Source organism: Acinetobacter sp. B-6 (genome assembly GCF_056930735.1).
On sequence record NZ_JBXPBY010000005.1, the window covers coordinates 1 to 230686 of the forward strand.

Sequence of the window (230686 nt, forward strand, 5' to 3'; positions counted from 1 at the left end):
AAAAGATATGACCCAGACCAGTGCTGTAACCAATGATGAGCCTTCTTTAGAAAAAGGTGTGCGTTCAACAGCTTGGTTGGTATATCTCGGTCAGCCGTGGCTTGAAAAACTCGATAAAGTACAAGCCATTCAACAACAAGACCCGAATACGCCGTTACGTTTAGAGCCGATCAATGGAGGAGTGTTTTTTAGAGCAGATGAATCACCACAATTGGCAAGAATAGGTTTACCACGCCCACAAGGTTATCAAGCGTTAAATAATATTCTTAAACCAATTCGAGAGAAAATGCTTCCGTTAACGCAATATGCCGATTCATTGGCAGATTGGGAACCTGTATTTTTTCAGCCAGAACAATGTGATTGGTGGCTTGAACGTTGGGATCGTGAAGATGATGCTGAATTATTGAAAAAATATCCTGTTCCTGACTTTTACGATCAATTTTCTAATTCAAAGTAGTATTAAGAATGTTTAAAAATTTTCTAGTTTCTCTTTTAACAATATTAATCGCATTTTTAGTGTGCTCATGTGATCAAAAAACAAATGCCAATAAAAAAGAAAGTGCCGTCTCTTCAACCTCAAGTGAAGAAAAAATACCAACATCAAAAGAGATAATGGAACAATTCATTAAAACTTTTCCTGAACTAAAGCCTTCAGATTTTCCACCTTTGGACTCAGAAGAAAGTGCATTTTGGTGGTTAATGCTTTGGGAGTCTGATTATGAAATTTCAAGCAAATATATTGCTAGGTCAGACTATAAAGATTGGTGGTCATTGATAGAAAAATCTATAAATGGACTTCATATTGTCCAAGGTAAAAAAATAGTGCTTGAACCTAGTTTAACAAAAATGTATGCGAAAATCGAAAAACTGGAAAATGATGAAGATAATTCGTTAGCTTTAGACGACATTTATACTGCATATTATGAAAATGTTGTAAATGAAGTTTTAAAACAGAATTATGATGTAATTGGTTTGGATATTGGAGAAGGCGCGAATTTTATTTTAACAAAACCTAACAATCCTGAATTGCAGAAATTGGCAAAAATGCTACAGCTCACATATCCAGAAAGTCAAGTTACTGCATATCAAACAATTTTTTATCCTGATAAATATAATTTTGAATTTACAGCAGATAAATTAGGTAAATGAATCACCGCTTAAATTACAGTAATGTTGATTCATTGAGGGAGGATTAATCCTCAGTTATCAGAGATACAAGGATTTTAAAACAATCAATAGAGGTCAAAAGACCTCTATTTTTGTATCTTAAAAACACAATGAATGGACAGAAAAAAGAGTGAGATTAAATGCTAAATATTGCTCCATTTTTTCTTCATATTTCAATGCTATAAAAATATATAGTCAGTGCTATTTTAATCGCTTATAGATTTGTAATAGTGTGATTTTAAACACAATTTAAAGACATTGTTGTTTATTAATTGATCAATGTTTAACAATCCTCTACAATACTTTTGTCCTAAAAGTGTTTAAATGATGCAAATAAATAATTCTGCTCAGAGTTATTTTTTAAGATTCGTTTCAGTTTTATTCTTTTAAATCATCGCTGTAAAACGTCTGTTTTAATTCGCCTTAAAAAAGGATTTTAGTGTTTCAGAAATGAAGTGCTATAGGCGGGTTCAGATTTAAAACAATGATGATCGAGTATTTAAATATATGCTAAGCCGTTACTTTTCTCCTTCAGCGATGATATGCGTAACACTATTGTTTTCATCCTTTTATAATAGTGCTATGGCAGAAGTAGACCAAGTTGCTACTGAAACTCCTATTGAGCATGAACTACCTAAGATTGATTTAAATACGCTGACAATTATTGGTTATCATGAAATTACGCCAAATCATGATGCCGTCATTCCTGATTATGCGGTTACCACAAAGCAGTTTGAATTGCATTTAGACTGGTTACAGAAAAACGGCTATCACTTTGTCAATGTTGACCAAATTATTAAAGCCAATGAAGGTAAGTTTAAATTACCGACCAAACCCGTTTTATTGACTGTCGATGATGGTTATCAGTCTTTTTATCAATATGGCTTTCCAGTAATTAAACAACGCAAGATTCCAGTTGTATTGGCTGTTGTGGGTTCTTGGCTAGAACCAAAAGCCAATGAAATGGTTCAATTTGGTGATGATAAATTACCACGTAAAAAACTTTTGTCTTGGGATGAACTGAAAACCATGCAAAAGAGCGGATATGTGGAAATTGGTAGCCATAGCTATAACTTACACCGGGGTATTTTAGGCAATCCTCAAGGGAATTCTGAGCCTGCTGCGGTAACACGTGAATATTATCCAAAAAGTAAAACCTATGAATCGGATAAAGTCTATGCAGATCGTATTTTCAATGATTTGAAAAAGAACAATAAAGTATTGCAATCACATGGTTTAAAAGCACCACGCGTCATGGTGTGGCCATATGGTCGCTATAATATGGAAACAGTCGCATTGGCTAAAAAAGTGGGCATGCCAATAACAATTAGCTTGGACGATGGTCCTGATCATATTGAAAAGTCATTAGGTCATTTAAACCGCATTTTGGTCGAAGGTAATATGACCACTGACGCTTTGGCACAAGAAATCCAAAGTCGTCAAATGAATTTTACTGACAATAATCGCCCGCAAAAAGTGATGCATGTCGACCTTGATTATATTTATGATCCAGACGAAGCACAGCAAGAGAAGAATTTAGGACATTTGTTAGATCGTATTCGTGAAATGAATGTGACCACAGTATTCTTACAAGCCTTTGCTGATCCAGATGCAAACGGTTCTGCTGACATGGTGTATTTCCCGAACCGTTATCTTCCAATGCGTGCAGATTTATTTAACCGTGTTGCTTGGCAAATTCAAACCCGGACGCATGTGAGTCGTTTATATGCCTGGATGCCGTTGTTGGCTTGGGATTTACCTGCATCAAATCCAGCCTCTAAAGATGTTGTGGTAACTCAACAAGCCAAAGACAGTGATCATCTCAACATGGGTTATCACCGTTTGAGCCCATACTCTCCTGAAGCACGTAAAGTGATCGAAGGTATATATCAGGATTTAGCAAAGTCGACGACTTTTGATGGAATTTTATTCCATGATGATGCAACCTTATCCGATTATGAAGATGCAAGCCCTCAAGCGATCCAAGCCTATCAAAAAATTGGCTTACCTGCGGATTTAGAAGAAATTCGTAATGATGATGCGAAACTGCAAAAATGGACTGATTTTAAAACCAAGACAATCGACAGTTTTGCAATGGATTTGGCGCAGAAAGCACGTTATTACCAACCATTTTTACTCACAGCTCGTAACTTGTATGCGCAGGTGGCACTGTCTGCATATTCTGAAAACTGGTATGCGCAGTCTTTAGAGCAGTCACTTAAAAATTATGACTTCACTGCAATCATGGCAATGCCTTATATGGAGCAAGCCCCTGACGCAACTAAATTCTATAAAGATTTAGTGCAACGTGTGAAGAAGCAGCCCAATGGGATCAAAAAGACAATTTTTGAGTTACAGGCAGTAAACTGGCGTAATAATCAGAAAATTCCGACTTCTGAAATTACTCAAACAATTCAGTCCTTGTACCAACAAGGGGTGATGCATGTGGGTTATTATCCAGATGATCCGATTGAAGATCATCCAAATACTGCCGAGATGCGTAAAGTATTTGATTCTAAACCACAACGATTGGTTCCTTAAGGTGTGATATGAGCGCAATCCAGCACCTGTGGCAGTCCTTATTAAATTTTATCTTCTATTATCCATTATTTATGTCATATCTATGGATGATTGGTGCTTTAATTTTCTATTGGAAAGAGCGTAAAGAGCCTCCATATACTCAGCCAGCAGCTTTAGAAGAATATCCTTTAGTTGCAGTGCTTGTTCCTTGTTTTAATGAGCAGGATAATGCTGACGAAACCATCAGCCATGCATTAAAGTTGAATTATCCCAATTTTGAAGTTATTGCAATCAATGATGGAAGCTCTGACAATACAGCCGAGATTCTCAATCAATTGGCATTGAAGTACGACAAACTGCGTGTTGTACATTTGGCAGAGAACCAAGGTAAAGCGATGGCTTTACAAGCGGGGAGTTTGCTTACTGAGGCTGAGTTCTTGATCGGGATTGATGGTGATGCTTTGCTTGATCCACATGCTGCACAATGGATGATTCGTCATTTCTTAAATAATCCAACCGTTGCAGCGGTTACAGGTAACCCTCGTATTCGTACACGTTCAACTTTGCTTGGGCGCATTCAAGTCGGTGAATTTTCTTCGATTGTCGGAATGATTAAGCGTGCGCAAAGAACCTTTGGACGTCTATTTACTGTATCAGGTGTGATCACGGCTTTTCGAAAAAGTGCTGTACATGAAGTAGGGTATTGGTCACCCAATATGCTGACTGAAGATATTGATGTCACTTGGAAGCTGCATCGTGCAGGTTGGGATGTCAAATTTGAACCTAATGCATTGGTGTGGATTTTGATGCCTGAAACCTTTAATGGTTTATGGAAACAACGTTTACGTTGGGCAATGGGTGGTGCGCAAGTTTTAATTAAGAATATAGATGTATTATTCAAACCGAAACTGAATTTTTTATGGCCTTTGATTATTGAGTTGATTCTAACGCTGGTCTGGTCATATTTAATGTTGATTATGGTGATTTTCTGGATATTACATTTGGTTCTTCCTTATGCTGGATTCCCAGCAATGAGTTCTCCATTATTACCGATGGGAACAGGAATCTTACTCGGTACGACTTGTTTATTACAGTTTGCAATCAGCAAATGGATGGACAGTCGTTATGAATCAAGTTTGGCAAAAAACTATTATTGGATGATTTGGTATCCTTTTGTATTTTGGTTGATTACCGTAACGGCAAGTATTGTGGCATTTCCTAAAGTTCTTTTACGTGGTGACAGTAAACGAGCTCGTTGGGTAAGTCCTGACCGTGGGATGCGACAAGATGACTAAAAGGTTAAATAACTTAAGCCAATATCGTGCTTTTGAGATATGAAAATGAAAACTGAGTCTTTGATTATTGATGTACGCAAGCAGTTACCTTGGCATCGTCGTTACTTTTCGACAACCATCACTGCAATGTTGTGGGCATTTTGGTTGTTGCTTTGGAGACCGATTGTTATTTTGATTGGCTATCTGTCTTTAGAAAAGCCACAATTGGTACACTACTTTTTTAATGCTTTTGCAAAAGCTCTAGAAAGTGGTTTGTTTGCTTTAATTGCTTGTGCGATTTCGTTGTGGTTGTGGAGTAACTTTGTGCCTGCTAAAACTAAAAAAGAAGCAGAAGCAAAATCTACTCAGGAATATGCTGATTATTTTAATCTGAATGCTGATGCATTGGTGCAATCTCGTCAGCAAAAAGTGGCGACAGTACACCATGATGCAGATGGTCGTATTACTTACATTGACTAAGGGTTGAGTCAATAAAAGTCCCACAGGTTGGGGCTTTTGTTTTCATAGGGAATAATAGATGTCCGCAAAAATAAATTCGGCAGAAAGTATCCGAGGCTTAGCCTGTTTAGCTGTCGTATTTTCTCATCTTGCCATGAGTTTTTTTCCATATTTACATCACTTTGATCCTCATGAAACCACGGATCTTAAATGGGTGTATCACGTACATCATTCGCCGTTTGGTTTTTTTTACTCAGGCGATGCAGCTGTTTTTGTTTTTTTTGTATTGAGTGGCTATGTACTGAGCTATGCCATCTTAAAAAGCCCGCAGCAATTTCATTCTAAAATCAAGAATATGATGATTAAGCGTTATCCACGCTTAATGATTCCTGCACTCGCATCATGTTTGCTGATCTGGTCAGTCTTTAAAATCATTCATATCGATAGCCAGCATGTGGGGGCTTGGTTACAAGCATTTGCAGTACAAAATTACAGTTTTAGTCATGCACTTTATGAAGGCACGATAGGTGCTTTTCTATTTTCTGAAAGTGATATCAATTGGGTCTTGTGGACCATGACCATTGAGTTGATGGGTTCATTTGTCTTATTTTTCTTACTTTATCTTTATCATTATAAAAAGATAGCATTTTGGTTCGCATCACTACTGATTCCCTGTCTTGCATTTATATGGCGCGGACAAGGGTTTAGCTTTGGTATTTCGAGTTTTATTATTGGAATCTATATTTATCTCTATGCGAAAACATTGCCCAATTTGATTGCGATTCTCATGTTGTTCACAGGTTTGTATTTTGCAGGAGCGCACAATACCAGTACATCATATGCGGGTCTTTACCATATCTTAGGTGAAAACACCTATGATTATGGCAATTTTATTGCAGGAATCTTGATTGTTTATAGTGTATTGATGAACCCATTATTATCGCGACATTTGGATCATCCTATTTTGGTGTGGCTCGGTAAATTATCTTTTTCCATTTACTTACTGCATTTGTTGATGTTGTATTTGGTGTGTATTCCACTGTTTAATTTATTTTTAACTTGGCATTGGGCATATTCGTGGGCTGTTCTTGTTTCCGGTCTAAGTGCAATTGCTGTGACTTTAATCGTTGCAAATTTTTATAGCCAATATGTTGATCAATTTGCGATAGATACCAGTAATCGTATTGCAAACAAAGTGCTTAAGCTCAGAAATAAGCCATAAGTTATAGTTGAAAAAGTTTTTTACAATTACAGCTGTATTTAGCTGTTTTTTAGACAGTTAAAGTTTGAAAAATATCAGGATTTGAGAAAATATAGCGGCTCTTTGTCAGCATGGATCGCTTATATGCGCCTGATCAAATCTATCGTTGTTTCGTTAATGGCAATGAGTATTCAATTTTCACAAGCTGCAGCCTTAAACTCTCAACAAGCATTGACTGAAGCTCCACCGATGAGTCTGTTTGAGCTGTGGAATGCACCGATTGAGCCTTTTAAAATTTTCAACCATGTTTATTATGTCGGTACTGAAAATCTTTCTTCAGTCTTATTTGATACAGGTGCAGGTTTGGTTCTCATTGATAGTGGAATTGATCAATCTGCGGTGCAGATCAAAAGTAATATTGAGAAATTGGGTTTTAAAATCACCGATGTTAAATATCTGTTAAATAGTCATGCACGTTTGGATCAAGCAGGTGGTTTTGCCAAATTAAAACAATGGAGTGGGGCAAAACTGATTGCCAGTGCAGAGAATGCTGAGATGCTCGCCAATGGCGCCAGCACGGACTTTGCTTTGGGAAATCAATTGCCATTTCCTCCTGTAAAAGCGGATCTGATTTTTAAAGATGGCGAGCAGTTAAAGTTGGGTCAACAAGTCTTTACAGCTCATGCTACGCCTGGGCATTTACCGGGTGCGACTTCATGGACAACCGAAGTACAGTATCACTTTAAACATTATCAAATTATTTATGCTGATAGTTTGTTTACAGGGGGCTATCATTTATTAAATAACAAAAATTACCCTCATATCGTGACGGATATGCAAAAAACATTTCAAACGTTAAATGCGATTCATGCTGATATCTTTTTGGCAAATAAAGCTGATCGTTTCAATATGAAGCAGAAATTGGTCAGACTGAAAGCAGGTGATCAAAATGCATTTATTGATCCAGATGGATTGCAAAATTATGTGGCAAAAGGTAAAGCAGAATTTGAGCAACAATTACAACAACAGCAAAGCTTGGCACAGTTAAAGACCTTACAATAATCATTTTTAAATGTTCTATACGTACGGATAGGGTGTTGTATCATTTAAATATTGATACAATGATGCTTGAATCGATCATTTCTTTGCTAAAGTATTGAAGTGATCATCCTTTATTCTAAAAATATAGAAAATCGACATGAAAATACGATCATTCCCATCCGTTTTATTGATTTGTGGTTTAGTGGCAACAGCACAAATCTATGCCAAACCATTTGAACAATTAACTGTTCAAACGAAGCTTTCTAATGAATGCACACAAGATGATAGCGACATATTTACAGCACAAACTTACCAGTTAGGTTCAACAAAAGTCGGGTTAAAGAGCTATTCATGCCAAACCAAGAAGCAAAATAAAGAACAATATTATTCAGCATATGGATTGCAGTTTAATGGCAAAAAAACTGTCTATTTTGTTGATCATAGTGTTGATGCTATTGGTTATGTTGCAGTAAAAGCAGAAAAAATCGATGCAGATACTGTTTATTTTGATGGTATGTATGAACGAGGTGGTGATTTAATTATTGTATGGGTAGAAGACTTACAACATATTCATCATCTAAAAGTTCATTATATGGCATCAGATGAAGGAGGTGTAAAGCTCTATACACGGAATAATCAGATCTACATTCAAAAAATTGATTTAAAAGAACTTGATGGTGACAAGCCGATTTATAAAAATGTAGGAAAACCCATAACTTTAAAGAAGATACCAAACAAAGGGCTTGTATTTTCAGGTGGGAATTTAAAGCTATTTCAAACAACTGCTGATTAGGTATTGTAAAGAAAGAAATTGTTACGTTTAAAGCTGATCAGTTGATTTTGATCGTTATACAATTCAATCAGTATATCACTAAAAAAACAATCAAAATATCTAGCTTTAAACTTGGCAAATACGTCTGAACTAAGCTGTATTTTATGTTTGAGATGAGTCTATGTTGAAATTAATCATTGTTTTACTCATTTTGATTGCACTCTATGTGTTATGGCGTTTGTTCGCTAAACATAAAATTAATGCAGCCGTTGAACAGCAAAGGCAAGACCTTTCCAAATGGATAAAAAATTCACCCGAAGATCATGAATTGCCTGAAAAAACCAAGCTGATTAAACAGATGATTGATCAAGAACGGCAAAAAAACACCATAGAAATATCCTCAACACAAGATCCTATAGATCAAGTTGAACAGCAAGTTATGACCGAACCAGAAACTGCCAATGAGTTTCAGGTCACTGATGAAGATCAACGTTTATTTGATGCTGCAGCACAATTGTTTTTTCAGCAGGCGCTACAAACCAAAGATTTTTCTCAAGCGGGGCATATTCAGCATGATATGTTGAGTAAGATGCCAATGAATACACAAAGTCAAGTTGGCTCATTTGACTTTGGTGAATGGTCTATTTTTTGGAATTATCATGACCAATCGCTTGAATATTATGTTGGGCGTTATGGCGTGTTCTACGCCCATGTCGATCATCAGGGGGTAGAACATAAAGCTGAGTTTAAAGACTGTTATTGACCTTCCAGTAAACTGGTTAATTCTTTGAGTCGAAATTGTGTCGCATTCATTTCACAGTCTAAATGTGCAAAGCCTGAAGCTAAGCCCATTGCACCATAATATAAGCTTCCCGTAAGTTCTGTACATTGCGCATCACGATAGCTCAGCCAAGCTTTTTGTGCTTTTTCCAGCAATGCTTTATTTTTAGCATCATATTGTTGGTAGATTCGTTGATAGATCTTATTCATTTTTACCTTATCTGTTTTGAGCTGCTGCTCCATACAGCTATAGGTCTGCAGTTGATCTGTCTGATTGCATTTGGCATATGCAATGCTACAGATACTGGTTGAAAGGAAGGCATAAAAAATTAAATTTGTTAAATATTTCATCATTTAAATCACTGAAGTTATGTATGGGTTAAAGTTGAATAAAATTATTTTATAGTAGTTGCAGCACACGTTTTTTGACTTGATCCAAATAGAATATATCTTGATAAAGTCGATACATTAAAATTGCTCCTTCATAATCTGCTACAGTTATTTTGGCTGCATTTTGAGCATCTTGCTCGTTGAGTGTTTGTTTAAAGAGTTGATATAAAACATGCTGCCAATCCTGAAAAATGGTGCGAATCTTTTGCAACACTGTGTAAGATATATCATTGGCTTCTAATGAAAGAATACCCATGAGACAGCCTTTTATTTCATAACTAAAAAAAAGTACTGCTTTTTCATGTATGGTTTGAAACTGGGTAGATGTATCAATGACAGTAAAGTCTTCAAGCTTAAACAAAGATCGATTTAGATATTGATGAGTATGTTCTAAAACTTGCATCAATAAAGCTTCTTTATTTGGGTAATAATAATAAAAAGAGGCTTTACTCAGTCCGCATGCTTTTGCCAACATATCCATACTTGTCCCAGCATAACCATGTGCTTTAAATTGTAAAGCACAGCTATTGAGCATCTGTTCAGTAGAAAGTTTTTGTGGACGCATAGCTTACCTAGAAAATCTACAAATTTATATTGCGCTGTATTTATGAACAAGATGGTATTAAACTCTCAAAAGTAGCTAACATTTTATCCCAAATCTGTTCCGAACCTTTTCGAAAATATCCCATATGTCCAATCTGTTGAAGTCCGAAATCTTCTGCTGAAATATTGATAAAATGCATAGGCGCATTTTTATAATGTTGCATAAATGCATAACGAGAGTTCGGTAAAGCCCAATCATCATCCAAAGCTGCGACAGCATAAATCGGCGTTTTGACTTGAGCATATTGGTCATGCAATGTCTGTTGTTCAGGATCAGCAAAAAAATAAGTTGGATTTTTACACCATTTACGCCACTGTTGATATACGCCTTTTGGAAGATCAGCCCCCATATTGAGTTTACTCCAAGGTAAATAACCCGTGATGGCGACCATCGGGGGAAACACGATATTCCAAATCACCTGGACTTTAAGTTTTTCTTTCAAAGGCATATAGCCGTGCCATCCAGCACCTGTACCGAAACAATACATTGCTGTGACTTTATCGTGATTGGGGGTTAGTCCAAGTGCCTGACCACCATAAGAATGTCCCACAACAAATAAAGCAGTGTCATCTTCAAAAAAGTAGTCAATCGCACCTGCAAGATCTAATTTGCCCCAGTCCAGATAAGACATTTTAAAGCCTTTTAGTTGCCGTGGTGCAGACTTGTCTACACCACGGTAATCAAAGCAAAGCACTTGATAGCCCATTTGCGAAGCATATTCAGAGAATCGTCGATAGAATGCCTGTGGTACACCTGTTGCACTGGAAACCAGTAAATTGGCTTTAAATGGATGGGTGGTTGGTGTATATCGAGTTCCAACGAGTGTATAACCATCCAAAGCTTGAAATGTGACCGATTCACATTTAAAACCATTTTCTTTCGAGGGTTGTATTTGTGCGAGGTGGTTTATATTTGGCATCATCTTATCTCTAATTTTTTGGCATTGCTAAATCTTAAAATAATGATTTATTGACCCTTGAACTGTGGAGCACGACGTTCAATCATGGCTCTTACACCTTCCTGTGCATCTTCAGAGTTGAGCAACGGCGTCAATAAATTTTGCAAATTACCAAACGCAACTTCAGGGCTGTGTAAAAATGCTTGATGGGCAGAATGCAGCGCTGCTTTAACTGCAAGTGGTGCCGCACTTGCAATACGTTCAGCTAATTCCAATGCACGAATCAACTGATTATTGCCTTCAACGACTTCGGTAACCAAATTCATTTCATAGGCTGTTTGTGCATTGAACAAATCACCTGTGAGTACATATTTCATGGCTTTTGCCCAGCCTGCGGCTTGTACGAAACGTACTGTTGCGCCACCGAAAGGCAAGATACCACGTTGTACCTCGATCTGCGTAAACTGGGTATTTTGATTGGCAATGACAAGATCTGAATTCAACATCAGTTCAATCCCTGCGGTATAACAATAGCCTTGGACTGCTGTAATCAATGGTTTTGTTCTTTGGCGCCCTACAGTCCCCCAAGGATTAACCATATCATCAGTAAAACTAAAAACGCCGTCAGCTAATTTGGGTTGTAACTCAACCAAATCTAAACCCGCAGTAAAATGTTCACCATGCGCAAAAACTACTGCGCAGCGAAGTTCAGGATTGTTTTCATATTCCGTGAGCGCAAGTGATAGGTCATGGATCATATGGCTATCAAAAGCATTCCGCTTATCTGCACGATCCAAGCCGATTAAGAAAATATGACCTCGGATTTCTCGGCTTACTTTTCCTTGTGAATTTAACATATTGTTGTTCTCGCTTTAGTTGTTTTATCTATTTTTAAACGATCGTTAGAAAACTGTCAATTGTATAAAAATGACGCGATCGTTTAACTGTGTATAACATATTTTTTTAAACATTCAATTGATCAAATTTATTCAACTTAAGTGAGTTTAAGTGGTAAATAACATGATGCTGTAATCAACACTTTGAACAGTGAAATATTTTTATATTTAAAAGAAATGCCCATTTATCATAAATAAATGGGCATTACCTGATCAACTTTTTAAAATTGAACAATTATTTTTTGGTTTTTCCTAAAATCTTCTGAATAGGAAGCTTATCCGTTGCAAAGCCATAAATCGCTGCAAAAGGAAGTGCTGTACGGGCAAGATAGGCAACACGCCATAAACCACCATGATTCGCACCTTCCATCATCAACTCTAATGGATGTTCCATTTGTGTTGCTGGGTTGGCAACCGAGTTTGGGTTTTTGAGATCATGAATCCACAATGCCGCCATGATCGAATTGGTGGTTTCAGGGCTAAATGCTTCAACATCAAATAAACTTGCACCATTAAACGCAGCTTTAAGTAATGGATTTTTAGTGACAGAGTGAGTTGTGGTTGATGGGGCAATATTGATACTGACATGTTGTCCTTGATGTCTTGCTAAAGTCGCACGCCATTGTTGAATGCGTTTTGCTAAAGCATAGTTCGGACCTTGCTCAACCACTAAACAGTCAGCAATGCCATAAGCTTTGCCATTTTCAGAGTGTATTAGCTGCTGATTGTTATTCTTGAAAAATTGTTTTAAAGAGAGTGCTGAGATACTTTTGCTGAGTATTGTTTCAAATTTTGATCGTTGTTTAAACTTTTCTGTAGCACCTTCAATTACTTCTTTTGGCACTGCATAGACATCCGTTGGCGTACACATATACATCAATGATGAGTCAGTTTTTTGTTCACTGACATTGCTCATGATACTGTCCATTGCGATTGAAACACGCACATGCTTTTCACCATCTAGATATGCAATAGATGCCAAGTCTAGTTTGTGTGGGTTCTCGCATAACCATTGCGTAATTTCAGGAATTTGGGTGAGTAAATTTGCTCCAAGTTTGGTTTTTAGTTCATTCAAATCATTGCTGTCATTGATTTGTTGTAAGCTTGGTGCATAGAGGGTGGCATTACCATTTTGAATAGTGTCGAGAATTTTCCCCCAAACACGCTCATTGGGTAAATCTACTGCAACAATATTGGCTTTCCATTGAGCTAACCATGTCAAAGGACCTGCTTCTGAGGCTGCGCCGAATAAAACCAAAGTACGGTCAGATAAATCAAACCATTCTGGATGGGCAACCACTTCTCTTAAGGCATCCGCATGGCTGGTTTCAATGATGCCTGCTTCTTGCCATGTCTGAATTTGTTTGAGTAAGGCTTCACCTGAAAGTTTTTGTCCATGATAAGGAACAAACCATTCGGGTTGTGCATCCGATTGTCCTTTAATCGTGATGGTTTGAATTTTGTCTAAGAGGGGAACTGACATCACGTCTTTTAAGGAATAACGCTGCCCATCTCTGAAAAAGTCAAAGCTGTGTTGAGCTTTATGTAAGCCTTGTTTTGCAATCGTGATCGCGTTATGCGTAGATTGAATGCCGTTTTCTACCAATGCTTTAAAATAAATGGGATAATTTTTACGCCAGTTTTTTTCATCCAACACCTTTTGAGCATTGATATTGTCAACCAATGACAGTGCCTCAGCAATAATTTCCTTGCCTACTTGGGAGCTGCTGCTTTTTTGGGTTTCAGGATGAACCGTGAATTGTAAACCTTCATTTGAACTGGACATGCAAAATATCTCGTTTTACTTCATCATTAATATACAGATGTATACATTATCCATGCCAAATTCAGGAATCGAGTGGCATAATCTGACAAAATGCAGCTCAATTGGTTGTGCGATTGTAATGTCACATCAAACGAAATGTTGAGATGAGATTGGGTTGTTAAAAATACTTTAGCTGAGTCAGTGTATTTCACATATTTCAGTCATGTATTGCTTTGGAATTGATGGATTACACTTGATCTTACTGGTAAAAATTTAGCGATTGAAAAGCTTTTTTTTGATGTGAATGAGGATAATTTTTGTCTCGAATTTTGAATATCTTATGTTTTTACATCTTTTTAATTTAATTCCGACAATTTTAGTTGATTTTTGGTCATTCAGCCTCATCTTCAGTTAAAATACCGACTTCAGCTTGAGGATAGAGTTATGTCGACTGAGAACACCAATACTGCAGTTGCAGAAGAAATTCCAAATTTATTGATTACTCCAAATGCGCAGGAGTATTTAAAAGATCTTTTGGAGAAGCAAAATACTCCAGGAATTGGCGTTCGTGTATTCGTTGAAAATCCAGGGACTCCACGTGCAGAATGTTGTATGGCGTACAGTGCGCCTGATGAAGTTGCTCCAACAGATTACAAGCAAGATTATCCTGATTTTCCAGCATTTATTGATACACCATCTATTCCATATCTGAAAGATGCGGTAATTGACTACAATAAAGACCGTTTTGGTGGTCAATTAACATTTCGTGCGCCAAACTCGAAAGTACCACGTGTTGGTCCAGATGCGTCAATGGAAGAAAGAATTACCTATATTCTTCAAGCGGAAATTAATCCAGGACTTGCAGGGCATGGTGGTAACTGTGCTTTGGTTGAAGTTATTGAAGATGAAGAGCATGGTTTAACGGCTGTATTGAAATTTGGTGGTGGTTGTCAGGGTTGTTCAGCAATCGATGTCACATTGAAGCAAGGCGTTGAAACTACCTTAAAACAGCACATTCCAGAGTTAGGTCGTGTGGTAGATCAAACTGATCATAGCCAAGCCGAAGGTGCATACTTCAAATAATTTGTCTCATCAATATACTGATTCAAAGTGATTCAAAAAAGCCTTCGAAAATTCGGAGGTTTTTTTTGACAATTTAATTTTTTGAATTTTAGCAACCTTAAATGAAACTTAAAAAAATAGGAAAATCTTAAATATAAGCGCAAAAGCGCATAAAAAATAATCAAACAAATAATAAAAATGAGAATAATTCTTAATATTGTTTATAATGCTGTGGTGTTTTTATTACACATTGTATCTCAATCTTCATTGTCTATTCATTCTTAGCCTCTTTGGAATACCTTATGTTGACTCGCCGTATCATCCAATCTGCGTTATCTCTCTCCATTGTTACTGTTATGGTGGGCACTGCATATGCAGCTAACTCACAAGAAACTTCAAATAAAGCAGAAAATCAGTCAACAGAAGCGACAAAACTAGACACAATAGTTGTGACCGCAAGTGGTTTTGAACAAGAAGTTAAACAAGCTGCTGCATCTATCTCAGTATTAAGCCAAGAAGATATTAATAAAAAAGCATATCGTGATATCACCGATGCATTAAAAGATGTGCCAGGTGTTGTGGTCACTGGTGGGGGAAGTTCAAGTGATATTAGTATCCGCGGTATGGGAAGTGCTTATACGGTTATCCTGATTGATGGTAAAAAAGTAAATACGCGTTCAGTTCGTCCGAATAGTGATAACTCAGGTATTGAGCAAGGGTGGATGCCGAGTATTGAAAGTATTGAACGTATTGAAGTCATTCGTGGTCCAATGTCTGGCTTATATGGTTCAGATGCTATGGGTGGTGTTATTAATATTATTACCAAAAAGGTTTCAGATACTTGGACCAGTTCGGTTAAATTAGACACGACACTCCAAGAAAATAGGGATTCTGGAGATATACATCAAGCAAACCTATATGTTTCTGGTCCATTGATTCGTAATTTATTAGGTCTAAAAGCCAATGGAACGTTTTCACAGCGTAATGAAGATGACATCATTGGCGGCTACAACAAGCAACGTATACGAGCAGGCGGTGCGACACTGAGTTTGACGCCAAATGCTGAACATACCATTGATTTAGAATATCAGCGATCGATTCAGAATCGTGATCAAACAGTGGGTAAAACTATTGCTAATGTGCCAGGACGAAATGGCAAGCTTCCGACCGATTCATATACAGATTACTACCGCACTGAGTATAGTTTGACTCACCGTGGTGAAATTGGTGATTTAAAAACCCATTCTTATGTTCAACGTGAAGAAAATGATAATCCTTCACGTAGCATGGAAGCCATCAATACAACTTTTAATACCTTGAACCAAATCAATTTAGGTTCCCATGCTTTAAGCTTTGGAGGAAGTTATTTAAAAGAAGAGCTTGAAGATTTTGGAAACCAATTGAGTGTTGGGGGAACAAAATTAACAAACCTAGATCGTTATAGTTGGGCTTTATTCGCTGAAGATGCATGGAATATTGTAGATCCATTCACGATCACTGCATCATTACGCTACGACAAAGATGAAAAGTTCGGTGATCATTTCAGTCCGAAAGTCTATGGTGTATGGACATTGAATGATAACTGGATTATCAAAGGTGGTGTGTCAACTGGTTATAAAACACCAGCATTACGTGCCACTGTTGCAGGATGGGGACAAGCCACAGGTGGTGGTCAGTCAAGTGGTATGATTGTGGGTAACCCTGACTTAAAACCAGAAACCAGCGTGAACTATGAAGCATCAATCAATTGGGACAATAATGAGGATTTAGATGCAGGCTTCACGGTATTCAATAGTGAATTCAAAGATAAAATTACAGAAATCCGTACTTGCCAAGGAGACTCTGGAAGTATGAATTGTCCTTGGTTGGGGCAAAATTTTGACTTTGTTAGTCAACGTATCAACGTAGATAAAGCAAATATGCGAGGTATTGAGGCAACTTTTGGTTGGGCAATTACCCCCGATGTTCGATGGGCTACAAACTATACCTTTACGGATACTGAACAGAAGAGTGGGGTATTCAAAGGGAAACCATTAAACGAAATGCCAAAACATATGTTCAATACCACTTTAGATTGGCAAACCAATGATCAAGTGGGAATGTGGAGCCGTTTAAACGTCAGAAGTAAAACATCTGAGTATTTAAGCCGTACATCAATGAGTAATGGTAAACCTGCCTATGCAATGGTAGATATTGGATTAAACTATAAACCTTCAAAAGTATTGCAGTTCAATGCAGGTATTTATAATTTATTTGATAAAACCATAGAAACTACGACTTATAATTACGTGTTGGATGGTCGTCGTTATAATCTAGGTTTAATTTATAAGTTTTAATTTCTAAATTAAAGTGAGGAAGAAAAGGCGCTTTATGCGCCTTTTTCTAATTTTAAAATATTTAAAGTTTCATCAGAATAATAGAACTGCTCTAAATAGACCCGTGCACGATTTTTTAAATGTGTAGATGAAATCATTCTTTGGATCACAGGTTCAAGCAAAGCCTGTAATTCATGTTGAATCAATGCTTCATCAATATTGATGTCAGATAAAATCAAATCAAACTGACGCTCTTGGTTTCGTGCATACCAAGTAAGTATGCCATCATGAACTTGTTTCTTTAAATAGTCTGTTTGACGGATATGTTCCCAAATCTCATGACCCATCTCTACTGTTTTTGGTAAGTCATTAATTTCTACATACTGACGAAGTACACCAATCGGGATTTTTTTAATTTTGTGCCATAGATTGGCTTGAAAATGATACAGCTTGTTGTCATCAAATTGTTGATTAATGACTTGTTCACTAAGTTGGCTGATTTTGATAATATTTTTTTGCAAATAATGCTTAACAGTATCATCCAAATTCGTGTCTGTGACAGATTCCAAGACGGATTTTCCCATCTTCATGAAACGTCCAACACCAGGAACTTTTTTATTCATGACTGAATTATCGATATAATCTTGAATAGAATGGTGAATCAGCTGAGTCAACATACTCGAAAATGCAGGATTATTAACAATACGTTTGATCAAAGCTTGGCGATGTCCTGATTTGCTTGCAACATATTGGGCGATTTTATCAATCGTCGTAACAGGGATAATATCTTCAATTAGGGTTTCATCATTGCTTGGATGAATTAAAGCAAAACGAATATGTTCAGCAATCTGTTCAATCAGAAAATCACTCGCAGGCGTTGCTAAAACCTGCTTATATAATAAGTCATTAATTTGCGAAAATGACCAGATTTCTTTTAAAGGTTGTTTTCTAAACCAATGATAAAACTCTGTAAATTCAGCTTTAATAGTCTCAGGCTGAGAAAAAGTTTGATCTAAAAATACCAATTGAGCGTCGATTAATTGTTCAATGAGAGGATGTTTCATTTTTTGAACTCGATTTGTGTATGCCTAGGCTCAGACAGTGGATTTTGCAGGGGTTGTACTTTATTTAAAAAACTTAAATAGTAATCCGCAACTCGTTCTGGTGCTTCTAATAATGGCATATGACCAACACGAGGTAAAAGCACAGGTGTTTCAGGTCGTTTTAATACGGATTTTAATTCATTGGCAACATCAGCATTGATGATCTGATCTTGTTGACCCCATAAAATTAATGTGGGGGCTTCAATGTTTTTTAACATGGTGGTGAATGTTGTAGGGGTGTACAGTCGATTGAGGGCGTCAATTTGATTGATGATTTTTGCTGTATCTTGTGATTTAGCGATAAATAATTTTTCCTGTTCTTCCTTAATTACACTGGCTGTAAATGGAGGATTGAACATAACTTTTTTCATGACAAAATCTAAATCACCTTTCTGAGTGATGAGCAACTGCCTCAAGTAGATTGGATTTTTTAAATAATTGGTATTGGTCGATTTAAAAATACCTCCAGTACTCATCAAAAATAAACTTTTGGTGTCAAATGGGTACTGAGATGCGTAAAACATGGCGATGGTGCCACCCAAAGAGTGTCCGGCTATGTTTAAATTATCTTGGATATGTGCTGCTTCAATAAAGCGCCGAAGTTGTTCCGTGACATTGGGTACAGATAAATCAAAATTTGCTGGAACCTGGGTACTTCCTGCAGATGGTAAATCAGGGATAATTACGTGATAGAAAGGGGTTAATAATCGCGCAGTCTCATTCCACGTATCCCGACTACTGGCGAGACCATGAATCAATAAAACCGTCGGTTTATCTTTTGAGCCACCTTCGCTGTAAGACCAGACTACATCACCCACACGTAATGTTTTAGAACTTAGCCCTGCCCAAGCACGTTCTTCTTGCACGATTTTTAAATAGTCGACATATTCTGGTGTATTGGAAGCTGCATAAGTCTGGCTTGCCAAAAGAATGCTACTGACTGCGGTCAAACTTAATAACATGTTATTCAAAAAACGAAGAATTTTCTTTAGGGGCAGATCAAACATGCATAGAGTTCCTAACAAAAGACTTGGCATTATATAAAGTAAAAATATTATTCATGATCATAATTTTTTCAGCATTTGCTCGGAAAGTAATATTTGTCATTTTTTTGCCAAAAGAATAGACAAGAAATGAGCAAATTAAATAACTATTTTGTAATGTAGTTAAATAATTTAAATAAAATTGTGAATTATATCTATATATTTTTGTGATTCTAAGGGGAGTCTCATCAATAACAAAAATTGTAACAGAGTTTATTTTTAGTCAGTGACATTCAAATTTTACAGCATTAAAATAGTCCAAATCTCCGCACAATGGAACATAGGATATGCTAACTGCTCAAGAAGCTTTAGAACGATTAAAACAAGGTAATGAACGTTTTGCTCATGGTGAAACCAATCTGACTAAATTTTTGACGCATCAGCAACGATCTGAAATGGTAGATAGTCAGGAACCTTTTGCCATCATTCTAGGTTGTTCAGATTCACGTGTTCCAGCAGAAATGGTATTTGACCAAGGATTTGGTGATTTATTTGTGATTCGTGTGGCAGGGAACATCGTTGCGCCTTCACAAGTAGGTAGTGTTGAGTTTGCTGCAGATAGTTTTGGTTGCCCATTAGTTGTGGTTTTGGGACATAGTCATTGTGGTGCAATACACTCCACCATCGAGGCGCTCAAAAATCCAAATACGCCGCCATCTGCAAATCTCATGTCAATTGTCAATCGTGTCCGTCCGTCCGTTGAAATTCTGATGCAAACAGAATTAAAAGATGATTTAGAAAAATTATCGATGCATGCTGTGAAATCAAATGTTTTTGCATCTGTAAATCAATTACGTCATGGTTCAGCCGTTTTAGAGAGTTTAATTGCGCAAGGTAAACTGAAAGTTGTCGGGGCTGAATATTCTTTAGAAACTGGTGAAGTTTCGTTTTATGATTTTTAGTCCTATCATTTTATAGAAGACATAAAAAAATCCCACGTTAGGTGGGATTTTTTATGTCTATAGATTGCTTAGAATCTATAACCCATTTTTAAACCATATGCGATTGCATTGTTGTCTTTAAATTCAGCAACATAATCATTACCGCCAGCTTGAGCACCAGTTTGTGCTTTAGCATCGCCTAACCAGAAGTATTTCACACCACCAGCAATAAATGTTGATGGAGTAGGGCTATACTGAACACCTAAACCAAGGTTCCAATAACCTTCAGTTGGACCAAGAGTTGTAATAGGGTTACCCGCACCTGAGTCCCAACCAACAGATACATTTCCAGCCCATTGTTCATTCAGTTTACGACCAACACCAACAGTTGCAGAGAATTGATCTTTAGAATATTCAACGAGGTTAAAGCCATTTGGACGTGCATTGTTCGGATTTGCTAAACCTAATAATGGACCAACTGCAGTTGAAACATTACCAAACTTGTAAGGGCGGATAGAGAAGCTAGACCAATCTACCCAGCGCAAGTTTGCAAATGCAACTGTATTTTCCATAATCCCTGTTTGGAAATCTAAATTTACAGATTGTGGCGTTGTAATTTTAGTTTTCCCAGACTCTTTGTTGGCAGCTAATGCTTTCAATAATGCTGGTGTCATTGCTGCACCAGTGTTGCCTAAGCTTGCAAGTAAGCCTTGTAATTGTGATGCAGGCATTGCACCTAATGCATCAGCAATAGCAATAGTTTCTGTAGCATCTGCATCATGATCAATTTCAGAGCGATAAGTTACAGATGCTTTTAAAGCGATATCTGGAATCTGGAATGCCGCACCTGCTAACCAACCTGCACCACTTGTTTCTTTAATTTTTGCATCATAGCCATTATATAAGCTATATGCTTTACCACGAAGACTTACATTGCCTTTAACTGTTTGGTAAACACCACCACCATAGAAATTAAAGTTTTCATTTGGTTGGAAACCAAAAATCATTGAAATATTTTGCGTATCAACTTTTACTTTAGTGTTTCCAGTCACGCCACCAAGTTGAGTGGTCGTAATTGGCAAACCAGTCAATACTGGATCAGTTGGAGCCGCAACAAATTCATTAGTTCCATTGTAGGCTGCATCTGCACCAAATGGTTGGTCATAGAGTAAACCAAATGAAAAATTATCTGTAAGTTGAAGCTTTAATGCAGCAGATGGGAAATAATAATCATCGCCCATATCATTAATGTTACGTCCACCCATTGCTGCAGTTTCTTTTCCTTCAACAGTTGGGTCTAGAACAGAAATTCCTGCTTCAAAATAATTGCCTGGCTGTAAAAAAGCAGAAATGGATTGACCTGAACGATCTAAGGCTGCGGCAAAAACGCCAGTTGCTGGCAAAGTTGCAACAATTAACGCGACCGATAGATTTTTTAATTTCATTTTAATTTTTCCCTAATATAATAAAATGAATACTTTGAATTACTTAAGTTTTGAGTGAGAAATAATTTTGATACCTAAATAACAACTCAAAGTTACTCCTAGTTACAAAATAACATATAAAAAATAAGAGTAAATACTCTAGGACACTAATTCTCGAAAAAAAAATGAACTATATAGTTTAATTAATAAGCATAAAGTTTTGTGCTAAATTAAAAATCATTATTATTTAAATAGATATGTTTAGTTTTGTCATTAAAAGTTTTGGTTTTTCCCTATATTATTGATCGCGTAATTGTGTGAAATATGATCAGGTGAAAAAATGAGACTTTAGTTTGATTGAAAACCAATTATTAGAATAAGACCTGAAGAAATATCCATTATTGTCAATAAGGTCATGTTTTTATCAATAAATTTATTTATGCGCCCTGAGGGACTCGAACTGTTAGGTTATCTCATTGAATTTTAATTTTATAATTTATGAATTAAATTGATTTTACCGCAAACTATACCGTAAAAAATAAAAGTACTCTATTTATAATTGAGTATTGATCTGATAGCAAGTATTGCGCCCACCACCTTCCAATTTGATTATACACTCTTTTTCCAGCAAGTCAGATAAGTGCCGTGTAGCTGTTGCTTTACTCACTTTAGCAACCTTTTGATATTGTGAGGCACTGATACCATGTTCAAAGCCATTTTCACCACCATCTAATAGACGATTTAATACTTTACGTTGTCCTTCATGGAGATCTAAGTTTGAATACTTATGCCAAAACCTACTTTTAAATAATGTTCGATGAATTTGCTTTAACGTCGTTTCAAGGCTGTCACTTAAGGTGTCTAAAAACCAAACAAGCCAATTTGTGATATTGGAATCACTTTTTTGGGTTTGTTCTAAAATTTCATAGTAACTTTTGCGTTTATTTAATATCACGGGGGACATCGCATACAAACGTATGCTCTGTTCATCCATTTGTGCTAATGCAAGGTCTGTGAGGGTACGTGTAATACGACCATTACCATCATCAAAAGGGTGGAGTGTGATAAACCATAAGTGTGTGATACCCGCACGGAGTAGGGGGTCAAGCAAAGCATTATTTAGACTATGATTAAACCAATTGATAAAGGCTTCTAAACGTTCTTCTAGTCCCTCTCTCGGAGGTGCTTCGAAGTGAACTGTTGGGTGATCCAATCGACCGGAGACAACCTGCATTGGTTCTGAACCTCTGAGTTGACCAATACGTAAGCGCTGCATTGTCCAATCAGGGTCATTAAAAAGCCATTGGTGCCATTGCATAAGACGTTTAACAGTAAGTGGTTGTTTTACGTTGTTAAGCGCATCCAGCATGATGTTGGCTAAGCCTTCAGATCGGTCTGAACTTGGGTAAGGTTGTTCAAGGGTAACACCTAAACGTCGGGCAAGAGAGGAGCGTAATGAATACACATTTAAGGTCTCATCTTCAATCGCTGACGATGCTACAAGATTGGCAAGTAGAATATCTAAGGTAAATTGTTCTTTGGCTAAATCATACTGACTTTGCCCAAGTAAAATTCCAATTTTTTGATGAATTTGTCTAGTTTTGGGTAAGATGGTTTCATCTTCCCATGTGAAGTTTATCCAGTTGTCACTTTGCCAAATCCAATCTTGCATTTTAATCTCCACCTTGAACCTTTCCAAGGTGAGCTAAATATAACATATATTTGGCTCAATAAATGAGCTGAATGTGATGCTTATTTGGTTCATTTATACTCATGTACTTCTATTATTGACTATGAGGTACATTATTGCTGAATAACTTTCTTTAATTAGATGTCTCATATTTCAAATTCATCAGACCTGTTATCGTTATAAAGCTCAATTAGATGGGCAAAATAAGATGATTGTAGCCTGGTTGCTGGTGCTCACCACCGAGAATAAAACTTGAGGCTTTTAGCTTTACTTCTTGTACCTAGGTAATGTCAAAGTTTACCTATGGCATCACAAATGTGTTTACCGAATTTATTGTGTTTAATTAATTATTGTATCAGTGACATGTGGGAGTGTTTGGGGTTAATGATTTGGTGCGCCCTGCGGGACTCGAACCCACGTCGGTCGCTTAGGAGGCAACTGCTCTATCCAATTAAGCTAAGGGCGCGATAAGTCAATAATTTACCGTATATGCCTATGAAAAAAAAGCTATTATCGAGATAATAGCTTTATGTTCGTTCTATTTTTCTTCTGGTTTTATTTCATTCGGATTCAAAATATCAAATAAAATTAGCATTAACGTGATCCATACAGGAATCATCAATACCGATTCTTTAAAACCTTGATCCCACATGATATATAAAACCACACCAATAAAGATAATCACCACAAAGTTACTCATTGGAGCCCATAGAGCAGGGTATTTACTGGTTTGATTGGTTAAGCGTAATGCACGTTTAAATTTTAAGTGGGTCAAAGTGATCATTAACCAGTTGAGTACTAAGGCGCCTACAACCACATACATCAAATGACTTAATGCGTCTTCTGGCAAATAGTAATTTAACGGCACACAACCTAAAATCAAGAACGCAGAAAGTAGGACTGATGGAATAGGTACGCCGTGTTTATTGGTTTTGGTAAAGATTTTAGGTGCATTTCCTTGCTTGGCTAAGCCATAAAGCATACGGCTATTGGCATACATACCACTGTTATATACAGAAAGTGCTGCGGTCAAGATAATGAAATTCACCAAGTGGGCTGCCCATGCGATCCCAATCATACTGAAAACCATGACGAATGGACTTTTGTCTAAACCACCAAAATTTAACTGATTCCAAGGCACCAATGATAAAAGAATGATCATTGAACCCACATAAAAAATCAAAATACGAGGCACAACTTGATTGATTGCTTTCGGAATGGTTTTTTCAGGATCTTTTGCTTCAGCCGCAGCCATACCAACTAATTCGATTCCGCCAAATCCAAACATGAGGAAAGCCAGCATGAAGAATAACCCTTCAAATCCATTGGGGAAGAAGCCACCATGCGACCATAGATTTGAAAAAGCGATACCGGATGTAACATCTGCGGTAAGTATCAGATAAATACCGAAAACAATCATGGCAATAATTGCAGTGACTTTAACAATAGATAACCAAAACTCTGATTCACCGTAGAATTTAACATTTCCTAAGTTGATGAGTGTAATCAGCACAAAGAAAAACAGTACCGAAATCCAATTGGGGATTTCAGGCCACCAATAGTTGATATATTTACCTACAGCCGTGAGTTCTGTCATTGCGACCAGAACATAAAGCATCCAGTAATTCCAGCCCGTCAAAAATCCTGGAAATTTCCCCCAGTATTTATTGGCAAAATGACTAAAAGAACCCGCAACAGGTTCATGAACAATCATTTCCCCCAGTTGACGCATAATTAAAAAAACGATCAAACCGCCTATTGCATAACCCAAAATAATGGATGGCCCAGCTTTTTCGATGACATGTGCTGAACCCAAAAACAGTCCTGTTCCAATAGCGCCACCCATGGCAATCAATTGAATATGACGATTTTTAAGTCCACGTTGTAACTGTGTAGACTCGTTGCTCAATGTATATAGCTCTATTTATACGAATTTAAATATTGTAATAGATTGGTTACTTTTAGCCTAGTATCGGATTGATTTATAAAGGAGAACTGCAAAGTCAAAAAACAGTATCTTCAAGTTTTTGTTTAATTTTCAATGCAATAAGTTTTATTTTAGCTTTTTAAATTTATATTTAATCTGGTGGATATTTATTCAATTTTCATTTTTTTATTTCATACTTAAGTCAATCAATCCGTGTTTTTTCAAAAAAAAAGGGTAATATAAAACTGAATAATGATTCATTATTTTAGACAACAAAGATAATTGAAAGGAATGCGATAAAATGAGTTTTGCACCGCAAATCAAAATCCCTGCAACCTATATGCGTGGGGGGACCAGTAAAGGTGTGTTCTTTAGGTTGGAGGACTTGCCAGAACGCGCGCAAACAGCTGGACAAGCACGTGATCAATTATTACTTCGAGTGATCGGTAGTCCAGATCCTTATGGAAAGCAAATTGATGGCATGGGTGGTGCAACATCAAGTACCAGTAAAACGGTGATTTTGTCAAAGAGTTCACAACCTGAGCATGATGTAGATTATCTTTTTGGACAAGTTTCAATTGATAAAGCATTTGTGGATTGGAGCGGTAACTGCGGAAATCTCACTGCTGCGGTAGGTTCCTTTGCAATAAGTAATGGTTTGGTCGCAGCAGATCGAATTCCTGAAAATGGTATTTGTACTGTTCGTATATGGCAGGCGAATATTCACAAAACGATTATTGCACATGTTCCTGTAAGTCATGGTCAAGTTCAAGAAACCGGAGACTTTGAGCTAGATGGTGTAACCTTTCCTGCGGCAGAGGTACAAATTGAATTTTTAGATCCTGCGGACGATGGCGAAGATGGCGGAGCAATGTTTCCAACAGGCAATGTGGTTGATACTTTAGATGTGCCAGAAATTGGTACATTCCAAGCCACTTTAATCAATGCAGGAATTCCAACAATTTTCTTAAATGCAGAAGAGATTGGTTATACAGGCACAGAACTACAAGATGATATTAATGCTGATAGTGCCGCTTTAGCACGTTTTGAAAAAATTCGTGCTTATGGTGCATTGAAAATGGGCTTGATTCAGGACATTAGTGAAGCTGCAAATCGTCAACATACTCCGAAAGTGGCATTTGTGTCTAAGCCTAAAAGTTATACTTCTTCAAGTGGTAAACAAGTGACACAATCAGATACAGATTTACTGGTTCGTGCACTGTCAATGGGTAAACTTCATCATGCAATGATGGGAACAGCAGCGGTAGCAATTGGTACGGCGGCAGCTATTCCACAAACCTTGGTGAATTTGGCTGCTGGAGGTGGTGAGCGCGAGGCAGTACGCTTTGGTCATCCGTCAGGAACGCTTCGAGTGGGCGCACAAGCTTTAAATGAAAATGGTCAATGGGTTGTAAAAAAAGCCATCATGAGTCGTAGTGCACGAGTGCTTATGGAAGGTTGGGTACGTATTCCTGCGGATAGTTTCTAATCTCTTTTAAGATTTAAAGCTTTATCGATTGGTCTAATTCATTTCGACAAAAAACCTTGCTTATGCAAGGTTTTGTTATTTTGTGACGTTTGTCGTCAATTGCATTATTTTTGAGTGGTGTATTGCATAATATTAATTATATTATATAGAAACTTATTTTATTGAATGCTTTTTCTACGTATTCAATCTTGTATTTAGAGGTGAATTCAACGCTGATTTCACTTTATTCAAAAATAAATCAGCTTTGAGGTGGTGTATGGAACAAGAGCTTATAAAACTACAAGCTAGCCTTGAAAGTTTGAAAGTTTTTGAATATTTACAAGATATAGATAAATTGCATTTGGTTTCGTTTATCTCGCAGATTCCTTTACCGATCGCTTTGCTTGATCAAGAAGCACGCTTTTTAGGTGTGAATCAAAAGTTTGCGGACATTTATGAAAGTGATGCACTGTATTTGTTTGATAAGTTGCTAAATACATTTTCCACAGTGGTTTTTGCCCATTTTAATGAAGCAATGCGCCATTTTGCAAAAAATCAAAATGATTTTGAGCAGGAATTTTATGTCAAAGGAAAATTCTATCTCTCTTATTTTAAAGCAATTCGTAATCAAGATAATGAAATTGAAAGGGTTGTGGTGGTTTGCTCTGATATCACGCGGTTAAAACGACGTGAAAATGTTTTATTAAATAATAATCGAAAGTTACATAATCACCTTTATTTGGATTTGGTGACAGGCTTACAAAATGCTTTTGCTTTTGATCATTACCTAAGTGAAAAATGGAAAAAGAATCAGCAAACAACAATTTCGTTCATTAAAATTGATTTAGATGACTTTAAGCGTTTTAACCAACTCAACAGTTATACTGCTGGAGATGATATTTTAATTCGGTTGGGCGCTGTACTTAGCGAAGCCATCAGTCAAACTGAAGCACAGATTTTTCGTTTAAATTCAGCAAGTTTTGTGGTTGCGATAGCGCAGTTGACTGAGTGGGCAGTCATGACACTTGCTGAAAGATTTAGATTTGCCATTACCGAAGAAAAAATATTTTTTGGAAAAAACGATGAATATCTAACGGCATCTATTGGGATTGTGCATTTAGATCCAGAACATCAAAATGTAGAAGTTGATGTTAAAAAAGAACTCGATTTCGCTGTTCGTTACGCAAAGAAAAAAGGCAAAAACTCCTTATTTTTATTTAAAAATTTAGGTTTGGATTAAATAAAGCTTTAGTTCTGTATTTCGCATATATGTATGCCAATAAATGGGTGAGAATTATAATCACTCATAGTAGAATGTCTCTGACTCATCCAATATATCCATTTTTTTGAAACTTGATTTCTAGTTTTAAAAAATTGTGCAAAACGAGGCAGATGTGACTTCAATTCCCCATGTAAATGCAGAAATTTTACAACAGGCACAAGTGCAAATTCAGCAAGATTTACAAACAGCTTTAGATGCTTTTTCTTTGCCTGAACCATTAAAATCAGCTGTGCATCATACTGTGATGTTAGGGGGAAAACGGGTTAGACCTGCTTTAAGTTATGCAACATTTCAATTAAAAGCTGATAATCCAAACTTTGCAGCGGTGCGACGAGCAGCAGTGGCAATTGAATTTATACATTGCTATTCATTGGCACATGATGACTTACCTTGCATGGACAATGATTTATTACGTCGTGGACAACCGACATGTCACATCGCTTTTGGTGAGGACACTGCATTATTGGCAGGTGATATATTGCAATCCATGGCATTCGAGGTTTTAGGGAGTCGGCTTTTCGATCAAGGACAAACAGTAGATCAAGCCATTATTCTCAAGCAAATGCAGATTTTGGCAACAGCCAGTTCAAAAATGGTGTGTGGGCAGGTTTTAGATTTACAGGCTGAAGGCAAACATGTTGATCAGGAACATCTGGAAAATATTCATCGTAATAAGACAGGTGCACTTATTCAGGCAGCAATTATGATGGCTGCTGTGACCATTTTTTCAGGAACGGATCAGGCGATTCCGCAACTGCGTCAGTATGGTCAAGCGATCGGTTTAGCCTTTCAAGTACAAGACGATATCTTAGACGTTATTTCGGATACTGAATCTTTAGGAAAAACGGCAGGCAAAGATGAGCAAGTGGATAAATCAACTTATCCTGCGTTAATGGGTTTGGAAAATGCTCAAATTTATGCGCAACAATTACATGATCAAGCATTTAAAGCACTCGCTTATTTTGGAGAAGATGCCAAAGAACTCAACCAAATTTCACAATTCCTGCTGGCTCGAAAAAGCTAACGGAAATATTTAAAGAGCAAGATCCATCAATACTATAGTTGTGATAATTCAGCGCAGATAAAGCATTAAAATTCCCCCTTTATGAAAAGGGGGGCAATAGGCTTAAACAGATTCTTTGTAAATTGCATCCGCTTTTTCAAAACGTTCAATCATATCTGTTGAAGGTGCTTCGCTGATCAAGCTAAATAAAATAATGGTGATAAAAGAACAAATAAAGCCTGGAATAATTTCATAAATACCAGTTGTTGCAAATACTGGAATATTTTTCCAAAGGATCACTACAAGCGCACCCACAATCATACCTGTAAGAGCGCCAGATAAAGTCATCCGTTTCCAGAAAACAGAAAGAATAATCAATGGACCAAATGCAGCACCAAAACCAGCCCAAGCATAAGCGACTAAACCTAAAACCTTTGCTTCAGGATTACTGGCAAGAACAATAGCAAGAACAGCAATCAGTAAAACCATTAAACGACCTATCCAGACCAGTTCTTTTTGAGATGCAGTCTTACGAATAAATGCTTTGTAAAAATCTTCTGTCAAAGTGCTTGAACACACCAATAACTGGCAACTCAGGGTACTCATGACAGCAGCAAGAATAGCCGCTAAAACGATACCTGCAATCCATGGGTTAAATAGAATTTTAGTTAATTCCATAAATACCGTTTCAGGATTGGCATTGACCGTTGCCGCTAATTCAGGATGCATTTGGAAGTAGGCAATCCCAAAGAAACCGGCAGCAACTGCACCGCCTAGACAAAGTGTCATCCAAGTCATACCAATACGACGTGCGTTTGGGATTGATTTCACCGAATCTGCTGCCATAAAGCGAACCAGAATATGAGGTTGCCCAAAATAGCCTAAGCCCCATGCTAAAAGTGAGATGACAGCAATCCCACTCAAATCTGCAAATAAACTATAGGCTTGAGGGCGTGCTGCGTCTAATGCTGCATTTACTGTAGTCATATCACCTAAACTGAGTATGGTGACAATCGGAGTAAGTAATAATGCAAAAATCATCAATCCTGCTTGAATGGTATCTGTCCAACTGACAGCAAGAAATCCCCCAATAAATACGTAACTGATTGTCGCAATGGCACTGATCCAAAGTGCCGTACTGTAAGACATGTTGAACATGCTTTCGAATAAACGCGCACCTGCCACCATGCCAGAAGCACAATAGATGGCAAAGAAAATAAGAATCACAACAGCAGACACAACCCTTAAAATCTTTTTATGATCATTAAAGCGATTTGAAAAATAATCGGGAAGTGTAAGTGAGTTATTTTGAATTTCAGTGTGGACACGCAAACGACCTGCAACCAGTAACCAGTTCAGCCAAGCACCCATGATTAAACCAATGGCGATCCAGATTTCAGATAGACCTGATAAATAAATTGCACCAGGTAAACCCATCAGCAACCAACCGCTCATATCAGATGCACCTGCAGACAATGCAGTAACAAAACTGCCTAAACGACGTCCACCTAAAATATAATCATCAAAACTGGTTGTGGCGCGATAAGCGACTAAGCCAATCATGACCATTGCAACTATATAAAATAGAAAGGTAATTAACGTGGGGTTAAGGGAGCTCATACGATATCCATATACGTGGAAAGATTCAGATTCAAGGTGGAATCTAAAATAACGTGAAATTTAACCACAAATTACAAAAAAATGCTGATCATTTCTTAAACGTTAAAACAGAGTGCTAAATTTCAAAGGCAAAAAAAATAGGTAACCTTAAGATTACCTATTTTGACCTTGGGGATGAGGGAGTTAATTATTTCTGCCCATAACACCACGAATGGTATTCATAATGTCGGCTGGCAACACAACTGTTTTAGCATTATTAGATTTCGCCATATCTTGCATCGCTTTTACATATTGCTCACCAAGTAGATAGGCAACAGGAACTTCTTTGTCACCAACGGCAGAGGTGACCATTTCAATCGCACGTTGAGATGATTCAGCAAGAACAACTTGTGCTTCTGCATCACGACGAGATGCTTCTAAACGACCATCTGCTTCTAAAATAGCAGCTTGTTTTTCACCATCTGCTTTAGTCACTGTTGCTCGACGTTGACGTTCAGCAGCAGCTTGAGCCTCCATGGCAGCTTGCATGGTATGAGAGGGTTGAATATCCTGAATTTCTACAGTTTTGAGGGTAATTCCCCAATCTGAAATATCATCTGAAATCGCTGCTTTTAATTTTGCTTTGATGTGATCACGCGAAGACAAAGCATCATCTAAATCCATTTCACCAACGATTGATCGAAGTGAAGTTTGTACAAGATTTTGAATTGCCCATGTATAGTTTTCAATACCATAGACTGCTTTCTCAGGTGTCGTCAGGTTGATATATGCAACAGCATTCATCACCAAAACAGCATTATCACGAGTAATAACTTCTTGTGATGGGATATCTAAAACGATATCTTTGGTTGTGACTTTATAAGCAACTTCATCGACATAAGGGATGACGAAGTTTAAGCCAGGGCTTAAAGTAGAATGATATTTACCTAAACGTTGTACAATCCATTTGTAACCTTGAGGGACAATACGAACCCCCTTAAAAATGGTTACAGCAACGAATACAAATAAGACTAAAACAACAATAGAACCAAAACCCATTTAATTTTCCTCTTTATTCTTCATTATTGAGATGATGAATGTAGCTGTACAACTAAATCATTACCTAAAATATCTGTCACACGTACACGGTCACCCACTTGTACAGGTGATAGGGTACGGCAGTTCCATTCATCAGAACCTAAAACAGGCATCGGAAAGCGCACGCGAATCTGATCATGACTGAGTCCAGTTTGAATGACCATACCGGTTTGTCCAATCGTTGCTTCACGCGGAAGCCCAGCTTTGGTTTTATCTATAGAAAGTGGTTTGACGAATTTAAACCAAGCGACAGTACAGATGATGGATAAGATAATCCAACACACGACTTGTAAGGCAAAGCTCATACTTGGAAACAGCCAAAACAAAATACTGACCACAACTGCAGCGATACCAAACCACAAGGCAGCAAATGCAGGTAGAATAAGTTCAGATAAGATCAGCAATATGCCAAGTACAAACCAATGCCACGGTTCAAAAATAAAGTCCATAATCTACCCTAGTGATTATCATTGGTATAGATGACGAATCATCTCTACCAATGTAGCAGATCATTTTAATACTGCATATAAAAACGTATTTATTCTTATATTCAATTAGGATGAAGCGAAGTATTTCATGATCCAGTTAAAACTTTGCTCGTGGCGCAGGTTTTAAAGCAGCAGGGGATTTTTTAAAGTTTGAGATCGCATTCTGAATTGCAATAATTTTACCCTGTGCGGCTTTTTCACCTTCTAAAATTGCCTGATTACTTGATTTAAGGTCAAGTGTTCCTAAATGCCCAACTTTAGGTTGTATCACAATATTGGCTTGAGCCAATTCATTATTGATACTTTGTTGCCCCATGATATTAATGGTTTGATCTAATAATCCCCACATATTCATTGGCTGACTACCACTCGGTCGAGCAGAAATATCAACAGCGATGACAATATCCGCGCCCATATCACGCGCAGTTTGTACTGGAATAGGACTTACTAAGCCCCCATCAACATATTTGGTGTTTCCAATTGTCGCTGGCACAAATACATTGGGAATACTACAAGAAGCACGGACAGCCTGACCTGCATTGCCCTTAATAAACTCTGCTTTCTTGCCGTTGTCTAAACGAGTTGCGACAGCTGCAAAACGAATCGGAAACTGTTCGATCGGTTTATTGGCGACATTGCGATTAACATAATCTTGTAGTTTTTGACCAAGCACGATGCCTTGGCTATTTAAAGTTAAATCACGTAAATCAGATTCTTTTAATTGTTGGGCAATTTGTTGCATTTGATAAGGGGTTTTACCACTGGCATAGATGCTACCAACAAAGCTCCCAGCACTGGTGCCTGTTACAATTTTTGGCTTTATCCCATGAGATTCTAAAACCTTAAGTACACCAATATGAGCAAAACCTTTTGCACCGCCGCCGCCAAGTGCAATGGCAATAACAGGTTCACGAGCCTTAATTGCTGTGGTTTGGGGTGGAGTTTTTGCTGTCTTGTCACAGCCAACGAGGGCTAGACCCAATAAGCCTATAAAACCAAGTTGTTTAACACGCATGGGAATTACTTTTGTCAAAAATATATGCTGCACATCTGAACAGATTGCATCTTTTTTTTCTAGCCATTTTTCCATAGTTTTTGTAAAGGAAGTGATAATAAATGCGGACGTTTAGGCGAAAAGTTTCCTTTAAAACGCGCTAAAATATCATCTAAATCTTTGTCATAGTCACCTGTAGGCTGTAGTGTGCCTAAGCAATGAATACGTTTTTTCTCATAATCTAATGAAAAGACAGCAATTGGAATACCTGCACCCATGGCGATATGATAAAAACCGCTTTTAATCTTTTCTGCTCTTTTTCGGGTGCCCTCAGGCGCAATTGCAATCCAGATTTTTTCCTGTTGTTGAATCACTTTGATAATTTGCTGTGTCAGCCCATGTGGAGAGTCGCGATGAACGGGAATAACACCAATCCACTCAAAAAGAGATTTCAATGGCGTTTTAAACAGGCTGTCTTTGCCAAAAATGGTGACTTTAACACCAATCCCTAACATCGCAAGAAAGGCATATAAACCATCATAGTTTGATGTATGGGGAGCAATAAATACCACGGCTTTAGGTAAGTTCGGAAACTCACCCTCAAAACCCCAGCCTTGAAGCAAGTAAAGGTTTTTAAATATATTGCGACTGGTGGTATTACCACGCTGGGGCACTTGATCGGGTATATTTGGAAAATTCTGTGACATCGTATTTTTATGTGACTGCTCTTGTATTGGTATTCATTTTTTGCTTAATACAACATAGACATCCATCCATTGGATATCCGCAAAATGTAAATATTACAAAATTTGCAAATTAAAGCAACATATCAAATTTAAAGTGTTCAATCATTGCAGGTGAGTAAATGTTGATGATTCTTGAGTCGAGTTAGCATGCCATATCATTATTTATTGTTATTCTCTTTATATTGGGCTCAAGGTTTACCTGTGGGATTTATGACCCATGCGTTGCCAGTGATCTTGCGTGCTCAAGGTGTTTCATTGGCTCATATTGGCGGTTTTGGACTGTTAATGGCACCATGGGCAATTAAAATTTTATGGGCACCTTTGGTGGATCGTTATGGACATCACCAAGCAGGGCATTATCGTAGTTGGATGATTCCCACCCAGATTTTAACCATTGTCATTCTGGTTATTTTATCTTTCTTACCGATTCAATCTTTAAATGAACCACGGTTTTTATTTCTGTTTTTTATTGCTTTGCTGTGTATGAATAGCATCGGTGCAACTCAAGATATTGCTACTGACGGTTTGGCCGTAAGAATATTAAAAGAAGAACAGCAACATTTCGGTAATATGTTTCAGGTTATTGGTTCTCGCCTAGGGTTTATTGTAGGTGGTGGAGCAATTTTATGGTCAATGGATTGGCTCAGTTGGCAGATGACTTTTCTTATTTTGGCCGCTATCGTTGCTTGCAATACACTGCCAATTTGGTTTTATCAAGAACCTGAACATCTACGTATTGCCAGCAAAAAGACATCACATCAAACAAACATAGATCGCTTTGAATGGTTTAGAGGTTATTTAAGGTATTTCTTTGAAAATAAAGAATTAACAGCATGGTTTTTTCTACTTTGCACAATCAAAGTTACAGATGGATTTGCAGGTCCAATCACTAAACCGTTATTGGTTGATTTGAAATTGAGCCTTTCTCAAATTGGTATTTACATTACAATGCTGGGCGCATTTTCTGCACTATTCGGCGCTGGGTTGGCGGGATTGTTATTAAAGAAAATAAAACGTCATCAAGCCTTATTGTTATTTTATGTCTTGAAATTAATCAGTTTAGCAGGTTTCGTTTGGTTGGCAGTTTTATATGAACAAGCCGTTCCTATTGCGCCGTGGATAATTTATCTGATTAATGCTTTAGAAGACATGTTTGCTGCAATGTTATTGGTGGTGATTTTAACCTTGGTAATGCAGTATAGCCGAAGCGAATATGCTGGAACTGATTTTACTTTTCAAGTTTCAATTATGGCAAGCATCAGTGGAGTCCTATATACAGTAAGTGGAATGATTGGAGATCAACTGGGGTATTTAAAATTCTTAAGTTTAATTTTACTTGTAGGTATGTTTTGTTTAATTCCAATTATATATTGGATGAGAAATATGTATGAAAAGTAATATTATTTAGATGAACAGTATTATTCTCGATTAAGATATTGATTATTGTTTTAAATTTTCTTATTTTAAAATGAATTTAAATATCAACTTAAACAATAGCATTTTATTTATGATTTAGAGGTTATTATTTTACATTACATTTAGATAAGACAAAAATTACTTTTTTGTCAATTTTAAAAGTATAGAAATTAATTCCTGTATGATTTTTTTATTGGCTCATTCTTTTGACACCGAAGAATGAGCCAATCCAAATTGAATGGGCAGAATTGATTATCTATTAGGTTATAAAATAATATGTAACAACCATTATAAATATTTATTCTAGTTTGAATTTCTCAAATAATGAGAAATTTTAAGGGATTAAAATTTGAGATTAATGCTGTTAGGTACTCAAAGAATGCTTTTAAGTTCAATTTAAGCTTCATTTTTTAACTTAAGGTCATTGAAGAGAGTATTGCTACAGTAATGTCTAATTTAATACAACGTATCAAACAACGAGAAGTCTCCATTTCCCTCACTGCCTTTAATTTTATTGTTGCAGTCTGGTTAGGGCTATGCCTGAACTTTGGTTTTCTGGGCAAAGTTCAAGCGCTTACTCCTTATCAAGGTATAAAAGCCCAGCTCTTTTTGATTGCTACAGCTTTAGTATTGATTGCTTTATACAATCTATTACTACAGCTCTTAGATTGGAAATGGACCGCAAAATTCTTTGCAATCATTCTGGTATTTATTGGTGGTTTTAGTGCCTATTTTGTCAATTCATTGGGTGTGATAATTTCACCTGATCAAATTCAGAACATGGCACAAACTGATTCTGGTGAAGTTGCAGACTTGCTCTCTTTTCAATTTTTTGCATGGACCGTTAGTTTTGTTATTTTACCTATTCTTTTGATTTTATGGATCCGTATTAAACCAGAAAAAATAAGCAAGATTGTGCTTTTTAAAGGGCTTAATATTGTGGGTTCTTTAGCTGTTATTGGTGGGTTATTATTTGTATTCTATGTCGATTATGCAGCTATTTTTCGTGAGCATCGTGATCTAAAAGGTATGATTTCACCTCAAAATACAGTGGCTTCAACGCTTTCATATTTCCATAAAAAAGCACCTAAAAAGAATTTGCCTTTGATTCGTTATGGTGAAGATGCACATATCGTTGAGGATATTGCTTTACAGCATAAACCCAAATTGATGGTTTTGGTGGTGGGTGAAACAGCACGCGCAGAAAGTTTCGCGTTAAACGGTTATGCTAAAAATACCAATCCCGAACTATCTAAGCAGGCGAATATTATTAATTTTTCTCAAGTTAGTTCATGTGGTACTGCAACAGCTGTATCAGTACCTTGTATGTTTTCAGGTATGCCACGTGTAAATTATGATGAGCAACTTGCGAGTCACCGAGAAGGATTATTGGATATAGCACAACGTGCAGGGTATAAGGTGACTTGGATTGATAATAATTCAGGCTGTAAAGGTACCTGTGATCGTGTTGAGAAGTTTGTTATTCCTCAAGAATTAGAAAAGAAATGGTGTCAAGGTGGTGAGTGTTTAGATGGTATTTTGGTTGATAGTTTAAATGTATATCTCAAGCAATTACCTAAAGATGACAAACAGCCTCATTTGATTGTTTTACACCAAATGGGCAGTCATGGACCAGCTTATTACAAGCGTGCACCGAATGAATTTAAGAAATTTAAACCAACCTGTGAAAGCAATGCGATTCAAGGGTGCTCTTCAACTGAATTAATCAACACTTATGATAATTCGATTGTCTATACTGACCATATTTTGAATCAAGTGATTGAAAGCTTAAAGCAGCAAGACAACTATCGAACTGGTTTCTGGTATTTGTCTGATCATGGTGAGTCTACAGGTGAGCGTGGCATGTATTTGCATGGCGCACCTTATGCAATTGCGCCTACTCAACAGACTCATGTCCCGATGTTCATGTGGTTTTCAGAGAACTGGAAAGCTGCATCTGCAAAACAAATTAATTGTTTAACTCAACAAAAAGCAGCAAAATTGAGTCAAGATAATTTATTTCCAAGTCTTTTGAGTTTATTGAATATTCAAACTCAGGTGATTGATCAAAAGAACAATATGTTGCACCAATGTGCAGTGAACAGTTGATTGAAAGGACATAGAGCATGACCAAAATTTTAATGATAGAAGATGATTTTATGATTGCAGAATCATCGAAAACATTGTTGAAATACCAAGGCTTTGATGTTGAATGGGTCAATAATGGCTTAGATGGTTTAAAACTCATCTCAGAAAAACAATTTGATTTGGTTTTACTCGATTTAGGCTTGCCAATGATGGACGGAATGCAAGTTTTAAAGCAAATTCGTCAACGTTCAGGTTTACCTGTACTGATTATTTCAGCACGTGATCAATTACAAAATCGTGTTGATGGTTTAAACCAAGGTGCAGATGATTACTTGATTAAACCTTATGAATTTGATGAGCTTGTAGCGCGTATTCATGCATTATTACGCCGTTCTGGAGATGCTGCAAAAGAGGTGATGGGGCAGTCATCGAATCTGTTAAAGAATGGTGAGATTGTTTTAGATGTTGAACAACATATCGCAACATTGAAAGGTGAACCAGTTGAGCTGTCTAATCGAGAATGGGCAATTTTGATTCCACTGATGACGCATCCCAATAAAATATTTTCTAAAGCAAATTTAGAAGATAAATTGTATGCTTTTGATAGTGAAATCAACAGCAATACGATTGAAGTTTATGTTCATCACATCCGTTCAAAATTAGGTAAAGATATTATTCGTACAATTCGTGGTTTAGGCTATCGTTTGGGGCAAGCACATAAAGCAGAATAATATGGGAACTGCATTTTCTCTAAGAAAGCGTTTAATTCGTTATACCTCTATCTTTAGTATTTTATTGGGCTGCGTATTAATTTTTTCAGCTTATAAAATTTCTTTAGAAGAAATTAATGAAATTCTTGATGCACAAATGGTTTATTTGGCGGAGCGGGTTGAACTTAACCCTCGACCTATTCAAAGCCATTTTGATGAGCATAAGCGCTATCATGAGGAGGATCTATTTATAGATGTTTGGTCTTATGCAAACCTTCAACAGGTTCAAAACACCCCTCATCATGTGATTATTGAGCCTAAGCAGAAAGCAGGGTTTTATAGTCAAGAGACCGCAAATGGGACATGGATTACCTATATTTTACCGACAGCGAACTTTCAGATTCAAATTAGTCAACAGGAAAAAGTCAGAGAGCATTTGGCTTTAGAGCTTGCAGGAAGCATGTTTTTGCCTTATTTGTTGATTATTCCATTTGCTTTATTGGGCTTGGTCTATATTATTCGCCGCAGCTTAAAACCTTTAGAGGACTTTAAATCTGAATTGGCAAAGCGTGATTCTAATTCGTTGGTGGCGATTCAAAATGCGCATTATCCAGAAGAATTATCGCCTACCATTCAGGAAATGAATCATTTATTTGAGCGGATTTCTGAAGCACAACAAGAGCAGCGGCAATTTGTAGCGGATGCTGCGCATGAACTCAGAACCCCCATAACAGCATTGAATTTACAAACTAAAATTTTAATGAGCCAATTTCCTGAAGAGGAAAATCTAAAAAATCTCAGTAAAGGTTTAGCACGTATGCAGCATTTAGTGACGCAGTTACTTGCTTTGGCGAAACAAGATGCTTCGCTGAATCATGAAGTGCAAGTCACGCAATTTAAACTGAATGATGTTGCACTCAATTGCGTCGAGCAATTGATGAATCTAGCGATGGAAAAAGATATTGATTTGGGTTTTATACGTAATGAAACTGTTGTGTTAAAAAGCGTAGAACATAGCCTTCATTCGATTATTTTTAATTTAATTGATAATGCAATTAAATATACACCTGTCTCAGGAATGATTAATATTTCAGTTTTTGCTGATATCCATGATTTTGCTTATGTTTTAATTGAAGATAGTGGTCCAGGCATAGACACAGAGATGTATGATAAAGTGTTAAAACGTTTTTATCGTGTGCATCATCACTTAGAGGTGGGAAGTGGTTTAGGTTTGTCGATCGTAGATAAAGCCATACAGCATTTGGGTGGCGAGCTATTACTTTCTCGCAGCGAGGAATTAGGCGGTTTAAGTGTTTTGGTTAAAGTACCTGTTCAACTCAATATTAAACCTACCGAATAATCTCAAATTCCTCAATAAATGAACCATATCCTTTTAAATCAAAGGAAGTGGTTCATTCTTTTTCATATACTGGAAAAATGTCAGGCATTTATGCATTCTTCGCCCATCACTTCCTAATTTTTCTAAACTAAAATTTGCAACCCAATTGAGTTTGTTCCCAATTCGACAGATTTCATTATACTTCGATTTGCATGGGTAGATTTCAGCAATAAAAATATCACAAGCTTGTGCAATTTCATCATCATTGAAACGGAATGCTGTTGAAAAAATAAAACATAACCAATCACGAATTTGGCAAGTTTCTAGATCTAGCATTTCGCCTGGGTCTGTTTCAAAGTCGATAAAAGTAAATTCTTTGTGGCGATTGACTAAAATATTGCGCGCAAAAGCTTCGCTGAGATAACTTCCTTTCTGGTGAACTGCTTGAATTGCTGAAATTGCTTCACGAAAGAATTCTAATTTTTTCGCTGTATTCCCCTCCATTCTAATCAATGCTTGGTCAAGTTGCATGACCTGATCACCAGCGTCTTCAATCAATAGACCTTGAGAGCAATTCGCTAAAATCTGAGGTGTGGGAATACCTAATGACTGTAATTCAGTGAGACGATGAACTTCACAATAAATTGACTTACTTCCACCATAGTTAGGAATTGGAGTTAAAGCTTCAATATTAAGAATGCGTGCAACCCATTTTAATGGCATATAAATCCATGCAGAGTGTCGTTCTGAAGCTTTTTTAAGCCACACTTTGCTGTTATCCAGTTGATAAGGTTGGATATTTGAGTCTTGAGCTTTAAGAGTATTACGGAGAAATTTAGAAAAATTACTCATATTTACACGCATAACATTACTAAATTGTTTTGAGTATAATCAAAATATATTAAATTGTAAAAATTAAGATTAGTTTAATAATTTAATATTTAAATTTTGTATAATTTCTGCCTTTTTAATTATTCATTTGATCTCGTTCATTAATTAAAAATGATCGTATCCAATGAACTTTATGGTTTTTATACAAATTGCGAGAAACTTTAGAGAGCATCTATTTTGTATTGTTGAGTCATAGATGGTCTTTTTATAATGGTGACATGGATGTTGTTATGTTGAACGAGGGTGATGGGCAAAACAAAGCACTGCTTTGTTTGCAGCGTAAGAATGCCGTTGAACAAAAAAATGGTTGAGAAAAGTGAAGCATCAGCTGCACAAATTTATTTAAACTTTAGCTGTAAAGTGTGAAAATGGAAGTTTAAAATCTTTCAATAATATTTTTATCACATTGATTTTATTGATTAAGAAAAATTATATTTTACTCAATGCGTTTTTAACAGATTGACTATAATGTATAAAGACTCAAATTTATGATGATTTAGAACAGCCAAAGAGTCATCCTGCGACCTTGACCCTATAACGAAAAGTTGTTATTAGATAGCGGTTCTAAATTTATTATAGAAAATACGATAGACCAATAAATTAAACGTATAAATAATCCAACCTGTCCAAAGATTATGGCTAAGGAAATGTGCTCCACGCATCATTTGCCCCCAACCTGTAATAAAGCCAAGAACAAGCCCTAAGCATAAGAAAAAATAGGCGATTTTAGGATTCGATTTTCTAAAAACAAAAAATCCTGTGAGTAGTGAAAAACCTGTACTTGCATGACCACCTGGAAAACAATGACCTTGGGTTGCAGAAAAATCCCAAACATAACCAAATGCAGTAGATTCAGTCATCGACCATGGACATGCATGTGCTGAGTGTGATTTTAATAATCCAATCAAAACAGTAGATAAAACACTGACCCAAAATAAATAACCAAGTTGCCATTTAAAGGCTTTGAGTTGATCAAACTTAAAAGAAGCAATCCATGAGAGTAGAATAATGACAAAAAAACCAATGACCAAATGTTTAATCAATTTGTGATTGATTTCTACTAAAAACCAGTTATTTTTTAATGGAAAATTTCCAGCAGAATCTATCCAAGGGTGGATCAACTGCATATCAATTGCACCACCAACCGGGAACATGAATAATAATATTAAAAATAGTATTCCCAATAATAAACTGTTTTTTAAAAAGAATTTATGCGACTCTAAAAAAGGCATGAAAAGGATCACTCAGTTGAATCATTTTAATCGTTTGCTATTAGAAAAAAATAAACTTAAATCAGACTTAATTAACCAACTCATTAAAAGAACTGACGAGTTTGATATCTGCTCATAATAAAAATGATTCAACTTTAAGTGATTATCATTCTACTTATTATTCCAGTAAAAAGTCTCTTAAAATAGCAATCCATCATAATGAAATATTGATGATAAATAATGGGCATGGAGATTAATTTATTGTCATTTAAATAAAATATAAAAAAGCGGCTGTGAAAGCCGCTAAAAATGAAAAATAGAATAAAATGTTAAATATTAAAACATCGCATCCTCAGAGTTTGCTGAAATTTTATGTATGGATAAATCTGCTCCACGAAATTCATCTTCTTGTGATAGGCGAATACCCATAGTGACTTTGAGTATACCATAGACAGCAAATCCACCTGCAAGCGCAAGCAAAATGGCAAGCAGTGTACCAATGATTTGTGAGATCATGGATACGCTTCCGATTCCTCCCAACCATTGTTGTCCGAATAGCCCAACAGCAATGCCACCAAAAGCACCGCATACCCCATGCAAAGGCCATACCCCTAAAACATCATCAACTTTAAGTTTGTTTTGTGTATAAGTGAACAATTTGACAAAAATAAAACCTGCACAGATACCAATGAGCAGCGCACCAATCGGATGAACGACATCTGAACCAGCACAGATTGCAACTAAGCCAGCCAATGGACCATTATGTAAAAAGCCAGGATCTTCTTTGCCAAAGAAATTTGCAGAAAGTGTACCGCCAACCATCGCCATCAGTGAATTAATCGCAACTAAACCTGAAATGGCATCAACACGTTGAGCACTCATCACGTTAAAGCCAAACCAACCAACAATTAAGATCCAAGAACCTAATGCCAGGAAGGGAATTGAAGATGGTGGGTGTGCACTGACACGTCCATCTTTTTTATAACGCCCATTGCGTGCACCGAGGAGTAAAACTGCTGCCAATGCAATCCATCCACCCATAGCATGAACAACCACTGAACCAGCAAAATCATGGAATCCTGCACCAAATGTATCCGCTAACCATTTTTGCAGTCCAAGATTGCCATTCCAAGCAATGCCTTCAAAGAAGGGATAAACCAAAGCGACAATAAAAAGCGTAGCAATGGCTTGAGAGCGCATTTTTGCACGCTCTGCAATACCACCTGAAACAATTGCAGGAATAGCAGCAGCAAAGGTTAGCAAGAAAAAACAACGCATCAAATTGTAGCCGTGTTCAGCGGATAGCGTGGTGCCTGTATGGAAAAAATGCTGCCCATAAGCAATATAATAGCCAATGAAAAAATAGGCGATTGCTGAGATTGAAAAGTCAGTAATGATTTTACTGAGTGCATTGACTTGATTTTTATGACGAACTGTTCCCAATTCTAAAAAAGCAAATCCTGCATGCATAGCGAGTACAAGCACTGCGCCAAGCAAAAGAAAGAGAAGATCAACGTTTTGCATATACGATTCTTTTTGGTGCTATATGTCACAAATTGGTTCAAGTATAACCAAGCAAATCTATTCGTGAAGTATCTGACTGTATGAAAAAATAGATCAAAAAATTCAAAATATTATTAAGACTCGATATAAAGCAAAAGCCTGCACTAAATTGGAATTATTGCACTAAGTTGATGCAATAATACAACATGGCTTAATTTTTAAGGCATTGATATTTATTAAGTTAATTTTTATGGTTGAATGTTGAGTGTTAAAAATAAAATTCGCACTTAAAAACAATCCGATCAGTTGTATCAATGAAATTCAAAAAAAGTCTTACTTTTGCACTGTAGGGCTTGAACATGCTTTGTTTTTGTATTCCAAACGATCCTTTTCAAATTTTTGTCCGTTCCATTTATACACGTTAAAACATTTTGATCCATCATTGATGGCAATATCTGGCCAACCATGTCTGCCTAAAGTTGAAAGAAATTCAGGTTGACCGCGACTATTAAAAATTCGAACCCATTTCCGATCAGTTTGTTGAGTGACAATATAAAATCCAATCCCTGTGTCGGCATAGCATCCAATACCACCATCTACCACAATTGCATCAGGGCGACCATCTTTATTCAAATCACCATAATATGAAATATTGCCTAAACTACAACGGCTTTCCCAACCTAGATTGGTTTTTTTAAATTTTGCACTTTTAAAAATCTCTATTTGGATCTCTTCAGGTATTTTGGGAAGTGTGGCGTGACTCATTTGAGCCAACAATATGGACAGCATGCTTGAAATAAAAATTATGATATCTTTCATCATTTTACCTAATTATTTTGTGATTTGGTTATCATTATTTTTAAAATATGTATTTTAATCAAGCTTTTATTGTGTAATGACAGGATTAATATAGGCTGAAAATAATTTCAACACTCAGTTTAATTTTTATCATTAATAATTTCATGTGCTTAGGAGGGTTTAGTGATGTTTTTCAGAGTTGTAAGTAAATATTTGATATAGAATTAAAGAATGTTAATGATCAATATAAAAAGCATGATTTCTCATTTTTGCAGTTATTATTTTAAAACCGTAACCTGTTGCTTTGTACTCAGCTTTTTATCTCATTCACTTTTTGCTCAAACTACCCAATATAAAACTTATCGTTCTAAAGTACTGAACTGTGGTGATGCCACATTTCAAGTCATTTCACAATGTGATGATTCAATAGATGGAGCAGAATCAGGAAGTGCGGGGCAGATACGGGACTCTTGTTCATCCAGTCAATTGCTGATCAACTGGAAAGAACAACAGAAAGTTTTGAACTTCCCAATCACCACGCCACAACAGAAAAACTTCTTAGAACATAAAGGTTATCATTTTAACTCTGTTATTCAATTTGGTGATTGGGCACCACAGAGCTTGGCATGTGGTCAAGCACAAGGTATTACAGGTTATTTTGTGATTGTGAATCAAGCCACGACCAATGATATCAATCAAGAGTATCGTGGCAAAGGTTCATTGAGTGAAGCCCCTATTGTATTAAACCTGAATGGAAGCTTCACCAGTGATTCAATCAAACAAAAAATCTATATTTTGCAAGAACAAAATAAACTTAAAATTTCTAAAGTAATTGGTGCAAATGCGATTTTTGCCGATGAAGAATAAAGAGGATTATCTTCCTATAAGGTTTAGGAAGCTACTATATAATTTGAATATGTTTATTTCCTAAGCTTTGAACCGTATCAACTATATCGGAGACAGTTTATTTTCTTACGTTCTGAATAAAGATAGGTTAAAGTCAAAACTTATCATAATTTTTGGTTGATATGTTGTTGATTCTATTTTAATTTATTAAAATAAACTTCCCCTAATAGATAAGAAATATTATAGTTCAAGTCGATTTTCCTATTTATATTGACCCATGAGCTTAAAATTAGATGTTCTTTTGAAACAGAATTCTGAGAATCTTTCTCCAAAGCAAAAAAAATTTAATCGTCTTATTAAAAAAGTCGAACAGCTTAAAGTGTTGCTAAGTGAATGGGAGCATGCACAAAATGATATACAAAAACGTGCCAGTGGTGAGATTCTCCCTAAATATGCTGAATTACACCAAATAATGTTCCAACAATTGGAAATATTGTGGAAACATAAACTAGAAACAAAATGGGCTAAAACCCAAGCTTTGAGATTAGATGATTTGATTGAGTCCGTTGCTAGTCAATTGATGATTGTGGATACACTTTCTGAAAAGCAATTTGAGTTAGTTGAAAAGATATTATCTAGCTATGAAATATCTGAAGATGAATTTTTTAAAGCGGATATAAAAGAACATCAGCTCGAGGAAATGAATATAGTAGACCAAGAAGAATTGACAGCCGAGCGGCTAGACGAAATTAATAAACGTGCTTTCATTGAAATGATGGCAAGCAAATTAGGTGTTGAGTCTGATTACTTTGATTTTGAATTTAATTTATATGATCATGATGATTTTATAGAAAAATTGCATGAAAAAATGGAAAAAGATCGTGAGCAAGAGTTTTTAAAGCAATTAAATAAAACGGATAGAGATGATTATGAAAGAAAATTGAAAAACGAAAAGGATAAGCAAAAGAAATTAGCTGAGAAAAGAGCATTGGCTAAACAAAAAGCTAACCAGTCATTTAAAAATATTTATTTGAAAATTGCGTCTTTGATTCATCCTGATCGCGAGCAGAATGAAGAGAGAAAAATTGAGAAAACGGAAATATTACAGCGTGTTAATCAAGCTTATGAAAACAAGGATCTATTTGCTTTACTCAAATATCAAATTGAGTTTACCGCAAGTGTAGAAAAATTTAATAATTTAGCTAAAGAACAATTAGAGTTTTACAATATTAACTTGGAAGAACAAGCTGAAGAACTTCAGTCTAAAATTGATGATATTATTTACTCTTTCGATTGGAATGACCATATCGATATGCATTCACTAGGTAGGATTAAAGTAAAAGATTTATATAAAAAATTTGATAAAGATGTATTGATCATCAAAAAAAATCTTGAAAGAGCAGAGCGTGCTTTAGAAATTTTTAGTGATAGAGCGGAATTAAAATCCTTATTGCGGAAAAGATATTATTGACCAGTTGCTTTATCTTCTATTGACGTGGCAGGCTTTTCATGACACCCAACAAGAAAAATGATTAAAGTTCCAAGAAAAAAATGATGATTCATGTGATTTAAGTAATTTATTTATTTTCGATACCTCAGATTCTATCTTAAAAATTGCTTCTGTCAGGTCAAATGTCCTAAATTGAGCTTAGATTGTATGGTTGTTAATTCACATTTACTTAGCTTGGTTGAACAGGTCAGTGGAGAATATTTTGATTGTTTCAAATTCTGATCAAATTTTATCTATCGTGATTACCGGTGGAACTCGTGGAATTGGTTTAGGCTTAGCGGAAGCTTTTTTAAAGCTGGGTTGGTCAGTCATGATTTCAGCACGGAATAGTACTCAACTCAATCAAGTAGTTGCTGATTTAGGGGTACGTTATTCAGCTCAGCGAATTTGTGGCGTCTGTTGTGATGTGGCTCATTATGAAGATCTCCAAAAATTATGGGATGAAACAATTTTAAAATTTGGTCAGGTTAATGTCTGGATCAATAATGCTGGTACGTGTAATGCAGCAAGCGCCTTTACAGACATTACTCATACTGACATAGAAAATGTGATTAAAACCAATGTACTTGGTACGATGTTGGGTTCACAAGTGGCATTAAAAGGTATGACTCAACAAGGTTTTGGGCAAATTTTTAATATGGAAGGTTGGGGTAGCCGTGGTGAATGGAGTGCAGGAATGACGCCTTATGCAACCAGTAAACGGGCAGTTGCTTATCTAAATCATGCATTAAATAAAGAAGCCAAGCAAAGCAATATTTTGATTGGTACCTTAAGCCCTGGAATGGTGGCAACAGATTTGTTGATTTCTTCTTGGCAGCAAGGTGAAGTTAAAAACTGGCACAAAATGAAATGGCTATTTATGTTTGTGATCGACCCACCTGAGCAAGTGTGTGGTTATTTGGCAAAACGTGTAAGCCAAAATAATAAGCGCAATGCGCGTATCGTCTGGATGACACCGTGGCGTTTGTTGCTTCGTTTTTTTCAACCTTATTATTGGAAAAGAAATCCTGTACAGGGGACAGCTTTGGATCAACTCAAGGAATAGTGATTTTGCTTTGATGTATTCTTGGAATGATATTGAAAGAGCATACTTCCACCCTCTCCTAAAAGGAGAGGGATCTCCATTGTGTATAGAATAATTATTTAATGAGCAATGAAATTATCCTCTCTGTGGGGGGAGGGCTAGGGAGAGGGAAAATAAATTGAAGCTAAACCCAAAATTATTAGAATACGCATAAATCTATGCGACACGATGCCACAGATGCCGAACATCTCATGTGGCAAATTTTACGAGCTCAACGATTTATGAATTTAAAGTTTCGTCGTCAACATGTGATTGAGCCTTATATCGTCGATTTTTATTGTCATGAATTGAGCTTAGTGGTTGAGTTGGATGGTGGTCAGCATAATACAGATGTAGGCGTAGCTTGTGATAATGGAAGAACTCAGTTTTTAGAGGCTTTGGGACTTAAAGTTATTCGTTATTGGAATGATGATGTATTGAATCGGAGTGAGGTAGTATAGGAGGATTTTTTGAATATCTGTATTGAATTTAAAGACATCTCTCCCTAACCCTCTCCTGATAGGAGAGGGAACTCTATTTCGTATCAAATAAATATTAAATTCTTAAAGAGTGTTCTTTTCACATTTTGGGGAAGATTGAGGTGTTGGAATTTATACAGATATTTTTAGTTATTTCTCTTTAGCCCTCTCTTTGGAGGTGAGAGAAACCTGATCTTAGCCAGTATTGGGTATCAAATAACTATTCAATTAGTAATCAAAGTTCCCCTCTCCCTATGGGACAGGGCTAGGGTGAGGGTAATTCTTGAAAAAATTAGAGTGTATCAATTCGTTTTATTTTGCGAATTGATCTTTAAGTTAAATGGATATGAAATTGTTAAATTTTGGTTAAAAAAACATCATTGATCAAGTGTTGCTAAATCACTATTCATTATGAGTAAAATAAATTCTTCAAAATGATTACAAACCTTATTGTGCGTGTTACAGATTTCATAAATGCCTAATTCATTGCCATATTCATCTAGTTTGACGGCATAAGTAGTTATCCAGAGTAAGAATTCTGAAAATACAAAACAATTGGCATGAGGAAAGTTTTCAAGACCTTTTAAGTCTTTTGTCGGTTTAAATTCAGTTAAAGAAAAGAACGAATAGCCCTCATCACCAAAATTGGCTTCACCTGTACCATTGAATAAAATATTCTTTAAAAATTTGTGGAAGTTTAACCTCGTATTTTTGTTCTAATTTTATTATTTTTAACAGTGTCGCCGGCTGATTGATACGTAAATTTTGATTGATGAAATGTTGTTTTAATTTTTGAATAACCATGATTATTCTACTCAAAAAAGAAGGAAGCTTAATTAAGCTTCCTTCTTCTAAGATAAAATTACAAGTTTAAATTAAAGCGCCGCAATTTGTTCCATATTGGCTTTGATTTTCACCAATTGATCAGCAAACTCAGTGAGTTTGGCTTTTTCACCTTCAACCACCGCAGCAGGCGCTTTCGCCACAAAACCTTCATTGGCAAGTTTAGATGCAATCTGATCATGTTGCTTTTGCACTTTATCCAAGTCTTTTTGCAAACGCCCAAGTTCAGCTTTAGGATCAATCAAACCTTTCATTGGAACAAATACAGAAATACGACCCACAACAGAGGACGATGACAATGGCGGTTGTTCAGCATCTGTTAGGAAAGTAATACTTTCAACTTTAGCCAATGCTTTAAACAATGGTTCAATACGTGCAATCTGCGCTTTTTCGGCATCTGTTGTGTTTTGCAACAATACTGGCAATAAACGGGCATTACCTAAGCCCATTTCACCACGGATATTACGTACCGCACCAATCAAACCTTGTAATCCAAGCATGTCTGCTTCAGCCTGTTCGTTGATACGTTCAGGATTTGGTACAGGATATTGTGCCAACATGATGGTTTCGCCTTGGAGACCAATCATTGGTGCAAGTGTTTGCCAGATTTCTTCAGTCAAGAATGGCATGATTGGATGCGCAAGACGCAAAGATGCTTCCATCACTGAAAGAAGAACACGGCGAACTTCAGCTTTACGCTCAGTCGATACATTTTCATCATTCAGAACAGGCTTAGTCAGTTCTACATACCAGTCACAGTATTCATTCCAGATGAACTCATAAATCGCTTGTGCAGCCAAATCTAAACGATAGGTCGCAAACGCTTGTTGAACAGCAGCTTCTGCTTTTTGTAAACGGCTGACAATCCACTGTTCAGGAAGTTCCCAAAGATCTTGACGGACTTCCTGACCAATCGGCTGTTGTTCACAGTTCATCATTACGAAACGTGTTGCGTTCCAGATTTTGTTGGCAAAGTTACGGTAGCCCTCAACACGTTTCATATCGAACTTGATATCACGACCCGTATTGGCAAGTGCACAGAATGTGAAACGAACCGCATCTGTACCGTAAGCTTGGATACCTTCTGGGAATTCTTTACGAGTTGATTTTTCGATCTTGGCAGCTTGTTTAGGATTCATTAAACCTGTTGTACGTTTTTGTACTAAGGTTTCAAGATCTACACCATCTATCAAATCTAAAGGATCAAGTACGTTCCCCTTAGATTTAGACATTTTTTGACCTTCACCATCACGCACCAAACCGTGAACATACACAGTTTTAAATGGAACTTGTGGTGTACCATCTTCATTTTTCATGAAGTGCATGGTCATCATGATCATTCGGGCAACCCAGAAGAAAATGATGTCAAAACCTGTGACCAAAACATCTGTAGGATGGAACGTATTTAAGAAATAGTTTTCTTTATCTTTCGCTTCATCGCCGGTCCAGCCCAATGTTGAGAATGTCCAAAGACCTGAAGAGAACCATGTGTCGAGTACATCTTCATCTTGGTTTAATTCAACATCAGCCGCGATATTGTTTTTCGTACGAACTTCTTCTTCAGAACGACCAACATAAATGTTGCCTTCAGCATCATACCAAGCAGGAATACGGTGACCCCACCAGAGTTGACGTGAAATACACCAGTCTTGAATGTTGTTCATCCAAGCCATATACATGTTGCTGTATTGCTCTGGAACGAATTTGATTTCACCATCTTTTACTGCTTGGATTGCAGGTTCAGCCAAAGGTGCAATTTTTACATACCATTGGTCAGTTAAGAGAGGTTCAATGATTACGCCAGAACGATCACCACGAGGTGGCTTCAATGTATAAGGCTGAATTTGTTCTAACCAACCTTCCGCTTCAGCTTGCTCAACTAACTTTTTACGCGCAGCAAAACGTTCTAAACCGACATAGTCTGCTGGTGCAGGAATCGTTTTAGAAATCGCTTCGCCTGCTTTGGCAATATATTCAAACTCAGCCAAAATTTCGGCATTTTTGTTGAAAATATTGATGATTGCGAGTTCACAGCGTTTACCCACTTCATAGTCATTGAAATCGTGTGCAGGGGTGATTTTTACACAGCCTGTACCGAATTCTTTGTCCACATATTCATCTTTAACAATCGCAACCGCACGACCTGTGATCGGTAAAATGATATTTTTACCAACAAGATGCGCATAACGTTCATCATCTGGTGCAACAGCAACGGCAGTATCACCAAGTAAAGTTTCTGGACGTGTTGTTGCAACGACGATGTAATTTTTACCATCGTGAGTTCGTAGTGATTGATCTTCAAAGAAATATTTGAAGTGCCACAATGAACCTTGTTCTTCCTTATCAGATTCAACTTCTAAATCAGAAAGCGCAGTTTGTAGTTTTGGATCCCAGTTAACAAGGCGTTTTCCACGATAAATCAAGCCTTGCTCATGCAGTTTTACAAATACTTCTTTAACTGCATTTGAAAGACCATCATCCATGGTAAAGCGTTCACGTGACCAGTCTACAGATGAACCAAGACGGCGAATTTGACGGGTAATTGTTCCGCCAGATTGTTCTTTCCATTCCCAGATTTTATCAATGAATTTCTCACGACCAAGGTCATGACGGCTGATGTCTTGGGCAGCCAATTGACGTTCAACCACCATCTGCGTCGCAATACCTGCATGGTCGGTACCTGGTTGCCAAAGGGTATTTTTACCAGACATACGGTTATAACGTGTCAAAGCATCCATGATGGCATTGTTAAAACCATGACCCATGTGCAAGCTACCTGTGACGTTCGGTGGCGGAATCATGATGCAGAATGAGTCGCCTTTACGAGAAGGTTGGAAATAACCTTTCTCTTCCCAAGTCTTGTACCATTTTTTCTCGATCTCGGTAGGATCGTAGGTCGTAGCAATGTTTTGCGCTGAATCAGTCATAGTAAAAACAGATCAAAAGTAAGTAAAAAATTGCATTCATTGTAGCAAATATTCTTCAGGAATGTTGAATCCTGTTGTGGAGTATTTACGTTGAATAAATTAAATATGAATAATCTTAGTTTTGATTGAATTTTTTGCTAAAAAATATGACAAATGTTGGAAAATAAAAGATTTTAACTTGGTCACATTTACAAATAGTTTTTTTAGATTATTGATTTATTGACATTATTTTATCGAGTTGCGATGTTGATGAGAGTATTTAAAGACAATGCAACATTTATATGGTTTTGTTAAGATCAAGTCTAGTCGGATAAAACAACAACAGGACATAGTGCAATGCAATATAAAATTGATTTATTAATCAAACAACACACTTATCAAGAGTTGAAAAGTATTACTCAAAGTTTAAATAATGGGGAAAAGCGGGATTTGGCAAAACAATTAGGCAATGTGTTTACGGATATGTCTTGCCAAGTATTAGATCAAGTTTTTGGAGCTTTACTCGAAGAACAGCGTAATAACCCAACATTAGATGCAACTGGTCAAAAAAAGCTGAAAGAGGCTGAACAAATTTTTTCTCAAATCGAAGGAGCTTTTAAAAAATATATGCCTTGGTCGATTTCCTTTTTTAGTAATGATCGTTTAAAACCAGTAGCAAATCATATTCTTAAAAAATTTGAGGATTCAGAGGCAAGTGAGGTGGTGATGTATTACCAATTAGATCGCCATCTTGGAGAAGAAGCGAGCAGTAACATCCAGAAAGTGATTGCTGGTGACACGCATGCTTTACCAGCAACCTTAAAAAATTTAGTTAAAATTATTGATCTGGGCGTATCTGAGTTTATCCGTGATCCTAAGACATTGTTAAAATTTAATTTTGTCGTTGATAAGACTTTAAATGGAGTAATCAATATGATCACCAGTACGGGGTATAAGCGCTTAGAAAAAGTGGGTGAGGAATATAATCCAAGTCACCCTGAAAAAGCTCAACATTATGCGAAACATTTTAGTAAGTTTTTAGTTGAGGCTTAAAGTCTAAATAAAGATGTCTGATTGATTTGACCTGCCTCGTGGTCTAATATTTATTTGTCCTATTCAAGAGCGTATTTACATGGAAAGTTTAGATGGAAAGGTGGTTTGGATTACGGGTGCATCATCAGGTATTGGTAAAGCTTTAGCTGCGGAATGTGCATTGCAGGGTGCGCAGGTGATCTTAAGTGCAAGACGTTTGGAAGAGCTGGAAAAAGTTCGTGTGAGTTTGCTTCACCCTGATCATCATCTTTCCGTAGCAATGGATATTACTGATGAAGCACAAGTTCGTCATGCCTATGAACAGGTCCTTGATCAAAAAGGGCGTATAGATTTGTTGATCAATAATGCCGGTTTAAGTCAAAGAGCATTGATTACAGAAACCAGTATGCAGACCGAACGTGCAATCATGGAAATTGATTATTTTTCACAAGTTTTTTTGACTAAACTGGTATTACCTACATTTATTGCTCAAAAATCAGGACGAATTGCTTATATCTCAAGTGTTGCTGGGTTGTTAGGAACACAATATCGTGCAACATACTCCGCGGCAAAGGCGGCTATTCATATGTGGGCAAACAGTCTACGGGCTGAAGTGGCGCAGGATGGGGTAAAAGTTTCGGTGATCTTCCCTGGTTTTGTGAAAACCAACGTTTCATTTAATGCTTTAAATGGGGCAGGTAAGCCACAAGCACATCAAGATGAAGCAATTGAAAATGGCTTGGAAGCTGATGATTTTGCAAAGCAAACTGTTTCAGCACTTTTAAACGGTCAAGAGTATATTGTAGTCGGTGGAACTAAAGAAAAGTTGGGGGTGTGGGTATCACGTTTGTCTCCTACAACTTTGTATAAGATGATCCGCAAGATGAAAGTGAAGTAATTGAAGCTACTTTATTTAAATACATCTAGTAGCAATTGATCTATCTATAAATATCTGTCCATACACTTATGTTATATGAGATACGCATGCAAAAAATTATATTTAAAATAAGTGGCTTATCTTTTGTTTTAAGTGGCGCTGCTTATGCTGGTCTGTGTGATGATCATCAAGTGGTCAACAAGGTCTTGAAACAAGCCAAAATTACGAAGGCTGAACAGTCATTGATTCACTGTAAATCTGACCCTGTTGATGATTCAACGATGATCATGGCTTATGCTCAGTGGATTTCTGTTAAAGATCGTCCAGAAGAAGGTGAATATTATTTGGATTTAATCAAGTTTAAGCCTGAAAACTTAAAGGTTATAGATCATTATCGTGTTACTGAACCCATGGTTTCTGATGCAATCAGTTTGGATTCAATTGAGTTGGATACAGCAAATTATAAAGTCACTGAATCAAATCGTGCATTGGGATTGAGATTGAATTATTCAGGGCATTCACAGCCCAATCCATTTTCCATGCAACTTTTAAATTTATATGATCTGAAAAATAAAAAGCAAATTTTGGACAGTTTGATTGTCACCCGAGATCGTGCAGAAACAGATATGGATTGTAATGCGGATGCAGAAGAGCGTACTTCTACGCTAGTGATGCAGAAAAATCAAACCAAAAAATATACCGATATTCTGGTCAATAGCAAAATTAAACGTTATCAGATGCAAATAGTCGCTGAGGAATGCCAAGAGGTGAATCATCAATTCAACCAACAACGTTTCACATTAAAATTTGATGGCAATCAATATCAAATTCCTCAAAGTTATAAAGATGAATATCAATATTAACAACAAGGTAGATCTTGGTTTATGGTCTGTAGTCTTGGTTAAGCGTTAAGGTGCTTTGATTAAAAATTTAGACATCAATTCCGCATTTTTCCCTCTCAACTGCCATGACATACACCGAACACCACCACCCATTTTGCAGACTTGAGCGGATTGAACAGGAATAACGGTTCGTTTGGTCAGTCGGCGAATCTGTTGCAGTGCAACAGCATCCTGTTTGATCCCAAATTGTGGAAAATAAATCCGTTCAGGAGTTACCAGCATATTGGTATATAAGCCACAAGCGGAACCAAATTTTTCATCGTAAATTTGGCTGCCATCATAAGGCGTCACAATCTCATGAATCTTGATATTGGGAATACCTCGTTGCAAATCTGCTTTGAGTTGTTTCGAATAGTCAAGATCTTCTGGATATGAGTTGATGACAACTGTTTCTTTTTCGATAAAGCTGACTACTCCATCTGCATGTTCTAAGCCACCTTGTTCATCTGCTTCAATAAATGCAATATGTTTTGCACCCGTCAGTTGAATTAGTTTTTGCCGTGCAGCAGTTTCAGATAAATGATTATCAGATAAAAATTTAGTGCTGATCACCACATTCCCATAACCATCTTCAACCCAATTACCGCCATCGTTCAGTAATGGAGTTTGGATAAATTGCAGTCCTGCTTTTTGACTATATGCTTTAAAGTCTGCTTGAACATCATCGGAAATGGCTTGAGCTTTTTTGCCTCCACCTTGTCCTGCTGCTGTATAACGAAAAAGAATAGATTGATTGGGATTAGCACTACTAAAATCACGCATCCAAATATCTTGCATTGGCGCTATAGCAACATGCTGTTTTCCCAAAGCTTTGACATAATCTGGATAAAGTTGTTGATCGGTTAAAATAACAACATTGTCACCATGTTGAATAATTTTTTTCGCATAATCGACATGAAAATCAAAAATGTCATCGATGACTTTTGAATAATATTTATCATGGCTCTGTGGTGAGGCAAGTACAATTAATTCTGCTTTTATGCTCAATGGAAGCATGGTGATCAATCCTATGCTAAGTTGCAGTGTTAAATTTTTCATTAAGCCAAGCCGATGTGCATCATTAAAAAGTTGTAGTTTTTTACGACCAAATCTAGGATATAACAGTTGAATCAATCCTGAGATTATCATGATCTGGCTGGCTGAAGTAAATCAAGATCATTCATTTTTGTACAGAACAAAACGAATGATCGATGTTTAAACACATACAATTATTAGGTTGCCGTACCATAAGCAAACACTTCAACCATGCCACCTTGCATGCCGAGTTCGGTTGTACTTAAACGTAAGCCCATAATATGGGTTGATCCTACATTCTCAGCTTGTTGTTTTAAACGTACAATTGCTTCGCGCCGTGCACGATCAACTACAGTTTCATAAGTGGTTAAACGTCCGCCAAAAAAATTCTGAATTTGTGCAATGATGTATTTAAAGTAATCATGAGAAATGACCACATTACTACTGATCAATTGCCCTTGGCGTTCAGAAGTCTGAAACTTATTGGTATCAATACGAATATGCGCAAGGCGTTGTTCTTTTTCCGCCAATTCCTTTAGATGCTTTTGTTCAATGAATCGCCCGAAGCCCCATCCAATAAAAAATAGAACCAGTGTTAATCCGATTTTAAAAATTAAACCATCCATTTACATTGCCTAATTTGAAAATGGGTCGGGAAGTTGTGTTTGCTTTGGCTCAACAATTACTGCTGTACCATAAACAAAAAGTTCTGATGCCCCTTGTGCAATATTTGAGGTGGAAAAACGAATCCCCACAATAGCATTGGCACCCAAAGCTTGTGCTTTTTCAATCATTCGATTCATGGCTTCTTGGCGCGATTCTTCTAATAATTCGGTATAGCCTTTCAATTCACCGCCCACAATATTCTTTAAACCAGCCATCAAATCACGACCGACATGCTTGCTTCGAACAGTACTTCCGTAAACCACATCAAGTTGTTGCTTAATATTGTGGGCAGGAACAGTTTCCAAATTGCTTAATTTCATTGTTTTTCAATATTCAATAATGATGATTTGTTTCCAACATAGAAAATTCTGCTTCAAAATGCAATAAAAAAAGCCCACCGAAGTGAGCTTTTATGATCAATTTGATTTTACTTACTTTTTATCGTTTGGATGATATTTCAATTCAGACGAAGAAGCAGGCTGTGCAATTTGATCTGAAGTATTGGCTTTCAGACCACCACCTAAGGTTTTATACACTTCAATTTGATTGTTTAAATTGGCTTGTTCTAAAAGTAACAAACCTTGTTCAGCAGAATATGAAGTACGTTGCGCATCTAATACCGATAAGAAACTGTCAATACCTGCACGGAAACGGGCATTTGAAAGTTTATAGGTCGTATTGGTCGCATCAACCAAACGTTTCTGTGCAGATAGACGATCACCAATATTTTGACGTGTCGCTAAAGCATCATTCACTTCACGGAAAGCTGATTGAACAGATTTTTCATAATCAGACAACGCAATTTGTTGATCTGTTTCTGAAATTTTAATGTTCGCTTTACGAGTACCCCAATCCCATAGTGGAATATCAAGGCTAGGACCTAAAGACCATACGAATGAGCCAGATTTAAACAAATCACTTAAATCTGTCGACGCATAACCCGCAGAACCCGTCAAGCTAATGGTTGGGAATAAACGTGCTTTAGCAGCACCAATATTCGCACCCGCAGCTGAAAGTTTATATTCTGCTGCTTTAACATCAGGACGGTTGTTCAACAAGTCACTTGGCAAGCCAGCAGCAAATGCTGAATTTGTGGTAATACGTGTTACACGTTGTTTAGGCAGCAAATTATCAGGAACTGTTTGTCCAACAAGTAGGTTCAACAGGTTTTGAGCTTGAGCAATTTGAGTCTTATAGTTTGCAACATCATTACGAGCAGTTTCAACAGAGATCTGCGCCTGACGAACAGGAACTTCACTGTCAATACCCACATCAAAACGTTTTTTGTTGAGGTTATAAGAATCAAGTTGAGCTTTTAACGTTTGATCAGCCAGTTTAAGTTGTGCTGTCGCAAAAGAATAATTTAACCAAGCCTGTGCGACTTGACCTATTAAGCTGATTTGCGTTGCATCACGTGCACTTGCAGTCGATAGATAAGTATCTAGTGCATTGTCTTTTAAACTTTTTACACGCCCCCAAAAGTCCAACTCATAAGAGGTTACACCTAGACCAACGTTATAACGTGTCTGAGCACCCATGCCTTGGTCTTGACGTAAAACACCGCCACTTGCACCAATCGTAGGTAACTGATTGTTTTCAGTGATTTGATAAGCTTGTTGTGCACGTTGAATATTCAATGTTGCTGTACGTAAATCACGGTTGTTGGCTAAAGCAAGATCGAGCACTTGAAGCAAGCGTTGATCTGCAAAAAACTCTTTATAGCCTTGTGAAGCAATGGACGTACCCGTGCCATTATCAATATAACTCGTAGGTATGTTCGCTTGAGCTACCGGTTCTGGGCCACGCATGCTTTGACAAGCTGTCAAAGCAAGCGCAAGTGCAGATACCGCAATGCTACGACCTGAAATAGACCATACGTTTTGCATCACGATTTATGCTCCTGAATATTTTGATTTTTAGGTTTGTACTTAAAGATACTACGAATCCATACGAAGAATACAGGAATAAAGAAGATACCTAAAAGTGTTGAACTAATCACACCACCCAATACACCATATCCGACTGAGTGTTGGCTACCAGCGCCTGCACCTGTTGACAGAGCAAGAGGGAGTACACCGAAACCAAACGCCAAAGTTGTCATAATGATTGGACGTAAACGCATTTTTGCAGCATGCAAGGTAGCTTCAAACAGCTCTTCGCCTTTTTCTTGCAACTCTTTCGCAAATTCTACAATCAAAATCGCATTCTTCGCAGACAAACCGATGACTGCAATGAGTGCCACTTGGAAGTAAATGTTATTGGAAAGATTTGGATCACCTTTAATGATCATACCGAAATATGTCAATAACACCGCACCCAATACACCTAATGGAACCACAAGTAATACTGAGAATGGAATCGACCAGCTTTCATAGAGTGCTGCAAGACACAAGAATACAATCAATAATGAAAGCGCATACAAGAATGGTGCTTGAGCGCCAGACTCACGTTCTTCTAATGATAAACCTGTCCATTCATAGTCATAACCTGACAAGCCCATAGATGGTAATTTGGCAATGATTTCTTCCATTGCTGCCATCGCATCACCAGAGCTGACGCCAGGGGCAGGCGTACCTTGAATGTTGACTGAAGCAACACCATTGTAACGTTCTAGACGAGGTGAACCATAAGTCCATTTGCCTGTTGCAAAGGCAGAGAATGGAACCATTTCACCTTTGCTATTACGTACATACCATTTGTTTAAGTCCTCAGGCATCATACGAGCATTCGCATCACCTTGGACATAAACTTTCTTCACACGACCACGGTCAACGAAGTCATTGATATAAGAACCACCCCAAGCCATGCTCATGGTTGAGTTGATATCAGCAATGCTTACACCCATCGCACCTGCTTGCGCTTGGTCGATTGTGATTTGATACTGAGGCGTATCTTCTTGACCATTTGGTCGTACACCGACAAGACGTTTGTCTTGTGACGCCATGCCTAAGATCGCATTACGAGCAGCAATCAGTTTGTCATGACCTTGACCACCTGGATCTTTTAACTGCAAGTTAAAACCAGCAGTTACACCTAATTCAGGCATTGCAGGCAATTGCAGTGGCATAACATATGATGCATCTTTGATGATCATGTTGAGTGCCATACCACGTTGAATGACTGCACCAATCTGTTGTTCAGGTGTTGTACGTTCTTCCCAATCTTTCAAACGAATGAAAGCAAGCCCCGCATTTTGACCGACCCCAGTGAAGGAGAAACCAGCCACACTAAATACAGATTTAACCGAATCTTTTTCTTTATTTAAGAAATAGTTGGTCATGGTATCAATGGTTTTACCAGTACGATCCAAGGTTGCATTTGGTGGTAATTGTACCAAGGTCATTACAATACCCTGATCTTCTTCAGGTAAGAATGAAGACGGCATTTTGATAAATACAGTGACCAATACACCAACGACAACAGCATAAATAATTCCTGAGAATATTTTATGGTGAGTCATGCGGTTTACACCATTTTGGTATTTTTCCGCAGTACGATCAAAAGCATTGTTAAACCAACGGAAGAAACGTGCAAAGATGTTATTGCTTTGTTCTTTGTTTGGATCATGCTGTTTCAAAATAGTCGCACACAGTGCAGGCGTAAATGTTAAAGCAACAATTAATGAAAGCACCATCGCAGTCACGAGCGTGATCGAGAATTGTCGATAAATTACACCTGTTGTACCCCCAAAGAATGCCATTGGAACGAATACAGCAGTCAATACTGAGGTAATACCTACCAATGCACCAGAAATCTGTTTCATTGAAAGTTCTGTGGCAGTGACTGGATCTAGATGATCTTCCTGCATGACCCGTTCAACGTTTTCGACCACAACGATGGCATCATCTACCAAGAGACCAATCGCCAGAACCATCGCAAACATGGTCAGTGTATTGATTGAGAATCCAAATAGATTGATGATAGCAAAGGTACCCAACACAACCACTGGAACAGCCATTGTTGGAATAATCGTTGCACGCCAGTTCTGTAAGAACAAGAACATGACAAAGAATACAAGAATAACCGCTTCGATTAAGGTATGAACCACACTTTCAATCGACAGTTGAATAAATGGTGTTGTATCAAATGCCAATTCATCTTTCATGCCAGCAGGGTAGTTCTTACGTAAATCAACCAAACGCGCTTCAACTGCTTTCGCTGTATCTAATGCATTGGCACCCGTCGCAAGTTTAATTGCAACACCGCCAGCAGGTTTACCATTGTACTTCGAGTCAAACTGATAGTTGTCCGCACCTAATTCAACACGAGCAACATCACCTAAACGTACTTGAGCACCGTCACTGGTATTTTTCAAGAAGATGTTTTTAAACTGTTCAGGTGTGGTCAACATGCTTTGCGCATTAACCGTTGCGTTCAACACTTGCCCGTCAACAGATGGCGCACCACCTAATTGACCTACAGCAACCTGTGAGTTTTGTGCACGAATTGCTGCTGCAACATCACTCGGTGTAAGCCCTAAACTGGTTAATTTTGCAGGATCAAGCCAAATACGCATCGCATATGAACCACCAAACACTTGCACTTCACCCACACCCGCTACACGGCTTAATGGTTCTGAAATGTTTGAGTTTACATAGTCCTTAATGTCATTTGCAGAAAGGCTGTCTTGTGTAGAATAGAATGCAAGTACCTGTAAGAAACTTGCGCCAGACTTGGTCACTTTCACACCTTGACGTTGTACATCTTCAGGCAAAAGCGCAGTTGCTGACTGTAATTTGTTTTGTACTTGAACTTGGGCGATATCTGGATCGACACCTTGTTCAAAGTTTAATTGGATTGACGCCTGACCGTTACCCGCACTGTTAGATGAGATGTAACGTAAGCCATCCAAGCCATTCATTTGTTGTTCGATAATCTGTGTAACTGTATTCTCAACAGTTTCAGCAGATGCACCTGGATATGTCGCAGAAATGGTGACAGTCGGTGGTGCAATCGTCGGATATTGTGCAATGGGCATTTTTGTCAGCGTGAGTACACCCGCTAACATAATGACTAATGCAATTACCCATGCAAAAATCGGACGATGAATAAAGAATTGAGCCATTCAGTCTACCCCTTAAGCATGTGAAGTAGATTTTTGTTCACTGTTTTTTTCTTGCTGAGCCGCAGGTTGAGCAGCTGTTGCTGGTTTAGGCGCAGCTTGTCCAGGTTGAGCTTCAGCTTGTGGTTGATAAGGTTTAGCAACCACTTCCTGTTCAGGTTTAACTTTCGCGATACCATCAACAATGACTTTATCACCTGTATTTAAACCTTGAGTGACGATCCAATCTTTGCCATGAACACCTGCAGTTGTGATTGGACGACTTTCAACAGCACCTTTTGCATTGACAATCATTGCAATGGCTTGACCTGTTGGCGTACGTGTAATCGCAGCTTGCGGAACCAAGTAAGCATTTGGAATCACACCCTGTACGATTTGCGCGTTGGCAAACATACCTGGCAATAACAAGTGATTCGGATTTGAGAACACAGCACGTAGGGTCACCGAACCTGTTTCTGGGTTTACACTTGCGTCAGAAAATGCCAGATTTCCTTCGACAGGGTAGTAACTACCATCTTCAAGTTTTAAGCGTACTTTTGTGTTGTTACTGCGATCAATGCTACCTTGACTCAACTGTTGACGTAGACGTAACAACTCAGCACTTGATTGGCTGATGTCTACGTAAATTGGATCAAGTTGTTGAATTGTCACTAAAGCATTCGCCTGATTGGCTGTGACTAAAGCACCAGCAGTAACAGATGAACGACCTGATTGACCAGAAATAGGCGAACGAACAGTTGAATAGCCTAGATCAATTTGTGCATTTTTAACAGTCGCATTTGAAGCAGCAATATCTGCTTCAGCAAGTTTTATTTGAGCAAGTAAGTCATCATATTCTTGTTTAGACACTGCGTTAATGCCAACAAGTTGGCGATAACGATTTGCTTTCACTTGTAATGAATTTAAATTCGCTTGCTGACGTACTAAAGCTGCTTTTGCATTGTCTAAGTTTGCACGGTTAACTCTCGAATCAATCTCGTAAAGAGGTTGACCTTCACGAACAAAACTACCTTCTGTAAACAAACGTTTTAAAATTACACCACTTGTTTGCGGACGAACTTCAGATATTTGATATGCTGAAGTACGACCAGAAAGTTCTACAGTTTGTTCAACGCTTTGTGGTTGAGCAACAATGACACCAACTTCAGTCGGCGGCATTTTTTGGGCAGCACCACCAGCTTCTTGTGCTGATTTAGGATCTTTGCTGCAACCTACAAGTGCAATACTTGTTGCGAGAGCACAAGCAGTAAGGGCAGGAGCCCAAAGCTTTGCCGACATCATTATTCCACCTCGTTTAGATTCTTATCTAAAAATAATTTGTTCTGACTTAACGTTTCTGGTGTCAATATGAACCATAAAATAGCAGCCCATATGAAACCTATACCCCATCCAGTGAGTACATCAGTTGGGAAATGTGCTCCCAGATAAATTCTAGAGACCCCCATGCTTAGAAACCATAAAAAGCCTCCCAAGCCAATCCATTTAACGTGGTGATGCTTTTGAAATATAAACATAATCGAACAATATACAATAGCAGCATAAATACTGTGAGCACTGGGAAATGAAGCACCATAGGTTTGCACCATCTGGTAGATTTCATCAGGTCGTGGGCGATTGACTAGATATTTAATTATCCAACCAATCGCTGAAGCACCAAGTAACCCAATACTGATCATCAGTATGTTTGCATACTGTTTTAGGCGTATGAAATATACATTACATAGCCCTGCAATCACGATCATTGACGGTAAGCCGCCTAGATAGGATAGGCTAAGCGCAATACCATTTAAAAAATCTAAACGGTGTGAACTCATCCATACAACACTTGATAAATCAAATAGTTGCACTTGGTTTATGGTTAAACCAATACTCCCAATAAGTAAACTTATACAGCCAATAAGGAGCAATACATAAGGCATAAAATGACCTAGAGTATAAAAACATGTACGTTAAGTTTATTTAATGCACTGAAGTGTACTCGCCAGTACACTTTTTTTCAAGTGAGTAAAATTAGGTAATTTATACTAATTTCTTTTTGTAAAATATTTGACATTTTGCACAAAAAATAACAAAAAGTTTAGTGATTTAGTTTGTTTTGTGGTGTTGCTTCGTCTTCAAGCTGTAACGGTTGCTTTGGTGGCCAGAAAAAATCAATTGGGCGCGTTGAAAAATGGGTAAATATCAGTTTTGCCAAAGGTTTCCATTGGGAAAAGCGCACTTGCCTTGCTCGGAGTGCAACGATAATTGTTAAAGTAAAACTTACAAATAAGTTGGTTAAACCGATACATAATACACCCAGAAAAGAAACGATAATCAAACCGATATCTGGAGAGCCATTAATCGTCATTAAACCTTGAATAAAGTTTGCAGATGCAAAAGCAATATGGCGAATATCTAAAGGTAAACCCAAGATAAAACCAATGGTTCCCATGCTTCCAAGCATGATACCAAAGAGGAAATTACCTGCCAGTGCACCCAAATTGCGTTCAACATAATCCGCAAATTTATTGAGTCGTTCCTGTCCTAAAAATTTCTTCCATTTGGTGTGAGCTTTCAGGCGTGGTCCGACCTTGCGATAAACCGACATATTGTCGAAATATCCAGCAATTAATCCTGATAAAAACAAACAAACACCGGCAATTGCTGCATGTGGAATGGCAAGTGAGGTAAACGGATTCAAGCTATGCAGTAAAGTCGTGGCTTTGGCATGTGTGAGCAAAGGTTCATCCATTGCCAATTGCCATAAATAGGTGATGAGTGCAGCTGTTGGTATTGCAATCGAAATATTGCCTAAAATCGCAATAAACTGAGTGCGAATAATATTAATAATTAGACCTGCAAGTTCTGCAATTTGTGCCGTTTTTGATCCTTTTTGATGCTGTACTGTCGAGGCAAGTGCTGCAGCAGTCATTGCTGGTTGTTTGGTGGCAACCGTAAAGTGTAAAACATGAATCAGAATAAAACCCAGTGAATAATTCATGCTATACAGAAAAGCATGCATAAAAGGCGCGAGTACTAAACGTGCAGAGAGGATTTTAAGGGTTGCCATTGTGGCAATGATCACACCAGCACCTGCTGCTGCTTGATACATACCCAAGAAGCCTTTTTTATCAGTACTTACGTAATGTTCGCCTGTTTTGCTGGCATTTTCTGTAACTTGTAGAGCAATCAATTCACTATTGGTTTTGAGTAAATCACGAACACTCGTTTCACTATAATGCGCATCAACCAAGTCAGTCAGTAGTTCTCCACACAATGCATAACGAATCTGATCATCTTCTACCAACAGATTCAATAACAGTTCTATACGATCCAAACATTGTTCAAGCAGTGACAATAAATAGGTCAAACTTAGACTGACACCAATTCGCTTAATTGCTCGACGAACCTTGAACACCACATCACGACACTGTTCAATCATGACCAAGGCTTGATCTGCATCTGGTGGAACAGTGACCGCATACTGATCCTGATCGCGGTGTTGTTTTTTATAAGCTTCTATAAATTCAACGATTTCACGGTTTTGGACTAAAAATGGAGATTCATATTCCTGTAATTCAGGATAAGCATTGATAAACTCTGGATATAAACCAATACCACTAATACGGTAGGAGAGTACGGTAATCGCTTTAATAATATCGCGTTTGATACCAAGTTTATCATTGCTATAACGATGCCCTTGATTGAGGAGTTGAAATAACTGTTTCCAATGCGCTGAATCAATATTTTCAAGCCAATATTTATCACTGCGTTGATAAAAAACCTTACCGACTAAATCTTTTAGTTCTGTTTCATCAGGTAATAAAGGAAGAAAGTGAGCACCAATACGTTGCCCAAGCTGATTCCAGAATCCATCTAAGGATAATATGCCACTGTCCGCATATAGCCCGGCTTGTTTGTAATGATTGACTAGCTTGAGTAAGTAACCTTGAAATGCTGAAGATGCATTAGGCGTAATGAGTAGAGATTGAATTAATGAATTGAATTTATTTTCAATTTCTTCTAGGTTACGTGTGTCATTGGGTCTGATCCGTTTGACTAGCTCGATTAAAATATCAGGATTTGGAACAACTTTGGGATCATCAAGTTGTTCCTGCATAAGGAGAAAAAGATCATTAAAATGTATATGCATAGGCCTTGTTAAATTCTATTGAATGCGATGTAAGGCAAGTTGCGCCAAGTTATACAATGCTTGACGGTATTTAGATTCAGGTAAATGACTCAGTGCTTGGATCGCAGCTTGTGTTTCTTCATTTGCACGGCGACTACAATAATCTAAAGCACCAGAAGTTTGAACGATTTGAATCACACGTTCTAAATCTGCTGTCCCGCCAGTTGCAATACTCTTACGAATAATTTCGTGTTCTTCGCCTTGTGTATTCGCTAAAGCAGAGATTAAAGGTAAAGTTGGTTTTCCTTCCATCAAATCATCACCAATATTTTTACCTAATGTTTCAGCGTCAGAGGTATAGTCTAAAATATCATCGATGATTTGGAAGGCATTGCCAAAATGTCCAGCAAAAAGACGGAGTGGCTCACGATATTGAGGTTGACCAGCAAGAATAGCAGCGCCTTCTGTTGCTAATTCAAATAAACGTGAAGTTTTACCGTGAATAATATCTAAATATGTTTGTTCTGTGGTTTCAGGTTGATGTTGTGCCTGAAGTTGTAAAACTTCACCTTCAGCAATTTCACAGGTTCCTGTCGAAAAATCTTTTAACAACACCATATTGTCCAGATCAACCAGCAAGTCAAATGCACGTGAAATCAGGAAGTCACCTACTAAAACTGCCGTTTGGTTATTCCATGTTGCGTTTGCAGTTGGACGACCACGACGCAAACCTGACTCATCAACGACATCATCGTGAACCAATGTTGCCGTGTGCAACATTTCAATAATGGCAGCCAGTTTACGGTAGGGCTCCATTTGCGTGTCTGTTGCACCGCAAGCTTTTGCTGCAAGTAAACACATAATGGGGCGCATACGTTTTCCGCCAGCTTCAACCACATGCTTACTGACCGCCATCACCAAAGCAACTTTTGAGGTAATCCCTTCATTAATAAACTTGTCCATCGCAGCAAAGTCTGTTGCAACAGGAGCGAGAATATCTTGCTTAAAGTCGATGGTCATCGGGTGGGAGCCTCATGCAAATGCGTTATAAGTCGTTAGTGTAACAATGAATATGTCTGAATGTTGCTTTTGGAAGCAGACATCGTGCCTGAATCTTAATGATTTGTTCTTTAATTGTCCAAAAAAGCATAAAACATTAAATATTCTGCACGTTGTTGTTTTGAGCTACATAGTAGCGGATTTGTTTTAAAAATCTATTTCAATTTAATAAAAAAATTCACATATTCAAGGGTTAAACCTTAAAAAAAAGTGATTATTGCGATTAATTTGTAGGCAATGTTAATATTTCATGAAAATGACTTGTTGTTTAATTCATTATCACTTAAAATCTTTGCCCTTGTATAACCCCCAGTGGCGTTCGTTTTAAGATCGATATATTCCTTTATCGGCACGACGACACGGGCAAGTTGGAGTACGTTATGTACGCAGTAATCCAAAGCGGTGGTAAACAGCACCGTGTTGTTGAGGGTGAAACCCTTAAAGTTGAATTGTTGAAAGCTGAAACAGGCGCAACGATTACATTTGATGATGTATTAATGGTTGTGAATGGCGAAAGCATTCAAATCGGTGCTCCAGTTGTAGCTGGCGCAAAAGTAACTGCAGAAGTGGTTGGTCACGGTCGTCATGACAAAATCCGTATTATTAAAATGCGTCGTCGTAAGCACTACCGTAAGCAACAAGGTCACCGTCAATGGTTTACCGAGTTGAAAATTACTGCGATCGCAGGTTAATCACTAGGAGTATAGAGACATGGCAACTAAAAAAGCCGGTGGTTCGACTAAAAACGGTCGTGATTCGAACCCTAAAATGTTAGGTGTTAAAATGTACGGTGGTCAAGCTGTGACTGCTGGTAACATTATCGTTCGTCAACGTGGTACAGAATTCCACGCTGGTGCAAACGTAGGTATGGGTCGCGACCATACTTTATTTGCTACTGCTGACGGCGTAATCAAATTTGAAGTGAAAGGTCAATTTGGCCGTCGCTATGTATCTGTTGAAGTGTAAGCTTTAATGGTTCGAAAAAGCCCGCTTAATTGCGGGCTTTTTTATGTTCAATTGTTGCTTAAAATTAAATTTATTCTTCATCATGATGAATGGTTTTCTACATATTGCACTAATAACAATACAAAACTTCTTATTTTCTCAATTATTACTGACATGATTTAGTTTAAGATAGGTCATCTAAATAACATCCTGCATGCAGTTTTATATGCAGACATAGTAAAGGTGAACATATGAATATGCTTCGTAAAACGATGGGTGCAGTAGCCGTAGGTGCAGCTCTGCTTGCGCCAGTCATGAGCACAACAGTTTTTGCAGCGACTGCTGCGTCGGAGCAACAAGCGACAGCAAACCTTGTCAAACAGCTCAGTGGCGTAAAAAGCTTTACTGCTAATTTTGAACAAACCACCAAAGCAACACAAGCGGGTAAAGCTGTACAGAAAAAAGGCTTAACTGCCCAGCATATGAACCAGACCTTTAAAGGGACGATGAAAGTCGAGCGCCCAGGAAAGTTCTATTGGGAAACAACAACGCCTGCAAAACAGACGATCGTGACTGCTGGACGTACTGTATGGATTTATGATCCTGATCTACAACAAGCCGTTAGACAGAGCTTAGATGAGCAAGTGGCAAATACGCCTGCATTGTTATTAAGTGGAAATACCCAGCAGATTCAAAAAGCGTATCGAATCACTCAGCCAGATGCAGGTAAAACCTATTACACGCTTTATCCGAAGCAAAAAGATGGGGCTTTCCAAAGCTTAACGATTAGTTTTGGGGCTAAAAATGCACCGACACTGATGATCTTACAAGATTCATTGGGGCAAACCACTACTGTACGTTTTAACAACGTCAATGTGAATGCTGCAATTCCTGCTTCAACTTTTAATTTTGTGCCTCCTAAGGGTACGGATATTATTGATCAATAATATTTTTTCTAAAAAGCAACCTTTGGGTTGCTTTTTTATTTATGCGTGAAAAAAGTCAAAATAAATAAGCTGTGATGCCCATTGTAAAGTGAGATCTTAGAAATAATGACTTTTACCTAACTTGGATTGAGATCAAAAAAATAAAGCGATTTTTCGAGTAAAATGTGGGTCATTAACAATTATGAATATTAATTTGAAATTTCTAGTTTTATGATAAAAGAAATCTCTAATTATGCTTTATAACATGGTAATGCAAGTGAATTTAAAAACAGGATTGGTTGTATCAGCACTATTTTCAGTCTTACTGATCGCTACAGGTTGTCAAGAAAAGCCTGCTCCTCAGGCAGAGCAAACTGGGACAAGCACTGCAAAATCGACGCAAATTCCATTGATCCAAGCAAAAGTTCAACGTGTTGATGGTATTAAAAAGCAGTTCTGTGATGAAGCGGGCTGTACTCAATACGATTTGCAGAGCGTAAAAAGCAATGTACCCTGGATTGATGAGTATTTTCTAAATCGAATTAAAAAAGATGTACCTGGCGCGTTTGAAAAAGACCAAGGACATGTTTCAGCCGAAAGCGAAGCACAGACATCTCCAAAAGGGCTCAATCAAAATTCAATTTATGTTCGTTTTATCTCTCAACAAAATAATTTAGCCACTTTTGTGATTCAAACCTATACCTATGCAGCAGGAGCTGCGCATGGAATGTATCATAATGAATATGTGACCTTTGATTTAAGCACACAAAAGCGCTTGGCACTTACCGATATTTTAAAACCGAATGTCGAAGCCAAAGTTGCAGAGCAACTTTATGATGCTAACTCTAATTGGTTGATTCAAAAGGATATTACGCGTGATAAGTTGCAATTGAGCGATAATTATTATTACGGTGTAAATGGAATTGTCTTTGTTTATCCATTGTATGAATTAACCTCTTATGCAGAAGGCATGCCAGAGTTAAAACTACCATATCAAACGGCGAAAGATTTGATTAAACCCGAATACTTACCAAGTTTACCTCAGGTTGAAGCAGAGATAGATAAACCAGCAACATCATAAATATGTTGTCAAATCATACAATTCACAATGCTAACACGCTCTGTCACTGTATTTTTTGCAGTGAAGAGCTTACACTATAGCCAGTTTTTTTCTTAACTTTAGATTGACTATGATCGACCCAAAATTAATCCGAAATAATATCGAGGCAGTTAATTTAGCCTTGGCAAAACGTGGTGTGCAACTGAATGTTGAAGAATGGGCATCACTAGAAGCTCGCCGTAAAGAAATTCAGTCTAGAACTGAAAACTTACAAGCGGAACGTAATTCGGGTGCGAAACAAGTTGGTCAAATCAAAAAATCCGGCGGGGATGCTTCTGAAATCATGGCACGTATGGGTGCGATTGGTGATGAAATCAAAGCAGCTGAAGTAGAATTAAATGAACTTCAGGCTGAGCTTGAAGCAAAATTGATGTCTATTCCAAATTTACCACATGAGTCTGTACCAGAAGGTAAAGATGAAAGTGATAATGTCGAAATCCTGAAATGGGGAACGCCACGTCAATTTGATTTCGAGATTAAAGATCATACTGATCTTGGCGAAATGATGGGCGGCTTAGAGTTTGAAACTGCGACAAAACTGACAGGTACACGTTTTAGTGTGCTCAAAGGTCCTTTGGCGCGTTTACAACGTGCGTTAACCCAATTTATGTTGGATACTCATACGCTTAAAAATGGTTATACCGAAGCTTATGTCCCTTATCTTGTTAATGCTGATTCATTGCGTGGAACAGGGCAATTACCTAAATTTGAAGAAGACTTATTCAAATTACAAGGTGAGAAAGAATACTATTTGATTCCGACGGCTGAGGTTCCTGTAACCAACTTTGTTCGTAATGAGATTATTGATGCTGATCGTTTACCTCTGAAGTATGCAGCACATACACCATGTTTCCGTAGTGAAGCAGGTTCATATGGTCGTGATACTCGTGGTTTGATTCGTCAGCACCAATTTGACAAAGTTGAAATGGTTCAAATCGTTAAGCCTGAAGACTCAATGGATGCTTTGGAGGCCTTGACTGGACATGCCGAAGGTATTTTACAAGCACTGGGCTTACCGTATCGTAAAATCGTTTTATGTGGTGGAGATATGGGCTTTGGCGCATGTAAAACTTATGACTTAGAAGTTTGGGTACCAAGTCAAAACACTTACCGTGAGATCTCTTCTTGTTCAAATATGTGGGACTTCCAAGCACGTCGTATGATGGCTCGTTATCGTGCAGACCAAAAGAAAACTGAACTGGTGCATACCTTGAATGGTTCTGGTTTGGCTGTGGGGCGTACCTTGTTGGCGGTGATGGAAAATTATCAACGTGCGGATGGCTCTATCGAAGTACCAGAAGTATTACGTCCGTACATGGCTGGTGCAACATTCATCGATTAAGCAATGATTTGTTGATCAATGTGTGAGTTATGTGCATAAATATTGCTTAGTACAATCAGATTTGAACTTTTGAGGAACACTGTGGAAATTTTCCCAATTTCATTAAAATTGCAAGGGCAACCTTGTCTGATTGTTGGTGGTGGGCATATTGCCTACCGCAAAGCGGTATTATTGGCTAAATCGGGTGCAGTTATTTATGTGATTGCCCCTGACATAGAAGCAGAGCTTTTAGCGCTTGTACATTCGACGCATGGGCAATATCATCCAGAAAAATTTAATGTACAACTCAGCCTAAGTCATTATCGCTTGGTGATTGCGGCAACCAATGATAAGGCTGTAAACCAAGCTATTTTTGAGCATTGTGAAGATCTCAATATATTGGTCAATAGTGTAGATGATCCTCCGCATTGTCGTTTTATGGTGCCTGCCATTATTGATCGTTCACCGTTGGTTATTTCAATTGCGACCAATGGTGCTTCTCCGGTTCTTTCTAGACAAATTCGCACTCAACTTGAAGCTGCTATTCCACATGGGATGGGGAAGCTTGCTGATTTTTCTGGAAAATGGCGTAAAGCAGTGAAAGAACAGATCATCAATCCAGATGAGCGTCGTATTTTTTGGGAAGACTTATATGCCAGCCCTTTAAAAGAGCAGGTGTTTAATGACAACTTGATCGAGGCAGATCGCCTGATTGAGCAAGCCTTGGGTAAATGGCAAAAGCCAAAAGGTGAAGTGTATTTGGTCGGAGCAGGACCAGGTGATCCTGAGCTTTTAACATTAAAAGCATTGAGACTCATGCAACAAGCAGATGTGATTATTTACGACCGCTTGGTTTCACCGCCCATATTAGAGTTATGTCGCCGTGATGCTGAAAAGATATATGTTGGTAAAGCACGATCAAATCATTCAGTACCTCAAGATGGTATCAACGCTTTGCTGGTCAAATATGCTGCTGAAGGTAAGCGTGTATGCCGTTTGAAAGGTGGTGATCCATTTATTTTCGGGCGTGGTGGTGAAGAAATCCAAGAGCTTTTTGCTGCAAATATAGCCTTTCAGGTCGTGCCTGGTGTAACAGCAGCATCGGGTTGTTCTGCTTATGCAGGAATTCCACTGACACACCGAGATTATGCTCAGAGTGTGCGGTTTTTGACAGGGCATCTTAAAGAAGGTTCACCTGAGTTACCTTGGCGTGAGTTGGTCTATGAAAATCAAACACTGGTTTTATATATGGGCTTGGTTGGATTGGAAAAAATTTGTGAAAATCTGATTGCGCATGGTCAACGTCCAAATATGCCAGTGGCTTTAATTTCAAAAGGTACGACACCTGATCAAAAAGTCGTGGTGGGAACTTTGGCTGACATCGCATCAAAAGTTGAAGAAAACCATATACAAGCGCCTACTTTGACCATTATCGGTGAAGTGGTACGTTTGCGTGAACAGTTACAGTGGCAATAAAATCTTTCTAATCTTTTGTTGATGAAAGAGTTATTCTCTTTTTTAAGTATTTAGGTTGGATTTTGAAAAGTAGAGATCTCCCGTGATTCATGTTGTTTTATACGAACCTGAAATTCCTGCAAATACAGGGAATATCATTCGTTTATGTGCCAATACTGGTGCACAATTACATCTTGTCAAACCTTTGGGTTTTGAGCTAGATGATAAGAAGTTGCGTCGTGCTGGTTTGGATTATCATGAATGGGCACATATGAAAGTTTGGGAAAACTTTGCAGAATGTTTGGTTCATTTAAAGGATCAAGGGATTGACCTTGATGCGATTTATCCTTTGACGACCAAAGGCACTGAGACACCACATACCTCGGATTTAAATCGTCCTGTTGCTTTGCTAATGGGACCAGAAACACGTGGTTTACCTGAAGATGTCAGAATGATGTTTCCTCAGCAACATTGGATTCGTTTACCTATGGCACCGAATTCACGCAGTTTAAATTTATCCAATGCGACTGCGGTGATTCTTTATGAAGCATGGCGTCAGCAAGATTTTAAAGAGCTTCAGTGAAATTTTACTTGTTCTATAGAGGGCTTATCAAAAGATAATCTTTGTTTTACTTTTTGGTTCGAGTAATGTGATTAAAATTGAATATGTTACCTGATCGGATTTAGAGGTTTCTCTAAAATCTTTGATTAGCAGATTTATTTTAATCTTTTGTCCTTTCTTTGCCTTAAAAGATGCATAGGGATAGAGAAAACTATTTTTCAAGACTGTGCCCATATAGTGTTGACAATCGCTGTCTGCACGATCTGCCACACTTGCTTTTTTAACAAGACCTTTAAAGGAAATAAGATGTTTGTCATTCACATTGGGAATGAAGCCTTCTTTGTAGACTTGAAAAGATTTTACTGTAGTATCTTCTAAAAGTTTCACCACTAAATCGCAAGAGTTGATGTAAGAAGCATATGTACTATGAGTGATTATGCTCAACATCAATAGCAATACTATTTTCATAATTTTCTCATTTTAAAAGTATCTTTTCGTTTGATTGATTTTAATTGCTATATTCAAACCGCCTGATTATCCATACAAGTGATTCGATTTCAATCACTCATATCCAATAAACTTTATGCTTTTATACAAATTATTAGAAGCTTTTGGAGATTTATTTATTTGTTTCTGAATAGGTGATAGTTTTAGATTTAGACATTCCTTTGTAATCTGTGATTAAGATATTCAGTTTAATTTTCTCTCCCTTTTTAAGTTCTGAGCGATTTGGATAATTTGTTAAATTCTCTTCTATAACTTGACCAATATAGTGTTGGCAGCCTTGATCCGCACGCCCAGCTGCTTGCGCTTTTTTGACAACACCTTTGATATTCATTGATGTTTCCTCTATCTCACCAAGTCCATCTCTATTGATATAAAGTGTACGTGTTGAAGTATTTTCTAAAAGTTTAACAATCAGATCACATGAGTTTTCATAAGATGCAAAAGTGAGATTGCTCATCGTGATCAAGATAGAGAAAAATATAATCTTCATTGTTGTTATTCCTTTCAGTCTGTAATTTTGGAATTATATTTAGGTCCTATGTTCCCGCGATGATGCAGCTTAGGGATATATTGGTGATATTTAAGTGCATCATGTCTGTTTTTGCAATACAAGTGACTTATATTATCGCTGGCTCAGTTTTTGCTTGAACTAAATCAAATTGCCTCTGCGCACGTATCACATGTTGCATATTTCCTTCAGCCCAGATTTTAAATGATAGTGCGGTTTGGGCAAATTCATGTCCCAGTGTTGTTAAAGCATATTCAACTCGAATAACATTATTTTCATGAATAGTACGAGAAATAAAGCCATCTCTTTCAAGAATTTTTAATTTCTGAGAAAGCACTTTGGGAGAGATGCCCATCAAGTTTTTTTTGAGTTCATTGAAGTGCTGTGAGTGCTGATCGAGTTGATAAATGATTAATAAAATCCATTTATCTGCAAATTTTTCAAAAAAAGATCGTGCCGGGCAATCAGGATGAAAAATATTAAAATTGAATGCATTAGTCATAAAATTAACCTCTCTATAGGCATTTTAGAACAAAAAATTGACCAGTTACCAAGTAGTAACTAATTGATACTAGATTTCAAAAGTATATCATAAATTTATCGAGTTGAAACAACGGATGACTAAGGCAGTTGTTTTTGACTGACCATAGGGTATGAATGGATATTGTTGCAATGAAAATTTCAGATGCAGTCATTTTTATAACAGGTGCAAATCGTGGTTTAGGTTTGGCATTGGCACAAGAAGCGGTACGACGTGGTGCTCAAAAGGTATATGCAGGAATACGTAATATTGCTGATTTTAATGAACAGGGCATTATTCCAGTTGTTGTGGATGTAACAGATCCTATTTCTATTCAAAATGCAGTAGCGCAATGTGGTGACGTGAATATTTTGGTGAATAATGCAGGTATTGCTCGTCTTAATCAAAGCCCTGTTGAAGCCAATATAGTGGCAACAACTCAAACTATTTTAGAGACCAATTTATATGGTGTGGTCAATACAACGCAGTATTTTTCTCCCATTTTAGAAAACAAATCTGAAAGTTATATCGTCAATATTCTTTCTGATGTGTCTTGGGAGCCAAGCACACTTTTGGCTAGTTATGCAATTTCTAAAGCTGCAGCTTGGTCATTTACCAATTCAACACGTCAATGGTTATCTAAGTTTAATGTGCATGTGATGGGCGTACATGTGGGATTCATTGATACAGACTTAACCCAAACACTCGATATTCCTAAAATTTCTCCATCAACTGTTGCACAACAGGTATTTGAGGGAATTGAAAACAATGCATTTGAAGTGTTGGTGGGAGCATCCACGCAAGCACTCAAAAAAGGTTTAACCGCAACATTACCCAGTTATATCAAATATTAGATTTTTAATTCAAAAGTGACGTATATACGAGGACTTAACATGTCAAAAATTGCTGTCGTTTATTATTCAGGTTATGGTCATACTAAAGTGATTGCAGAAACTTTCGCGGCTGAAATTGATGCAACATTGATTGAAATTGATCAAGAAGGAAACATCCAAGATCAAGATTGGGACACTTTAGATGCTGCTGATGCAATTGTATTTGGTGCACCCACTTATATGGCAAATGCGCCGTGGCAATTTAAAAAGTTTGCTGATACATCTTCAAAGCGTTGGTTTACACGTGCTTGGACTGACAAGATCTTCGGTGGCTTTACCAACAGCGCAAGTTTAAATGGTGATAAGCAAGTGACCTTGATTTCATTGCAAACACTTGCATCTCAACATGGCGGTATATGGGTGAGCCTAGGTTTATTGCCAGCAAATACCAAAGATGCAACACGTCAGGATGTGAATAATTTAGGTGGTTCTGTGGGCTTATTGGTTCAATCGCCATCTGATGCCAGTGTTGAGGAAATTCCAAGTGGCGATTTGGAAACAGCAAAAGCCTACGCAAAACGTATCCAAGCCATCACTGACAAATTTATTGCATAATTCATGATCCATGTTTTAAAAGCATTGCTTGAATCTATGAAAACAACAAAGGCGCATTCAGCGCCTTTGTTGTTTTAGAACTTTTCAAATCATAGATTATTCATGTTCATTATGTTGTGGAGCTGGATAGCGGAAACCGCGTGTTTTATAGGCTAAATAAGCAACACCGAGTACAGCCCATGCTAAACCAAGCTTTAATGCCATTTCATCAATTTCTAGCCACATTAAAAATACGCTGGCAAAACCAAGTGAAGGAATAACCACATAGTTGATGATTTCTTTTAGAGATTTCGTTCTGCCATCACGTAGTGCGTAACGTGAAATCACGGAGAAATTCACAAAGCTAAATGCAGTCAAAGCACCAAAACTAATTAAGTTAACGATATGCTCAAGGTCTAAGAAACCAGCAGAGAGTGCAACAACACCAACAATCAAAATATTATAAGTCGGTGTATGTAATTTCGGGCTGATATGACCAAATACTTTTTTGTTGATCACGCCATCACGTCCCATGACATACATCAAACGTGATACACCCGCATGCGCTGAAATCCCTGATGCAAGTACCGCAATCACCGCAAAATAAAGCACCAGCTTTTTAAACGCAATTCCCGTAATCGCGGTGAGAAGCGTTGCATTACCAAGCGCTTCCAACATTACAGGCTGAGACTCATCCAGTGGGTTGAAATAAAGCGTTGCATTACTTGGGAAAAATAACTGAATAAAGTAAGTGCTTACAATAAAGATGATCCCTGCAATTAAAGCAGTTGAAAAAATTGCTTTTGGCAATGTTTTTTCAGCATCTTTAGTTTCTTCAGCTAGTGATGAAAGTGCATCAAAACCAGTGAATGAGAAACACAGAATCGTTGCACCACCAATTAATGCACCAATGGTTGTCATTTCACTCCAAAAAGGAGCAAGTGACCATAATTCTGCTTTGTCAGGATTTAATGTGCCATCTGCATAAACGCCTTGAGTCAGTAAAATATAAACCTCATAGACAAAATAGAAGATGATACCCAGTTGAACAACGACGATGGTGCTATTAAATCTTGCAACAAAACGTGAACCAAATAAGTTAATCACTGTCATAATAGCAGTCAACGCAATAACCCATATCCAGTTATTGACGTCTGGGAATAAAGCCCTTAGGTAGATATCCGCCAGAATAATATTGACCAGTGGTGATAATAAATAATCTAACCAAGATGACCAGCCGACCATAAAGCCGACGTTGGGATGGATTGATTTTTGCGCATAAGTGTAAGCAGAACCTGAAGAAGGATAACGCTTAATCATATGACCATAGCTGATAGAGGTTAAAAGAATGGCAACAAGCGCAAAAATATATGAAGTTGGAACATGTCCGTGACTTCCGTCTGATACTAAACCAAAGGTATCAAATAAGGTAAGTGGCTGAATATACGCTAGACCAATAATGATAATATGCCACAACACAAGATTTTTTTTCAATTTGGCTGTGGATTGGGTCCCAGTGATATCTGTCAACGGCGTTATCCTCTTAATCGTTGATCAAGGATCAGTCATATTGAATAAGGATCGTTTGAGACGAACGATCCCCCCTAAGAATAAAACAAAAGTGCGCCAATCTACTCTAAAAAGGTCGCCTTTGTCAGTAACTTTGTTTGCTTTTTTAGCAGAAAACATGCCATCTTGATTAAAAAATAGCTGACTGACCATTCTGCAAGATAAAAGCCCGATGTTTAGAAAAACATCAGGCCAGTTCATAAGCGTATATTGTCTTAATTTTAAACAATTACCAAGCTTTTTCTAAGATAGATTTTAAATCTTTAAATGTTGCTTCTTTCGGGTTGAAAATAATTGATCCGTCATTTAAAGCTTTTTCAGCGATTTCATCGAACTGAGCTTGCGAGACTTTACCTGTTTCACTGAGCGTACGTGGCAATTTAGTCAGACTGTTAATGTGATCACGCATAGTCATTAACATTTCAATTGCTTTATCAGCACGTTGATTGGCAGGTGTTTGTGCATAAATATCTGCACCAGCAAGTGGCAATAATAAATCTGCAATTTTATTGCCATTTACGTCCTTGTTATATTCCAATACATAAGGAAGAAACAAGTTCATACATAAACCATGTGGTAAGTGTGCGACTGCACCTAGAGCATGACCCAATGAGTGAACAATCCCGACCATAGAATTCGAAAATGCGATTCCAGCCATCGTAGATGCCTGTGCAAGTTCTAGGCGTCCATTGGCATCACTTGGATTGTCGAGCACATCAAATAAGCTCTTGCTGATTTTTTTGATTGCTGCAGTGGCATAAGCATCTGAAATCGGATTGGCGGCAATACATGTATATGCTTCAATCGCATGTGTCATTGCATCCATTGCCGTCATTGCTGTCAAATGCGGTGGTAAAGTTTGTGTCATTCTCGGATCAAGAATAGCAGCATGCGGCATTAAGTAGTTTGAGGCAAAAGCCAGTTTTACATTTTTTTGGTTATCTGAGACAACAGCTGCCAATGTTACCTCTGAACCCGTACCAGATGTCGTCGGAATCACGAAAAAAGGTTTAAGTGGGCGAGGCAGGTTATGTGCACCTGAGTATTTTAGTAAATCATCACCGCCTTCAGATACCAGAATATTGGCTGTCTTAGACGTGTCAATGACTGAACCACCACCAACTGCAATGATCGCATCACAATTATTTTCTCGATAAGCTTGAGCCGCTGCACGCACAGTTTCTAGGCTAGAATCTGGCGGAACGTCATCAAAGATTACGCCAATTTCAATGTCAGTGGATTCAAATGCGGCTTCAATTGGTGCTAAAAGCTGATTGGCGCGAACACCTTTGTCAGTAATGATCATCGGGCGTTTAGCGCCTAATGCTGCCAGTTCAAATGGAATATGTTCGAGTGCGGCATGACCAGCAATCACTTTTACAGGACAGAAAAATTCGTAATATGGTTTAGCCATGAGTTAAGCACTCCCTTTTAAATATGATTGGGCAACTTTGAGATAAATATTCGCAGCACCAGCTAATTTTTCTTTTAAGGTTAACTCTGAAGGGTATTCCTTTACTGCAAGTTCCGCGACGAGTTTTGGTAAGATCAATGCTTCCATTTTGTTTAGGCAACGCACTAAACGAATCGCATAAGACACGTCACCATCTGCAATCATGCGATCATTGGCAAAAGCTTGTGCTGTACTTTCTTGGAATGAAAACACCAAGAATGCGTGATGAATATGCTTAAAAATAATTGAAAGATCAGGTTTATGGTCTAATGACTTAACCAATTCAAGCTGTTGCTTTTGATTCACCTTGGCAATAAATGAAGCGCCATTTGGAAAAACTTTCATCGATAATGTAAAACCAACAGGGAGTACAGATACTTCATGTTTAATTTCATCATCAACTTGACTCGCCATTACTAAACCTCTGCCAATCACATCCATCATGAGTTTGACGTAGGCTTGTTCTAAAGCGGGTTTGATAGATTTACTTGAAATCACTCGCTTGTCCCTTTATGCAGTTGTATTTTGTTTTAGAGTAATTACTCTAATTTGTTTTTAGAGAAAAAGAAAGTGATTTATTTGCATGTGACTTGATCGTCATTTGAGTTTTTGTCAATGACCTCAATCTCACTAAAGTAATTGCTTTGTTGAAAATACTCAAACACATCTTGAGACAATTGGTTGTAATCTGGATAATTTTGGACTAAATCACAAACCCGTACCATTTCTAAACCTGAATATCCACAAGGGTTGATGGTGTGGAAACCCTCTAAATTACAGTCAATATTTAAAGCTAAACCGTGATAGCTACGACCTCTACGGATTTTAAAACCTAAAGAACCAATTTTACGTTCATTGACATATACCCCTGGCGCATCAGGTTTGGCATATGCTTCAACTTGATATTTCTTGAGTAAATCTATCATGAGATTTTCTGCATAAGTCACGAGTGTGCGAACATTCCATTTCAAGCGATTCAAGTCAAACATAAAATAAATTACCATTTGACCAGGACCATGCCAAGTGACTTGCCCTCCACGATCAGATTGCACCACTGGAATATCGGTATGCATTAAGATGTGTTCTGGTTTACCCGCTTGTCCCTGAGTGAGTACATCAGGATGTTGTAGAATCCAAAGCTGATCAGGTGAATGTTCATCACGTTGCTCAGTAAAAGATTTCATTTCTTGAAAACGATTTGAGTAGGATGTCAAATCTTGATATTGGCGAATAATCAGTTTGGGTTTTAGAACAGCATCACTCACTATCATGTGTCCTTGAAAATAGGGGAGTTGGTTAATTATAAGGAAATTGACGACTAAAGGTGAAAACAGTTGTTATCGGTTTAAAAATAACAGGGTAATTAAGATTGAGGTGGGGCTGAGCTGGCATAAAAAAACACGCCATATAGGCGTGTTCCTTATTTATTGCAAAATTACAATGCTGTACGAATATGTTCGCAAGCTGCAAGGTCAGCATATAACGCATGAACTTGTTCAAGCTCATCAAAACGCAATTGAGCAGTAATTGAATGATATTTACCTGTACGTGATGGTTGTACAACTAGCGTTGTTTCATCAAACTCTGGAAAATGTTTAACCAAAATTTCGACGACAGCACCACGTAATTCTTCACCCGCATTACCAATCAATTTGATTGGGTAATCCATTGGAAAAACCCAAAGATGTTCTTGTAATTCGCGAGATGGAGTGCGGTCTAACATTTTTTCACCTCTAATTTATCAACAATGCCTGCAACAGTGCAGGCATTGTGTTTCTCTTAAATACTTAATGGGGTTACTCGATTAATTTTCAAGTCCCAAAAGTATTCATAGATTAAGCATGGAAATTAGTCATTTTCAAGGAATGAACGCAAATGCTCAGAACGTGAAGGATGACGAAGTTTACGTAATGCTTTTGCTTCAATCTGACGGATACGTTCACGTGTCACATCAAATTGTTTACCAACTTCTTCCAAAGTATGGTCTGTTGGCATATCAATACCAAAACGCATTTTCAACACTTTGGCTTCACGTTCAGTCAAGTTTTCAAGCACTTCACGCGTTGCTTCTTTTAAGCCTTCTGAAGTTGCAGCATCAACAGGTGACGTGATGTTGCTGTCTTCAATGAAATCTCCAAGATGCGAATCTTCATCATCACCAATCGGCGTTTCCATAGAAATCGGTTCTTTGGCGATTTTGAGCACTTTACGAACTTTAACTTCGTCCATCTCTAAACGTTCACCCAATTCTTCAGGTGTTGGTTCACGCCCCATTTCTTGAAGCAATTGACGAGATACGCGGTTGATCTTGTTAATTGTTTCGATCATGTGGACTGGAATACGAATTGTACGTGCTTGGTCAGCAATAGAACGAGTAATCGCCTGACGAATCCACCAAGTTGCATAGGTCGAGAATTTATAACCACGACGATATTCAAACTTGTCTACTGCTTTCATCAAGCCAATATTACCTTCTTGAATCAAGTCGAGGAATTGTAGACCACGGTTGGTATATTTTTTCGCAATCGAAATTACCAAACGTAAGTTTGCTTCCACCATTTCTTTTTTGGCACGACGAGCTTTCGCTTCACCAATCGCCATACGTTTAGAAATATCTTTAATTTCTTTCACGTTTAGATTAAGTTCTTTTTCGATGTCTGCAATTTTTTGTTGAAATGCCAATACATCTGGGCGAACTTTTTCTAAATAGCCTTTCATCTCCGCTGGTGCTTTAGCAATCTGCTCGTCCAACCATGCTGGATTTGATTCTTGACCTGGGAATGATGTACGGAATTGCGTACGGTCCATACGTCCACGACGAACCGCATAACGCATCACTTCACGTTCAGAAGTACGAATTTGCTCGTGTGTACCACGAATCATTTCAGAAATAATGTCAAACAAACGTGGAGTGAATTTGAACATCATAAATACAGTTGCAAGCGCTTCCATGGCTTCAACACCTTGAGCGCTGTTGCGACCATGTTGAGCAATCGTTTCTTTCGCTGCATTCCAAACCGCTTCTAATTCATCGAAACGAACTTTAGCGATTTCAGGATCTGGACCAGACTCACCTTCAGAATCATCATCACTTTCTGACTCTTCATCTTCGTCATCATCATCCAATTTAACGTCTTTGGCAGGTTTAGTTGATGAACTAGTTTCATCTTCATCTAAATCTTCTGATTCGTCTTCTAATACTTCAGGAATTGCTTCATCTGTTTCAGGGTCTAAATAACCTGAAAGAATATCAGCAAGGCGACGTTCACCAGCTTCATAATCTTTGTATTCTTGTAGTACAACTTCTACAGCATTTGGCCAGTAAGCGATTGAATGTAAAACGTCACGAATACCTTCTTCAATACGTTTAGCGATACTAATCTCGCCTTCACGTGTAAGAAGTTCAACAGTACCCATTTCACGCATATACATACGTACAGGGTCAGTGGTACGACCAGGTTCATTTTCTACAGAGGCAAGTACAGCAGCAGCTTCTTCTTCTGCAACTTCATCGCCAGCTTCGCTATTCCCATCAAACATTGCATCATCGGTTTCTGGTGCGCGTTCGTGTACAGGAATACCCACGTCTTGAAGCATTTGAATAATGTCTTCAATCTGTTCGCTTTCTGTGATTGAGTCTGGGAGATGATCGTTAACCTCAGCGTAGGTTAAGTAACCTTGTTCTTTGCCTCGGCTAATAAGAGCCGCTACTTGTGAAGTAGGGGAATGCATTTCGCTCATCTTTACTCTCTTCTCGTTGAATCTGTGGCAGTGAAAAACCGTGCATAATAGCACAATCTGTTAATTTATAGATGTGAATAGCTCAGCTATCCCATCAGAAAACCAGTTAAAACGGTCTGATAGAATATTTAGAATTCAAATTCAATCAATTAGGTGGGGCTGAAATTGTTATTTTCAAGATCATCCCGTGCGTTTTTTGTTCAAATTTATCGAAAAACAACAAGACGCAGGGTGGATTATATCATTACATAAAATAGGGCTTAAAAAAAGCCTAATTTGGTCTATAAATACAAAAAAAATAAAAAAAACTTGACAAGTTTTCTGAAGACAGATAAATAGCGCCTAGACCCATTCACTTTTTTTCATTATGAGGTAGTTTTAGTGTCTTCTACAGATTTTGAACTAGATGATAACTACGGTGATGATGATGTTAGTTTTGATGAGTCATCAAGCAAAATTAGCGCCAAAGAATCTTTAGAAAAGCGACGTTTGATCGATGATTTACTTGCACAGCGTCGTTTAGAGAAAGATTTAAAAGATTTTGATTATGACATTGATGACGACGATGATTTTGATGATGAAGATTAAAAATTCATTGGGCATAGCCTTGGAAAATGCTATGCTTAAAGCTGATCAAAGTTTATTGGAAACAAAATGAGTGCTTTAGATTTAGACCTACTGAGCGATTATCTAGATGGTGACCAAAATGAATTTGGTCTAGATTTCGCAGCGACTCATGGTTTCTTATGTGCAACTGCAGTTGGTCCTCGTTTTGATCAATGGCTAGATGAGTTGTTTGATAACAATCAAAAGAAAGTTCCTGCTGAAATTATTGCACAAATCAAAGCATGGCTTGAAGCGATTCGTCAGAACTTAGCCAACGAAGAAGGAATTGAGTTTCCTTTTGAAATTGAAGAAGCAGACGTAGAGTCTAGTTTAGGAGATTGGAGTGTTGGTTTCGTAGACGCAATGTTCCTGAATGAAGATGCTTGGTTTGCACCAGAATATGAAGAGCAAATTGTAGATCTAACACTGCCAATGATGGTGTTTAGTGGTGTAGATGATGAAGATCCTCAAATGGAATCATTCCGCCGTAATGGTCAATTGATGGATGAGATCGCCGAAGAAATTCCTGAAAATCTGAATGAAATTTACTTGATGTACCATACACCAAACTAATCGACTCAGATAAAAAGCCTGCTTTCTCCAGTGAAAGCAGGCTTTTTTTTGTTTTGCTATCTGCGATAACAACACCAATACCAAGAGGCTTGATCTTGATAATATAAATCTGAATAATATTTTCTTATTTACATCCTATTTTGATATTAAGGTTGGCGATCTGCAATTTTCTTTAAATTTTCATGAATTTTGAAAATCACAATCAGCAGTTCTGAGTAAACTCGAACAGCCAAGCCACCAAACACAATAATCAATATGGCAGAGAACAAGCGACTAAAGAATCCTGAGTATGCGCCATAACCAAACCCAAACAATGTGGTTAAAGCAGCAATCACGACACCGATTAATCCGAGCCAATATAAAACAGTGACAATTTTTGGGGTAAGCATGTCATTGAGTGTCAGTAAGTTATTCATGTATTAAGTACCTGTTATATTCTTCATTTAGTGATATATGTGCATGGGGTTGTAAGTGATTAAAATTTGCACTCAAAAATTTTAAATGAGATTTATTACATAATCAATCTTGTAAATGAAACAGGTTGAACTCGACCTAAATTCAATTGGTCTTCTTTCATAAGTTCTTTTTAAACTATAAATCGACAAAAATCCCCTCAGCTTTGCTTTTGTTGAAGGAAAGAAGGCACTTTCAGTATCCATTTGATTCGTTCAATATGATCGTTTTCTAATGTATGAAAGAGCTCTATTGTTCACACACAAATAAGCTTTGAGGAATTTAAAATTTACCAATTTCCTCAAAAATTATAAACAACAGCATGATATTTCGAAATTTAGAACTTCGCGAAAAGTAAGCTGCACCCTAAAATAAACAGTAAAACCCCAATAATTCGATTGATGATAATTTCATTGTCTAAAATTTTATTGCGGATTGTGGGATGTGCACAAAATAGTGCAATGAGTGCGAACCAAATAAAATGGCTGATTGAAATGAAAGCGCCGTATGACACTAATTTTAGTGTGGAATTCCCAGCTGTAGTAATCAATTGTGCAAATAAACTGACGACAAATAGGGTTGTTTTGGGGTTCAGACTATTGGTTAAAAAACCATGTCGAAATGCTTGCCAAGCAGTGATACCCACACCATTTTCATTTAACTGTACTTTGTTTTGGGTGAACGTTTTGTATCCCAAGTAAATCAAATAACCTGCGCCAACATATTGAATCGTTTGTAGGAGATAAGGCATATGGTTTTTTAAAAAACCGAGTCCAAACAGACTATAAGCCACATGTATCCACACACCGCCTGCAATTCCCAGTGCTGTACTGAGTCCAATTTGACGACCATATAGATAACTATTACGGGTCACAATGGCAAAGTCAGCACCTGGGCTAATGACAGCCAAACAAGTGATTAAGATGACAGCAATCATTTCATTCACTCATGCATTCCTTTTTTGAAAAATAAATTATTGTGTATATTTTTCATATATTTGACATAAAATAAATCGAGAATATTTTTTGGGTATACATGAGTTTTTGGAATATATTTAAGAGTGGTTGAATTTCTTCAAGTTTATTTACCAATTGCTAAATTTATCTTTGTTGTTGCTATAAATCTTGAGATCAAATGAGTAAATCATATGCATAAATATGATGAGACAAAGTGAAGTGGGAAAAATTTTTAGCAGGAAATATTGAAATTTTATTTTAACTTTGAATTCGACTGTTTTATGACATTCGATAATGAATAAAGGGGATGATGAGTTTTATTGTTAGTGGCTGTTGTATATTTTCAAAATTGAAAACTCGATGATCTCATGTAATTAAATGGACGGGAATCAGCTTTGTGATCACCTATCCATCAGCTTTCAGCTTTAAAATTTTCAGGGGGATGTTTTTGATTACATTGACTTGGCTTTTTTGAATCTTCGATACACCCAATAAGCAATGAAAATAAAGACGATGAAAATAATGACATAGCTCACTTGACTGAAAATTTTTTGCATTAATGCAGTATTGTTTCCAAAGTAATAGCCGACTGCGGCAAGAAAGCTGGTCCAGATGACTGTTCCTAAGCTGCTATACAGCATAAATTTCCAAAAGGGCATATGACTCATTCCTGCTGGAATACTAATCAAAGAGCGTACAGCTGGAATCATTCGCCCAAAAAAGACCACATTGTGACCATATTTCTCAAACCAATCTAAAGCTTTTTTAACATCTTCTGTTTTGATAAAAAGATATTTTCCATAGCGATCTACCCATTCAAAAATTTTTTGGTTGGGAATCTTACGCCCAACCCAGTACAACAATGCTGCTGCAACAAGTGAGCCTATACTTCCTGCAATAATTACACCCGATAACAGCAATTGTCCTTGAGATGCGGTAAAGCCTGCAGAAGGCATAATAATTTCAGAGGGAATAGGAGGGAAAACATTGTCTAAAAACATGAGCAGAGCAATACCGAAGTAACCCAATTGCTCCATGATCGCAATAATCCAATCAGTCATTTTGTATATAAAAATAGGCAGTTATCAACATAGTATTGTGTACATTTTAGAAAATATAGTAGGGATTTGTTGTGCTTTAAAACGTTTTGATTGAATGACTAAACACTTTAGAAAAATTCTTTGTTTTATTAATTTTGAATCTGATATTGAGCATGCAATGGGTATTACAGTAAAAAGCCGTAGTGGATGAACTACGGCTTTTTATCGGATCTGTAGAATTAAAGGCGTTTGCGCTTTGCCGCAACAATTTGAGATTGGCGCATACGGAAACCTTCTTTTTGTTGCTCGGTTGTTTTATCAATACAATATTTACAAGAAACACCATGTTCATAACTTGGAAGAGCAGCTTCTTCTGGAATCAATGGCCAACCGCAAGCGTGACATTTAATATTTTCACCTTCTTGCATGCCATGTGTGACCGCAGTACGTCCATCAAATACGAAGCATTCACCTTCCCACATGCTTTCATCAGCAGGGGTTTCTTCGAGATATTTTAAAATACCGCCTTTAAGATGATATACCTCATTAAAACCTTCTTGTAAAAGTAAAGAAGTCGATTTTTCACAACGAATACCACCTGTACAGAACATCGCAATTTTTTTGTCTTTATGCTGTTCTAACTCTTTTTTTACATAGTCTGGAAACTCTCGGAAAGTCTCTGTCTTTGGATCTATGGCACCTTTGAATGTACCTGCTTTGTACTCATAATCATTGCGTGTATCAATTAAAATGACGTCATCACGAGCAATCAGTTCGTTCCATTCTTTAGGGTCTAAATAGTGACCTACCAGATCACGTGGTTTGACTTCAACGCCGAGTGTTACAATTTCTTTTTTAAGTTTAATTTTCATTTTTCGGAACGGTTTTTCGACACTATGAGATTCTTTGTATTCCATTGTGCTGAAGCCTTGATCTAACAAGAATTGATGAATCGTATCAATTGCTTGGCGATCACCTGCCACTGTTCCGTTGATTCCTTCATTCGCTACAATAAGAGTACCACAAAGGTTGATTGTTTTTACCAAGTCTAAGAGACGTTGTTGAACATCAGCAGGATCTTGAACTTCTTTGAATTGATAAAGTGCGGCAACAACCCAACCAGAGGTCGCTTGCTGTTCTACAGGTGCAAGCTGTTCTACAGTAGCGTTCATGGAGTACTCCAAATATAAAATAGGACAAAATTAAAGGCGGCTATTTTAACGTGATTTGCAAGAATATGCGAGAAAACCCTAGTGTTTGTAGTGCTTTTTTATTCCATGAGAAAAATATGGTTTTTTATACTAAATCTAGTGCTTTAAAATAATTTATATACAATATATAGTATTGCGAAATGATATTTTATGCTAAAAATCCGTGTGGTTTTGTGGATGTAAGGAGTCTATTTTGAGTAATGAGCGTCGAATACCAACTTTAACACCATGCGCTGGTCGTTGCTCAACGGTATTTGGTGATTCTGTGTGTCGTGGCTGTCGCCGTTTTAATCACGAAGTCATTCAATGGAACACTTACAATTCAGATCAACGTTTGGCGGTTTGGAAACGCTTAGATGCGCAGTTAGATCAAATTTTGGTTCCAATGCTTCCACTTGCAGATTTAAGACATATAGAAGGCTTTATTCAAGGCAAACGTATTCGTGTACTGGATTCGGCATCAAAAGGTCGCAAGCTTTATCATGCCTTAAAACTTTGTGAAAAAAATAAGCATTTGGCAGAAGAAAGTGGTTTGGGGATTCAGTCGAAACAAGTGAAACCTTTATGGGATGAGTTTGAGCGTCGTGTTTTGGCTTTGGCAACAGCAAGTTATGATTTTGCATGGTTACGCGCAGATGGTATTCGACAGAGTATTTTGCATTTGGAAGATGTTTAGATCTTAACAAAAATACATATTTTAAAAATAAATTAAAGCGGCAAAAAATCCCAATTCAACCATTTGAATTGGGATTTTATTATGAAGCATCACAATCTAAATTGTGAACTAGATTTTTAAATATTGTGTTTGAGGCGGTACTGCACCAATTCTTCGATGGTAATGACGGTTAAATGGTGTGTCTGCGCATAAGCAAGCACTTGAATACCAGCTGCCATTGTTCCATCAGGATTGGTGATTTCACAAAGCACACCCGCTGGTTTTAAACCTGCCATACGAGCCAAATCAATTGAACCCTCTGTATGACCACGACGTGTTAATACGCCACCAGCACGACCACGTAATGGGAAAACATGACCAGGACGGTTTAAGTCACTTGCTACAGCACCAGTTTTAATAGCAGCATGAATCGTAGTGGTACGATCTTTTGCTGAAACGCCTGTTGTAACCCCTTGGGCAGCTTCAATGGTTACGGTAAATGCTGTTTTAAATTGACTCGAATTGTCTTGTACCATAGGTGGTAATTCAAGATGGTCAGCGAGTTCATCGGTAAGTGTCAAACAGACAATACCAGAACCATCACGAATCATACGCGCCATGGTTTCAACATTCAGTGTTTCCGCAGCAACAATTAGATCAGCTTCGTTTTCACGATCAAAATCGTCCATGACCAAAACAGGTTTGCCTTGGCGCATATCTTCTAAAGCTTGCTGGATACGTTGTTCTGCTGGAGATAATGCAGAAAAGAAAATTTCAGGTTGAATTAAGCTAGACATTGAAACGCTCTCGTAAAAGTGAAAATACGGTTGAACATTTCAGGACATTTGAAATAGTGGCGTTACAAAACATTTTCCAATAACGAATATTGAAATTTTTAAGCTGTGACGTCGTCTTCTTTCATCCGGACTATACCGTCGGCTTTGGTATTTCACCAAATCTGCGAATCACTGATTTCAAGTGATAGGCTCGTGGGCTGTTGGTTCATGATTAAAAATCAGTCCAATTTACCACCGGTGGGGAATTACACCCCGCCCTGAAGCGATGTAAAGTCATTATAGCCAGTTTTTCTTGGAATGGATGCTTTTTTTTAGAATGATGAGTACTATGGTTAGAACAATATTTGCTATAGAAAATAATCAAATTTATACATTATTCAACAGTATCTATCTTCATAGTGATATTCATAAACAACAAACAATAAGTAGGGGGGAGTGCATTGATGAATATACAGCAAGATATATATTCATGGCGGAATGATCATTTCGTTCAACATTTGCAGGTTTTGGGGTTTACGCTCATTGCTGTCAGTATTTTGTATTTAACCGCAGCGAATTGGTTTATGTTGCCACAAGCTTTACAGTTGGCAATTCCGCAAGTCTTATTATTGTTGAGTGCATGCTCAAGTCTGTTCTTTGTTCGACATGATTATTTAGTGCAATGTTTACATACGATTAGTGGCTTAATGATCGGTTTAAGTTTGGCGGTCATCGGTCAAATTTACCAAACGGGAGCGGACAGTTATTTACTGTTTTTGATCTGGTCTATTTTATTGCTTCCTTGGTTATATCGTCACAATATTTGTATTTTTACCTTACTGTGTATCACTAGCCAACTCACTTTATTTTTGTTTTTTAAACAAACATTTTGGGCTGATGAATATCCTGTCACATTCATATTTAGTTTAAATCTTCTTTTATTGTTTCAGTTTTATTTTTGTCTTCGTTATTATCAAAACTTACGTTATCTCTTTATCTTAGGGTTTAGCATTCTTTCGATTTGGCATATGGGTTTATTTTTATATGGTGATGGTGAGTTAGCATATGCCACAGCTATGATTTTTACCTTATTAAACGTCAAAATCGCCTATTTGATTTCGTCTTTTTTTCTGCTTTCTGTCGCATTTACTTATTTTTATCGAAAAAAAGATCAACTGTGTAGTGTACTTTCAGCCGTTGGTTTGGGGATTACTTTTACACTGGTGATTTTCAAGTGGATGAATGGCTTTTTTCGAGAATCAGAGGTGCTCGGTTTATTTTTAATCGCATTACTGGTTTTTGCATGGTTTGCACTGATTACTGTTTTATTGATTAAGTTTATTCCTCAAAACAGATTTAATAACATTCCGATCGCTGTAGGCGCATGGATTGCAGGTATTGTATTGGCATCATTGATGCTGACTTTTTGGGGTAATTTTTCCTTAATTATGGGAGCCGTTTTTGTGGTGCTGGCTGCCTTTATTTTAAAAAATAAACACGCTTTATTTTTAAGACAGTTTGCATATTGTATATGGATTGCGGGGCAAAATGCTGTAATTTTCCATAGCTTTGAATTAACAGATCAATTCTTTCCTATTTTCTTTATTCAGCTGGTTATGCTGTCTCTCAGTTATTTTATTCGTAGCCATTGGTTTTTTATTTTTATTCAAATTTTTGTTTTGTACTTATCTGGTATTGCACTGATCTGGGATATAAGCACGCTATTTGGCGTACATCGTTTCATTGAAAATTTTTCATATTTGACCTTATTGAGTTATGGGTTTTATTTGGCAATGATTTGGGTGCAGCGTGTTCAACCTAGTCAATACCAACGAAGTTTAGCTTTGGCTAATTTACTGATTATTCTGTCATCTTTAGGCTTCTATACACTATTTGGGCAATATGAATTAGAAAAAATCAAATATCTTCCTATTCTGAATTTGGGCTTACCTATTTTATGGCTGGCTTTGTTTATGATGTTGCGGATTCGCAATCAATTTAGCTTGGTTGCCCAAGTCATATTGTTGGCTTTTGCTGCAGTATTGATATTTTATGGTTATTTTGAAATTTTTATCTGTATGGCGATACTTTCATGGGCAATGTCACAGCACGATAAGATCGTCTACGGATTAGCTTTGGTCACTTTGGCTTTGACCTTATGGTTTATTTACTACGCTTTAAATGTCAGCTTCCTGCTTAAAAGTCTAAGTATTTTTAGCTCAGGATTATTGTTGTTGGTATTGACTTGGGTGTTACATAAGTTCCAATCAGTAGAGAGGGAAAATACATGAAAAAAATCATTCCTCTTTGTCTTGCTTTAATGAGCATAATTCTCTTTCTGGGAATTATTTTTAAGAATGAACAGCATTTGAAGAATAGTCAGAGTATCTATGTTCGTTTACAGCCTGTAGATCCACGTTCCTTTATTCAAGGGGATTACATGGCACTTCGCTATCAGCTTTATTTAGTGCCTCAGGACACAAGACTTCATCCTACAAAACCTACTAATGAAACTACTGAGACAGTCGGTCAGGTGTTTTCAGGGCATTATTATGATGAACGTATAAAAAATAACTCTTCGGTTTTGACCTTTGTAGAATTAGATCAACAGCGTCGAGTGATTCACACTTATTTTGATCCACCGAAAAATGTAAAAACTACTCGGTTAATATTAAAAAACCCAGATAATCGATATACATCATTATATCCAGCTTCAAAAAGTTTTTTATTTGCTGAAGGTTTAGGGAAATGTTATCAAGCTGCGCAGTATGCAGAATTTAAAGTTGATCAACAGGGTAATGCAATCCTTGCATCTCTAAGAGGAGCGCAGTTACAAGATTTGGACTGTGAAAATAAACAACATTGGCGAGATGGATTTAGTTCAGCAAATAAAGCGTTATAAGTTGGTTGGGCAACAAAAAACCCGCATTATTGTGCGGGTTCTTAATGCTCTGTTGTTGCTTAAGCAACTTGAACAGGGATACAGTTTGCTGTGTGATTCACCGTATTATCTGGGTTTGCATAAACAAGGCGAGGTTTATGCGCATCTGCTTCAGCGTTGGTAAAGTCACCAAAGGTTGCAATAATCATTAAATCACCCACATCAGCTTGAAGTGCAGCACCACCATTGACAGAAATAATGCCTGAGCCTTCTTCACCACGAATCGCATAAGTTGTAAAACGTTTACCATTGGTCACGTTCCACATATGAATTTCTTCATATTCACGAATACCAGCCAAATCCAAGAGAATACCGTCGATTGCACAAGAGCCTTCATAATGTAGTTCTGCTTGTGTTACAACACAACGATGGATTTTTGCTTTTAATAAACGAGATAGCATGATGCGCGTCTCCAGAGTTGCCCTTACGATTGTTATCTTGCGATGGATCAACAATTTTCAATAGGGGGGATACATTTGAAAGCGCATTTTGCTCTTAAAAATGAATCATAGCAAGAAAAATTGTTGAACAAGGAATGTAAAAATTGAGCTTCGAATTATGGTTTATAAGCATTGATTTGATTCATTGCTTGCTGTATCTCACCATTGACCAATAATTTCGTTCTCGCTAAAGCATGATGTATAGCATCGTCCATCAGTGTCTGTTCACTACTTGGTGCTTTGCCAAGTACATGTCCTGATACTTTTTCTTTTGCGCCAGGATGACCAATACCTATACGAAGACGATGAAAATTAGAACCGATATGTGGAACAATGTCACGTAGACCATTGTGACCACCATGTCCGCCGCCAGTTTTTAAACGAATTACACCTGGATCCATATCCAGTTCGTCGTGGGCGATGAGAATTTCTTCTGGTTTAATTTGATAGAATTTTGCGAAAGGAACAACGCTTTGACCAGAAAGGTTCATAAATGTTGTTGGCAGTAACAGACGAACATCTTGTCCTTCTATATTGCCGCGACCACTGATTCCTTTATATTTTGAATCAGTTTTTAAAGTTATGCCATATTGCTCTGCAAGGCGTTCAACAAACCAGAAGCCTGCATTATGGCGGGTTTGGGCATATTCAGAACCTGGATTACCCAAACCAACAATCAGTGAAAGTTTACTCACTCATTTACACCATTAAACACTTATGCGCGTTTGAAGTCAGCGTGCATAGGAGTGTTTTTAGATGGGTGACGTTGTAACGCTTGGATTTTAACGCTTTCAACTTTACCATCGATGTTGATTTCAACAACTTCTTCAAAGAAAGCATTGTTTTCTAAAACTTTAACAAGCTCACGAAGTTCTAAAGTTACTGCTACAGGTTCAGCAGCACCACCGTAGATGATTGCTGGAACTTTGTTTTGAAGACGAAGGCGGCGGCTCGAACCTTTCCCTTGAACTGCTTCTTCACGTGCTACTGCATTTAATACGAAGTTTGCCATGATGACATTTCCTCATTGAGTTTAATTGACTGAACTTTCGACCAGTCCAGTGATAGAAAGCCCCACCTAAGGGCAGGGCTTTGAAAATTTTGCGCTATTATAGATAAGAATCAAACATTGCGCTAATAGATTCTTCGTTGTTAATACGACGAATTGTTTCAGCAACCATACTTGCTACTGAAACTTGGCGAATCTTACCAAGTTTTAATGCTTCTTCTGAAAGTGGAATTGTGTCAGTAACAACCAATTCATCAATCACAGATTTGCTTAAATTTTCAAGTGCTTTACCTGAAAGTACAGGGTGTGTTGCATAAGCAACCACTTTACGTGCACCAAAAGTTTTTAATGCATCGGCAGCTTTACACAATGTACCAGCTGTATCCACCATGTCATCCACGATAACACAGTCACGATCACGTACATCACCAATCAAATGCATCACTTGTGATTCATTGGCTTTTTGACGACGTTTATCGATGATTGCAAGATCAATATCACCCATTTGCTTTGCAACAGCACGTGCACGCACAACACCACCAACGTCAGGTGAAACCACCATCAGGTTATGATGCTGTTGTTGACGCAAGTCAGCAAGTAAAGCAGGTGTACCGTAGATGTTATCTACAGGAATATCGAAGAAGCCTTGGATTTGGTCAGCATGCAAATCGATCATGACAACACGGTCAATACCAACAGTCGTCAGCATATCTGCGACAACTTTTGCTGTAATTGGAACACGAGTTGAACGTGGACGACGGTCTTGACGAGCATAACCAAAGTAAGGAATTACAGCAGTAATACGACCAGCACTTGCACGACGCAATGCATCAGCCATTACCAGGATTTCCATAAGGTTATCATTGGTAGGGGCACAAGTGGGCTGTACGATAAATACGTCTTTACCACGCACATTTTCAGTAATTTCGACAGTGATTTCACCATCAGAAAATTTACCTACAGCAGCAGCTCCAAGAGGAATGTGCAGATGGCTAACGACTTTTTGGGCGAATTGTGGATGCGCAGTTCCACTAAAAACGACAAGATTGGGCATGAAGCACCCTTGGCGGTTGGCAGATTTGAAATTAGATGGCAGGGGCGGCTGGATTCGAACCAACGGATGCCGAGATCAAAACCCGGTGCCTTACCACTTGGCGACGCCCCTAATGCGGCAGAATTTTAGTGTTTTTGCATGTTTCTGTCAAGGTAAATCAACATTAAATGCAAATACCATGTTCTGTCTTTTTTGAGAAAATGGCAGGGGCGGCTGGATTCGAACCAACGGATGCCGAGATCAAAACCCGGTGCCTTACCACTTGGCGACGCCCCTAATTCGATGTTGTATTTAATGGCAGGGGCGGCTGGATTCGAACCAACGGATGCCGAGATCAAAACCCGGTGCCTTACCACTTGGCGACGCCCCTAAAATACAACGATCTACAGGTGAAAAATGATGGCAGGGGCGGCTGGATTCGAACCAACGGATGCCGAGATCAAAACCCGGTGCCTTACCACTTGGCGACGCCCCTATCATTACACTTCAAAATGAATGAGTGGTGATTCATTCAAACTGTTGACCAAAAAGGCTTTGCAGGGTGAATGATTTAAAATATCATCAATCTTCATTTGTTCAGTGACTTCAACAAAAACACAAGCACCTGTACCTGTAAGCTTTGCTGTACCGAACTGATCTAAATACTGCATTGCTTCATCAACTTCAGGGTATAAACTTCTTGCCAATGGCTCAAAGCTATTTCTGAAATCAGATGGCTTTAGCTGATAGGCGCAAAATTTAGTAGGCTTCTTATCTCTTGTCAATGTTTTTTGCGAAAAAAGTCGTTGAGTGCTGATAAAACAATCAGGTTTTAACACAATGTATTGTTTTTGATCTAAGTCTATGAATGTTAAGTGTTCACCAATACCTTCTGCCCAAGCATTACGACCATGCACAAAGATAGGAACATCTGCACCCAATTTAACGCCAAATGCTGCCAGTTGTTCAGTATTTAACCCACATTGCCACAATTGATTGACCACGATCAATGTAGTTGCCGCATTTGATGAGCCACCACCTAAGCCAGCACCCATTGGAATATTTTTTTCAATACGAATACTTAAGCCACTTGCGTGTTTCGCATAAGGAAGCAGCATTTGTGTAGCTTTGTAGATCAGATTGTGTTGCAGATCGACACTCTCCAATCCCTCAATCACGATTTGATCGGAATCTGTTTGGCTAAATTCTAGCCAGTCATATAAATCAATGAGCTGAAAAATACTTTGCAACTCGTGATAACCGTTTTCACGGCGACCAGTAATATGCAAAAACAGATTCAATTTTGCAGGTGAGGGAACACGAAGCATAGATTTGATTGCCTGATGTTGAGATTTAACGGTTTTGAATCACCATTGTAATACGGTTTTCCTGACCTGATTCAAGTTGTTGCTTTAAAATTAGTTTGTTGGGTAAAGTCGCCTGATGATTATAACTAAAATCTACGGTCCAACCATCTTCAACAATTTGAGTAATACGTTGTGCTGAGTCATGTGCAACTTGTGCATTTTCAGTGGCAGGATAGCCCTGTACCCAGTCAACAATATGCGTGATGGGAGCAACCCAACCGGTGGCTTTTTCAAGAAGTTCTTCTGGGCTTTCAGCTGAAATTAACCCAGTCTTAGAGCTGTTTAAAGTCACTTCACCTGATTTTCCTTCAATAATGGTTTTACCAATACCTAAGATACCATTGAGCTGAATATTGAAATCTTGTTGATTTTGCGACCATGTATAGAAAGCACTGCCAGATTGTTTTGGGGTTTTTACCCCAATTTTTCCCTCTAAATTGAATTGATTTGATGGCTTTTGAGTTGGACCATCTGTAGGTACCTGTGTTGGTGTGGTTGGGACAGGCTTAACGACTTGCTGACACCCAGTAAAAACAAGTGTTGCTGTTGCAGTAAGGGTGAAGATGATCTGCTGAATGTGACGCATATAGGCGATTAACTCTTTTTAATATGTTGCGGTAATATTAGTGAATCTAATTGATTTAATTGAGGATCATTTGGATGATTTTGTTTGAGTTGTTGTAACACTTCATTAAATTGTGGCAATGCACCTTGCATATACAAAGACTTTGCATAACGAATCCCAATATTAATACTATGACTCAAACTATAAGCTTTAGAGAGAATATTAGAGGCTGCATCAAAATCATTCTGCAAAAAGGTAATATAGCCCAAAGTATCTAAGATAGATGCTTGATCGGGTGCATATTCTAAAGCATGTTCAGCATAGCGACGTGCTTCGTCTAGACGTCGATTTTGCAAAGCCAAAGTATAAGCATAAGCATTTAGATAAGCTGGATTATTAGGTTCTAAATTCAATAGCTGTTTAAGTGCTTTGTCCAGAATATCGCGATTTTCAAAAGGGTCTAGCAATAAAATTTCAGAGTATAAAATTTCGGGGTCGTCGGGCAGATTTTTGACAGCTTCATTAAGCAAACTTAAAGCTGCTTTTTTATTGCCCATACGTTTTAAAATTTCAGCTTGCGCTTGATATAAGAAACTTGCATGTTGCGGATAATTTACACGTTCCTGAGTTAAAAAGCGTAGCGCATCATTCATTTTATTTTGTCTCTCAAAAATCGAGACGAGATTACGACGTGAAACCGTATATAAATTTCCATCTACTAAACGATAATAGGCTTTTGCCGTTTCATCATTTTGCTTACGCTCAGCATTGACTGCTAAATAAAAATAAGCTTCATTTTGATAGCGCGAGGAATAACGTAATTCCACCAAATACTGTTCAGCTTGATCAAATTTTTTTAAATCAATTGCTGTTAAACCTGCAATAAACAAAGCTTCTTCAGCATCTGGCCAGGTTTGAATGATGGTTTCTAATTTATCTAATGCCAGTTCAGATTGATGGGTTTTAATCAAATATTTAACTTCTGCCAATCGAATGTCATAGTTATATTTATTTTTGCGACTACTACGATTATACCATTTTAAGGTTTCTTCCTGATTGCCTAATGCCTCCAGTAGATTGGCTTTCATAAGAATAAAACCAGTCACTTTCGGGCGTTTTTTCAATGCCTTATTGACTGTTTTAAGGGCTTGTTCAATCTCGTCACTTTGCGCTTCTAAGCCAGCAATTAAGATTAACACGGAAGGATTATTTTTTTCTTTGCTTGCTCTCAGTGTGCTGAGTAGATTTTGACGGTCAACTTCAGACTCAGGGGCAATTCCTTCTAGAATTTTTTCTAAATCCGCGTTTGGATCGATTGTAAGAATACTGTCGAGCGTTTCAGCAGCCAGTTCATACTCATGTGATTTGAGTGCAATATGTGCCAAATAAAATTTTGCAGGAACATCTTCAGGTTCTTGTACAACCCAATGTGTTGCAATATCTAATGCTGCTTTTAAATCATTTTGCTCAATAGCTACATTGAGCGCACGTTGTTTAATGGTGGTGGAATTACTGCGAATTGCCAACACCGTATAATTGTGCAAAGCAGTTGCTGTATCATTATATGCCAGTGAAAATTCAGCAATAATGCTTTGTTTTAATGCATTTGTATTATATTTTGCATGATAAAATTCTCCAGATGCTCTAATATGAGCACTAGAAGCCATGCTACCAACCAGTAAGAATGTGGTAGAATATTGCTTAATTGTCATGCCGCTTAAGCGGTTGTTTATTTGACGCAATTTTTCCGAATCCAAGTATGCTTTTTATGACACCGTTATTGCACAATAGCATAAATTTAGCGAAATGATGATCTGATATGTCTTTCTTTGCATTGGGTGTCAACCATCAAACTGCCTCTGTTGAGCTTCGTGAGCAGATCGCTTTTAATCCAGAACGATTAAAAGATTTGCTGACGGAGCAAAGCCACTGCCAAAATTTGAATGATATGGTAGTGGTCTCAACATGTAACCGCACTGAAGTCTACGCCATGGCTGAAAATGCCGATATGGTATTAAATTGGCTCGCCCAAACCAATGGTATTGATGTAAAGCAATTGTCAAATCATGTATATCGTTATGAAAATACTGATGCTGTTTCGCATTTAATGCGTGTAGCAAGTGGCTTAGATTCTCTTATGTTGGGTGAGCCTCAGATTCTTGGGCAGGTCAAATCCGCATTATCGATTGCTAAAAATGCAGAAATCGTTTCACAAAATCTCAATCAAATTTTTGAATATGCTTTTTATGCAGCAAAACGTGTTCGCTCTGAAACTGCTGTGGGAAGTCATGCCGTATCGATGGGTTATGCCGTTGCACAGCTTGCTTTACAGGTATTTAGCAAACCTGAAAAACTGACAGTGATGGTGGTTGCTGCAGGTGAAATGAATAGTTTGGTGGCTAAACACTTGGCTGAAATGGGTGTGGCAAAAATTCTCATTTGTAATCGAAGTCGTGAACGTGCAGAAAAGTTAGCACAAGAAATTGCCCATCGTGTCGAAGTAGAAATCATCCCTTTTGATGAACTTGCAACACAACTTTATCGTGCCGATGTGATTTCAAGTTGTACTGGAAGCTTACATCAAGTGATTGCTTATACTGATGTAAAAGCGGCATTAAAAAAACGACGTTATCAACAGATGCTTATGGTCGATTTAGCTGTTCCTCGTGATATAGATCCGAAAGTTGAAAGTTTGGATGGTGTGTATCTGTATGGTGTGGATGACTTACAGAGTGTGATTGATGAAAATCTCGCTCAACGTCGCCAAGCTGCGGTTGAAGCAGAGGTGATGGTCAATCAACTGGTCACTCAACTGGTTACACACCAGAAAGTCAAAGATGCTGGCAGTACGATTCAGCAATTCCGCGAGCATGGCGAAGAGCAACGTCAAGCAGAACTTGCACATGCACTAGAGCGTATTCAAGCAGGTGAAGATACCCAACATGTATTAGAAGATTTTGCCCACCGCTTAACCCAAAAACTGTTACATCCTGCCTCAATTCTACTGCGTCAAGCAGCTCAGGATGAAGATCCATCACATTTTGAATGGATGAAAGAAAATATTCAGGATATTTTTGAGCAAGAACGAAAACCTAAAGCAAAATAATGATTTAAGAAAGTAATGATTTAAGAAAGTAATGTAGTGAAGCTTTTTGCTTCAACAAATATTGTTCATATACTCGTGTTATCAAATTAGAATACAGAAATTAAAATGCTTAAGACTTTATATTTATTCATATTATTGCTTATCTCAATTGAATGTTTCGCAAAGCCTGTAAAAGATAGTGACATGCTATTGAAACAAGCAATCCATGATCTACATAACATCTATACTCAGGGAGGAATTTTGGAGGTTATTGATTCTGTTGATCAATGTTATAAGGATCTTCAAAAACCTAAACTCTACTGTTTTTATTTAGACTATTCAGCACGAATATGGGATGCGCTTATGATCGAAAGTTTAAATTCACAAACAAATTCTCTGTATTCAACAAATGAGTTTTTTAGTGATGAAAACTTTCAAGAACGTATATATCTAAATGTTTATAAACCTTATGATTCCTCAATGGAAGAGGCGAACAGTCACATGAATTTTTTGTATTACAAAATAATTGATATGATCAATGAAGAGTTTATAAAAAATTAACTATGAACTAACTTTAAACTAATTTGCTTGGTTAATTCATTGAGTTGTTTACGTAAATTACGAGATTCACTTAATGAGGCTGGTGCTTTAAGTTTTTGCTTTAAATACTTTTCTTGTAATGCCAGAGAGTAGTCCGATGCCAATTTATCCGCCATTTCTGGAGCTTCGGTTAAAGCTTGGATATTGGTTCGTTGCATAATTTCAGACAACTCTAAGTGATATGCACTGCAAGCACCTAAAATATAATAGGTCGCTAGTTCTTGATCATCGGGTAAATCATCAAAAATACGATCAAATACAGCGAGCACTTTTGCTAACAATTCATCTGGTTGAATAAATGCACGCAACACTTCAAAGTGAATATATAAAAATGGATGTTGCATTAAAATCGCCACTGCAAAATCCTCATCTTTGGTGCGAATATTAAATGAGAGCGATGCATCCAAGCTGACTTGTGGTTGCCATTTACGATTAAAACCTAACTTTTCTTTAAAAAACTGTCTTAACAGATAACGATATGAACCTTGTTTTGGCAATAATTCAGTCAATTGATTCAGTTCTGCCATGACCTGACTTTTACCTTCAGGGGTGGTGACATCATAATTTTGGCTTAATAGGGCAAAGACAAAGTCTGATAATAGCGGTGACTGTTGCCAGATCCGTTGAAAAGTCTCTAAGCCTTCTTTACGAATCAAAGAGTCAGGATCATGTTCTTTAGGAAGCACAAAAAATTTAAGCTCACGCCCATCATTCAATAAAGGCAAAGCAATTTCTAAAGTTCGTCGAGCAGCCTTTTGACCTGCGGCATCACCATCAAAGGCAATCGTAATTTGATTGTTCTGTTTAAATAAAATGCTTAAATGGTCTGCATTACTCGCCGTGCCCAGTGTTGCTGTTGCTCCCGAGATCCCATTTTGCTGTAAAGCAATAACATCCATATAGCCTTCAACCATGAGCCAGTTTTGGGCACGATCTTTACGTCCTTCATATAATCCATACAGCAGTTGATTTTTATGAAAGACTTCAGAGTCAGGAGAGTTAATATATTTGGGTTTGATTTCGTCATTTAACGCACGACCACCAAAACCAACGACTCGACCTTTACTGTCTCGGATAGGAAATATTACTCGATCACGAAGTAAGTCAAAGTCACGTCCACTATCACTGGTACGAATCAGTCCTAATAATTTTAGACCTTCAATATCTTGAGGAAATGCTTTTTCAAGATGTTGCCAATCTTCAGGTGCATAACCCAAACGCCAATATTGAATCGTCTCGGTGCTTAAACCGCGATGTCTGAAGTAGTTCTGTGCAACTTTACTATGTGGTAACTGACGTTCATAAAATTGAGCAATATTTTCAAGCAGGTCGTAAAGATTCCCGTCTTGAGGTGCTTGTACAAATCCAGTTTGATCAAATTGTGTCGGATCGAAATGTTCGGGGTCTGGATACTGGCTAAACGCTTCAAAAGGGTCAATCTCAAAAGAAGGAGTAGCTTCGGTATTTTTTTCCTGTGTTTTTGACGCTGTATTTTTATCCTCTTGCATTTGGGCTTGAGGCTTAACATGTGGTTTTACAGTTTCGCGTTTATAAGAAAGTTTTTTATTGTCTTGATTATCTTTAGGGAGTTCGATTCCAGCTTGGCTAGAAAGCTCTTTCATGACATCGATAAAGTTTCGATTATCAATATCCATGAGAAAACGAATGGCATTACCATTTGCCTGGCAACCGAAGCAATGATAGTACTGTTTGTCACGATATACATGAAAAGAAGGGGACTTTTCCTGATGAAAAGGACAGCAACCTGAATAGGTACGACCTGTTTTTTTCAATTTCACACGTTGACCAATCAGATCGACAATATCGGTACGATCTAAAATTTGATCTATCGTGTGCTGAGGAATAGCCATAAAATTTAAGTCATATATTGTTTGAAGTCATTTAAAGTTTAACGCAGTTTTAACCTTAAAAATATCCATGAATAAAAAAGACGGGTAAAAACCCGTCTTGAATTGTCGCGGTGAAGTTATATCAAAGATGATATTTCTTAACACACCTTATTTGCGTTGACCGTCATAAAGGCTTTCATCTGCACGAGCAGGTTCTTTTGAAACTTCACGATTTGGACGATCAAGCAAGCCAAAGCTAACTTTATTCAATAAGCTCGACTGCTGTTCTGAGTTTGAAGATGTTTCAGTATTTGTATCTTTTGATACTTCTGCTTTTTCACCACGACCTAAAATACCAAGGGTCGCACGGTTCCACCAACTGCCTTCTTTGCGTGCAGCACGAATATTCACTTCACCATTTGATTTAACAAGGTTTGGATAGTTCAGCTTAAGCACGTCTTTGTATTGTTGTGCAGTATCTTTGTCGCCCAGTTTGTCATAGCCATAAGCCATCGTTGCTAAAGCTTCAGGAATTTGTGGGGTTTGTGGATAATGTTCAATGACCCATTGCGAGCGTTCAATTGCAGCCAAATAAGCCTTACGTTTAAGATTGAAACGGGCAGTATTCATCTCACTTTCAGCCAATTCTTGACCGATATACTTCATACGTTGTGCAGCATCAACCGAATATTGGCTTGATGGATAACGACGAATCAAATCTACAAAGTTTTGATAAGCGATTTTTAAATAACCTACATCACGATGTGCTTGTTTCAACGAAGTATAACGAAGCAAACTGTCATAATTTTGCTCCATGTTTGCCACACCACGGACATAATAAGCGTAGTCTAAATTTGGGTGCTGAGGATTTAAGCGAATGAAACGATCTGCCAGCGCGATTGTACCTTCATAATCTTTTTGCTTGAACTTGGTATAAAGCAGTTCAAGTTGAGCTTGCTGTGCGTATTGTCCTGTTGGGAAGTAGGTATCCATAGCTTCCAACGCTTTTGCAGCATCACCGTATTGCCCACGGTCTAGTGATTTTATCGCATTATTGTAATAAGTCTGCTCATTTGATTTTGGACCTGTATCGACAACCTCTTTCTTGGGATTGCTACTACAACCTACAAATACTGTTGCTAAGCCTACAGTTAAAGCAAGCATTGTGACTTTATAACGTGGTAGCGACATAAAAATTCCTCTGTTGATACGGGCAATAGGCTACAATTGCGCTATTAAACCACTTTTGTCCGAATGAGCAAATGACTTCAGCACACTCTTCTAATTCTAATTTCTCAGAAAATGATTTCAATTTACTTGAAGATTCTGAGGATGCAGATAATCATAATTCTGCGCCAACTGCAACACGTTTATCGTTGCAATTTCAACTGGATGAAAGCTATTTAGGGCAACGTATCGACCAAGTTGCTGCACTTGTTTGGAGCGAGTTTTCTCGTGAAAAACTTAAGCAGTGGATGAAAGACGGTCATTTGTTGGTAAATGGTAACACGGTCAAGCCTAAGTATAAATGTGAAGGCAATGAACAGTTAAGTCTCAATGTTGAACTCGAAACTCAAACAACTGCGCAGCCTGAGAATATTGCTTTAAATATCGTTTATGAAGATGACGATATTATGGTGATCAATAAACCTGTGGGTATGGTTGTACATCCTGGCGCGGGTAATCCGAATGGTACATTGGTCAATGCTTTACTCTACCATTATCCTAAATCTTCGGAATTATCTCGCGCAGGTTTAGTACATCGTATCGATAAAGATACCAGTGGCTTATTGGTTGTTGCTAAAAACTTAGAAGCACAATTTTCGTTAAGTAAACAATTGGCTAAAAAATCAGTCTATCGTGTTTATGACTTAGTTTGTTATGGTCATATCATAGCGGGTGGAACCATTGATGAACCGATCAAACGACATCCTGTTGATCGTGTCAAAATGGCGATCTTACCCGGCGGTCGTGATGCTGTGACGCATTATAATGTTAAGGAACGTTTTCAGCATTTTACTCGTGTACAGGCGCAATTAGAGACGGGGCGTACACATCAGATTCGTATTCACTTTACTTATATTGGTTATCCATTGGTTGGTGATCCTGTTTATGTGAGTCGCGTTAAAGTACCTGCTGGGGCTTCGGAAAAGTTAAGTAGCACTCTGCGTAACTTTAAACGTCAAGCTCTACATGCATCTAAATTAGGACTTATTCATCCACGTACTCAAGAGGAAATGATGTTTGAAGCGCCTTGGCCTGAAGATTTTACCAACTTGGTTGAAGTTTTGCGTTCTGAAAATAAAGCGTATTAATTTATTTAAAATAATTGATGGTTAATGGAGAGTCACATGCAATTCGTTCAGGGATTACCTCAAGGCGTATATGTTGGTCAAACACATATACAACATCCAATGGCTTTACCATCTGTACAGCCAGAGTTGGGAGGTTTCAATTTAGCATTGCATGTGAATGATGATCCACAGCGTGTACAGCAACATCGGATGATTTTATTGGATGAGTTTGCTGTACATGGTGTCAACAAGATTACATGGATGACACAAACACATAGCACGATTTGTCACACCATCAATGAAGAAATTACATTTAATGCCTTAGTGGGGGATGGGTTGGTAACGCAAACACAAGGTCATGCCTTGATGATGATGACTGCGGATTGTTTACCTGTGGTTTTGGGAAATGCAGATGGTACTGAAGTTGCTAATTTACATGCAGGTTGGAGAGGTTTAGCAGGTGGAATTATTGAAAATACCATTTCAGAAATGACATCTCAACCTACATGGGCATGGCTAGGGGCTGCAATTAGTCAATCTTGTTTTGAAATTGGTCAGGAAGTAAAAACTGCTTTTTGTACTCAATATGCTGAATTGGAAACAGCTTTTATTGCGGGTGAACAAGACGGTAAATACTATGCAGACTTGTATGCGATTGCACGTTATATCGTTAAACAGCAGGGGGTTAAAATTGTCACGGGTGGTGATCAGTGTACTTATCGTCAGTCCGAGGACTTTTACTCCTACCGCCGTCACCCTAAAACAGGTCGTATGGCAACTTTTGTATTTATGCAGAACTAAATCTATATTTTGAGATATTGCTCGAAATTTTATAGATTGAGTAAAAGTACTTTTAACACTTGACAAGAATTGTTTAAAAATGAATTGATGTTAAACTTGACTAAATTTGTTTGTTTTCAATTGATATGTCTTTATCTGCTAAATCTATCGCGATCGTTTATCACAGCCCTTTTGGTCATACTGCTAAAGTCGCGAGCTATATTGCGCAGGGCATCGAGAAGGTTGGAGTGACTGTCCATAAAATGGATATTGAGCATATAGATTGGGACATTTTGGACCAAGCCGATGCAATTGTATTTGGTTCACCTACTTATATGGGTAGTGTAACAGGTCCATTTAAAATGTTTATGGACTCAACCTCTAAGCGTTGGAAAAATCGTGATTGGCAAGGGAAGTTCGCTGCTGCATTTACTAACTCAGGTGGTTTAAGCGGAGACAAATTATCCGTATTACAGCAGATTAATATCTTTGCGATGCAACATGGCATGCTTTGGTCTGGTTTGCCTTTAATGCCAACAGGAATCAAGCCCACAGATTTAAACCGTATGGCGGGTTATTTGGGTTTAATGACGCAATCAGACAATGCACCTGTTGACTTAACACCGCCATCTGGTGATTTACAAACAGCCTTGTGGTTTGGTGAGTATCTTGCACTATTATTAAATAAATTTAGGTAATCTAACTAGAAAATTAGGTAAAACGTCTAATATTTATTTTTTGTTTAAATTAATGCGATCATTGTCGCAAAATGCTAAGTGATTTGTCGTAGTAAGCTAATATTTTTATGCTTCATTGCACTATGTTTGATTAGAAAAATAAAAACATGTGTGGATGATATGGATATCAATGCTCAAAAAACAATTCAAAGGACAAGAATAGTTTTAATCTCAAGTGCAATAGTTTTATCAATGAATTGTTTTGCCGAAAATGAAAAAATCACATCTTTAATTCAGTTAAATGACTCAGAGTTGTCTGAAGTGAAAGGGCAAGCTTTGATGAGTCTTTCATATTTAGCACCAACTGATGCAACCAACCCAATGAGGAATATTACTTCAAATAATATAGGATTTTATAAATTAGGTTTAGAAGCAGAGTTGGAACTTAATGCAAATATCAGAAACCTTCAGCTTGGTTGTGGTGGAGTCAATGGTGCTGGTGCCTGTGATATAGACATTAAAAATTTATCATTGAGTGGATTGCCTAATACTTATGATAGCAATGGGAATCCAGTTTATTTAACTGGGCGCCCCTCGACAAGTGGAAAGATAACTAACCCTTTTTTAGAGTTTGCAATTAGTAATCCTAATAGCTCATCTATAAGAGAAGTGAAAGGAATACGATTTAGTGCAGAAAAAATTAATGCTTTGTTAACAGCGGGATTAGATAATTTATCTACAGCTTCACAAACTGATGGAATTCAAAGATTAAGTGGATTTATGCAAATCGCTAAAACAAGTGGAACTGCAAGCACAAAACCTATTATTTTCGGGAAAAATGCTAGTGATCAAACTTTGACTGGGGTTGCAAATATTAGTGGGCTAGTAAATGTAAATTTTACGAGTAATCCTTTTAACAATGGAACTACGGGGATAACAATTCCGAGTGTTAGTACTTCTTTTGATATTAATCCTTTTACAATTAATGGAGTGAGAAATACCATAGCAAATGTTAAAGATATTCGTACAACTATCGCTACTATTCCTATTGCATCTGATGGAACTTCAAGATACCCAGAATCGATGTTTATAAATGATGCCTTAAAAGTTAATTTGAGTTGTGAAAGTGCTGGAATTTTATCATTATGTCCAATTGTCAAGGCGCTAGTACCTGTAGCAACTTTTAAAATGGCGAATGGTTCAAATATTCAGAATATAAACATGTCTATCGATTTCATGCAATCTTTAAGTATGATTCATAATATTCCGTTAACTGGTACAGGCGGTTATTTGTCTGTACAAAGTGAGGCTTTATTGTGGCCAGGTGCAACTATTGCAGACATAGATAAAGCTAAAAACAATTTGCAACAAATGGGAAGAAATACCGATGTTGCGCAAAAAGGATGGTGGATGTCTTTCGCAGATCCAGTACAACTAGGTAAACTCAATGTGAGTAATCAAGTTGATATTGGGGCAGTTTTACCTCAAGTCGCGACTTTAGTTTCACAATATTTAAATAAAAGAGAAAATTATCCCTATTTAAATATTGGACAAGCTTGGCAGGCTTTAACCAATCAACCAATAACACAGAAATTAAATGTAGACCTGAGAAGTTATACAGAAAATAATCCTGCTAAATTGGTTCTGACTAATCAAAAACTAACAAATCAAAATGTTGTAGCAAACTGTTATGGCTCATTGAAATTCTGTTAAATTCCTTTTAACGACAAAATGCTATTTAAGAGACTTTGTTGCAAACTTAACCTCTTTTGATCTCCCAATAAAATTATTCATCATTCCACAACTAGGAAAGTTTTCATTTCAGGAATACAAACTCTGTAATGATTTTTTATAAAATACTTGATAGGTTGATAAAAAATTATCCAAAATAAAATATGTATTTCATTGTTATTTAAATAAATTAACAAAATAAAATTATATAAAAAATATTAAAAACCATTATCTTATTTAGGTGAAAAAGACTATTGTTAAATTAGACAAAATATTTGTCCTGATCGGCTATTTTGTTATTGATCATTTTCATATATTTTTGACCAATAATAAAAATCTGAGCAGGTGATATGGAATTTGTTGTAGGAAAGTTAATTAAAATCAGTAAGATGATTTTAATTTGTGGTGGATTTTTTATTTCGATTGATAGTTTTGCTAATTTGCCTCAATCGAAGGGTTTGGTCGAGTTAAATGATACTGAGCTTTCCAAAGTTCAAGGTCAAGCCTTGATGAGTTTAGGTTATATTGCTCCAAATGATGCTGCCAATAAAATGCAAGGGCAGGGCATAGGATTTTATAAGCTTGGGCTTGAAGCTGAACTTGAGCTCAATGCCAATATTAAAAAATTACAACTTGGTTGTGGTGGTATCAATGGTGCAGGTGGATGCGATATTGATATTGATAATCTTAGTCTTTCAGGCGTGGCAGATACCCGCGAAGGGAGAGCTGGCTCAAGTGCAAAATTAACCAATCCTTTTTTAGAGTTTGCAATTAAGAATCCAGACGCAGCATCAACTAGAGAAGTTGTAGGTCTACGTTTAAGTGCAGAAAAAGCTTTGGGATTATTAACATTAGGATCAGAAAACTCAGAAACACCAAATGGAATAAACAGTTTAAGTGGTTTTATGAAAATTAAAGATGCAACAGGTACGGCTTATACTGGTGCAAGAACAGGGGTAAATTATTCCAATTTAGGATTATCAATTATAGGTAAAGCGAAAAGCTCAACGGGTTTTATCACAGCAGACTTTACCTCAAATGATTATTCTTTAAATCTTGGGGAAGGAAGCGGGAAATTATATATCAAAGGTCAAACGATCAGCGGAAACAGGATGACCAGTGTAAATTTAACAGGTACAGCTGTGATTGATAATATTCCGCTCGGTGGAAAGATTAATGCAGAAGCAAAACTATGGGGAGCCTTACCTATCCCTTTGGGTGGTACTGTTAATGGAAATATCTCTAATCTAAATGTTAGTGTGAATGTTGATCAAAGTTTAGGCTTAATACATAAATTAAAATTAGATAATCCATTTTCACTTTCATTACAGTCCCAAAAGGTTTGGTGGCCAAATGCTGAGGTTGCTGCACAGAAAGGCTGGTGGATGGCTTTTGAAGACGCGATTGATATTGGTGATGTATCACCTAGTCAACGTGTAGAAGTCACTGATGCAGTGGTTAAGCAAGTTATTCCTTATGTCAGTAGCTATTTACAGAAAAAGCCCATTGAGTGTGGTTTTCTTGCGCTTTCTTGTCTTACAGGAAATTTTAACCTAAATGATGTTCCTTTGCAGGATGCTAAAGTAAATATGGATTTAGCTAATCTGAAGTTAGTTAACCAAGATTTCGCACCCAACTGCTATGGTTCATTAAAGTTCTGTTAAGAGTATTCTTTCTAAAAGAAAACCTCCATTCGGAGGTTTTTTCTTATTTGTGCATAATTCGAGCTTTATCTCGTTGCCAATCACGGTCTTTTTCAGTAGCACGTTTATCATGCAACTGTTTACCTTTTACTAAAGCGATCTCTAGTTTTGCCAAGTGACCTTTCCAGTAACATGCCAATGGTACACACGTATAGCCCTTTTGATTGACTGCACCCATTAACTTTTCTAATTCACGGCGGGAGAGCAGTAGCTTGCGCGTACGTGTTGCTTCAGGTACTACATGTGTTGATGCAGATAACAAAGGTTGAATCTGAGCGCCGAACAGAAACGCTTCATTATTTTTAAAGGTAATATAGCTTTCTGTAATGGTCATACGTCCAGCACGTAATGACTTTACTTCCCAGCCTTGCAACGAAAGCCCAGCTTCAAATTTTTCTTCAATAAAATAATCGTGACGCGCACGTTTATTTTGTGCAATCGTCCCGCCATTATTTTTTTTTACGACAATATTTTTCGACATAATACAAATAATTCCAAGAATAGCCTTATTCTGCCTTAAACTTGGCTTGAGGTGAAGTCATTTCACAATTAAAGCAAAGGCTAAATGCGCAGAGGTTATTCGCTAAGATTTAAGTTTTTGTTAAACTATAGCTCTACATAACAAACTTGAGTACAAATGGATGTCTAAAACTCGTGTCATCTATCCAGGAACTTTTGATCCAATTACCAATGGCCATGTGGATTTGGTTGCCCGCGCTTCACGGATGTTTGATGAAGTCGTCGTTGCAATTGCGATTGGACATCATAAAAATCCAGTATTCAGTTTAGAAGAGCGTGTAGGGTTAGCGAAAATATCACTCAAACATCTACCTAATGTTGAGTTTGTTGGCTTTGATGGCTTATTGGTAAATTTTGCCCGTGAGCAAAATGCGACTGCTGTTTTACGTGGATTAAGAGCTGTGTCAGATTTTGAATATGAATTTCAGCTTGCCAATATGAACCGTCAATTGGATCATGATTTTGAAACAGTATTTTTAACACCTTCAGAGCAATTTTCATTTATTTCTTCAACGATGGTTCGGGAAATTGCGCGATTAAAAGGTGATGTCACTAAATTTGTGCCACAATGTGTGGTCGAAGCTTTTCACCGTAAACATCAACAAGGTTGGTAATGTGTCTTTAATAATCACTGATGAATGCATCAATTGTGATGTATGTGAACCGGTATGCCCAAATGAAGCCATTTTTATGGGGGAGGAGATTTATGAAATCCATCCAAACCTCTGTACAGAATGTGTGGGGCATTTTGATGAGCCGCAGTGTGCACTTTTCTGTCCAGTAGATTGTATTCCTCTTGATCCAAATCATGTAGAAAGCCAAGAAGACTTGATGGAGAAGTATAAAAGTTTAATTGCTCAAAAAAGCGCAAGCAATTCCCAGTAAAATTTGTTAGCATACGCCCCGAAGTGAGCCAGACGATCGCTGCTGTGGAGATCTCCGTGATTGAAGCAGGGGAGGAAAGTCCGGGCTTCATCGGGCAAGGTGCCAGGTAACGCCTGGGCGGTGTAAACCGACGGAAAGTGCAGCAGAGAGTAGACCGCCTTCAATATCGTTTCTTTTCGGAGAAATGGAAGGTAAGGGTGAAAGGGTGCGGTAAGAGCGCACCGCATGACTGGTAACAGTTCATGGCATGGTAAACCCCACCGGAAGCAAGACCAAATAGGGATCCTATAGGCATGGCCCATGCTGGATCCGGGTAGGTCGCTTGAGCGTATGAGTGATTGTGCGCCTAGAGGAATGATCGTTCTAGACAGAACCCGGCTTATCGGCTCACTTCAATGAATTTTATTGCAATTATTACTTGACGTAACGTGAGTTACAGCAGATAATGCGCGCACAGTTTTAGGCTATGTAGCTCAGTTGGTTAGAGCACCGCACTCATAATGCGGGGGTCACAGGTTCAAGTCCCGTCATAGCCACCATTTTTATAGACCACGTTTCCAAAAACGTGGTCTTTTTTTATCTTTCAATCATGCATATTAAAACCATTTAAATGCTCTTTTAAAAACCAAGCTTCACGGATGTATTTTTACTAATTTAGTTTAATCAGCAAAATACCGAATTTATAAATTAATCATCATGGCGATTTTAAAATTATGTGTGTTTAAATTAATAGCAAGATTAAATTATATTTCCGCAAATATCTTTTGTACCTATAGGGTATGATTGAGTCATTTTTGTGTAGTCTGTAACCAACTCAATGGTAAATTGTTTACCAATTGAATTGGATTTGAGTTGAACCTCCGATTGACCACCATCGATACCAAATGCTATTTCATTGAATTCACCTTCCATTTTTGCTAATACTCCTTTGTTTATGCCATCTACAATATAATTTATATTTTTTGTTGTTTGATCAAAGTAGAAACCTAGTTTAATATTGCTCTTCGAGGCTGGAATAATTGCAATATTTTCGCTGCCAAAATCTAAAATAATATTATTTGAATTTGGGAATGATACAAAATTATTGATATAACTAATATAATATCTGCCAGTTTCAACACCATTCGCTGTCACATATATTTTAAAGGGTAAAAAATATCCTGAATCAGATCCTGACATTGGTAGCTGTGGTGCAATAATATCTACTTCAAATGCAAAAATTCCTTTTTTGGGTACATTTTTGTCTCCTATTATCACTTTGTTAGAGTTACTTTCCAAAAAATCTTTACTAAAAGCAGTATAAGTTTTAGTTAATGTGCTATCCGTTATATTAAATCCGACTTTTTGATTTATATGTATCGGAAAATTTTGCCTTTGCGTACCTAACTGGGGTTGAGTTGCATTAAAGTTGTAATTGCATGAAGTAGCCCATACATTAACATTTATTAATCCCGTTAATAATATCATTATTAATTTTCTCATTATAAAATCCTTTTACGTGTGAAGTTAAAATATACAATAAAATTTATAAATATAGCTAATAAATTAGATATTATTTGTTTCAATATTTAAATAAAGTTGGTTAAATAAAAGTTTAATTTCAGTCTAAAATATAGGAAAGATTAAATTTTTTGTTTTAAGATTCCAGTATTAAATTTTAATTTTATGAAATATTTATTCTTATTATTCAATAATGTAAATGGTGTTTTGGAATTGTACTATATTTTTTTGGATTATTTATTTAAAAATATTGATGTTGTTTTCCAATTTATGAAGTAGAGATAATGATTAATTTCATCACAACAGAATTCTGTAGAATCGTAAGAATTACAAATATGTCATTAACTTGTATCGATGATACTATGGGGTGTTATTGTCTTTGCAATAGTAAAACTAAAGATAATAAAATTAGTGCCTGTTAAAAGAATGGTATACACTTTAATAATTTAAAAATACTATTTTACTATCAGGAACTTAAAATTTAATTGAGTTTACTTATTTAATTTAAAAATTTCTTCCCTTGTTCTGTAGACCATACATTGCAAATCTATTTCAGTCTTATCCTAAATACATTTTAAAACCAAGCTTCACGGATGTATTATCACCGATATGGGTGAGCTGAGTCGTTGTGGCAGTCTTTTTATAATCATAAATGGTTGCTTTTGATAATTTTGCTAGACCGAATTGATAGGAAAAATTAAATTGCACTTGATTGATTTTATATTGGGCTAAAATATTGCTGTCTTGTTGAAGCTTTTGAATTAATTTTTCAGCAGTATCAACCTGATCAAGATAAGCAGGTTGACTAACATTTAAAATGAGAACTTGATTTGTTGATTCAGTTTCGCCAATAAAAGTATAACGATTTTCGATCTGAATATTTTGAATATCATCAGAGATTGAAGTCAAATCATGAGTTGTTGAATTTTGATTTTGATTTTGAACATAATGCCAGACATTGATTGAAAAAATGATCATTGTGATCAAAGAGAGAATGTAATAATGCACTTTCCATATTGCTTGATGAGGCATATTGGATTGTGTATTTCTGAGAATTTGTGTACGTGTCAGCACATCATGAAGGGATTGTTGGCTGTTTCCATTAAAAACTGCCAAGTAGAAACACGCAAAAACAATACTTTGAAAAAAGGCGATGATTAAAATAAGTGTAAGGGGGGGATGTGCAAAGGATTGTAAATAACCGATAAAGCAAAATGGAATAATGAAAATGCTCGATCGAATTAAAGCGTGGGTTGGTGAAATTGAAGCACCTGTAAAGTCTTTTACACGAATTTTACAGAGTATTTTTCCAATCGTTTTGCCATCTCCAATCGAACTGTTAAAAGCAGAGAAATAAAACAAACATAGCAAAGTGCCAAGACATTGAAAAATAAATGGAGAGTTTTCAAAATAGGTATATAGCACTTTCCCCATTACCAAACATGCAACACCGACAATCAAACAGTCGATGATAAATGCAAAAAGTCGAGGAAATATTGGAGCAATCGTTTTTACTGGATTTTGAATTTCAGTCATAGTTTTTAATTAAATTGAATTTATGAATGTATTAAGTCAATATCAATATCATCAAATATTTAAGTGAGATATTAAAAATGATGTATTTGATATTTTGAAATAGATGTTAATTTTAAATTTAATGATTTAAAGAGATTAAATTTTTGGCATAAAAAAACCAGCAGTTGCTGGGTTCTTTAATTGCACCATTTTAATATCAATTTAAAATGGTGCCCGAGGCCAGACTCGAACTGGCACGCTTTGTGGGCGGGGGATTTTAAATCCCCTGTGTCTACCGATTTCACCACTCGGGCATGTGCGCAATAATAAAGGACAGTTTTTCTCTTGGCAAGCGTATTTAGCACGATTTGCTTTCTTTTCAATCAACTCAGATGTTTATGGCTGAAAATAAAGCATTTTAAGCCAATATATTGATTTTATTGTCATGAATTTTTCATTAACTTGAGATTAAAGTGAAATATTTCCTGATTAAAGTGATGAGATAAAAAAACTTAGAGGAAATCAATTTCTATGCCAAGCTCAATTTCACGCCGTGAACTTATTCAAAAGTCATTAGCCAGTTTTGGGGCACTATCTATACCAGTTTCTTTGACAGCTTGTGGTAGCGACAATAATGATTCAACAACGTCAGCCACTAAAGTTGAATTTTTACATGGGGTGGCGAGTGGTGATCCGCTTAAGGACCGTGTGATTTTATGGACACGTGTAACTCCCCAAGATACTACTTTACGTATTGAAGTTGTTTGGGAAATTGCGACAGACGAAAAATTTGTACAAATCATCAACACAGGGAAAGTACAAACAACACAAGCACAAGATTTTACGGTTAAAGTTGATGCTGATAAGTTGAAGTCTGGGCAAACTTATTATTATCGTTTTAAATTCGGTTCAGTGATTTCACCCGTCGGTCGTACCAAAACATTACCAGAAACGACCAATGCTGTTCAATTTGCAGTATGTTCGTGTTCGAATTATCCAGCGGGATATTTCTATGTTTATCGAGAAATGGCAAAACAAAATGTCGATGCGATTATCCATCTTGGTGATTATATTTATGAATATGGCAAAGATGGCTATGCAACTGAAGATGCGACTAAATTAGGACGTACGCTTCCTGCGGACAATGATAAAGAAATTATCAAATTGGACGACTATCGCAAACGTTATGCGCTTTATCATAAGGATACTGATTTACAGGCTGCACATGCACGTCATCCGTTTATTGTGATTTGGGATGACCATGAGTTAGCCAATGATGCATGGAAAGCGGGTGCTGAAAATCATCAAGCCAATGAAGGGAGCTTTTCTGATCGCAAGTTAGCGGCATTACAGGCGTATTTTGAATGGATGCCAATTCGACCTGTGAATCAAACAGATCATTTGAATATTTATCGTCAATTTGACTTTGGTTCATTGGTGCAATTGACGATGTTGGATACACGTATCTTGGCTCGTGATAAGCAATTGGATTATGCGGATTATATGACGGCTTCTAGGTTGGATATTGCCAAGTTTCAGACAGATTTGATCAGTACTCCCCGTACGTTGATGGGGTATACACAACGAGACTGGTTACAGAAAAAACTGGCACAATCTACAGCGACATGGAATGTATTGGGTCAGCAAGTCTTGATGGCAAAAATGCTAATTCCAGCTGAATTACTGCTTTCATTGGCTGCAATTACCAGTGGTAATGTTACTCCAGAGACATTGGTAAAAATGAATCAACAGATTACTGAATTAGTGACTTTAAAACTTCGTTTAAAAGCGGGTGATCCATCTTTAACAGCTACAGAAAAAGCACGTGTGACAACGGTAGCTCCATATAATCTCGATGCGTGGGATGGATACTATGCTGAGCGTGAAATTTTATATGGAACACTAAAAGCACTGAATAAGAAAGTTGTTGTTTTGGCAGGGGATACACATAATGCTTGGTCTGCGGACTTGCATACACAAACAGGTGATTTTGTTGGGGTTGAATTGGCAACCAGCTCTGTGTCTTCACCAGGAATGGAAAAGTACCTCAGTATTCCTTTAGCGCAGTTACAGCAATTTGAAATGGCGTTTACCACACTGATTGATGAATTGAATTATACCAACTTAAATCAGCGTGGTTATTTAAAAGTGAGTTTTACCGCGCAACAAGTTCAAGCAGATTGGATTTTTGTGAGTACCATTAAGGAAAATACATATACTGTGGATGCTACTCGTGGGCATCAAGTGGTATTAAATAACAATTTGATTGATGTGAAAAGCATTCAAAAAAGCGCATAAATTTTCAAGCATAAAAAAAACCGAGTTCATCATATTGACTCGGTTTTTATGAAAATAAATTACATCATGCTGTCCATATAGGCATCTAAATCTTCATATTTATATGTTTTGCACATTTCATTTTCATACTTTAATAACTGTAAGTGCAATTCTAAGTATTGGGTAAGTTGCTGCTGTTGAAACTGATATTGCTCCGAATTTTTATTATAAAATCTCATTTTAAATCTGGCTTTTTTGGCTTGCTTATAAGCCCAAAAGCAAGTTCTGCGAATTTGTTGTAATTGATAAAATTCAGTATCTTTGGTGCTGTCTCGAAATAGATTTTCTTTATAGAACTTCACAAAACCAAAGCTCATTGCAAAGAAAAATAGCAAACCTTGTAAAAGTGTACTTTCAATAAAATATAGGTTCAGTGCTTGTAGAATAATCAATGCGGCAAGTTTAAATGGCGTATTGTTAAGTTGCTGATAAAGATGGGTAGAGCTGTGTTTGATTTGGTTGATAATAATCGGAACAATCAACATAAAAAATAACATAACCGCCAAGGCTGCGATGGCATTGGCTTGAAAAGCATCAAATTGAACAAAATGAATTGAAATATAATGACCTAAGCTGAAGTAAATACTGCAAAAAATCATGATTGATAAAATCCAAGGAATAAACTCCTTGGCTTCATCTAAAAGCCCTTTGGTTTTAATTTGGCTATAAAATAAAAAATTGTATTTAAATGCTTTTGGATATTGTTGTTGTAACTGATTTAAATAGAAGGAAACTTGCTTGTTTTGAATCATATAGGCTTCACTTATTTAAACTGCAATTTAGAGATTAACATAAAAAGCTAATATAAAATTTTAGACATAAAAAAACCAGCTTATCGCTGGGTTTTTTATTACACCATTTTAATGTTGATTAAAATGGTGCCCGAGGCCAGACTCGAACTGGCACGCTTTGTGGGCGGGGGATTTTAAATCCCCTGTGTCTACCGATTTCACCACTCGGGCTTTACAAGATTGGAGGCGGAGGTCGGAATCGAACCGGCGTACACGGAGTTGCAGTCCGCTGCATGACCACTCTGCCACCCCGCCATGTCTTGGTGATGCACATATTAGCAACCTTTGAAAAAAAAACAATACTATATTTCATGCATATGCACATAAATTCAGCATACGAAAGAAAATTGTCTAAATAATCATGTATTATTTGCAAAATTGATTCATATCTACTTTGGAGATGTGCCGTGGCATTGGTATTGGATGGTCGCGCATTAGCGAAACAAATTGAAGCAGACTTGTTGACTCGTGTTGAAGCTTTAAAGGCAAAAACAGGTCGTACCCCAATTTTAGCGACTATTTTAGTGGGTGATGATGGCGCATCTGCGACTTATGTTCGTATGAAAGGAAATGCATGTCGTCGTGTAGGTATGGATTCTTTGAAAGTTGAATTAGGCAAAGAAACCACGACTGAACAATTATTGGCTGAAATCGAAAAATTAAATGCCAATCCTGATGTACATGGTATTTTGTTACAGCATCCAGTACCTGAACAGATTGACGAACGTGCTTGTTTTGATGCGATCTCTTTAGAAAAAGATGTTGATGGTGTGACGTGTCTTGGTTTTGGTCGTATGGCAATGGGTGAAGCAGCATATGGTTCTGCAACTCCTGCGGGCATCATGACCATTCTTAAAGAAAATAAGATTGAGATTGCCGGTAAGCATGCTGTAGTGGTTGGACGTTCAGCAATTTTAGGCAAGCCGATGGCAATGATGTTACTTCAAGCCAATGCTACAGTGACAATCTGTCATTCACGTACCCAAAACCTTGCTGATTTAATCAAACAAGCAGATATCGTTGTGGGTGCAGTAGGTAAAGCAGAGTTGATTCAAAAAGACTGGATCAAACAAGGTGCTGTTGTGGTAGATGCAGGTTTCCATCCTCGTGAGGGTGGTGGTGTTGGTGATATTCAATTGGTTGGAATTGAAGAAGTTGCTTCAGCATATACGCCAGTTCCAGGTGGTGTAGGACCTATGACGATTACTACATTGATTCGTCAAACTGTAGAAGCAGCAGAAAAAGCGTTAGCTTAATCAAATATTGATAGCAAGGCCTTCACCATTGTTTGTAGATGGTGAAGGCTTCTCGAAAATGTCATTTTTGTTTTGGTAAAAGTTGCTTTAATAATAGACTTTGTGACAATCATGTATTCAATATGATGCGATCTGCAATAACAGCAAATTATCGAAGTATATAAGCGTCAACAACCTTAGTGTATTTGCGAAGTATTAGAATAATCATTTTGGTTATACATTTATGAGTTGTACTTTACAATTTCCTAAAGCCCCATCACATTTACTCAAAGCCTTGCATGAGGTGATTCCTCAATGCCAGCTACTCGCTCAGCAGTTACCTGAGACTCCGATTTCATTGTGGTTGATTCCACCGGTTTTTCCGACTGATCGTTTAGATGATGAAGTGATTCGTCGTATTTGGAATGACACACCATATTGGATCTTTTGTTGGGCATCTGGTTTGGCGATGGCACAATGGCTATTGGCTGAGCCACATCATGTTAAAGATAAGGTGGTTCTCGATTTTGGCGCTGGGTCAGGTGTGGTCGCGATTGCTGCCAAATTAGCGGGTGCCAAGCGTGTGATTTGTTGTGACATTGACCAAGTGAGTTTAGATGCTTGTCGTGAAAATGCCGCACTAAATGAGGTAGAGCTGGAATATCTAGATGATTTATATAAAGCAGAACAGGTGGATGTATTGCTCGCCGCAGATGTTTTATATGATCAATCTAATCGCTTTTTCTTAGATGAATTTTTAAAGTTTGCCCCTGAAGTATGGGTAGCGGACAGTCGGGTCAAAAACTTTAGTCATCCGAATTATCAAAAATTGGATGAACGAAGTGCAACGACATGGCCTGATTTAGATGAAGCCAAAGAGTTTCGAAATGTGAGTTTTTATAAGACGCTATAAAAGCGTCTTATTTTTTGAAAATTTATTATGATTGGGTGTATTAAGAACAGGTATAACGTACAACATGCAAGGTGCTTGGACGAGTTTCAAGTGCTTGACGCGTTGCATAATCCTCACTGTTGTTTAGATTCGGAGTATTTGAAAGTCCAAAAGAGGTTCGACTATGCCCAAGTTGAACACCAGCTTGATTTTGTGCAGTTTGCGGGTTGATGATTTCATTGATACTAAGAACAGAAATTTTATAGGTTTTATTTGCACCTAAAACTTTTTGACATGCACGTTGTAACTTACTGGCATCTAAATCACGGTCAGCGCGACCAGAAAGTGTATATGCCAATGTTGCGCTATTGCTTGACTGACTTTCGATTTGGTAGCCTGTCATCCCATTATATTGACGCGGTGTTGTTTGGCACGCCGATAAAGCTAAAACCATTAATCCTAAACCTGCACAGGTGATTATTTTCATCTTTTAAAGTCCCAGCTTTTTGAATTATTTTTAGTATGCCATAGCTTTGTGATTTTCTCGATGATTGAATTGTTCAAATCAAAACAGCTTTCTAATTTTCATAAGAAAGCTGTTTTAACCCATCTAAGCTACTTTTGGATTCTGATTAATCATCTGTGATTAAGCTATTTTTCTTAGTATCTTTCATAAAGATATAAGTAATTAAAGATAGACCAATCATAAATGTGATGTAGTAGAAGAAATAGTTTTCGTGACCTGCATTTTTAAAACTTAATGCCACTAATTCAGCTGTACCACCAAAGATTGTATTTGCTAAAGCGTATGGTAACGCAACACCCAGAGCGCGAATGTGAGCAGGGAACAGTTCTGCTTTAACTACCGCATTAATTGCAGTATAGCCAGTTACAATCACCATGCCGCTCATACATAAGAAAAATGCAGTTTTAGGGTCTGTGGTTGAACCAAGCCCATTGAAAATAGGGATGGTAAATAGAACACCTAAAACACCAAAGGTGATCATAATCGGTTTACGACCAATTTTATCTGAAAGTGCGCCAACAGCAGGTTGAATCAACATGAAGACAAAGATCGCTGCCGTGGTAATTTCTGTTGCTGTGGTCTTTTCAAAGCCAGAGGTATTGACCAAATATTTTTGCAAATAGGTGGTAAATGTGTTGAATGCTAGCGTTCCACCTGCGGTCAACATAATCACTGTGAATGCTTGTTTAGGGTATTTGGTAAATAAAGCCAAAGCCCCCGATTTTTCACCACCATTTTTGGCATGTTCTTGCGCTTGTTTAGCTGATTCAGTTTCAACTAAGCCACGACGAATCCAGAATACAACAATGGCTAACAAAGCGCCGATAAAGAATGGAATACGCCATCCCCATGCATGCAAGGCATTTTCTGAAAGTGTATGTTGGAGGATAATCAATACACAAAGTGCCAACAACTGTCCTGAAATCAAGGTGACATATTGAAAGCTAGAGAAGAAACCACGATGATTTTTTCCTGCCATTTCAGTTAAATATGTCGCACTTGAACCATATTCACCACCGACACTTAAGCCCTGTAAGAGACGAGCAAAGAGTAGAAGCGCTGGAGCAAGCATACCCACAGAATCATAAGACGGTGCACAAGCGATAATTAAAGAACCGACACACATCAATGATACAGAAAGCGTTAAACCAGCTTTACGACCTTTACGATCGGCATAAATTCCCATAATCCAAGCGCCAATCGGGCGCATTAAAAAACCTAAAGCAAAAACAGCAGCAGCTTGGAGAAGCTTGACTGTTTCATTACCTTCTGGAAAGAACACTGGTGCAAAGTAGAGCGTAAATGCGGCGTAGACATACCAGTCATACCATTCAACTAGGTTACCAGCTGAGCCACCAAGTATAGATTTGAAACGAGTTTTTCTATCAAGTTGCGAAGGAGCAACCTGAGGTGATGAATTGGACAAGGCAATTCTCCAAAAGAATATGCAAAACATAGCCTGTTTAGGGTTCATTTGGGGTGAAAATCTAAACAGAAAAATCAAAAAGAGAGAATTTCAATCAGTACTGCGGAGAGATACAAATCATTACACAGCTCGTTATACGCAAGAATGAAGGTTGTCCTTATTAGACTTTGGTCGTATGCCTTTTTTATGTTCAGGATCAATAATTATTTAAGAATGGCTAAAATAAAGAATAATTTTTTTAAAACAATTATTTAATTTTAAATAGTTTAATGGGTGGCTGTTTTTAGTACAGATAAAGTGTTGGGTGGAAATGAGTCAAATGTGTGAAAATTACTCAAATAAAAAAACGATCAGTATTGAGAATTAAGATTCAAAGCTAGCTGAATAACAAGAACTTATGTAATGTATGTATTTAAATGTTCATTTTCGAAAATAAAACAATAAGGTTTGCATTTATGAATTTCATGATTCGACAACAGCAAATTTTGGAACTGGTTAAACAACGGGGATATATCAGTATTGAAGAAATTGCGCAGATATTTACAGTGACACCGCAAACTGTACGCAGAGATATTAATCAGTTGGCCGATGCTGGATTGTTGCGACGTTATCATGGCGGTGCTGCGATAGACTCAAGTGTGACCAATACTGAATACAGTACACGCATGAGCCATAACGCAGAGGCAAAACAGCGTATTGCAGTTGCTGTGGCAAAAGCTATTCCAGATTATGCTTCTTTATTTATCAATATCGGGACAACGACAGAAGCAATTGCTGTCGCTTTATTGCAACATCGAGGGCTTAAAATTATTACCAATAATCTAAATGTTGCCAAAATCCTAAGTGTAAAAGAAGATTTTGAAGTGCTTATTGCCAGTGGCAAAGTTCGCCCCGATGGCGGGGTCATTGGGCAGGCGACATCTGAATTTTTTAAACAATTCAAAGTGGATTACGCCGTGATTGGCATCAGTGGAATTGATGCAGATGGGACATTATTGGATTTTGATTTTCAGGAAGTTTCAGTCTCTCAAGAAATTATTGCTGGTGCTCGACAGATTTTTTTAGCTGTAGATGATAGTAAATTTGGTCGTCATGCAATGATGCGCATGGGGCATCTTCGAGAAATTGATCGTCTTTTTACCAATCAACAGCCTGCTGAAGCTTATATTCAACAAATCAATGCGGCAGAAGTGAATTTGATTGTGGTTTAGGCTTTATTCAATGACGAGCTTAAATGTCAGTTGCAAATCTATTGATTATCGAATAGACATTGATCAAAAAAGTCTCTATTATTTTCTTAAATGAAAATAAACGAAAATATGTTAAAACTCTTCAATCAAAAGGTGATGTTATGATGCAAATGAACGAACCGCAAACTTGTTATGACATCGTGGTGATTGGAGGAGGAATTAATGGTGTTGGAATTGCCAATGATGCAGTTGGGCGTGGTTTATCGGTCTTGCTTTGTGAAAAAGATGATTTGGCAAGTCATACCTCATCCGCCAGTAGTAAATTGATTCATGGTGGTTTACGTTATTTAGAACATAAGGAATTTCGCTTGGTTCGTGAAGCTTTGGCAGAGCGTGAAGTTTTACTGGCGAAAGCCCCACATATTATTCGTCCAATGCGCTTTATCATGCCTCATCAACCGCACCTTAGACCAGCTTGGCTAATCCGTACGGGTTTATTTTTTTATGATCATTTGGGCAAACGAGAAAAACTGCCAGGATCAAATTTGGTCCAATTCAACCCTGAAACCAGCCCATTAAATAAAGATATTACCCGTGGTTTTGAATACTCCGATTGTGCTGTAGATGATTCTCGTTTGGTGATTCTCAATGCAATGCAGGCACGGGAAAAGGGAGCAAAGATTGTTAGTCAAACACGTTGTATTGCTGCGCAACGTGAAAATGCTGTGTGGACAATCCAACTTGAAAATGAACAAGGGATATATCAAGTTCAAGCCAAAGTATTGGTCAATGCCGCAGGTCCTTGGGTGGCACAATTTATCCAACAGGATTTGAAATTAAAATCACCTTATGGTATTCGTTTGGTTCAAGGGAGCCATATCATTGTGCCAAAAATTTATGCAGGTGATAAAGCCTATATTATGCAAAATGACGATCAGCGAATCGTGTTTGCGATCCCTTATTTAAACCAATACACCATGATTGGAACCACAGATCGTGAATATCATGATGACCCTAATCAAGTTGAAATCACTCAACAAGAAATTGATTATCTTTTAAAAGTATCCAATGATCATTTTAAGACACAACTGAGCCAAAATGATATTGTCAGCACTTTTTCAGGTGTGCGCCCATTGTGTGATGATGAATCTGATAACCCAGCTGCAATTACGCGTGATTATACTTTAGCACTTTCTCAACAACATTCAGGTGAAGCGCCTTTATTGTCGGTTTTTGGTGGCAAGTTGACGACATATCGCAAGCTTGCTGAATCAGCACTTGAGCAACTGAAAAAGTTTTTCCCTGAAATGCAACAATCTTGGACCGCACATGCTTTATTACCTGGTGCAGAAAACTTGGTCTCTGTAGAAGATTTAATCTTGGAGATCCAGACTAAAATCAAAGGCATTGATTTGGAAACAGCAAGTCGCTGGGCACATGCTTATGGCACTTATGTATGGAAGTTTTTAAATTATTCCTCCTCAGTGCATGAGCTTGGGCAAAGTTTTGGGCATGGGCTTTATGCGCAAGAAGTGGATTATTTAGTCGACCAGGAATGGGCAATCACGAGTCAGGATATATTGAGTCGCCGTAGCAAGTTATATCTTGAATTTAAACAGGATGACATTGATCTTTTGGATGCCTACTTGCTTGAGTTACATGAACGTCGATTGCAAAAAGATGTTGCATAATGCAATTTATAAAGCCAATGAATCATGCATTGGCTTTATTGTATTTTGTAGATTCAATTTGAATATTGAAGTTTAAAAATTAAACTTTTAACCTCAAACCATAACTATCCAACTTCAAATACTGAATCCTTTCATCTTGAACATTGTGTTTTATGATTCATTTGGCTGCCGCAATGTAAGCGCATCTTTCATAAATGTTTGTGCACTCATATAAATGAATACGGCACTCAGTAATAAGGTGATTGGAATAATAATCATGGCTTTGTGTAAACCGATGGCACGGAATTGATCCGTAATCCCTGTTGCACCTGATACAGTCATTGCGGCATTTGCATAATGATCAGAAAGTGCGCCAACCAGAAGTGGACCAAATGCGCCACCTAATACATACATGATCGCAAGACATAAACCAAAAGCCATTGCTCTTTGATTGGGTTCGACAACTTCTTGAATAGCAGGGTAGACGGTTGTGTAATAGTTGTACATTGCAAGCCAACCGAGACAAGACAATACTGTAAATAAAACAACAGCTTGGCTTTTCAGCATTAGACTTAATCCAATCATAATCGCCGAGATCAATAAACACAGTGCTCCGAACAATAAACGACCCTTTTTAGATTTTTGATAAATCTTGTCTGCAATGACACCGCCAAGTGTTAAGCCGATTAAACCTGTTATCCCGATAATACATCCTGCAAGTAATGAGCCTTGGATTAAGGTTAAACCAAAATAACGTAGGAACAACGGCACTAGAAATGCGATGCCAGCAGCAATCGCAAGATTTTGCATAATGCCAGAAAGAATAATCCAACGTAGCGTTTTGATTTTTAAAAGGCTTCCTAAGCTGTTTTGCTTTGAAGGTTTTGCTTGATAGTTTTCAACTTCTGCTGCACCTCGTGCAGGTTCTCGAATAAAGAAAAAACAGATGGCTAAGATCAGACCAGGTACAGCCGCAACTATAAAAGGTGCACGCCAACTGTTAAATGCTTGTGCAATCCCACCAACGGTGAAGAAAGCGAGTACCATTCCAACTGGTAAGCCGAGCATAAAAATACCTATTGCTTTGGCACGATGCTGAGGTGGAAATAAATCTCCAATTAAAGAGTTCGCAGCAGGTGCATAACTTGCCTCACCGACACCAACACCTACACGAGCCATGAAAAAAGAGATATAACTCCATGCAAGTGCATTCATGGCGGTAAAGCCACTCCATGCGATTAAACCTATACCGATAATTTTTTTTCTTGAGTTGCGGTCTGCAAGTTTTCCAAAATATAAGCCAGCAATGGCATAGACTAAGGAAAATGCAGCAGCAAGCATTCCTAATTGTTTGTCATTTAGACTATATTCTAATCTGATTGATTCAATGACCACGGCTGGAATTGTACGATCAAAAAAATTCATCGTATTGGCTAGAAACAGTAGAATCAAAATCTTCCATTTGTTGTGGATTAAGCTATTCACGGTAACAACTCCTTTGTTTATTTTTGGAGGATCAAGCGATCCGACTTGATTCGATTTAGAAGTATTGTTTTACGATTGATGGAATTTTTTTAATCACCACTTATTGTTCATATTGTTTAGAAAATCTATATAATATATTTATTAAATGCAAGTGAAATTAAATTGAGTGTTGTTTTTTTAGATAAATGACCAAATAAAGAAAAGGATAGTCATTAGATTTATGATATTTGTGTAGAAATTAAAACAAATAAATAACTCTGTGCCTTATTTGGATATACGCATCATATGGCAGCAATATTTTTTAATACTATACATTTAAGTTTTTGTATTTTATTTATAATACTATCATTTATAAAAATATTAACGTGAAGTGAAAAAGCTTGTGATTACAAATGAAGCGGAAAACTCATAGTTTTTATTGTTCACTTTCCATTGAGGAAACCCAAAAAACAATCCAACAAGTCAACGTTAAACTCTTTTACTTGCTGGATTGATTCACTATATTTTTTAATAAAAAAATCAATAACTTTTCCAGAGGGCGCCTAACTTGAAATCCCATTCACTTGGTGTAATCACCATCCGTCCTGCATTTGGTGTCAACGTGATTTCACTGAAAAAAACATCATCTCCAGCCAATAAAAAGTCGATACGACTATAACCATGTTTAAAGCAAAGGTCTTGAGAAAGTTGCAGCATTTTGCTTAAACTTTTCGGTTGAGCTAAGCCTAAGGGGCTATTATTCTTTAAGTCAACTGTAAAGGGTTGTAGTATCCAAGAAGTATCATAAATATTTGAATAATCAATGCCTTGACTATCTTGAACATCGACTTCTATATATCTAGGTTGACCTTCGAAACAATGTACTCGACTGGTGGTAATCGTTAACTGGCTATTTGGATCTGTCCATAATTCAACAAACTCTTCAGCCAGAATCAACGGTGTAATATTTTTATAATGCCATTCTCTTTTTTTAAAATACATATTTTGTTTTAAATGATGCTTTAATTTTAGTTCTGCATTTTTAATATCAAATTGACTTTTATCATGGCACACGATTGCGCTACCGCTATCATGATTGCACTTTAAAACAAATTTAGACGGGAGTTTATTAAACTCAATTTCGCTAAAGCATTTGTATACACCAAGTAAAGGTACAAAATGTGAGCAACAAATTTTATCTGAAATAATTTCTCTCACTGTCAACTTGTCAGCAAGTTTTGTATGCAGAGGCGCTCTTTCATAGATCATGCGCGCAGTTACTTTTTCATTAAAACTTTCCGGTTTATCAAAGTCAGGTGTGTAACCTAATTTATTAATAAATCTTTTTGTAAGGTATTTCTTGTCAGAGACAAATTTAGTTCTAATGACTTTCGCTGTATAGATAATATTTTCAATCATGGGAAAGAATAAAAAAATAAAGAAATGAATTTTTCAATTATAGAGGAAATATGGATTTTTTGTATTACAAAAATATCATATTGTGGATTTAACGCAAAATATTACATTTAGAATACAAATGGCTTTATTTTAATCGGTTATTCCGTTTAAGTTATTTTTTAGTTGCATGCGATAGCGACTCGAAATTAAAAGAGCATGCTGCTCGAATCCTTGATTCCTTGAATTCATCACAATGATTATAGATTGAATGCAAAAAGACCGCTCGAAAGCGGTCTCTTGAATGCTTAATTTTAAATTAAGCTGATTTTTTTACAGCCTCTAAAAGCTCGTTTTGACGATTTTTAAGTGCTGCAGGTAAACGGTCACCTAACTTGTTAAACAGTTCAGTATGACTTTCAATCTCTTTGATCCATTGATCTTTATCTTGAGATGTTACAAGATCAAATTGCGCTTTAGTAAAGTCAGAACCTGTCCAGTTCAATTGCTCAAATGTTGGCACTAAGCCAATCGGTGTTTCAACTGCATCTGCACGACCTTCACAACGGTCAATGATCCACTCAAGCACACGCATGTTTTGACCGAAACCAGGCCATACAAAGTTGCCTTCAGCATCACGACGGAACCAGTTTACGTTGTAAATACCTGGTAATTTGTTGCCGGCAGCTTTTGCTTTCGCACCTACTTCTTCACCCAGTTCTAACCAGTGAGCGAAGTAATCCGCCATGTTGTAACCAGCAAATGGCAACATCGCAAATGGATCACGGCGAACAACACCTTGTTGACCTACTGCCGCAGCAGTTGTTTCAGAACCCATTGTTGCTGCTTTATATACACCATCTACCCAGTCGAATGCTTCTGAGATTAAAGGTACTGTATCCGCACGACGTCCACCGAAAATGAATGCAGAGATTGGAACACCAGCTGGATTTTCCCAATCAGCATCAATAGAAGGGCATTGACCCGCTGCTACAGTGAAACGTGCATTTGGATGAGCTGCTTTTTCACCAGCAACATGTGGTTGACCTTTCCAGTTGGTTAAGTTTGCAGGTGCTTCTTTTGTTAAGCCTTCCCACCAAACTTCGCCATTGTCAGTCACCGCAACGTTGGTATAAATCACATCTTTGTGAAGTGTTGCCATACAGTTTGGATTGGTTTTGGTATTTGTTCCTGGTGCTACACCAAAGAAACCAGCTTCTGGGTTGATTGCATATAAGCGACCATCTTCACCTGGTTTAATCCAAGCAATATCATCACCTACAGTTTCAATCTTCCAACCTTCATAACCTGCTGGTGGAATAAGCATCGCAAAGTTGGTTTTACCACATGCAGAAGGGAATGCTGCTGCGATGTAGTGTTTTTCACCTTGAGGATTTGTCACACCAAGGATAAGCATATGTTCAGCTAACCAACCTTGTTGACGACCCATAGAAGATGCGATACGTAAAGCAAGACATTTTTTACCTAATAATGCATTACCGCCGTAACCTGAACCATAAGACCAGATTTCACGTGTTTCTGGATAATGCACGATGTATTTTTCTGGGTTGCAAGGCCAAGCAACATCTTTTTGACCTTCTGCAAGAGGCGCACCTACTGTATGTACGCAAGGAATAAAGTCACCATCTGTGCCAAGTACGTCATAAACAGCTTTACCCATACGAGCCATTTTACGCATACTTACAGCAACATAAGGAGAATCAGTAATTTCAATACCGATGTGTGCAATGTGAGAACCTAATGGACCCATTGAGAATGGAACCACATACATTGTGCGGCCTTTCATTGCGCCATCAAACAAACCGTTAAGACGAGCACGCATTTCAGCAGGAGCTTCCCAGTTGTTAGTCGCACCAGCATCTTCTTGTTTTTCAGAACAGATGAATGTACGACCTTCAACACGAGCTACGTCAGACGGATCAGAATTCGCTAAATAAGAACCAGGATGTTTTTCTTGGTTCAATGCTTGCATAGTGCCGTTAGCGATCATCAAGTCGATATAACGTTGATTCTCTTCTTCGCTTCCGTCACACCATTCAATTTTTGCAGGTTTAGTCAATTTAGCAATTTCTTCAACCCAGGCAATGAGCTTAGGATGACGAACGAATTCTGGTGCGTTCACTTGGGTCATGGTGAGGCCTATCTAAAATATGTACAATTTTGTGTACAAATAACAACCTGAATGAAGTGGTACAACATTCAAATTTAAGTAAGAAAAAAAGTGGACGTATTAAAACATATATTCATAAAAAAAATAAGACTAAAGGCTTAAAAGATGCTTAACCTAAGGGGTGGTGTAAGTGATTGATTTTTAGTGTTTAAGCGGAATTATTGGTTGATATTTAACACTATTTAATAAAGCAATGAGTAATATTTTTATTGTAAATAATAATAATTAACAATAACTTGAAAATAAGAAGCTGTAAAAAATTATTATTGATTTAATAAATGGGTATAATTCGAATTTTACATAAAGGTGCTTTTATTTGCTTAGAAAATCGACGAAATTAGAGCAAATACTTCACAATAATCAAACTTATGGATACAGATTTAAAGCCTCTTTCGATGATTTACAATGAAAAATCAGGTTTTCATGCAAATCACAAAGATGAGGTTTACGAAAAACTCATGACCATCTGGACCACACATGGTTTTGAAATACAGGTTTTTGATATCAGTACAGAAGGCGATATTCAGACCTTAATGAAAAAAATCTATCAACGACATGCACAATATTCAAAACCCGGGGTTATTGTTGCGGCAGGTGGTGATGGTACGTTGAATGCTGTTGCATCGCAAATGCTTCATCAAAATATTCCGATGGGTATTTTGCCATTAGGCACATTTAATTATGTAGCACGTGCCTTGAATATTCCATTGAATCTGCTTGAGGCAGCTCATGTTATTGCGACAGGAGAACCTCGTGCATCCCACATCGCATGTATCAATGATCAAATTTATTTAAACAATGCCAGTTTGGGTTTGTATCCGTTATTCATCAAAAAAAGAGAGGATTACAATCGGCGTTTTGGACGTTTTGCTTTAAATGCATATACTTCAGGCTTGGATGTACTGATTCGAGACCGCAAAGAACTCAAACTCGAAATTGAGGTGGATGGACAAAAATATCCAGTCAAAACACCTTTAATCTTTTTTGGAAATAATCAACTACAACTTAAAGAATTAAATTTACGAATTTCCAAATGTGCAGAAGTGGGAGAGATCGCAGGGGTGGTGATCGCAAAAGGGGATAAGGTCACTTTATTTAAAACACTATTTCAGACCATTCGAGGAAAATTAGAAAAAGCATCAGATGTGTATAGCTTTGGTGCAGATAAAGTGATTGTGTATTCGAAAAAGCCTAAACTAACGGTTGCGATTGATGGAGAAATTGTGTCAATGGATACACCTTTGAACTTACATGTTGAAAAAAATGCTTTAAATATTATGGTACCTGCGCATGCTACTACATCTATCTGATCTGCATTTTGGAACAGAGCGTCAAGCATGTATACAGGCGATTCAGCGGTTTTGTGCACAGCATCAACCAGAAGTTGTAGTGGTGAGTGGAGATCTGACTCAACGTGCTAAATTTAAAGAGTTTTATGCGTGTAAGCAATTTTTAGAATCTTTAAAAACGCCATATTTTGTTGTCCCAGGTAATCATGATATTCCGCTTTATCATGTATGGAACAGGGCATTTCGACCTTTTGGTCTGTATCAATTATTTTTTGGCAGTTTAGAGCGGACATTGTTGACTCAGCATTTTTATTTGATTGGTATGAACAGTATTCGCCGTCGCTATCATACACGCGGGCATATCTCATTCGAACAGATAGAAAGCGTCAATCAATTGTTGATGGATGCACCAGACAATAAATTAAAAATTATTGTCAGTCATCAACCTTTTTATACTTCGAATGAAGATCATCATTTAAAAGATTGTCCTGCATTAGGGCAATTTGCGATTAAAGAATGGGGACAGCATCAGCTCTATGCCTTATTGCACGGTCATTTACATCTTGTTGCTGTCTATGATTTAAACCAAGCATTTAATTTAAATCTATCTCATCCCGTCTATGAAGTGCATGCAGGTACTGCTGTGTCTCGTCGTTTGCATAAAAAAATCCCAAATAGTTTTAATGTGATTCATGAAAACGGTACATTTCAACACTATTTTTTTGATGAACAATTACAAGAATTTATTGCGCAATAATGAGAAAATCGGTTGAATTTTTTGACAATCTGACGTGAATGAATAAAAAAAATACAAATTAAATAAATTTTTTTTAATTTTCCCCTTGAAGCGTTTATTTCCATCCCCACAAATGTGACATACAAATATTTTGTCGATGACCTAGGAATAAGAAGTCATCTTCCCTGAGTAATCAATGACATTTAGACGATGTCTATGGAGTTTTATATGAGCAACATTCGTCCATTACATGATCGCGTAGTTATTCGTCGTGTTGAAGAGGAAACAAAAACTGCTGGCGGTATTTTACTTCCAGGTTCTGCAGCTGAAAAACCAGCACAAGGTGAAATCATTGCTGTAGGAAATGGTCAAATCACTGACAATGGTGTGCGTGCATTAGACGTTAAAGTTGGTGATAAAGTATTGTTCGGTACTTATGCAGGTACAACTGTAAAAGTAAGCGGTGAAGAACTTTTAATTATGAAAGAATCTGACATTTTAGCGGTACTTGAAGGTTAATTCAGACCGAGATGGTGTGTTGTTTTTGATCAATTAAAAACAATATGCCTCATCCACTTTTAAATTAGATGGTTAAAGAATAAAGATTATTGGAGTTAAGCATGTCAGCTAAAGACGTAAAATTTGGTGATTCAGCTCGTTCAAAAATGATTGCGGGCGTAAATGTACTTGCAGATGCAGTTAAAGTAACTTTAGGTCCTAAAGGTCGTAACGTTGTTATTGATCGTTCTTTTGGTGCGCCACACATCACCAAAGATGGTGTAACTGTAGCAAAAGAAATTTCGTTGAAAGACAAATTTGAAAACATGGGTGCACAATTGGTTCGTGAAGTTTCTTCAAAAACCAATGATATCGCAGGTGATGGTACTACAACAGCAACTGTACTTGCTCAAGCAATTTTAAATGAAGGGATCAAATCTGTAACTGCAGGTATGAACCCAATGGATTTAAAACGCGGTATTGATCTTGCTGTTAAAGCTGTTGTTGAAAATATCAAAGCAACGGCTAAACCAGCTTCTGATACCAAAGCGATTGAACAAGTTGGTTCGATTTCTGCAAACTCTGACGAAACTGTGGGTAAATTAATTGCACAGGCGATGGAGCGTGTTGGTAAAGAAGGCGTAATCACAGTTGAAGAAGGTTCAGGATTCGAAGACGCACTTGACGTTGTAGAAGGTATGCAATTTGACCGTGGTTATATCAGCCCGTATTTTGCAAACAAACAAGATACTTTGACAGCTGAACTCGAAAATCCATTCATCCTTCTTGTTGATAAAAAAATCAGCAACATCCGTGAATTGATTACAGTTTTAGAAGCTGTTGCGAAAACAGGTAAGCCACTTCTTATCATTGCTGAAGATGTTGAAGGTGAAGCACTTGCAACACTTGTTGTGAACAACATGCGTGGCATCATCAAAGTGTGTGCTGTTAAAGCACCTGGTTTTGGTGACCGTCGTAAAGCAATGCTTCAAGATATTGCGATCTTGACTGGCGCTACTGTAATTTCTGAAGAAGTGGGTATGTCGTTAGAGCAAGCTTCTCTTCAAGATTTAGGCACTGCGCACAAAATCACAGTATCTAAAGAAAATACAGTGATCGTAGACGGTGCTGGTGATGCAAATCAAATTGCTGAACGTGTTACTCAAATCCGTGCACAAATCGAAGAATCAACTTCTGAATACGATAAAGAGAAACTACAAGAGCGTGTTGCTAAATTAGCAGGCGGTGTTGCTGTAATCAAAATCGGTGCTGCAACAGAAGTTGAAATGAAAGAGAAAAAAGACCGTGTAGACGATGCACTTCATGCAACTCGTGCTGCGGTTGAAGAAGGTGTTGTTGCAGGTGGTGGTGTTGCACTTGTACGTGCTGCTAAAGCGCTAGACGGTGTTGTTGGTGCAAATGATGACCAAACTGTAGGTGTAAATATCCTTCGTCGTGCGATTGAAGCACCACTTCGTCAAATTGTTTCTAATGCAGGCGATGAGCCTTCTGTAGTGATCAATGCTGTGAAAAATGGCGAAGGTAACTTTGGTTACAACGCTGCAACTTCACAATATGGCGACATGTTAGAAATGGGTATCCTTGATCCAGCAAAAGTAACACGATCTGCACTTGAACATGCTGCTTCTGTTGCTGGTTTAATGTTAACAACTGAATGCATGATCACAGATATTCCTGAAGATAAACCTGCTATGCCTGATATGGGCGGAATGGGTGGTATGGGCGGAATGATGTAAGTCATTCTGATCTCAGATCATAAAAAATCCCCGCCCTTGTGCGGGGATTTTTTATGATCAGGGTGAGGTTTTGAATGAGGTTTGAATTTATTGGTTAAATAAAAATAGATACTGATGATTTATAAAAATAGTAGAGTTTAGTTGTCTGCTTAAATCAATAATGGTATTTGGGTGTTGATCAAACATACATATCGAGAATGCTTTATTTTTATATAAAGGTTTAAAAATTACCTAAAAAGAATAATCACCCAAGTAAAGAAAATAATGGATTGCGCTACAAATTGAGCCGCACTTCCCATGTCTTTTGCATTCTTGGAAAGCGGGTGGCGTTCTAAAGATACTCGGTCAACCACAGCTTCAAGTGCTGAATTAAACAACTCAACAATGATTGCCAGTAAACATACCCCAATCATCAAGGCTTGTTCAACTGAGCTCACATTAAGAAAAAAAGTAATTGGGATTAATATTAGATTAATCCAAACGATCTGACGAAAAGCAGCTTCATTTTGATAAGCAGCTTTAAAACCCGCTAAAGAATAACCCGTAGCATTAAGAATGCGTTTAAAACCTGTTGTACCCTTAAATGGAGAATAATCACTCATAAATCAAAGCTGCTATATTTTTGAACAAGTGTATTATTTTAAACTTAAATGGGTATTAATTTTAAGCAAAAAATGCTCAGTTTAGAAAAAATAAAGCAAGCGATTGAAACGATTGCTTTATTTTAGTTGAATCTTAAAGTGTTATTTTAGAATAGGATTTGCTTTCCAGTAGGCATCTAGTGCTTTACGTCCCAAACCAGGGTCATCTGTAAATAGTCCATCAACTCCAGCTTTAAAATACATTTCATATTCTTTGTTGGCACCTGTTTCACAACGTTTTGCAGCATCTGCTTCTGCGCTACTACATTTTAAATTTGCTGCCAAAAAGTTATTTTCAGGTCGGAAAGTATAAGGATGCACTTTTAAGTTAACTGCATGCGCATCTGCAACAAAAGAAGATGGTGCAGTATAGCTATCATTAAAGATATAAGGTTTCCATGGACCTACGCCATCGGCATAGGTTGAGACTGTTTTTAAACCTTGTGCTGTTGCCATATCGCCATAAGTTGTTTTCAGACCTTGCGCAACATAATCTGCTGGGCTTGCTTTTTTGTCATCATAGAGCTGAATAATTTTGGCATGCTTTAATGTCTTGTAAAGTGTTAATTGTTCTTTAAAGTATTTGAGATTACTGACTTCAAAAGATTGTAAATAAATTGGGGCAATTTCGCGTGTGTATTGATATTTCGCTAAAGTTTTCAATACAGGATCTTCCATACTTAAATTGAGCTTTTGAAAATAAGTTGGATGTTTGGTTTCGATATACAAGCCAATAATTTTTCCTGTTTTTTTGTATTTATTTTCTGCAAGTTCGATAATCTGTTCAAGGGTAGGAATATTAAATTGATCATTATATTGCGTATTGTTTGGGCGTAATGCTGGAATTCTTTCACGTGCTTTAATCAAATTTAATTCACTTACGTTGAAGTCTTCAGTAAACCAACCTGTTAAAGACACCCCATCAATAATTTTAGTTTTTTTGCGATCTGCAAATTGGGCTAAGGTGCTGACATTGGTGGTACCGCCAATTTCATTTTCATGACGTGCGACTAAAATACCATCTTTGGTTGAGACGAGATCAGGTTCAATAAAATCTGCACCATCGTCAATGGCTTTTTGATAACTTTCAAGTGTGTGTTCTGGACGTAAAGCACTTGCACCACGATGCCCCACGATAATAATCTTAGGTTCTTTATAATCAGGTGTTGTAACAATATTTGTTTTATCATCATTACATGCAGTTAAAAATAATATACTACTGCTGATGATCCATGCTTTTTTATTCATATTTCACTCAAATTATTGTGTTGAAATCAATCCTAGTCTATGGGGTTAAATTGACATTGTGATGACATAAGAAGATAAATGAGCAACTTATTTATCATGATGGATCACCTAGGATTCAGTAATCTCCACAGTTTCTCCATATTCAGTCTGATCATTCGGATTTCTGTTATTTTTTCTTGAGTTTTCGATCTAAGTCACAGAATATCAATATAAACGGAATTTAATGTTCAGCATGATCTTAACCACAATCACTTGACACTGAAGCAAAACTGATGCTCTCTAAATTTTTTATTCAACGTCCTATTTTTGCCTGTGTCCTTGCGATTATCGTTATGGCTTTAGGTGTTTTTTCGGTCGTCAATTTACCGATTGAACGCTATCCAGATATTGCTCCACCGCGTATTACCATTTCCACCACATATACAGGGGCAGATGCTGAAACTGTTGAAGAAAGTGTTACTCAGGTTTTAGAGCAACAAATTAAAGGGATTGATCATCTTTTGTATTTCAGCTCAAGCAGTGACTCGTCTGGACGTGCTCGAATCAGTATCAGCTTCGAAAATGGGACTGATCCAGATACTGCCCAGGTTCAAGTACAAAACAGTATTAATGGGGTGTTGAACAGATTACCAGATGATGTGCAACGCCAAGGCGTAACAGTGAACAAATCACTGGGCGATACTTTTATGGTAGTGGGTCTGTATGATGAAACTGGTAAAAGCAATAATATTGAATTAGGAGATTATCTTTCCACGCATATAGAACAAGAATTATCTCGTATTGAGGGTATTGGAGAGGTAGATGTATTTGGTTCGCAGTATGCAATGCGAATCTGGCTTAATCCAAATTTACTGCGACAGTATCAGCTGATGCCAAGCGATATTCGTAGCGCAATTGAAGCGCAGAATACACAGGTTGCTGCAGGTGGTGTTGGCGATTTGCCCGTTGCTTCAGATCAATATTTAAATGCAAAAGTGACCGCAGGCTCTCGTTTAAGAACTGTAGAAGAATTTAAAAATATTATTGTGAAATCCAATACTGATGGAAGCTATGTTTATTTAAAAGATGTTGCACGCGTTGAATTAGGCGCTGAAAATTATCAATCATTTAATACCATCAATGGCTATCCATCATCAGGGATGGGCATTTCTTTATCTTCCGGTGCCAACGCCTTAGCGACATCGGCATTGATTAAAGCAGAATTAGCCAAGATTTCTGAAAAGCTCCCACAAGGTTATAAGATTGTTTATCCACGAGATAACACACCGTTTGTTCAAGAGTCGATAAAAGAAGTTGTTAAAACATTGTTTGAAGCGATCGTTTTGGTTGTTTTGGTGATGTTTATTTTCCTACAAAGTTGGCGTGCCACACTCATTCCAACCATTACCGTACCGATCGTTATTTTAGGGACGTTTGCAGTACTGTTTGCACTGGGGATGAGTATTAATACACTGACCTTGTTTGCTTTAGTGTTGGCAATCGGCTTGCTGGTGGATGATGCCATCGTTGTCGTTGAAAATGTAGAGCGCTTGATGCATGAACAGGGCTTAACCGCAAAGCAAGCTTCTATTGAATCAATGCAAGAAATGACCGGCGCTTTGATTGGGATCACAGTCGTATTGACTGCTGTATTTATTCCAATGGCATTTTTTACTGGGTCGACTGGTGTAATTTACCGGCAGTTTTCAATCACATTGGTTGCAGCAATGGCATTGTCATTGGTGGTTGCATTGGTACTGACACCTGCATTATGTGCAATTATTTTAAAACCTAATCCTCAACCTATGCGTTGGGCGACTTGGTTTAACACCAAACTTGAAAACTTAAAACAGCGTTATATCAGACTTATTCAAAAAACTTTGAATTTAAAATGGGTGATTTTGACATTATTTTTCGGTTTAACTGTCGTTTTTGCACTTTTTTATCGTGCTTTACCCACCAGTTTTATTCCGAGTGAAGACCAAGGAATGCTCAGTGTACAGTTCCGTTTAGCAGATGGTGCACCGATGTCGAGTAGTCAGGTTGTTGGTGAAAATATACGCAAATACTTTTTGGAAAAAGAAAAGCAGAATGTCGATATTGTTCTGATTCGTTATGGTCGTAATTTCTCTGGTACAGGACAAAACCTAGGTACAGGTTTCGTTGCGCTCAAACATTGGGATGATCGTTCTGGTTCAGAAAATTCTGCGCAAGCGATTCGTGAGCGTGCGGTAAAGTATTTTAACAAGAATCCAAATGCTCGGATTACAGTGAGTTTGCCTGCTTCTGTGAATGGTTTGGGTGATAGTGATAGTTTAGAGTTTTGGATTCAGGATGTGAATGGTCAAGGGCGGAAATACCTTGATCAGCAGTTTAATGTTTTACAAACTCAAGCGAAACAATTCCTAACTTTTGAAAATTTAGATAAGAAGTCCAATCCAGACAAATCCAAGTTAAAAATTCATATTGATCAAAAACGGGCATTGGCAAATGGTTTAAGTCAAACAGCGATTAATAGTACCTTGTCAGCTGCATGGGGTGGTTCTTATGTAAATGACTTTATAGATCGTGGTCGTATTAAACGTGTCATGATGCAGGGTGATGCTGAGTTCCGCTCAAAACCTGAAGATTTAGAGGTATGGACTGTTCGTAATGCACAAAATCAAATGATTCCATTCAGTAATTTTTCGACCATTGCTTGGGAAGGTGGACCTGATGTCGTGAACCGCTTCCAAGGCTATACAGCCTTGCAAATGGAAGCCAATACCGCGCCACATACCAGTTCTGGTCAGGCAATGAATGATATTCAGAAGTTGATTAGCCAACAACAGGGGATTGATGTCGCTTGGAGTGGTTTATCATTTGAAGAACAGAAATCCAGTAGCCAAGCATGGTTACTGTACTTAATCTCAATTGGATTCATTTTTCTATGTTTGGCTGCATTATATGAAAGCTGGTCTATTCCAACGGCTGTGATTGCTGCGATTCCTTTAGGGATTGGAGGAAATATTATTTTTAGTCAATTGGCAGGGTTCCCTAATGACATTTACTTTCAGATCGCTTTGCTGACGACAATTGGTCTGTCGTGTAAAAATGCTATTCTCATCGTCGAATTTGCAGCATTGGCGCAAGAAAAAGGCAAAACAGCGGTTGCAGCAGCACTCGAAGGTGCAGGATTACGTTTACGTCCAATTTTGATGACTTCATTGGCATTCGGTGCTGGGGTAATCCCTTTAGTGCTTGCTTTCGGTGCAGGCGCTGCAAGCCGCCAAGAAATTGGCGTAAGTGTACTGGGTGGTGTGATCTTTGGAACAGTTTTGGTGTTGCTGTTTATCCCATTTATGTATGTGCTGATTCGAAGCATTTTTAAGTCTAAAGTATCAACTGAATCGTAAAAGCATGATTTTAAAATTGAGCTATGTTCTAGATCTCTGCGCTTGTAAATCAATGTATCCATGAGTATACGCAGACGAGGTTAAACCAACTCTGTGTATGATCTAGACGTCACTTGATAAATAGTCAAACTAAAATATATTTTGTTCAAATTAGAAAGTAATTTTAACAACAAAAAAGCGCTTTATTTTCCTAGCATTACAGTCCAGTATTTGTGCAAAAGCGTGATCAACTTTGGATTTTCTTATGCAATTCTCTTTAGAATTAATTTCAAAAATAGAAAAAGCTATTCAAAACCACCAATTTGATGTTATTGAACAACATTTTGATCAAATCAATGACGCTGATATAGCAAAATTGTTGAGTGATTTATCCTTAAGTGAGCAGGTGACATTGGTAGAACATCTGCCCAATGCTGCTTATATTCTTGAATTTTTATCATTAGATCAACAGCTTAAAATTGCTGAACATTTGCCAAAGCAGAACCTGATTCAAGTTCTTTCGCAGATGCATTCAGATGATCAGACGGATTTATTTAAATATTTACCTTATTCATTACAACAGTCTATCTATACTGAACTTAGCCCTGAAATCCAGCAGCAGATTCAACATCTAGCCAAATATCCAGAAGAGTCTGCTGGGGCAATCATGAGTTCAGATTATGTGGCAGTGTCACCAAAACTGAATATTACCCAAGCGATTGAACAAATCAGAAAGATCGCGAAAAATCGTGAAACAGTCTATCTCATCTATGTTGTAGATCCAGATCATAAACTTTTGGGTGTGGCTTCTTTACGTGAATTGATTTTGGCTGATCCTAGTCAAAATATTACGGATGTTATGCGCACAGACTTGATCATGGGGGATGTAAACGAAGACCAAGAAAGTATTGCGGAAAAATTGCATTATTATGATTTTATTGCACTTCCTATTGTCGATCAGCAGCAACGTTTAGTGGGTATTGTGACCTATGATGATGCAATGGATATTGCGACTGAAGAGGCGACAGAAGACTTTTTAAAATCCAGTGCTGTAACTTCTTCTCCTAAAATGAGCATTAAAACAGCACCGATTCATTATCTTTATAAGAAACGTGTGTTTTGGCTGGTCATTTTGGTATTTGGCAGCTTATTGTCTGGTTTTGGTATCGCACATTTTGAAGACATCATTGCCAAGAATATTGTTTTGGTGTTCTTTTTGCCTTTGCTTGTCGGAAGTGGGGGAAATGCTGGCTCTCAATCTGCAACCTTGATGGTTCGAGCTTTGGCAACTGGGGATGTTCATTTAAAAGATTGGTTATATCTGATTGGACGAGAGAGTTTAGTTGGATTATGTTTGGGCGGAACAATGGCGATTGCAGTCTCCATCCTTGGCTATTTTAGAGGGGATGCAATGGTCGCTTTAGTCCTCGCACTGAGTATGATGGGCATTGTATTGATGGGATGCTTAATTGGTATGAGTTTACCGTTCATCTTGAATCGTTTAAAGCTAGATCCAGCAAGCGCCTCGGCACCTTTGGTGACCTCAATCTGTGATGCAACTGGAGTGATTGTTTATTTATGCATTGCCTCAATTATTTTATAAGTATTTTCTGAGTATTTTAATTGGCAATATCTTTTTTCAGTTCTCGGCTGCTTGGGATTTCGGTATAGCGAAATACTTGGTAACCCGCTTGTATCAGCATGGCATCCCGTTGTGCATCGATATGTTCTTTACCAATATGACTCGGATCATCAAGTTCAATAATTGCAATCACTTCAAGTTGTGGGTTAAGCAGTACAAAGTCAGTGACTTTACGATTGAATTTGGAACGTAACTTGAATTGATCACAGTCAATTAAGGCACTAAAAGCAACTTGTGCAAGTACATGGTACTGGGGAAAAGTCTCATTCAAGCGCAAAAACATTTTCTGTTCAAACGGTGTAATCACACGCTTTGCATAATAATGTTGGCGTTGAAATAAATAACGACCAAAGCAGGCAATTAGCAAAGCAATTGTTGCAATACAGCCGATAAATAAAAATAAAGCCTGATAAGAATCAAATGACATAGATCAAACAGTATGCGATAGGCAAGAAAAAACCCACTCAAATCTGAGTGGGTTTTTAGAATTTGGCTCTCCAACCTGGGCTCGAACCAGGGACCTGCGGATTAACAGTCCGTCGCTCTACCGACTGAGCTATTGGAGAATCTGGAACGCATTTTAGGGAGGAAATGCAGATGGGTCAAGGAAAAATTGTTAAATTCATCATAAAAATGCATTATTTGCTAAATATTTGATCATTTTAAATAAAAATAAAGAAATTCATAGATTTGTTTAAAACTTTATTTGACTTCATTCGCGTCAGTGTTTGACTTCAACTTTAGATGAATCAAACCATCTTTGAGCAGGCTTGATTTTTTGCAATCTATTTGTCAGCACTGCTTTACGTTTTATTTATATGTAACCTGAGTTCGATGTAATTAAATCTTCAACTCATTGAAAAATAATAAATCTCTATGGATTTTTGCTACCTTTTCATCCAATTTTAGAATGAGGAGCGTAGCTCCGCAAGCGCAACCATCAATAGCGTTTCATTTCTCTTGATCAATAAAATGAAAGCGATCAATAGATTGTTTGATGATCTAAAGCTTGCACTGCCACGCTTTAGTGCTAAAGTTTAAATTGTTTTGCGTAGGCGATGCCTCACTTTTCAGAGATGAAAAGTGACAAAAATCTTTCGTTGAGCGAGGGGTACATCCTTTACCCCCGCTCAACATGGCGACATCCATGTCGCCTCACGATAGCAAGACCATCTATGATTGAAAAGTACAAAATAAATGAATCATCCAAATCACTTGTATGAATAATCAGGCGGTTTGGATGTATCATCTTTCATCAAGGATTTTTATCGAACTCAGGTTATATGTAGGATTTGTCTTTGAAGTAACATCTAATTTTAAGCATAAAAAAGCCCACTTCATCATGAGTGGGCTTTTTAGAATCTGGCTCTTCCACCTGGGCTCGAACCAGGGACCTGCGGATTAACAGTCCGTCGCTCTACCGACTGAGCTATGGAAGAATAGATGGCTCTCCAACCTGGGCTCGAACCAGGGACCTGCGGATTAACAGTCCGTCGCTCTACCGACTGAGCTATTGGAGAATCTGATGCGCATTTTATGGATGAAAGCCAAAGTGGTCAAGTGAAATTATACCAAAAGCATCTTAAATGTTTTTTTATTGTCCGAATTTAAATAATTTGTATATATATTGATTATTTTTAAAGTTTTCTAAATCTTTTTCAGAGATTAAGCTTTCGTATGCTTGGGGATATTGTTGTAGCTGTAGAATACTTTCAATCCGTTTGGAAGCTTTCTTTCGAGCTAATGTACTAAAAATAATCGCAATTTCTAAGATTTGGTTATTTTTAAAAAGAAAGTTGGAAGACAAGAATAAGTTTTTGACAGGATAAGGTTTTTTTCTCAAAGCATGTTGTTGCATGATTTGATTACTCAAACTTAATTCAAGTTCATAACACATTCCAAAGGAAAAACCGCGATGTTCTTGCTGTATTTTACGCATGCTTAATGCGGAAACTTTTTCATAGTCCACAGTCATGTTGATTGCAGGCATTTGAATTTGGCAAAAATCACTGTGAAAACACAGCTGTGGTCTTCCATATTTGATCAGTAAATACAGTGCAACAAGTTCAAATAATAAAATAAACAGCCACAACAGCAGCACGAAAATAAAAGTAAAGGTGATGTAGTCTGAATGCGCAATATATAGATAACAAGGAATCTGTAGCGTAGTCAGAATGACATAGCCAGCAATGATTTTTATTGGATCTGCTTTTATTGTATATGTCGTATTAATCATGAAAATATAAAAATAGAATAACATAAAAAAGCCATTCTAATCAGAATGGCTCTTTGACAAAATAAAATTATTCAATCTTATTTTTCAACACCAGCTGCTTGACCAGCATATTTTGCATTTGCATAGTCCCAGTTCACTAAGCTTTCTAAGAAAGTTGAAATGTATTTTGGACGAGCATTACGGAAGTCGATGTAATAAGCATGTTCCCAAACATCAATTGTTAATACCGCAACTTTGCCATGAGCAAGTGGAGTATCTGCATTTGATGTTTTAAGAATAGAAAGCTCACCGTTTACTTTGTCAGCAACGAGCCATGCCCAACCTGAACCGAATTGAGTTGTTGCAGCAGCTGCAAACTCTTCAGCAAATTTTTCGTAAGAACCGAAAGCTTCATCAATTTTAGCTGCTAAAGCACCTGTTGCTTTACCACCACCGTTTTTAGCCATACAGTTCCAGTAGAACGTGTGGTTCCAAACTTGAGCAGCATTGTTGAATACGCCTGCTTTAGATGCATCGCCAGCAACAGCAACAATGATCTCTTCTAAAGTTTTACCTTCAAGATCAGTACCCGCGATTAAGTTGTTTAAGTTGACAACATAAGTATTGTGGTGCTTATCGTGATGGTATTCTAAAGTTTCTTTGCTGATGTGCGGCGCAAGATCTTCGTAGCCGTATGGTAGAGCAGGTAAAGTAATGGTTGTCATGTTTTAAATTCCTTGCATTGAGCTGGGTTTTAACATTTAAGTGGCTTTATTGTAATAGATTCTTCGCGCAATAGGGCATGATGTTAAATAACAATACACAATTTATTTCGATTTAATACGTATATAGACAATTAAAAAATACAGTGAAGATTTTCTTGAAAAAGTATCAAGTCATTTTAAAAAAAAAATGAAATGATACTTTTATTGAGGTTAAATTGGATTATTTAACTCAAAGTATTCAGATTCAATATTGAACTGTTCTGCAATCGCTTCGGCTAATTCTTGCACGCCATAACGTTCAGTTGCATGATGACCACATGCATAGTAGTGAACATTCAATTCTTTGGCTTCATAAAAAGTACGTTCACTGACTTCACCTGAGATATAGGCATCACAGTCCATCGCTGCGGCTTTTGCAATATAATCCTGTGCACCTCCAGTGCAAAAACCTACTTTTTGAATCTGGGTTTTTGCTGCATCAAGGTGAATCGTCTCAAAACCTAATTTTGTCGTGAGAAGTTGTTTAAACGTTTCAGGTGAGAGCGGATTTTTTAAATAACCGATATTGCCAATCGGATTGCGTTCATGAGGATCCAAAGCTTCAATATTGTCTAAACCTAATATTTGAGCAATCATCGCATTATTGCCCAATGTTGGATGGGAGTCTAAGGGCAAATGATAGCCGACAAGAGAAATATCATTTTGAATGAGACTTTTGATGCGTTTTCCTCGCATTCCTGTAATTGGGTAAGGTTCACCTTTCCAGAAATATCCATGATGGACCAATAACAGATCCGCTTTTTTTTCAATGGCGGCATCAATTGCATCTTGTGAAGCTGTGACTGCACAAAGAATTTTCTTTACTTCAGATTTTCCTTCAATTTGTAAACCGTTAGGCGCGTAGTCTTTAAATTCATGTGACTTTAAGGTTTGATCACACCACAGAATAATATCTTTAAGTAAAGCCATGAATAACCTTTTATGAAAATAGAGTAATTGAAGAATATCAAAACACATTTTAAACTGTAACTAAAGCTGAACAAAACTCTTTGTATTTTTTATGTTTCTTTATTGAATTGCTTTACAATATACAAATTGCTTTTGCATCAACGAATTAAAAAATTCTTAGAGGAATAAAAACGTGCGGCGTTCATTTACTTGGCTCCCTTGGGTTTTACTAATACTGGTAATTATTTGTTTTGTCGTATGGCAGAAACTTCAACAACCCAAAGCGCCGATTGCAGCGGATGGCGTAAAGATGCCGGCGGAGAAAGTAGAGCCGTTGGTTAATACGTCTAGAACAGGTGGTGTGGTGTCGTACAGTGCTGCTGTTAAAGTTGCAGCGCCTGCGGTGGTCAATATTTTTACCACCCAAAAAGTAAAACAGAATCATCCATTGCTTAATGATCCCGCATTTCGAGAGTTTTTTGGTAATCAGATTCCTGAACAGAATCAAAACCAGAATGAAAATAGCTTGGGGTCTGGGGTGATTGTCCGTCCGGATGGCTACATTTTGACGAATAACCATGTGATTGCGCAAGCAGATCAAATTGTTGTTGCTTTGCAAGATGGACGCCGTGCCGAAGCAACTGTGATTGGAACAGATCCAGATACAGATTTGGCAGTCATTAAAATTGGTTTAAAAGATTTGCCTGTATTGCCGTTTAAATTGAGTGGTAATGAGGTGGGCGATGTTGTCTTGGCAATTGGTAATCCATTTGGGGTGGGGCAAACTGTGACTCAAGGGATTATCTCTGCAACGGGGCGTTCTGATCTTGGAATCAATACTTATGAAGATTTTATTCAAACAGATGCAGCGATTAATCCAGGTAACTCTGGTGGCGCATTGATTGATGTTGCTGGGAATTTGATTGGTGTAAATACTGCAATTTTCTCACAGTCAGGTGGATCTTTAGGCATTGGTTTTGCAATCCCTGCAAAAATTTGCCAGCAAATACTCAATTCGATTTTAAAAGATGGTCGAGTGATTCGTGGTTGGATGGGGATTAGTTTAGTTCCACCGACACAAGAAGATGTGTTACAACCTCGTCAACCTGGTGTAGTTGTTGCCGATGTATTGAAACGAGGTCCAGCGGCAGAAGCAGGAATTAAAGTCGGTGACCGTATTGTGAAAGTCAATAATGAAGACATTACATCGACTTCACATTTGATTAATTATGTCGCTTTACAAGCACCAAATACTGAAATTCAAGTGGAAGTTGTACGTGGCGATCAAAAAGTGAATTTAACAGTTAAAGTGGGTGAACGAAAAGTTGTGAATAATGACTCACAATTTATTCCACTTCCAAAGCGTTAAATTTAATGCATAAAAGCCCTGATATTTCAGGGCTTTTTTTATGTTCTCAAGGTGATCAAAATAGTGCAATAAAAAACAAGTTTTTTCATTAAAGCCAATTTATGGCATGTTGATCACATTGAGCTTTACCAAAACTTCCATTTCGGCTTGTGAGGCCAATTGGCACAAGGATTTGGGAATAAGGTATAAATTTTGACAAATTCGTCTTCTGTAAGTTTGCCGTCATTGTTTTCATCTAGATATTTAAATAGTTTAGTGTTTTTATCTTTGCCTTGAAACTGTCGGTCATCTGGCCAAGGGTATGGGGCAAAGTCTGTAACTTTTAAAAACTCATTGAGTTCAAAGGTATTATTTTTATTTGAATCATAAGTTTTATAAAATCCCTCCCAATCCATGGAAGCAGGTTCACAACCAAAGCTTGCAGTGCTCAATGTACTGAGAGTCATGAGCGTTGCATATATTATTTTATTCATTGTTCTACTCTATTTACATGGTTATGTGAAATATAAATATATCATTCAACTTTTCAAAGCAATTTAATAATCATGATTTTCTGATACTAATGGCTATGACAGAGATCATTATCACTGGTTTGGGTCTCTTTTATTTGGCGAAGATAAACAAAAACCAGCGCCTAAGCGCTGGTTTTGATGAACTAAACATTACCGATTTGATTAGCTTTCTTGTTGGATACCTGCCACTAACCAATCTTGGTTAGAACCCGCAGGTTTTACAAAGTGCCATACTTCAGAGAATGGTGCAGGTAGACTATTTAAATCTTCACTGACTGTACCAGTAAAACGAACACTTACCACATATTGACCATTTTCAGTTGCACTATCGACCACCAATGCATTTAAGTTCGAAAACTCAGCAACATCTTGATCTTGGTTCGCCATGATATCGTTATACATGGACTGATAAAGATCAGGTGTTAAGTAGCGTTGAATTTCTGCAATGTTACTGACAGAGTTCATCGATTGAATATGATTAAAACGTTGGCGTGCCACACGTAGGAAAGCAGCAGGTTCAGTACCATCTGGAAGCTGATTGCCACTTTGCATTGATGCTGCACCAAAAGGCGCTTGAGGCGCAGCACCACCATTGACAGACTGACCAAAAATATTGGTATTGTCTGACTTACGTGCTGTGTTATTTTGACCAAATGGCGCAGATGTAGGACCTGACGTATTTGGTGCATAAGGATTATTGCCCGCTAATTTTTTTTTAGCGCCGAATTTACGGAACAAGAAGAATGCAGCACCCGCGATTAAGATCAACCAAATCCAGCTCGGGATTCCACCTTTTTTCTCTTCTTGCTGAGCTGCTTGTTGTTTGGCTAATTCAGCATCATTGGTCTGAGCTTGTGAATTCCCATTGTTGTTGTCAGCCATTGCATTGGCAGCAATTGCACCCACTGCCGCACCAGCCACACCAGCAGCAACCATTTTACCGACACCAGAGCCTGACTTTTGCTGACCCGCTTGAGCTGGCATTGGTTGTTGAGCAGGCGTAACTTGTCGAGGTTGAGAATAAGACTGACTTGAACTCGAAGAACGGCTCATGCCATGGCTTTTACCACCACCCGCACGTTTTGCTTCGGCTAAAGGTGCTACAGCCAAAGTTGCCATTAAAATACCTGCGATCAAGCCGCGCTGTCGAACTTCCATTGAATGTACCTATTTAAAAATATGTTTATGAGTATGAAAGCAAGATTATGAGGCTTTGCTTTTCATATCTGTATTTATGCAGTCTTTTGACTAGAATTTCAATGTTTTTGAGATTTATTTGTGCATATATTCACATAATCATAACGAATATATTGATGGCTTGATGGATTGGAACTTGTTTTTTCTAATGCATTGAAATAATTGAAAAGTCTTGATTTAAAGATGTTTTATCATATCGGTGGAATTGTTCAATTCAAAAGCATTCAGCCTGATCAATTCTGTATCTTGATTCTCATCGTGATTCTCATCGTGCAGTGAGTTTAACCGTGCAACTGATCGTTAAAACAAACAGCTGCACATTTTTTCTCAATCCAAGTATTTTTAGAGTCAACAGTCAGTGCCTTTGATATGCAACAATATTAACTGACTTAGCAACACAGCGTACTTGCCGATCTCAAGCGACTTCGTCACTCAATTGCATCGCCTCAGTAAGTGCCTCATGTAAACGAGCAACAGCAATCACCTGTACGCCTGCAATTGGTTTTTGTGGAGCATTGCCTCTTGGTACAATGATGTACTTGAAACCGTGTTTAATGGCTTCTTTAAGACGTTCTTGTCCATTGGGAACAGGGCGTATTTCTCCAGATAGCCCCACCTCGCCAAAAACAGCCAATTGTTGAGGCAATGCTTTAGAACGTAGACTGGATGCGCAAGCCAACAGGACCGCCAAATCTGAACCTGTTTCAGTAATCTTTAATCCACCCACAACATTGACATATACATCTTGCCCTGAAGTTTGCACACCACCATGACGATGCATAACGGCAAGTAGCATGTTTAAACGGTTTTGTTCTAGACCGAGTGCGACTCGACGCGGTTGTCCATGTGCATCATCAACCAACGCTTGAACTTCGACCAACAAGGGTCGTGTACCTTCACGACTGATCATGACCACAGAACCTGGGATGGCTTCATCATAACGGCTTAGAAAAATAGCAGATGGGTTTGCAACTTCTTTTAAGCCTTTATCTGTCATACCAAATACGCCCAATTCGTTAACCGCACCAAAACGGTTTTTCACTGCGCGAATCATACGGTAGCGAGAATCTGACTGTCCTTCAAAGTACAATACACAGTCGACCATATGTTCGAGAACTCGCGGTCCGGCGAGTGAACCTTCTTTGGTGACATGACCAACAATGAATAGGGCGGTACCACTATTTTTTGCAAAACGAGTTAAAAGTGCAGCTGATTCACGAATTTGTGATACGCCACCGGGTGCAGACTGTAAGGTTTCGGTATATAAGGTTTGGATAGAATCTAGTATGGCAACAGCCGGACGCAATTGTGCCAAGGTGTCACAGATTCTTTCAACACAGGTTTCAGCCATGACCTGTAATTTATCTGTGGCTAAGTCCAGACGGTTTGCACGTAAGGCGACTTGAGAAAGTGATTCTTCACCTGTGACATAAAGTGCAGAGCTGTTCGCTGCAGCCATGTGGGTTGCTGTTTGCAAAAGAATCGTTGATTTACCAATACCCGGATCACCACCGATCAATACCACCGAACCCGTAACCAAACCGCCACCGAGTACTCGATCGAATTCTCCAATTCCTGTTCCTAAACGCGTTTCATTGGAAACAGTGATTTGATTTAACAGTGTTACATTGGCTGCTTGTCCAGCATATCCCCCTCCCATCGGTTTTGCTCGATGTGATACCACAGGTTCAATACGGACTTCAGTCAGAGAATTCCATTCACCACAGTCTGAACATTGACCTGCCCATTTTGGATGGTCTGTACCACATTGTTCACAACGATAAACAGTTTTGACTTTGCCCATTTTGAGTGCATATACCTTTTCAATGATGTGCTGAATGTACCAATAGCGACATTGAAATACAATTTTTTGCACAACATCTCGCCAAAAACAATTTTGGCACGTAAACTGCAAAATGAAGGAACGGTAAAAATAAGAAAGGTAAGGAATAGTCTATTGACTATTTAATAAGCTAAAAGATGGAAAATCCTAGATAATTAGGCGTATCTATTGAAAAAGGCTTTTTTATTTTTTTTGTTTTAAGCTACTTTTGTAAAACAAATCTGAGAGAAGAATATAACAATGTCAAATGAAAACCTCAGTTCTTCTGCGGAAACAGGTGAACTATCTAGAAGTTTATCAAATCGCCATCTTCAATTAATTGCAATTGGTGGTGCGATTGGGACAGGATTATTTATGGGGTCAGGGAAGACAATCAGTCTTGCAGGACCTTCAATATTATTTATCTACATGATCATTGGTTTGATGGTGTTTTTCGTCATGCGTGCGCTGGGGGAATTGCTACTTTCAAACTTGCAATATAAGTCATTTATCGACTTTTCAACAGATTTAATCGGTCCTTGGGCAGGTTATTTTGTAGGATGGACGTATTGGCTGTGTTGGATCACCATCGGTATCGCAGATTTATCTGCCATTATCTACTATTTACAGTTCTTTAATAACGGCGTGGCATTTACCCCAACAGAAGGAGCAATGATCAGTGTTGCTGCCATTTTCTTTATTCTAGGATTGAACCTCGTCACTGTAAAACTGTTTGGTGAACTCGAATTCTGGTTTGCGTTGATTAAGATTATTGCCATCGTGGTGCTTATTTTAGTCGGCTTCTGGATGATTTTTACGGGCTTTACTTCAGCAGCAACAGGTCAGGTCGCATCATTTACTCATTTATGGGACCATGGTGGAATGTTCCCTAAAGGTTTTGAAGGCTTTTTAGCGGGTTTCCAAATTGCAATTTTTGCCTTTGTTGGGGTAGAACTTGTAGGAACGACAGCTGCGGAAACTAAAGATCCTGAAAAGAATTTACCTAAAGCAGTCAACTCGATTCCAATTCGTATTATTTTCTTCTACGTCTTGGCTTTGGTTATCGTCATGTCTGTGACACCTTGGGATCAAATTGACCCTAAAGTCAGCCCATTTGTAAACTTATTTAGTCAAGCGGGTATTGCTGCAGCAGCGATCATCATGAACTTGGTGGTACTGTCATCAGTTATGTCTTCAATGAATAGCGGTGTGTTTTCAACCAGTCGTATGTTGTTTGGACTTTCTCGTGAAGATCAAGGTCCGAAAGCATTTGGTTTGCTCAATCGCCGTGCTGTTCCAGCCAACGCTTTATATTTCTCTGGCGTGTGTTTGCTGGGTGGTGCTGCATTACAGTATTTCGTACCAAATACAGTTGAAGCGTTTACTTTAGCAACGACACTTTCAACGATTTTATTCATTCTCGTATGGATTATTATTTTGTGGAGTTACTTGGTGTATTACAAAACACGTCCAGAACTTCATGCAAAATCCGTATTTAAATTGCCGGGTGGACCTCTGACTTGCTATGTGGTGATTATTTTCTTCATTGGAACAATTGGTATCCTCGCTTTAGAGCCAGATACTTTGAAATCATTGATGGTCAGCCCAATTTGGTTAATTATCCTTGCGATTGGCTATTTCTGTTTTTATAAGAAAAAACAGTAATTAGCTATTTCAAAGATACTCATAAGAAAACGCCAGTAATGTACTGGCGTTTTTTTTATTCTCATTTTAAGCTTGAGCGCCTGTTATTTTGGTCTATATTTTAGAATCAAGGTATACTGACAAAAATTTTGGAAATAGGTGAGCAGATGCGTTTAGCAATTTGTAGCATCGGTTTAGTTTTAAGTGGTGCCGTTTTAGTAGGCTGTGGTCAATCTGGTAATTTACAGTTAGCCAATAGCCCTGATTATGACAAGCGTGCCAAATACTTGTTGTATTCAAAGAATGACAGTAAATCTGTTCAGACCGAGAAAAAAGCAGTGGATCAGGCTGTTCCAGCAGATCAGTCTGTCCCAGCATCACAAGTGACTTCAAATTAAACCTATTTAAACTTTCATTGAAAGGATACATTCATGAGTTTTTCCCGCATTGATGGGGTATTGCATGCAGAGCAATGTTCTTTAGATCAGCTTGCTATGCAATATGGCACACCACTTTATGTCTATTCAAAAGCGACATTTGAAAAGCATTATTTAGATATGGATAAAGCCTTTAGCTTTATCGATCATCAAATTTGTTTTGCGGTGAAGTCTAACTCTAATCTTGCAGTATTGAATGTATTGGCAAAACTGGGTTGTGGTTTTGATATTGTCACAGGTGGTGAACTTGCACGTGTACTTGCGGCAGGTGGTGATCCATCAAAAATCGTGTTTTCTGGTCTAGGCAAACAAGAAGAAGATATACAAAAAGCGTTGGAAGTGGGCATTGCTTGTTTCAACGTGGAATCACATGCTGAACTTGATCGTATTCAAAATGTTGCGGCACGTTTAGGTCAAAAAGCACCTATTTCTCTACGAGTTAATCCAGATGTTGATGCCAAAACCCATCCTTATATTTCAACAGGGTTGAAAGAAAATAAATTTGGTATTCCTTCTGATGTGGTTTTTGAAACCTATCAATATGCAGCGTCTTTGCCAAATTTAGATGTGGTTGGAATTGATTGTCACATTGGTTCACAATTGACTGAAACTCAGCCTTTTGTGGATGCGCTTGATCGTATTATGATGATGATCGAACAGCTTAAAACGCTCGGCATTCATTTACAGCATATCGATATCGGTGGCGGTTTAGGCGTGACTTATAAAGATGAAACGCCACCAAGTGTTGTTGAGTATGCTGAGTCTATGCGTCCAGCTTTAGAAAAACTGGGTTTAAAAGTATATATGGAACCAGGGCGGAGTATTTCAGCAAATGCTGGCGTTTTACTGACTAAAGTTGATTTGCTTAAACCAACTCAGCACCGTAACTTTGCAATTATCGATGCAGCCATGAATGATTTAATTCGCCCATCCCTGTATGAGGCTTGGATGGATATTCAGCCAGTTAAGTCACGCACTGATGTTGAAAACAAAACTTGGGATATTGTCGGCGCTATTTGTGAAACAGGTGATTTCTTAGGTAAAGCACGTGAACTTGCGCTTAAAGAAAATGATCATCTTGCTGTTTTAGGTGCTGGTGCATACGGTTTTGTTATGAGTTCAAACTATAACAGTCGTGGTCGTGCTGCAGAAGTGATGGTGGATGGTGAGCAATCTCATGTGATTCGTAAACGAGAAAGTATTGAATCACTTTGGGAAAATGAACGTTTGTTGCCTTAAGGAGTAATTTTAGATGTTATTAGAATTTACCAAAATGCATGGTCTGGGCAATGACTTCATGGTGGTTGATTTGATTAGCCAACGTGCCTTTTTTGATGCGATGACGATCCGTCGTTTGGCTGATCGTCATTTTGGCATTGGTTTTGATCAACTTCTCATAGTTGAACCACCAGATTTTCCCAATGTAGACTTTAAATATCGTATTTTTAATGCAGATGGTTCTGAAGTAGAGCAGTGCGGTAATGGGGTACGTTGCTTTGCTCGTTTTGTTTACGAGCGTCAATTGACCAATAAGAAGCGCTTTAAAGTGCAGACCAGTGCTGGCATTGTCGAACCTGAGTTGGGTGAAAATGGTTGGGTTCGCGTCAATATGGGCTATCCGAAATTTTTACCGCAAGAGATTCCATTTATTGCTGAAGAGCCAGATGCTTTGTATGACATCGCTTTGGCAGATAATCAGTCACTGACCATTGATGTAGTCAATATGGGTAATCCGCATGCAGTGACCATCGTTACTGATGTTTTAACTGCAGATGTTGCGCATATCGGTCCACAAGTAGAGTCTCATGAACGTTTTCCACAACGGGTCAATGCAGGTTTTATGCAAATTGTAGATGAGAAACATGCGCGCTTACGTGTCTTTGAACGTGGTGTAGGTGAAACCATGGCATGTGGGACAGGTGCATGTGCAGCAGCTGTGTCAGGTATGCGTCGTGGTTTGCTTGCCAACAATGTGGAAATTGAATTGGCAGGCGGTAAATTGCAAATTGAATGGAAAGAAGGTGATGTGGTGTGGATGACCGGTCCAACGGCTACTGTTTACGAAGGTCGTTTGGATTTACGCTATTTTCAAAGTTAAGCATATACCTTGAGCCCTGAATTGATGTCAGGGCTTTTTAAATTTGGTCAGCAGTTTTTCGTCAATAACTACAGCACTGATATTTATTAAAATTCAAAGAAAATAATCACAATCAAATAGGAAAATAGACTATGGCAATAGACCGGATAGATTGGCATGCTGAATCCGCTGAACAAGCTGGATTTCCCTACAAAAATGGTGGAACACATATCGGCATGTATCTGGCATGGATGATCAATCATCATTTAGAAGGTGAGTTTCATCAAGAAGAAAGTGAAACTGAATTAGAACAAGTGCGTACTCGTCAAATGACTGGATTACAGTTTTTGACAGATATGTGTGATGAAAAATTCTGGGAAGAAGATTTGAATGAAGAAGGCTTTGAATTTACGCAAGTTTATTATCAAAGTCATCAATATTTTAAAGATTATGATGAAACCTTGGTTTATTCAAAAGGCTTAACTGAAACTTATGCAGTAGAAGACACGTGGGAAAACTATGATTTAATTGCTACAGTAATCAGTCAGAAATATCAGCAATGGAAGCGAAACCGCCCATAAGTTTGCTAAAAGTGATCCATAAAAAAACACAGTCCGAAATGGGTAGGACTGTGTTTTAATGTTGATTCGTCTGGAGATCAAATCAACATTAAGCAACCACACTACAGCACGCATATTTGCTTAATGTATATATGAGGATGATTGGTTGTTTTTCAACCAATATAAGTGTAAATTCTAAAAGTTTCAATGTTCTAAAACTGTTCAGTTAATTCATTGAATGAATTCCAAATATATTACCTTCGGTATCTACAGCTAAAACGATATGTCCATGCGGTCCGATTGACATTTTTGCTTGATGAATTTGTCCTCCCGCAGCTTCAACACGAGCTTCTTCGATCGCACAGTCTTCACTACTGAAATAGATAATCGTACTGTTTCCACCTGCACTCACACCTTGCATTTTTACCAAGGTTCCAGTGGAGCCATACTGGTTCATGTCGGAGGGAAAAGCCCACATTTGGGTATTTGCATCAGTCGGGTCGCTCAATAAACTGAGTTCTGTTCCCAATACAGTTTGATAAAATAATTTGGCTCGTTCCATATCATCAACATAGATTTCAAACCAACAGACTGGATTTGGCATGATGGTGTCCTTTTGTTTTACTGTTATATGTATTAGACCATTCGTTGGCAGTTTGCTTGAGTAGATAAACTCTAGCTCAGCCAGCAAATATTATTTTTAGACTTTATTGTGATTAGCTTATGACAAACTTGAATGTTGTACAGCTGTATTTTGTAAGCAGGTTTGTTTTTTATTCACAGCCATAAAAAAAGAGAATGCCGAAGCATTCTCTTTTCTGAATTGTTGAACATCATTATATTAATGACGCGCAGCTTTTTTGCCTTCATCTACCGCTTTCACGATTGGTGCTTTGACTAATGGTGTTGGTTGTTCAACCAAAGCAAGTGGAAGGATCTCATCGATACTTTTCACTGCTTTAATCTCTAAACCATCTTTCACATTTTGAGGGATTTCAGCCAAGTCACGTACGTTTTCTTGTGGGATAAACACCAGTTTAACACCACCACGATGTGCCGCTAAAAGTTTCTCTTTTAAGCCACCAATACGCATTGCACGACCGCCTAAACTGGTTTCACCCGTCATGGCAATATCAGGACGAATTGCAATACCTGTAAATGCTGAAACCAACGCAGTTGTTAAAGCTAAACCTGCAGAAGGACCATCTTTCGGTGTTGCACCTTCAGGCAAGTGAACGTGTACATCGGTTTCTTCAAAACGAGAAGCTTCAATACCTAATTCATCTGCACGTGTACGAACCACAGTCATTGCAGCTGTAATCGACTCTTTCATCACATCACCGAGTGAACCCGTCGTAATGAATTTACCTTTACCTTTGACGGCAGCAACCTCAATGGTTAACAACTCACCGCCGACAGAAGTCCAAGCCAAGCCATTTACACGACCAACTTGAGCTTCTTCTTCAGCCATGCCGTAATCAAACTTATGCACACCTAAATATTCAGGTAAGTTTTCAGCAGTGACATCGATATGCAAGTTCTTGGCTTTCTTGCTTACAGACTCTTTCACCACTTTACGCGCAATTTTTGAAACTTCACGCTCTAGGCTACGCACCCCAGCTTCACGTGTATAACGACGCACGATGTCTCGAATCGCTTCTTCATGAACAGTCAATTCTTTAGTGCGTAATCCATTGTTCTTAATCGCTTTAGGAACAAGATAACGATCCGCAATATTGACTTTTTCGTCTTCGGTATAGCCCGGTAAACGAATCACTTCCATACGGTCTAATAACGCCTCAGGAATATTCATGCTGTTGGCAGTACAGATGAACATCACTTCTGACAAATCTAAGTCAAGATCTAGATAATGATCATTAAATTTGCTGTTCTGTGATGGATCAAGTACTTCAAGTAATGCAGATGCTGGATCACCACGATAATCCTGTGCCATTTTGTCAATCTCATCGAGTAAGAACAATGGGTTCTTAACACCGACTTTGGTTAAAGACTGCACAATTTTACCTGGCATCGCACCGATATAAGTACGACGATGACCACGAATTTCTGCTTCATCACGGACGCCACCAAGTGCCATACGAACGAATTCACGTCCGGTTGCTTTAGCAATGGATTCACCAAGAGAAGTTTTACCCACACCAGGAGGTCCGACTAAGCATAGGATTGGACCACGAAGTTTTTTCACGCGTGACTGAACAGCAAGGTATTCAACAATACGTTCTTTGACTTCATCTAAACCGTAGTGGTCTGTGTCCAAGATTTCCTGAGCTTTTGCCAAGTTAATGCTAACTTTGCTGGCTTTATTCCAAGGCGTATCTAAAATTGCCTCGATATAATTACGTACCACAGCAGCTTCGCTTGACGCAGGTTGCATCGCTTTGAGTTTACGGAACTCATTTTCAGCTTTTTTACGTACATGTTCAGGTAAATCAGCTTCTGCTAAACGTTTTTCAATTTCAGCAACATCATCTTCCGCACCGCCATTCATGTCGGAAAGTTCACGTTGAATGACCTTCATCTTTTCATTGAGGAAGTATTCACGTTGGTTTTTTTCCATTTGACGTTTTACAGAGTCATGCAAAGTTTGTTCAATCTGTTGTTCTTCAGACTGTTGTAACAAATAAGTCATGAGTTCTTGTAAATGTGCCTCAAACTCATCGTGTTCTAAGAATTTTTGTTTGACATCAATATTCAAAGGTACACGTGTTGCAACAAAGAATAATAGTTGCAGTAAATCGTCAATTTTGTTGGCTGCTGCAATCAACTCACGTGCATTACGTAATTTTGCTTCTGCATACTGTGAAAACAGTGCACGTAATTCATCCACACGTGTTGTTTGGGTAGCGTTATCTATCGATACAGTCATTGGACTTAACGCATGTTCTGCTGATAAATATTCATCATTGTCGATGATCTCAACCAGCTTAGAACGGTGTAAACCTTCAATGAGCACTTTGATGCAGTTTTCATCATTTTCATGGTTTACAACTTGTACAATCTTAGCGACAGTACCATATTGATATAGGTTGTCGTGATCAATTTCTTCTGTAAGCGAATCTTTTTGCGCAACTACAAATACTAAATTGTCACTGTTACGAGCCACATCAACTGCATTGATCGATTTTTCACGACCCACAAATAGCGCAATTTGCATGTGTGGATAAACCACCACGTCACGCAACGCTAACAGCGGTAATACACTTGGAACCTGTGGCTCTAAGTTTTCTTGATTCATAATAATTTCAGACATGGGCACTCCTAATGAGTGACAACGGTGTTGCCATGTTTTTTATAGTGATGTGTATTTCAAAAATTACAAGGGCTTTACTTAATAAAAAAGTTAAAAAAACGCAAGTATTTGATTTAAAAACAAGCCTAAAGGAATTTATTGACCTATCTGGCGTTTGAAATAGTAAGTTTTTGTTGGCGTAATCAGGCTATCAAGGGATTGATCCCACGAATTTCTTGCTAATTCAGTATGTAGAAACTGAAAATCATGTGCTAAACCTAGTCGATGAGGCTGTTGAAAAGCGGAAGCAAGCGTTCGATCATAAAAACCACCTCCCATGCCCATTCGTGTTCCTTTTATATCACAAGCCAATAATGGCATGATCACAACATCTAGTGTCGAAACATGCTTTCCACGGCTTGCCATGGGTTCTAACATGCCTAAACGATGTAATGAAAAGCGTTTATTTTGATATTGCTGGTAGGAAATTTTGACCCAAACCAAGTGATTATTCATATTACAGATCATGGGTAAATAAACTTTTTTACCTTGAGCAAAGCAATATTCAATCAGACGTTTGGTTTTTACTTCTCCAAAAGCATCTAAATACAGTCCAATTTTCTGCGCGTTTAAAAATTTCGGATGCTTTAAACATTGCTTTAAGCAACGTAACTCGATCATTTTTTGTTGCTGTGAATTCAACTTGCGTCGTTGCTGACTGATGATTTTGCGCAATTGTGAATTTTGATTCATGCTGTCAAGTTTAACTCCAAACTATAAACAGTATACAACGAATTGAATCGTAACAGGATTGAGAAAATTACAGTTTCTATTGATCTGAGATTAAAAGATTGTCGTATTTTTTGTTTAAAATCGATGTAGCTGATTATGACAAACGCTAGATGAGGAGATATTTTAACTCCTATCAAGTTTTTCGATAAATGGACAAATCGATCTAATCCTGTTAATTATCTGATAAACCTCAACTTAAAATAGTCATTTAAAGCGGAATCAATAAACTATCTTTTTTGACAAATGTTGGATTTTGCACAGTCAATTGAAAAGTTTCAGACTTCTATTAGGCTGAATAAGAATTCACGTGAGTGATGATGGATCAACAAGAATATAAATAGGACAAAGTGATGCAAGATAATCTGAATACACATCGAAGAATGCTGTCACGACCATGGGTTAAGGCGACTATATTTGCATTGACCAGTAGTTTGTCTGTGCTGTCTTATGCTGCGCCATCTGTAGCACCTAAATTAAATCTGGAACTTTCAGCACATTCAAAAAATAAAATTAAAACCTTGATGAATGATCCTAAAGTTTGGCAACAAATCCCTAAAACCGTCACGCTCTGTGTATTTTCACCAGATGGAGCGAATAGTGAGGCTTTTGAACAAGCCACCAGTTATATCAGTGAACTGCCACGAATCACCCAAATCGCCAAAGAATTTGGTGTGGATATGAAGATCACACGTCCAACCAAATTGTCGATGCATATTGACTTAAATTATCCAAAACTCAAGAAAACAGCATCCACAGATATTAATTTACGTGTCTATACCGATGAACGTGTATTAACTGAAGATTTTAGAAGTAAACGCTGTGATGGCGCAGGCATCAGTAATATTCGAGCGAGACAATTTAATCCTTTCGTCGGTAGTATTGATGCAATTGGTGCTGTGCAAAATTACAAGCAATTGACCACTGTGATTCAGTTACTTGCGCGACCTGAGTATGATGCAAAAATGGTCAATCGTGATTATGAGGTCGTTGGAATCGTACCTTTGGGTGCTGCGTACATCATGGTCAATGACCGCCGTATTGATACTTTATCTAAGGCGGCAGGTAAAAAAGTCGCAGTTATGAATTTTGATGGAACGCAGAAAAAACTGGTACAAAATGTGGGTGCACAACCTGTTTCAGTGGATTTATTAACAGTGGGGGGCAAGTTTAATAATAAAGAAGTTGATATTATGGCTGGTCCTGCATTGTTGTTTAAGCCGTTAGAATTAAAAAAGGGCATGACTGATAAAAATGGGAATGTGGTCGGCGGTATTATCAAGTTTCCGCTCATTCAAGTGACAGGAACATTGATCATGCATCGTAATAAATTCCCTGCTGGAATGGGACCAATTGCACGAGAAATGATTTCCAAGCAACTCAGCCCAGCGTTTGAGTTTGTTGATAAAATCGAAAGAGAAGTACCTGACAAATATTGGTTTGATATCCGTGAAGCTGACAAGCCTGGCTATATCAAGATTATGCGTGAAGCACGTATTCAGATGACCAAAGAAGGTTACTATGATCCTGCAATGATGAAGATTTTGAAAAAAGTCCGTTGTGGACAAACACCGAGTAGTTTTGAATGCGCATTGAATGATGAATAAGTCAGTGAGCTTCATCTCTATACATAGAGATAAAACCAGTGCTATAGATTAACAAAGGCAAAATAACTATTTAATGTGAGTTCGACGCAACCATAACTTATTGAAAAAAATAAATCTCTGCGGAGTCTTGCTGAGTTTTCACCCAATTTCTGGATCAGCCTGCGGCTAGTCCTACTTTTCTTTGGGATGAGGAGCGAAGCTCCGCAAGGCTAACCATCTTGCGCAGCGATATCGCTGCTCACCGCAAAACTCGTCAACCACCAGCAACATATTTAATCAGTCGCAGAAACAATACCTTATAGAAGTAGCCCTACCTCAAACAGTTGCGGATGACGTTTCCGAGTATCATGTACTATCAAAATTTTTATATCGAATTCAGGTTATTTTCTTGTCTTTACTGTTGATCACTTTTGCAAAGCTAATGATCTCTGTTAGATTCACGACATGATGTTTTAAAAATAATATTGAAAAATATGCACTTAAATCGATTAAAATTTTTATGGCTATTGATCTTGTTTTATCCCAGTTTTGGTTATGCCACAACATATCAAACAGGGGATGTGATCTTTCATACCTCTAAATCAGCTCAAAGTCTTGTAATTCAGCAAGCTACACATTCACCATACAGCCATATGGGAATGATTGTACTAAAAAATGGACAGACTTGGGTTTTGGAAGCGATTCAGCCTGTAAAGTATACACCACTCCAACAATGGATTAACCGTGGGGTAAATCAAAGCTATAGCGTCAAACGTTATCGAACTCAACTTACGGTTGCACAACAACAAAAACTAGTTCAGCAAGCAGAAACTTATTTAAACAAGCCCTATGATGTTTATTTTGAGTGGTCAGACAATGCAATCTATTGTTCAGAGCTGGTCTGGAAAGCGTATAAAAAAGCTTTAGCAATAGAACTAGCACCATTGGACAAGCTATCCAGCTTTGATCTTAGTCATCCACGTGTCAAAGCCTTGATGAAACAAAGATATCGTCAACATATTCCATTGAATGAAATGGTAATTGCACCCAGTAAACTTTTTAATTCAAAGCAATTGATTGATGTACGATAACATTGGGATGTTGGCAAAAATAAAGAGATATAAAAAGTCAGACAATAAAAAACCTGAGTCATGATGCTCAGGTTTTTTATGAGACGTTTTATTGCAAAAACAATCTCGAATATGGCGACCCTACGGGGATTCGAACCCCGGTTACCGCCGTGAAAGGGCGATGTCCTAGGCCTCTAGACGATAGGGTCAATAAATTGAGGCAGACCTTGAAACGAAACCATCAAATTAATGGCGACCCTACGGGGATTCGAACCCCGGTTACCGCCGTGAAAGGGCGATGTCCTAGGCCTCTAGACGATAGGGTCGTTTCAGAGGTGGGCGTATATTAGGGCGAATACAGAGATGTGTCAAACCTTTTTCTACAATAAAAGCGAAAACTTGATTTATATGTATAAAAACAAAGCAATAACACAAAAATCATGCAAAGTATCAATGAAATCGAGCCAAATGGCTTTAAAGGGCTTCTACAATATTTTTAATCACAGCAGGATGCTGTAAATAGCCTGCAATCTGGTGCGGGGAATGGATAAATGTTGAAATAGATGTATTTAAAATGGCAGGTTGAAAGTCAAAAGGCGCATTGACCAGAGGAAAAGCCGTGAGGAAATCATCAGGAGAGTAAAAATTATGCCAATCTCCATTTAAGCAAGTAGGACTTTGGATTGGCGGTGTAAGTTTGGACTGAATGACTTTAAATGCCAGGGGAGAGCCTAAAGTAATGAAGCGTTGGATTTTATACTGAGGTGATAGTTGTTGCAAAAGGTTATACGCAATCACGGTGCCTAAGGAGTGCGCAACGATAACATGGCTTTGATCTGCTTCTAAACTTGCTAAAATCCTTTGGTGAACTTCATCCATGAATTGAGGATTGGCTAAGTATAAATAAGTTTCGATCAAAAACTTATGGATCAGACTTTCATGCAGTTTAGGAAAGTTATTTAAAATGACAGAAAATTCTTTAAGTGCTTTGTCTTTGAATAACTGAGAAGCCAAATACAGCCGTTTTGACAGTTTTAGCTCATGCTCAGGCATAAAGTAAGGCAAGATTGGAATGGTTGGCGCTGTATTTAAAACTGTCGATGGCGCAGTTGCGCTATGTTTGTGCAAATGAAAATTAATCCATGACTTAGGTAAGAAAGCATCTAGATCAAAGCGATTGCTGAGTTGATGCTTAGTGATCAAATCACCATAAAAGGGCAGGCTGATATCAAGCTCTTTGGCTGAAATAGCAAGTTTAAGTTCATTGATACCCTGTTGAAAAATATCAAGCCAATGTTGTTTCAAATTATCAGCATTATAATTTTGTTGATTCATGCCATGAATAAAAATAATTTTCATTGCTGTTGTGATCAAACATAAGATTTATAAATTTAATTTACGAGCTTAAACCTTTTTTGACTATGACCAAATGTACAAAAAGTGTAGCAATTGCCACACTTTTGATTTGAAAAATAGAAACTGTTTTTATTTAAGACTGCGAATCATGCTGAGATTTGTATAAGAATGCATAACTGATATAACAAATAGCAATAAAGATTAAACAACAGATAAAACCGACCACCATTTCAGGATCAAACACCATACTAATACAGGTAATTAAGCAGAATACAAAACCCAAAATGGGTACGATCGGAAACAACGGTGCGGCAAAACCTAACTCCGCTTTACTATGACCCTGTTTATACCATTGGCGTCTAAAATTAAATTGGCTTAGACAAATACTCATCCACACCACAACCATTGTGAAAGCAGCAACACCCAATAGATTTTTAAAAATGGTTTCAGGTGCAAATTGTTCTGAAAGTAAGCCCGGCAGTGCGCCAAACATCGTTACAATCACTGCGATATAAGGGATACCACGTGCATTAACTCTTGAGAATATTGCTGGAAGTTGTTTTTTTGCTGACAGTGACCACATCATACGTGAGGCAGCAAATAGTCCTGAATTCGCCGCAGACAACAATGCAGTGATGATTACAAAGCGAATGATATCTTCTGCATAAGGAATACCGATATGATCAAATACGGTAACGAAAGGACTACTACTTACGCCCTCAGCGTGTAGTCCTGCCATTTGATGTGGCAATAATGCACTGATCACAATGATGGTACCGACAAAGAAAATCAACAAGCGCCAAATTGCCGTATTGATGGCTTTAGGTACATTCTTGGCAGGATCTTCAGTTTCTCCTGCAGCAACACCAATTAACTCTGTCCCAGAAAAGGCAAAGTTAACAATCAACATCGTGGTAAAGATCGGGAATAAGCCTTGTGGAAACCAACCCTCAGCGGTTAAATTGCTAAATAAGGGTGCTTCATGGTGTCCTTGATAATTGAGTAGACCAAAAATCGCCAGCAAACCAAAAAGAATGAATGCAATAACGGTAATCACTTTTACCAGTGATAGCCAAAACTCAGATTCGGCAAACCATTTGGTTGAGCTCATATTTAAGCCAAACACAATTGCTGCAAAAATCAGTGTCCATAACCACATCGAAATATGTGGAAACCATTCTTGCATCAATAATGCTGCTGCAGTGAATTCAGTGCCTAAGGTCGCTGACCATGTCAGCCAATACAGCCATGTAACGGTATAACCAGTCCCCGGACCAATATAGCGCTGTGCATAAGTACCAAATGAGCCAGACTCAGGCATATGTACAGCGAGTTCACCTAAGCAAAGCATCACCATATATGCAATCACACCGCCCAAAATATAAGAGAGGATGGCACCAATTGGACCTGTTTGTGAAATGACTTCACCAGATCCCAAAAAAAGCCCTGTACCAATTGCACCACCAAGCGAAATCATCACCAAGTGACGAGTACTCATTGCTCGTTTGAGTGGTGAGGAATTAGATGATACTTGAGCATCATTTTGAATTGGTGATGACGGCATAAGCTTCTAATGGAAATAAAACAAGAAGCGCGCTATTTTAGTCCAATTGCGAAATAGTGCAATGACTGAGTGGTTTTAATCGGCAATAATCCAGAATATAAATTTTTATCATTTTAACTTTTTATTAATTTTTAATTTAAATCAATTGTTTATATTTAATATTGCTCGCGTTATTTTAATAAGTGAAAGTTCAATTGTTCAATAAAACGCATTATTCTAATGGTCTTATTGTTGTGTTTTTAAGCATTTGAAAATCAATAGATATAAAAAAACCTGAGTCATATTGCTCAGGTTTTTTTATGAGAAGTTTCATGTAAAAAAACTTACTCGAATATGGCGACCCTACGGGGATTCGAACCCCGGTTACCGCCGTGAAAGGGCGATGTCCTAGGCCTCTAGACGATAGGGTCGTGATGAGGTGATGCGTATATTAATAACAAACGGCACTTTTGTCAAAACAGATTTATGGAAAAATATGCTAACTGGTGAATCCTTCAGCAATTATTATTCTTTCAGCATGCAATTTAATCAATAAAGTATTGGATTGGTTTTGACGATTAAAATTGTGATGACGTTAAAATTAAAAAAATCAAAATTCACGATCTATGGATAGACAATCATATGGATTGAATTCTGGGTGTATCCATCATTGTTGAATCTCATAAATGCCATAATAATGCTGACTTTTAGCTTGATTTCAAGCACCTATTTAAGCACGGGTGCTTGATAAGCTCAGGGATGAATTAATCTTTCTGATGATACAGACCATAATAGGTCACATAACAGATCGCCATAAAGAGCAAGCATCCAATAAAGCCTGAAAGCATTTCAGGGTCGGCTGCCATACTTAAGCCTGTTGCGGTACAAGTGATAAAACCTAAGATAGGTACAAGTGGATACCAAGGTGTCTTAAATTTCAAATCAGCTAAGGTCTTTCCGCTAGCAAGCCATTTGCGACGGAAATTAAATTGACTCCAGCAAATACTCATCCATACGATGACCATGGTAAATGCAGCCACGCCTAATAAGTTTTTGAAAATCACATCAGCACCGAACTGTTCTGATAATAACCCAGGTAAGCCTCCAATCATGGTCACTAAAATGGCGATCACAGGCGTACCTGATTTGGTCAATTTAGAAAAAATACGTGGTAATTGTTTTTGAACTGAGAGTGCCCACATCATACGAGAAGCAGCGTAGAGTCCCGAGTTTGCTGTAGACAAGAGTGCCGTGATAATCACAAAACGCATGATGTCTTCTGCATAAGGAATACCGATTAAATTAAATACCGATACAAATGGACTATTACTGATACCTTCACCATGTACGGCAAGACCAGCATCTTGATAGGGTAATAATGAGCTAATCACAATAATGGTGCCGACAAAGAAAATCATCAAACGCCAGACGGCAGCATGAATTGCTTTCGGTACATTTTTTTCAGGATTTTCTGTTTCGCCTGCTGCGATACCGATCATTTCTGTGCCATTAAATGCAAAGTTAACGATCAGCATGGTGGCAAAGATTGGAAATAGTCCATTGGGCAGCCAACCATGCGAGGTTAAGTTACTGAATAAAGGTGCAGATTCATAGCCATGAAATGGAATTAAACCAAATATCGCTGCCAAGCCTAACAGAATGAAGACCAAAACCGTTGCCACTTTGACGAAGGACAACCAGAATTCAGACTCTGCAAAAAAACGAGTAGAAGTGAGGTTGGAAATCAGTACCGCGATAATGAAGATTAAGGTCCATAGCCAGATGGAGGTGGTTGGAAACCATTCCTGCATCAGCATCGCAGCGGCAGTAAACTCCGTACCTAATGTTGCAGACCAGCCTAACCAGTACATCCATGAGACCATATAACCTGTACCGGGACCAATATTTTTGGCAGCAAATGCACCAAAAGATCCTGTTACGGGTTGATTCACTGCCAATTCACCTAAACATAGCATGACCATGTATGCAATTAAGCCACCGATGATATAGGAAATCACAGCACCAATCGGACCTGCTTGAGCGATGACTTCGCCTGAACTTAAAAATAAACCTGTGCCGATAGCACCACCTAGAGACAGCATAATCAGGTGTCGTTTGGTCATGGATCTTTTTAAGACAAAAGACTGTCCATCAGCATTGAGATGCTGATTCGATTGATCGGGAGATTGCATATTTGATGTAACTGAGAATGCTAAATCAATATTTTAGATTAAAATGTGAAAATTCACAAAATAAAATGAAATAACTAGGCGTAAAGTATAAGAAAAAAATTGAAATGACTAAAATTAAGTAATGGTATTGCGAAGGAGAGAAAATATGGCGACCCTACGGGGATTCGAACCCCGGTTACCGCCGTGAAAGGGCGATGTCCTAGGCCTCTAGACGATAGGGTCGTTTAGAAGATGGCGCTATCTTATTGATCCGCCATCAAAGTGTCAAGTAAGTGAGGAGCGAGTTTGTTCAAAATATAGCAGAACAGTTCAGCCGTCTTCTGTGTATCATACAATGCTGAGTGTGCTTCTCGACCATCAAATTCAATTCCAGCTTGAATACATGATTTTGCTAAGACAGTTTGACCAAACATCACGGCACTCAATGTGACTGTATCAAAGACTGAAAAGCTATGAAATGGATTTTGATTTTTTGTCCCTGTACGAGCGATCGCCGCTTTTAAAAAACCTAAATCAAAATGAGCATTGTGTCCAACCAAGACTGCATGCGTACAATTTTGTTGACGACGCACGTCATTCACTGCTTTAAAAATACGCTTAAGAGCTGTTTTCTCATCTTCAGCCATCGCCATACGCATAGGATTAAACGGATCAATACCAATGAAATCTAATGAACGACGATCTAAATTTGCGCCTTCGAAGGGGTTGATATGTGCATGATGTGCTTCACCAGGAACAAATTTGCCTTCAGCATCATACACAATCGGGATGCATGCTATTTCTAGCAATGCATCAGTATCTGCATTAAAACCTGCTGTTTCTACATCAACAACGACGGGTAAAAAGCCACGAAATCGTTGTCCAATCACAGGTAATGTTTCAGTTGTCACACCTTTCTCCATTGGATGGTTTTTCCAGCATAAAGTGGAATAATCTGTTCACCATCCAAATAATCTAAACTTTCAGGGATTACCTGTTCTTCTTTGACAAGAGTAATCGTATTTGTATTGCGAGGCAAACCATAGAAGTCTGCACCAAAGAGACTGGCAAAACCTTCAAGACGTTCGATTTTGTTCACTTGGTCAAATGCTTGTGCATACAGTTCAATAGCAGTTGGAGCACTGTAACAACCTGCACAGCCACATGCATTTTCTTTGGCATTTTTAGAGTGTGGCGCACTGTCTGTACCCAAGAAAAACTTAGGATTTCCGCTAGTTGCAACTTCTAACAATGTCTGTTGATGCGTTTGACGTTTTAAAATCGGTAAGCAATAGAAGTGCGGTTTAACCCCACCGACCAGCATGTCATTACGGTTAAATAATAAGTGTTGGGGGGTGATGGTTGCTGCAACATTACGATCCTGTTCGAGTACAAAATGTGCTGCTTCACTGGTGGTAATATGTTCTAAAACTAATTTTAATTTTGGAAATTGCTTTAATAAAGGTGAAAGCACTTCATCTAAAAAGCGTTTTTCACGATCAAAAATATCCACATGATGATGAGTCACTTCACCATGTAACAGTAAAGGAACTTGATGTTCTTCAAGTTGCTCGATCACTGCATAGACTTTGCGGATGTCGCTTACGCCATTATCCGAATTGGTGGTAGCACCAGCAGGATAAAGTTTAATGGCATTTACATATTGAGATTCTTTGATTTTACGAACTTCGTCTGGCGAAGTATGGTCAGTAAAATACAGTACCATACGTGGGTCAAAATTTAGACCTGCAGGTACATGTGCCATAATACGATCGCGATAAGCATTGGCTTCATCTACAGTTTTTACAGGTGGAACCAAGTTCGGCATACAAATCGCACGGGAAAATTGTTTGGCGAGATCTGGAACTGTACGCTTTAAAGCAAGACCATCACGGAGATGGGCATGCCAGTCATCGGGCTGAAGCAATGTGATCGTATTCAAGGCAATTCTGACTTACAAAATAAATGAGATGATAATCTATAACAGTTTAAAATGATAACAGCTATTTCTAATCAATAATTCAAATTAAATGATTAAAAACAAATCTAAAGTCTATATTTTGCACATCTCGGTCATAGACTTGTCATGATAAAATGCTAACCCTAATGAAATAAAATTGTACCTCAAAACTTTGTTAAAATTTTCAATTGGTTAATTTTAATTCTTTTTTAAAAAGAGAATTTAAAAACTGAAATAGTCAGCCTGTGCTATTGCATATTTTACTTAAAAAACGATAATGAAGTCATACAAAGCTAAACTGATAATACACATTATTTGAACAGGGTTAATGAATATACGGTTGACTTTATAAAATAAGTTCTAAATTTTTGATGTGAAAATGATCAATAAGCTTTATTAAAATGAAATTTAGGGTATTCAATTAATATTCTTCATGTATCTGATATTACATGGTTTATTAGAGAAATGAATGATAAAATTAAGTAGATAGCGAGTTTTATATGGGCAAGTTTCTGCCAAGTCTTATCTGTATACTATGTCTGACTGGTTTAAGTATTCAAAGCCAAACATTTGCCAAACAAAATGTGAAAAGCGAAAAAAACCAAGAAGCCATTAAAGCAGATTCAAAACAAGATTGGTCATTAAATAGTATCAATAATGCCACTTGGTCAACCAATCTGGGGCGAGGGCAGTTTCCTGCCTATGCGCGCGCGCAAGTGATGTTAAATAATCTGCATGCATCACCGGGACCGATTGATGCTAAGAGTGGTAAAAATTTCTTAAAAGCCATTGCTGCTTATCAACAAATTAAAGGGTTACCGATTAGTGGTGAACTGGATAAGCTAACGTGGGACAGTTTGTTAAAAAATCAAACAACTGCGGCATTTGGTACTTATCAAATTACCGCTCAAGACCTGAAAGGTCCTTATGCTAAATCGATTCCACGCAATTATGCTCTGCAAGCTAAGATGCCGGGGCTTTACTATACCCGTGTAACTGAAATGCTCGGTGAGAAATTTCATATTGATGAAGATTTCTTAAAGCAAATTAACCCACATGCTAACTTTAAGAAAGTTGGTGAAACGCTCAATGTTCCAATTGTTCGCAATGACTTACCTCAAGATGTTGCGCTGATTATTGCACATAAGCCGGCGCGCCAACTGTATTTATATAATCATTTAAATCAAATGATTGCTTCATTCCCTGCCACGATTGGCGGGTCAGGGACACCGTCTCCCAAAGGGACGCATAAAGTGATAAAAGTAGCACCAAATCCAGTGTATGGATATAACCCGAAAAACTTTGTACAAGGCAGTAATCGCCAGAAATTGGCTCTGCCACCTGGTCCAAATGGTCCCGTTGGTAATATGTGGATTGCCTTAAGCAAACCGACCTTTGGAATTCATGGAACTCCAAATCCATCATTAATCTCGAAGACGGCATCGCATGGCTGTATTCGTCTCACCAACTGGGATGCCAATGACTTGGGGCGTAAAGTTCAACCCGGAACTGTGGTGAAGTTTTTAGATTAAAGTCCCAGATGTTGTTTAAAAGCGATCTATGCCGTGGGGTATAGGTCGCTTTTTTATCTAATTCTTAGCGATTTGTTGCTGTATATCAAAAATATACACAACATCATGTATAGATTGGCTATGATGCAACAATTAACTATTGTTAGAAGAACGTCATCTTTATGGGTACAGAAAAAAAATTATCTACTCAAGAAGTTATTAAACTGGAACGTGATTTGGCGAAGTTTGCCAATATGATGGATTCAGTGGTGCGTATTCCCTTTACCAAACAAGGTGTGGGAGCTGATGCTGCATTAAGTACCATTCCAATCGCAGGTGATGTGGCGGGCTTTATTTTAACCTGTTATGCGGTGTATAAAGCCAAGCAAATTGGTGTACCCCAAGCCAAGTTAAATGGTGTGTTAAAGCTTGCAATCATGGATGGTATTGTTGGCTGTATTCCTATTGCGGGAACATTGTTTGATATTTTTATTCGCCCCAGTCGTAAAGCGTTAGATATCGTGCATGATCACATTCAAACAGAGTATCAGATCCATTCAGATGACCATGTTGTTCATCCCTTTTTGCATGAAAAATTAGAACAAAAGCAGCAGCATTCTGCCTTTTGGCGCAACCCTGTTGTCGCATGGATTTGGATTCATATCCCTGATATTTTGGGCTTGGTGGTATTGATATTGATTGCAATTGCCATGTGGCTGGGTGTAAATATGTTGTGGGATTGGTATCAGAGCTATAAAACCTAACAGCACTGCTTAAACTGATATGAACATTCATAGATGCACTGACAGAGGTGATCATGCAAGATTATATTTCGGCAAACCTTCCTGCGATTGATTTTGATCATACTCGTAAGTTTTACGCATTCTTGGGTTTTCAATGTGATTATCAGTCTGACCAGTGGATGATTTTAACCAAAGACAGTTTGATTTTAGAGTTCTTCCATCATCCTCAATTGGATCCAAAAGCATCCTGGTTCAGTGCTTGTTTAAGAACACATGTTATGCAAGATTTATTTCATTTTTGGCACGCTTTGGATTGGACACAATATCCAGATGCACGGATGACCGAGATTCAATATTTAGAAGAAATTGATATGTTTTGTGTGGTTGACCCAAATGGTAGCCTTATTCGCTGTATTCAATTGAGTTAGTGAACTATTTCTTATTGAATCTATTCATTCAAAAAAATGATTTATTCGGAAACAACAAAGCCTCCAAATTGGAGGCTTTGTTGTTTAAGGGAGAATAAGAAAGTAAATATGTTAATTTACCATTAAGGTAGATTTAATTGACGTAAAGCTGCAACACGTTGTTCGATACTTGGGTGAGTTTGGAATAAAGCGGCCAAACTAAAGCCTTGTTCCTTACCTTCCGTAATTGCAAATGCTTTCATTTCTTTTGGCATTTGATCTGGCATTTCAGATTCAGCTTGTAAACGTAATAATGCTGAAATCATGGCTTCTTTACCTGCAAGCTGAGCACCTGCTTCGTCGGCACGGTATTCACGATAGCGTGAGAACCACATCACAATCGCCGATGCCAATATACCGAAGACAATATCAAGTACGATGGTAATGGCAAAATAAGCCAATCCAGGTGCTTCGCCATCTTCACGACCAAACACGTTACGGTCAATAAAGTCACCGACCACACGGGCAAAGAACATGACAAATGCGTTGACCACACCTTGAATCAGAGACAAAGTTACCATGTCTCCATTGGCAACGTGACCAATTTCATGGGCAAGTACAGCGCGTAATTCATCTTTATTCATTCGTTCAAGCAAACCTGTTGAAACCGATACTAACGCATCGTTTTTGTTCCAACCCGTTGCAAAAGCATTTGATTGATAAGAATGGAAAATACCAACATCTGGCATTTTAATACCAGCACGTTGAGAAAGTTGAGCAACCTCTTGTAATAACCAAACTTCTGCTTGGTTACGAGGAGCATTCGGATCAATTAATTCAGTGCCTGTTGTTTTCAGCGCCATCCACTTTGACATAAAGAGGGAAATTAAAGATCCCACCATACCAAAGACAAAACAGATGACCATCAGGTTGCCTAATTTAAGACCGCCAGCGCCGTGGTAACTACCAACACCTAATAATGATAGGATAATGCCAGCTACAACCAGTACCGCGAGGTTGGTTAGCAAAAACAAACCAATCCGCATCATGGAGAGAATCCTCTTATAAATAATCGATAATACGATTTATGCGAATAAATCATGAATTTCAATATGAGGTTTAGGAGATTAAAATTCAAGAATCATTGAAAAAACCTATACGCTGAAAAAGTAAAAAATTTCAGATATAGGGATAGTCGATCAGAAATTTATCTAAAAAATTGAGTCAGATAAAAATAAATTCTCTATATAGGAGAAATCATAATAACTTTCAATGATTTGTTTAGAAAATGTAATTGTTCAATTTAACGACTTGATTTATACATTTGAGCCATAAATTTTACTAAATCATCTCGTCGCTCATGTACCAACAAACAGCACCGACTTAAGCAAACTAATTGCCTATGGTGATCCTTGCAGTTGCACTGGCATGTGCGGTTGAATAGGATCCAGCAGGTGCATCAGTATAAGTCCCATCTGAGGCAATGATAATGGGGCGAGTATTATACTTTACAGGTTGAATGCTCGATGTATTGTTGATGGTTGGTGCAGGATCAGGATTATTTAAATCATTTGCATTAGACTGAGCAATGATTTGTCCAGTGCTGACATTACCATTGGTTGAGAGGTTCAAACCGCCAGCATACAAGTTGTTTAAACGACTGGTGACACGTTTTACATAGTCTTGTGTTTCACGAAATGGGGGGATGCCACCATATTTGTCAACATTACCTTCTCCTGCATTATAGGCAGCCAAAGCTAATGTGGTATTACCATTAAATCGCTTCATTAGCCAACTTAGATATTTAGCCCCGCCAAAAATATTCTGTTGTGGATCAAAGGAGTTAGACACGTTAAAGCGACGTGCGGTTGCAGGCATGAGTTGCATCAGACCTTGCGCACCTACAGGAGAGCGTGCATTTGAATTAAATCCTGATTCAGTATGCATCACAGCTTTAATTAAACCTTCGGAGACGCCATGTGTTTGAGCGGCTTGACGAATAATGCTATCAAATGCATTACGGCTTTTACTGTAACTGGGCAATACTGAGGACTCTGAACTTCCCCAATTGCTATAACTGTGAATGTTACTGTCTTTATAATAGGTCACTTTAATTTTTTGTAAGGAACTATCATTATTTTTTCGGTTGGTGAGTAAGGTCGTGCCGTTTTGATCTTTATAGAAGTAAATTTGACCTGCAAACGTTTCAGGTGCCAATGAGAAGATACTCATACACCCTAAAACCGACAACACAGAACCTTTCATTCGTTTTTTCATTTGTAGTAATTAATATATTTCCCCAATTTCATTTTGGAGTTTATCAAAGTTATTGGACAAGAAAAACTATGAATTGAGTTTTAACAATACAATTAAAAAAATGCAAGTGCTATTTGTTGGCATATTAAGCAAAAAAAATTTTATATTTTTTTTGAAAAATAACTATTGACTAAGGTAATCTATTGAAAAATATATAAAAAATATAGTGGTTAAAAAATGATCAATTTAAGGAAAATGCCCATCATTGCGATAGGAATCTATGTCAAGCCCCAAAGAATCCACAATTTTATCCACAGGTTTTGTGGAAAACTGTGGAAAAGTCCAAAAGATAAGCACTTTGGATAAAAAATGAACTTTGCCGTCTATTTTAAATCGAAGAATAAGTCAGAAAGATGACCAAATAAAAATTGATGCAAAATAAAAAAATCTTTAGATGCGGTTAACGTTCAAATCAGATAAAATTGCCCAGTATTTTTTTATGGGTCAATCTCGTCTATGTTCTCGCCAGTTGAGTCCGAGCAAGGATTTAATTTCAAACCAGAACTTCCAACAAGTTCAGCTTATTATCGTCTGTTGAAAAAACTTCGCCGTCAGGTGGGTCATGCCATTCGTGACTATAAAATGATTGAGGAAGGCGATAAGGTGATGGTCTGTGTTTCTGGTGGGAAAGACAGTTACACCTTGTTGGATATTTTGTTGCAATTTAAACGCATTGCACCGATCAATTTTGATGTAGTCGCAGTCAATTTAGATCAGAAACAACCAGGTTTCCCCGAAGACGTATTACCGAAATATTTGGAAGAAAATAATATTCCTTATTATATTTTGGAAAAAGACACGTATAGCATCACTAAACGTTTAACGCCAGAAGGCAAAACCTATTGTGCTGTATGTTCGCGTTTGCGTCGTGGTTCGCTTTATGGCTTTGCACAAGAAATTGGTGCAACCAAAGTAGCACTTGGACATCATCGTGATGACATCATTGCAACCTTCTTTTTGAATTTATTTCATGGTGGCAGCTTAAAAGCCATGCCTCCAAAATTATTGTCTTCAGACAAAAAGAATATTCTGATTCGTCCGTTGGCATATGTTGAAGAAAAAGACATCATCAAATATGCAGAAATTCGTAAATTCCCGATTATTCCATGTAACTTGTGTGGTTCTCAGGAAAATTTACAACGTGCAATGCTGAATGACATGCTGCGTGAATGGGACAAACAATATCCAAAACGTTTACACAGTATTTTTGGTGCATTACAAAATGTTTCGCCTTCACAATTAGCAGACCGTGATTTGTTCGATTTTGAAAAATTGGATGAAGAGCGTGAATTTGATATGAAATGTGACACCGAAGAAATGAAAAAACGCTTGGATGTGGTGAATTTGAGTTTTGCGGCAGACTGATCTTTTTTGCCAATTTTTTGAACAAATCGGGTACTCATATTGAAATGAGTGCCTGATTTTAAAAAATAAAACGATAAAACCAATAAAACATGAACAGTCCGTACAAAAAACTTTAGCCCAAATTGAAATTATCATGCTATAACATTGGGCAAGCAAAACTGCTTCACCCTGATGTTGTCTGGATAGATAGCACAATAAATTGAATAAATAATTTGAGGAATGAACATGCCTGCATTTTTAACTGATGATTGGTTTGCAAATGTTGAAAAATTAACTGCTGAAGCAGGTGATTTAAACTTGCCACCAGCGCTTTCTGGTTTAGCGATTAATTTGGTTGTTGCAGATGCAGATGGCAACACAGAGCTTGCTTTGGATGGTGGTAAAATCATTAAAGGTAGTTCTGCAAATGCCAAAACGACGCTCAATATGGATGCTGAGACGCTTCGTAAAGTGTTCCTAGAGTTTGATATGGCTGCTGCGATGCAAGCGTTCATGACAGGTAAAATCAAAGTTCAAGGTGATATGTCTCAATTAATGGCATTACAAACTGCTAAGCCTAGCCAAGAACAAAAAGATTTGTTTAAGAAAGTATTAGAGCAAACTGCTTAATTTTCTTGATACAAAAAAAAGCTTACTCGATGAGTAAGCTTTTTTTTGTCTGATCATTTCAGTCGATTGAAAAACAATCTCAACGATAGTTAGATCAGATATTGATGTATGGCAAAAGTTTTAAATATTAAACAGTAGCCAGCCCAGTGACGAACTGTATTAGATTTCAAGCAAACGCGGTGTCGTTTTGATGTGCTCTAAATATGCACGAATACGTGTGACATATTGCACTGCTTGTTTATAGCGACCATTACTGCTTTGGTGGCGTGTTAAATAATTGTAAAGGTTCATCCAATCGTTTGGATCTTTACCTTGTGCTTTAATACGCTTTTGGATACTTTCAACAGCACCCGGTCCCATATTATAGGCAACCAATGCATACCAATGACGGTCAGGTGTACGGATGTAAGAATAGCGATTCAGCATCATATCAAAATACTTTGCGCCACCTTGAATACTTTGTACTGGGTCGTTACGGTTACTCACACCCATTGCTTTTGCAGTATTGTTGGTCAACATCATTAAACCGCGAACACCTGTGGGAGAAACAGAGTCTGGTTTTAAATATGATTCTTGATAACCAATAGCTGCAAGCAGATGCCAATCTAAACCATATTGTTGCGCAGAACGTTTAAAACTGGCTTTATAAATCGGTAAACGCGTACTTAGATCACGTTGAATGGTATTCCAATCATCTTTCTTAACCACATTGCGATTATAAAATGATGCCAATTGTTGGGTTGCACCATTTTGTTTACTTTGACAAATAAAACCGCTTGCCGTTGCTGTGAGTGGATCATCAGCTTGCTTAAAGACCCAATTGATATCGGTATTTAAGCCATTGCTTTTTAAACTATTGAAATCACCACATGTAGCTGAAAACGAAGTGAGATTTTGTGCTTCGATACTTTGCATCGTTGCGGTGGTGATCGCAAAGTTTGCTTTGCCTTGATTGATCATCTTGAGTGCAGTCGCATTATCTGCCACTGTTTTAAACTCTAGCTTCACGTTTAAGCTTTCAGCATAATTGTGGGCTAAGTCATAGCCGAAGCCATGTTTATACTGTCCATCCTTAAATACAATACTCGGATTGGAAACAGCGACTACAGTCAATTTACTTGAATTAACTACAGCATTGTATTGATTGTTCTTACTGGCATTAATACTGAAAGGAATTAACGCCGTGGATAAAACTAAACATTTAATTGGAAGAGCACGAAATAATGAGTTAAGGCAAAGCCTCGACCCAGAGGTTGAACTACTGTGCATGTTGTCTCCGCTACAAGTAATTTATTGCCCTAAAAAGTAATAAGCACAAAAGTACCTACAGACTTCTTACAGTTGGTAAATTCAATAAGGGTGGGCAGTCATGAACGTCATTCAAAAAATGACATGTGGGATTGAAAGATTTTGCAGAAAAACTACAAAATTAAAAAAGTAAGCTAATAAAACATGTGCGCATAATATCGGCAGTTTTTTTATCTGTCAAATTTTGTTTAAAAAATGATCAGAAAATAATATTTAAGCTATTGATTTAAAAGTGTTAATTTTTTTTGAATTTATGCTGAAAATGTTTTGAAATAAAAAATCAAAAAACTGTAAGCAAATGTACCGAATGTAAGTTAAGTTAGACCGTCATTGATAAAAATTTAGTTAAGGATTTTATATGAGTTTTTTTTGATTTATGGATTCAAGCAAGGTAAAAATGTACAGCACATTTGTACTAAAAATCAGTTTCGATATTCAGAATTTTTATGGGTTGGCAGTAGACGAACCTCAATATTTTTTTAAAAATGTATCTCAATGCGGATCTATGGTAAATGGTTTTAAATCATGAAATCTAATTTAATCACCCGTTCGGGACATGATTTATTGGTTGCAGAACTGCAACAACTTTGGCGTGAGGAACGACCAGAAGTAACTAAAAAGGTAACATGGGCTGCCAGTCTAGGTGACCGATCTGAAAATGCGGATGATAATATATATCCCCATTTTTTGTACTATCAAAAGAATTACTCTTAAAAAACATAACAATAAAAATAGTATATATACTAATTTAGTGTACTATGGAAAACATACTATTTTTCTTATTTGAATTTCATGAAGAATATTGTATAAGTTTTAATCATAAGTGAGTTGATTAAACTTTAACCACAGGATTCGTGAGATGACTGAGTTACAATATGATCTGATTGAGAATTTAGGTTATAAAGAATTCAACGCTGAATTGTTAAAAGATTACTGGGCTTTTAATGATTACCCTAGACGTAAATTTATATTCAGTCTCAAAGATCTAATCACAAAATACCAATTCAAGTCTGAGTCGAAACTTCACAATATTGTCAAAAACTGTGGGCATTTGAAATTTACGGCATTGCTTGACTGCGGTATTTGTAAAAGAACATTTAAAATTGACCATCGAAGAAATATTAATTTTGACAAAGAAGATTGGTTTAAAGAACAGTTAATATGTGATGCATGCAAAAGAGAGAATATTGATTCACAAGTGAGGGAACAGCTTTCAAATTTCCAAAATTCTATTCCATTGGAACAAAAATATGATCTTGAATGTCCTTATCAAGAGTTGGACTATCTGGAAAAAATATTTTTATATGTACTTCTTACGACGAAGTTAAAAATCACAGATGATAATTTAATTCATCCCAACAACTGGAAAGACTTTCAAGCATTGGAAGCTAATGGCTTAGAATATATTCTAAAAAGTATTATTGATAAAGGATATATTTTTATATCAAATACTTATGATGATGTGATGTTATTGCAAAATGAATTGAGAAATACTTCAGATACTCTGCAATCATATTTAGCTTTTGATACATTACGAGAACTTAAGAAAAATCTTAACTTGAATTTTTATAACGATATTGTGGTTGTTCTTCCAGAAAAATGTAGTTCAAGGCATGATTGGATCATAAAATTATATAATGAAATTATGTCATATGAAATAAAACTTAAAGATATGAAGCATATAGAGAAATTTATAACTACGAAAAGGTTGAAGGAAGTCTATGCTTTAATTGATTTTATTTGTAGACAACGTCATATCCCAATTAAGAAAAACAATGCATTAGAACTTGATTTAATCCGTATGTTAAAGAAATACGATTTACAACATGTATGGAGTATAATTTTCTATCAAGCGAAGCTTGCAGCTTCTGAACTGTATGATATGGAGTTTAAAGAACGTAATCGGTCAAGGTTTAGTAGTGAGTATGTTTTTCCACATCACATATCATCATATTTGAATTACCTAGAATCGAAAAATATAGCTCCTAAGTACCCACGTAATTTACCTGATAATTGGGTTTACTCTGAAATAGAGTTGTTTGTAAGTACGTATGTGATTGGTAACTACAAAAGATGGAATGAATTTACACCAAGGGAAGTTTTAAGTTTATGGTGCAAAGATTATGGTAATTGAATGTTTCTTAAGGGAAATGTAGAATATAGTTTGTATATTTAATTATGGTTTTTTAGTATGGATCTAAACATTGGTCATGTAGAAAAGGCCTATTTATACCTAAAAAATTATGCGTATCATGAAAATTTGAATCTTTTTTTGAAGCAACGTATAGCTAGTTTTGAAGAAAAAAAATCAGAGAACATGAATGAAATATTTGAAACTATTTTAAATGTCATAAAAACTGAAGATCATCATTTCGCAGAAAATGAGATTTTAGAGGCATGGCTTCATAAGATTGATTATCATCTGTTACCAAAGACGATAGAAAGAGCTGAAGAAGAAAAGCAGAAAGAATATAACAAAAGTAATAATGGTTTATTTATAAGCAATGTAAAGGATTCATTAAACTATCAAGTTTCAAATGTAAATTATTTTATAAAAGCACCGATTGAAATTCATATTATAGAAATTCTTTGGTGTTTATTTGTTGGACCAGCATTAGAAAATATTCTCAACAAGGATTGTTATGGAAATAGATTACATCAATCAGTCTTCAAGTATGGAAATCATTCTGATTCTATAAGTGGGCAAGAGCTATTCAAACGATATATAGTTCAATACAATTCTTGGCGAGATCAAGCAATAAATATAGCATCAAATACAGCAAAAACAGGAGATGATGTAGCGCTGTTATCACTTGACTTAAAATCATATTACTATCATATAGATATTAATTTTGTTGAAATTTCAGATGAAGTTAGAAATTTTTATGCTGATAAAATAGAATTATTAGAAGTTACTTTAAAATTAAACAAATTACTTGAAAAAATTTTTAATCAATATAGGGACATTATTTTACCTCAGATAAAACGAACTCATAGACGTTGTGAAAATAAAAGTGGTATTCCAATTGGATTTGCGTCTTCTGCAATTATAGCTAATTGGTATCTATCAAATTTTGATGAATACATTAGTGATCGTGTTAGGCCTCAATATTATGGGCGCTATGTTGATGATATAATAATGGTTTTTAAAAGGCCTAAGATTAATAGTGTTGATCCAATAGAGTTTTTTATACATGATTATCTTGATGGTATAATTCAGAAAGATATACATAATGAAAATTATATAATTACAATTAAAGGTAACGATTTACCAATACAAAAGGATAAATTGATTTTACAGTTCTATGATAAAGATCATAGTCAAGCTGGACTAGATCTTTTTAAAAATGAATTAGATGAAAGAAGTAGTGCTTTCAAATTTTTACCAAGTGATCATTTGGAAAGGGAATTAGATCGGTTCGCTTATGATATTTTATATGATGGATCAGCTAATACCTTACGTAGTGTTATTGGTTTAGCCGAAAATGAAACAGAACTTTCAAAATATTTATCTAGCCATATTTCAGCTCATAGGCTTTGTAAAACGAATCATGAGGATACAGTTATACCTCAACTAAAAAAATTTTTTAAAGGGAAAAATGCACTAAGTTTTTTCAGGTTGTGGGAAAAGATTTATCAATATGGGATAATTATAAAAAATTTTGAATTTATTAAATATTTTGATAAATATATTAACTTAGAAATAGAAAAAATAATAGGAATTATGCCAATTAGTAGGAAGGCATCCCCACCTTTCTCAGAAAAGCTAAAGAGTGATTTAAAGTTATATAATGAGCTTTCTCTAGCACTTACATTAGGTTTATTGGATATTCGGGAATTTCCAAAAGAAAGTGGTCTTTTTTTTACTTTGAATGAAGAATCTGCGTTTTTAAAGCCTAATCAATTCAAATATAATTTAATAGATTATGGTTCGAATTTGCATAAATTTTCTTGGCAATTTAGGAAAGCAAATTTAATTAGGCATCACCTAGTTGCATGGCCTCTTGCAAATTTTTGTAATTATGATGGTGATTTAACTTGTGAAAAAACTTTTCTCAACGAACCTATTCCATCATTAGTTGAATTTAAAATTAAATATTCACCGAGATTTATTCACTTTGATGAATGGCAACTTTTACATTTGGGTGATGCATTAGGTAAAAATATTGAATTAAATAAATGGTTTAATGATTCAATTAAAGAATATACTGATAGAAGTCATTGTACAAATTTTCCAGTTGAATTACTAACGGATGAAAAAAATAATATTCATCCAAATATTATTAAGTCACATCTCAAAGTTGGTGAACGTAATCATTATGAATTTATTACTTTAGCGATTGCAAATTTAGAGATAAAAGAAAGTGATATTGCCGCCGCTATTAGAAAAGATAAAAGACCAAATTTAAATTATAATCGACAAGAAAAACTATATAACATCCTTAACTCAGCCTTAAAAGAAAAATCCGACTTGTTGATCATGCCTGAAGTTGCTATACCTGTGAGTTGGTTACCCTTCATGATAGCTTTTTCTAGAAGGCATCAAATAGGGTTGGTATTTGGGTTAGAGCATTGGGTTAATAATAATGTAGCGTATAATTTAATAATTGAGGCTTTACCATTTAAGGTTTCAGGCGAATATAAATCATGTGCTGTAAGTGCAAGAATAAAAAACCATTATGCTCCATCAGAACTTGATTTACTCGAAAGCTTAAGAATAAAACCTGGGAATTTAGAAATATATCCTAAAGCTTACTATCATAAAACTTCATGGAGAGGTATTTCTTTTACGACTTATAATTGCTTTGAATTATCTGATATTACTCATAGAATTTTATTTAAATCAGAAATAGATCTCTTAATCGCTTGTGTCTGGAACAAAGATACTAATTATTATCAACATATATTGGAGTCTTCAGTAAGGGATTTACATTGTTACACTGTTCAAGCAAATACTTCCCAATATGGTGGTTCATGTATCTTAAGACCTACAGAAACAGCTCGTAAAACCCTCCTCTATGTTAAAGGGGGAGAAAATTCATGTGTATTGACTACAAAATTGTGTATTAAAGAGTTAAGGGATTTTCAATTTAAATCTAAGCCAAATACAAAGGATATGTTTAAACATTTACCTCCAGGTTATGATTGTGAATCAGTGCTTAATAGATAATAAAATTTTGAGTAAACTAAAATGAGATTATAAGTTGAGTGATTAATCTCTATTCGATTTTTAATTTAACTAAAAATTTGGAATGATAATGTTAAGTAAAGGACATGAGTATACTGTTCAAAATGGCAGTAATAGATCGAATATAGGTAAAACTATTTATGCTTTAGCTGCTCTTTTGGCTGGGGGGATATCGTTAATTCTTATCAAATGCTTTTCTTGGTTTTCGAGTATTCCTAATTTTATATCAACAGCATTTTTGACAGCTCTATTATTTTTTATCCTGTATTATTCTTTTAATCATTGGATCTGGAAATCTAAATATATTTCTAAATATTTAAAATTTCCAAATATTTCTGGCGATTGGATTTGTAATGGCGAAAGTAGCTTTGAAAATTTGTCTTGGCAAGCACAGGTAAAAATTACTCAAACTTGGGATCGAATACGTATTGTTTTGATTACTGATAAATCAAGTTCCGAAAGTGTCTCAGCAGCCATCATATATGATGATATTAAGGGGTATAGGTTAGTTTATAATTATAGAAATCAACCTGATAGTTTAGATGATGAAAGTTTAAAGACTCACATAGGTTTTGTAGAGCTAAAGCTTGATCTAGATAAAAATCAAGCCTCAGGTAATTACTATAATGTTAGTGGTAGAAAAACATTTGGTAACTTTTTTTGGACTAGGCAGAACTAGTTTTTTAGTCAGTTAAATAACTTTCATCCATTTCTATATTTGGTGTTAATTTTGACGTTTGTATAACTATTTGTCCAACTTCTCTTTCAGAGTTTTCTATTCGGTCTAACGCTGCATTTACCCTTAAACATTGGTTAGCATTGAAATAGAATCTATGATCATCAACCCATGCCCTTGGTTTATGATAATTTTCTAAAGTTGCAGCTTCTAATTGGGTAATATTACTTTCTATTAGTGTATTACTCATCAAAGGCCGAAGTTTAGGTACAATGTCTATGGTTTTATCTTCAGAATAAATAATCGCTAGACGCTTATGTTCCTGTGATGAATAAACATATCGGACTCCAGAATTATATCGAGATCCTCTTGATGGCGTACATCGAGCATTAGCTTCCCCATCTAATATTATACCTATTCCGAAACAATAACCTTTAGAATCAATTATAACAGTACCATCAATACCACTGACTTGCTTCAATAGGTCGGGCGTCATTAATGTTGGAAAGATTGGTGTTCCAAGCGTAGAAAGTCGGAAGACTTCTGCTTCAGCATCTTCAGCTATGACCAACATACTTCCATGGTTAAAAGTTGTTAAACTGTGAATCAACTTTAAAATATTCTTTTGTTCTTCTTCTGTAATGTAAGGATAAAGCCTTCTTAAATTTGAAAGAACTAATTCATCTTTGATTGGTGCTGTAGGGAGCTTTGGTTCATTATATTTACTTTGCAAAAGTATTATATCGCCACATGTGATTTGCCAATAATAGTGATCTAAAAAGTTAACAATAAAAATTTTCTGATCAGTAAAATCATAATCATTATGTAATTGACCCAATCCATAAATATATTCATTATCAATAATTAAGGATAAATCGTTTGAAGACATTTCTAATACTTTTCTTACCCATCTAGAATTACTGATACGAATTGGATCTTTAAACTGTAATAAGAAAATAACTGATTGATGCTGCGGATCTGTAAGAATCACTTTACCTATGCTATGAACCCCTTCATAGAATAAAGATGAAATTAAATTAAAGGCTTCAAAAAGTTCGATATATCCATATCTTTCATATATAGCAGTTGATGGTGTATATAGGAAACTATTCGCAGCACTTCTAATAAGTTCTCTGGTGTTAATTTCACCTAGAAGATTCCGCCCAGGATCTTTTGATGATAGAAGTTTACTCATCTCACTTAACAGTTTTCCAATTATAGCATCTATAAAACTTAAATATCCTTGGGAAAGATCTCTATTCTCATATATTTTTTTATTAAGCCTCGGATATTTTTCAAATAATGATACAGGTAATTGAATAACGGGTGCTACATAATACTCATCTACTAAAGTGCTTAACCCAACAAAGGATTCTACATTATTATTTTGGTCATAAAGTACTAATGATTTCTTTATTGCTTTACTAATAGAATCTCTTCTAATATTTTCAGGTTTTTCTCTAGTTGCTCGTTCATCATTCGAATAATGCATATTCTTAAGTGGATGACTTTCAATTTCATTTGAAAGTTTTTGTGCAAAATTATCAAAAATTGATAAATCCCATTTTCCATCTTCTGGCTCAATACATATTGGAAACCCTTCATCTGAAAGTTCGGGGGATCTGATGCCAACAAGAAATGTATCAAGCTTTATGTCTTCTATACCAATTGATTCTAAAAGGGTTTGAATATTATATTTAAATGAACGATTGAAGTGCCGCTGATAACCCCACATAAAGTATGTAATTGTATTTTTCATATTAGACTCATTTAAATATTAGAAGCGTTGTAACAAATATTATTTATAAACCATAGCTTTTCGCCATTAGGAGTTTGAACTTTTATTTCATCATCTACAGACTTACCTAAACAAGCCTTTGCTATAGGAGACTGGAGAGAAATATAGTCTTTACGACCATAAATTTCTTCATCTCCGACAATACGAAATTTAATGGTCTCACCATCATCATTTTCCAATTCAACCCAAGCACCAAAATAGGCTTTACCATCTTGCTCAGGGCTATATTCAACTTTATGCGCAACTTCAAAAAGCTTAGTTAAGTATCTAATTCTACGATCAATTTCACGCAATTTTCTTTTATTATAGATATAATCAGCGTTTTCCGACCGATCGCCGAGACTGGCTGCCCAAGATACTATTTTAGTAATTTCGGGACGTTCTTTACGTACTAAATCATTTAACTCATCATGTAAGCGTTGATAACCTTCAGCAGTTAATAGTTTACGATTCAAGACAAATACTCCAATGCTTTACGTAAGGCATCTAATGTTGAAACTTTAAAAACAGGCTTATTAGATTCATCGATTAGCTCACCAAAATGAGTTGGTTTAAGATTCCATTTTTTTTGGAAATCAGTAGATAATAAATACTGTAATGCTCGTACTTCTTGATCAGAAAGCTTAAATGATTCATCAGGTATCATATTCTTATGATCATAAATATCAATCCTTTGTTTGGGTGGAATGATTTCGCGGATCATTTGCTGTGCTTCTTTTAACTCAGATGCCATAATACGTACAAGCAACTGATGTTTGGGGTTTTGAATTTCTTCAATCCACGCATTGTCTGCTTGAGATGGTTTAGTCAATTTAGGATTCTGTGATGAAACATCTACAAAGCTTTGAATCAGTGTTCTATATTTTTCACCTGTCTTATTTCTGATGCTTTGCGCTTTAGGAACTCCTCGATTAAATCCTAAATTAGCAATAGTACTTACAGAAAAATCCTGAATTCCACGTTCCTGTTGCTCAATACATACTTCATAGATTGCATCTAGTGATTGTTGGATTTTAAGTGATGAGCCATGTTTTAATTTATTTAGTAACTCTTCAGGATTCATGACTTGCCTCAATCAAAGTTGGTGAATTATGTAGAATGAGTTCAATTTCTGATTTTGAAATTTGTTCAGATTCAGAAAGTTCTATTAGTTTAAGCTCGCCATCTATAACACTTTGCACTTTATCCCAAGATTTTAGGCGGCTCATCAATAGTTTAAAAATTTGATTCCCTGCCGAAAGTTGCTGTTCTTTAGATAACATGAATAAAGCAGGCATAATTTCATTAAACATCGCCATTTTATCAATGAGCTGAGTTCTAGGGTAAATGGCTTGATCTGCATTACAAGATTTATAGATGACTGCATTTTCACAGACTTCTTGTAATTGTTGATAATGGCTCACTTCTTCCATTTCTAAAACTAACTCTGCATTTGAAGTAGTAATGAGTGATAATGTATCCGAATTTTCTAATAATGCATTGTTATTAACGAGCTTGTGACATTTTGTAATGTGGCTGTAAGCTGACTGGATATCGCATAAAAGCATATCCAATTTTTTTGCAGCAGTTTCATATTCTGATTCGAAATTTCGTAGTTCAGTCTCGAGCTTTGATCTTTTCAAAGCACCTTCAAATTTTTGTTGCTTCAGATTGGCTACATATTCTTCTTTTTCAATATTATCAATTTCTTGATTAATCTGATTGATTTTAAGTTGTAACTTTGAGCATATTTTAGATTGGAGTAATATCTCATTTGTAATTGCCAATAAGCCTCCGATAAAGGCAGGTCCAGTAATGAAATGTCTACAACGTATACAATTCTGAGTTCCTAAATAACCTTGAGGTGTAGGAGTATAGAACGAACTACTTTTTATTGACTCCCCACCATCCTCACACCTAGAAGCTGCAAAAGGGCAAATACCATAATCTCTAAAAATAAAATTACCTGCAGGAACCTCATTAGATAAAGCTTGCAGTAATTCTAAATTATTGCCAACCAATTGGTTTTTAACACTTTCAATTTTATTTTGCTCAATTGTTCTTTGGATAGATTCAACTTCAGATTTTAAGGCTATTTTCTCGCCTTCTTCTAATCGAGTTCTAATGTCATGATTGGAAACTTTGCAATAATAGATCGACATAATTACGGAGCTATGACCCACGATTTTCATCACTATTTCAATTGGCATACCCATTTCAAGCACATAAGCCGTAATGAGGCTTACACGCATGCTATGGGGCGTATATTTAGACTTATATGAACCTAAAACTGCTCTGTTTCCTTCAAGTGTAGTTAAGCAAAGATTTGAGGGCTGTATATTATAAAGAGCAGCTGCTAATCTCGGGGTTAATGCATTTCCGACATTCGCCGCTTCAAAATCATTAAAGCGTCTAAAAAGAAAACAATTCAATCCTTTGGCTTTTCTTTGTACCTCATTTAAATTTGTTCTTTGGCAATCAATCCAAGCACTCGGATATGCAATAGGATTATATTTTTGTTGCCATTTTCGTAGTTTAATTAACCAATATACTAAATCTTCGGGGATCCACGGAATTGTATAGCCTTGCCCATTGTTATTTGTTTTATTTGTAGTGGTAAACATACCTGTTTGACCATCAGACATTCTTTTTATGAATGATTGTGCTTTGGTCAATCCAGAAAGTGGGGAATTATTTTTTTGCCAAATGATCTTGTTTTGCTGATCTAAATCAGCAATATACTCATCAGCTTCGCCAGAATCATTATAGGCGATTTGCCGTCCTCTTAAGGGAACTTTGGTAAGTGCATAAGTATGAATCCAATCTGTTGGACACCATAAATATGGTTGATTATCAATGACACGGTAAACACAATCTAAATCATGTAAATCTAATTGATCAATGCTTACTTTTATCCAATCTGCATCGAATCTATGAAGATGCTCTAAATCTTGGAAATTTTTTGCACTGGGTGGAATAATCCATTCTTGGGCTTTTTTGACAAAATGATATTGTAAGCATGGCTTTGCTGTTTCAGAGCGGATTGAGCTAGATGATATATTTTGTTGATTTAATAAAAGGGAAAATGGATTGCGAGCATTATCAACACGAACAATTTCACCTGTTTCTTCATCTTCAATCGTTAAATCATTGTCAATAATGTAATCTAAGAACTCATTAACATAAACGACTAGTTTCCTCCTCATTGGTTCTGATTCTATATTTTCGAGTAAATCACGAAAGGGTTTTACATCGAATTTTTCTTGAATGAGAAAGGCGTGTGGAGATTTGCTTTTATCAAATTGTTCGATATAAAGACGAACAAAACGACACAACTGAGATTCTTTAGTCCCACCACCACGAGCTTTAGTCATGAACTCTTTGATCTTAATTGCCCAAGTGACATAGTCAGTAGAAATAAAATCTGGCTTAAATGGTTCTGTTTTACCTAAAAATTTGTACCAGTTTTCCCATTCATTTGGATATGCAGTTTGTGGATCAAGCGGAAGGCTAGAATCATTTAGTTTTAAAATAAAACTTTTGTATTCTTTAGCATTTTTAAGATTTCTGTTTTCTACTAAACTTTTTAGTTCTGAATACGTAATAAAATCGACTATATCAAAAAAATCTTTATAACTGATCCACTCATCATAAATTCTTTCAGGGTGTGCAGGCAGGCCATATTCTCTATAATTTTGCCTATACGACACAGAATTAAAAATACCAGCATTTTTACAGAATTGCTTTAAAGAATCTAAATCGGGAAAAGTCGAAAATTCTTTATTAAATCTCTTACTTTTGATTTGCCGAATTGCTTGAGGTTTTATCATTGAATCTCTCTCAATTTTTCTTGTACTTCTTCAAGTGTTGGCTTGATGTAAACAAGGCATGATGTTGGACTTTTATGATGCATTGCTTTTTGAATTTCGATTTGATTTAAGCCAGCCAGCCGTGCTCGAAAACCATAAGCATGTCGATGTCCGTGCTCAGTTGTTCCATGATCTTTTTTACAAATGAGTCCGATACGCTCGACTGCATTTTTATGTAATCTTTGAAAATTTTTAATAGTTTCAGGTTCAACTAAACTATTAGTAAATGTAAAAGGGTGTGGATTACTTTTTGATGGTTCAATTCTTTGAAATTTTAGGTAGTTTGCCCATATCAATAAAAACTCTTTAGCTTTATCTGGTGGATTAAATACAACTTCAAAATAGCCTTGTTTAGATGTAAGTAATGGGTTTTTCCATCCAGCATATAAACGTTCGGTAAATGGGTAGTTATCTCTAGGTTTGAAGGATGTTTTTGATAAAAGAAATTCACGTCTATTTTTGAAATGAGGATCAGGAGCTACACCTAATTCAGGATGATAAACACGAACAAGAGCCTCTTGAGGGCGATTTGGATTTAATGTGATATCCGAAGTGTATATATGAAAAATTTCACTTTTCCTAAGCCCTCCATAATTCATCAACATCGTAATCGCTTGCGATTTGTAGTCGTATTGTCCATTTTTTTCAAACCCTAAGTAAATCAGTCTTTCGATTTGATCTTCAGGAAAACGGACTGCATATTCAAAATCAATCAACTCTTCATTGAATGAGCCAACCAAACGAACTTGTTGTTGTGATAAATCTTTTTTAGTTAAATGATTCAGAAAGACATTTGCTTGTTTATGATAATAAGCACACCAATTTAAACGTTCTTCATAGCTTGTAGCTTTGCGAAATGGATTTACACGAGTTGTTGAATGTTCATCCTGCAACATCAGAAAATCTGTGTAATGGGTAATATGAAATAATAGATTATTGGTATCTCTGATTGTGCGTGGTCGCCAATAAAGTTCAAGAGCATCAGTACGGGTTGATGGATCAATTGTGCCTGTGATCAACGCTTCAGTGAAAGCTTTGAGTAATTTAGTAGCATTCTCAATTTGTGGAACAGAATTTATATACTTCAATAAAAGTTTAAGTGCATAACAAGATCTTTCTTTCCATGATTCACTTTTTGAATTAAACCAAGCCAAATAGCGCAAATGAGAAATGATGACTCCTTTCTCAGTCAAGATACAAGGCAAGACCAAGGTGGTTTGAGTAGAACAATCTTTGTAATTCACACTAATTTTTTTAACGTATGACATAATAATTTTATCAGAGAATTATTTTAATATATTTAGTTTAAAATTATACATTGTCAACAAATATTTATTATTTTATACTGTTTTTTAATTAATAAATATTAAATAAAATCAGCATCTTATTTTTAGGTGATTTTTATTTTAATTTGGGTTGGTAGGCTTAGATATATTAATTATGTAGTGTGTTATTATGTGGTGTATATTTGTATTAATTTAAAGCAATGATTTTATTTTTTTTAAATGGTGTTTTAGTGTTTGGAAAAAAGTTTATTATTTATAAAATATTATATACTAATAATATATATAATTATTTTAAGTCTGTATGAATAAAATTAGATTTTAAATGAGATATCTTTATGTGGTGCCTCCTAAAATAAGAAGACACTACTGACATGATTTTTAAATGGAAAAATGGATTTAAGATGAAGTATTATAAACCATTAATTTAATTAGACAGGAACCATATCTATATCCTCAGAACGCTCAGATAGAATTTGCTGTGCTTGTTCTGCTAAAATCCAAGCCATAGGATGTTTAGCTTGATCTAAAGAATGATTTTTAAAGTCTGGAAGCTGATTTTTTTTAATTTGTAGTCTTTTAAGGCACAAAGCAAGCAAAAATTCTGACAGACCTGAAGATTCTTTACTATCAGGATGCTGTAACATTCTTTCAAGGAGGGAGCCGATAATTTTACTTTGAGCATCACTACTACTGTAATCTAACTCCTTAGATTTTGCAGATCTTAATACACTAGCTTGAATAATACCTTCATTGAATCTATCAAAAAGTAATGGGTCAAGTTGTCGAATAATATAACCATCACCTAATGGTTTTATTCCACTCTTATTTATCTCGGTTCTCAATTTCTGTAATATTGAAGATATTGTGAAGTAGACTGGTGCATGATGCCTAAACTCATCGCTATTATCACTTTTATCCCAAAATGCAAAAGATTTTCCTAAAACAAATGGATCATCCTTAACTGTATTAATAAATAAAGATTCACCTAAGCCTTTTATGTCTACAGATCTACAATTTTTTAACAATTGGATGCGTGTATCTATTACTGCCTGTAATGCATTATTTTGTGCATATTTTGGAAATACACTATTAAGTAGATCAAGTTCTTTATCCCAAATTATCTCTTCGTGTTCATTAATTGGAAGAAGAATCTTTTCAATGATATGAATGGTATGATGACCTGATAGTCCAGTTGAAAAGCGTAGATCTCTTTGTAATTTTTCAAGTTCACTTTCACTATTATATTTGGCAAAACCAATTACATATGTTATTGGGTAATCGTGAAATTTTCTTAATTCTCTACTAATATTTAGTAGAGCTTTTCCAGACTCTAATGAACCTGCAACAACAATGATGCCTTTATTTATTATTGCCTCACTAGGTATTTGTCCATGATGAATATCAACAGGTAATCCTTTTTCTGCTACAGTTTGTTTAATAAACTCAGCCAGTTCTTTTGCACCTTGGTCATTACAAGAAAGAATACAGTCAGTGTTTAAAGGAAAATGTCTGTTTATGAACTTGTTTATTACCTTTTGCTGGAAGCAGGTATTGAGAATAATTTTACTCACATCAATAAAATATTCTGGAGTTCTAGTTTTTTTACCATCGATGCCATCAAAAAGACATTTAAAAACATCAAGGCTTTTATAATCATGTATTAAACTGCGTAATTGTTTATCAGAATCGATTGCAACAGGTAAATAAGACTCTGTCCGTGGTGCAGAAAAATCAAATCTATCTTTACCTAGAGCCACTGGAACGGATGTTTTTTCTGAACACAATGGACACTTATCTTCAGAATAAGACTCAAAATTTTCGAATGATGTACTAGCATAATTGTGTCGATATTTCTCAAATTCCACTAGTACATTTTGCGATTCCCTATTTTCTTGAGTCATAATTATAGTTATAAAATTCGCTTGATCTAATAAGCCAGGACGTTTCAATTCTTTGTAGAGTCCATTACTTGTAGAAGCAGAAATTAAAACTAAAGTATCACTATCAGACCTAAATTGATAATCCTTAAAACGACCATAGCTTCCAAAAGAATCAATAGGAATTATTTCATTACTTTTATTAAAAGATCTTATCAAATTGGATAATTCAAATGCTAAGGAATATATACCTGAAGTATCTATGTATATTTTTTCAACTTTTTTAGGTAAAAGTTTCAAAAGGTTGGTTGCAATAAATGATATTTCTGGAGATGACTCAAGTATATTTCTGACATCAATAAATTTAGTTGTATGTTTACCAGATGGCTTTACAAAATGTATGTTTGCGTGAGAGTTAATAACTAAATTTCTATTTTCTATAATATTTAGCAACCCTATCTCAAGAATTTTCTGTATTTCATCTTTGTTGAAAATACAATCTGATTTGTCGTATGTATTTAGCTCAAAATTTCCATTGAAATTTATAAAGCATGTATGAAAATTCAGTTCCTGAAAACTATTTATTCTATCTTTAAGAGCCTCCTGTGAGTCTTTATTAAGTAGTTTTTCAGAAACATCCTCTTTATTGAATAGAGGGGTTATAAATATAATGTCCTTAGCAAAAATTAATGATTTAAATTGAGCTAATACTTCGCTAAAAAATGTTTCCAAACAAAGGTCTCTGCCTGAATAAAAGCAAACAATAAGATTTGATTTATCTTCGCTAAGCTGAGATTGATAGAAATAAAAACTTTTCATCGTAATGGTACCAAAATACTAATAGCTAAGCCTTCCGCATGAGCTAATTTTTTATATTCATCTCTAGATTTAGTAATTTCATCATATAACTCAAGAGGAATATTCTCTGCTTCAGTCAATCGATTAATTTTAAAATCACGAAATAAAGAAATGTGGCCAGTTCGCAATGATAAGAAACCAGATCTTTTATCTAAAATTGTTCGAACATTATGTAAGCCTCGACCATAACCTTGAAACTCACTTTTAGATGTTTTACCTTTCGCAAAAGCTTCTTCAACTACTTTAACTTCATCTCGGATCTCAAATTTATAATCACTGTTGGCTTTAAGCGTTTTAAAAATTCCTTCACCACTATCAAATATTGAAATCTCTAGAAAATGAAGAGTACCTTTATTACTTTTAATATTATTTAAATAATCAGTCATAGGTGTATTGAAACCACTTATTGTTTCAATCTCATCTGACCTATTTATACGTTTATAGTCTATAATTAAGGCTCTAACAGATCTTTTAACTTTTCCCGTATTAAATTCACTTTTCCCATGTTGTTCGGTATTTTCTATTAGTTCATGAATTGCCAATGCCAAGCTATTAATTTCTTCAATGCTTATTTCTGTTTTTGGATGAAATCTATGGATAACTCTATTTAGCAATGTTGCATAAAAATCACTACTAGCTAATGTATTACTTCCCTCAGGGAAGTAGAAACAGCTAGGAAATGCATATTTCTTTATTGAGTGATCAACGGCGAACATCTGAACTCTATGGTTCTGTTCTAAAATAGATTGGTTGAGTCTATCCTGTATCTTTCGATTAATTTTAGATTTCAATTCTACATTTTCTTTTTTTCCATCAATAACTTTATCTTTTTCATAGACATTATTTGACATTAGAAGTGCTGTTAAACATTCGGGGTGTTCTAAAAATTCATCAATAGAATTTTCTTTATATGTAGAATCAAATTGATAAAATTTAATTATTTTATCAGGATTATATTTAAGAGAGGTTATGAATATTTGGCATATTCTAGCTAATAATCCTAGTCTTAATTTTTTGAAATTTATAGGTAAATTTATGGTCTTGGAATTAATCTGTTCATAAAGCTTTTCTAACTCATCATTAGTTAAATCTGTAGTGACTTTCATTGATAATTTCTCATTCTAAAATGACTCTGAATCAGATTTTTTCGAAATAAAATTGATATGGGTCAAATATTCAGGATAATAATTTAAATTTCATGATCGGTAAATTATTTGTAAACTCTATGTGAGGTTCTCAATCCTCATAATTTCTACCATCTCAATAACAGTAAAGTAAGATTAAACTATATTAAGCGACTAATTTCTATGACAAAGTGAATAAAACAAGTTATCTAATATATGCAGACCAATTCTTGCTGCTATGCCTTTAGTAAGACCGGTTTACATATGGAGCAGCTGCCATGGCTTTATCTGAAGTTATCAGATCATGCTTAGATAAAGCTTTATATCTTTAAATAATAAAGAAATAAACATAAATTTTCTACTTTTGACTTTAGCCCCTTGGGTGAATTTTTATGAAAATAAAAATACTATAACTCTTATTTTTCTTTTTAGATAGAAGCTTAAGTTGGGAACTCGAGTAACAAGTGATTTTATACTGAAGAATGATTTTGGGTTTATAACTGACCCAATATACTATTTATTACATATTTAGAGGTGTTTACATCCTTCTTCATAAATTTTCTTTTGTTTTTTTCTTCATGAACTTTATAAATAGTATGTTTTATTGATGGGTTATAATATCAATACAATAAACAACTGCTGAGAAAGATTGATCGTCGTGTGCGCTACTTAGGTAAACGTTTAGAAGAATTACGTATCGTAGATTTTGCACCCGAGCAAGAAGGAAAAGTCTATTTTGGTGCATGGGTCGAGATAGAAAACGATGAAGGGGAATCGAAAACTTTGCGGATTGTCGGTGTTGATGAAATTTATGACCATCACCCCCAACATATTTCTATTGACTCACCGATGGCAAGGGCTTTGCTCTCTAAACAGGTAGATGATGAAGTTGAAGTGATGACACCTTTAGGAAAAAAGCTTTGGTATATCAACTCAATTCGTTATGAAAAGCATGAAATTTCAGCAAATTAACAGGATTTGATTTTATTTTGTACATTCGAGAGTGAAAATATAGAAAAAGATTTGCCAAGTCGTGTTTTTATTTATATGATAGCCGCCATTGGAAGCGTGGCAGAGCGGTTTAATGCACCGGTCTTGAAAACCGACGAGGGTGTGAGTCCTCCGTGAGTTCGAATCTCACCGCTTCCGCCAAATATCTTAAAGGGAATCAAATGCATAGTTTGATTCCCTTTTTCTTTGGCACTATTCGAAATTTTAGCGATCTCTTCTTTGTTCTTATCAGAATGGGTTTGTTGCACAAAGATTTATAATTTGAAGCATCCCTCAACTTACTCAAATTTAAGTGACAACTTGGTCATGAGGTTGTCCTAACTCTATAAATCTATTAAGCACGACCACACGTGCATGAATTTCATTGACTTGGTTTTGAAAGTTTCTTGAATGTAGTCGATCGCCTAATAATTTGATGCAATACATCTTGGTTTCGACCAAACTCCGCCGATGTTAGCCTGACCATTTTTTCTATAGTGTCCTACCTAAAAGTTTAACTGTTCGAAGTAATTCATTTCACTCTTGCGAATGCGCTTTTTTATCTTTCCAATGCTTTGCATTTTTTCTGGGTGGAATAACTACATGGGCTTGCCGATCTGCAATGACCTGACGGCATTGTTTTGTGTCATAAGTCCCGTCTGTATAAACTGAATCACTCACATTGTTTTTGTGGGCTGAACTGTATGTGTTTGCAGAGTTTCGGGATCAATACCAATATGTAATTTACGCCATTATCGACGATGTTCAGGCTAATGTTTCTTGCGCTTCCATTCACCTTCGCCTAAAAACTTTAAACCAGTAGAGTCGACAAGTAGATGTAACCCATCACTACTTTTTTGATAGCCGATTGAAAGATCAATATGCCTTTGTCTTCTACAGAGGATGGAATAATCTAGTGCTGTCCAATCCAAGCCAAAAGTTCAATGAGACTTTGAACAAAGCCAGCGACCATAGGTAAAGACAGACGGAATAAAGATTTAATCATTAAGCAACATTGGATTGCTGTGTCAGAGTGAGTTTGATTTCGACTTTGTTTACCTTGTGGTTTTTCATACTACTGAGTATTGGGATCAAACCACATGGCAATATTTCCACGATTAATGAGAGCTTGGTTGTATGAAGAACAATTCAGAGTACGATAAATTTTAGGAGTAGGCTTATTCATTTGAAAATTATATTGTGAAATCAGCCTTTAGAGATTGGCTTGTGCAATAAAACCCATTTTTTGAAAAAAATAAGATCCGTACTGTGAATTATATATTATCCATCTCAAAATGTGACTTCATAATTAAATAGCTTTTATTCACAAGATGTTGTTAAAACAACACTGATTTAAAAAAATGATGAAATATAAACAATAACTTGAACACATTTTTATCTAAGGGATTGAAAATTATTAATAATTAATATTGGCATAAAAGCTGCTCAATACAAGTGATATGAAATTGGAAATATCCTAAGGAATACCTATGTCACTTGTTATCGATAAAAAAGAAAATTCTAAGGAATTTGTAAAAAGCACTTTATCTGAAATTTGGGTTACTCGATGTCCAGTCCCAACAGCAACAGGTATCTCACTAAAACGTGGAACACTGATCAAAAAGTTTGAACAGCATGGTATTGATGTTGCTGTTTTACAAGATGCCCGTAAAGGTCTGTCTGTTCATCATTTTGATCATCAACTGCCAGCATTATTTCGTGAAGGTGGAAATGTTCCAGCATTAGCTGCTCGTTCTGAAGGTGCTCCAAGTCGACTCATTGGTTTGACATGGATTGATGAATGGCAGGTAATTATTGTTCGCCCTGATTCTGAAATCAGAGAACCGGAGCATTTAAAAAATGTAAAAGTTGCTTTACCTGAATATGCAGACAAACGGGCAGGTAGTATCTTTAGAGCGATGTCTTTACAGGGTATTCGAGGTGCTTTGCAACTCGCAAATTTAACCTTCCGTGATGTGGATTTTATTGAAGTCCCTGAACGAGCGGAATCGAATACACAACAACGTGATGCCAGTACCTATTGGTCTGGATTAGATGCGTTAATCACTGGTGAAGTTGATGCCGTTTATGTAAAAGGGGCATCTGCTGTTGAAGCAGCGACAAAACGCGGTTTAAAGGTTGGAATTGATCTGGATCAATTTGAAGATGTGACCTCCCGTGTAAACAATGGTACGCCTCGTCCTATTACCGTACATGAAGATTTGTTAAAAGATCACTTTGATGTCGTCGTTGATTTTCTCGAAGAGCTGTTTGATACCGCAGATTGGGCTCAAGATCATTTAGATGAAGTGCTGGTTATTCTTGAAGATGAAACGATTGCAGGCGCAGAGAGTGTCGCGACAGCCTACCGTAATAATTTTCATAAGTCTTTACATCCATCATTAAGTGAAGAGCGTTTAGAGCTTTTAAGACAACAAAAAGATTTCCTTTGGTTACATGGTTTTCTCGAGCGTGATGTCGATATTAATGCTTGGGTCGACCACCGTCCTTTGCTCGAAGTTTTAAAGCGCCGCCAAAATAAGCAATTTTAATAGGATATTGATCATGACAACACTTATTCAAACTCCACTTTCTCCTGAACTCAATGACTTTATCGGATTGAATCGTGAAAAAGCTGAATTTGCTTTTGAAGTATTCCGTGAAACAAGAACAATCACGGCAAATGGAACGGTTAATTTTGTTGAACGTGGACCTGATAATACCTTAGTCACTTTTAACTATGCAGGACCTTGGTCTAAAGATAAAAAAAGCAAAGTACTTGTGGAGACAATTGATGGTGAAGTTTTATTGGGAAGAAAAAATGCAGGTGGGCGTTATAACAAACTTTTTCGCGAGCATGCAGATGTCACCACAATATCTCATGTACACGCGCCGAATTTAGGGGCTTGGGCGCAAACCCATCGTACCTTACCGATTCGTTATGTGCCTGTTCAGCGCTTTCATTTATTTAAAGAACTACCAATTTATATTGATCGCCGTCAAGCAGAAGTAGATTTCATTTTAGATCAACTCAAAGTTGATATCGAACATCGAGCAATTTTAGAAGCCAACGGTGGTGCAACCGTATGGGGACGTCAGGGATTACAAGAAACAGCTGAATTTATTTTGTTACTTGAGGAAGGTGCACAGATTCAGCTACTTGCTGAATTAGCTGGGGGAAGCCGTGAATACGGACAGGGTGTTTTACACCAGCAATGGCGAATGAGTGGTTTAACCGATAAAGCGAAGTCGCTTGGATTACTTCCACTTCATTAGAAATCTGATTCAAATATAAATATAGAGAATACTATGGCTGTAAAACTTTTATGGTACCTCACTTCTCCGGATGGACCATATCCTTGGTTGGAATCTGGGCGGTGGGATACTGATTATGAACACTTGCAACAGATTGCGATTACTGCGGATCGACTTGGTTTTTACGGTTCACTTATGGGTACCAGCGAGTATGAAACACTTGCTGTTGCTGCAAGTTTAATTCCATTTACTGAACGTTTAAAGTTTCTGGTCGCCCAACATCCTGGAGAAGTCCAGCCAGCAGTATTGGCAAAATATGCGCAAACTTTTGATGCATTTTCTAAAGGGCGTTTGTTGTTTAATGTCGTCAATGGAAATGATAAAGGGTTGGCAGCTTTAGGTATTCACTATAATCATGACGATCGTTATGACTTTAGTAAAGAATACTGGACAGCATTTCAACATAACTATTTAGGTGATAGGTCTGGATTTGAGGGGGAGTTTATTCAAATTGCTCCACGTCTAGAAGGTGGATCTCCTATGTCCAAATGGCGTGGTCCAACTCAAAAGCAGGGTGTACCTTTATGGGGAGCAGGAACTTCTACGAAAGGCGTTCAGCATTCTGTTGAATTATTAGATGTGTATTTAAGTTTTGCGAATACGCCTCCGCTGCTTGGAGAAAAGTTCAGCAAAGTTGCCGTTGAGGCGGCAAAAATTGGACGTATTTTAGAGTTTGGCACTCGATTACAAATTATTGTTCGGGAAACAGAAGAAGAGGCTTGGCAGTATGCTCAGTCGTTACTCGACAAGATTGATATAAATTATGCAATTGAAGCGGTTAAACGGCAGCTTCCTTCTGATGAAACTTTTGAGAGTTATCAAAGCTCAAATCCGATCGTTCAAAGAAATCTCACTTTGTTACGACAAGGGGTATTACCTCGCGCAAAAGATTTTGAAATTTATCCTAATGTTTGGACGGGACCATCTTTATTTGGTTTTGATATTTTAAACCCAGCAGCAGGTACTGCCTTGGTTGGTAGTGCTGAAAATATTGCTGAACGAATTAAAGAATACGAAAGCTATGGTGTATCAGCCTTTATCTTATCTGGTTTTCCTTTAATTGGAGAAGCCTATCGTGTAGCTGATTTATTGTTCCCTTTATTAGAGCTAGATCATGGTTTTGAGTTACCTAAACTCAATAAAAATTCATCCATTGATTCTCTCTTGAATCAAGAAATTGCAGTTTAAGGGAGAAAAAATGAACAAAATTACACGTCGAGAATTGATTAAACAAACTGGATTAGGTGTTGGAGCTGTTGCTGCAATTAGCCTTATAGGATGTTCTAAAACTGATTCTTCAACTTCTGAGAATGCTCCTGCAAGCACAGCTCAAAATGATGCGCCGAAAAAAGGTGGTGTGATCAAAATTGGAGTGATCAATGGTAATCAAGCAGGTAATTTAGACGCGCATAAACCTATTGGTATGTCTAGCGCATTCAGAGGGTGGCCTTTATATGCAAAATTATGGGAATGGGGCAGAGATATTCAGCCTAAACTTGCACTTGCTGAATTTGCAGAACCAAATAATGATGGGACGAAATGGACCATTCGCCTAAAAAAAGGACTCGAATTTCATCATGGTAAAACGATTACTGCTGATGATGTTATTTTCTCCTTACGCCGTTTGACGGACCCTAAACTCGCTTCTCCATTTGCAGCCTATCTTTATTCTTTGCAAAGGAATGAGATTAAAAAGCGAGATGAATACACAGTTGAGATTCCTTTTACTCAAGGAAAAGGGTTGGTTGCTTTACCTGAGGCATGGATGAGTTGGGGAGGCATCGTTCCTACAGATTATGACCCAGTTAAAAATGTCGTAGGAGCAGGTCCCTTTAAGCTTGACAGTTTTACACCGGGTCAGCGTTCACGCTTTGTCCGTTTTGAAAATTACTGGAAAGAAAATAGACCTTATGCTGATGCAATAGAAATCATTGATTTTAAAGATCAGACAGGGCGTCTTGCTGCTTTGCAATCTGGTCAAATTGACATTGCTTCAGGTGTAAGTGCCGAGCATATTTCTTTAATTCAAGCCAATAAACGATTGAATCTAGTTTCATCTGAAACAGATGCTTGGCAATCTTTTGATATGAATACCTCAAAAGCACCTTTCAATGATCCTCGAGTACGTCAAGCTTTTAGATTGATTGCCAATAGAGATGATTTGGTTAAAAGGGCTTTAGCTGGTCAAGGACGAGTTGCAAATGATCTCTATTCCTTTAGTGATCCCGTGTATGACCACAGTATTTTACAGCGTAAGCAAGATTTAAATAAAGCGAAGGCATTGTTGAAAGAAGCTGGTTTTAGCAATAGCTTGGCGGTTGATTTGTATACAGGTCCAGATAGCAATGCCGCATTGGTTTTTGCTCAGCATGCGGCTCAGGCTGGTGTTATCGTTAATGTCAAACAGGTTGAAGCTGCCACCTTTGCTGATGCTGTAAAACAAGATTGGGCATTTAGTACAGGTTCAAACGTTTCACGACCTTTTTTATTAACTGTTTTACAAATTGATGGGCCTGGTGCGGCAAATAATAAAACTCGATTTAACAATGAACGTTTTACTGAATTGGTTCATACAGCATTACAACAGCCTGATTTGGAAAAACGCAAAGTTCTCATTCATGAAGCACAGCACATTCAACATGAGCAAGGTGGTTTGCTCATTTGGGGTTTTAATCATGTACTCGATGCACATTCTGGCCAAATTGGTGGCGTAACACCAGATCGCACAGGCTTCGCTGCGTGGCGTACAGATGAATTTTGGCGTAGGGGGTGACCGCTATGACAACGCAATCCAGCAAAATAGAGACAGCCATTACACATCAAACAATGACGAGATCATTTGAAATACCCGCATGGTTGCCTTGGTTTTTCACACGCTTGTTGTCAGGTGTATTGGTTGTTTTTGTGATTAGTCTCATTGTATTTATTGCCACACAAGCACTCCCATCTGATCCGGCTCGCGTCATTTTGGGTCCAGAAGCAACGGATGCGACGGTTCAAATACTTCGTGAACAATTGGGTCTGAATGATCCAATATTGATTCAATACTGGCATTGGTTGAGTCAATTATTGCAAGGTAATTTTGGCCGTTCGATTGATTCAAATGTACCTGTTGTGCAGATTATTCAGAATTATTTTGGTAACACCGTTGTATTAACGATCTTGGTTATTGCCATTACTGTACCACTTTCTGTGGTACTGGGTGTGTGGCTTTCACTCCGTCGAGATAGCAAACTAGATCGTATTATTGTTTCTAGCTCTATTCTATTCAAGGCTGTTCCAGGATTTGTGATTGCAATCTGGTTAATGATGTTTTTCTCAACTTCAATCCTGCACATATTACCAGCTGCATCCTTGTTGATTCCAGAACAGTCAGCTTTTAGCCAAATAGAGTTTTTAGTTTTACCGATTTTAACTTTAGCCTTATCGCTTATTCCATATCTGATGCGTTTAGTTCGTGGTTCCATGATTGATGCACTTGAGTCCGACTATGTGACCTCTGCACGATTACGTGGTATTCCTGAGCGACGGATCATATGGAAACATGTTTTACCAAATGCATTGGTGCCAGTGGTGCAGGGAACAGCATTAACGATACGAGTTCTGTTGAGCGGTGCTCTCATCATTGAAGTGGTTTTCAGTTATCCCGGTATTGGTAATGCACTCAATGCAGCAATTGAATTAAGAGATATCCCGACCATTCAAGCAATTGTTTTATTGCTGACCATTTGTGTGGTAGCCGTTAATTTAATTGCAGATTTAATCACGACCTTACTTACACCAAAAATACGAACAGCCAAAAGACATAAAGCTCGTTCGCCTGGTCTTCGTCAAGCATTACGCTTATGGAAGTCGGGTCGACCAATTACAGTAAAACCTGTTGACCGCCGTAATGCGTTAAAGAACATTCAGCAAGGAGGTGGGAAATGAGCTCACTTCATTGGTACCAAAGAAATTTTTTCCAAACATTAATTCGTGAAAGACAAGTACGTTTTGGATTTGTAGTCACGACCTTAGTGTTGATTTTTGCGCTGATTGGACCGCTTTTGGTTCCATTTGAGCCCACTGCTTTAATTGGCATGACATATGGTCCGCCTGAAGGAAAATCGTTTCTTGGATATGATTATATTGGTCATGATGTTTGGTCGCGTGTACTTTCTGGTGGGGCTTCTATTATCTGGATGACACTGGCTGCCAGTTTGGTTGCATTAATTATTGGCTCTAGTTTAGGCATATTCGCTGCTTTTGCTCGAAATAAGATTGATCAGTTCGTGACTTGGCTTACAGATGTTTTTATGGCCTTTCCAGATCTTATATTGGTCTTGCTTATCGTTTCAATGTTAGGTCGGGAACCTTGGCTCATTGTTTTAACGGTTTCAATTGCTTTTATTCCTGGCGTAGTGCGTCTTGCACGAAGCGTTGCACTTAATCTGGTGGAACAAGAATATATCGAAGCAGCCAGAATTCTCGGGTACTCAAAAACCTATATTTTATTTCGTGAAATTTTACCCAACATGTTGACGCCTTTACTCATTCATCTTGGTGTGATGCTGACATGGGCTGTGGGTATGTTATCTGGTTTGGCTTTTCTTGGTTATGGTGTAGCACCTCCAGCAGCCGATTGGGGTCTCATGATTAATGAAAATCGCGCTGGTTTATTGGTGCAGCCGTGGGCGGTATTTGCTCCTGTCATCTTAATTGCTTTATTTGCACTCGGAACCAATGTATTGGCTGAGGGCGTTGGACGTGCAGCAGCTCGGATTGAGGAAAAATAAGCATGGCAGATCTATTTAAAAATACCGTATTAACTGTAAAAGACTTAACCGTGGCATTGATCAACACTGGCAATCATATCGTTTCAAATATTTCATTTAGCCTACGAGAAGGTGAGGTCCTAGGATTAGTAGGAGAGAGTGGTTCAGGTAAAACGACATTATCAAGTGCCTTATTGGGCTATGCACGATATGGAGCCAAGATTATTCAAGGCACAATTGAACTGGATGATCAAGATATTCTCAGTTTAGATGATCATGCTTTGCGTCAGGTTCGCGGTTATAAAATTAGTCATGTCGCCCAAGATCCTGGAACAGCACTCAACCCAGCATTAAGTATTGAACAACATTTATTTGAATTATTAGATGTCCATCAGGCACGGTTATCGAGCGCTGAAAAATACCAAAAGGTTGCCAAAATTTTAAATGAAGTGGGATTGCCGCATGATGAGCTATTTCTAAAGCGTTATCCTCATCAGCTTTCGGGGGGGCAACAACAACGAATTTTATTGGCCTTGGCATTCTTGCTACAGCCACGTTTGATCGTTTTGGATGAGCCAACCACCGCGTTAGATGTGACGACACAGACCTTGGTGTTGAACATCATTCGTAAATTATGTCAGGAGTATAACGTTGCTGCTATCTATGTATCGCATGACTTAACGGTGGTAAAAGATATTGCAGATCGGGTGATTGTTCTGTATTCGGGTCGAATTGCTGAAGATGCGGTATTAACCCAACTATTTGAAACGCCTAAACACCCTTATACGCAAGGTTTACTGAATGCCATTCCCGATGTGGCCATTCGCAAATATTTATCTCCAATTGAAGGGCATGCTCCTTCGCCCAATGAGCGTCCAGTGGGATGTGCTTTTGCGACACGTTGTGCTTTCGCCACAGATATATGTCGTCAAAAACAACCTGAATTAACTCAATTAGAAGATGAATTTGATCCGCATTTTGTTGCTTGTCACCATTCGAATCATGTCGGTGTGATTAATTTTAAAGAGATTGATCATCAAGTGATTGAAAGAGAAGCAGACCGGGACGCTCTATTAAAAGTTGAACATATTCATGCATGGTATGGGCAGCAACAGGCACTTTTTGATATTTCATTTCAACTCAAAAAAGGCGAATGTTTAGCATTGGTGGGTGAATCGGGCTCAGGAAAAACCACTTTATCGCGTGTCATTGCTGGCTTGAATGAAAATGCAGATGGACAAATTACATTAGCAGATGAAGTTTTGTCGTTGCGTGGGCAACAGCGTCATTTGCAGCAGCGGCATAAACTGCAATATATCTTTCAAAACCCTTATAAGGCTCTGAATCCAGCGCATACGATTGGTCAGACATTAATTAAAGTTGTGCAGCATTTCTTTGGAGCATCTCGACAAGAAGCCATAGAAAAAGTCACGCAGGTACTTAAACAAGTCTCTCTACCTATACAAGTTCAGGAACTCTATCCAAGAGATTTATCGGGTGGGGAGCGACAACGAGTGGCTATCGCGCGAGCTTTGCTGTGCCAACCTGATGTTTTGATTTGTGATGAAATCACATCTGCTTTGGATGTTTCAGTTCAGGCTTCTATCTTAAAACTGCTACAAGACCTCCAACAGCAAGGTGTGACCTTACTATTTGTGACCCATAACCTAGGGGTTGTTCGTGCAATCGCAGATCGAGTCGCCGTATTAAAAAATGGACATATTGTTGAATATGGCGAAACAGATCAAGTGCTGAGTCACCCTCAACATACATATACCAAAACTTTGCTTACCCATGCGCCAAGCTTGTTTAAAGACAAGGTACTTGAAGTTTGCGCATAAAAAAGAACAGATTTTCCGGAGTTAACAATGAACGACATTAACCAACGTAATTTTTTAGAATTAGGTAGTATCAGGCATATTCAAAGTGAGCAAGAAGCACTTGATATTGCAAAAGAGGTGGCGGATCAACTGAATCAATTTGCTCGAAACCCTAGTTACAACAAGACTATACCTTATGAACAGGCTCGCTTAATTTCAGAAGCGGGTTTAACTGCGATTATTGTACCCAAGCAATTTGGGGGCTTAGGCGCAAGTATTTCAACCTTGGTCAATGTGGTGAAAATTATTTCATCCGCTGATGGTGGTGTCGGGCAGTTATTACAGATTCACTTCACCATGTTCCGAGGCGTTTTAACGGGCTATGACGAAGACATTCGTGATCAGTTACTGGGTGATATCTTAAGCGGAAAGCGTTTGGGTAATGCACTTGCAGAAGTGGGTGGTAAAGATAAATTTCAGCATAAGACGCGTGTAGAGCGAAATTCAGAAGGGCAATTAATTTTAAATGGCAGTAAATTCTATTCTACGGGCTCTTTACTTGCAGAATGGATTTCCTTATTTGCGGGTAGTGATGATGGACCTGTGTCGATTTTAATTCATCGTGATACGCAGGGAGTGGAGTTGCTTGATGACTGGGATTCGATGGGACAAAATAATAGCGTCAGCGGCACTGTTAATTTTAAAGATGTGATTGTTGATGAACGTTATGTTGCCAAGCGAAATACGGGTGGTTTAGGTACTGTTTTACGTACAGGACTTACATGGCCTCAAATTTTACATGCTGCAATGGACACAGGAATTGCCAAAGGTGCCCTACAAGGCGGGATTGATTATTTACAACATCATGCTCGACCTTGGGTAGAAAGTGGGGTTGATTCGCCTACGCATGAACCTCATATCATCAAACAGATTGGTGAATTCGCTGTTTTGCTTCGTTCAGCTGAGGCATTATTGGATCGTTCAGCACAGATTTTTGAACAACATTTGGCAAATGTAGAAGATGAAGATTTACAAACTGAACTGATTTTATCGGTTGCTGCTACCCGTAGTCAGTCTGATCATGCATCTTTAAAAATTTCGAGTGAAATTTTTGGATTACTTGGGGCAAGTTCAACTTTATCGAAATGGAACCTAGACCGCTTCTGGCGAAATGCAAGAACCCATACCACACATGATCCAATTCGTTGGAGGTTATATCATGTTGGAAATTATTATTTAAATAATATTCCACCAGGAGAATATAACTCCGTGCTTTTAAAGAAGCAGGCGGAAAATGTGACTAAATTTTCTAAGTAAAAGGAAGTCCATAAAAAGGTTGTCATTACGACAACCTTTTGCTTTTTGTATCGTTAAGCCACGTGAGTTTGAATAGAAATATCTTTTGCCAGCCATTCACGAACATTAATTTGTGTAGGAATAAAGTTCCAGCGATAGAGAAAATCACTCAAGTCTTGTAAAGCAATAATAGAGATTTCATCAAAGTTAGTGTTCAGTTTCAAATGTGCATCCGCACCGTATGCCGCATGAACCCATTGCTCACTACTATTACATTCTTTTGCTAGATAACGATGGGTTTCGTCGGCGTGTGCATGTGCCCATTGTTCTGCTTGTAAAACAGCATCAACAATCGATTGTGCTTGCTGAGGATATTGCGTTAGAAAATCTTCATCAACAGTGAGCGTTCTTGGTGTTCCATTATTAGAGCGTAGAATAGGGTCTGGATGTGAGCCAATATCAATAATGGTATGCAGGGCGAAATCATGGGCAATCTGCGCAGCATGTGCACCTTTTAAAAAAATGGCATCTACATCACCTTTAATTAATGCCACAATCTCTGCACTTGCGTTGATTTTGTTGCGATTACCATAAAAGCTAGAATCATTTTCTTCTGGCTGTTGTTGCTGTGCTGTTAAAATATCTGCTCGTAAACAGTCAACTAACTCAAGATCGCTTACCTTCATATTTACTGTTTTTAAGGCATTTTCTAAACCACGAATCGCCTGTGCACGTGAGAAATCAATAATTGCATCTTGATTTAATGGAATTCCAAAACGTTTGCCTTTTAGGTCAGCAACAGTTTTGATGTTTGAATCGTAGCGTGTTAACAATAATTGAACTTCATCTGCCCAAGATAATCCAATCACTTTAGTTTTTTGACCAGATGCATATGCCCAAAGTGCTGGAATACTGCCGCCGTGTCGAACTGAATTGGCAAGGGTATGGTTAAAATGAGAGTTACGAATATCTTTGGAATTTGATTCTCGAATTGATTTTATTTCAATCTGTTGCTCATTAAACTTTTCTTTGAGCCAGCCTTTTTGAATTGAAATGCCTAGACCTGTTGGTACAGGGCAGCGAGTGTACCAAAGTGTGTTTAATGATTGAGTTTGAAGTGTTGTCATCATGACATCCTTTTGTGATTTTTATGCTTTAAAGCAAAATTGATGCCATTTGTTAAATTATTGATATTTATTAAATATTTTTAATATCATTTTTTATGATGTTGATATATCAAATTTTGTTGCGATTACAACAAAAGAATTACGCTGTTGTTTTAAAAACAACACTTCTATAAATGGTTTTTCATAAAATTAATATAAAACAATTATTTAAAATATTTTTTTCAATCATTAATTTGGCATGAATCTCGCACTCATACGAAATCTTAAATTTTTTCTATCTTTTATGTTTAAAAATTATCCATTATTGCGAAGTTTGGCTTTATACCGTTTTATGCCCTATCGTTTCTTATTGACAGCGACCTTATTTGTTATTGCAAATATAGGCTTAGCAATCCAACAATATTCAATCGGTCATGCGATTGATACCTTAAAACATAGTGAAAGGGAAACTTTATTTCAGCATGCATTTTCTGATCCTTTAAACCCTTGGTTTTGGTTTATTCTACTTGCGAGTATTGCTGGCATTAGGGCAGTTGTTCAGTATCTGGCAGGGTTAAGTGCTTTAAGCATTGGTCAGCAATTACTGAGTATTTTAAGAGAAAGAATCTTTTCTCAAGTACAGCATTTAGATGTTTCATGGCACTGGAAACATGGATTGGGAGAGGTGTTATCTCGAACTACCCGTGATTCAGATAAATTAAAAGAAGCGCTGATCAATTTTTGGCGACAAGTGTTTGAGTCAAGTCTGGTTGTTGCTGTAACTGTCGGACTCTTGTGTTGGTACCATCCTTGGCTGGGAGTAGTTCCTTTATTATTTATTTTTTTAGGGCTTGGGGTTCTGTTTAAACTGACCAATCAATTGGTTGTATTGGATCATCAAGTTGCATCTACCTACGAAAAAGTCAGCGATAGCTTAGCGGAAAGCGTGAATGGGATTCGGGTGGTCAAAGCGTTCCAACTTGAAGATAAACTTTTACAGCGCTTTAATCATACCGTAGATCTATTTATTCATCATTCCATTCAGACCATCAGCACAAGTGCAAAAAAGTTACCTATCCCGCAAGTGATTATTGCATGCTCTTATTTATGGGTCATCGCTTTTGGTGCTTATTTAATTGGACAAAATCAGTTACAAGTGGGGCAATTCGTCGCTGCCATTCTCATGGCAAATTTATTGGTGTTTCGTATTGAAAGCATTGGTCAGGTCTTACATATTTTTGCTGATGCACGTTCATCTGCAACAAGAATCTGGCAAATGTTAGATCAGAAGTCCGCAATTGAAGATCAACTATGTCCTCTGCCTTTGCAATGGCGTGATGAGTTAAATATTAGATTAGAGAATGTAAGCTTTCAGGATGAGACAACGCAAAAGTATATTTTAAAACACTGCCATGTTGAATTTCGAGCAGGTGAAATCGTTACTGTTGTCGGTAAGACTGGCTCAGGTAAAACGACATTGATGAATTTACTCAATCGGTTTATTGACCCAACAGAGGGTCAAGTTTTGATTGGCTCTGAGCAAACGGGCTGGACAAATATTAAAGATTTAAGCCTATTTGAATTACGTCATTTGGTTCAGATCATTCCTCAGGAAAATTTCTTTTTTAGCGGCACATTGGCAGACAACTTAAGAATTGCTAAGCAAGATGCAACGGAGCAAGAGATGAGGGATGCTTTACATTTAGCGTCTGCATCAGAACTATTACAACGACTTGATGATGGACTAGACACGCTGATTGGGGACAAGGGCGTTACCTTGTCGGGAGGACAAAAACAACGTCTTGCTTTGGCCCGTTCCATTCTCAAGAATTCACCCATTTTAGCTTTAGATGACTCAACCAGCGCCTTAGATGCGACCACAGAAAAACAGGTTTTACAGCGGCTATCAGCACTTTCTGGTAGTGGCAACCATTTGAATAAAACAATCATTATTAACTCTAATAAACAGACCACGATTGCTTTGTCTGATCGAGTGATTGTTCTTGATCAGGACCACATTATTACCCAAGGCACGCATGCTGAATTAGTTCAAGATTGTTTATTTTATCGTGAGTTGATGGGCTTTCAGTTACAACAGCAGGAGATTCATGCATGAATAGCAGTGTTAAAAATTTCCGCCCATTCGCAAAGTCAACTGATCTACAAATCGAAGAAAATTTAGCTAATATCTCAATTCATAGAGGAATGTTAACAAAACTTATTCCTTTGGTTTATCCTATCCGTTACTTGCTGCTTGCATTAATTGCAGTAGAAATTTTACAAGTGATGAGCGTTTTTGTTCGACCTTGGGTGGTGAAATATATTCTGGATTCGGGATTTCAACTAATTGCTGGAAAAATGGTATTGCATCAGCCTGTTCTATGGATTGCGATGAGCATTTTGGCATTGAGTTGGATTTGTCGTTTTGCGTTAGCGGGCGTATCAAAATACCTTTCAGGCAGAGCAGCCTTGAAAGTAATTAATGATTTAAGACGTTCTCTATTTCAGCATATCCAAAGTTTAAATATTGGGTATTTTGATCGTACCAAGGCTGGCAGGATTATTTCGCGGGCTGATCGTGATGTCGAAACGTTAGAGCCTGTTTTAATACAAGGGCCACCAGAACTACTTTCCGCAATTTTGCGTTGTGGATTAGCTTCAGTACTTCTTTGGCATATCTATCCACCTTTCTTTTGGTGCTTATTTGCGACGCTACCCATTTTATTTGGGATGACTGCAATTTTTAAGAAATCATCGCAAAAACACTGGGGACGAGTTGCAGAGGAACGCAGTCGATTTACTGCTCATTTGGTTGAAACAGTAAATGGAGCAAAAATCATTCAGCAGTTAAATTACACAGCAACCAATCAATCTCGTTATCAAGAATTATTGAAAGATTTTAATAATTCTATTATTTATGGCAGTAAGCGGACCAGTTGGTTTGCTCCTTTTACAGGCTTACTTTCAACGCTAGCCACTGCTGGATTTATTGTGATTGGTAGTTATGCGTATAGTGATGGCTTGATTAGTATTGGGCAATTTGCAGAAAGTATTTTCTATGTATTTTTATTCTTAGCGCCCTTACAGGAACTGACTGATCTATTTGAACGTTATGCCAATGGTGCAGCATGTGCACAACGTATATTTCTACTTTTAGATACACAATCTACGATTCAAGAACAACCGAATGCTATAAAGCTTGAACAGTTAAACGGTCATATTCGATTTCAGTCAGTCGATTTTGCTTATACCCACAAACCTGTTTTACAAAATTTTAATTTGGACATTGACGCTGGAAAAATAATTGCGATTGTAGGGCCAACAGGGCATGGCAAGAGTACCATGGCTCAGTTGCTAACACGGTTTTATGAACCTCAGCAGGGTGGAGTTTTTCTAGATCGTTATCCAATACAAGATATTCAGCTTGCCAGTTTAAGACGACATGTGAGTATTGTTTTACAAGATAATGTTTTATTTAGTGGAACAATTTTAGATAACTTGCGTTTGGTACAACCTGATGCTTCAGATCAGCAACTTATCCAAGTCATTGAAGATTTGGGAGCAGCTGAGATTTTACAACAGCTATCGCAAGGTTATTTCACTGAGGTCGGGGCGCTTGGTAAAAATCTTAGTCAGGGACAAAGACAACTTGTTTGTTTGGTTCGTGCCTATTTGGCAAATCCTAAAATATTAATTCTAGATGAAGCAACATCTGCAATTGATATTTATACTGAGCAAAAAATACAATATGCGCTTAGACGCTTATGCCAAAATAGAACCTGTATTGTCATTGCTCATCGGCTGAGTACCATTCGTGAGGCTGATAAAATTGTTCTAATTGAAAATGGTCATGTCGTAGAGCAAGGTTCGCATGAGCAGTTAATACAGCAGCAGTCAGCTTACTTTCAATTATATCAGTCCTATCTACAAAATCAGCTGGTCTAAGCGGTTTTAAAATATTAAAACTGTAGTTTTATAAACATTTTTTTGAATCATTGTTTAAATTTAAACAATGATTCTTTTATTTTTTTGTTCAATACATTGATAATAAAGAATAAAATATTTGGCATTGGCTTTGCTATATCGGTTTATATCGTTAAGGAAGCTTATATGCGTACATATTTTTCTCAATTCATTTTTCACTCCTCTCTTTTTGCACTGAGCACACTCACTGCCTCAATTACGATGGCAAATGATCAAAAGAATTTGTCAGAGAAAGAGGACGCCATCACATTACAATCTGTCGTGGTCACTGGGTCTAGGCGGGCAATTCATAGTTCACTCGATGCGCCTGCACCTGTTGATATTATTTCGCCTCAAGCTTTGTTGTCGACAGGTGAGGCTGATTTATCAAGAGCACTTGCCAAAATTTCTCCATCGGTATCTTTACCAACGTCACCTGCAGGTGGATTTGGTGCTGCAGTTGCACCAGGTATTGCTTTAAGAGGTTTAACTTCTGATCAGACACTCGTACTGATTAATGGTAAACGTCGTCACACATCTGCGTATTTTACTCGGCAATCTTATGCAGGTGGACGTGGTGCGGCTGGTGTGGATTTAAGTTTAATACCAATTAGTGCGGTAGAACGTGTCGAAATTTTACGTGATGGTGCCGCAGCCCAATTCGGTTCGGATGCTGTTGCAGGTGTGGTCAATATTATTTTAAGGGCTAAGGATTCTGGCGGTAATGTAAATTATCAAAGTGGTGGTTTTACACAAGGTGATGGTGAACAACATAAAATTTCAGCATGGAAGGGTTTTGCTTTACCAAATGATGGCTCACTAACTTTGGCTTTTGATGCAGGAACCCGTGAATCCGCAAATAACACGTTGCCTGATAATCGGGTTTTTTATAATAGTTCGAGCAATTCAAATCACCAATATACTGAAAATGATACGCCTTATCGCAATTGGAAATTTGGTACTCCAGAACTTAAAAATCAAGTTAATCTAAGTTTTAATGCAGATTTACCACTGAAAGAAACGCTCGCATTCTATAGTTTTGGTACTTATGGGCATCGTGAAACTATAGGCGAAAATTTCTATGAACCTCCATCTTCTACTGCCGCAATCAATAGATCCCCGTATTTTAAAGAAATATATCCAGATGGGCGTATTACAGAAAGTTTGGTGAATGTAGATGATTTTTCGATCACAGTAGGGGCGAAAAATGGAACTCAAAAAACAGGAAAACTAGATGTTTTTGCAACTTATGGCAACAACAAGGTGAGTACTGAACAAGGAAATGGTTTTAATCCAAGTTATGGTTTAACTTCCCCAACAAAGTATGATTTGGGCAATAATGTATTTTCTCAATTAAATACGGGCGCAGATTATAGTCGTGATTTCACTGTGTCATGGTTATATAGTCCATTGACAGTATCGACAGGGGCTTTATATCGTTGGGAGCAGTATAAACAGCAGGCTGGTGATCGAGTCGCTTATACTCGTGGTCCTTACTATGATGCTGCGAATGCACCTGAAATTTATGCAGGTATCACTGACCAAGATGTACGAAGTATTAGTCGTGATGTGTATGGTGCATATCTCGATTTAGAAGCTGATCTTATTCAAGATTTAAATGCGGGCGTTGCTTTGCGATCTGAACACTATTCAGATTTTGGTAGCACCACCAATGGAAAACTCACACTAAAATATAATTTTGACCCTCAATTTAGTATTCGTGGTTCTGCAAGTACTGGATATCGTGCACCATCCTTAGCACAATTAGGCTATTCAACTTATAGTGTGCAAACTGTCCAAGGCTCAGATGGCATTTGGCGGGATGTCCAGCAGCGTACTTTAGTTGCAGGTAGTGAAGCAGCACAATTGGTTGGCGGTAATAAAATAAAGCCTGAAAAGTCGACCAACTTCTCTTTAGGCTTTGTTTGGGAACCTATTGCTAAAACGGCTGTCACTTTAGATATTTATCAGATTGATATCAAAGACCGTATTTTACTTTCTGATAATATTTCAGGTAGCTTAATTACCAATGCTTTTGCAGGGACTCCTTACGCCAATATTAATAATGTCGCGTTTTTTAATAACCTCTTAGACACTCGAACTCGTGGTTTAGAAATTACTGCGAAGCATGATTTAGATTTAAATGATTATGGGAATTTGAGGCTAAACCTCGGCTTTGCAACCAATGATAATGAAATTACGAAAGCACGAGATGCCATTACCTCTAAAGGTGATGTGATTTCATCCAATGCTATTGCTGGTCGTAATACTCAAAGTCTAATTGAATCTGCAGCACCTAAAAATAAATTAACTCTAGGTACAAATTGGGAGAAAAACGCGTGGAGTGTCAATATAAACTTACGCCGTTATGACAAATGGACCATTCAAAATAATACCAATCCAAACTTAGATCAAACATTTGATCCGCAATGGGTGGTTGATTTGGATATTGGGTATAATGCTGACCAATTTGTGAAAGGTTTAAAACTTAATGTCGGTGCAGTGAACTTATTTAATAGTCATCCGGACCGTACAATTTCTCAAGATCCATATGGCGTAGTGAAATACAGCTTTAATGCACCAGAAGGTTCTTTTGGCACCTATTTGTTTGGTCGTATTAGTTATGACTTTTAAGATAGGGAATCAATATGAAACTTAAAATGCTTGTTGCAAGTTCACTTTATCTGCTGCTGGATTTGCAGAGTAGTTTTGCAAATTCTCCTGTTATTGAATACAAATCTAACCCTTTGTATGGCGATAAAAAACTGTCTAATTTTTATGAGTGGAATGAAAAAATACCAACTCAACCAGGACTTTTATTGCGAACAGAGCCTTTAAATGAAGGAATTCGTCTAAAAGAAGCCTCTGATCAATACCGAATATTGTTTAGTTCAACCAATGGGCTAGACAGTAAATCTCCGACTATTGTTTCGGGTTCATTATTCATTCCAAAAGATGAAGTTCCAAAAGGTGGCTGGCCACTTCTAGTTTGGGGACATGGCACAGTTGGATTGGCAGATCAGTGTGCACCTTCTTGGTCGGGGAGAGTTTATCGCAATGCGCATTATTTAAACCAATGGCTCAAACAGGGGTACGCCATAGTTGAGCCTGACTATCAGGGACTTGGCGTAGCTGGGCCACATTTGTTAATTAACGTACCACAGCTTTCGTTTAATATTTTGGATAGTGCTCGAGCAGCATTGCAAGCAAAGCATAATATTTCTAATCGAATAATTATTGCAGGTCAATCTCAAGGTGGTGCAGCAGCATTCGGTGCAGCATCGTATTCCGCGACTTATGCACCCGATTTAAATATTAAAGGAACTATTGCGACAGGTGTGATTTATAAACCCAAGCAAGCGGACCGACCAACATTAAATATTACCAATCGTAATGTTCCTAATCCAGCCTTAGCATACCAAATACTGGGTTTTCATGTTTTACAACAATATGACCCAAGTTTAACAGCAGCGGATGTATTTACTCCTAAGGCGATTGACTTGGTTGAGCATTCACGAGCGCAATGTGCAGCAGATATTTTCGCTGACGTAAGTTTTGAAAAGTTAAGTTTCAATGATGCTCTCTTGGCAGAGCCTTCTGAGAAATATCAAAAGCTTCTGGCTAAATTTGATCAGCAGTATAGTGCCTATCCAACCTTAAAAATTAGTCATCCAGTATTTATTGGTACAGGGGCGGATGATCGTACGCCTGATGCTCGTAATCAAATGCAACTCGTTAAAGATGCATGTGCAGCAGGAACTCAAGTACAAGCCCATTTATATCATGGTCTTGGTCATAGTGAGGCTGTTCCTCGTTCGCTAAAAGATGCCATCCCATTTGCTCAGTTGGCTTTAAGTGATCAAGCCATTCCAAATACTTGTTCAATCAATTTAAAATAAGAGATATTTATGAAATTTAATCAGTGGTTTAGTGTTTTTGGTTTAAGTGTGCTCAGTAGTACAGTTATTTTATCTACAACACAGTTACAGGCCAAAACAGCGTTACAAGCTCAAGAAAAATATGGTGATGGTCGCGTATCTGAGTTTTATACATGGAATAAAAGTATTCCTACAAAACCTGGGGAGCTATTACGTTCTGAACTTATAACCACCCCATATATTGCATTGGATAACGCAAGTGAGGCAATACGAGTTCTCTATAGTTCTACAAGTGGAAAAGACAGTAAAACACCGATTGTAGTATCTGGTACAGTTCATATTCCCAAAGGTAAAGCGCCTGTAGGTGGATGGCCTGTAGTTTTATGGGCGCATGGAACTGTAGGGCTAGCGGATAGTTGTGCACCGTCTTGGAATGGTCGTTCTTATCGGGATGTTAAATATTTAAATCGCTGGTTGAGCGAAGGTTTTGCAGTCGTTGCAACTGATTACGAAGGATTAGGGGTAGCAGGGCCACATCTACTCATCAATAATCCGATGTTGGCATATAGTATTTTAGACAGTGGACGAGCGGCTTTAAAAACCAAGCTTCCATTGGCAAACAAGTTTGTGATCGTTGGTCAATCCCAAGGAGGGGCAGGTGCAGTTGCTGCCTCATCCTATTCAGCGACTTACGCACCTGATCTGAATATTAAAGGTTCAATTGGTACAGGTGTGATTTATAAAGATCCACAAGCAACAGCCGCTGAAAATGATCTGAAGTTAAATCCATATGAAGTGAGTCCTTCATTGGCTTATGGAATTTATAGTTTTTTAGTTGCTCAAAGCTTAAACCCTGCAATTAAAGCAGAAGATATTTTTACACCAGAAGCATTGCCGTTGGTGGAACAAGGACAAAATGCCTGTTTAGTGGGTTTTATGTCTGATATTCAATCTTCTGGCTTATCTCCAGCAAAAGCTTATAAGCCAAATCTCCCTGCATATTACAAAGAAGCACTCGAGCAACAATCTAATGCTTATGGGTATTATCCAACCTTAAAAATTAATCATCCGTTATTTATAGGTACTGGAGCAAATGATGTTACACCAGATGCTCGTAATCAGATGAAACTTGTTGCAGATGCATGTAAAGCAGGAACTGTAGTTGAAGGACATCTTTATCATGGTTTAGGTCATAGTGAAACGGTAAATGCCTCTTTAAAAGATTCAATTCCCTTTGCTAAAAAGGTGATTGCAGGAGAGAAAATTCAGGCTATTTGCAAGCCTGACTTGCAATAAAAGATGACTTAAAGATTTTCGTACTGAAGAAAATCTTTATTTTAAAAAGTCGCTCTTCAACGATATTGAAGAGCGACTTTATACTTTAAATGTTTAAGCGATACGCTTTAATCTTTTTGCAGCCTCTTCACGTACAGCAGGGATGATATAGCGACCATAATCGACTGTATCATAGATAGGATCGTAGCCTCGATTTAAAAAGGTGGTAACACCTAAATCTACATAATCGAGTAATGCAGCAATAATGGTGTCTGGTGTACCAACTAAGGCAGTGGTATCACCATAAGCCCCTACAGCAGTTGCTGTGGGCATCCATAAGGCACGATCATGTCGATCACCTTGTTGCGCTGCTGCCAATAAGCGTTGTGAACCAATCCCCTTGATTTTGTGTCCTGACAAAGTTCCATTATTTTGAAAAGTTGGATTGTTCTGAATATCTGCAAGAATCTGTGCTGCACGCTGCCAAGCAAGTTCTTCAGTTGGACCAATAATAAGACGTACGGATAAGCTCACAGGGGGCTGCGGTTTATTGGCTTGTTCTGCTGCGAGCTTTAATTTTGTAATTTGATCTTTTACACCAGCCAATGGTTCTCCCCAAAGCGAATAAAGGTCTGCATGGCGGACTGCAATATCATAAGCAATATCGGATGAGCCACCGAATGAAATCGGGATTGTTCCATTGACTGGCTTTAACGGACAGAAAGCATTTTCTAACTTAAAGTACTTACCTTCATAACTAACAGGTTGATCACTTTGCCAGAGCTTCTGAATAATATCTAGATATTCACCAGTTCGTTCGTAACGTTGAATTTTATTGACAATATAATCACCTTCTTGAGGCTCAGCTGTAATTCCCGTAATTGCATGTAAACGGATTCTTCCACCACCTGTAGTATGGTCAAGTGTCGCAAAAGAACGTGCAGCCAGATTTGGTGTTACAAGTGCAGGACGATGGGCAATCATAAACCCTAGTCGCTCAGTATGCTGTGCCAGATAAGCTGCGATTTGTGCACTGTCAGGGCTACTTGGTCCGCTGGCAATTAAAACTTTATCAAAACCCGCATATTCATGTGCCCGTGCATGATAACGTAGATAGTCGAGGTCTATTTTATGACCAATACGTGTACCTTTGGTTTCTGACCATTGATTAGGGAAAACCATACCAACAAATTCGATGCTCATTATTAAACCTACTTCGTGGATTTTTAAACCAATGAGCAAATTAAATGCCAAGTTTAAACTTATATAAAATAAGTGATTAGGGAATAGTATTTTAATCAGGTGTCTATATTTGATCAAAAGTATTTTTATTATGCTTGGGAATCAACATTTCATAAAATGAGAATTATATTTTTAATAAGGTTATAAGTTTGATTTTTTAAAGTAATAAATATTTAAATTATGGATTAATTATCTATAATTATTATTTATCAGTTTTGTAATTGAATTGTACTATTCTATTTTAATATCATCCTAATCTATTTAAAGGATTAATTATGAAATCCTATTTGGATAATGATTATAAAGTAATTACTTTGCCTGATAACGGAGTACCAGTAAAACCAATTCGAGCAAAAGCAATTATTTTCTCAGATCAAAACTCCCGTAAATTGTTAAATCAAGTTGAAACCATTGCCCCAAGCTCTGCCAGTGTTATCATTCAAGGTGAGTCGGGCACAGGTAAAGAGCTGATTGCACGCGAAATTCATTTGAAAAGTGACCGTAAAAACAAACCTTTTCTTGCGGTGAACTGTGGTGCTTTGGTTGAAACCTTAGCGGAGTCTGAATTATTTGGCTATGAAGCAGGTGCTTTTACTGGAGCACATAAGACACGTGCTGGTATTTTTGAAACAGCAGATGGTGGCACCTTATTCTTGGACGAGGTGGGGGAGTTGCCATTGTCTCTACAAGTCAAGCTATTACGTGTACTACAAGAAAAAGAAGTGATGCGGGTAGGCGGTCGTAAACCAATTCCAATCGACGTACGTATTCTATCTGGTACGCATGTAGATTTGCGTAAGGCGGTGGCTGAAAACAAGTTTAGACTCGATTTATACTACCGTTTGAATGTCGTGGTATTGAATATTTTGCCATTACGGGAACGTAAAGGCGATATTTTACCTTTAGTTGATTTTTTCTTAAATTCGTATTCTCAGAAGCTGATTACCACCAAGCCAAATATTAGTGATAGAGCAAGAAATGCACTCCTCAATTATAGTTGGCCAGGGAACATTCGCGAATTGGAAAACAATATCCATTATGCTTTGCTGATGAGCAGTGGTAAAACGATTGATATTGAACATCTGCGTTTTTCAGAAGAAGGTGGGTCAGCAGCATTACCTGATAGTGATTTAATTCAGGAGTTTGAAGATATCCTGAAGCGTTTATTTCAGGAATATGATGGGGAAGCCTGGCATATTATTGAAGATAAGATTGTGAATACAGCATTTTCAAGTTGCTGGAATAATCAGGTCAAGACTGCAAAAATGCTAGGTCTTTCGCGCAATGTTTTGCGTAACCTTTTGTCTCGATATAATTTATTACCCAATAAGAATGAAAATGAAATTGCATAGAAAAAATATTCTATTTTAAGAACATCCATCTTAGACCTATGGATGTTCTTTTTTTATTGTTGTTAATTTAGTGATCCATAAGCCTAATTCAAATAATAGCCACATCGGGATGGCAAGAGCAAGCATACTAAACACATCTGGAGGGGTAATGAACATTGCAATAAAAAAGAAGAACACAATGATGTGTTTACGATGTTCTTCTAATTGTTGAATAGATAAAATTCCAATAAAAATAAGAATATAAGTTAATACTGGAATTTGAAATGCCAGACCAAAAGCAAGAAAAAGCTTTAAACAGAAATCCAGATAGCTATTGATATCCGTCATCGGTAATACATTTTCAGGAGAAGCCAATACAAAGAACTTTAATGCCAAGGGTAAGATCAGGCCATAAGCAAACAAGAGACCGAGATAAAATAAAAAAATACTGGAAAGGGCTAGAGCGACACCAAATCTTTTCTCGTTTTGGTAGAGTGCAGGTGCAATAAATTGCCAAAACTGATACAGGATAAAGGGAATACTCACTAGAATTGCCAGATAAATATTCAGTTTGAACGGAGCTAAAAATGTACCCATGACATCTGTTGCAATCATGGTTGAGTTAACTGGTAACAATGAGATTAATGGTCGAGCAAGAACATGGTAGTTTTGTTGGGCAAGCGGAAGAAGCATTAAAAAAATAGCAACAACAGCACCAATGCTATAGATCAAACGCTTTCTTAACTCTTTCAGGTGCTCGCTATATTTCATTTCAGTGAGGTTTTCACGGACAAGATGTTCAGTCATGCGGCTTGATCCTCATCGAATTTATTGACTGCTTTAAAACGAGTTAAAAATGGCGTCCTTAACTTGTCATGTGATTGGATATAGACATAATCCTTGGTGTACGGTGCTTTGGTTGTTTCTTCCAAGGAAACAGTTGATTGCACATTTTCAATTTCTTGTTGCATGAGCGCGAGTTGTTGTTTGAGCTGTTCTTCATTTTGTTTTATTTTTTGCAGCTCTTCTTGCATGATTCTTTTGAGTTCAATCAATTCCAGTTCATTTTCCAGATCATTCTGGATTTTATTGAGGTGGTTTTTGATTGCTCTATATTTAAATAGTACCGTTCTTAATGTTTGAGGAAGCTTTTCAGGCCCTAAAATGATGAGGGCAATAATGCTAAAAGCAAATAGTTCCCCAAAACTGATATTAAACATGGCAATATATCACTTATAATTTGGTCTGCTTCTCACTATCTGATTCTAAGGAATGAATATCTTTGTATTGTTGATTCTGTATTAATTTTGGATCGTCGGGATTAACAGAGTCTTTAAAATCTTTAATTGCACCACCCAAATCTTTTCCTAGATTTTTTAGCTTTGAAGTGCCAAATAATAAAATAACGATAACGGCAAATAATAGAATATGCCAAATTGATAGACCCATGGTAAAGCTCCTAAATAATATATAATAAAGACTATTAATATCACGACATCGTCTATTTTCTAAATCATATTAATATCGATCAATATTCGATTTAATTATGCGGTGTGATCCAGTAGATGAAGTGCTTGATTACGGAAATTGAATAAGCTTTCACTGTCCTTGTGCCTTGGATGAGGTAAAGGAATAGGTATAATTTCCTTGATTTTCCCTGGTCGAGCTGACATCACAATCACACGATCTCCTAGATAGACGGCTTCTTCAATATCGTGCGTCACAAGAATCATGGTGATTTTTTCATGTTGCCAGATACGTTGCAGTTCAGCCTGTAAATGACTTCGGGTCATGGCATCCAAAGCACCAAACGGTTCATCTAAAAGTAAAATATCAGGTTTATTGACCAACCCTCGTGCAATGGCAACCCGCTGCGCCATACCGCCAGACAATTCATGAGGATAAGCATGCTCGAATCCAGTCAGTCCCACAATTTCGAGATGCTCTTTCACACGGGTATTTTTTTCTGAACGGGTTAACCCCATTTCTTCCAGTGCCAAATGGATATTTTCGGAAACGGTGAGCCAAGGCAGTAAGCGATGTTCCTGAAAAATTAATCCTCGTTTTAAATCTGTCCCTTGGATAGGAATTTTATTGAGTAAAATTTCACCTTGATAGTCTGGGTCTAGTCCTGCAATTAGACGGAGTAGAGTTGATTTTCCACAACCACTGCTGCCGACAATGGAGATAAATTCGCCTTGCGCAATGTCGAGATGAATACCGTCTAAAACAGTTAAGTTGTTTTGATCACGTTGAAATGATTTATTGAGTTTTTTAATCGAGAGTAAAGGAAAAGACATGTTGAAATCCTGATTGTATTTTTAAATTAGAGGTGACTAAGCTCGCCATTGCAGCAGATGTTTTGAAATGAAGTGGAGACATGCGGTCATCAAAATACCGCTGATCGTAACGGTCATTGCACACACCAATAGGATGTCCATTTCGGCATTAATTTCAGCTTTCATCATGAGATTGCCCAAGCCTGCGCCTGCATTGAATAGCAACTCACTTGCTGTGGTGGTGATCCAAGTAAAAGGTACCGCTAAATTCAACCCCGTTAAAATATGTGGCAAGGCTTGTGGCAAGCGGATTCTTTTAAATTCACGCCAAAATGAAAACTGATAGATTCGTGCGACTTCACTATATTTTTCATCATAGTGGCTGAGTCCTTGAAAGGTATTAATAACCATGGGGAAAAAAGGAGCCAGTGCAATAATAAAAATCTTGGCTTCTTCACCATTGCCAAACCATAAAGCAATTAATGGGGTTAAACCGAGCAGTGGAACTTGTCGGACACTGTTAAACAGTGGCGAAACGAGCGCATTAAAAACTTTTGAATAGGCGAGTAAGGCGCCTAAAATTAGTCCAGCTGTTGAACCTATTAAAAAGCCTAATCCCGCTTTCTTCAGACTACCCCATGTATTCACCCACAATTCACCTGTTTCTAGAAGTTGAAGAGAAGCAGAATATATATTCTGTAAAGGGACAAAGGCATAGGCATGGCTAGAGCCTAGTCCAGAGTTGTATTGCCATAACGCTAGTAATATTACTGGAAGTACGAGACCTTGTAATAGGACCACAGGCTGTTGCAATGCACCTTTCAAACTAAGTGATAGTGACGACATTATTTCCCCCTTGAACTGAGCGCAGGTGATATAAAGCGTTGTTCGATCAAACGTAAAAGTTTATCGAGGCTAAAACCAATCATGCCTGTGATAAATACTCCGACCATCACTACATCCAGACGAAGCATTTGCCGTCCAAGCTCCATCATCTGACCAATGCCAGTACCCGCTGCAAGTAATTCAACGGCAACTAAAATCAACCATGCTCGGCCTAATGCAATTCGTAGTCCACTGATCAAGGGTGGCAATGTTGATGGGATGACGATGTACCTAAGCCACGCTCGCGTTTTAAGTTTGTAGATTTGACCGAGTTCTATATATTGTTTAGGAATATTTTTCACTGCATCTGCTGTTGCCAAAGCAATTGGGAAAAAACAGGCTTTGATAATAAGTAAAATTTTAAACAGTTCGCCAATCCCAAAAATGAGAATAAAAATAGGAATAAGAACAAAGATCGGAATCTGGTAAAGCAGATTAAATAAGATATAAGTGTAATTACGGAATGTGGTGATTGAAGCATAGGCAATTCCAAAAGCAATGGCACTGAGTGCTGCAATAGAAAATCCAAAAAATAATCGAGTAAGACTATCCTTTAAGTGCAGATGTAGTTCACCACTTTGCAATAAACTAATAAATGTATTCCAGACTGTTGCGGGTGGCACCAGAATTTGAGTTGGAAAAATTTGTAAAGAGCAAATAAATTGCCAAGTAAGTAAAGCCAATAAGGGGGAAATCAGCGAGAGCAGCCCATACAACTGCTCAGTGGAAATCCTCCTTCATAACGGCAGTCTATTCACAACGATATTCTTTTCAAGTGGGGGATTCACGAGTGTTTTCATCGCTTAGTCTCCCTGTTTCTTCTGCTGATCGTTTGCATGTAAATTTTGAATTGCTTGCTCGGCAAATTTTGGATTTAACAGCTCATCTGCTTTTAACGGCGTTTGAATCAACTGGTTTTTCACAGCATGGTCAATGACTTTGGCATAGTGCTGTTTAAGGAAATCAACTTTATATTCAGGTGACCAATCCTGTTGCCATGTACTTGCACTATTCTGACTTTCTCGTTGAATCACATCTAAAGGTTGACCAAACTTGGTTTGACTTTGCTGAAATTCATCTTTGTGTAGGGATATCCAGTTCATTGCTCTAACTGTTGCGTCAGCAAGTAACTGAGTGGTCTCTGGGTATTGTTCAATATAGTTTTTACGTCCCCATAATTCTGCACGCATTTTCCAGTTAGCTGGCAAGGATTGAGATGACCAGATAATTTTACCGAGATGGCGGTCTTGTAAAGTTAGCGCATCACTTAAAGTAAAAAATGCATCCACACTTTTTGCAGATAAAGCTGCTGCACCTGCTTGAGGGTTGAGGTTAATAATTTGAAAGTCTTTGAGGTTTAAACCTTTGCTTTGTATAAGTTGACCAAAATTGATTTCCCAAGGACGACCACGATGTAAAGCAATTTTTTTACCCTTTAAATCTTCAATACTTTTTACCTGTGAATCAGGTGGCACAATCAGATAGACATTATTACCAATCCCCCCAGGCACAACAATTTGTGTTCTTACTCCAGTTGCATTTAGTACGACAGCTGGTAGGTTGCCATAAAAAGCAAAATCAATTTTATTGTTCAGGAAACTTTCATTCACTAAAGTCGCTACAGCAGCAGTTGTTACTGGCTCCCATTTCAACTCAATATGTTGTTGCTTTAAGACCTTGAGAAAAATAGGGTCTTGAGAGATGAGTTGTGGTACGCCAATAAAGTCCAGATTACCTGATGTTCCATTTGCTACGACAGCAATACGCAACTGCTGCTGAGATGATTTACTCTCAGATGCTTGTTCGTTTTGTTTTGCATCGCAAGCGACTAGTCCTAAAAGACTAAAACTTAAAAATAAGCTAGGAAGAATACGCATATCGTCATAAGAATTAAAAAATATAGAGGAATAGAGCAAGAACTAAGCCAAAATAATAAAAATATAAAAATCAACTATTTATTATTTTTTATGCGGACTATTGTTATTGAGTCAGTAATCTATGCTGTGAAACAGACATTTAAATGTATAGAAGTGTTGAAATTTCAACACCACGTTTTAGTATGTTTTTATAAAGTTAAAATAAAACAATAATATATGTTAAAAAATTATCGAATAAAAAGCGGCATGATTTCTGCTCATGACATAGCTAACGAACACGATGTCGTGAAATGTTTAATTATTGAGAACTATTATGCCAGTTGAGTTTTTATGGAGAATTCCTGTTCATGGGGATGGTCGTCGAGCACATCAGTTACATACCCGTGGTGAATGGAATCAGTTAAATCCAGCAATTCAATCTCCACAACGCGTAGCACCGCAACATGAAGATCAGTTGTTTGCCTACTATGATTATGTACAACAAGTGGCAAAAGCGGCTGATATTGTTGGCTTCCATGGCGCATTGATTCCCGCTTTTCCTCATACTGAAGAGCCTTGGGTATTGGCTTCAGCATTAGCAAGGGAAACCAAACGACTTCGACTGTTGATAGCGATTCAGCCGTGGTTTATTCATCCAGCCTATGCCAGTCAAATGGCTGCCAGTTTACAGCGGTTAAGTCAGGGGCGAGTAGAGTGGAATGTCATTTCAGGTGGAGGCGGTGCGCAGCAACGTGCTTACGGTGATTTTATTGAACATGATCAGCGCTATGCACGGACCAACGAGTTTTTGGAGTTTGTAAAAGGTTATTCACATCATGCTCCATTTGACTATGATGGCAAGTTTTTTCATGTTGAGCAGGGTGGGTTGAGATACCCAATGAATCAATATGATGTACCTCGGTTATGGTTGGCTGGTGCGAGTGATGCTGCCTTACAAGTCGCAGGACGTCATGCTGATATTCACCTAACTTGGGGTGAACCTGTTGAGCAGCAGAAAAAAGTCATTGAACAGGCGCAAGCATTTTTTGAACAAAACTCGCCTGATCGTAAAGTTAAATTTGGTATGCGTATTGATATACTGGCACGACCTACACAAGAGCAAGCTTTTCAGGAGCTTAAACAGATGTATGAAACTATTACTGTTGATGGTCATGCATTTGAACGAAAAGATACTGAGTCGGTTGGTGCAAAACGTCAACAGGCTTTGGCACAGGGCAATCGTTTCGAAGACTTATTTGTAAGTCCAAATGTTTGGGCGGGTATGTCCAATGTACGTGGCGGACCTAACTGTATTTTAGTCGGTAGCTATGAACAGGTTGCAGAGCGTTTGCAAGAATATATTGATATTGGTGTTGGTCATTTCATTTTAGCCAGTAACCCTCATTTGGAAGAAGCCTATCGGGTAGCAGAAGAGGTCTTACCACTGGTTGGATATAAATTAAAATAATAAATTTAGATCCCTTTGAGATATCAAAGGGATCTTGTTGTTTGAACAGCATAACACTGTCTGAAAACCAACATATTGAATATCGAACATTTAAAAAAATATCTATTAAAAATATATAAATCAAATGCTTATTTTGTTGGCACGACTTGTGCAATTTTTTATTCAATATTTTATTTTTCGTTTAAAACCCTATGAGTGAACTAATATTTAACTCGCATAAACGGGCGCTGTTATTTGAACAATATGCACCTGAAGCTAGTTCAAACAATATAGCAGATCCGTTTACACAGCATTCCTTGGAGCTTACCCAGCCATCACCACCTCGCTTGAATAAAGTGTTGATTGCGATTATTGCAGTTGCTTCTGCGCATTTAGGAATTTGGTATATCGCAAAACACTTGCCTACACCGACTTTGGACATTCATAAGCCAGAACCTGTGGTGATTGAAATTGTAAAACATGAAGAACCACCCAAAGTGATTGAACCTAAAATTCCTCCTGTCACAGAGAAACCTAAAATTCCACCGGTTGTGCAAAAGCCAAAACCAATTTCTAAGCAGGTCGAACAACCCAAACCTGTACAGAAAACGGTGGAGCAACCTAAACCAGTCGCAAAAACAGTCACTCAGCCAACACCGAAAAAAGTTGAAGAGGCTGTCGTGACCAAAGAGGTAGCACCCGCACCCGTACAGAAAGTAGTTGAACCTGTGAAGCCGGTCGATGACAACTTACCCGTGACTGAAGCGAAAGGATATGCAGGTTATCTGAGTAATCCTGCACCCGAATATCCAGAACAAGCACTCGAACGTGGTTGGGAAGGTTCCGTGATTTTAAGAGTCAAAGTATTGGCAAATGGTAGCCCTGATACCGTCAGTGTTAAGCAAAGTAGTGGCAAAAAACTTTTAGATAGCGCTGCTGTGAGAACAGTAAAGCAATGGAAGTTTTCACCCGCTTTAAAAGGTAAAACACCTGTAGAAGGTTGGGTCGATGTTCCCATTCATTATCAATTACCGAAATAAATTTAAACTTATAGATTAAGAGGATATTTACATGACTGACATTAATTCGTTGATCCATGATGGCACCATTTGGTTATTGGTTGCTTTCTCTATTGTGACTTGGGCACTGATTGTAATTAAAGTAGTTCAGACTCAAAGAGCAGCAAAACAAGATAAACGCTTCGTAGAAGAATTTTGGAAAGCAAAAAATTTATCTGATGCCCTAATTAAATCTGAATCGGGTGAAGGACCAGCAGCACGTGTTGCAAATGCAGGTTTTAAAACTCTAATTGAAGCAGATGAAAAAACACATCATGACTTGCAAAATAGTTGGAGCCGTCAGGACTTACTGGAACGTCACTTACGCAAACAAATTTTAACTGAGCGTCGTCAATTGGAGAAAGGTTCAGCGCTATTGGCGTCTATTGGTAACAATGCACCTTTTATTGGTTTGTTTGGGACAGTATTTGGGATCATTCATGCATTACAGGCGATTGCCCATTCAGGTAACGCAAGTATGGATGTCGTTGCTGGACCGATTGGTGAAGCATTGATTGCAACAGGAATTGGTATCGCCGTTGCTGTACCTGCTGTGCTTGCATATAACTACTTTGTACGTAAAGTCAAAGCGATTGGTGCAGACTTGGATGATTTTGCAACAGATTTTGTCAGTTTAAATCAAAAGGCTGGTTTTCAATTGCCGACAGCTAAAACCAAAAATCCAGCAGACAGTACGATTCTGAATGATGCTTCAACAAAAGAAGTGAAAGAGAAAGGAGTATTTGCATAATGGCAATTTCTACCTCTCAAGATGATGATGTGGTTAGTGAAATCAACATTACACCGTTGGTGGATGTGATGTTGGTTTTGCTCATCGTGTTTATCGTCACAGCACCTTTGCTGACTAATACGGTAAAAGTCAATCTACCTAAGGCCGCACCGACTCAGTCCACTGATCAGAATAAAGCTGTCGTGATTAGTGTCAATCCACAGGGTGAGATATTTTTGGATAAGGACAAAGTGTCGCTTGCAAGTTTTGAACAAGAAATTCAGTCACGTAAGAGTAGTAACCCGAAGCTGGCTTTGAACCTGAATGCGGATGAAACTGTTCCGTATGGAACTGTGGCAAAATTATTGGCAAGTATTGAACGAGTTGGTGTAGATAAATTATCGGTGATCACTGTTCCTCAATAATTCCAGTCGTATCTTAAATAGCTGCTTTGGCAGCTTCTTTAATTTATTCTGCTGACAGAATAAAAATCCCCTCTATAAAGAGGGGAAGCAAGTTAAACGGATGTACTTAAGCCTTCCATAATTTCTCAAAACGCCATGTTGGGAAAATAGTATGTTCTGGCGCTAAGCCTCCAATATTTTTGGTTGCTGCATCAATGGTATGGCTAAATCCCCAGATCAGCATTCCACCACGTTCATGTTGAATTTTCTGTGCTTGGGTCAAATACACTTTTCGCTTTGCTAAATCCGGTTCGGCAAGCGCCTTATAAAACAACTCACTATATTCAGGATCTTTAAAATTGATTTTATTGGTTGTTGAAATCGGTGCATCATTGACAACAGCAGTAGATAAATAAGGTGTACCGACATTGGTTGCGTTACTCGACAATTGCCATTTATTGCGGTCTGACCCATTAAATGTTGCAGCATCGACTTGTTTGACTCGTATATTCACATTGGCATGTTTTGCTTGTTCTGCAAAGATCAGTGCAGGCTGAGCGCTGCCAGCTAGTGCAACAAGTTCAACACTTAAACCATCTTTAAAACCAGCTTGTGCCAATAATTTTTTTGCTTCCTCGATATTTTGCTGACGTTGGGGGAGGTTAAGAAAAGCAGGGTCCTGTGGTGAGTAGAGATCATTGGCGATACGTCCCTGACCATTTAACCCACGTTGTACAAGCTCCTCACGATTGGCAATTAAACGAAATGCCTGACGGACTTTAGGATCATTAAAAGGGGCTTGTTGTGTATTAAAGTCAAAACCATTATGGGTATTGGTTTCAGAGCGAATAGTTTGAATATGTTTCGCCTGCTCCAGAATTTTAATGTATTCAGGTGAAATGGCATTGGCGACATCAATTTGTCCTGCCAATAAGGCATTTAAACGCGAGACTTGATCTTTAAAATCAATCACTTCAAAATTGTCTGCATAAGGTTGATCGGCTTTAAAATAGTTTTCAAAACGGGTGAAGACAGAACGTTGACCAGGAATAAACTGTTTCACTTTATAAGGTCCTGCACCGACTGGATTATGGATTGGATCAAAGTCGATAGGTACAATTCCACCAAAATTCACCCAAGTTTCAGGCAGTGCAACGAAACCGGCAATTGAATTGTTAAAGGGAATTCGAACGGTATATTCATCTAATTTTTGAATGCGATCCCGATCAATCCATTGCACCAGATTTCGAAACGGTGAAGCAAGTTTTGGGTCAGTTAAACGTTTTACTGAGAAAATCACATCATCAGCAGTAATTGTTTTACCGTGATGGAATTCTAGACCTTTACGTAGACGAATGGTCCATTCACTCGCATGATGATTGGGTTCAGCAAATTCAGCCAAGGCAAGACGTGGAAGCATATTTTCATCCCATTCCCATAGCTTGTTATATATGGCAAAACCTCGGGTAATTCCTGCACTTGAAGTTGACAGATGTGGATCTAAACTGCCTGACTGTTGTCCACCAATTAGACCCAATCGAATCGTTCCACCATGTTTGGGAGTGAGTGAAGATGGGCTCTGTACTTCAGTACCCGTTTGTGGTGATTGATCGCAACCAGACAAGCTCCCTATTAAAGATACACCACCTACTGCGGTAAGACTTTGTGCTAAAAACTTTCGACGTGACAATAGAATTGATCGACTTGTCATTATAAATACTCATATTGGATAGTCATCTTTATGGACTTGCAGAATAAATGCCAACAATTTACTTATATTTATCAGTCTCTTATTTAATTATGGTTTTTGTTTACTGTCTTTATTTCAACAAATCTGTTGAAAAAGTAAACATTTATAAAATTGATATTTAAATATATAAAAATTAAAAACTATTAAATCAATATCTTGGGTGCTGTTTTGAGGCTGTTTAATGATTGGCATAGGCCTTGCGTAACGTACTGTAAATTTACTTTACTGAGTATGATATGAAGCAGCCTTTTCAATTAAAACCTCTAGTGATTGCCTTAGCATTTTCGGGAGCATCTTTACCCATATATGTTTTTGCCGAAGAAACCCAAAATACCTCGGCAGATACTGAAAGTGATGTGATTACTTTGACAGATGTTGTGGTGACTGGTGCAAATAAAAAACAAACTGTTGTTCCCAAACGTAAAGTGACTTCAATCTATGGAACGGATAGCTTAGTATTAGACACACCTCGTGTAGTGTCCCAAGTATCGGAACAACAATTCCGTGAAGATGTGATCCGCAGTGCAGATGATCTTGTTAAATATGCACCAAGTATTACCCGAGGTGGGGGACAAAATGCCAATTTCGCACCACAGATACGGGGACAAAATTCAGAGGTCTTTCAAGATAGCCAAAGAATTTATAGTACCCGTCATCCGACCAATTTAAATGCATATGAAGCTGCTGATATTGTGGCAGGACCGACGGGAGTGATTTTTGCACCGACTTCGGGTTCAGGTGGATATATTAATTATCTCACTAAAAAACCTGACTTTAATCAAGCAGAGACAACGATTTCAGGCTCAGTCGGCTCAATCTATGCAGGAAAAGGTACAGAGCCTAATTTTTCTGTCAGTATTGATCATACCGCTCCGATCTCTAAAGAACTTGCATTTCGTGTCAGTGCAACAGCACAAAAAACCGATGATTATTATGACAATGTGAAAAATAATTTTAATGCATTTTATGGTGCATTGGCTTGGCGTCCAGATGATAGTCTACGTGTTGATTGGAATATAAGTTATGACGATTATTATGATTTTAACGTGACACATGGTTGGAATAGGGCAACACAACAATCTGTTGATAACCGTCAGTATTACAAAGGCAGAGCTACGCCAATTATTCAAAATGGTTCAGCTTTCTGGTCACCTGTATTTGAATCTGGAGCTGCGAATTCCAAAGTGATTGGTTGGCAGAACCGTCAAAAGAATGATAAGAACCAATATATTGCTGTAGGTCCAGTTCAAACAACACCATTACCTAGTGCAACAGCAGATCAGGCTGGAACAATTCGAGGTTGGGTCTATGATCCATCTATACCCGGTAATGGATTGGTCAAATTAGACGATAATATTTCTGGTCGAAGCGAAGATAAAAATAGTGCCAAACGATTCAGCACTCAATTAAAATTGATTAAAGATCTGAATACGCATTGGTCAGTTTCAAATAGTACGCTTTACCAAAACAATAAGGATTTAGGTGATTCGGTTGGGAGTTTCTTTACTGATTTAGAACATGAGTTATTTGATAATCGCCTCGAATTCCTCGCAGATTATGACTTCGAGCTATTTGGTCTTAAGGTGAATAATAAAAGCAGTACTGGAGGAGCATTTCGCCGTGAGGAATTTACATCTTTAGCGGCAAATAATAGTTTCAATATTAACCCTTATGATCTGACCAATGATCCTTCTCAAAAAAATCCAGGAGATTTACTAGGATTGGTTAATAATGGTAGTTCAACAGGAAGTTGGATTGGACAGGCTGGTGTTCCTCAATATTCTCAATACTTTGGTTATTTAAATTTGCCAAAAATGTATCCAGTCGGGCATGGTTTATATGCTGAAAAAGGTGGTTTTCCTCCCAATGGTGGTGGTGCTGTTTATACAGGAACTGGATCTTGGGATACATGGAGTATATTTAGTCAGCAAAACTTTACTTTTAATGATGTGTTTGGCATTAATCTTGGGATTAATCACAGTTCAATCAAAGCCAAACTTGAAAACCCGTTGGTCTTAGTGCCGACAGATGTCCATTCAGATCACAATAAATATAGTTTGCTTAGTTATCAAGCCAGTACATTTATCAAGCCGACAGAAAAAACTACACTGTATTTTACTTATGATAAGAGTACTGCACTCAACACAGGTGTTTTTGGTCCATTTCTTATTTGGGGGGCAGGTAATCAATTGAATCCTCTGGCTTTTGACAGCCAAAGTGAATTAAAAGAATTAGGATTTAAATATGAGCCGATCATCGATCAACTATTTCTCACATTAAGCGGATTTGAGCAGAAGCGGGATTTATCACCTGATACAAATGGCAATATGGCACGCTTTGAAGTCAAAGGGATTGAATCTTCACTACGCTGGCAGCTACAAAAAAATATTGCGATAGGTGGGAACCTAACCTATTTGAATGCTGAATATACTTCAATTATTCCAGCAGGATTTTCTCCCTTTGGCTTCCATGCAGACAATGCGACTGTCTGGGGGGACAGTAATGGGTTAAACCAGCGTAAAGCAGGTCGGTATGATGCAGCGGGTATTCCAAAATACTCTGCCAGTGCTTATGTGGATTATCAACATCAGTCAGGTTTTGGTGTAAATCTCTCAGGGTGGTGGACAAGTAACTGGTATACCAATTTAAGCCAGACGGTTAAGGTTCCAAATAACTATAATTTAGATCTGGGATTATATTATCGACAACCACAATGGACTGTGGGCTTAAATATTTTGAATCTAACCAATGAACGCAATTTTGTGAATGGTTTAGCTGGCGCAAATAGTGAATTCTTACAGCCAATGCGTCCACTCACAGTGCAGGGACAATTTAGTTATAAATTTTAAATACATGAAATATTTTTAATGCTTAATAGTCATACAATTGTATGGCTATTTTTTCTTACATATTTCAAAAATAAACAATGTTGAAATAACAGCAATAACACAGAGAAAAGTGTTTATCTATCAGCAAAACTTAATCATAAATTTTACTTTTGTTTTTTAAATTATTGATATTTATATAGTAAATTGAATGGCATGGAAGTTGCGATTATAAGAATAGATTTATATAAATGGAGTCACCATGTTTAAGGTCACAAAAATTAGGCAGAGTATTTTAACTGCTATGTGGGGAGTAACAGCGAGTGTTTCGACACTGGCTTTGGCAAGTGAAGAAATTGAAACAGGCATTACAGCTGAGCAACAAGCACAAGTGACCAATGCAAAGGATGTCAAAAAATTAAGTGATGTGATTGTAACTGCGCAATATCGAGCACAAAATATTCAAAAAGTTCCAACCGCGATTACGGCTGTTTCTGGTAAAGATTTGGCTGCCAAGGGCTCAACCTTTATTGGTGATGTTTTAACGTATACACCGAATGCAGCAGCGGAAAATCCAGATGGTGATAGCCGACCACGTTGGTATATCCGTGGTTTGGGTACAGGGGACGTTGCTGCATCGACTGTATTTCCTGTTGGAATTTATGCAGATGGCGTTTATTTGAATGCACCTGTTGCAGGAGCGGGAGACTTATTTGATCTAGAGCGTATAGAAGTTCTACGTGGACCGCAGGGAACGCTTTACGGTAAAAATACCACAGCGGGAGCGGTCAATTATATTTCCAAAAAGCCAACATTTTCAGAAAAACCAAATGGCTATGCAACGATAGGGGTAGGTGATCATAATCTACGTACCTTTGAGGGTGCGGCGAACGGCAAAGTATCAGAAAATATTGCGGTTCGAGGTGCTTTTTATTCTGAAGATCGCGATGGTTATGCAAAAAATTTAGCGAATGGCGAAGATTATGGCGATGTCGATAAGAAATCTTTCCGTTTCCAGATTT

The 230686-nt window shown here is 37.4% G+C and carries 192 protein-coding genes, 17 tRNA genes, 1 other RNA gene, 6 pseudogenes and 1 riboswitch (1 of these 217 cut by a window edge); of the genes and pseudogenes, 101 read left to right on the forward strand and 115 right to left on the reverse strand.

What is annotated here, in order from left to right; genetic code table 11:
* From AC1Z3T_RS07460 to AC1Z3T_RS07500, 9 genes are all read left to right on the forward strand, one after another.
* Nucleotides 1-457, forward strand: a 457-nt coding sequence (locus AC1Z3T_RS07460) for a type VI immunity family protein (RefSeq protein ID WP_483396559.1), incomplete at its 5' end; no start/stop codon positions are given.
* Nucleotides 458-465: 8 nt separating this feature from the next.
* Complete coding sequence (locus AC1Z3T_RS07465; protein WP_157810999.1) at nt 466-1149, forward strand: hypothetical protein; 684 nt, start codon at nt 466-468, stop codon at nt 1147-1149.
* A 525-nt stretch (nt 1150-1674) separates the two neighbouring features.
* Nucleotides 1675-3708: a poly-beta-1,6-N-acetyl-D-glucosamine N-deacetylase PgaB gene (gene pgaB, locus AC1Z3T_RS07470; protein ID WP_004828105.1), complete on the forward strand. Its 2034-nt coding sequence runs from the start codon at nt 1675-1677 to the stop codon at nt 3706-3708.
* 8 nt (nt 3709-3716) lie between these two features.
* Nucleotides 3717-4982: a poly-beta-1,6-N-acetyl-D-glucosamine synthase gene (gene pgaC, locus AC1Z3T_RS07475; protein WP_004828107.1), complete on the forward strand. Its 1266-nt coding sequence runs from the start codon at nt 3717-3719 to the stop codon at nt 4980-4982.
* A 45-nt stretch (nt 4983-5027) separates the two neighbouring features.
* On the forward strand, nt 5028-5441 hold the full coding sequence (gene pgaD, locus AC1Z3T_RS07480) for a poly-beta-1,6-N-acetyl-D-glucosamine biosynthesis protein PgaD (protein WP_004828110.1): 414 nt from the start codon (nt 5028-5030) through the stop codon (nt 5439-5441).
* A gap of 58 nt (nt 5442-5499) precedes the next feature.
* Nucleotides 5500-6642: an acyltransferase family protein gene (locus AC1Z3T_RS07485; RefSeq protein WP_009585830.1), complete on the forward strand. Its 1143-nt coding sequence runs from the start codon at nt 5500-5502 to the stop codon at nt 6640-6642.
* A gap of 123 nt (nt 6643-6765) precedes the next feature.
* On the forward strand, nt 6766-7683 hold the full coding sequence (locus tag AC1Z3T_RS07490; RefSeq protein ID WP_009585815.1) for an HARLDQ motif MBL-fold protein: 918 nt from the start codon (nt 6766-6768) through the stop codon (nt 7681-7683).
* Between the two features lie 136 nt (nt 7684-7819).
* Nucleotides 7820-8455 carry a hypothetical protein gene (locus AC1Z3T_RS07495; protein WP_009585834.1) on the forward strand — a complete coding sequence of 212 codons (636 nt, stop codon included), beginning with the start codon at nt 7820-7822 and terminating at the stop codon, nt 8453-8455.
* Between the two features lie 160 nt (nt 8456-8615).
* On the forward strand, nt 8616-9197 hold the full coding sequence (locus tag AC1Z3T_RS07500; protein WP_009585806.1) for a hypothetical protein: 582 nt from the start codon (nt 8616-8618) through the stop codon (nt 9195-9197).
* On the opposite strand, the gene AC1Z3T_RS07505 is transcribed toward AC1Z3T_RS07500, so the two are convergent.
* The 5 genes from AC1Z3T_RS07505 to AC1Z3T_RS07525 all read right to left on the reverse strand — a co-directional run bounded on the left by AC1Z3T_RS07505 (nt 9191) and on the right by AC1Z3T_RS07525 (nt 13788).
* A complete protein-coding gene (locus tag AC1Z3T_RS07505; protein WP_010591010.1) occupies nt 9191-9565 on the reverse strand; it encodes a lysozyme inhibitor LprI family protein in 375 nt (124 codons plus the stop codon). The two genes, AC1Z3T_RS07500 and AC1Z3T_RS07505, sit on opposite strands and share 7 nt — an antisense overlap.
* Nucleotides 9566-9614: 49 nt before the next feature.
* Nucleotides 9615-10169: a TetR/AcrR family transcriptional regulator gene (locus AC1Z3T_RS07510; protein WP_009585844.1), complete on the reverse strand. Its 555-nt coding sequence runs from the start codon at nt 10167-10169 to the stop codon at nt 9615-9617.
* A gap of 40 nt (nt 10170-10209) precedes the next feature.
* Nucleotides 10210-11127, reverse strand: a complete 918-nt coding sequence (locus tag AC1Z3T_RS07515; RefSeq protein ID WP_042089421.1) for an alpha/beta hydrolase family protein — start codon at nt 11125-11127, stop codon at nt 10210-10212.
* A gap of 47 nt (nt 11128-11174) precedes the next feature.
* A complete protein-coding gene (locus AC1Z3T_RS07520; RefSeq protein ID WP_009585800.1) occupies nt 11175-11963 on the reverse strand; it encodes a crotonase/enoyl-CoA hydratase family protein in 789 nt (262 codons plus the stop codon).
* 274 nt (nt 11964-12237) lie between these two features.
* Nucleotides 12238-13788, reverse strand: coding sequence for a hypothetical protein (locus AC1Z3T_RS07525; RefSeq protein ID WP_483396560.1), 1551 nt, complete (start codon nt 13786-13788; stop codon nt 12238-12240).
* Between the two features lie 423 nt (nt 13789-14211).
* On the opposite strand from AC1Z3T_RS07525, the gene nfuA reads away from it, so the two are divergent.
* Both nfuA and AC1Z3T_RS07535 read left to right on the forward strand, forming a co-directional pair.
* Nucleotides 14212-14850, forward strand: coding sequence for a Fe-S biogenesis protein NfuA (gene nfuA / locus AC1Z3T_RS07530; protein ID WP_004828129.1), 639 nt, complete (start codon nt 14212-14214; stop codon nt 14848-14850).
* A gap of 281 nt (nt 14851-15131) precedes the next feature.
* Nucleotides 15132-17165 (forward strand): ligand-gated channel protein, encoded by a 2034-nt coding sequence (locus AC1Z3T_RS07535; RefSeq protein ID WP_046760245.1) that lies wholly within the window; start codon nt 15132-15134, stop codon nt 17163-17165.
* A 32-nt stretch (nt 17166-17197) separates the two neighbouring features.
* Here AC1Z3T_RS07535 and AC1Z3T_RS07540 read toward each other — a convergent pair whose 3' ends face one another.
* Together AC1Z3T_RS07540 and AC1Z3T_RS07545 are read right to left on the reverse strand one after the other, a co-directional pair.
* On the reverse strand, nt 17198-18208 hold the full coding sequence (locus AC1Z3T_RS07540; RefSeq protein WP_046760244.1) for a hypothetical protein: 1011 nt from the start codon (nt 18206-18208) through the stop codon (nt 17198-17200).
* Complete coding sequence (locus AC1Z3T_RS07545; RefSeq protein WP_009585807.1) at nt 18205-19254, reverse strand: alpha/beta fold hydrolase; 1050 nt, start codon at nt 19252-19254, stop codon at nt 18205-18207. The genes AC1Z3T_RS07540 and AC1Z3T_RS07545 overlap by 4 nt, the downstream gene beginning before the upstream one ends.
* A 323-nt stretch (nt 19255-19577) precedes the next feature.
* On the opposite strand from AC1Z3T_RS07545, the gene AC1Z3T_RS07550 reads away from it, so the two are divergent.
* Nucleotides 19578-20192 (forward strand): carbonic anhydrase, encoded by a 615-nt coding sequence (locus AC1Z3T_RS07550; RefSeq protein WP_004828139.1) that lies wholly within the window; start codon nt 19578-19580, stop codon nt 20190-20192.
* 68 nt (nt 20193-20260) lie between these two features.
* Here the strand turns inward: AC1Z3T_RS07550 and AC1Z3T_RS07555 are convergent, their stop codons facing one another.
* Entirely contained in the window at nt 20261-21616 is a 1356-nt protein-coding gene (locus tag AC1Z3T_RS07555) for an OmpP1/FadL family transporter (protein ID WP_004828141.1), read from the reverse strand.
* 532 nt (nt 21617-22148) lie between these two features.
* The gene (locus tag AC1Z3T_RS07560; protein ID WP_046760243.1) at nt 22149-23267 is read right to left on the reverse strand and encodes a Fic family protein; all 1119 of its coding nucleotides are present in this window, start codon (nt 23265-23267) and stop codon (nt 22149-22151) included.
* A 160-nt stretch (nt 23268-23427) separates the two neighbouring features.
* Here AC1Z3T_RS07560 and AC1Z3T_RS07565 point away from each other — a divergent pair.
* Nucleotides 23428-23619, forward strand: a pseudogene (locus AC1Z3T_RS07565) (IS3 family transposase); the annotation flags it as partial.
* A gap of 56 nt (nt 23620-23675) precedes the next feature.
* Here the strand turns inward: AC1Z3T_RS07565 and AC1Z3T_RS07570 are convergent.
* Both AC1Z3T_RS07570 and AC1Z3T_RS07575 read right to left on the reverse strand, forming a co-directional pair.
* A tRNA-Arg gene (locus AC1Z3T_RS07570) sits at nt 23676-23751 on the reverse strand.
* Between the two features lie 72 nt (nt 23752-23823).
* The gene (locus AC1Z3T_RS07575; RefSeq protein WP_046760242.1) at nt 23824-25194 is read right to left on the reverse strand and encodes an amino acid permease; all 1371 of its coding nucleotides are present in this window, start codon (nt 25192-25194) and stop codon (nt 23824-23826) included.
* A gap of 319 nt (nt 25195-25513) precedes the next feature.
* Here AC1Z3T_RS07575 and prpF point away from each other — a divergent pair, with 319 nt between their 5' ends.
* The 3 genes from prpF to AC1Z3T_RS07590 all read left to right on the forward strand — a co-directional run bounded on the left by prpF (nt 25514) and on the right by AC1Z3T_RS07590 (nt 28986).
* Nucleotides 25514-26701 (forward strand): 2-methylaconitate cis-trans isomerase PrpF, encoded by a 1188-nt coding sequence (gene prpF, locus AC1Z3T_RS07580; protein ID WP_009585620.1) that lies wholly within the window; start codon nt 25514-25516, stop codon nt 26699-26701.
* Nucleotides 26702-26957: 256 nt separating this feature from the next.
* Nucleotides 26958-27920 carry a sensor domain-containing diguanylate cyclase gene (locus tag AC1Z3T_RS07585; protein ID WP_004828151.1) on the forward strand — a complete coding sequence of 321 codons (963 nt, stop codon included), beginning with the start codon at nt 26958-26960 and terminating at the stop codon, nt 27918-27920.
* 154 nt (nt 27921-28074) lie between these two features.
* Nucleotides 28075-28986 (forward strand): polyprenyl synthetase family protein, encoded by a 912-nt coding sequence (locus AC1Z3T_RS07590; RefSeq protein WP_004828152.1) that lies wholly within the window; start codon nt 28075-28077, stop codon nt 28984-28986.
* 102 nt (nt 28987-29088) lie between these two features.
* Here AC1Z3T_RS07590 and putP read toward each other — a convergent pair whose 3' ends face one another.
* The 5 genes from putP to AC1Z3T_RS07615 form a co-directional block, all read right to left on the reverse strand.
* Nucleotides 29089-30585, reverse strand: coding sequence for a sodium/proline symporter PutP (putP, locus tag AC1Z3T_RS07595; RefSeq protein ID WP_100884638.1), 1497 nt, complete (start codon nt 30583-30585; stop codon nt 29089-29091).
* 183 nt (nt 30586-30768) lie between these two features.
* On the reverse strand, nt 30769-31623 hold the full coding sequence (locus AC1Z3T_RS07600; RefSeq protein ID WP_004828156.1) for an SPFH domain-containing protein: 855 nt from the start codon (nt 31621-31623) through the stop codon (nt 30769-30771).
* A 23-nt stretch (nt 31624-31646) separates the two neighbouring features.
* Nucleotides 31647-32111, reverse strand: coding sequence for an NfeD family protein (locus AC1Z3T_RS07605; RefSeq protein WP_004828157.1), 465 nt, complete (start codon nt 32109-32111; stop codon nt 31647-31649).
* A gap of 136 nt (nt 32112-32247) precedes the next feature.
* A complete protein-coding gene (locus AC1Z3T_RS07610) occupies nt 32248-33165 on the reverse strand; it encodes a patatin-like phospholipase family protein (protein WP_058970901.1) in 918 nt (305 codons plus the stop codon).
* Nucleotides 33166-33224: 59 nt separating this feature from the next.
* The gene (locus AC1Z3T_RS07615) at nt 33225-33851 is read right to left on the reverse strand and encodes a 1-acyl-sn-glycerol-3-phosphate acyltransferase (RefSeq protein ID WP_058970838.1); all 627 of its coding nucleotides are present in this window, start codon (nt 33849-33851) and stop codon (nt 33225-33227) included.
* A 186-nt stretch (nt 33852-34037) separates the two neighbouring features.
* On the opposite strand from AC1Z3T_RS07615, the gene AC1Z3T_RS07620 reads away from it, so the two are divergent.
* The 4 genes from AC1Z3T_RS07620 to AC1Z3T_RS07635 all read left to right on the forward strand — a co-directional run bounded on the left by AC1Z3T_RS07620 (nt 34038) and on the right by AC1Z3T_RS07635 (nt 39464).
* Nucleotides 34038-35288, forward strand: a complete 1251-nt coding sequence (locus AC1Z3T_RS07620; protein WP_100884639.1) for an MFS transporter — start codon at nt 34038-34040, stop codon at nt 35286-35288.
* 465 nt (nt 35289-35753) lie between these two features.
* Complete coding sequence (locus tag AC1Z3T_RS07625) at nt 35754-37415, forward strand: phosphoethanolamine transferase (protein ID WP_009585616.1); 1662 nt, start codon at nt 35754-35756, stop codon at nt 37413-37415.
* Nucleotides 37416-37432: 17 nt separating this feature from the next.
* Nucleotides 37433-38125: a DNA-binding response regulator PmrA gene (locus AC1Z3T_RS07630; protein WP_004828166.1), complete on the forward strand. Its 693-nt coding sequence runs from the start codon at nt 37433-37435 to the stop codon at nt 38123-38125.
* Between the two features lies 1 nt (nt 38126).
* Entirely contained in the window at nt 38127-39464 is a 1338-nt protein-coding gene (locus AC1Z3T_RS07635; protein WP_100884640.1) for an ATP-binding protein, read from the forward strand.
* 33 nt (nt 39465-39497) lie between these two features.
* On the opposite strand, the gene AC1Z3T_RS07640 is transcribed toward AC1Z3T_RS07635, so the two are convergent.
* From AC1Z3T_RS07640 to AC1Z3T_RS07655, 4 genes are all read right to left on the reverse strand, one after another.
* Nucleotides 39498-40295, reverse strand: coding sequence for a BUD32 family EKC/KEOPS complex subunit (locus tag AC1Z3T_RS07640; RefSeq protein ID WP_034708197.1), 798 nt, complete (start codon nt 40293-40295; stop codon nt 39498-39500).
* A gap of 590 nt (nt 40296-40885) precedes the next feature.
* Nucleotides 40886-41566 carry a phosphatase PAP2 family protein gene (locus AC1Z3T_RS07645; protein WP_004828172.1) on the reverse strand — a complete coding sequence of 227 codons (681 nt, stop codon included), beginning with the start codon at nt 41564-41566 and terminating at the stop codon, nt 40886-40888.
* Between the two features lie 315 nt (nt 41567-41881).
* The gene (locus tag AC1Z3T_RS07650) at nt 41882-43069 is read right to left on the reverse strand and encodes an ammonium transporter (RefSeq protein WP_100884641.1); all 1188 of its coding nucleotides are present in this window, start codon (nt 43067-43069) and stop codon (nt 41882-41884) included.
* A gap of 312 nt (nt 43070-43381) precedes the next feature.
* Nucleotides 43382-43867, reverse strand: a complete 486-nt coding sequence (locus AC1Z3T_RS07655) for a hypothetical protein (RefSeq protein ID WP_009585587.1) — start codon at nt 43865-43867, stop codon at nt 43382-43384.
* A gap of 234 nt (nt 43868-44101) precedes the next feature.
* On the opposite strand from AC1Z3T_RS07655, the gene AC1Z3T_RS07660 reads away from it, so the two are divergent.
* The 4 genes and pseudogenes from AC1Z3T_RS07660 (at nt 44102) to AC1Z3T_RS07675 (ending at nt 47726) form a co-directional block, all read left to right on the forward strand.
* Complete coding sequence (locus AC1Z3T_RS07660; RefSeq protein ID WP_100886255.1) at nt 44102-44713, forward strand: hypothetical protein; 612 nt, start codon at nt 44102-44104, stop codon at nt 44711-44713.
* 256 nt (nt 44714-44969) lie between these two features.
* On the forward strand, nt 44970-46163 hold the full coding sequence (locus AC1Z3T_RS07665; RefSeq protein WP_005030784.1) for a hypothetical protein: 1194 nt from the start codon (nt 44970-44972) through the stop codon (nt 46161-46163).
* A gap of 241 nt (nt 46164-46404) precedes the next feature.
* The gene (locus AC1Z3T_RS07670; protein WP_005030783.1) at nt 46405-47247 is read left to right on the forward strand and encodes an SDR family NAD(P)-dependent oxidoreductase; all 843 of its coding nucleotides are present in this window, start codon (nt 46405-46407) and stop codon (nt 47245-47247) included.
* A gap of 157 nt (nt 47248-47404) precedes the next feature.
* Nucleotides 47405-47726: pseudogene (locus tag AC1Z3T_RS07675) on the forward strand (endonuclease domain-containing protein).
* 893 nt (nt 47727-48619) lie between these two features.
* On the opposite strand, the gene AC1Z3T_RS07680 reads toward AC1Z3T_RS07675, so the two are convergent.
* Nucleotides 48620-51514, reverse strand: coding sequence for a valine--tRNA ligase (locus AC1Z3T_RS07680; RefSeq protein ID WP_042089346.1), 2895 nt, complete (start codon nt 51512-51514; stop codon nt 48620-48622).
* Nucleotides 51515-51850: 336 nt separating this feature from the next.
* Between AC1Z3T_RS07680 and AC1Z3T_RS07685 the strand changes: the two genes are divergently transcribed.
* The 3 genes from AC1Z3T_RS07685 to AC1Z3T_RS07695 all read left to right on the forward strand — a co-directional run bounded on the left by AC1Z3T_RS07685 (nt 51851) and on the right by AC1Z3T_RS07695 (nt 54265).
* Nucleotides 51851-52546 (forward strand): hypothetical protein, encoded by a 696-nt coding sequence (locus AC1Z3T_RS07685; RefSeq protein ID WP_009585569.1) that lies wholly within the window; start codon nt 51851-51853, stop codon nt 52544-52546.
* A 79-nt stretch (nt 52547-52625) separates the two neighbouring features.
* Nucleotides 52626-53423: an SDR family NAD(P)-dependent oxidoreductase gene (locus AC1Z3T_RS07690; protein WP_058970848.1), complete on the forward strand. Its 798-nt coding sequence runs from the start codon at nt 52626-52628 to the stop codon at nt 53421-53423.
* Between the two features lie 86 nt (nt 53424-53509).
* A complete protein-coding gene (locus AC1Z3T_RS07695; RefSeq protein ID WP_058970851.1) occupies nt 53510-54265 on the forward strand; it encodes a PA3715 family protein in 756 nt (251 codons plus the stop codon).
* Nucleotides 54266-54310: 45 nt separating this feature from the next.
* Here the strand turns inward: AC1Z3T_RS07695 and AC1Z3T_RS07700 are convergent, their stop codons facing one another.
* The 9 genes from AC1Z3T_RS07700 to sdsA all read right to left on the reverse strand — a co-directional run bounded on the left by AC1Z3T_RS07700 (nt 54311) and on the right by sdsA (nt 66177).
* Complete coding sequence (locus AC1Z3T_RS07700; RefSeq protein ID WP_100886256.1) at nt 54311-55342, reverse strand: agmatine deiminase family protein; 1032 nt, start codon at nt 55340-55342, stop codon at nt 54311-54313.
* Between the two features lie 173 nt (nt 55343-55515).
* Nucleotides 55516-55944, reverse strand: coding sequence for a YbjQ family protein (locus tag AC1Z3T_RS07705; protein WP_100884643.1), 429 nt, complete (start codon nt 55942-55944; stop codon nt 55516-55518).
* A gap of 9 nt (nt 55945-55953) precedes the next feature.
* A complete protein-coding gene (locus tag AC1Z3T_RS07710) occupies nt 55954-56304 on the reverse strand; it encodes a YbjQ family protein (RefSeq protein WP_004828198.1) in 351 nt (116 codons plus the stop codon).
* A 111-nt stretch (nt 56305-56415) separates the two neighbouring features.
* Nucleotides 56416-57870 carry a multidrug efflux RND transporter AdeIJK outer membrane channel subunit AdeK gene (adeK, locus tag AC1Z3T_RS07715; RefSeq protein ID WP_004828201.1) on the reverse strand — a complete coding sequence of 485 codons (1455 nt, stop codon included), beginning with the start codon at nt 57868-57870 and terminating at the stop codon, nt 56416-56418.
* Entirely contained in the window at nt 57870-61049 is a 3180-nt protein-coding gene (adeJ, locus tag AC1Z3T_RS07720; protein WP_009585584.1) for a multidrug efflux RND transporter permease subunit AdeJ, read from the reverse strand. Before adeJ ends, adeK begins: the two co-directional genes overlap by 1 nt.
* 12 nt (nt 61050-61061) lie before the next feature.
* The gene (locus AC1Z3T_RS07725) at nt 61062-62327 is read right to left on the reverse strand and encodes an efflux RND transporter periplasmic adaptor subunit (RefSeq protein ID WP_004828204.1); all 1266 of its coding nucleotides are present in this window, start codon (nt 62325-62327) and stop codon (nt 61062-61064) included.
* The gene (locus AC1Z3T_RS07730) at nt 62327-62965 is read right to left on the reverse strand and encodes a phosphatase PAP2 family protein (RefSeq protein WP_100884644.1); all 639 of its coding nucleotides are present in this window, start codon (nt 62963-62965) and stop codon (nt 62327-62329) included. The genes AC1Z3T_RS07725 and AC1Z3T_RS07730 overlap by 1 nt, the downstream gene beginning before the upstream one ends.
* 158 nt (nt 62966-63123) lie before the next feature.
* Complete coding sequence (locus tag AC1Z3T_RS07735; RefSeq protein WP_026040307.1) at nt 63124-65178, reverse strand: site-specific recombinase; 2055 nt, start codon at nt 65176-65178, stop codon at nt 63124-63126.
* 15 nt (nt 65179-65193) lie between these two features.
* Nucleotides 65194-66177 (reverse strand): All-trans-nonaprenyl-diphosphate synthase, encoded by a 984-nt coding sequence (gene sdsA, locus AC1Z3T_RS07740; protein ID WP_004828209.1) that lies wholly within the window; start codon nt 66175-66177, stop codon nt 65194-65196.
* A 419-nt stretch (nt 66178-66596) separates the two neighbouring features.
* On the opposite strand from sdsA, the gene rplU reads away from it, so the two are divergent.
* The 7 genes from rplU (at nt 66597) to AC1Z3T_RS07775 (ending at nt 72566) form a co-directional block, all read left to right on the forward strand.
* A complete protein-coding gene (gene rplU / locus AC1Z3T_RS07745; RefSeq protein WP_004828211.1) occupies nt 66597-66908 on the forward strand; it encodes a 50S ribosomal protein L21 in 312 nt (103 codons plus the stop codon).
* A gap of 19 nt (nt 66909-66927) precedes the next feature.
* Nucleotides 66928-67182 carry a 50S ribosomal protein L27 gene (gene rpmA / locus AC1Z3T_RS07750; RefSeq protein ID WP_004828213.1) on the forward strand — a complete coding sequence of 85 codons (255 nt, stop codon included), beginning with the start codon at nt 66928-66930 and terminating at the stop codon, nt 67180-67182.
* A gap of 230 nt (nt 67183-67412) precedes the next feature.
* Nucleotides 67413-68108, forward strand: a complete 696-nt coding sequence (gene lolA / locus AC1Z3T_RS07755) for an outer membrane lipoprotein periplasmic chaperone LolA (protein ID WP_004828215.1) — start codon at nt 67413-67415, stop codon at nt 68106-68108.
* Between the two features lie 232 nt (nt 68109-68340).
* Nucleotides 68341-69168, forward strand: a complete 828-nt coding sequence (locus AC1Z3T_RS07760) for an RsiV family protein (RefSeq protein ID WP_100884645.1) — start codon at nt 68341-68343, stop codon at nt 69166-69168.
* 109 nt (nt 69169-69277) lie between these two features.
* A complete protein-coding gene (gene serS, locus AC1Z3T_RS07765) occupies nt 69278-70549 on the forward strand; it encodes a serine--tRNA ligase (protein WP_004828219.1) in 1272 nt (423 codons plus the stop codon).
* Nucleotides 70550-70630: 81 nt separating this feature from the next.
* The gene (gene cysG / locus AC1Z3T_RS07770) at nt 70631-72004 is read left to right on the forward strand and encodes a siroheme synthase CysG (protein WP_100884646.1); all 1374 of its coding nucleotides are present in this window, start codon (nt 70631-70633) and stop codon (nt 72002-72004) included.
* Nucleotides 72005-72086: 82 nt separating this feature from the next.
* Nucleotides 72087-72566 (forward strand): tRNA (cytidine(34)-2'-O)-methyltransferase, encoded by a 480-nt coding sequence (locus AC1Z3T_RS07775; protein WP_004828225.1) that lies wholly within the window; start codon nt 72087-72089, stop codon nt 72564-72566.
* 27 nt (nt 72567-72593) lie between these two features.
* Here AC1Z3T_RS07775 and AC1Z3T_RS07780 read toward each other — a convergent pair whose 3' ends face one another.
* The 3 genes from AC1Z3T_RS07780 to AC1Z3T_RS07790 form a co-directional block, all read right to left on the reverse strand.
* Nucleotides 72594-73013: a hypothetical protein gene (locus AC1Z3T_RS07780; RefSeq protein WP_100884647.1), complete on the reverse strand. Its 420-nt coding sequence runs from the start codon at nt 73011-73013 to the stop codon at nt 72594-72596.
* Between the two features lie 151 nt (nt 73014-73164).
* Nucleotides 73165-73542 (reverse strand): hypothetical protein, encoded by a 378-nt coding sequence (locus AC1Z3T_RS07785; RefSeq protein WP_100884648.1) that lies wholly within the window; start codon nt 73540-73542, stop codon nt 73165-73167.
* A 127-nt stretch (nt 73543-73669) separates the two neighbouring features.
* Nucleotides 73670-74062, reverse strand: coding sequence for a winged helix-turn-helix transcriptional regulator (locus AC1Z3T_RS07790; protein WP_004828230.1), 393 nt, complete (start codon nt 74060-74062; stop codon nt 73670-73672).
* Between the two features lie 155 nt (nt 74063-74217).
* Between AC1Z3T_RS07790 and AC1Z3T_RS07795 the strand changes: the two genes are divergently transcribed.
* Together AC1Z3T_RS07795 and AC1Z3T_RS07800 are read left to right on the forward strand one after the other, a co-directional pair.
* Entirely contained in the window at nt 74218-74934 is a 717-nt protein-coding gene (locus AC1Z3T_RS07795; protein ID WP_100884649.1) for an SDR family NAD(P)-dependent oxidoreductase, read from the forward strand.
* A gap of 39 nt (nt 74935-74973) precedes the next feature.
* The gene (locus AC1Z3T_RS07800) at nt 74974-75528 is read left to right on the forward strand and encodes a flavodoxin family protein (protein ID WP_005030760.1); all 555 of its coding nucleotides are present in this window, start codon (nt 74974-74976) and stop codon (nt 75526-75528) included.
* Between the two features lie 96 nt (nt 75529-75624).
* Here AC1Z3T_RS07800 and AC1Z3T_RS07805 read toward each other — a convergent pair whose 3' ends face one another.
* The 7 genes from AC1Z3T_RS07805 to rpoD form a co-directional block, all read right to left on the reverse strand.
* Nucleotides 75625-77037, reverse strand: a complete 1413-nt coding sequence (locus AC1Z3T_RS07805; protein ID WP_005030758.1) for an APC family permease — start codon at nt 77035-77037, stop codon at nt 75625-75627.
* A gap of 24 nt (nt 77038-77061) precedes the next feature.
* On the reverse strand, nt 77062-77277 hold the full coding sequence (locus AC1Z3T_RS07810; protein ID WP_004828238.1) for a hypothetical protein: 216 nt from the start codon (nt 77275-77277) through the stop codon (nt 77062-77064).
* A 28-nt stretch (nt 77278-77305) separates the two neighbouring features.
* Entirely contained in the window at nt 77306-78490 is a 1185-nt protein-coding gene (locus tag AC1Z3T_RS07815) for an iron-containing alcohol dehydrogenase (RefSeq protein WP_005030756.1), read from the reverse strand.
* Between the two features lie 3 nt (nt 78491-78493).
* Nucleotides 78494-79027, reverse strand: a complete 534-nt coding sequence (locus AC1Z3T_RS07820) for a hypothetical protein (protein ID WP_100884650.1) — start codon at nt 79025-79027, stop codon at nt 78494-78496.
* A gap of 77 nt (nt 79028-79104) precedes the next feature.
* Nucleotides 79105-79794, reverse strand: coding sequence for a lipoyl(octanoyl) transferase LipB (gene lipB, locus AC1Z3T_RS07825; protein WP_005030754.1), 690 nt, complete (start codon nt 79792-79794; stop codon nt 79105-79107).
* Between the two features lie 170 nt (nt 79795-79964).
* A complete protein-coding gene (locus AC1Z3T_RS07830; RefSeq protein ID WP_005030752.1) occupies nt 79965-80252 on the reverse strand; it encodes a YbeD family protein in 288 nt (95 codons plus the stop codon).
* Between the two features lie 125 nt (nt 80253-80377).
* Nucleotides 80378-82324 carry an RNA polymerase sigma factor RpoD gene (rpoD, locus tag AC1Z3T_RS07835; protein WP_257790587.1) on the reverse strand — a complete coding sequence of 649 codons (1947 nt, stop codon included), beginning with the start codon at nt 82322-82324 and terminating at the stop codon, nt 80378-80380.
* A 327-nt stretch (nt 82325-82651) separates the two neighbouring features.
* On the opposite strand from rpoD, the gene AC1Z3T_RS07840 reads away from it, so the two are divergent.
* Together AC1Z3T_RS07840 and AC1Z3T_RS07845 are read left to right on the forward strand one after the other, a co-directional pair.
* Nucleotides 82652-82858, forward strand: a complete 207-nt coding sequence (locus AC1Z3T_RS07840) for a PA3496 family putative envelope integrity protein (protein ID WP_004722524.1) — start codon at nt 82652-82654, stop codon at nt 82856-82858.
* 66 nt (nt 82859-82924) lie between these two features.
* Complete coding sequence (locus tag AC1Z3T_RS07845; RefSeq protein WP_005030750.1) at nt 82925-83449, forward strand: YecA/YgfB family protein; 525 nt, start codon at nt 82925-82927, stop codon at nt 83447-83449.
* Between the two features lie 146 nt (nt 83450-83595).
* Here the strand turns inward: AC1Z3T_RS07845 and AC1Z3T_RS07850 are convergent, their stop codons facing one another.
* From AC1Z3T_RS07850 to trhO, 4 genes are all read right to left on the reverse strand, one after another.
* Nucleotides 83596-83865, reverse strand: coding sequence for a DUF4282 domain-containing protein (locus AC1Z3T_RS07850; RefSeq protein WP_005030747.1), 270 nt, complete (start codon nt 83863-83865; stop codon nt 83596-83598).
* A 374-nt stretch (nt 83866-84239) separates the two neighbouring features.
* Entirely contained in the window at nt 84240-84848 is a 609-nt protein-coding gene (locus AC1Z3T_RS07855) for a LysE family translocator (protein ID WP_171266123.1), read from the reverse strand.
* Between the two features lie 462 nt (nt 84849-85310).
* Complete coding sequence (locus tag AC1Z3T_RS07860) at nt 85311-85895, reverse strand: DedA family protein (protein WP_009585586.1); 585 nt, start codon at nt 85893-85895, stop codon at nt 85311-85313.
* Nucleotides 85896-86137: 242 nt separating this feature from the next.
* The gene (gene trhO / locus AC1Z3T_RS07865; RefSeq protein ID WP_483396561.1) at nt 86138-87070 is read right to left on the reverse strand and encodes an oxygen-dependent tRNA uridine(34) hydroxylase TrhO; all 933 of its coding nucleotides are present in this window, start codon (nt 87068-87070) and stop codon (nt 86138-86140) included.
* Between the two features lie 232 nt (nt 87071-87302).
* On the opposite strand from trhO, the gene AC1Z3T_RS07870 reads away from it, so the two are divergent.
* Nucleotides 87303-87785, forward strand: coding sequence for a DUF1289 domain-containing protein (locus AC1Z3T_RS07870; protein WP_004828258.1), 483 nt, complete (start codon nt 87303-87305; stop codon nt 87783-87785).
* Between the two features lie 116 nt (nt 87786-87901).
* On the opposite strand, the gene ribB is transcribed toward AC1Z3T_RS07870, so the two are convergent.
* A complete protein-coding gene (gene ribB / locus AC1Z3T_RS07875) occupies nt 87902-88561 on the reverse strand; it encodes a 3,4-dihydroxy-2-butanone-4-phosphate synthase (protein WP_004828260.1) in 660 nt (219 codons plus the stop codon).
* Nucleotides 88562-88670: 109 nt separating this feature from the next.
* Nucleotides 88671-88829: riboswitch (FMN riboswitch) on the reverse strand.
* Between the two features lie 172 nt (nt 88830-89001).
* Here ribB and AC1Z3T_RS07880 point away from each other — a divergent pair.
* Nucleotides 89002-90831 carry a DUF2157 domain-containing protein gene (locus AC1Z3T_RS07880; protein WP_100884652.1) on the forward strand — a complete coding sequence of 610 codons (1830 nt, stop codon included), beginning with the start codon at nt 89002-89004 and terminating at the stop codon, nt 90829-90831.
* Nucleotides 90828-91442 (forward strand): GDYXXLXY domain-containing protein, encoded by a 615-nt coding sequence (locus tag AC1Z3T_RS07885; protein ID WP_100884653.1) that lies wholly within the window; start codon nt 90828-90830, stop codon nt 91440-91442. The genes AC1Z3T_RS07880 and AC1Z3T_RS07885 overlap by 4 nt, the downstream gene beginning before the upstream one ends.
* Before the next feature lie 59 nt (nt 91443-91501).
* Here AC1Z3T_RS07885 and panD read toward each other — a convergent pair whose 3' ends face one another.
* The 11 genes from panD to AC1Z3T_RS07940 form a co-directional block, all read right to left on the reverse strand.
* Nucleotides 91502-91882: an aspartate 1-decarboxylase gene (gene panD, locus AC1Z3T_RS07890; protein WP_004722504.1), complete on the reverse strand. Its 381-nt coding sequence runs from the start codon at nt 91880-91882 to the stop codon at nt 91502-91504.
* Nucleotides 91883-92037: 155 nt separating this feature from the next.
* Nucleotides 92038-92616 (reverse strand): aminoacyl-tRNA hydrolase, encoded by a 579-nt coding sequence (pth, locus tag AC1Z3T_RS07895; RefSeq protein WP_004828267.1) that lies wholly within the window; start codon nt 92614-92616, stop codon nt 92038-92040.
* A gap of 20 nt (nt 92617-92636) precedes the next feature.
* Nucleotides 92637-92933, reverse strand: coding sequence for a 50S ribosomal protein L25 (gene rplY / locus AC1Z3T_RS07900; RefSeq protein ID WP_004828269.1), 297 nt, complete (start codon nt 92931-92933; stop codon nt 92637-92639).
* A gap of 97 nt (nt 92934-93030) precedes the next feature.
* The gene (locus tag AC1Z3T_RS07905; protein ID WP_004828271.1) at nt 93031-93984 is read right to left on the reverse strand and encodes a ribose-phosphate pyrophosphokinase; all 954 of its coding nucleotides are present in this window, start codon (nt 93982-93984) and stop codon (nt 93031-93033) included.
* A gap of 36 nt (nt 93985-94020) precedes the next feature.
* Nucleotides 94021-94095: transfer RNA gene (locus AC1Z3T_RS07910), tRNA-Gln, on the reverse strand.
* A gap of 90 nt (nt 94096-94185) precedes the next feature.
* A tRNA-Gln gene (locus tag AC1Z3T_RS07915) sits at nt 94186-94260 on the reverse strand.
* A 19-nt stretch (nt 94261-94279) separates the two neighbouring features.
* Nucleotides 94280-94354: transfer RNA gene (locus AC1Z3T_RS07920), tRNA-Gln, on the reverse strand.
* Between the two features lie 30 nt (nt 94355-94384).
* Nucleotides 94385-94459: transfer RNA gene (locus tag AC1Z3T_RS07925), tRNA-Gln, on the reverse strand.
* Between the two features lie 4 nt (nt 94460-94463).
* The gene (gene ispE / locus AC1Z3T_RS07930; RefSeq protein ID WP_100884654.1) at nt 94464-95291 is read right to left on the reverse strand and encodes a 4-(cytidine 5'-diphospho)-2-C-methyl-D-erythritol kinase; all 828 of its coding nucleotides are present in this window, start codon (nt 95289-95291) and stop codon (nt 94464-94466) included.
* Between the two features lie 25 nt (nt 95292-95316).
* Nucleotides 95317-95916 (reverse strand): lipoprotein insertase outer membrane protein LolB, encoded by a 600-nt coding sequence (gene lolB, locus AC1Z3T_RS07935; RefSeq protein ID WP_100884655.1) that lies wholly within the window; start codon nt 95914-95916, stop codon nt 95317-95319.
* 8 nt (nt 95917-95924) lie between these two features.
* Nucleotides 95925-97637 carry a tetratricopeptide repeat protein gene (locus tag AC1Z3T_RS07940; protein WP_174761270.1) on the reverse strand — a complete coding sequence of 571 codons (1713 nt, stop codon included), beginning with the start codon at nt 97635-97637 and terminating at the stop codon, nt 95925-95927.
* Nucleotides 97638-97714: 77 nt separating this feature from the next.
* Between AC1Z3T_RS07940 and hemA the strand changes: the two genes are divergently transcribed.
* A complete protein-coding gene (gene hemA / locus AC1Z3T_RS07945) occupies nt 97715-99001 on the forward strand; it encodes a glutamyl-tRNA reductase (protein ID WP_009585630.1) in 1287 nt (428 codons plus the stop codon).
* Between the two features lie 536 nt (nt 99002-99537).
* Here the strand turns inward: hemA and AC1Z3T_RS07950 are convergent.
* Nucleotides 99538-101451, reverse strand: coding sequence for a DNA primase (locus tag AC1Z3T_RS07950; protein WP_419320625.1), 1914 nt, complete (start codon nt 101449-101451; stop codon nt 99538-99540).
* Between the two features lie 147 nt (nt 101452-101598).
* A complete protein-coding gene (locus AC1Z3T_RS07955) occupies nt 101599-102621 on the reverse strand; it encodes an outer membrane protein assembly factor BamD (protein WP_004828285.1) in 1023 nt (340 codons plus the stop codon).
* 71 nt (nt 102622-102692) lie between these two features.
* Between AC1Z3T_RS07955 and rluD the strand changes: the two genes are divergently transcribed.
* The 5 genes from rluD to AC1Z3T_RS07980 all read left to right on the forward strand — a co-directional run bounded on the left by rluD (nt 102693) and on the right by AC1Z3T_RS07980 (nt 108576).
* The gene (gene rluD / locus AC1Z3T_RS07960) at nt 102693-103745 is read left to right on the forward strand and encodes a 23S rRNA pseudouridine(1911/1915/1917) synthase RluD (RefSeq protein ID WP_004828287.1); all 1053 of its coding nucleotides are present in this window, start codon (nt 102693-102695) and stop codon (nt 103743-103745) included.
* Between the two features lie 36 nt (nt 103746-103781).
* The gene (gene pgeF / locus AC1Z3T_RS07965) at nt 103782-104525 is read left to right on the forward strand and encodes a peptidoglycan editing factor PgeF (RefSeq protein ID WP_419320628.1); all 744 of its coding nucleotides are present in this window, start codon (nt 103782-103784) and stop codon (nt 104523-104525) included.
* Nucleotides 104526-104650: 125 nt separating this feature from the next.
* On the forward strand, nt 104651-105202 hold the full coding sequence (locus tag AC1Z3T_RS07970; protein ID WP_419320630.1) for a flavodoxin family protein: 552 nt from the start codon (nt 104651-104653) through the stop codon (nt 105200-105202).
* A 159-nt stretch (nt 105203-105361) separates the two neighbouring features.
* Nucleotides 105362-106894 carry a hypothetical protein gene (locus AC1Z3T_RS07975; protein WP_005030726.1) on the forward strand — a complete coding sequence of 511 codons (1533 nt, stop codon included), beginning with the start codon at nt 105362-105364 and terminating at the stop codon, nt 106892-106894.
* A 368-nt stretch (nt 106895-107262) separates the two neighbouring features.
* A complete protein-coding gene (locus tag AC1Z3T_RS07980) occupies nt 107263-108576 on the forward strand; it encodes a hypothetical protein (RefSeq protein WP_419320632.1) in 1314 nt (437 codons plus the stop codon).
* A gap of 43 nt (nt 108577-108619) precedes the next feature.
* Here AC1Z3T_RS07980 and smpB read toward each other — a convergent pair whose 3' ends face one another.
* Nucleotides 108620-109096 carry an SsrA-binding protein SmpB gene (smpB, locus tag AC1Z3T_RS07985; protein WP_004828309.1) on the reverse strand — a complete coding sequence of 159 codons (477 nt, stop codon included), beginning with the start codon at nt 109094-109096 and terminating at the stop codon, nt 108620-108622.
* A 160-nt stretch (nt 109097-109256) separates the two neighbouring features.
* Between smpB and coaD the strand changes: the two genes are divergently transcribed.
* The 4 genes from coaD (at nt 109257) to AC1Z3T_RS08005 (ending at nt 110558) form a co-directional block, all read left to right on the forward strand.
* A complete protein-coding gene (gene coaD, locus AC1Z3T_RS07990; protein ID WP_419320634.1) occupies nt 109257-109748 on the forward strand; it encodes a pantetheine-phosphate adenylyltransferase in 492 nt (163 codons plus the stop codon).
* A 1-nt stretch (nt 109749) separates the two neighbouring features.
* Nucleotides 109750-110019: a YfhL family 4Fe-4S dicluster ferredoxin gene (locus AC1Z3T_RS07995; RefSeq protein ID WP_004828314.1), complete on the forward strand. Its 270-nt coding sequence runs from the start codon at nt 109750-109752 to the stop codon at nt 110017-110019.
* A 20-nt stretch (nt 110020-110039) separates the two neighbouring features.
* Nucleotides 110040-110417, forward strand: an RNA gene (gene rnpB, locus AC1Z3T_RS08000) — RNase P RNA component class A.
* A gap of 64 nt (nt 110418-110481) precedes the next feature.
* A tRNA-Met gene (locus AC1Z3T_RS08005) sits at nt 110482-110558 on the forward strand.
* 199 nt (nt 110559-110757) lie between these two features.
* On the opposite strand, the gene AC1Z3T_RS08010 is transcribed toward AC1Z3T_RS08005, so the two are convergent.
* The 3 genes from AC1Z3T_RS08010 to AC1Z3T_RS08020 all read right to left on the reverse strand — a co-directional run bounded on the left by AC1Z3T_RS08010 (nt 110758) and on the right by AC1Z3T_RS08020 (nt 113348).
* Complete coding sequence (locus AC1Z3T_RS08010; RefSeq protein WP_419320636.1) at nt 110758-111501, reverse strand: DUF4882 family protein; 744 nt, start codon at nt 111499-111501, stop codon at nt 110758-110760.
* A gap of 576 nt (nt 111502-112077) precedes the next feature.
* A complete protein-coding gene (locus tag AC1Z3T_RS08015) occupies nt 112078-113055 on the reverse strand; it encodes an RDD family protein (RefSeq protein WP_483396565.1) in 978 nt (325 codons plus the stop codon).
* A gap of 207 nt (nt 113056-113262) precedes the next feature.
* Nucleotides 113263-113348, reverse strand: a tRNA-Leu gene (locus AC1Z3T_RS08020).
* A gap of 217 nt (nt 113349-113565) precedes the next feature.
* Between AC1Z3T_RS08020 and AC1Z3T_RS08025 the strand changes: the two genes are divergently transcribed.
* Entirely contained in the window at nt 113566-115332 is a 1767-nt protein-coding gene (locus AC1Z3T_RS08025; protein WP_483396567.1) for an alkaline phosphatase D family protein, read from the forward strand.
* A gap of 59 nt (nt 115333-115391) precedes the next feature.
* On the opposite strand, the gene AC1Z3T_RS08030 is transcribed toward AC1Z3T_RS08025, so the two are convergent.
* The 3 genes from AC1Z3T_RS08030 to AC1Z3T_RS08040 all read right to left on the reverse strand — a co-directional run bounded on the left by AC1Z3T_RS08030 (nt 115392) and on the right by AC1Z3T_RS08040 (nt 116417).
* Nucleotides 115392-116123 (reverse strand): hypothetical protein, encoded by a 732-nt coding sequence (locus AC1Z3T_RS08030; RefSeq protein WP_004828320.1) that lies wholly within the window; start codon nt 116121-116123, stop codon nt 115392-115394.
* Between the two features lie 124 nt (nt 116124-116247).
* Nucleotides 116248-116333: transfer RNA gene (locus AC1Z3T_RS08035), tRNA-Leu, on the reverse strand.
* 10 nt (nt 116334-116343) lie between these two features.
* Nucleotides 116344-116417, reverse strand: a tRNA-Cys gene (locus AC1Z3T_RS08040).
* A 152-nt stretch (nt 116418-116569) separates the two neighbouring features.
* On the opposite strand from AC1Z3T_RS08040, the gene folD reads away from it, so the two are divergent.
* Nucleotides 116570-117418 carry a bifunctional methylenetetrahydrofolate dehydrogenase/methenyltetrahydrofolate cyclohydrolase FolD gene (gene folD / locus AC1Z3T_RS08045; RefSeq protein WP_151712835.1) on the forward strand — a complete coding sequence of 283 codons (849 nt, stop codon included), beginning with the start codon at nt 116570-116572 and terminating at the stop codon, nt 117416-117418.
* 223 nt (nt 117419-117641) lie between these two features.
* Nucleotides 117642-118310 carry a class I SAM-dependent methyltransferase gene (locus AC1Z3T_RS08050; protein WP_004828323.1) on the forward strand — a complete coding sequence of 223 codons (669 nt, stop codon included), beginning with the start codon at nt 117642-117644 and terminating at the stop codon, nt 118308-118310.
* 40 nt (nt 118311-118350) lie between these two features.
* On the opposite strand, the gene AC1Z3T_RS08055 is transcribed toward AC1Z3T_RS08050, so the two are convergent.
* Together AC1Z3T_RS08055 and AC1Z3T_RS08060 are read right to left on the reverse strand one after the other, a co-directional pair.
* Complete coding sequence (locus AC1Z3T_RS08055; RefSeq protein WP_042089291.1) at nt 118351-118776, reverse strand: lipase chaperone; 426 nt, start codon at nt 118774-118776, stop codon at nt 118351-118353.
* A 145-nt stretch (nt 118777-118921) separates the two neighbouring features.
* Nucleotides 118922-120241, reverse strand: coding sequence for an MFS transporter (locus AC1Z3T_RS08060; protein ID WP_151751476.1), 1320 nt, complete (start codon nt 120239-120241; stop codon nt 118922-118924).
* 455 nt (nt 120242-120696) lie between these two features.
* Here AC1Z3T_RS08060 and AC1Z3T_RS08065 point away from each other — a divergent pair, with 455 nt between their 5' ends.
* Both AC1Z3T_RS08065 and glpD read left to right on the forward strand, forming a co-directional pair.
* Nucleotides 120697-121452 carry a DeoR/GlpR family DNA-binding transcription regulator gene (locus AC1Z3T_RS08065; RefSeq protein WP_005030709.1) on the forward strand — a complete coding sequence of 252 codons (756 nt, stop codon included), beginning with the start codon at nt 120697-120699 and terminating at the stop codon, nt 121450-121452.
* 140 nt (nt 121453-121592) lie between these two features.
* On the forward strand, nt 121593-123122 hold the full coding sequence (gene glpD / locus AC1Z3T_RS08070; protein WP_042089411.1) for a glycerol-3-phosphate dehydrogenase: 1530 nt from the start codon (nt 121593-121595) through the stop codon (nt 123120-123122).
* Between the two features lie 150 nt (nt 123123-123272).
* On the opposite strand, the gene AC1Z3T_RS08075 is transcribed toward glpD, so the two are convergent.
* The 3 genes from AC1Z3T_RS08075 to AC1Z3T_RS08085 all read right to left on the reverse strand — a co-directional run bounded on the left by AC1Z3T_RS08075 (nt 123273) and on the right by AC1Z3T_RS08085 (nt 128112).
* Nucleotides 123273-124586, reverse strand: coding sequence for a spinster family MFS transporter (locus AC1Z3T_RS08075; RefSeq protein WP_100884664.1), 1314 nt, complete (start codon nt 124584-124586; stop codon nt 123273-123275).
* Between the two features lie 519 nt (nt 124587-125105).
* Nucleotides 125106-125984: an ATP-grasp fold amidoligase family protein gene (locus AC1Z3T_RS08080; protein ID WP_151751479.1), complete on the reverse strand. Its 879-nt coding sequence runs from the start codon at nt 125982-125984 to the stop codon at nt 125106-125108.
* Nucleotides 125985-126279: 295 nt separating this feature from the next.
* Nucleotides 126280-128112 (reverse strand): phosphoenolpyruvate carboxykinase (GTP), encoded by a 1833-nt coding sequence (locus AC1Z3T_RS08085; RefSeq protein WP_004828335.1) that lies wholly within the window; start codon nt 128110-128112, stop codon nt 126280-126282.
* Between the two features lie 407 nt (nt 128113-128519).
* Here AC1Z3T_RS08085 and AC1Z3T_RS08090 point away from each other — a divergent pair, with 407 nt between their 5' ends.
* From AC1Z3T_RS08090 to groL, 4 genes are all read left to right on the forward strand, one after another.
* Nucleotides 128520-129461: a diacylglycerol/lipid kinase family protein gene (locus tag AC1Z3T_RS08090; RefSeq protein ID WP_100884666.1), complete on the forward strand. Its 942-nt coding sequence runs from the start codon at nt 128520-128522 to the stop codon at nt 129459-129461.
* A complete protein-coding gene (locus AC1Z3T_RS08095) occupies nt 129442-130197 on the forward strand; it encodes a metallophosphoesterase family protein (protein WP_100884667.1) in 756 nt (251 codons plus the stop codon). The genes AC1Z3T_RS08090 and AC1Z3T_RS08095 overlap by 20 nt, the downstream gene beginning before the upstream one ends.
* Before the next feature lie 207 nt (nt 130198-130404).
* A complete protein-coding gene (locus AC1Z3T_RS08100; RefSeq protein ID WP_004828341.1) occupies nt 130405-130695 on the forward strand; it encodes a co-chaperone GroES in 291 nt (96 codons plus the stop codon).
* A 101-nt stretch (nt 130696-130796) separates the two neighbouring features.
* Nucleotides 130797-132431 carry a chaperonin GroEL gene (gene groL, locus AC1Z3T_RS08105; RefSeq protein ID WP_004828344.1) on the forward strand — a complete coding sequence of 545 codons (1635 nt, stop codon included), beginning with the start codon at nt 130797-130799 and terminating at the stop codon, nt 132429-132431.
* Nucleotides 132432-132658: 227 nt separating this feature from the next.
* On the opposite strand, the gene AC1Z3T_RS08110 is transcribed toward groL, so the two are convergent.
* Nucleotides 132659-133033: a diacylglycerol kinase gene (locus AC1Z3T_RS08110; RefSeq protein WP_005030695.1), complete on the reverse strand. Its 375-nt coding sequence runs from the start codon at nt 133031-133033 to the stop codon at nt 132659-132661.
* A gap of 141 nt (nt 133034-133174) precedes the next feature.
* Nucleotides 133175-134320 (reverse strand): glycerophosphodiester phosphodiesterase, encoded by a 1146-nt coding sequence (locus AC1Z3T_RS08115; protein ID WP_483396568.1) that lies wholly within the window; start codon nt 134318-134320, stop codon nt 133175-133177.
* 272 nt (nt 134321-134592) lie between these two features.
* On the opposite strand from AC1Z3T_RS08115, the gene AC1Z3T_RS08120 reads away from it, so the two are divergent.
* On the forward strand, nt 134593-137694 hold the full coding sequence (locus tag AC1Z3T_RS08120; RefSeq protein ID WP_483396569.1) for a multidrug efflux RND transporter permease subunit: 3102 nt from the start codon (nt 134593-134595) through the stop codon (nt 137692-137694).
* Between the two features lie 244 nt (nt 137695-137938).
* Nucleotides 137939-139276 carry a magnesium transporter gene (gene mgtE / locus AC1Z3T_RS08125; protein WP_004828423.1) on the forward strand — a complete coding sequence of 446 codons (1338 nt, stop codon included), beginning with the start codon at nt 137939-137941 and terminating at the stop codon, nt 139274-139276.
* A 16-nt stretch (nt 139277-139292) separates the two neighbouring features.
* On the opposite strand, the gene AC1Z3T_RS08130 is transcribed toward mgtE, so the two are convergent.
* From AC1Z3T_RS08130 to AC1Z3T_RS08160, 7 genes are all read right to left on the reverse strand, one after another.
* Nucleotides 139293-139742 (reverse strand): DUF2726 domain-containing protein, encoded by a 450-nt coding sequence (locus AC1Z3T_RS08130; RefSeq protein WP_004828425.1) that lies wholly within the window; start codon nt 139740-139742, stop codon nt 139293-139295.
* 63 nt (nt 139743-139805) lie between these two features.
* A tRNA-Asn gene (locus tag AC1Z3T_RS08135) sits at nt 139806-139881 on the reverse strand.
* Between the two features lie 797 nt (nt 139882-140678).
* A tRNA-Asn gene (locus tag AC1Z3T_RS08140) sits at nt 140679-140754 on the reverse strand.
* A gap of 5 nt (nt 140755-140759) precedes the next feature.
* Nucleotides 140760-140835: transfer RNA gene (locus AC1Z3T_RS08145), tRNA-Asn, on the reverse strand.
* Nucleotides 140836-140909: 74 nt separating this feature from the next.
* A complete protein-coding gene (locus AC1Z3T_RS08150) occupies nt 140910-141551 on the reverse strand; it encodes a hypothetical protein (RefSeq protein WP_252715360.1) in 642 nt (213 codons plus the stop codon).
* Between the two features lie 77 nt (nt 141552-141628).
* On the reverse strand, nt 141629-142255 hold the full coding sequence (locus tag AC1Z3T_RS08155; protein WP_004828430.1) for a superoxide dismutase: 627 nt from the start codon (nt 142253-142255) through the stop codon (nt 141629-141631).
* A gap of 210 nt (nt 142256-142465) precedes the next feature.
* Nucleotides 142466-143224, reverse strand: coding sequence for a Nif3-like dinuclear metal center hexameric protein (locus AC1Z3T_RS08160; protein ID WP_151825052.1), 759 nt, complete (start codon nt 143222-143224; stop codon nt 142466-142468).
* Between the two features lie 172 nt (nt 143225-143396).
* On the opposite strand from AC1Z3T_RS08160, the gene AC1Z3T_RS08165 reads away from it, so the two are divergent.
* Nucleotides 143397-144572 (forward strand): S1C family serine protease, encoded by a 1176-nt coding sequence (locus AC1Z3T_RS08165; RefSeq protein ID WP_004828434.1) that lies wholly within the window; start codon nt 143397-143399, stop codon nt 144570-144572.
* Between the two features lie 125 nt (nt 144573-144697).
* Here the strand turns inward: AC1Z3T_RS08165 and AC1Z3T_RS08170 are convergent, their stop codons facing one another.
* The 3 genes from AC1Z3T_RS08170 to radA form a co-directional block, all read right to left on the reverse strand.
* Nucleotides 144698-145045, reverse strand: a complete 348-nt coding sequence (locus AC1Z3T_RS08170) for an EF-hand domain-containing protein (RefSeq protein ID WP_035301228.1) — start codon at nt 145043-145045, stop codon at nt 144698-144700.
* A gap of 201 nt (nt 145046-145246) precedes the next feature.
* Complete coding sequence (locus tag AC1Z3T_RS08175) at nt 145247-146242, reverse strand: Tim44 domain-containing protein (protein WP_151961095.1); 996 nt, start codon at nt 146240-146242, stop codon at nt 145247-145249.
* A 454-nt stretch (nt 146243-146696) separates the two neighbouring features.
* The gene (radA, locus tag AC1Z3T_RS08180) at nt 146697-148085 is read right to left on the reverse strand and encodes a DNA repair protein RadA (protein WP_010591196.1); all 1389 of its coding nucleotides are present in this window, start codon (nt 148083-148085) and stop codon (nt 146697-146699) included.
* A gap of 279 nt (nt 148086-148364) precedes the next feature.
* Here radA and AC1Z3T_RS08185 point away from each other — a divergent pair, with 279 nt between their 5' ends.
* The 5 genes from AC1Z3T_RS08185 to AC1Z3T_RS08205 all read left to right on the forward strand — a co-directional run bounded on the left by AC1Z3T_RS08185 (nt 148365) and on the right by AC1Z3T_RS08205 (nt 152842).
* Nucleotides 148365-149768, forward strand: a complete 1404-nt coding sequence (locus tag AC1Z3T_RS08185; protein ID WP_004828440.1) for an amino acid permease — start codon at nt 148365-148367, stop codon at nt 149766-149768.
* 146 nt (nt 149769-149914) lie between these two features.
* Nucleotides 149915-150145: a hypothetical protein gene (locus AC1Z3T_RS08190; RefSeq protein WP_004828442.1), complete on the forward strand. Its 231-nt coding sequence runs from the start codon at nt 149915-149917 to the stop codon at nt 150143-150145.
* Between the two features lie 33 nt (nt 150146-150178).
* Nucleotides 150179-151423, forward strand: a complete 1245-nt coding sequence (lysA, locus tag AC1Z3T_RS08195) for a diaminopimelate decarboxylase (protein ID WP_005030672.1) — start codon at nt 150179-150181, stop codon at nt 151421-151423.
* Nucleotides 151424-151436: 13 nt separating this feature from the next.
* On the forward strand, nt 151437-152282 hold the full coding sequence (gene dapF, locus AC1Z3T_RS08200; protein WP_004828445.1) for a diaminopimelate epimerase: 846 nt from the start codon (nt 151437-151439) through the stop codon (nt 152280-152282).
* 131 nt (nt 152283-152413) lie between these two features.
* A complete protein-coding gene (locus AC1Z3T_RS08205) occupies nt 152414-152842 on the forward strand; it encodes a DUF7832 domain-containing protein (protein WP_100884674.1) in 429 nt (142 codons plus the stop codon).
* Nucleotides 152843-153047: 205 nt separating this feature from the next.
* Here AC1Z3T_RS08205 and AC1Z3T_RS08210 read toward each other — a convergent pair whose 3' ends face one another.
* The 3 genes from AC1Z3T_RS08210 to AC1Z3T_RS08220 form a co-directional block, all read right to left on the reverse strand.
* A complete protein-coding gene (locus tag AC1Z3T_RS08210; protein WP_009586014.1) occupies nt 153048-153425 on the reverse strand; it encodes a VOC family protein in 378 nt (125 codons plus the stop codon).
* Between the two features lie 237 nt (nt 153426-153662).
* The gene (gene lon / locus AC1Z3T_RS08215; protein WP_009586016.1) at nt 153663-156092 is read right to left on the reverse strand and encodes an endopeptidase La; all 2430 of its coding nucleotides are present in this window, start codon (nt 156090-156092) and stop codon (nt 153663-153665) included.
* 135 nt (nt 156093-156227) lie between these two features.
* Nucleotides 156228-156824: a 5-formyltetrahydrofolate cyclo-ligase gene (locus AC1Z3T_RS08220; RefSeq protein WP_100884675.1), complete on the reverse strand. Its 597-nt coding sequence runs from the start codon at nt 156822-156824 to the stop codon at nt 156228-156230.
* Nucleotides 156825-157243: 419 nt separating this feature from the next.
* Here AC1Z3T_RS08220 and AC1Z3T_RS08225 point away from each other — a divergent pair, with 419 nt between their 5' ends.
* Together AC1Z3T_RS08225 and AC1Z3T_RS08230 are read left to right on the forward strand one after the other, a co-directional pair.
* On the forward strand, nt 157244-158467 hold the full coding sequence (locus tag AC1Z3T_RS08225; protein ID WP_483396580.1) for a putative solute-binding protein: 1224 nt from the start codon (nt 157244-157246) through the stop codon (nt 158465-158467).
* 473 nt (nt 158468-158940) lie between these two features.
* Nucleotides 158941-159537, forward strand: coding sequence for a YiiX family permuted papain-like enzyme (locus AC1Z3T_RS08230; RefSeq protein WP_100884677.1), 597 nt, complete (start codon nt 158941-158943; stop codon nt 159535-159537).
* 112 nt (nt 159538-159649) lie between these two features.
* Here the strand turns inward: AC1Z3T_RS08230 and AC1Z3T_RS08235 are convergent.
* From AC1Z3T_RS08235 to pyrC, 9 genes are all read right to left on the reverse strand, one after another.
* Nucleotides 159650-159725, reverse strand: a tRNA-Glu gene (locus AC1Z3T_RS08235).
* 41 nt (nt 159726-159766) lie between these two features.
* A tRNA-Glu gene (locus AC1Z3T_RS08240) sits at nt 159767-159842 on the reverse strand.
* 148 nt (nt 159843-159990) lie between these two features.
* Entirely contained in the window at nt 159991-160875 is an 885-nt protein-coding gene (locus tag AC1Z3T_RS08245) for a lipase family protein (protein ID WP_483396570.1), read from the reverse strand.
* 130 nt (nt 160876-161005) lie between these two features.
* Nucleotides 161006-162436, reverse strand: coding sequence for an amino acid permease (locus AC1Z3T_RS08250; RefSeq protein WP_004828467.1), 1431 nt, complete (start codon nt 162434-162436; stop codon nt 161006-161008).
* A 334-nt stretch (nt 162437-162770) separates the two neighbouring features.
* Nucleotides 162771-162846 (reverse strand) — tRNA-Glu (locus AC1Z3T_RS08255).
* Between the two features lie 333 nt (nt 162847-163179).
* Nucleotides 163180-164607 carry an amino acid permease gene (locus tag AC1Z3T_RS08260; protein WP_049044521.1) on the reverse strand — a complete coding sequence of 476 codons (1428 nt, stop codon included), beginning with the start codon at nt 164605-164607 and terminating at the stop codon, nt 163180-163182.
* Nucleotides 164608-164753: 146 nt separating this feature from the next.
* Nucleotides 164754-164829: transfer RNA gene (locus AC1Z3T_RS08265), tRNA-Glu, on the reverse strand.
* Nucleotides 164830-164849: 20 nt separating this feature from the next.
* Nucleotides 164850-165509: a ribonuclease T gene (gene rnt / locus AC1Z3T_RS08270; RefSeq protein WP_005030644.1), complete on the reverse strand. Its 660-nt coding sequence runs from the start codon at nt 165507-165509 to the stop codon at nt 164850-164852.
* The gene (pyrC, locus tag AC1Z3T_RS08275; RefSeq protein WP_042086700.1) at nt 165494-166528 is read right to left on the reverse strand and encodes a dihydroorotase; all 1035 of its coding nucleotides are present in this window, start codon (nt 166526-166528) and stop codon (nt 165494-165496) included. The genes rnt and pyrC overlap by 16 nt, the downstream gene beginning before the upstream one ends.
* Nucleotides 166529-167046: 518 nt before the next feature.
* On the opposite strand from pyrC, the gene AC1Z3T_RS08280 reads away from it, so the two are divergent.
* The 3 genes from AC1Z3T_RS08280 (at nt 167047) to AC1Z3T_RS08290 (ending at nt 169228) form a co-directional block, all read left to right on the forward strand.
* Nucleotides 167047-168078 (forward strand): L,D-transpeptidase family protein, encoded by a 1032-nt coding sequence (locus AC1Z3T_RS08280; RefSeq protein WP_100884680.1) that lies wholly within the window; start codon nt 167047-167049, stop codon nt 168076-168078.
* A gap of 161 nt (nt 168079-168239) precedes the next feature.
* Nucleotides 168240-168821, forward strand: coding sequence for a DUF4112 domain-containing protein (locus tag AC1Z3T_RS08285; protein WP_100884681.1), 582 nt, complete (start codon nt 168240-168242; stop codon nt 168819-168821).
* 53 nt (nt 168822-168874) lie between these two features.
* A complete protein-coding gene (locus tag AC1Z3T_RS08290) occupies nt 168875-169228 on the forward strand; it encodes a bleomycin resistance protein (RefSeq protein WP_004828478.1) in 354 nt (117 codons plus the stop codon).
* 122 nt (nt 169229-169350) lie between these two features.
* On the opposite strand, the gene htpX is transcribed toward AC1Z3T_RS08290, so the two are convergent.
* Together htpX and AC1Z3T_RS08300 are read right to left on the reverse strand one after the other, a co-directional pair.
* Nucleotides 169351-170256, reverse strand: coding sequence for a protease HtpX (htpX, locus tag AC1Z3T_RS08295; RefSeq protein WP_004828480.1), 906 nt, complete (start codon nt 170254-170256; stop codon nt 169351-169353).
* Nucleotides 170257-170599: 343 nt separating this feature from the next.
* Nucleotides 170600-171472 (reverse strand): lytic transglycosylase domain-containing protein, encoded by an 873-nt coding sequence (locus AC1Z3T_RS08300; protein WP_171066805.1) that lies wholly within the window; start codon nt 171470-171472, stop codon nt 170600-170602.
* Nucleotides 171473-171979: 507 nt separating this feature from the next.
* Between AC1Z3T_RS08300 and ttcA the strand changes: the two genes are divergently transcribed.
* Entirely contained in the window at nt 171980-172888 is a 909-nt protein-coding gene (gene ttcA / locus AC1Z3T_RS08305; protein ID WP_005030632.1) for a tRNA 2-thiocytidine(32) synthetase TtcA, read from the forward strand.
* Nucleotides 172889-173113: 225 nt separating this feature from the next.
* The gene (locus AC1Z3T_RS08310; protein ID WP_004828485.1) at nt 173114-173497 is read left to right on the forward strand and encodes an SCP2 sterol-binding domain-containing protein; all 384 of its coding nucleotides are present in this window, start codon (nt 173114-173116) and stop codon (nt 173495-173497) included.
* Nucleotides 173498-173656: 159 nt separating this feature from the next.
* Here the strand turns inward: AC1Z3T_RS08310 and AC1Z3T_RS08315 are convergent, their stop codons facing one another.
* Nucleotides 173657-174766: an MltF family protein gene (locus AC1Z3T_RS08315; RefSeq protein WP_419320673.1), complete on the reverse strand. Its 1110-nt coding sequence runs from the start codon at nt 174764-174766 to the stop codon at nt 173657-173659.
* Nucleotides 174767-175330: 564 nt separating this feature from the next.
* Between AC1Z3T_RS08315 and AC1Z3T_RS08320 the strand changes: the two are divergent.
* From AC1Z3T_RS08320 to AC1Z3T_RS08335, 4 genes and pseudogenes are all read left to right on the forward strand, one after another.
* A pseudogene (locus AC1Z3T_RS08320) lies at nt 175331-175471 on the forward strand (transcription elongation factor GreB); the annotation flags it as partial.
* Nucleotides 175472-175664: 193 nt separating this feature from the next.
* Nucleotides 175665-176939, forward strand: coding sequence for a hypothetical protein (locus AC1Z3T_RS08325; RefSeq protein WP_419320675.1), 1275 nt, complete (start codon nt 175665-175667; stop codon nt 176937-176939).
* A gap of 57 nt (nt 176940-176996) precedes the next feature.
* The gene (locus AC1Z3T_RS08330) at nt 176997-179975 is read left to right on the forward strand and encodes a reverse transcriptase domain-containing protein (protein ID WP_419320677.1); all 2979 of its coding nucleotides are present in this window, start codon (nt 176997-176999) and stop codon (nt 179973-179975) included.
* Between the two features lie 88 nt (nt 179976-180063).
* Nucleotides 180064-180672, forward strand: coding sequence for a Cap15 family cyclic dinucleotide receptor domain-containing protein (locus tag AC1Z3T_RS08335; protein ID WP_419320679.1), 609 nt, complete (start codon nt 180064-180066; stop codon nt 180670-180672).
* 4 nt (nt 180673-180676) lie between these two features.
* On the opposite strand, the gene AC1Z3T_RS08340 is transcribed toward AC1Z3T_RS08335, so the two are convergent.
* The 7 genes from AC1Z3T_RS08340 to AC1Z3T_RS08370 all read right to left on the reverse strand — a co-directional run bounded on the left by AC1Z3T_RS08340 (nt 180677) and on the right by AC1Z3T_RS08370 (nt 191442).
* Nucleotides 180677-182428: an anti-phage protein gene (locus AC1Z3T_RS08340; protein WP_419320681.1), complete on the reverse strand. Its 1752-nt coding sequence runs from the start codon at nt 182426-182428 to the stop codon at nt 180677-180679.
* 11 nt (nt 182429-182439) lie between these two features.
* Nucleotides 182440-182922 carry a transcription elongation factor GreB gene (gene greB / locus AC1Z3T_RS08345; protein WP_419320683.1) on the reverse strand — a complete coding sequence of 161 codons (483 nt, stop codon included), beginning with the start codon at nt 182920-182922 and terminating at the stop codon, nt 182440-182442.
* A complete protein-coding gene (gene gmtX / locus AC1Z3T_RS08350) occupies nt 182919-183530 on the reverse strand; it encodes a gamma-mobile-trio protein GmtX (RefSeq protein WP_419320685.1) in 612 nt (203 codons plus the stop codon). The genes greB and gmtX overlap by 4 nt, the downstream gene beginning before the upstream one ends.
* Nucleotides 183520-186276 (reverse strand): gamma-mobile-trio integrase GmtZ, encoded by a 2757-nt coding sequence (gene gmtZ, locus AC1Z3T_RS08355; protein WP_483396572.1) that lies wholly within the window; start codon nt 186274-186276, stop codon nt 183520-183522. The genes gmtX and gmtZ overlap by 11 nt, the downstream gene beginning before the upstream one ends.
* Nucleotides 186273-187583 (reverse strand): gamma-mobile-trio recombinase GmtY, encoded by a 1311-nt coding sequence (gmtY, locus tag AC1Z3T_RS08360; protein ID WP_419320689.1) that lies wholly within the window; start codon nt 187581-187583, stop codon nt 186273-186275. The genes gmtZ and gmtY overlap by 4 nt, the downstream gene beginning before the upstream one ends.
* Before the next feature lie 446 nt (nt 187584-188029).
* Nucleotides 188030-190297 carry a hypothetical protein gene (locus AC1Z3T_RS08365; protein WP_419320691.1) on the reverse strand — a complete coding sequence of 756 codons (2268 nt, stop codon included), beginning with the start codon at nt 190295-190297 and terminating at the stop codon, nt 188030-188032.
* The gene (locus AC1Z3T_RS08370) at nt 190294-191442 is read right to left on the reverse strand and encodes a hypothetical protein (RefSeq protein ID WP_419320693.1); all 1149 of its coding nucleotides are present in this window, start codon (nt 191440-191442) and stop codon (nt 190294-190296) included. Before AC1Z3T_RS08370 ends, AC1Z3T_RS08365 begins: the two co-directional genes overlap by 4 nt.
* 636 nt (nt 191443-192078) lie before the next feature.
* Here AC1Z3T_RS08370 and AC1Z3T_RS08375 point away from each other — a divergent pair.
* Both AC1Z3T_RS08375 and AC1Z3T_RS08380 read left to right on the forward strand, forming a co-directional pair.
* Nucleotides 192079-192432: pseudogene (locus AC1Z3T_RS08375) on the forward strand (GreA/GreB family elongation factor); the annotation flags it as partial.
* Between the two features lie 90 nt (nt 192433-192522).
* Nucleotides 192523-192612 (forward strand) — tRNA-Ser (locus AC1Z3T_RS08380).
* A 147-nt stretch (nt 192613-192759) separates the two neighbouring features.
* Here AC1Z3T_RS08380 and AC1Z3T_RS08385 read toward each other — a convergent pair.
* Nucleotides 192760-193636: pseudogene (locus AC1Z3T_RS08385) on the reverse strand (IS5 family transposase).
* Between the two features lie 304 nt (nt 193637-193940).
* Here AC1Z3T_RS08385 and AC1Z3T_RS08390 point away from each other — a divergent pair.
* The 8 genes from AC1Z3T_RS08390 to AC1Z3T_RS08425 are packed head-to-tail and all read left to right on the forward strand — an operon-like array spanning nt 193941 to nt 203656.
* Complete coding sequence (locus AC1Z3T_RS08390; protein ID WP_419320695.1) at nt 193941-195002, forward strand: ABC transporter substrate-binding protein; 1062 nt, start codon at nt 193941-193943, stop codon at nt 195000-195002.
* 13 nt (nt 195003-195015) lie between these two features.
* Nucleotides 195016-195726 carry a class II aldolase/adducin family protein gene (locus tag AC1Z3T_RS08395; protein WP_419320697.1) on the forward strand — a complete coding sequence of 237 codons (711 nt, stop codon included), beginning with the start codon at nt 195016-195018 and terminating at the stop codon, nt 195724-195726.
* Nucleotides 195727-195759: 33 nt separating this feature from the next.
* Nucleotides 195760-196953 carry an LLM class flavin-dependent oxidoreductase gene (locus tag AC1Z3T_RS08400; RefSeq protein WP_419320699.1) on the forward strand — a complete coding sequence of 398 codons (1194 nt, stop codon included), beginning with the start codon at nt 195760-195762 and terminating at the stop codon, nt 196951-196953.
* Between the two features lie 10 nt (nt 196954-196963).
* Nucleotides 196964-198538, forward strand: a complete 1575-nt coding sequence (locus AC1Z3T_RS08405) for an ABC transporter substrate-binding protein (protein WP_004829742.1) — start codon at nt 196964-196966, stop codon at nt 198536-198538.
* Nucleotides 198539-198543: 5 nt separating this feature from the next.
* Nucleotides 198544-199695, forward strand: coding sequence for an ABC transporter permease (locus AC1Z3T_RS08410; RefSeq protein WP_419320701.1), 1152 nt, complete (start codon nt 198544-198546; stop codon nt 199693-199695).
* Nucleotides 199692-200540, forward strand: coding sequence for an ABC transporter permease (locus tag AC1Z3T_RS08415; RefSeq protein ID WP_004829740.1), 849 nt, complete (start codon nt 199692-199694; stop codon nt 200538-200540). The genes AC1Z3T_RS08410 and AC1Z3T_RS08415 overlap by 4 nt, the downstream gene beginning before the upstream one ends.
* Before the next feature lie 2 nt (nt 200541-200542).
* Nucleotides 200543-202360 (forward strand): dipeptide ABC transporter ATP-binding protein, encoded by a 1818-nt coding sequence (locus AC1Z3T_RS08420; protein WP_419320703.1) that lies wholly within the window; start codon nt 200543-200545, stop codon nt 202358-202360.
* Nucleotides 202361-202387: 27 nt separating this feature from the next.
* Nucleotides 202388-203656: an acyl-CoA dehydrogenase family protein gene (locus AC1Z3T_RS08425; protein ID WP_419320705.1), complete on the forward strand. Its 1269-nt coding sequence runs from the start codon at nt 202388-202390 to the stop codon at nt 203654-203656.
* A gap of 53 nt (nt 203657-203709) precedes the next feature.
* On the opposite strand, the gene AC1Z3T_RS08430 is transcribed toward AC1Z3T_RS08425, so the two are convergent.
* On the reverse strand, nt 203710-204762 hold the full coding sequence (locus AC1Z3T_RS08430; protein WP_309802993.1) for an ABC transporter substrate-binding protein: 1053 nt from the start codon (nt 204760-204762) through the stop codon (nt 203710-203712).
* 283 nt (nt 204763-205045) lie between these two features.
* Between AC1Z3T_RS08430 and AC1Z3T_RS08435 the strand changes: the two genes are divergently transcribed.
* From AC1Z3T_RS08435 to AC1Z3T_RS08455, 5 genes are all read left to right on the forward strand, one after another.
* Nucleotides 205046-206857, forward strand: a complete 1812-nt coding sequence (locus tag AC1Z3T_RS08435; RefSeq protein WP_419320707.1) for an ABC transporter ATP-binding protein — start codon at nt 205046-205048, stop codon at nt 206855-206857.
* Nucleotides 206854-208686, forward strand: a complete 1833-nt coding sequence (locus tag AC1Z3T_RS08440; RefSeq protein ID WP_419320709.1) for an ABC transporter ATP-binding protein — start codon at nt 206854-206856, stop codon at nt 208684-208686. The genes AC1Z3T_RS08435 and AC1Z3T_RS08440 overlap by 4 nt, the downstream gene beginning before the upstream one ends.
* 165 nt (nt 208687-208851) lie before the next feature.
* Entirely contained in the window at nt 208852-211338 is a 2487-nt protein-coding gene (locus AC1Z3T_RS08445; RefSeq protein WP_483396574.1) for a TonB-dependent receptor plug domain-containing protein, read from the forward strand.
* 14 nt (nt 211339-211352) lie between these two features.
* Nucleotides 211353-212603, forward strand: coding sequence for a lipase family protein (locus AC1Z3T_RS08450; protein ID WP_419320713.1), 1251 nt, complete (start codon nt 211353-211355; stop codon nt 212601-212603).
* A gap of 9 nt (nt 212604-212612) precedes the next feature.
* On the forward strand, nt 212613-213878 hold the full coding sequence (locus AC1Z3T_RS08455; RefSeq protein WP_228270166.1) for a lipase family protein: 1266 nt from the start codon (nt 212613-212615) through the stop codon (nt 213876-213878).
* 93 nt (nt 213879-213971) lie between these two features.
* Here the strand turns inward: AC1Z3T_RS08455 and AC1Z3T_RS08460 are convergent, their stop codons facing one another.
* Nucleotides 213972-215060, reverse strand: coding sequence for an LLM class flavin-dependent oxidoreductase (locus AC1Z3T_RS08460; protein ID WP_483396575.1), 1089 nt, complete (start codon nt 215058-215060; stop codon nt 213972-213974).
* Nucleotides 215061-215374: 314 nt separating this feature from the next.
* Here AC1Z3T_RS08460 and AC1Z3T_RS08465 point away from each other — a divergent pair, with 314 nt between their 5' ends.
* The gene (locus tag AC1Z3T_RS08465) at nt 215375-216451 is read left to right on the forward strand and encodes a sigma-54 interaction domain-containing protein (protein WP_004829723.1); all 1077 of its coding nucleotides are present in this window, start codon (nt 215375-215377) and stop codon (nt 216449-216451) included.
* A gap of 36 nt (nt 216452-216487) precedes the next feature.
* Here AC1Z3T_RS08465 and tatC read toward each other — a convergent pair whose 3' ends face one another.
* The 7 genes and pseudogenes from tatC to AC1Z3T_RS08500 form a co-directional block, all read right to left on the reverse strand.
* On the reverse strand, nt 216488-217237 hold the full coding sequence (gene tatC / locus AC1Z3T_RS08470; protein ID WP_004829722.1) for a twin-arginine translocase subunit TatC: 750 nt from the start codon (nt 217235-217237) through the stop codon (nt 216488-216490).
* Nucleotides 217234-217650: a Sec-independent protein translocase protein TatB gene (gene tatB, locus AC1Z3T_RS08475; protein WP_419320718.1), complete on the reverse strand. Its 417-nt coding sequence runs from the start codon at nt 217648-217650 to the stop codon at nt 217234-217236. The genes tatC and tatB overlap by 4 nt, the downstream gene beginning before the upstream one ends.
* 13 nt (nt 217651-217663) lie before the next feature.
* Complete coding sequence (locus tag AC1Z3T_RS08480) at nt 217664-217879, reverse strand: Sec-independent protein translocase subunit TatA (RefSeq protein WP_151797655.1); 216 nt, start codon at nt 217877-217879, stop codon at nt 217664-217666.
* 95 nt (nt 217880-217974) lie between these two features.
* Nucleotides 217975-218730 carry an ABC transporter ATP-binding protein gene (locus AC1Z3T_RS08485; protein WP_419320720.1) on the reverse strand — a complete coding sequence of 252 codons (756 nt, stop codon included), beginning with the start codon at nt 218728-218730 and terminating at the stop codon, nt 217975-217977.
* 36 nt (nt 218731-218766) lie between these two features.
* Complete coding sequence (locus AC1Z3T_RS08490) at nt 218767-219555, reverse strand: ABC transporter permease (protein WP_419320722.1); 789 nt, start codon at nt 219553-219555, stop codon at nt 218767-218769.
* Nucleotides 219555-220394, reverse strand: a pseudogene (locus AC1Z3T_RS08495) (ABC transporter permease). The gene AC1Z3T_RS08490 and the pseudogene AC1Z3T_RS08495 overlap by 1 nt, the downstream one beginning before the upstream one ends.
* Before the next feature lie 3 nt (nt 220395-220397).
* Nucleotides 220398-221471, reverse strand: a complete 1074-nt coding sequence (locus AC1Z3T_RS08500; RefSeq protein WP_419320726.1) for an ABC transporter substrate-binding protein — start codon at nt 221469-221471, stop codon at nt 220398-220400.
* 313 nt (nt 221472-221784) lie between these two features.
* Here AC1Z3T_RS08500 and AC1Z3T_RS08505 point away from each other — a divergent pair, with 313 nt between their 5' ends.
* The 4 genes from AC1Z3T_RS08505 (at nt 221785) to AC1Z3T_RS08520 (ending at nt 225110) form a co-directional block, all read left to right on the forward strand.
* Nucleotides 221785-222918 carry an LLM class flavin-dependent oxidoreductase gene (locus AC1Z3T_RS08505; protein WP_309802984.1) on the forward strand — a complete coding sequence of 378 codons (1134 nt, stop codon included), beginning with the start codon at nt 221785-221787 and terminating at the stop codon, nt 222916-222918.
* A 191-nt stretch (nt 222919-223109) separates the two neighbouring features.
* The gene (locus AC1Z3T_RS08510) at nt 223110-223937 is read left to right on the forward strand and encodes an energy transducer TonB (protein ID WP_309802983.1); all 828 of its coding nucleotides are present in this window, start codon (nt 223110-223112) and stop codon (nt 223935-223937) included.
* 31 nt (nt 223938-223968) lie between these two features.
* Entirely contained in the window at nt 223969-224706 is a 738-nt protein-coding gene (locus tag AC1Z3T_RS08515; RefSeq protein WP_046761037.1) for a MotA/TolQ/ExbB proton channel family protein, read from the forward strand.
* Nucleotides 224706-225110 (forward strand): ExbD/TolR family protein, encoded by a 405-nt coding sequence (locus tag AC1Z3T_RS08520; RefSeq protein WP_004829703.1) that lies wholly within the window; start codon nt 224706-224708, stop codon nt 225108-225110. Before AC1Z3T_RS08515 ends, AC1Z3T_RS08520 begins: the two co-directional genes overlap by 1 nt.
* A gap of 106 nt (nt 225111-225216) precedes the next feature.
* On the opposite strand, the gene AC1Z3T_RS08525 is transcribed toward AC1Z3T_RS08520, so the two are convergent.
* Nucleotides 225217-226800 (reverse strand): ABC transporter substrate-binding protein, encoded by a 1584-nt coding sequence (locus AC1Z3T_RS08525; protein ID WP_483396576.1) that lies wholly within the window; start codon nt 226798-226800, stop codon nt 225217-225219.
* A 275-nt stretch (nt 226801-227075) separates the two neighbouring features.
* On the opposite strand from AC1Z3T_RS08525, the gene AC1Z3T_RS08530 reads away from it, so the two are divergent.
* Entirely contained in the window at nt 227076-229688 is a 2613-nt protein-coding gene (locus AC1Z3T_RS08530; RefSeq protein WP_419320729.1) for a TonB-dependent receptor, read from the forward strand.
* Between the two features lie 238 nt (nt 229689-229926).
* Nucleotides 229927-230686, forward strand: the start of a protein-coding gene (locus tag AC1Z3T_RS08535; RefSeq protein WP_419320731.1) for a TonB-dependent receptor. It continues 1574 nt past the right edge of the window; 760 of the gene's 2334 nt are visible here — the first part of the coding sequence; its start codon is at nt 229927-229929; its stop codon lies beyond the right edge, outside the window.

Excerpts from the sequence above, each read along its gene's own strand:
- AC1Z3T_RS07585 (WP_004828151.1), top strand. The coding sequence starts at position 26,958 with ATGGAACAAGAGCTTATAAAACTACAAGCTAGCCTTGAAAGTTTGAAA.
- AC1Z3T_RS08365 (WP_419320691.1), bottom strand. The coding sequence starts at position 190,297 with ATGAAAAGTTTTTATTTCTATCAATCTCAGCTTAGCGAAGATAAATCA.
- AC1Z3T_RS08395 (WP_419320697.1), top strand. The coding sequence starts at position 195,016 with ATGACAACACTTATTCAAACTCCACTTTCTCCTGAACTCAATGACTTT.
- AC1Z3T_RS08110 (WP_005030695.1), bottom strand. The coding sequence starts at position 133,033 with ATGAGTGATTATTCTCCATTTAAGGGTACAACAGGTTTTAAACGCATT.
- AC1Z3T_RS08370 (WP_419320693.1), bottom strand. The coding sequence starts at position 191,442 with ATGAAAGTCACTACAGATTTAACTAATGATGAGTTAGAAAAGCTTTAT.
- AC1Z3T_RS07560 (WP_046760243.1), bottom strand. The coding sequence starts at position 23,267 with ATGCAAGATTGGATTTGGCAAAGTGACAACTGGATAAACTTCACATGG.
- prpF (WP_009585620.1), top strand. The coding sequence starts at position 25,514 with ATGAGTTTTGCACCGCAAATCAAAATCCCTGCAACCTATATGCGTGGG.
- AC1Z3T_RS08220 (WP_100884675.1), bottom strand. The coding sequence starts at position 156,824 with ATGAATCAAAATTCACAATTGCGCAAAATCATCAGTCAGCAACGACGC.
- AC1Z3T_RS07815 (WP_005030756.1), bottom strand. The coding sequence starts at position 78,490 with ATGGCTAAACCATATTACGAATTTTTCTGTCCTGTAAAAGTGATTGCT.
- AC1Z3T_RS08015 (WP_483396565.1), bottom strand. The coding sequence starts at position 113,055 with ATGACTGAAATTCAAAATCCAGTAAAAACGATTGCTCCAATATTTCCT.
- AC1Z3T_RS08430 (WP_309802993.1), bottom strand. The coding sequence starts at position 204,762 with ATGACAACACTTCAAACTCAATCATTAAACACACTTTGGTACACTCGC.
- AC1Z3T_RS07860 (WP_009585586.1), bottom strand. The coding sequence starts at position 85,895 with ATGGAGCAATTGGGTTACTTCGGTATTGCTCTGCTCATGTTTTTAGAC.
- AC1Z3T_RS07665 (WP_005030784.1), top strand. The coding sequence starts at position 44,970 with ATGAGCTTAAAATTAGATGTTCTTTTGAAACAGAATTCTGAGAATCTT.
- AC1Z3T_RS07515 (WP_042089421.1), bottom strand. The coding sequence starts at position 11,127 with ATGCCAAATATAAACCACCTCGCACAAATACAACCCTCGAAAGAAAAT.
- pgeF (WP_419320628.1), top strand. The coding sequence starts at position 103,782 with ATGCAATTCGTTCAGGGATTACCTCAAGGCGTATATGTTGGTCAAACA.
- AC1Z3T_RS07810 (WP_004828238.1), bottom strand. The coding sequence starts at position 77,277 with ATGAACTGGCCTGATGTTTTTCTAAACATCGGGCTTTTATCTTGCAGA.
- pgaC (WP_004828107.1), top strand. The coding sequence starts at position 3,717 with ATGAGCGCAATCCAGCACCTGTGGCAGTCCTTATTAAATTTTATCTTC.
- AC1Z3T_RS07850 (WP_005030747.1), bottom strand. The coding sequence starts at position 83,865 with ATGAATAACTTACTGACACTCAATGACATGCTTACCCCAAAAATTGTC.
- AC1Z3T_RS08300 (WP_171066805.1), bottom strand. The coding sequence starts at position 171,472 with ATGAAAGGTTCTGTGTTGTCGGTTTTAGGGTGTATGAGTATCTTCTCA.
- AC1Z3T_RS07640 (WP_034708197.1), bottom strand. The coding sequence starts at position 40,295 with ATGAGTAATTTTTCTAAATTTCTCCGTAATACTCTTAAAGCTCAAGAC.
- AC1Z3T_RS08290 (WP_004828478.1), top strand. The coding sequence starts at position 168,875 with ATGCAAGATTATATTTCGGCAAACCTTCCTGCGATTGATTTTGATCAT.
- AC1Z3T_RS08085 (WP_004828335.1), bottom strand. The coding sequence starts at position 128,112 with ATGACCCAAGTGAACGCACCAGAATTCGTTCGTCATCCTAAGCTCATT.
- AC1Z3T_RS07535 (WP_046760245.1), top strand. The coding sequence starts at position 15,132 with ATGTTGACTCGCCGTATCATCCAATCTGCGTTATCTCTCTCCATTGTT.
- AC1Z3T_RS07975 (WP_005030726.1), top strand. The coding sequence starts at position 105,362 with ATGGATATCAATGCTCAAAAAACAATTCAAAGGACAAGAATAGTTTTA.
- AC1Z3T_RS08230 (WP_100884677.1), top strand. The coding sequence starts at position 158,941 with ATGCACTTAAATCGATTAAAATTTTTATGGCTATTGATCTTGTTTTAT.
- AC1Z3T_RS08115 (WP_483396568.1), bottom strand. The coding sequence starts at position 134,320 with ATGAATAAAAAAGCATGGATCATCAGCAGTAGTATATTATTTTTAACT.
- AC1Z3T_RS08050 (WP_004828323.1), top strand. The coding sequence starts at position 117,642 with ATGAGTTGTACTTTACAATTTCCTAAAGCCCCATCACATTTACTCAAA.
- AC1Z3T_RS08250 (WP_004828467.1), bottom strand. The coding sequence starts at position 162,436 with ATGCCGTCATCACCAATTCAAAATGATGCTCAAGTATCATCTAATTCC.
- AC1Z3T_RS07760 (WP_100884645.1), top strand. The coding sequence starts at position 68,341 with ATGCTTTATAACATGGTAATGCAAGTGAATTTAAAAACAGGATTGGTT.
- AC1Z3T_RS08245 (WP_483396570.1), bottom strand. The coding sequence starts at position 160,875 with ATGAAAATTATTTTTATTCATGGCATGAATCAACAAAATTATAATGCT.
- AC1Z3T_RS08480 (WP_151797655.1), bottom strand. The coding sequence starts at position 217,879 with ATGGGTCTATCAATTTGGCATATTCTATTATTTGCCGTTATCGTTATT.
- AC1Z3T_RS08400 (WP_419320699.1), top strand. The coding sequence starts at position 195,760 with ATGGCTGTAAAACTTTTATGGTACCTCACTTCTCCGGATGGACCATAT.
- nfuA (WP_004828129.1), top strand. The coding sequence starts at position 14,212 with ATGTCGACTGAGAACACCAATACTGCAGTTGCAGAAGAAATTCCAAAT.
- rpmA (WP_004828213.1), top strand. The coding sequence starts at position 66,928 with ATGGCAACTAAAAAAGCCGGTGGTTCGACTAAAAACGGTCGTGATTCG.
- AC1Z3T_RS07495 (WP_009585834.1), top strand. The coding sequence starts at position 7,820 with ATGAAAATACGATCATTCCCATCCGTTTTATTGATTTGTGGTTTAGTG.
- AC1Z3T_RS07785 (WP_100884648.1), bottom strand. The coding sequence starts at position 73,542 with ATGAAGATTATATTTTTCTCTATCTTGATCACGATGAGCAATCTCACT.
- AC1Z3T_RS08450 (WP_419320713.1), top strand. The coding sequence starts at position 211,353 with ATGAAACTTAAAATGCTTGTTGCAAGTTCACTTTATCTGCTGCTGGAT.
- hemA (WP_009585630.1), top strand. The coding sequence starts at position 97,715 with ATGTCTTTCTTTGCATTGGGTGTCAACCATCAAACTGCCTCTGTTGAG.
- AC1Z3T_RS08425 (WP_419320705.1), top strand. The coding sequence starts at position 202,388 with ATGAACGACATTAACCAACGTAATTTTTTAGAATTAGGTAGTATCAGG.
- AC1Z3T_RS07635 (WP_100884640.1), top strand. The coding sequence starts at position 38,127 with ATGGGAACTGCATTTTCTCTAAGAAAGCGTTTAATTCGTTATACCTCT.
- trhO (WP_483396561.1), bottom strand. The coding sequence starts at position 87,070 with ATGAACGCTACTGTAGAACAGCTTGCACCTGTAGAACAGCAAGCGACC.
- ispE (WP_100884654.1), bottom strand. The coding sequence starts at position 95,291 with ATGCTTCGTGTTCCCTCACCTGCAAAATTGAATCTGTTTTTGCATATT.
- smpB (WP_004828309.1), bottom strand. The coding sequence starts at position 109,096 with ATGTCGAAAAATATTGTCGTAAAAAAAAATAATGGCGGGACGATTGCA.
- adeJ (WP_009585584.1), bottom strand. The coding sequence starts at position 61,049 with ATGGCTCAATTCTTTATTCATCGTCCGATTTTTGCATGGGTAATTGCA.
- groL (WP_004828344.1), top strand. The coding sequence starts at position 130,797 with ATGTCAGCTAAAGACGTAAAATTTGGTGATTCAGCTCGTTCAAAAATG.
- AC1Z3T_RS08025 (WP_483396567.1), top strand. The coding sequence starts at position 113,566 with ATGCCAAGCTCAATTTCACGCCGTGAACTTATTCAAAAGTCATTAGCC.
- AC1Z3T_RS07550 (WP_004828139.1), top strand. The coding sequence starts at position 19,578 with ATGCTAACTGCTCAAGAAGCTTTAGAACGATTAAAACAAGGTAATGAA.
- AC1Z3T_RS07490 (WP_009585815.1), top strand. The coding sequence starts at position 6,766 with ATGCGCCTGATCAAATCTATCGTTGTTTCGTTAATGGCAATGAGTATT.
- lolA (WP_004828215.1), top strand. The coding sequence starts at position 67,413 with ATGAATATGCTTCGTAAAACGATGGGTGCAGTAGCCGTAGGTGCAGCT.
- AC1Z3T_RS08315 (WP_419320673.1), bottom strand. The coding sequence starts at position 174,766 with ATGCACAGTAGTTCAACCTCTGGGTCGAGGCTTTGCCTTAACTCATTA.
- AC1Z3T_RS08150 (WP_252715360.1), bottom strand. The coding sequence starts at position 141,551 with ATGATTAATACGACATATACAATAAAAGCAGATCCAATAAAAATCATT.
- AC1Z3T_RS07735 (WP_026040307.1), bottom strand. The coding sequence starts at position 65,178 with ATGCATATACATTTTAATGATCTTTTTCTCCTTATGCAGGAACAACTT.
- AC1Z3T_RS07620 (WP_100884639.1), top strand. The coding sequence starts at position 34,038 with ATGCCATATCATTATTTATTGTTATTCTCTTTATATTGGGCTCAAGGT.
- AC1Z3T_RS08080 (WP_151751479.1), bottom strand. The coding sequence starts at position 125,984 with ATGATTGAAAATATTATCTATACAGCGAAAGTCATTAGAACTAAATTT.
- AC1Z3T_RS07970 (WP_419320630.1), top strand. The coding sequence starts at position 104,651 with ATGTCTTTATCTGCTAAATCTATCGCGATCGTTTATCACAGCCCTTTT.
- ttcA (WP_005030632.1), top strand. The coding sequence starts at position 171,980 with ATGTTCTCGCCAGTTGAGTCCGAGCAAGGATTTAATTTCAAACCAGAA.
- AC1Z3T_RS07680 (WP_042089346.1), bottom strand. The coding sequence starts at position 51,514 with ATGACTGATTCAGCGCAAAACATTGCTACGACCTACGATCCTACCGAG.
- AC1Z3T_RS07615 (WP_058970838.1), bottom strand. The coding sequence starts at position 33,851 with ATGTCACAGAATTTTCCAAATATACCCGATCAAGTGCCCCAGCGTGGT.
- AC1Z3T_RS08520 (WP_004829703.1), top strand. The coding sequence starts at position 224,706 with ATGGCAATTTCTACCTCTCAAGATGATGATGTGGTTAGTGAAATCAAC.
- AC1Z3T_RS08160 (WP_151825052.1), bottom strand. The coding sequence starts at position 143,224 with ATGGCTTTACTTAAAGATATTATTCTGTGGTGTGATCAAACCTTAAAG.
- AC1Z3T_RS07630 (WP_004828166.1), top strand. The coding sequence starts at position 37,433 with ATGACCAAAATTTTAATGATAGAAGATGATTTTATGATTGCAGAATCA.
- AC1Z3T_RS07795 (WP_100884649.1), top strand. The coding sequence starts at position 74,218 with ATGGATATTGTTGCAATGAAAATTTCAGATGCAGTCATTTTTATAACA.
- AC1Z3T_RS07950 (WP_419320625.1), bottom strand. The coding sequence starts at position 101,451 with ATGGCTATTCCTCAGCACACGATAGATCAAATTTTAGATCGTACCGAT.
- AC1Z3T_RS08410 (WP_419320701.1), top strand. The coding sequence starts at position 198,544 with ATGACAACGCAATCCAGCAAAATAGAGACAGCCATTACACATCAAACA.
- gmtZ (WP_483396572.1), bottom strand. The coding sequence starts at position 186,276 with ATGATAAAACCTCAAGCAATTCGGCAAATCAAAAGTAAGAGATTTAAT.
- AC1Z3T_RS07845 (WP_005030750.1), top strand. The coding sequence starts at position 82,925 with ATGAGTGCTTTAGATTTAGACCTACTGAGCGATTATCTAGATGGTGAC.
- AC1Z3T_RS08505 (WP_309802984.1), top strand. The coding sequence starts at position 221,785 with ATGCCAGTTGAGTTTTTATGGAGAATTCCTGTTCATGGGGATGGTCGT.
- AC1Z3T_RS08210 (WP_009586014.1), bottom strand. The coding sequence starts at position 153,425 with ATGCCAAATCCAGTCTGTTGGTTTGAAATCTATGTTGATGATATGGAA.
- rluD (WP_004828287.1), top strand. The coding sequence starts at position 102,693 with ATGACTTCAGCACACTCTTCTAATTCTAATTTCTCAGAAAATGATTTC.
- AC1Z3T_RS07465 (WP_157810999.1), top strand. The coding sequence starts at position 466 with ATGTTTAAAAATTTTCTAGTTTCTCTTTTAACAATATTAATCGCATTT.
- tatC (WP_004829722.1), bottom strand. The coding sequence starts at position 217,237 with ATGACTGAACATCTTGTCCGTGAAAACCTCACTGAAATGAAATATAGC.
- AC1Z3T_RS08065 (WP_005030709.1), top strand. The coding sequence starts at position 120,697 with ATGAATTTCATGATTCGACAACAGCAAATTTTGGAACTGGTTAAACAA.
- AC1Z3T_RS08515 (WP_046761037.1), top strand. The coding sequence starts at position 223,969 with ATGACTGACATTAATTCGTTGATCCATGATGGCACCATTTGGTTATTG.
- gmtY (WP_419320689.1), bottom strand. The coding sequence starts at position 187,583 with ATGTCATACGTTAAAAAAATTAGTGTGAATTACAAAGATTGTTCTACT.
- AC1Z3T_RS07955 (WP_004828285.1), bottom strand. The coding sequence starts at position 102,621 with ATGTCGCTACCACGTTATAAAGTCACAATGCTTGCTTTAACTGTAGGC.
- AC1Z3T_RS07660 (WP_100886255.1), top strand. The coding sequence starts at position 44,102 with ATGATTTCTCATTTTTGCAGTTATTATTTTAAAACCGTAACCTGTTGC.
- AC1Z3T_RS07725 (WP_004828204.1), bottom strand. The coding sequence starts at position 62,327 with ATGATGTCGGCAAAGCTTTGGGCTCCTGCCCTTACTGCTTGTGCTCTC.
- AC1Z3T_RS08340 (WP_419320681.1), bottom strand. The coding sequence starts at position 182,428 with ATGAAAAATACAATTACATACTTTATGTGGGGTTATCAGCGGCACTTC.
- AC1Z3T_RS07800 (WP_005030760.1), top strand. The coding sequence starts at position 74,974 with ATGTCAAAAATTGCTGTCGTTTATTATTCAGGTTATGGTCATACTAAA.
- AC1Z3T_RS08055 (WP_042089291.1), bottom strand. The coding sequence starts at position 118,776 with ATGAAAATAATCACCTGTGCAGGTTTAGGATTAATGGTTTTAGCTTTA.
- AC1Z3T_RS08190 (WP_004828442.1), top strand. The coding sequence starts at position 149,915 with ATGCGTTTAGCAATTTGTAGCATCGGTTTAGTTTTAAGTGGTGCCGTT.
- AC1Z3T_RS08415 (WP_004829740.1), top strand. The coding sequence starts at position 199,692 with ATGAGCTCACTTCATTGGTACCAAAGAAATTTTTTCCAAACATTAATT.
- adeK (WP_004828201.1), bottom strand. The coding sequence starts at position 57,870 with ATGCAAAACGTATGGTCTATTTCAGGTCGTAGCATTGCGGTATCTGCA.
- AC1Z3T_RS07980 (WP_419320632.1), top strand. The coding sequence starts at position 107,263 with ATGGAATTTGTTGTAGGAAAGTTAATTAAAATCAGTAAGATGATTTTA.
- AC1Z3T_RS07605 (WP_004828157.1), bottom strand. The coding sequence starts at position 32,111 with ATGGACTTTATTTTTGAACCGTGGCATTGGTTTGTACTTGGCATATTG.
- AC1Z3T_RS08460 (WP_483396575.1), bottom strand. The coding sequence starts at position 215,060 with ATGAGCATCGAATTTGTTGGTATGGTTTTCCCTAATCAATGGTCAGAA.
- AC1Z3T_RS08090 (WP_100884666.1), top strand. The coding sequence starts at position 128,520 with ATGGATACAGATTTAAAGCCTCTTTCGATGATTTACAATGAAAAATCA.
- AC1Z3T_RS08465 (WP_004829723.1), top strand. The coding sequence starts at position 215,375 with ATGAAATCCTATTTGGATAATGATTATAAAGTAATTACTTTGCCTGAT.
- AC1Z3T_RS08030 (WP_004828320.1), bottom strand. The coding sequence starts at position 116,123 with ATGATTCAAAACAAGCAAGTTTCCTTCTATTTAAATCAGTTACAACAA.
- AC1Z3T_RS07540 (WP_046760244.1), bottom strand. The coding sequence starts at position 18,208 with ATGAAACATCCTCTCATTGAACAATTAATCGACGCTCAATTGGTATTT.
- pgaD (WP_004828110.1), top strand. The coding sequence starts at position 5,028 with ATGAAAACTGAGTCTTTGATTATTGATGTACGCAAGCAGTTACCTTGG.
- sdsA (WP_004828209.1), bottom strand. The coding sequence starts at position 66,177 with ATGACCATCGACTTTAAGCAAGATATTCTCGCTCCTGTTGCAACAGAC.
- AC1Z3T_RS07695 (WP_058970851.1), top strand. The coding sequence starts at position 53,510 with ATGCAAAAAATTATATTTAAAATAAGTGGCTTATCTTTTGTTTTAAGT.
- AC1Z3T_RS07520 (WP_009585800.1), bottom strand. The coding sequence starts at position 11,963 with ATGTTAAATTCACAAGGAAAAGTAAGCCGAGAAATCCGAGGTCATATT.
- AC1Z3T_RS07905 (WP_004828271.1), bottom strand. The coding sequence starts at position 93,984 with ATGCCCAATCTTGTCGTTTTTAGTGGAACTGCGCATCCACAATTCGCC.
- panD (WP_004722504.1), bottom strand. The coding sequence starts at position 91,882 with ATGCTATCTCGTTTATTAAAAGCAAAAATCCATCGTTGTGTTGTAACA.
- AC1Z3T_RS08095 (WP_100884667.1), top strand. The coding sequence starts at position 129,442 with ATGCTACTACATCTATCTGATCTGCATTTTGGAACAGAGCGTCAAGCA.
- AC1Z3T_RS07655 (WP_009585587.1), bottom strand. The coding sequence starts at position 43,867 with ATGAAAGATATCATAATTTTTATTTCAAGCATGCTGTCCATATTGTTG.
- lon (WP_009586016.1), bottom strand. The coding sequence starts at position 156,092 with ATGTCTGAAATTATTATGAATCAAGAAAACTTAGAGCCACAGGTTCCA.
- serS (WP_004828219.1), top strand. The coding sequence starts at position 69,278 with ATGATCGACCCAAAATTAATCCGAAATAATATCGAGGCAGTTAATTTA.
- rplU (WP_004828211.1), top strand. The coding sequence starts at position 66,597 with ATGTACGCAGTAATCCAAAGCGGTGGTAAACAGCACCGTGTTGTTGAG.
- AC1Z3T_RS08120 (WP_483396569.1), top strand. The coding sequence starts at position 134,593 with ATGCTCTCTAAATTTTTTATTCAACGTCCTATTTTTGCCTGTGTCCTT.
- AC1Z3T_RS08310 (WP_004828485.1), top strand. The coding sequence starts at position 173,114 with ATGCCTGCATTTTTAACTGATGATTGGTTTGCAAATGTTGAAAAATTA.
- AC1Z3T_RS08280 (WP_100884680.1), top strand. The coding sequence starts at position 167,047 with ATGGGCAAGTTTCTGCCAAGTCTTATCTGTATACTATGTCTGACTGGT.
- AC1Z3T_RS08445 (WP_483396574.1), top strand. The coding sequence starts at position 208,852 with ATGCGTACATATTTTTCTCAATTCATTTTTCACTCCTCTCTTTTTGCA.
- AC1Z3T_RS07555 (WP_004828141.1), bottom strand. The coding sequence starts at position 21,616 with ATGAAATTAAAAAATCTATCGGTCGCGTTAATTGTTGCAACTTTGCCA.
- AC1Z3T_RS08455 (WP_228270166.1), top strand. The coding sequence starts at position 212,613 with ATGAAATTTAATCAGTGGTTTAGTGTTTTTGGTTTAAGTGTGCTCAGT.
- gmtX (WP_419320685.1), bottom strand. The coding sequence starts at position 183,530 with ATGAATCCTGAAGAGTTACTAAATAAATTAAAACATGGCTCATCACTT.
- AC1Z3T_RS07685 (WP_009585569.1), top strand. The coding sequence starts at position 51,851 with ATGCAATATAAAATTGATTTATTAATCAAACAACACACTTATCAAGAG.
- dapF (WP_004828445.1), top strand. The coding sequence starts at position 151,437 with ATGTTATTAGAATTTACCAAAATGCATGGTCTGGGCAATGACTTCATG.
- AC1Z3T_RS08420 (WP_419320703.1), top strand. The coding sequence starts at position 200,543 with ATGGCAGATCTATTTAAAAATACCGTATTAACTGTAAAAGACTTAACC.
- AC1Z3T_RS07650 (WP_100884641.1), bottom strand. The coding sequence starts at position 43,069 with ATGCAAAACGTTGATCTTCTCTTTCTTTTGCTTGGCGCAGTGCTTGTA.
- AC1Z3T_RS07505 (WP_010591010.1), bottom strand. The coding sequence starts at position 9,565 with ATGAAATATTTAACAAATTTAATTTTTTATGCCTTCCTTTCAACCAGT.
- AC1Z3T_RS08435 (WP_419320707.1), top strand. The coding sequence starts at position 205,046 with ATGTTTAAAAATTATCCATTATTGCGAAGTTTGGCTTTATACCGTTTT.
- AC1Z3T_RS07780 (WP_100884647.1), bottom strand. The coding sequence starts at position 73,013 with ATGAAAATAGTATTGCTATTGATGTTGAGCATAATCACTCATAGTACA.
- AC1Z3T_RS08330 (WP_419320677.1), top strand. The coding sequence starts at position 176,997 with ATGGATCTAAACATTGGTCATGTAGAAAAGGCCTATTTATACCTAAAA.
- AC1Z3T_RS07525 (WP_483396560.1), bottom strand. The coding sequence starts at position 13,788 with ATGTCCAGTTCAAATGAAGGTTTACAATTCACGGTTCATCCTGAAACC.
- AC1Z3T_RS07885 (WP_100884653.1), top strand. The coding sequence starts at position 90,828 with ATGAAAAAAATCATTCCTCTTTGTCTTGCTTTAATGAGCATAATTCTC.
- AC1Z3T_RS07545 (WP_009585807.1), bottom strand. The coding sequence starts at position 19,254 with ATGTTTGATCTGCCCCTAAAGAAAATTCTTCGTTTTTTGAATAACATG.
- rplY (WP_004828269.1), bottom strand. The coding sequence starts at position 92,933 with ATGGCAAACTTCGTATTAAATGCAGTAGCACGTGAAGAAGCAGTTCAA.
- AC1Z3T_RS08525 (WP_483396576.1), bottom strand. The coding sequence starts at position 226,800 with ATGACAAGTCGATCAATTCTATTGTCACGTCGAAAGTTTTTAGCACAA.
- AC1Z3T_RS07790 (WP_004828230.1), bottom strand. The coding sequence starts at position 74,062 with ATGACTAATGCATTCAATTTTAATATTTTTCATCCTGATTGCCCGGCA.
- AC1Z3T_RS08175 (WP_151961095.1), bottom strand. The coding sequence starts at position 146,242 with ATGGAAGTTCGACAGCGCGGCTTGATCGCAGGTATTTTAATGGCAACT.
- AC1Z3T_RS08325 (WP_419320675.1), top strand. The coding sequence starts at position 175,665 with ATGACTGAGTTACAATATGATCTGATTGAGAATTTAGGTTATAAAGAA.
- AC1Z3T_RS08510 (WP_309802983.1), top strand. The coding sequence starts at position 223,110 with ATGAGTGAACTAATATTTAACTCGCATAAACGGGCGCTGTTATTTGAA.
- AC1Z3T_RS07600 (WP_004828156.1), bottom strand. The coding sequence starts at position 31,623 with ATGGGTTTTGGTTCTATTGTTGTTTTAGTCTTATTTGTATTCGTTGCT.
- AC1Z3T_RS08390 (WP_419320695.1), top strand. The coding sequence starts at position 193,941 with ATGTCACTTGTTATCGATAAAAAAGAAAATTCTAAGGAATTTGTAAAA.
- AC1Z3T_RS07830 (WP_005030752.1), bottom strand. The coding sequence starts at position 80,252 with ATGTTAGACCGCACTCCATCTCGCGAATTACAAGAACATCTTTGGGTT.
- rnt (WP_005030644.1), bottom strand. The coding sequence starts at position 165,509 with ATGGAGAAAGGTGTGACAACTGAAACATTACCTGTGATTGGACAACGA.
- AC1Z3T_RS07710 (WP_004828198.1), bottom strand. The coding sequence starts at position 56,304 with ATGAAATTAAGCAATTTGGAAACTGTTCCTGCCCACAATATTAAGCAA.
- radA (WP_010591196.1), bottom strand. The coding sequence starts at position 148,085 with ATGGGCAAAGTCAAAACTGTTTATCGTTGTGAACAATGTGGTACAGAC.
- AC1Z3T_RS08500 (WP_419320726.1), bottom strand. The coding sequence starts at position 221,471 with ATGCGTATTCTTCCTAGCTTATTTTTAAGTTTTAGTCTTTTAGGACTA.
- AC1Z3T_RS07645 (WP_004828172.1), bottom strand. The coding sequence starts at position 41,566 with ATGCCTTTTTTAGAGTCGCATAAATTCTTTTTAAAAAACAGTTTATTA.
- AC1Z3T_RS08225 (WP_483396580.1), top strand. The coding sequence starts at position 157,244 with ATGCTGTCACGACCATGGGTTAAGGCGACTATATTTGCATTGACCAGT.
- AC1Z3T_RS08155 (WP_004828430.1), bottom strand. The coding sequence starts at position 142,255 with ATGACAACCATTACTTTACCTGCTCTACCATACGGCTACGAAGATCTT.
- AC1Z3T_RS08260 (WP_049044521.1), bottom strand. The coding sequence starts at position 164,607 with ATGCAATCTCCCGATCAATCGAATCAGCATCTCAATGCTGATGGACAG.
- AC1Z3T_RS07730 (WP_100884644.1), bottom strand. The coding sequence starts at position 62,965 with ATGCCTTATGTATTGCTCCTTATTGGCTGTATAAGTTTACTTATTGGG.
- pgaB (WP_004828105.1), top strand. The coding sequence starts at position 1,675 with ATGCTAAGCCGTTACTTTTCTCCTTCAGCGATGATATGCGTAACACTA.
- AC1Z3T_RS07705 (WP_100884643.1), bottom strand. The coding sequence starts at position 55,944 with ATGGATGGTTTAATTTTTAAAATCGGATTAACACTGGTTCTATTTTTT.
- AC1Z3T_RS08335 (WP_419320679.1), top strand. The coding sequence starts at position 180,064 with ATGTTAAGTAAAGGACATGAGTATACTGTTCAAAATGGCAGTAATAGA.
- AC1Z3T_RS08405 (WP_004829742.1), top strand. The coding sequence starts at position 196,964 with ATGAACAAAATTACACGTCGAGAATTGATTAAACAAACTGGATTAGGT.
- AC1Z3T_RS08285 (WP_100884681.1), top strand. The coding sequence starts at position 168,240 with ATGGGTACAGAAAAAAAATTATCTACTCAAGAAGTTATTAAACTGGAA.
- AC1Z3T_RS07625 (WP_009585616.1), top strand. The coding sequence starts at position 35,754 with ATGTCTAATTTAATACAACGTATCAAACAACGAGAAGTCTCCATTTCC.
- htpX (WP_004828480.1), bottom strand. The coding sequence starts at position 170,256 with ATGATGCGGATTGGTTTGTTTTTGCTAACCAACCTCGCGGTACTGGTT.
- AC1Z3T_RS08130 (WP_004828425.1), bottom strand. The coding sequence starts at position 139,742 with ATGTCATTTGATTCTTATCAGGCTTTATTTTTATTTATCGGCTGTATT.
- AC1Z3T_RS08205 (WP_100884674.1), top strand. The coding sequence starts at position 152,414 with ATGGCAATAGACCGGATAGATTGGCATGCTGAATCCGCTGAACAAGCT.
- AC1Z3T_RS07485 (WP_009585830.1), top strand. The coding sequence starts at position 5,500 with ATGTCCGCAAAAATAAATTCGGCAGAAAGTATCCGAGGCTTAGCCTGT.
- AC1Z3T_RS07500 (WP_009585806.1), top strand. The coding sequence starts at position 8,616 with ATGTTGAAATTAATCATTGTTTTACTCATTTTGATTGCACTCTATGTG.
- mgtE (WP_004828423.1), top strand. The coding sequence starts at position 137,939 with ATGCAATTCTCTTTAGAATTAATTTCAAAAATAGAAAAAGCTATTCAA.
- glpD (WP_042089411.1), top strand. The coding sequence starts at position 121,593 with ATGATGCAAATGAACGAACCGCAAACTTGTTATGACATCGTGGTGATT.
- lysA (WP_005030672.1), top strand. The coding sequence starts at position 150,179 with ATGAGTTTTTCCCGCATTGATGGGGTATTGCATGCAGAGCAATGTTCT.
- AC1Z3T_RS08440 (WP_419320709.1), top strand. The coding sequence starts at position 206,854 with ATGAATAGCAGTGTTAAAAATTTCCGCCCATTCGCAAAGTCAACTGAT.
- AC1Z3T_RS08100 (WP_004828341.1), top strand. The coding sequence starts at position 130,405 with ATGAGCAACATTCGTCCATTACATGATCGCGTAGTTATTCGTCGTGTT.
- lolB (WP_100884655.1), bottom strand. The coding sequence starts at position 95,916 with ATGCGTCACATTCAGCAGATCATCTTCACCCTTACTGCAACAGCAACA.
- AC1Z3T_RS08185 (WP_004828440.1), top strand. The coding sequence starts at position 148,365 with ATGTCAAATGAAAACCTCAGTTCTTCTGCGGAAACAGGTGAACTATCT.
- AC1Z3T_RS07700 (WP_100886256.1), bottom strand. The coding sequence starts at position 55,342 with ATGAAAAATTTAACACTGCAACTTAGCATAGGATTGATCACCATGCTT.
- AC1Z3T_RS08010 (WP_419320636.1), bottom strand. The coding sequence starts at position 111,501 with ATGAGAAAATTAATAATGATATTATTAACGGGATTAATAAATGTTAAT.
- putP (WP_100884638.1), bottom strand. The coding sequence starts at position 30,585 with ATGAGCTCCCTTAACCCCACGTTAATTACCTTTCTATTTTATATAGTT.
- coaD (WP_419320634.1), top strand. The coding sequence starts at position 109,257 with ATGTCTAAAACTCGTGTCATCTATCCAGGAACTTTTGATCCAATTACC.
- AC1Z3T_RS08490 (WP_419320722.1), bottom strand. The coding sequence starts at position 219,555 with ATGTCGTCACTATCACTTAGTTTGAAAGGTGCATTGCAACAGCCTGTG.
- AC1Z3T_RS08485 (WP_419320720.1), bottom strand. The coding sequence starts at position 218,730 with ATGTCTTTTCCTTTACTCTCGATTAAAAAACTCAATAAATCATTTCAA.
- AC1Z3T_RS08170 (WP_035301228.1), bottom strand. The coding sequence starts at position 145,045 with ATGAATAAAATAATATATGCAACGCTCATGACTCTCAGTACATTGAGC.
- tatB (WP_419320718.1), bottom strand. The coding sequence starts at position 217,650 with ATGTTTAATATCAGTTTTGGGGAACTATTTGCTTTTAGCATTATTGCC.
- AC1Z3T_RS07690 (WP_058970848.1), top strand. The coding sequence starts at position 52,626 with ATGGAAAGTTTAGATGGAAAGGTGGTTTGGATTACGGGTGCATCATCA.
- ribB (WP_004828260.1), bottom strand. The coding sequence starts at position 88,561 with ATGTCTAGCTTAATTCAACCTGAAATTTTCTTTTCTGCATTATCTCCA.
- AC1Z3T_RS07610 (WP_058970901.1), bottom strand. The coding sequence starts at position 33,165 with ATGCGTGTTAAACAACTTGGTTTTATAGGCTTATTGGGTCTAGCCCTC.
- AC1Z3T_RS07510 (WP_009585844.1), bottom strand. The coding sequence starts at position 10,169 with ATGCGTCCACAAAAACTTTCTACTGAACAGATGCTCAATAGCTGTGCT.
- AC1Z3T_RS08530 (WP_419320729.1), top strand. The coding sequence starts at position 227,076 with ATGAAGCAGCCTTTTCAATTAAAACCTCTAGTGATTGCCTTAGCATTT.